At 35.7% G+C, this 230,686-nt stretch carries 201 protein-coding genes, 2 pseudogenes and 1 riboswitch (2 of these 204 only partly in view); of the genes and pseudogenes, 81 read left to right on the top strand and 122 right to left on the bottom strand.

Annotation, left to right across the window (positions count from 1 at the left end; translation table 11 throughout):
• The 8 genes from MUA87_RS01245 to MUA87_RS01210 form a co-directional block, all read right to left on the bottom strand.
• Positions 1–492, bottom strand: the 5' portion of a protein-coding gene (locus tag MUA87_RS01245) for an APC family permease (RefSeq protein ID WP_002480045.1). 831 nt of this gene lie to the left of the window's left edge; the window shows 492 of its 1,323 coding nt (coding positions 1–492); it begins with the start codon at positions 490–492; the stop codon falls past the left edge of the window.
• Between the two features lie 30 nt (positions 493–522).
• Positions 523–1,563, bottom strand: a complete 1,041-nt coding sequence (tdcB, locus tag MUA87_RS01240) for a bifunctional threonine ammonia-lyase/L-serine ammonia-lyase TdcB (RefSeq protein WP_002480046.1) — start codon at positions 1,561–1,563, stop codon at positions 523–525.
• A 42-nt stretch (positions 1,564–1,605) separates the two neighbouring features.
• Positions 1,606–2,724 (bottom strand): alanine dehydrogenase, encoded by a 1,119-nt coding sequence (gene ald / locus MUA87_RS01235; RefSeq protein WP_103364387.1) that lies wholly within the window; start codon positions 2,722–2,724, stop codon positions 1,606–1,608.
• 377 nt (positions 2,725–3,101) lie between these two features.
• Positions 3,102–3,557 (bottom strand): DUF4411 family protein, encoded by a 456-nt coding sequence (locus MUA87_RS01230; protein ID WP_262551148.1) that lies wholly within the window; start codon positions 3,555–3,557, stop codon positions 3,102–3,104.
• Positions 3,554–3,856 (bottom strand): hypothetical protein, encoded by a 303-nt coding sequence (locus MUA87_RS01225; RefSeq protein ID WP_262551147.1) that lies wholly within the window; start codon positions 3,854–3,856, stop codon positions 3,554–3,556. The genes MUA87_RS01230 and MUA87_RS01225 overlap by 4 nt, the downstream gene beginning before the upstream one ends.
• An 85-nt stretch (positions 3,857–3,941) precedes the next feature.
• On the bottom strand, positions 3,942–4,730 hold the full coding sequence (locus MUA87_RS01220; protein ID WP_070864437.1) for a putative hydro-lyase: 789 nt from the start codon (positions 4,728–4,730) through the stop codon (positions 3,942–3,944).
• Between the two features lie 209 nt (positions 4,731–4,939).
• On the bottom strand, positions 4,940–6,400 hold the full coding sequence (locus tag MUA87_RS01215) for an MDR family MFS transporter (protein ID WP_262551146.1): 1,461 nt from the start codon (positions 6,398–6,400) through the stop codon (positions 4,940–4,942).
• A gap of 296 nt (positions 6,401–6,696) precedes the next feature.
• Positions 6,697–8,295: an FMN-binding glutamate synthase family protein gene (locus MUA87_RS01210; protein ID WP_070462595.1), complete on the bottom strand. Its 1,599-nt coding sequence runs from the start codon at positions 8,293–8,295 to the stop codon at positions 6,697–6,699.
• A 334-nt stretch (positions 8,296–8,629) separates the two neighbouring features.
• Between MUA87_RS01210 and MUA87_RS01205 the strand changes: the two genes are divergently transcribed.
• Entirely contained in the window at positions 8,630–9,334 is a 705-nt protein-coding gene (locus MUA87_RS01205) for an SDR family oxidoreductase (protein WP_002480053.1), read from the top strand.
• Positions 9,335–9,437: 103 nt separating this feature from the next.
• On the opposite strand, the gene MUA87_RS01200 is transcribed toward MUA87_RS01205, so the two are convergent.
• On the bottom strand, positions 9,438–9,629 hold the full coding sequence (locus tag MUA87_RS01200) for a hypothetical protein (protein WP_262551144.1): 192 nt from the start codon (positions 9,627–9,629) through the stop codon (positions 9,438–9,440).
• Positions 9,630–9,804: 175 nt separating this feature from the next.
• Between MUA87_RS01200 and MUA87_RS01195 the strand changes: the two genes are divergently transcribed.
• Together MUA87_RS01195 and MUA87_RS01190 are read left to right on the top strand one after the other, a co-directional pair.
• Positions 9,805–10,929 carry a PDDEXK family nuclease gene (locus MUA87_RS01195; protein ID WP_262551143.1) on the top strand — a complete coding sequence of 375 codons (1,125 nt, stop codon included), beginning with the start codon at positions 9,805–9,807 and terminating at the stop codon, positions 10,927–10,929.
• Positions 10,930–11,149: 220 nt separating this feature from the next.
• A complete protein-coding gene (locus tag MUA87_RS01190; RefSeq protein ID WP_119564267.1) occupies positions 11,150–11,350 on the top strand; it encodes a hypothetical protein in 201 nt (66 codons plus the stop codon).
• 65 nt (positions 11,351–11,415) lie between these two features.
• Here MUA87_RS01190 and MUA87_RS01185 read toward each other — a convergent pair whose 3' ends face one another.
• The 4 genes from MUA87_RS01185 to MUA87_RS01170 form a co-directional block, all read right to left on the bottom strand.
• Complete coding sequence (locus MUA87_RS01185; protein ID WP_105967120.1) at positions 11,416–12,276, bottom strand: hypothetical protein; 861 nt, start codon at positions 12,274–12,276, stop codon at positions 11,416–11,418.
• A gap of 157 nt (positions 12,277–12,433) precedes the next feature.
• The gene (locus MUA87_RS01180; RefSeq protein ID WP_002480058.1) at positions 12,434–13,174 is read right to left on the bottom strand and encodes an acetoacetate decarboxylase; all 741 of its coding nucleotides are present in this window, start codon (positions 13,172–13,174) and stop codon (positions 12,434–12,436) included.
• A gap of 67 nt (positions 13,175–13,241) precedes the next feature.
• Positions 13,242–13,925: a thiaminase II gene (gene tenA / locus MUA87_RS01175; protein ID WP_002480059.1), complete on the bottom strand. Its 684-nt coding sequence runs from the start codon at positions 13,923–13,925 to the stop codon at positions 13,242–13,244.
• A gap of 194 nt (positions 13,926–14,119) precedes the next feature.
• A complete protein-coding gene (locus MUA87_RS01170; protein ID WP_262551139.1) occupies positions 14,120–14,374 on the bottom strand; it encodes a hypothetical protein in 255 nt (84 codons plus the stop codon).
• Positions 14,375–14,645: 271 nt separating this feature from the next.
• Here MUA87_RS01170 and MUA87_RS01165 point away from each other — a divergent pair, with 271 nt between their 5' ends.
• Complete coding sequence (locus tag MUA87_RS01165) at positions 14,646–16,205, top strand: BCCT family transporter (RefSeq protein WP_262551391.1); 1,560 nt, start codon at positions 14,646–14,648, stop codon at positions 16,203–16,205.
• A gap of 248 nt (positions 16,206–16,453) precedes the next feature.
• On the opposite strand, the gene MUA87_RS01160 is transcribed toward MUA87_RS01165, so the two are convergent.
• Complete coding sequence (locus tag MUA87_RS01160) at positions 16,454–17,377, bottom strand: osmoprotectant ABC transporter substrate-binding protein (protein ID WP_262551137.1); 924 nt, start codon at positions 17,375–17,377, stop codon at positions 16,454–16,456.
• A 299-nt stretch (positions 17,378–17,676) separates the two neighbouring features.
• Between MUA87_RS01160 and MUA87_RS01155 the strand changes: the two genes are divergently transcribed.
• Complete coding sequence (locus MUA87_RS01155) at positions 17,677–18,246, top strand: hypothetical protein (RefSeq protein WP_262547166.1); 570 nt, start codon at positions 17,677–17,679, stop codon at positions 18,244–18,246.
• 225 nt (positions 18,247–18,471) lie between these two features.
• Entirely contained in the window at positions 18,472–19,326 is an 855-nt protein-coding gene (gene yidC, locus MUA87_RS01150; protein ID WP_262551136.1) for a membrane protein insertase YidC, read from the top strand.
• Between the two features lie 98 nt (positions 19,327–19,424).
• Here the strand turns inward: yidC and MUA87_RS01145 are convergent, their stop codons facing one another.
• From MUA87_RS01145 to MUA87_RS01120, 6 genes and pseudogenes are all read right to left on the bottom strand, one after another.
• Positions 19,425–20,351 (bottom strand): DMT family transporter, encoded by a 927-nt coding sequence (locus MUA87_RS01145; protein WP_262551134.1) that lies wholly within the window; start codon positions 20,349–20,351, stop codon positions 19,425–19,427.
• A 139-nt stretch (positions 20,352–20,490) separates the two neighbouring features.
• A complete protein-coding gene (locus MUA87_RS01140) occupies positions 20,491–20,652 on the bottom strand; it encodes a hypothetical protein (RefSeq protein ID WP_176746758.1) in 162 nt (53 codons plus the stop codon).
• Between the two features lie 861 nt (positions 20,653–21,513).
• A pseudogene (locus MUA87_RS01135) lies at positions 21,514–21,914 on the bottom strand (protein rep); the annotation flags it as partial.
• 3 nt (positions 21,915–21,917) lie between these two features.
• Entirely contained in the window at positions 21,918–22,268 is a 351-nt protein-coding gene (locus MUA87_RS01130) for a DUF4064 domain-containing protein (RefSeq protein ID WP_023016211.1), read from the bottom strand.
• 38 nt (positions 22,269–22,306) lie between these two features.
• A complete protein-coding gene (locus tag MUA87_RS01125; protein WP_262551133.1) occupies positions 22,307–23,344 on the bottom strand; it encodes a DUF4352 domain-containing protein in 1,038 nt (345 codons plus the stop codon).
• Positions 23,345–23,572: 228 nt separating this feature from the next.
• On the bottom strand, positions 23,573–24,598 hold the full coding sequence (locus MUA87_RS01120) for a DUF4352 domain-containing protein (protein ID WP_262551131.1): 1,026 nt from the start codon (positions 24,596–24,598) through the stop codon (positions 23,573–23,575).
• A gap of 469 nt (positions 24,599–25,067) precedes the next feature.
• Here MUA87_RS01120 and argF point away from each other — a divergent pair, with 469 nt between their 5' ends.
• The 4 genes from argF (at position 25,068) to MUA87_RS01100 (ending at position 32,542) form a co-directional block, all read left to right on the top strand.
• Positions 25,068–26,072, top strand: a complete 1,005-nt coding sequence (gene argF, locus MUA87_RS01115) for an ornithine carbamoyltransferase (protein WP_107587673.1) — start codon at positions 25,068–25,070, stop codon at positions 26,070–26,072.
• A gap of 14 nt (positions 26,073–26,086) precedes the next feature.
• A complete protein-coding gene (arcC, locus tag MUA87_RS01110; protein WP_002480072.1) occupies positions 26,087–27,019 on the top strand; it encodes a carbamate kinase in 933 nt (310 codons plus the stop codon).
• A 490-nt stretch (positions 27,020–27,509) separates the two neighbouring features.
• Complete coding sequence (locus tag MUA87_RS01105; RefSeq protein ID WP_031262850.1) at positions 27,510–29,078, top strand: YfcC family protein; 1,569 nt, start codon at positions 27,510–27,512, stop codon at positions 29,076–29,078.
• Positions 29,079–31,312: 2,234 nt separating this feature from the next.
• Positions 31,313–32,542, top strand: coding sequence for a transposase (locus MUA87_RS01100; protein WP_262551130.1), 1,230 nt, complete (start codon positions 31,313–31,315; stop codon positions 32,540–32,542).
• Positions 32,543–32,577: 35 nt separating this feature from the next.
• On the opposite strand, the gene MUA87_RS01095 is transcribed toward MUA87_RS01100, so the two are convergent.
• The 4 genes from MUA87_RS01095 to MUA87_RS01080 all read right to left on the bottom strand — a co-directional run bounded on the left by MUA87_RS01095 (position 32,578) and on the right by MUA87_RS01080 (position 38,272).
• Positions 32,578–32,916 carry a nucleotide pyrophosphohydrolase gene (locus tag MUA87_RS01095; protein ID WP_023016206.1) on the bottom strand — a complete coding sequence of 113 codons (339 nt, stop codon included), beginning with the start codon at positions 32,914–32,916 and terminating at the stop codon, positions 32,578–32,580.
• Positions 32,909–34,657, bottom strand: coding sequence for a DUF2075 domain-containing protein (locus MUA87_RS01090; protein ID WP_262551128.1), 1,749 nt, complete (start codon positions 34,655–34,657; stop codon positions 32,909–32,911). The genes MUA87_RS01095 and MUA87_RS01090 overlap by 8 nt, the downstream gene beginning before the upstream one ends.
• Before the next feature lie 167 nt (positions 34,658–34,824).
• Positions 34,825–36,258, bottom strand: a complete 1,434-nt coding sequence (locus tag MUA87_RS01085) for an LlaJI family restriction endonuclease (RefSeq protein WP_262551127.1) — start codon at positions 36,256–36,258, stop codon at positions 34,825–34,827.
• Between the two features lie 10 nt (positions 36,259–36,268).
• Positions 36,269–38,272, bottom strand: coding sequence for an AAA family ATPase (locus tag MUA87_RS01080; protein WP_262551125.1), 2,004 nt, complete (start codon positions 38,270–38,272; stop codon positions 36,269–36,271).
• Positions 38,273–38,372: 100 nt separating this feature from the next.
• Here MUA87_RS01080 and dcm (MUA87_RS01075) point away from each other — a divergent pair, with 100 nt between their 5' ends.
• Complete coding sequence (gene dcm, locus MUA87_RS01075) at positions 38,373–39,557, top strand: DNA (cytosine-5-)-methyltransferase (protein ID WP_262551123.1); 1,185 nt, start codon at positions 38,373–38,375, stop codon at positions 39,555–39,557.
• 59 nt (positions 39,558–39,616) lie between these two features.
• Here dcm (MUA87_RS01075) and MUA87_RS01070 read toward each other — a convergent pair whose 3' ends face one another.
• From MUA87_RS01070 to MUA87_RS01055, 4 genes are read right to left on the bottom strand one after another with little or no spacing between them, the layout of a single operon-like run.
• Positions 39,617–40,372: a DUF6339 family protein gene (locus tag MUA87_RS01070; RefSeq protein ID WP_262551121.1), complete on the bottom strand. Its 756-nt coding sequence runs from the start codon at positions 40,370–40,372 to the stop codon at positions 39,617–39,619.
• Complete coding sequence (locus MUA87_RS01065) at positions 40,365–41,231, bottom strand: hypothetical protein (RefSeq protein ID WP_262551119.1); 867 nt, start codon at positions 41,229–41,231, stop codon at positions 40,365–40,367. The genes MUA87_RS01070 and MUA87_RS01065 overlap by 8 nt, the downstream gene beginning before the upstream one ends.
• Positions 41,215–43,155 (bottom strand): hypothetical protein, encoded by a 1,941-nt coding sequence (locus MUA87_RS01060; RefSeq protein WP_262551117.1) that lies wholly within the window; start codon positions 43,153–43,155, stop codon positions 41,215–41,217. Before MUA87_RS01060 ends, MUA87_RS01065 begins: the two co-directional genes overlap by 17 nt.
• Positions 43,156–43,160: 5 nt before the next feature.
• Entirely contained in the window at positions 43,161–43,391 is a 231-nt protein-coding gene (locus tag MUA87_RS01055; RefSeq protein ID WP_262551116.1) for a hypothetical protein, read from the bottom strand.
• Positions 43,392–43,584: 193 nt separating this feature from the next.
• Here MUA87_RS01055 and MUA87_RS01050 point away from each other — a divergent pair, with 193 nt between their 5' ends.
• The 3 genes from MUA87_RS01050 (at position 43,585) to dcm (MUA87_RS01040) (ending at position 47,112) form a co-directional block, all read left to right on the top strand.
• Entirely contained in the window at positions 43,585–44,307 is a 723-nt protein-coding gene (locus MUA87_RS01050; protein WP_262551115.1) for a hypothetical protein, read from the top strand.
• On the top strand, positions 44,304–45,779 hold the full coding sequence (locus tag MUA87_RS01045; protein ID WP_105967098.1) for a Sau3AI family type II restriction endonuclease: 1,476 nt from the start codon (positions 44,304–44,306) through the stop codon (positions 45,777–45,779). The genes MUA87_RS01050 and MUA87_RS01045 overlap by 4 nt, the downstream gene beginning before the upstream one ends.
• 91 nt (positions 45,780–45,870) lie before the next feature.
• Positions 45,871–47,112 carry a DNA (cytosine-5-)-methyltransferase gene (gene dcm / locus MUA87_RS01040; protein ID WP_262551113.1) on the top strand — a complete coding sequence of 414 codons (1,242 nt, stop codon included), beginning with the start codon at positions 45,871–45,873 and terminating at the stop codon, positions 47,110–47,112.
• A 105-nt stretch (positions 47,113–47,217) separates the two neighbouring features.
• Here dcm (MUA87_RS01040) and MUA87_RS01035 read toward each other — a convergent pair whose 3' ends face one another.
• Positions 47,218–48,105: a hypothetical protein gene (locus MUA87_RS01035; RefSeq protein WP_262551111.1), complete on the bottom strand. Its 888-nt coding sequence runs from the start codon at positions 48,103–48,105 to the stop codon at positions 47,218–47,220.
• Between the two features lie 304 nt (positions 48,106–48,409).
• On the opposite strand from MUA87_RS01035, the gene MUA87_RS01030 reads away from it, so the two are divergent.
• The 3 genes from MUA87_RS01030 (at position 48,410) to MUA87_RS01020 (ending at position 50,335) form a co-directional block, all read left to right on the top strand.
• Positions 48,410–49,243 (top strand): DUF3100 domain-containing protein, encoded by an 834-nt coding sequence (locus MUA87_RS01030; protein ID WP_105967095.1) that lies wholly within the window; start codon positions 48,410–48,412, stop codon positions 49,241–49,243.
• Complete coding sequence (locus MUA87_RS01025; protein WP_262551109.1) at positions 49,227–49,685, top strand: hypothetical protein; 459 nt, start codon at positions 49,227–49,229, stop codon at positions 49,683–49,685. Before MUA87_RS01030 ends, MUA87_RS01025 begins: the two co-directional genes overlap by 17 nt.
• A gap of 149 nt (positions 49,686–49,834) precedes the next feature.
• Complete coding sequence (locus tag MUA87_RS01020) at positions 49,835–50,335, top strand: hypothetical protein (RefSeq protein WP_262551107.1); 501 nt, start codon at positions 49,835–49,837, stop codon at positions 50,333–50,335.
• A 119-nt stretch (positions 50,336–50,454) separates the two neighbouring features.
• Here MUA87_RS01020 and MUA87_RS01015 read toward each other — a convergent pair.
• The 3 genes and pseudogenes from MUA87_RS01015 to MUA87_RS01005 form a co-directional block, all read right to left on the bottom strand.
• A pseudogene (locus MUA87_RS01015) lies at positions 50,455–54,972 on the bottom strand (SdrD B-like domain-containing protein); the annotation flags it as partial.
• A gap of 323 nt (positions 54,973–55,295) precedes the next feature.
• The gene (locus MUA87_RS01010) at positions 55,296–56,489 is read right to left on the bottom strand and encodes a YSIRK-targeted surface antigen transcriptional regulator (protein WP_262551104.1); all 1,194 of its coding nucleotides are present in this window, start codon (positions 56,487–56,489) and stop codon (positions 55,296–55,298) included.
• 528 nt (positions 56,490–57,017) lie between these two features.
• Positions 57,018–58,037: an amidohydrolase family protein gene (locus tag MUA87_RS01005; RefSeq protein ID WP_262551102.1), complete on the bottom strand. Its 1,020-nt coding sequence runs from the start codon at positions 58,035–58,037 to the stop codon at positions 57,018–57,020.
• Positions 58,038–58,638: 601 nt separating this feature from the next.
• On the opposite strand from MUA87_RS01005, the gene pgsB reads away from it, so the two are divergent.
• From pgsB to MUA87_RS00975, 6 genes are all read left to right on the top strand, one after another.
• Positions 58,639–59,796 carry a poly-gamma-glutamate synthase PgsB gene (pgsB, locus tag MUA87_RS01000; RefSeq protein ID WP_002480094.1) on the top strand — a complete coding sequence of 386 codons (1,158 nt, stop codon included), beginning with the start codon at positions 58,639–58,641 and terminating at the stop codon, positions 59,794–59,796.
• Between the two features lie 2 nt (positions 59,797–59,798).
• On the top strand, positions 59,799–60,251 hold the full coding sequence (pgsC, locus tag MUA87_RS00995) for a poly-gamma-glutamate biosynthesis protein PgsC (RefSeq protein ID WP_002480095.1): 453 nt from the start codon (positions 59,799–59,801) through the stop codon (positions 60,249–60,251).
• Between the two features lie 14 nt (positions 60,252–60,265).
• The gene (locus MUA87_RS00990) at positions 60,266–61,336 is read left to right on the top strand and encodes a CapA family protein (RefSeq protein WP_002480096.1); all 1,071 of its coding nucleotides are present in this window, start codon (positions 60,266–60,268) and stop codon (positions 61,334–61,336) included.
• Positions 61,326–61,502, top strand: a complete 177-nt coding sequence (locus tag MUA87_RS00985) for a hypothetical protein (protein WP_002480097.1) — start codon at positions 61,326–61,328, stop codon at positions 61,500–61,502. Before MUA87_RS00990 ends, MUA87_RS00985 begins: the two co-directional genes overlap by 11 nt.
• Entirely contained in the window at positions 61,489–63,087 is a 1,599-nt protein-coding gene (locus MUA87_RS00980; protein ID WP_002480098.1) for a gamma-glutamyltransferase, read from the top strand. The genes MUA87_RS00985 and MUA87_RS00980 overlap by 14 nt, the downstream gene beginning before the upstream one ends.
• A 127-nt stretch (positions 63,088–63,214) precedes the next feature.
• A complete protein-coding gene (locus tag MUA87_RS00975; RefSeq protein ID WP_262551100.1) occupies positions 63,215–65,812 on the top strand; it encodes a YfhO family protein in 2,598 nt (865 codons plus the stop codon).
• Positions 65,813–65,894: 82 nt separating this feature from the next.
• On the opposite strand, the gene MUA87_RS00970 is transcribed toward MUA87_RS00975, so the two are convergent.
• Positions 65,895–66,608: a poly-gamma-glutamate hydrolase family protein gene (locus MUA87_RS00970; RefSeq protein ID WP_002480100.1), complete on the bottom strand. Its 714-nt coding sequence runs from the start codon at positions 66,606–66,608 to the stop codon at positions 65,895–65,897.
• Positions 66,609–67,241: 633 nt separating this feature from the next.
• Here MUA87_RS00970 and nhaC point away from each other — a divergent pair.
• On the top strand, positions 67,242–68,738 hold the full coding sequence (gene nhaC / locus MUA87_RS00965; RefSeq protein ID WP_002480101.1) for a Na+/H+ antiporter NhaC: 1,497 nt from the start codon (positions 67,242–67,244) through the stop codon (positions 68,736–68,738).
• Positions 68,739–68,818: 80 nt separating this feature from the next.
• Here the strand turns inward: nhaC and MUA87_RS00960 are convergent, their stop codons facing one another.
• Positions 68,819–69,652: a sialate O-acetylesterase gene (locus MUA87_RS00960; RefSeq protein ID WP_262551097.1), complete on the bottom strand. Its 834-nt coding sequence runs from the start codon at positions 69,650–69,652 to the stop codon at positions 68,819–68,821.
• 211 nt (positions 69,653–69,863) lie between these two features.
• Between MUA87_RS00960 and mbcS the strand changes: the two genes are divergently transcribed.
• On the top strand, positions 69,864–71,447 hold the full coding sequence (gene mbcS / locus MUA87_RS00955) for an acyl-CoA synthetase MbcS (RefSeq protein ID WP_002480103.1): 1,584 nt from the start codon (positions 69,864–69,866) through the stop codon (positions 71,445–71,447).
• A gap of 217 nt (positions 71,448–71,664) precedes the next feature.
• On the opposite strand, the gene putP is transcribed toward mbcS, so the two are convergent.
• Complete coding sequence (putP, locus tag MUA87_RS00950; RefSeq protein ID WP_002480104.1) at positions 71,665–73,209, bottom strand: sodium/proline symporter PutP; 1,545 nt, start codon at positions 73,207–73,209, stop codon at positions 71,665–71,667.
• Between the two features lie 882 nt (positions 73,210–74,091).
• Between putP and MUA87_RS00945 the strand changes: the two genes are divergently transcribed.
• Positions 74,092–74,676: a hydantoinase/oxoprolinase N-terminal domain-containing protein gene (locus tag MUA87_RS00945; RefSeq protein WP_262551095.1), complete on the top strand. Its 585-nt coding sequence runs from the start codon at positions 74,092–74,094 to the stop codon at positions 74,674–74,676.
• A 317-nt stretch (positions 74,677–74,993) separates the two neighbouring features.
• On the opposite strand, the gene mqo is transcribed toward MUA87_RS00945, so the two are convergent.
• Positions 74,994–76,481 (bottom strand): malate dehydrogenase (quinone), encoded by a 1,488-nt coding sequence (gene mqo / locus MUA87_RS00940; RefSeq protein WP_107578863.1) that lies wholly within the window; start codon positions 76,479–76,481, stop codon positions 74,994–74,996.
• Positions 76,482–76,792: 311 nt separating this feature from the next.
• On the opposite strand from mqo, the gene MUA87_RS00935 reads away from it, so the two are divergent.
• Positions 76,793–77,641 (top strand): CPBP family intramembrane glutamic endopeptidase, encoded by an 849-nt coding sequence (locus MUA87_RS00935; protein WP_262551093.1) that lies wholly within the window; start codon positions 76,793–76,795, stop codon positions 77,639–77,641.
• A gap of 88 nt (positions 77,642–77,729) precedes the next feature.
• Here the strand turns inward: MUA87_RS00935 and MUA87_RS00930 are convergent, their stop codons facing one another.
• From MUA87_RS00930 to MUA87_RS00915, 4 genes are all read right to left on the bottom strand, one after another.
• Entirely contained in the window at positions 77,730–78,731 is a 1,002-nt protein-coding gene (locus MUA87_RS00930; RefSeq protein ID WP_060804749.1) for an NADP-dependent oxidoreductase, read from the bottom strand.
• 164 nt (positions 78,732–78,895) lie between these two features.
• On the bottom strand, positions 78,896–79,336 hold the full coding sequence (locus MUA87_RS00925) for a MarR family winged helix-turn-helix transcriptional regulator (RefSeq protein WP_023014738.1): 441 nt from the start codon (positions 79,334–79,336) through the stop codon (positions 78,896–78,898).
• A 42-nt stretch (positions 79,337–79,378) separates the two neighbouring features.
• The gene (locus MUA87_RS00920) at positions 79,379–80,812 is read right to left on the bottom strand and encodes a YhgE/Pip family protein (RefSeq protein ID WP_262551091.1); all 1,434 of its coding nucleotides are present in this window, start codon (positions 80,810–80,812) and stop codon (positions 79,379–79,381) included.
• Between the two features lie 637 nt (positions 80,813–81,449).
• Positions 81,450–82,625, bottom strand: a complete 1,176-nt coding sequence (locus MUA87_RS00915; protein ID WP_262551089.1) for a glycerate kinase — start codon at positions 82,623–82,625, stop codon at positions 81,450–81,452.
• A 130-nt stretch (positions 82,626–82,755) separates the two neighbouring features.
• On the opposite strand from MUA87_RS00915, the gene MUA87_RS00910 reads away from it, so the two are divergent.
• Positions 82,756–83,181: a pyridoxamine 5'-phosphate oxidase family protein gene (locus MUA87_RS00910; protein ID WP_023014741.1), complete on the top strand. Its 426-nt coding sequence runs from the start codon at positions 82,756–82,758 to the stop codon at positions 83,179–83,181.
• 83 nt (positions 83,182–83,264) lie between these two features.
• On the opposite strand, the gene MUA87_RS00905 is transcribed toward MUA87_RS00910, so the two are convergent.
• From MUA87_RS00905 to MUA87_RS00890, 4 genes are all read right to left on the bottom strand, one after another.
• Positions 83,265–84,128 (bottom strand): phytoene/squalene synthase family protein, encoded by an 864-nt coding sequence (locus MUA87_RS00905; protein WP_060804678.1) that lies wholly within the window; start codon positions 84,126–84,128, stop codon positions 83,265–83,267.
• Between the two features lie 198 nt (positions 84,129–84,326).
• On the bottom strand, positions 84,327–84,704 hold the full coding sequence (locus MUA87_RS00900; protein WP_372510742.1) for a YbgA family protein: 378 nt from the start codon (positions 84,702–84,704) through the stop codon (positions 84,327–84,329).
• 40 nt (positions 84,705–84,744) lie between these two features.
• The gene (locus MUA87_RS00895; RefSeq protein ID WP_262551087.1) at positions 84,745–86,160 is read right to left on the bottom strand and encodes a YfcC family protein; all 1,416 of its coding nucleotides are present in this window, start codon (positions 86,158–86,160) and stop codon (positions 84,745–84,747) included.
• Positions 86,161–86,338: 178 nt separating this feature from the next.
• A complete protein-coding gene (locus MUA87_RS00890) occupies positions 86,339–86,653 on the bottom strand; it encodes a hypothetical protein (protein WP_262551086.1) in 315 nt (104 codons plus the stop codon).
• Positions 86,654–86,803: 150 nt separating this feature from the next.
• Positions 86,804–86,905, top strand: a riboswitch (TPP riboswitch).
• Between the two features lie 115 nt (positions 86,906–87,020).
• Here MUA87_RS00890 and MUA87_RS00885 point away from each other — a divergent pair.
• The 4 genes from MUA87_RS00885 to MUA87_RS00870 all read left to right on the top strand — a co-directional run bounded on the left by MUA87_RS00885 (position 87,021) and on the right by MUA87_RS00870 (position 89,786).
• Positions 87,021–87,773 carry a 3-oxoacyl-ACP reductase gene (locus tag MUA87_RS00885; protein WP_057510273.1) on the top strand — a complete coding sequence of 251 codons (753 nt, stop codon included), beginning with the start codon at positions 87,021–87,023 and terminating at the stop codon, positions 87,771–87,773.
• A gap of 29 nt (positions 87,774–87,802) precedes the next feature.
• Positions 87,803–89,107, top strand: a complete 1,305-nt coding sequence (locus MUA87_RS00880; protein WP_262551085.1) for an LLM class flavin-dependent oxidoreductase — start codon at positions 87,803–87,805, stop codon at positions 89,105–89,107.
• A gap of 115 nt (positions 89,108–89,222) precedes the next feature.
• The gene (locus MUA87_RS00875; protein ID WP_002480120.1) at positions 89,223–89,555 is read left to right on the top strand and encodes a hypothetical protein; all 333 of its coding nucleotides are present in this window, start codon (positions 89,223–89,225) and stop codon (positions 89,553–89,555) included.
• 45 nt (positions 89,556–89,600) lie between these two features.
• On the top strand, positions 89,601–89,786 hold the full coding sequence (locus MUA87_RS00870; protein WP_002480121.1) for a helix-turn-helix transcriptional regulator: 186 nt from the start codon (positions 89,601–89,603) through the stop codon (positions 89,784–89,786).
• Between the two features lie 51 nt (positions 89,787–89,837).
• Here MUA87_RS00870 and MUA87_RS00865 read toward each other — a convergent pair whose 3' ends face one another.
• The 3 genes from MUA87_RS00865 to MUA87_RS00855 form a co-directional block, all read right to left on the bottom strand.
• On the bottom strand, positions 89,838–91,454 hold the full coding sequence (locus MUA87_RS00865) for a poly(glycerol-phosphate) alpha-glucosyltransferase (RefSeq protein ID WP_262551084.1): 1,617 nt from the start codon (positions 91,452–91,454) through the stop codon (positions 89,838–89,840).
• A gap of 70 nt (positions 91,455–91,524) precedes the next feature.
• Positions 91,525–94,683, bottom strand: coding sequence for a fibrinogen-binding adhesin SdrG C-terminal domain-containing protein (locus tag MUA87_RS00860; RefSeq protein ID WP_262551083.1), 3,159 nt, complete (start codon positions 94,681–94,683; stop codon positions 91,525–91,527).
• 299 nt (positions 94,684–94,982) lie between these two features.
• Positions 94,983–97,034, bottom strand: coding sequence for a Mur ligase family protein (locus MUA87_RS00855; RefSeq protein ID WP_262551082.1), 2,052 nt, complete (start codon positions 97,032–97,034; stop codon positions 94,983–94,985).
• Positions 97,035–97,125: 91 nt separating this feature from the next.
• Here MUA87_RS00855 and MUA87_RS00850 point away from each other — a divergent pair, with 91 nt between their 5' ends.
• Together MUA87_RS00850 and MUA87_RS00845 are read left to right on the top strand one after the other, a co-directional pair.
• Positions 97,126–97,311 (top strand): hypothetical protein, encoded by a 186-nt coding sequence (locus MUA87_RS00850; protein WP_002480125.1) that lies wholly within the window; start codon positions 97,126–97,128, stop codon positions 97,309–97,311.
• A 255-nt stretch (positions 97,312–97,566) separates the two neighbouring features.
• Positions 97,567–97,980: a hypothetical protein gene (locus MUA87_RS00845; RefSeq protein ID WP_002480126.1), complete on the top strand. Its 414-nt coding sequence runs from the start codon at positions 97,567–97,569 to the stop codon at positions 97,978–97,980.
• Positions 97,981–98,047: 67 nt separating this feature from the next.
• Here MUA87_RS00845 and MUA87_RS00840 read toward each other — a convergent pair whose 3' ends face one another.
• The gene (locus MUA87_RS00840; protein WP_002480127.1) at positions 98,048–98,536 is read right to left on the bottom strand and encodes a DUF4064 domain-containing protein; all 489 of its coding nucleotides are present in this window, start codon (positions 98,534–98,536) and stop codon (positions 98,048–98,050) included.
• A gap of 186 nt (positions 98,537–98,722) precedes the next feature.
• A complete protein-coding gene (locus tag MUA87_RS00835) occupies positions 98,723–99,802 on the bottom strand; it encodes an aldo/keto reductase (RefSeq protein ID WP_105966686.1) in 1,080 nt (359 codons plus the stop codon).
• A gap of 191 nt (positions 99,803–99,993) precedes the next feature.
• Here MUA87_RS00835 and MUA87_RS00830 point away from each other — a divergent pair, with 191 nt between their 5' ends.
• From MUA87_RS00830 to MUA87_RS00820, 3 genes are all read left to right on the top strand, one after another.
• Entirely contained in the window at positions 99,994–100,143 is a 150-nt protein-coding gene (locus MUA87_RS00830) for a hypothetical protein (protein ID WP_002480129.1), read from the top strand.
• Positions 100,144–100,319: 176 nt separating this feature from the next.
• Positions 100,320–101,501, top strand: coding sequence for a YbfB/YjiJ family MFS transporter (locus tag MUA87_RS00825; RefSeq protein WP_061055093.1), 1,182 nt, complete (start codon positions 100,320–100,322; stop codon positions 101,499–101,501).
• Positions 101,502–101,560: 59 nt separating this feature from the next.
• On the top strand, positions 101,561–101,776 hold the full coding sequence (locus MUA87_RS00820; protein WP_002480131.1) for a hypothetical protein: 216 nt from the start codon (positions 101,561–101,563) through the stop codon (positions 101,774–101,776).
• Positions 101,777–101,838: 62 nt separating this feature from the next.
• On the opposite strand, the gene MUA87_RS00815 is transcribed toward MUA87_RS00820, so the two are convergent.
• The 4 genes from MUA87_RS00815 to MUA87_RS00800 all read right to left on the bottom strand — a co-directional run bounded on the left by MUA87_RS00815 (position 101,839) and on the right by MUA87_RS00800 (position 105,842).
• Positions 101,839–102,972, bottom strand: a complete 1,134-nt coding sequence (locus tag MUA87_RS00815) for a M24 family metallopeptidase (protein ID WP_002480132.1) — start codon at positions 102,970–102,972, stop codon at positions 101,839–101,841.
• On the bottom strand, positions 102,950–104,359 hold the full coding sequence (locus tag MUA87_RS00810) for a sodium:solute symporter family protein (protein ID WP_057510619.1): 1,410 nt from the start codon (positions 104,357–104,359) through the stop codon (positions 102,950–102,952). The genes MUA87_RS00815 and MUA87_RS00810 overlap by 23 nt, the downstream gene beginning before the upstream one ends.
• A 146-nt stretch (positions 104,360–104,505) precedes the next feature.
• The gene (locus MUA87_RS00805; protein WP_262551079.1) at positions 104,506–105,231 is read right to left on the bottom strand and encodes a hypothetical protein; all 726 of its coding nucleotides are present in this window, start codon (positions 105,229–105,231) and stop codon (positions 104,506–104,508) included.
• A 5-nt stretch (positions 105,232–105,236) separates the two neighbouring features.
• Positions 105,237–105,842: a DUF4004 family protein gene (locus tag MUA87_RS00800; protein ID WP_023014755.1), complete on the bottom strand. Its 606-nt coding sequence runs from the start codon at positions 105,840–105,842 to the stop codon at positions 105,237–105,239.
• A 516-nt stretch (positions 105,843–106,358) separates the two neighbouring features.
• Between MUA87_RS00800 and MUA87_RS00795 the strand changes: the two genes are divergently transcribed.
• Positions 106,359–107,285 (top strand): VOC family protein, encoded by a 927-nt coding sequence (locus MUA87_RS00795; protein ID WP_023014756.1) that lies wholly within the window; start codon positions 106,359–106,361, stop codon positions 107,283–107,285.
• A gap of 159 nt (positions 107,286–107,444) precedes the next feature.
• Here the strand turns inward: MUA87_RS00795 and MUA87_RS00790 are convergent, their stop codons facing one another.
• Complete coding sequence (locus tag MUA87_RS00790) at positions 107,445–107,726, bottom strand: GNAT family N-acetyltransferase (RefSeq protein ID WP_023014757.1); 282 nt, start codon at positions 107,724–107,726, stop codon at positions 107,445–107,447.
• 234 nt (positions 107,727–107,960) lie between these two features.
• Here MUA87_RS00790 and MUA87_RS00785 point away from each other — a divergent pair, with 234 nt between their 5' ends.
• Positions 107,961–108,440, top strand: coding sequence for a hypothetical protein (locus MUA87_RS00785; RefSeq protein ID WP_070864298.1), 480 nt, complete (start codon positions 107,961–107,963; stop codon positions 108,438–108,440).
• A gap of 137 nt (positions 108,441–108,577) precedes the next feature.
• Positions 108,578–109,498: a TDT family transporter gene (locus tag MUA87_RS00780; protein ID WP_105978301.1), complete on the top strand. Its 921-nt coding sequence runs from the start codon at positions 108,578–108,580 to the stop codon at positions 109,496–109,498.
• A gap of 50 nt (positions 109,499–109,548) precedes the next feature.
• Here the strand turns inward: MUA87_RS00780 and MUA87_RS00775 are convergent, their stop codons facing one another.
• Both MUA87_RS00775 and MUA87_RS00770 read right to left on the bottom strand, forming a co-directional pair.
• On the bottom strand, positions 109,549–109,821 hold the full coding sequence (locus MUA87_RS00775; RefSeq protein WP_394356884.1) for a GNAT family N-acetyltransferase: 273 nt from the start codon (positions 109,819–109,821) through the stop codon (positions 109,549–109,551).
• 73 nt (positions 109,822–109,894) lie between these two features.
• Complete coding sequence (locus MUA87_RS00770) at positions 109,895–111,088, bottom strand: protein NO VEIN domain-containing protein (RefSeq protein WP_262551074.1); 1,194 nt, start codon at positions 111,086–111,088, stop codon at positions 109,895–109,897.
• A 241-nt stretch (positions 111,089–111,329) separates the two neighbouring features.
• Between MUA87_RS00770 and trhO the strand changes: the two genes are divergently transcribed.
• A complete protein-coding gene (trhO, locus tag MUA87_RS00765; protein WP_002480141.1) occupies positions 111,330–112,283 on the top strand; it encodes an oxygen-dependent tRNA uridine(34) hydroxylase TrhO in 954 nt (317 codons plus the stop codon).
• A gap of 308 nt (positions 112,284–112,591) precedes the next feature.
• Here the strand turns inward: trhO and MUA87_RS00760 are convergent, their stop codons facing one another.
• The 3 genes from MUA87_RS00760 to MUA87_RS00755 form a co-directional block, all read right to left on the bottom strand.
• On the bottom strand, positions 112,592–114,049 hold the full coding sequence (locus tag MUA87_RS00760; protein ID WP_262551072.1) for a carbon starvation CstA family protein: 1,458 nt from the start codon (positions 114,047–114,049) through the stop codon (positions 112,592–112,594).
• Between the two features lie 512 nt (positions 114,050–114,561).
• Entirely contained in the window at positions 114,562–114,663 is a 102-nt protein-coding gene (locus tag MUA87_RS12825; RefSeq protein ID WP_219727503.1) for a putative holin-like toxin, read from the bottom strand.
• Positions 114,664–115,618: 955 nt separating this feature from the next.
• The gene (locus tag MUA87_RS00755; RefSeq protein WP_002480145.1) at positions 115,619–117,259 is read right to left on the bottom strand and encodes a BCCT family transporter; all 1,641 of its coding nucleotides are present in this window, start codon (positions 117,257–117,259) and stop codon (positions 115,619–115,621) included.
• 331 nt (positions 117,260–117,590) lie between these two features.
• On the opposite strand from MUA87_RS00755, the gene MUA87_RS00750 reads away from it, so the two are divergent.
• The 3 genes from MUA87_RS00750 to MUA87_RS00740 are packed head-to-tail and all read left to right on the top strand — an operon-like array spanning position 117,591 to position 120,539.
• Positions 117,591–118,571: a tripartite tricarboxylate transporter substrate binding protein gene (locus MUA87_RS00750; protein WP_002480146.1), complete on the top strand. Its 981-nt coding sequence runs from the start codon at positions 117,591–117,593 to the stop codon at positions 118,569–118,571.
• A gap of 11 nt (positions 118,572–118,582) precedes the next feature.
• Entirely contained in the window at positions 118,583–119,026 is a 444-nt protein-coding gene (locus tag MUA87_RS00745; protein ID WP_060804726.1) for a tripartite tricarboxylate transporter TctB family protein, read from the top strand.
• 16 nt (positions 119,027–119,042) lie between these two features.
• Positions 119,043–120,539, top strand: a complete 1,497-nt coding sequence (locus MUA87_RS00740) for a tripartite tricarboxylate transporter permease (RefSeq protein ID WP_262551070.1) — start codon at positions 119,043–119,045, stop codon at positions 120,537–120,539.
• Positions 120,540–120,634: 95 nt separating this feature from the next.
• Here MUA87_RS00740 and MUA87_RS00735 read toward each other — a convergent pair whose 3' ends face one another.
• Positions 120,635–121,249 carry a hypothetical protein gene (locus MUA87_RS00735; protein WP_060804728.1) on the bottom strand — a complete coding sequence of 205 codons (615 nt, stop codon included), beginning with the start codon at positions 121,247–121,249 and terminating at the stop codon, positions 120,635–120,637.
• 357 nt (positions 121,250–121,606) lie between these two features.
• Between MUA87_RS00735 and MUA87_RS00730 the strand changes: the two genes are divergently transcribed.
• A complete protein-coding gene (locus tag MUA87_RS00730) occupies positions 121,607–122,179 on the top strand; it encodes a hypothetical protein (protein WP_023014764.1) in 573 nt (190 codons plus the stop codon).
• Between the two features lie 241 nt (positions 122,180–122,420).
• Here the strand turns inward: MUA87_RS00730 and MUA87_RS00725 are convergent, their stop codons facing one another.
• From MUA87_RS00725 to MUA87_RS00710, 4 genes are all read right to left on the bottom strand, one after another.
• Positions 122,421–123,491, bottom strand: a complete 1,071-nt coding sequence (locus tag MUA87_RS00725) for an NAD(P)-dependent alcohol dehydrogenase (RefSeq protein ID WP_023014766.1) — start codon at positions 123,489–123,491, stop codon at positions 122,421–122,423.
• A complete protein-coding gene (xylB, locus tag MUA87_RS00720) occupies positions 123,481–124,995 on the bottom strand; it encodes a xylulokinase (RefSeq protein WP_262551404.1) in 1,515 nt (504 codons plus the stop codon). The genes MUA87_RS00725 and xylB overlap by 11 nt, the downstream gene beginning before the upstream one ends.
• 15 nt (positions 124,996–125,010) lie before the next feature.
• Positions 125,011–126,300, bottom strand: a complete 1,290-nt coding sequence (locus MUA87_RS00715) for an MFS transporter (RefSeq protein WP_262551067.1) — start codon at positions 126,298–126,300, stop codon at positions 125,011–125,013.
• Between the two features lie 67 nt (positions 126,301–126,367).
• The gene (locus MUA87_RS00710) at positions 126,368–127,390 is read right to left on the bottom strand and encodes a LacI family DNA-binding transcriptional regulator (protein ID WP_262551065.1); all 1,023 of its coding nucleotides are present in this window, start codon (positions 127,388–127,390) and stop codon (positions 126,368–126,370) included.
• Positions 127,391–127,496: 106 nt separating this feature from the next.
• Here MUA87_RS00710 and MUA87_RS00705 point away from each other — a divergent pair, with 106 nt between their 5' ends.
• Positions 127,497–127,868 carry an LPXTG cell wall anchor domain-containing protein gene (locus tag MUA87_RS00705; RefSeq protein ID WP_262551064.1) on the top strand — a complete coding sequence of 124 codons (372 nt, stop codon included), beginning with the start codon at positions 127,497–127,499 and terminating at the stop codon, positions 127,866–127,868.
• 108 nt (positions 127,869–127,976) lie between these two features.
• On the opposite strand, the gene MUA87_RS00700 is transcribed toward MUA87_RS00705, so the two are convergent.
• The 5 genes from MUA87_RS00700 to MUA87_RS00680 form a co-directional block, all read right to left on the bottom strand.
• Positions 127,977–128,945: a sugar phosphate isomerase/epimerase family protein gene (locus MUA87_RS00700; RefSeq protein ID WP_262551062.1), complete on the bottom strand. Its 969-nt coding sequence runs from the start codon at positions 128,943–128,945 to the stop codon at positions 127,977–127,979.
• A gap of 17 nt (positions 128,946–128,962) precedes the next feature.
• Positions 128,963–130,003, bottom strand: a complete 1,041-nt coding sequence (locus MUA87_RS00695; protein ID WP_262551061.1) for a Gfo/Idh/MocA family protein — start codon at positions 130,001–130,003, stop codon at positions 128,963–128,965.
• Between the two features lie 35 nt (positions 130,004–130,038).
• Positions 130,039–131,112 (bottom strand): Gfo/Idh/MocA family protein, encoded by a 1,074-nt coding sequence (locus MUA87_RS00690; protein WP_262551060.1) that lies wholly within the window; start codon positions 131,110–131,112, stop codon positions 130,039–130,041.
• A 15-nt stretch (positions 131,113–131,127) separates the two neighbouring features.
• Positions 131,128–132,423, bottom strand: coding sequence for an SLC45 family MFS transporter (locus MUA87_RS00685; RefSeq protein WP_262551403.1), 1,296 nt, complete (start codon positions 132,421–132,423; stop codon positions 131,128–131,130).
• Between the two features lie 269 nt (positions 132,424–132,692).
• Positions 132,693–133,682, bottom strand: coding sequence for a LacI family DNA-binding transcriptional regulator (locus MUA87_RS00680; protein WP_262551059.1), 990 nt, complete (start codon positions 133,680–133,682; stop codon positions 132,693–132,695).
• A gap of 336 nt (positions 133,683–134,018) precedes the next feature.
• Here MUA87_RS00680 and MUA87_RS00675 point away from each other — a divergent pair, with 336 nt between their 5' ends.
• Complete coding sequence (locus MUA87_RS00675) at positions 134,019–135,677, top strand: glycoside hydrolase family 13 protein (RefSeq protein ID WP_262551058.1); 1,659 nt, start codon at positions 134,019–134,021, stop codon at positions 135,675–135,677.
• 77 nt (positions 135,678–135,754) lie between these two features.
• Here the strand turns inward: MUA87_RS00675 and MUA87_RS00670 are convergent, their stop codons facing one another.
• The 5 genes from MUA87_RS00670 to MUA87_RS00650 all read right to left on the bottom strand — a co-directional run bounded on the left by MUA87_RS00670 (position 135,755) and on the right by MUA87_RS00650 (position 141,650).
• The gene (locus MUA87_RS00670) at positions 135,755–136,594 is read right to left on the bottom strand and encodes a sugar ABC transporter permease (protein WP_262551057.1); all 840 of its coding nucleotides are present in this window, start codon (positions 136,592–136,594) and stop codon (positions 135,755–135,757) included.
• Position 136,595: 1 nt separating this feature from the next.
• Entirely contained in the window at positions 136,596–137,864 is a 1,269-nt protein-coding gene (locus MUA87_RS00665) for a sugar ABC transporter permease (protein WP_262551056.1), read from the bottom strand.
• 19 nt (positions 137,865–137,883) lie between these two features.
• Complete coding sequence (locus MUA87_RS00660) at positions 137,884–139,140, bottom strand: extracellular solute-binding protein (protein WP_262551055.1); 1,257 nt, start codon at positions 139,138–139,140, stop codon at positions 137,884–137,886.
• A gap of 15 nt (positions 139,141–139,155) precedes the next feature.
• Complete coding sequence (locus MUA87_RS00655) at positions 139,156–140,253, bottom strand: ABC transporter ATP-binding protein (protein ID WP_262551054.1); 1,098 nt, start codon at positions 140,251–140,253, stop codon at positions 139,156–139,158.
• A gap of 683 nt (positions 140,254–140,936) precedes the next feature.
• Positions 140,937–141,650: a zinc ribbon domain-containing protein gene (locus tag MUA87_RS00650; protein ID WP_002480178.1), complete on the bottom strand. Its 714-nt coding sequence runs from the start codon at positions 141,648–141,650 to the stop codon at positions 140,937–140,939.
• Between the two features lie 270 nt (positions 141,651–141,920).
• Between MUA87_RS00650 and MUA87_RS00645 the strand changes: the two genes are divergently transcribed.
• Together MUA87_RS00645 and MUA87_RS00640 are read left to right on the top strand one after the other, a co-directional pair.
• Complete coding sequence (locus MUA87_RS00645) at positions 141,921–142,763, top strand: zinc ribbon domain-containing protein (protein WP_061055058.1); 843 nt, start codon at positions 141,921–141,923, stop codon at positions 142,761–142,763.
• Entirely contained in the window at positions 142,763–144,061 is a 1,299-nt protein-coding gene (locus tag MUA87_RS00640; RefSeq protein ID WP_070625575.1) for a TcaA second domain-containing protein, read from the top strand. Before MUA87_RS00645 ends, MUA87_RS00640 begins: the two co-directional genes overlap by 1 nt.
• A gap of 72 nt (positions 144,062–144,133) precedes the next feature.
• Here MUA87_RS00640 and MUA87_RS00635 read toward each other — a convergent pair whose 3' ends face one another.
• The 8 genes from MUA87_RS00635 to MUA87_RS00600 form a co-directional block, all read right to left on the bottom strand.
• Positions 144,134–145,330: a hypothetical protein gene (locus tag MUA87_RS00635; protein WP_262551051.1), complete on the bottom strand. Its 1,197-nt coding sequence runs from the start codon at positions 145,328–145,330 to the stop codon at positions 144,134–144,136.
• Positions 145,331–145,578: 248 nt separating this feature from the next.
• Positions 145,579–146,976, bottom strand: a complete 1,398-nt coding sequence (locus tag MUA87_RS00630; RefSeq protein ID WP_002480182.1) for an MFS transporter — start codon at positions 146,974–146,976, stop codon at positions 145,579–145,581.
• Positions 146,977–146,993: 17 nt separating this feature from the next.
• Positions 146,994–150,014, bottom strand: coding sequence for an NADH-dependent flavin oxidoreductase (locus MUA87_RS00625; RefSeq protein ID WP_262551049.1), 3,021 nt, complete (start codon positions 150,012–150,014; stop codon positions 146,994–146,996).
• A 388-nt stretch (positions 150,015–150,402) separates the two neighbouring features.
• A complete protein-coding gene (locus MUA87_RS00620) occupies positions 150,403–151,926 on the bottom strand; it encodes a DEAD/DEAH box helicase (protein WP_262551048.1) in 1,524 nt (507 codons plus the stop codon).
• A 164-nt stretch (positions 151,927–152,090) separates the two neighbouring features.
• Positions 152,091–153,515 carry a DEAD/DEAH box helicase family protein gene (locus MUA87_RS00615; protein ID WP_262551047.1) on the bottom strand — a complete coding sequence of 475 codons (1,425 nt, stop codon included), beginning with the start codon at positions 153,513–153,515 and terminating at the stop codon, positions 152,091–152,093.
• A 37-nt stretch (positions 153,516–153,552) separates the two neighbouring features.
• A complete protein-coding gene (locus MUA87_RS00610; RefSeq protein ID WP_061055053.1) occupies positions 153,553–154,242 on the bottom strand; it encodes a zinc-ribbon domain-containing protein in 690 nt (229 codons plus the stop codon).
• 130 nt (positions 154,243–154,372) lie between these two features.
• The gene (locus tag MUA87_RS00605; RefSeq protein ID WP_262551046.1) at positions 154,373–155,293 is read right to left on the bottom strand and encodes an FAD:protein FMN transferase; all 921 of its coding nucleotides are present in this window, start codon (positions 155,291–155,293) and stop codon (positions 154,373–154,375) included.
• Between the two features lie 137 nt (positions 155,294–155,430).
• Positions 155,431–155,853 (bottom strand): cupin domain-containing protein, encoded by a 423-nt coding sequence (locus MUA87_RS00600; RefSeq protein ID WP_262551045.1) that lies wholly within the window; start codon positions 155,851–155,853, stop codon positions 155,431–155,433.
• Between the two features lie 208 nt (positions 155,854–156,061).
• Between MUA87_RS00600 and MUA87_RS00595 the strand changes: the two genes are divergently transcribed.
• From MUA87_RS00595 to MUA87_RS00560, 8 genes are all read left to right on the top strand, one after another.
• On the top strand, positions 156,062–157,555 hold the full coding sequence (locus tag MUA87_RS00595) for a catalase (protein WP_002480188.1): 1,494 nt from the start codon (positions 156,062–156,064) through the stop codon (positions 157,553–157,555).
• A 45-nt stretch (positions 157,556–157,600) separates the two neighbouring features.
• Positions 157,601–157,927 (top strand): hypothetical protein, encoded by a 327-nt coding sequence (locus MUA87_RS00590; RefSeq protein ID WP_107539828.1) that lies wholly within the window; start codon positions 157,601–157,603, stop codon positions 157,925–157,927.
• A 234-nt stretch (positions 157,928–158,161) separates the two neighbouring features.
• Positions 158,162–158,536 carry an APC family permease gene (locus MUA87_RS00585; protein WP_394356883.1) on the top strand — a complete coding sequence of 125 codons (375 nt, stop codon included), beginning with the start codon at positions 158,162–158,164 and terminating at the stop codon, positions 158,534–158,536.
• Positions 158,499–159,881 (top strand): NAD-dependent succinate-semialdehyde dehydrogenase, encoded by a 1,383-nt coding sequence (locus MUA87_RS00580; RefSeq protein WP_262551043.1) that lies wholly within the window; start codon positions 158,499–158,501, stop codon positions 159,879–159,881. The genes MUA87_RS00585 and MUA87_RS00580 overlap by 38 nt, the downstream gene beginning before the upstream one ends.
• 317 nt (positions 159,882–160,198) lie before the next feature.
• A complete protein-coding gene (locus MUA87_RS00575) occupies positions 160,199–161,050 on the top strand; it encodes an SAM hydrolase/SAM-dependent halogenase family protein (protein WP_105988814.1) in 852 nt (283 codons plus the stop codon).
• A 20-nt stretch (positions 161,051–161,070) separates the two neighbouring features.
• A complete protein-coding gene (locus MUA87_RS00570) occupies positions 161,071–161,625 on the top strand; it encodes an ECF-type riboflavin transporter substrate-binding protein (protein ID WP_262551038.1) in 555 nt (184 codons plus the stop codon).
• 59 nt (positions 161,626–161,684) lie between these two features.
• Entirely contained in the window at positions 161,685–163,391 is a 1,707-nt protein-coding gene (locus MUA87_RS00565) for an ABC transporter ATP-binding protein (protein ID WP_262551036.1), read from the top strand.
• Positions 163,384–164,220: an energy-coupling factor transporter transmembrane component T family protein gene (locus MUA87_RS00560; protein WP_262551032.1), complete on the top strand. Its 837-nt coding sequence runs from the start codon at positions 163,384–163,386 to the stop codon at positions 164,218–164,220. Before MUA87_RS00565 ends, MUA87_RS00560 begins: the two co-directional genes overlap by 8 nt.
• Positions 164,221–164,447: 227 nt before the next feature.
• Here MUA87_RS00560 and MUA87_RS00555 read toward each other — a convergent pair whose 3' ends face one another.
• The 5 genes from MUA87_RS00555 to MUA87_RS00535 form a co-directional block, all read right to left on the bottom strand.
• Positions 164,448–165,353, bottom strand: coding sequence for a hypothetical protein (locus MUA87_RS00555; RefSeq protein ID WP_262551031.1), 906 nt, complete (start codon positions 165,351–165,353; stop codon positions 164,448–164,450).
• Between the two features lie 209 nt (positions 165,354–165,562).
• Complete coding sequence (locus MUA87_RS00550; RefSeq protein ID WP_262551029.1) at positions 165,563–166,771, bottom strand: MFS transporter; 1,209 nt, start codon at positions 166,769–166,771, stop codon at positions 165,563–165,565.
• A gap of 93 nt (positions 166,772–166,864) precedes the next feature.
• Positions 166,865–167,419: a TetR/AcrR family transcriptional regulator gene (locus MUA87_RS00545; RefSeq protein WP_262551027.1), complete on the bottom strand. Its 555-nt coding sequence runs from the start codon at positions 167,417–167,419 to the stop codon at positions 166,865–166,867.
• A gap of 134 nt (positions 167,420–167,553) precedes the next feature.
• Positions 167,554–168,891 (bottom strand): persulfide dioxygenase-sulfurtransferase CstB, encoded by a 1,338-nt coding sequence (gene cstB, locus MUA87_RS00540; RefSeq protein WP_023014807.1) that lies wholly within the window; start codon positions 168,889–168,891, stop codon positions 167,554–167,556.
• A gap of 37 nt (positions 168,892–168,928) precedes the next feature.
• Positions 168,929–169,984, bottom strand: coding sequence for a DsrE/DsrF/DrsH-like family protein (locus tag MUA87_RS00535; protein ID WP_002480194.1), 1,056 nt, complete (start codon positions 169,982–169,984; stop codon positions 168,929–168,931).
• A gap of 150 nt (positions 169,985–170,134) precedes the next feature.
• Here MUA87_RS00535 and cstR point away from each other — a divergent pair, with 150 nt between their 5' ends.
• The 6 genes from cstR to MUA87_RS00505 all read left to right on the top strand — a co-directional run bounded on the left by cstR (position 170,135) and on the right by MUA87_RS00505 (position 174,373).
• A complete protein-coding gene (gene cstR / locus MUA87_RS00530) occupies positions 170,135–170,395 on the top strand; it encodes a persulfide-sensing transcriptional repressor CstR (protein WP_002480195.1) in 261 nt (86 codons plus the stop codon).
• Positions 170,395–171,150, top strand: coding sequence for a sulfite exporter TauE/SafE family protein (locus MUA87_RS00525; RefSeq protein ID WP_002480196.1), 756 nt, complete (start codon positions 170,395–170,397; stop codon positions 171,148–171,150). The genes cstR and MUA87_RS00525 overlap by 1 nt, the downstream gene beginning before the upstream one ends.
• A 197-nt stretch (positions 171,151–171,347) precedes the next feature.
• The gene (locus tag MUA87_RS00520) at positions 171,348–171,878 is read left to right on the top strand and encodes a TetR/AcrR family transcriptional regulator (RefSeq protein ID WP_061055043.1); all 531 of its coding nucleotides are present in this window, start codon (positions 171,348–171,350) and stop codon (positions 171,876–171,878) included.
• A gap of 153 nt (positions 171,879–172,031) precedes the next feature.
• On the top strand, positions 172,032–172,919 hold the full coding sequence (locus MUA87_RS00515; RefSeq protein WP_023014809.1) for a beta-keto acid cleavage family enzyme: 888 nt from the start codon (positions 172,032–172,034) through the stop codon (positions 172,917–172,919).
• A gap of 1 nt (position 172,920) precedes the next feature.
• A complete protein-coding gene (locus MUA87_RS00510) occupies positions 172,921–173,889 on the top strand; it encodes a 3-hydroxyacyl-CoA dehydrogenase NAD-binding domain-containing protein (RefSeq protein WP_002480199.1) in 969 nt (322 codons plus the stop codon).
• A 4-nt stretch (positions 173,890–173,893) separates the two neighbouring features.
• Positions 173,894–174,373 carry a thioesterase family protein gene (locus MUA87_RS00505; RefSeq protein ID WP_262551023.1) on the top strand — a complete coding sequence of 160 codons (480 nt, stop codon included), beginning with the start codon at positions 173,894–173,896 and terminating at the stop codon, positions 174,371–174,373.
• 328 nt (positions 174,374–174,701) lie between these two features.
• Here MUA87_RS00505 and MUA87_RS00500 read toward each other — a convergent pair whose 3' ends face one another.
• The 6 genes from MUA87_RS00500 to MUA87_RS00475 all read right to left on the bottom strand — a co-directional run bounded on the left by MUA87_RS00500 (position 174,702) and on the right by MUA87_RS00475 (position 180,665).
• Complete coding sequence (locus tag MUA87_RS00500; RefSeq protein WP_262551021.1) at positions 174,702–175,361, bottom strand: zinc ribbon domain-containing protein; 660 nt, start codon at positions 175,359–175,361, stop codon at positions 174,702–174,704.
• Positions 175,362–175,527: 166 nt separating this feature from the next.
• Positions 175,528–176,655 (bottom strand): zinc-dependent alcohol dehydrogenase family protein, encoded by a 1,128-nt coding sequence (locus MUA87_RS00495; RefSeq protein ID WP_070849212.1) that lies wholly within the window; start codon positions 176,653–176,655, stop codon positions 175,528–175,530.
• Positions 176,656–176,869: 214 nt separating this feature from the next.
• A complete protein-coding gene (locus MUA87_RS00490) occupies positions 176,870–177,991 on the bottom strand; it encodes a M23 family metallopeptidase (protein ID WP_002480205.1) in 1,122 nt (373 codons plus the stop codon).
• A gap of 373 nt (positions 177,992–178,364) precedes the next feature.
• Complete coding sequence (locus MUA87_RS00485; protein WP_070625545.1) at positions 178,365–178,706, bottom strand: hypothetical protein; 342 nt, start codon at positions 178,704–178,706, stop codon at positions 178,365–178,367.
• Positions 178,707–178,720: 14 nt separating this feature from the next.
• Positions 178,721–179,527, bottom strand: coding sequence for a metallophosphoesterase (locus MUA87_RS00480; protein ID WP_126497860.1), 807 nt, complete (start codon positions 179,525–179,527; stop codon positions 178,721–178,723).
• Between the two features lie 115 nt (positions 179,528–179,642).
• Positions 179,643–180,665: a zinc-binding dehydrogenase gene (locus MUA87_RS00475; RefSeq protein ID WP_262551019.1), complete on the bottom strand. Its 1,023-nt coding sequence runs from the start codon at positions 180,663–180,665 to the stop codon at positions 179,643–179,645.
• A 154-nt stretch (positions 180,666–180,819) separates the two neighbouring features.
• On the opposite strand from MUA87_RS00475, the gene MUA87_RS00470 reads away from it, so the two are divergent.
• Both MUA87_RS00470 and MUA87_RS00465 read left to right on the top strand, forming a co-directional pair.
• Complete coding sequence (locus MUA87_RS00470; RefSeq protein WP_002480209.1) at positions 180,820–181,368, top strand: TetR/AcrR family transcriptional regulator; 549 nt, start codon at positions 180,820–180,822, stop codon at positions 181,366–181,368.
• A gap of 147 nt (positions 181,369–181,515) precedes the next feature.
• Positions 181,516–181,749, top strand: a complete 234-nt coding sequence (locus tag MUA87_RS00465) for a hypothetical protein (RefSeq protein WP_002480210.1) — start codon at positions 181,516–181,518, stop codon at positions 181,747–181,749.
• Positions 181,750–181,853: 104 nt separating this feature from the next.
• Here the strand turns inward: MUA87_RS00465 and MUA87_RS00460 are convergent, their stop codons facing one another.
• The gene (locus MUA87_RS00460) at positions 181,854–182,474 is read right to left on the bottom strand and encodes a nitroreductase family protein (protein ID WP_070625539.1); all 621 of its coding nucleotides are present in this window, start codon (positions 182,472–182,474) and stop codon (positions 181,854–181,856) included.
• Between the two features lie 71 nt (positions 182,475–182,545).
• On the opposite strand from MUA87_RS00460, the gene MUA87_RS00455 reads away from it, so the two are divergent.
• The gene (locus MUA87_RS00455) at positions 182,546–182,896 is read left to right on the top strand and encodes a MerR family transcriptional regulator (RefSeq protein WP_107539843.1); all 351 of its coding nucleotides are present in this window, start codon (positions 182,546–182,548) and stop codon (positions 182,894–182,896) included.
• A gap of 134 nt (positions 182,897–183,030) precedes the next feature.
• On the opposite strand, the gene MUA87_RS00450 is transcribed toward MUA87_RS00455, so the two are convergent.
• Positions 183,031–183,342 carry a TM2 domain-containing protein gene (locus MUA87_RS00450; RefSeq protein ID WP_002480213.1) on the bottom strand — a complete coding sequence of 104 codons (312 nt, stop codon included), beginning with the start codon at positions 183,340–183,342 and terminating at the stop codon, positions 183,031–183,033.
• A 184-nt stretch (positions 183,343–183,526) separates the two neighbouring features.
• The gene (locus MUA87_RS00445; RefSeq protein ID WP_061055037.1) at positions 183,527–184,387 is read right to left on the bottom strand and encodes a WYL domain-containing transcriptional regulator; all 861 of its coding nucleotides are present in this window, start codon (positions 184,385–184,387) and stop codon (positions 183,527–183,529) included.
• Positions 184,388–184,602: 215 nt separating this feature from the next.
• Here MUA87_RS00445 and hypR point away from each other — a divergent pair, with 215 nt between their 5' ends.
• Both hypR and merA read left to right on the top strand, forming a co-directional pair.
• Positions 184,603–185,022, top strand: a complete 420-nt coding sequence (hypR, locus tag MUA87_RS00440; protein WP_262551018.1) for a redox-sensitive transcriptional regulator HypR — start codon at positions 184,603–184,605, stop codon at positions 185,020–185,022.
• A gap of 19 nt (positions 185,023–185,041) precedes the next feature.
• Entirely contained in the window at positions 185,042–186,367 is a 1,326-nt protein-coding gene (merA, locus tag MUA87_RS00435; RefSeq protein WP_002480216.1) for a hypothiocyanous acid reductase MerA, read from the top strand.
• Between the two features lie 94 nt (positions 186,368–186,461).
• Here merA and MUA87_RS00430 read toward each other — a convergent pair whose 3' ends face one another.
• The gene (locus MUA87_RS00430; RefSeq protein WP_002480217.1) at positions 186,462–187,988 is read right to left on the bottom strand and encodes a sodium:solute symporter family protein; all 1,527 of its coding nucleotides are present in this window, start codon (positions 187,986–187,988) and stop codon (positions 186,462–186,464) included.
• 31 nt (positions 187,989–188,019) lie between these two features.
• Positions 188,020–188,901 carry an N-acetylneuraminate lyase gene (locus MUA87_RS00425; protein WP_002480218.1) on the bottom strand — a complete coding sequence of 294 codons (882 nt, stop codon included), beginning with the start codon at positions 188,899–188,901 and terminating at the stop codon, positions 188,020–188,022.
• A 246-nt stretch (positions 188,902–189,147) separates the two neighbouring features.
• On the opposite strand from MUA87_RS00425, the gene MUA87_RS00420 reads away from it, so the two are divergent.
• Positions 189,148–190,014 carry an ROK family protein gene (locus MUA87_RS00420; protein ID WP_023014826.1) on the top strand — a complete coding sequence of 289 codons (867 nt, stop codon included), beginning with the start codon at positions 189,148–189,150 and terminating at the stop codon, positions 190,012–190,014.
• A 96-nt stretch (positions 190,015–190,110) separates the two neighbouring features.
• On the opposite strand, the gene MUA87_RS00415 is transcribed toward MUA87_RS00420, so the two are convergent.
• A complete protein-coding gene (locus MUA87_RS00415; RefSeq protein WP_023014827.1) occupies positions 190,111–190,920 on the bottom strand; it encodes a MurR/RpiR family transcriptional regulator in 810 nt (269 codons plus the stop codon).
• A gap of 172 nt (positions 190,921–191,092) precedes the next feature.
• Here MUA87_RS00415 and MUA87_RS00410 point away from each other — a divergent pair, with 172 nt between their 5' ends.
• Together MUA87_RS00410 and nagB are read left to right on the top strand one after the other, a co-directional pair.
• Complete coding sequence (locus MUA87_RS00410; protein WP_002480221.1) at positions 191,093–191,761, top strand: N-acetylmannosamine-6-phosphate 2-epimerase; 669 nt, start codon at positions 191,093–191,095, stop codon at positions 191,759–191,761.
• 23 nt (positions 191,762–191,784) lie between these two features.
• Entirely contained in the window at positions 191,785–192,516 is a 732-nt protein-coding gene (gene nagB / locus MUA87_RS00405; protein WP_023014828.1) for a glucosamine-6-phosphate deaminase, read from the top strand.
• A gap of 70 nt (positions 192,517–192,586) precedes the next feature.
• On the opposite strand, the gene MUA87_RS00400 is transcribed toward nagB, so the two are convergent.
• The 7 genes from MUA87_RS00400 to MUA87_RS00370 all read right to left on the bottom strand — a co-directional run bounded on the left by MUA87_RS00400 (position 192,587) and on the right by MUA87_RS00370 (position 198,643).
• On the bottom strand, positions 192,587–193,537 hold the full coding sequence (locus tag MUA87_RS00400; protein ID WP_105978264.1) for a CorA family divalent cation transporter: 951 nt from the start codon (positions 193,535–193,537) through the stop codon (positions 192,587–192,589).
• A 430-nt stretch (positions 193,538–193,967) separates the two neighbouring features.
• Positions 193,968–194,489, bottom strand: coding sequence for a ClbS/DfsB family four-helix bundle protein (locus MUA87_RS00395; RefSeq protein WP_105978263.1), 522 nt, complete (start codon positions 194,487–194,489; stop codon positions 193,968–193,970).
• Between the two features lie 31 nt (positions 194,490–194,520).
• Complete coding sequence (locus tag MUA87_RS00390) at positions 194,521–195,879, bottom strand: APC family permease (RefSeq protein ID WP_107539870.1); 1,359 nt, start codon at positions 195,877–195,879, stop codon at positions 194,521–194,523.
• A 4-nt stretch (positions 195,880–195,883) separates the two neighbouring features.
• Positions 195,884–196,606: a gamma-glutamyl-gamma-aminobutyrate hydrolase family protein gene (locus MUA87_RS00385; protein WP_023014831.1), complete on the bottom strand. Its 723-nt coding sequence runs from the start codon at positions 196,604–196,606 to the stop codon at positions 195,884–195,886.
• Between the two features lie 138 nt (positions 196,607–196,744).
• A complete protein-coding gene (locus MUA87_RS00380; protein ID WP_002480227.1) occupies positions 196,745–197,185 on the bottom strand; it encodes a MarR family winged helix-turn-helix transcriptional regulator in 441 nt (146 codons plus the stop codon).
• Positions 197,157–197,558, bottom strand: coding sequence for a transporter suffix domain-containing protein (locus MUA87_RS00375; protein ID WP_002480228.1), 402 nt, complete (start codon positions 197,556–197,558; stop codon positions 197,157–197,159). Before MUA87_RS00375 ends, MUA87_RS00380 begins: the two co-directional genes overlap by 29 nt.
• A 251-nt stretch (positions 197,559–197,809) precedes the next feature.
• The gene (locus MUA87_RS00370) at positions 197,810–198,643 is read right to left on the bottom strand and encodes a CPBP family intramembrane glutamic endopeptidase (RefSeq protein ID WP_002480229.1); all 834 of its coding nucleotides are present in this window, start codon (positions 198,641–198,643) and stop codon (positions 197,810–197,812) included.
• Positions 198,644–198,755: 112 nt separating this feature from the next.
• On the opposite strand from MUA87_RS00370, the gene MUA87_RS00365 reads away from it, so the two are divergent.
• A complete protein-coding gene (locus MUA87_RS00365) occupies positions 198,756–199,265 on the top strand; it encodes an SA1002 family membrane protein (RefSeq protein WP_023014832.1) in 510 nt (169 codons plus the stop codon).
• A gap of 44 nt (positions 199,266–199,309) precedes the next feature.
• On the opposite strand, the gene rbsK is transcribed toward MUA87_RS00365, so the two are convergent.
• The 6 genes from rbsK to MUA87_RS00335 all read right to left on the bottom strand — a co-directional run bounded on the left by rbsK (position 199,310) and on the right by MUA87_RS00335 (position 205,626).
• Positions 199,310–200,221: a ribokinase gene (gene rbsK / locus MUA87_RS00360; protein WP_106420936.1), complete on the bottom strand. Its 912-nt coding sequence runs from the start codon at positions 200,219–200,221 to the stop codon at positions 199,310–199,312.
• 17 nt (positions 200,222–200,238) lie between these two features.
• Entirely contained in the window at positions 200,239–200,643 is a 405-nt protein-coding gene (gene rbsD, locus MUA87_RS00355; RefSeq protein ID WP_023014834.1) for a D-ribose pyranase, read from the bottom strand.
• A 17-nt stretch (positions 200,644–200,660) separates the two neighbouring features.
• Entirely contained in the window at positions 200,661–201,542 is an 882-nt protein-coding gene (gene rbsU, locus MUA87_RS00350; protein WP_002480233.1) for a ribose/proton symporter RbsU, read from the bottom strand.
• Positions 201,543–201,713: 171 nt separating this feature from the next.
• Positions 201,714–202,709, bottom strand: coding sequence for a ribose utilization transcriptional repressor RbsR (gene rbsR, locus MUA87_RS00345; RefSeq protein ID WP_061055026.1), 996 nt, complete (start codon positions 202,707–202,709; stop codon positions 201,714–201,716).
• Between the two features lie 154 nt (positions 202,710–202,863).
• Positions 202,864–205,449: a CDP-glycerol glycerophosphotransferase family protein gene (locus MUA87_RS00340; protein WP_262551017.1), complete on the bottom strand. Its 2,586-nt coding sequence runs from the start codon at positions 205,447–205,449 to the stop codon at positions 202,864–202,866.
• Between the two features lie 21 nt (positions 205,450–205,470).
• Entirely contained in the window at positions 205,471–205,626 is a 156-nt protein-coding gene (locus tag MUA87_RS00335; RefSeq protein ID WP_002480236.1) for a hypothetical protein, read from the bottom strand.
• A gap of 274 nt (positions 205,627–205,900) precedes the next feature.
• On the opposite strand from MUA87_RS00335, the gene MUA87_RS00330 reads away from it, so the two are divergent.
• A complete protein-coding gene (locus MUA87_RS00330) occupies positions 205,901–206,509 on the top strand; it encodes a class I SAM-dependent methyltransferase (protein WP_107547227.1) in 609 nt (202 codons plus the stop codon).
• Positions 206,510–206,649: 140 nt separating this feature from the next.
• Here MUA87_RS00330 and MUA87_RS00325 read toward each other — a convergent pair whose 3' ends face one another.
• Positions 206,650–207,399 (bottom strand): sugar phosphate isomerase/epimerase family protein, encoded by a 750-nt coding sequence (locus MUA87_RS00325; protein WP_262551016.1) that lies wholly within the window; start codon positions 207,397–207,399, stop codon positions 206,650–206,652.
• A 180-nt stretch (positions 207,400–207,579) separates the two neighbouring features.
• Positions 207,580–207,858: a GNAT family N-acetyltransferase gene (locus tag MUA87_RS00320; protein ID WP_262551015.1), complete on the bottom strand. Its 279-nt coding sequence runs from the start codon at positions 207,856–207,858 to the stop codon at positions 207,580–207,582.
• A 186-nt stretch (positions 207,859–208,044) separates the two neighbouring features.
• On the opposite strand from MUA87_RS00320, the gene MUA87_RS00315 reads away from it, so the two are divergent.
• Together MUA87_RS00315 and pbp4 are read left to right on the top strand one after the other, a co-directional pair.
• Entirely contained in the window at positions 208,045–208,425 is a 381-nt protein-coding gene (locus MUA87_RS00315) for a (4Fe-4S)-binding protein (RefSeq protein WP_105980216.1), read from the top strand.
• Positions 208,426–208,589: 164 nt separating this feature from the next.
• Positions 208,590–209,828, top strand: coding sequence for a penicillin-binding protein PBP4 (gene pbp4, locus MUA87_RS00310; protein WP_262551014.1), 1,239 nt, complete (start codon positions 208,590–208,592; stop codon positions 209,826–209,828).
• A gap of 62 nt (positions 209,829–209,890) precedes the next feature.
• Here pbp4 and MUA87_RS00305 read toward each other — a convergent pair whose 3' ends face one another.
• From MUA87_RS00305 to MUA87_RS00290, 4 genes are all read right to left on the bottom strand, one after another.
• Positions 209,891–211,162 carry an amidohydrolase family protein gene (locus tag MUA87_RS00305; protein ID WP_023014842.1) on the bottom strand — a complete coding sequence of 424 codons (1,272 nt, stop codon included), beginning with the start codon at positions 211,160–211,162 and terminating at the stop codon, positions 209,891–209,893.
• 1,074 nt (positions 211,163–212,236) lie between these two features.
• Positions 212,237–213,172, bottom strand: coding sequence for a mannose-6-phosphate isomerase, class I (gene manA, locus MUA87_RS00300; RefSeq protein WP_061055021.1), 936 nt, complete (start codon positions 213,170–213,172; stop codon positions 212,237–212,239).
• A 13-nt stretch (positions 213,173–213,185) separates the two neighbouring features.
• Positions 213,186–215,159: a PTS fructose transporter subunit IIABC family protein gene (locus MUA87_RS00295; RefSeq protein ID WP_262551011.1), complete on the bottom strand. Its 1,974-nt coding sequence runs from the start codon at positions 215,157–215,159 to the stop codon at positions 213,186–213,188.
• Between the two features lie 78 nt (positions 215,160–215,237).
• Positions 215,238–217,103 (bottom strand): BglG family transcription antiterminator, encoded by a 1,866-nt coding sequence (locus MUA87_RS00290; protein ID WP_262551010.1) that lies wholly within the window; start codon positions 217,101–217,103, stop codon positions 215,238–215,240.
• A gap of 175 nt (positions 217,104–217,278) precedes the next feature.
• On the opposite strand from MUA87_RS00290, the gene MUA87_RS00285 reads away from it, so the two are divergent.
• From MUA87_RS00285 to adhP, 3 genes are all read left to right on the top strand, one after another.
• Positions 217,279–217,788 carry a YagU family protein gene (locus MUA87_RS00285; protein ID WP_002480246.1) on the top strand — a complete coding sequence of 170 codons (510 nt, stop codon included), beginning with the start codon at positions 217,279–217,281 and terminating at the stop codon, positions 217,786–217,788.
• A 142-nt stretch (positions 217,789–217,930) separates the two neighbouring features.
• Complete coding sequence (locus MUA87_RS00280) at positions 217,931–218,725, top strand: D-alanyl-D-alanine carboxypeptidase family protein (RefSeq protein WP_060803788.1); 795 nt, start codon at positions 217,931–217,933, stop codon at positions 218,723–218,725.
• A 105-nt stretch (positions 218,726–218,830) separates the two neighbouring features.
• Positions 218,831–219,841 carry an alcohol dehydrogenase AdhP gene (adhP, locus tag MUA87_RS00275; protein ID WP_002480248.1) on the top strand — a complete coding sequence of 337 codons (1,011 nt, stop codon included), beginning with the start codon at positions 218,831–218,833 and terminating at the stop codon, positions 219,839–219,841.
• A gap of 136 nt (positions 219,842–219,977) precedes the next feature.
• Here the strand turns inward: adhP and MUA87_RS00270 are convergent, their stop codons facing one another.
• Together MUA87_RS00270 and MUA87_RS00265 are read right to left on the bottom strand one after the other, a co-directional pair.
• A complete protein-coding gene (locus MUA87_RS00270) occupies positions 219,978–220,499 on the bottom strand; it encodes a DUF805 domain-containing protein (RefSeq protein WP_107578790.1) in 522 nt (173 codons plus the stop codon).
• A gap of 192 nt (positions 220,500–220,691) precedes the next feature.
• Complete coding sequence (locus tag MUA87_RS00265; RefSeq protein WP_262551006.1) at positions 220,692–223,529, bottom strand: YhgE/Pip domain-containing protein; 2,838 nt, start codon at positions 223,527–223,529, stop codon at positions 220,692–220,694.
• Between the two features lie 218 nt (positions 223,530–223,747).
• On the opposite strand from MUA87_RS00265, the gene MUA87_RS00260 reads away from it, so the two are divergent.
• Positions 223,748–225,949 carry an amidase domain-containing protein gene (locus tag MUA87_RS00260; RefSeq protein ID WP_262551004.1) on the top strand — a complete coding sequence of 734 codons (2,202 nt, stop codon included), beginning with the start codon at positions 223,748–223,750 and terminating at the stop codon, positions 225,947–225,949.
• Between the two features lie 80 nt (positions 225,950–226,029).
• Here the strand turns inward: MUA87_RS00260 and MUA87_RS00255 are convergent, their stop codons facing one another.
• Positions 226,030–227,985: an LPXTG cell wall anchor domain-containing protein gene (locus MUA87_RS00255; RefSeq protein ID WP_262551002.1), complete on the bottom strand. Its 1,956-nt coding sequence runs from the start codon at positions 227,983–227,985 to the stop codon at positions 226,030–226,032.
• Positions 227,986–228,209: 224 nt separating this feature from the next.
• Here MUA87_RS00255 and MUA87_RS00250 point away from each other — a divergent pair, with 224 nt between their 5' ends.
• The gene (locus tag MUA87_RS00250) at positions 228,210–228,947 is read left to right on the top strand and encodes an NAD-dependent protein deacylase (protein WP_002480254.1); all 738 of its coding nucleotides are present in this window, start codon (positions 228,210–228,212) and stop codon (positions 228,945–228,947) included.
• Positions 228,948–229,062: 115 nt separating this feature from the next.
• Here the strand turns inward: MUA87_RS00250 and MUA87_RS00245 are convergent, their stop codons facing one another.
• Positions 229,063–229,743 (bottom strand): type 1 glutamine amidotransferase domain-containing protein, encoded by a 681-nt coding sequence (locus MUA87_RS00245; protein ID WP_002480255.1) that lies wholly within the window; start codon positions 229,741–229,743, stop codon positions 229,063–229,065.
• 344 nt (positions 229,744–230,087) lie between these two features.
• Between MUA87_RS00245 and MUA87_RS00240 the strand changes: the two genes are divergently transcribed.
• On the top strand, positions 230,088–230,686 hold the 5' portion of the coding sequence (locus tag MUA87_RS00240; RefSeq protein ID WP_262551000.1) for an LLM class oxidoreductase. 355 nt of this gene lie beyond the right edge of the window; only the first 599 of its 954 coding nucleotides appear in the window; it begins with the start codon at positions 230,088–230,090; the stop codon falls past the right edge of the window.

Below are 230,686 nucleotides of genomic sequence, written 5' to 3'. Positions count from 1 at the left end.
TGGGATTAATTTAATTACCAACGTAATAGATTGGAGTAATCCGCCTGCCTTTGATCCTAATAAGTTGATTAACAACAATGTTAACGCACTCATAACAGCGATAGGCACTAAATAAATAATGTTAAGATGAAACAAGTTGATAATTTGCGTACCGAATATAATCGCCAGTGCGGCTACGTTTGCGGGAAAATAGATGAACCCTTGTGCCCATCCAGATAAGAATCCCCAGAAGTTGCCATACGTATATTCGATATATTTTGTCAGACCTCCTGTTTCAGGAATGGCAGCTGCTAACTCAGCACCTGTTAAACCTGCACAAATGGTAATGAGACCTCCAAGGAACCAAACTAACATTGCCATACTCGTTGAGCCGGTCACTTCAGTGACACTGGAAACTTTGAAGAAGACGCCAGCACCGATTACCGAACCCATAACGAGAGAAAGTGCAGCAAAGAAACCTATATTTTTCTTTAAGGCTTTATCACTACTCATCAGGTTTACCTCCGTTCTGTCTTATTTCGGTTAACCTACTACACCTTCACTAGTATCGGCAGGTTCGAGTAATGTATCAATAATATGTGACACGCGTGTTAAATCGACGTTTCCACCAGACACGAGTGCGACTGTTGTTTTGTTTTTCAACCATTTCGGATCAATTTTACCGCTTAGAATTGCTGCTGTCGGTAACGCACCGGCTCCTTCTGTGATAATTTTTGCGCGTTGCATTAAGTGACGCATCGCATTAGAAATCTCATCTTCAGTCACTAAGATAAATTCATCAACTAATTTATCTGCGACTTCATATGTTTTTTCACCTGGAATTGCGACTTCTGTACCGTCCGCAATGGTATGTGCAGTAAATTGTGACGTAATCTTACCTTGTTTCACAGATTCTGCCATACCATGCACATTCTCTGCTTGTACGCCAATGACATGGATAGACGGGTTGAATGATTTTAATGCGGTCGCAACACCTGAAATCAAACCGCCACCACCAACAGGTACAATCACCGTGTTGACGTTCCAAATACTGTCTAAAATTTCAAGTCCGATTGTGCCTTGTCCAGCCATTACTTCATTGTCATCGTAAGGATGAACAATCGTTTTGCCCGTTTCTTTCGCAAGCTGTTCCATATAGAGGCGAGAATCATTGAATGTCTCTCCTTTCAATATGACTTCTGCACCATAACCTCTGGTAGCTTCTTGTTTAGCGATAGGTGCTTCTTCTGGCATAATCACAGTCGCTTTGATACCTAATAACTTACCGGTCAGCGCAAGTCCTTGTGCATGGTTCCCAGCTGACGCAGTAATGATACCTTTTTCTTTTTGTTCTTCTGTCAGATGTAAAATTTTATTCAAGGCACCACGATATTTGAATGAACCCGTGAACTGCATGTTTTCTAATTTCAAATAAACATCTCCGCCAGTGATATCATTACTTAAGAACATGGATTGGATTAGCGGTGTTTTACGCACGTAATCACGAATCATCATTTTCGCTTCTTTAATGTCTTGAATATTACAATATTTCTCCGTTTGCATTACTGTACTGTTTACTGTCATTTCGCTCTCTCCATTTCTCTTTATATAGGGTAATTATTTCGCTTAATTCATTAATTTGTTTAACTCCTCATAGGATAAGTCATGAGATTGTGCAAGTCCTTCATTCGTCACATGACCTTTATAAATATTGACACCTGTCGCAAGTACAGGATTATCTTTAATCGCTTGTTCGATGCCTTTATTGCTGATTTCTTGTAAGTATTCGATATTGCCTAAAGCAAGTGCCATAGTAGAAGTACGTGGTACAGCACCGGGTTGGTTTGGTACTGCATAGAAGACTACACCGTCTTCAACATAAACTGGATTGTCAATCGTAGTTGGACGGATACCTTCAACTGTACCGCCTTGGTCAATCGCAATATCTACAACGACTGAACCTTCTTTCATAGATTGAATCATGTCACGTGTAACGAGTTTTGGTGGTTTAGAACCGGGGATAAGAATTGTTGAAATAAAGACATCCGCTGTCTTAATTTCTTTTGCGAGGTTTTCTTCATTAGATTTAATAACTGTAACGTCTTGACCTTTGAAGTGATCTTTAAGCCATGAGATACGGTCATCATTTAATTCGATAATTGAAACTGATGCTTGTAAGCCTAGGCCAATTGTAGCCGCATTGACCGCAGCTGATCCGCCGCCGAAGATAACGACTTTACCAGAAGGAATACCGTCAATCGCATCAATACCTGAAATCAATATACCTTCACCTTGATGTTGCTTTTCTAAATAATATGCGCCCATCAACATAGAACGTCGTCCAGCAATGGCACTCATCGGCGCAAGTAAAGGTGCTTGTCCATCTTTCACAATCGTTTCGCCGCCGATTGCGGTAACACCCGCTTCTTGCATTGCCTCTACGGTTTCTTTAGATGATGCTAAATGTTGGAAGCCCCAAATGACTTGTCCTGGTTTGAAAAAATGGAATTCTTTCGCATCCGGTTCTTTTACTTTGACAATCAAATTCGCTTGCCATGCTTCTTCATGATTCACAATAAAGCCGCCTGCTTTCTCATATTGTGCGTCATCAAATCCAGAGCCTGCACCTGCATTATGTTCAACAAGGACACGGTGTCCATCTAATACAAGTTTCTTCACATTTTCTGGGGTGCAAGCCACACGTCCTTCACCTGGTTTAAGTTCTTTAATGATACCGATTTCCATGTTCATCTCTCCTTGTGAATATTTTCACATTTAATTTAACACTTATATACAATAAAGGCAAACTAATTATTAGACGTTTTATAAATAATTCTATTTTTAAACATAATCAGAATATTTTAGTAATTTGTCATCCTTTTATAGTAAACGCTTACATGTCATTTGTGACAAACATAATCTATAATGTTAAACCTAAAATGTCACAATTTGTATAATCACTTTTATATCGTAAAATAATTCTATTATTTTAAAATTTACTATGAGGGAAGCATGAAGTGAGTGTTAATGCAGGCATAAAAAAACCCTGGCTTTCGCCAAGGTGATTTATATACTCAAACTAATTTCTTTAAAAAATTGATTCATATCGATACATTCAATATTCAAGTCATCACATATATATATGGAATTTTTGATGCTTTACTAGGTTGAGAAGTGGATAAGTTAACATTTCTATTTTCGTTAGTCACTATAGTATAGCCTTCTCTTTTAGCGATTGCGATTAACCAAGGGTCGGCAATACTTACATCTCTCCATCCTTTTTCCATTCGAGAAATTGCATCATTTTTATAAAAGTCACTTTCTTGTATATACGTTAAAATGAATTGCCACTCGTCAAAGTAATCACTATGATTTAAAGTTTCACAACTATAATTGTTAGTTAGCCACTTTTTAAACCAAGGATCTTGATAGTTTTCTTTTAAAACAATATTAGGAATAATCACTTGTTTATTTAGGATTGAAGGTAAATTTTTCCAAAAGCTTGGAAAATAATCATACTTATAATAGCGGTCATAAAAGTTAATATAAATATTGGAGTCAAGAATATATTTTTTCATTTTATCTCTTGAATGGTTGCTTTAAGTTCTTCACTTTTAGCCCCTATATCATTAGAGCTGATTACCCGAAATTCTAACTTCTCTTTTGGAAGGTTTATTTTTTCATTTAGCACTAATAAAACTGCTGGAACGTGAATTGTTTTTGCAATTGTAACGAGTTGGTTAAAAGCTGGTTGTACCTCTCCGCGCGTGATGTTTTCTATCTTTTCAACTTTCTTTTGAATTGCAGAGAGAGGGAGGCTAGATTCATTGATATAGGCGTTCAAAACTTTTGTATTTATTGAAACACGTTTAACCATCAGCGTTGCCTCCTCTATTAGATTTAATTATTTATATCACGTCTTTTTTAAATGAAATTAACGTTTAGTGTGCAAAAATCACACCTCAATCACTTAGTTCACTATCCTTAACATCTGTAATAAACATATGTCCAGGCGCATGTGTGATGATCAATTCAGGCTTAGCGTCTAAAGCTACAGATTGCGGTGTCACACCACATCCCCAAAAGACCGGGACTTCATTTTCTTTTATTTGTACCGGCTCCCCAAAGTCTGTTTGATTTAAATCTTTGATACCGATTGCTGAAGGGTCTCCGATATGGATAGGCGTGCCGTGAACATTTTTAAAGTGTGTCGTAATCTCAGTCGCACGAATCGCATCTTTCATAGTCATCGGACGCATACTTACAGTAATATTGCCGTCAAAACGACCCGCAGGTTCAGCAGGTATATTTGTAATATACATCGGTACGTTATGTCCTTCTTCTAGATGACGTAATGGAATACCCGCTTCTAACAACGCATGTTCAAACGTAAAACTACATCCAATTAAAAAGCTGACCATATCGTCATTAAATCGATGCTTGATATCAGACGGTGTCTCTATTAATTCACCATTTTCATATACACGATAAGCCCCTACTTCTGTCGTGATATCCGCATTTTTACCATATTTTGAAAAATTAACTTCCCCTACTTCAGATACATCTAATAACGGACACGTTTTTGGATTTTTAAAACAGAATTTCAAGAAATCATAAGCATATTTTGAAGGTAGAATAACCACATTCGCTTGAATGTACCCCTTAGCCATTCCACTTGTATGCCCCGTTACTTCTTTATTACGTATCATTTGTCTTAATGCTTCTGGTTCCACATTTTGTAAATTTGCCATGTATAAACATCCCCTTTGTTTAAAAAATGGTATTTCTACTAGTTTATCAAAAATACTTAATCATGTGTTAAAGAACATTCAATTGTACACCTGTTACCCACACCCACACTATCATGACCATGTTATTCAGCTGCTTTAAAAGAATTTTAGAACAGAAAAAATCAGCACTTCCATAGCGGAGATGCTGATTTTTATTTAGTGACTTTGTATTATGCAGTTGTATTTGATTCTTGAGTTTTAGGATGTTTCACTTTCTTTTGGCTTTTTAATAAGAACACACTTAAGAATGCGATAACCGCAATAATTACTGTAAACCAGAATGCTGCGTGATAACCGTTCAACATCGCATCTTGTGCAATTTGCGCTTGCATCACTTCTGGTTTAAGTCCTTGATAATCTGCCATATCTGGTTTAAAGATTTTCGCGAAGTGACTCATAATTGTAAAGAGAATCGCTGTACCGATAGAAGCTGAAATTTGTTGCATAGTGTTCGTCATAGAAGAACCATGCGCATTCATTTTCTGCGGTAATTCGTTCATCGTATGTGTCATTAAAGGCATTAAACCTAACGCAATACCGATCATACGAATCGCATACACTGTTGTTAACATTACTAACGATGTTTTAGCGTCCATAAAGACGAAATAAGTTGTCGTCACAACCACGATACCCATACCGATAAAGGCTAAAATTTTAGCGCCGAATTTCTCATAAAGGATACCTGATACTACAGACATAATCCCCATCACAATCGCACCTGGTAATAACGCTAAGCCAGATTCTAAAGCAGGTTTGCCCATAATATTTTGAATAAAGATCGGTAATACCGTTTCAGAACCAATCATCGCAATCATTGTAAAGGCCATAATAACAATGCCGACCGCAAATTGACCTTGTTTAAACACTCTGAAATCCAGCAATGGTGTTTCTAAACGTAATTGTCTGATGATAAAGAGTACCACTAACACAATGCCGCCAATAATCGTTGTTAGAACAACCGGGTCATTCCAACCGTCACGTGCGATAGAACTTGTACCATATAATAATCCGCCAAACCCTACAACAGATAAGGCAATAGATAAAATATCAATTGGTACTTTACTTGTCGTACCTACGTTCTTAATAAGTTTCAAACTCATTAGGAATGTGATTGCCGCAATCGGTGTTACTACGTGGAATAATGAACGCCAGTGTGAATACTCAACTATATATCCTGATAACGTTGGACCAATGGCCGGTGCTAAGCCAATCACTAAACCGAAAATCCCCATATATTTACCACGTTCTTGAGGTTCAAAGACATCTAAAATCGTTGTCATCATTAACGGCATCATAATACCTGAACCTAGTGCTTGTATAATACGCGCAATTAATAATACAGTGAAGTTCAGACTAAAGCCCGCAACCAGTGTACCTGCTAAAAAGATTAAAATGGATGTCAGGAACACTTGTCGTGTACTAAAGCGCTGAATTACCATCGCTGACAATGGAATCACAATACCGTTTGTCAGTAAGAATCCTGTTGTCAGCCACTGAACTTGTGTATATTCAATATTAAAATCTTTCATAATACTTGGTAACGCTGTCGCAAGTAAGGTTTCATTCAAAATTCCAAAGAACCCACCAAGCAACATTGTAAAAATCATCCATAATTTGGTTTTGAGTGTCATACTTCATCTCCTCTTCCTTTTCTTCCTCTATTTTCTCAACCTATGTTTATAACGCACTAAATCATACCACACTAAAGTTGAATTACATTTAATTGTTGTTTAAATGTGCGTAAAAACACAGCGCTTAAATGAACTGTTTACTTATACTTGATGAATGTCGCATTGAAAATTATCCCACACCAAAACCAGCTATTCTATCTACATCATGGGTGTTTTGTAGCTTAACTCGACATCAACAACTAATTATAGACATTAAAAAAAGCTCTCACGCATCAAAGTGAGAGCTTGAATAACATTTATACAGATACTTTTTGATTTGTATCGACTAATTTTAATTTATAATCATAAATCGACTGTAAGTTGCCGTTCGGATTTTTAAGGATTAAATGATCTTGCGTAATTTCTGTCGGACTTTCGACACCGACAGCCGCTGCTAAGTTGAATAATCCTTCATGTAAACTTGTGATGTAATTTGTGACACGATAGTTCTTTTCGTTCACAAACAAACCACGTTCTAACTTAGGATTTGTCGTCGCCACACCGACTGGACATGTGTTCAAGTGGCATTGTTGACTCATAATACAGCCGACACTGATCATCATACCACGTGCGACATTGACTAAGTCTGCACCGAGACCGAGCGCAATCGCAATTTTATCAGGTGTCACCAATTTACCTGATGCGAAGATTTTCATTTTATCGCGAATACCATACTTCTCTAACATGCCTGTCACAATTGGTAAGGCTGTGAATAATGGTAAGCCGACGCTATCTTGTAATTCTTGATACGTCGCACCTGTACCCCCTTCACCACCATCAATTGTGATGAAGCTTGGATATTGTTGACGTTGTTTCATCGTTCTGACTAGGGCTTCAATTTCATCAACATGACTCACGACAATTTTGAAGCCCACTGGTTTTTGTGCTGCTTCTTTCAAATCCATAATCCAATCTAATAAATCATCGTAATTATGAATGAATTCAAAGCGATTCGGTGAATTAATCGTTTTACCAGGTTCAACACTTCTGATTTTCGCAATTTCTTCTGTTACCTTCGCACCTTCCATATGACCACCACGTGTTTTAGCCCCTTGTGCTAACTTCACTTCAAAGGCTTTCACTTGGTCGATAGCTGCCTTTTGTTTAAACTTCTCTAAGTCAAACTCACCATTGGCTTTACGTACACCGAATAAACCAGGTCCGATTTGGAAGATAATATCGCCGCCGCCTTTACGATGGTGGTCAGATAAGCCGCCTTCACCGGTATTCATCCATGTACCTGCACGTCCTAATCCCATAGATAATGCGGTAATCGCATTTTTACCTAGTGCACCGTAACTCATACCAGATTGTCCGACTAAACGTTTCACTTTATATGGATATTTTAAATCTTCTCCTAAAACAATCGCATCCTCATCTGACAGATAATAAGGGTCAACCTTTTCAGGGTCTCGATGTTCTTCTCGATCAAATAAGCGTTCGTTATCAACCTTATAGACAAACGTTGAAATTAATGTCGATTGATCAATACGCATTTCCGCTGCTTGTTTTGGAAACATCGTGTTTTGAATAAAAAAGCCTGTTTCATAATCTGTCTGCGTTCCGAAGCTCGTCATACGTGATTTGTATTTACCAGCTTTCACGATGTCTGTATATTGACTACGTGAAAATGGTTTCCCTTTCGTGTCCTCTGAGAATAAATATTGACGCAACTCTGGTCCGATCTTTTCGAAGAAATAACGTACACGCGCCAACACAGGATAGTTACGCAACACACTGTGTTGTTGTTGCCGTTTATCTCTAAATAACAATACTAATCCAGTCACCAACAGTCCTATTACGACAAGCGCAATTAAGATGTTGATAATGAATTGAAGAATCGTAAGCAATAACATTATAGTTCCCCTCTCTCTATTTCTCTGCTTATCATGTATTACTTCAATTCCCAGCAGCCCACTCTGCTGAAATTGCACTAAATTTTAAATGTAATCCCATTGTATACCAAATTCCGTCGTGTTTCATCAGTCATTTAGAAAACGTTTACATTTTTGATGCAATATTGCTGAAAGGATGAGAAAAGCCGTTAATATTCTATCATTTTGCTTCAATTTTCGCATTCATAAGTCGCCTTGTATATACTGAAGATGTCGGCTATTATCTTTACCTTAAGTAGAAAAAGGGAATAAAACAATATAAGTGTAAATAAGAGAGAGAAAGGCGGATTTACTTATGACAGAATTGAATAAGAAAGTGGCAGTCATTACAGGCGCAAGCAGCGGTATCGGGAAAGGCATTGCCTTAAAGCTTTCAAATGAAGGCGCAACTGTAGTGCTTGTTGCTCGTGATGAAAAGAAACTAGACCAAGTTTCAACTGAATTACGTAAAGCAGGCGCAAAAAACTATGAAATTATCAGCGCTGATGTCACAAACCGTGAAGATATTGATCGTGCAGTACAACAAGCTGTAGAAGAATTCGGGAAAGTCGATATTTTAGTCAACAGTGCAGGTCAAATGAAATCGTCTGCGATTACAGAAGGTGAAGTACAAGCTTGGGACGATATGATTGATGTAAACCTTAAAGGTACATTATACGCAATCAATGCGGTTATGCCGCACTTCCAACAACAGCAAAGCGGTCATATCGTTAACATCGCTTCAATTTCGGGCTTTGAAGTGACAAAATCAAGCGCGTTATACAGCGCCACAAAAGCAGCTGTCCATGCGATTACACAAGGTTTAGAAAAAGAACTCGCAAAAACAGGCATTCGTTCTACCAGCATTTCACCAGGTATGGTCGACACAGCTATGACTAGTGATACAGATTGGGGTTCACGTAAAATGTTAGAACCTAAAGATATCGCAAATGCGGTAGTCTATGCGTTAACACAACCTAGTCATGTCAATGTGAATGAAATTACAGTACGCCCTGTTTAATATACAACTAAACAGCTTTAAACAATGAAAGTCAGGCAACACGCCTGACTTTTTACATATATAAACATATAAGTTGGATCTATATTCAACGCATACCTTTACTTTAAATTTCCGGTTTGAACAAGATAAAATAAATACTAAATAAGACCAGATATACACCCATGAAAATACCGACACGTTTCAACAAGTATAAACCTGTATTAGAACGGTTTTTAATGAAGCGATTCGAAATCAAGTTTGTGACGATAAAGCTGATAAAAATAATAATGACATAAATCAAAGCTGTCGTATCCATTGCGGTACTCCTTCATATTGTTATTTAGTTTAATGTATCACAACTTGGTGTTGAATCCTATGTAGAATTTCTATAATTAAAGATCAATCCATTTAATCTTTAAAATATTCGTTTTAAGGGAAAGATTGGTATAGAATAGATATAATACAATCTTACAATGCACGGGGTGACGCACATGAATTACTTGGAAGAACAAAAACATAAATATATCGAATTAGCCGAAGCCATCGAATTCCATAATGCTGATTATAAAATAGATGATGCAGAGAAAATGTCTGTTCAAGAAATCTGTACGGATTATGGAAAGTATACGACGTTAAAAGAAAGACAAGTCTTAGAATCTATCTTGAAGTATCATCCTGAAGTCACAATCATTTCAGAAGACAAAGCCGATGAATTAAAAATATTAAGAAGAACAGATTTCGTTTATGAAATTGAGAAAAACTCTTATTTTGTAGAAACTGAGTTTTTAAACAACTTCAATAGCCACGTACTCAACCATAAATATGACTCTATCCCACCATTAGATGATGATGAAGAAGAAGCCATTCATGAAATGCGTGAAATAACACAAGCACGTAGAGATTATGAAGATTTCCAACTTGCTGACTTACTAGAGAGATACAATACTGAAGAATTAAAACAAATCTGTCGTGAATTTAAAATTACCGGCTTTTCTAAAGGAAGCAAAAGTGACATCGTTGATTTAATTCAAGATAAATTTACAAACAAAACTTCATTAATGTTCAAACGTCTCACGCAAAAAGAATTGAATTTAATTGCGTACTTCATCGCTGAAGAAAGCAACGTTATTCCTTACACGCATCTTGATGCCTTAAGTATGAAAACTTTCTTCATTCAAGTGCAAGATGACTATGAAATACTTTATATGCCGATGGATATCTTTGAAGATTTAGAGGACTACTTCGAAGAGAATGATTTGAATCCATTAGACTTCCTTGATGAAGCGGATCGTGAATTATTAGAAGAAATTGAAAAGTATCAAAAATTGAATAGCCTGCCGATTAATGAAGATGAAGATATCGATACTGCGATTTCTGCGTTTGTGGAAGCGGGCAAAGATGAAGACATGCGTGAAATGTTTAAAGAAATGTTCGACTTAAATCAAGATAGTGACGATGCGAAAGTTATGAATGCGATTATAGATGGTAAAGTCACATCTCAAGAAGAGTTGGATCAGTTCTTAAAAGAACTGCACAGTAAACCTCAAACAAAAACACAAGAACAAAATCATAAATCTTCAGGTAACGTCATTGATTTCAATCAATACCGAAGATAAAGCGATATAAGACAACACAATCGTAAATCCCCTATAAAGCCAATACTGAAAAGTACAAGCTTTATAGGGGATTTTTCAACTCAAACCTTACACCTCATTCAACCTTTTACCTTCTAATTTTAATTGGATAACACATTATACCGTGATACACTGTCAGTGAAGTAAGTAGAATTACACTTACATTCAATTCGCGACACAAAAAAATAAAAGGAGCTTAACTATGACAGTCATCCAACAAATTAAAGAAGATATTGAAAAATTATTTGAAGCTGAAAGCGGCTATAAAATCTCAAAAGCTTCAGGTGTTCCCTATCAAACTGTTCAAGATTTAAGAAATAAGAAAACAAAGCTCGAAGATGCGAAATTTAAAACGATTATTAAACTTTATGACTATGCATCAAATAAACAAAGTGAAGCATAATATTAACGATAAAAGAACTTGATTCAACACATGAAAGCTGTCGAATCAAGTTCTTTTTCAATATATTAAACTTCGTCGCCATGTTCATCATATTTTGTCACATCACCGTCTGAATCAATGATATATGAACCGACTAAATTACCTTGTTTGTCTAAAATTGAGAAGCCCCAACCCCCATCATCACGACGTTCTGGTTCTTTGAAAGTATAACGGCTTGTATCTAATTGATGACCTTCATATTCTTCAACTTTATCAATCACATTTTCACGTGTCACCGTTTCTTCTGACTCTTCATCATCCTCATCAATTCCAGGTGGTGTCGCACCAATATAACTTTCAACTAGACGCACCGCTTCTTCATTCCCATCATACAACGGTACCACTTCTCCGCTATTCATAATACGTTGAGATTCCTCGCGACTATAATCTTCTTCTTGCCAACGATGATCTTGGAAATGACTCGGTACGGGATAAATTGTAATCGTACCATCTCCGTTATTTTTATAAACAACATATCCCGCAGCAGTAGGTGTACCTAACAAACTTTGAACACCTTGTTCATATCTAATCGACCCTGGTCCATACATAATCTTTCCTGACAAATCATCATGACTAATAGAGATATCTGCCGGATTTGCGCTTCGATAGCTTGGTAATGCGGCTAACCATACACGCGCAAGATATTCATCACTATTAGGATTCAAGTGACTAAATGCATTGTGTTTAGATTCAGATGCTTTTGAACCTAAATGTTTCTCGTTGTTTTCTTCACTTTTTTGATGATCTTCATGTGTAGATTGTTCTTCTGATTGATGTTCTGTCTTTTCTTGGTCAGATGATGTTTGTTTTTCTTCTTTTTGCCCACAAGCAGTTAATAATAACGACGCTGCTAAGAGTCCAGTACCTAAATATTTAATTTTGTTCATTATGTCCCTACTCTCTCTTTATAATGACTATCATACTTAATATTTAGTATACCTGAGTGGAATACAACTGTATTCATTCTTTACAAAAAAGACATATTCTGTCTATTTGTTTAAAAAAAAGAGAAACAAACATCAAAGCTTGTTTCTCCTGAAATACTTATGATTCTTTTAAATAATCATGAATGACTTCCGGACGGCCGAGTCTTAAGTCTGCCAAAATATGTTGTGCATCGACAATTTCTTTGACCGGGAAATCTGCGAGCGGCGCATTCACATGTTCAAATAATTGTAGACGCGCATCACCACGGAATGCTTCTTTAATTTGAATATCTGTAATTTGAGAACGTGTCATTTCAAGTATTCTTGGTGTCCCATCGTAATTTGGTAATTGTTTCAACATGAAGCTTGGTTTGGTAATAAGTTGTTTCGCTTCTTCTGTTTCAATCGGATGGTATTTATAGGTCATCGTTGCTTGTGCAACGCGTAATGAATGATAATCTAATGTACCTACTAATGTATCGTTATCGACATATAGTCTTGGTTCTCCGTATTTCTTTGGAAATGTTGAAAGCTCTCTGCCTAATGCAATCGCAGGTTGATTGTTTAAATACATGGATAAGTAGAACTCGCCTTCTTCTCCATTGTATTCTACTGGAATCACTTGTCCGCATTCTGTATATGAACCAAGGCCTGTACTATCAGGCATATCAATGACTTCAAATTTGATTAAGTCACTTGTCACTTTTAGCGGTTCAGGTACGACTTCCTTTAGTTTCTCAATATCCGTGCGATACACAATGTTTAAAAATTCTCTATTTCTGAAATGAACATCCACTCTTGAATATGTCGGTGCATTCACAGGTGTTGAAGCTAAGTTCATGAGTTCTTTTTTATTCAATTCTTTGCCTCCTCAATATACATTGCTTACCTAAGCTTAAAGGCAACAACTTGAATCTTCAATCATTCTATTTTACCGGCACATCCCAAGTGCTTAAGTTTTCTGCCATATCCCAGAATTTATATTCATAATAACTTGTGCGTACGACAATATCTTCTAGTCGTTTTAAGTCCGCTTCTGAACGTCCTTCTGTCACTTTATTCATCAGTTCAACACAGTCTTTCTTAAATTGTGTAAACTCCTCAGATGAATACATATCTACCCATTTTCGATATAATGGATGATCTTTCGCAGCATCTTGTTCTGCCAATTTCAAACCAATATAGTTGTAACTCCATGTACAAGTTAAAATTGCGGCAATCACATTTTCTACGCCGCCGATTTGTGCCATGTTCAACATATAACTTGTATAAGCTGTTGTAGTTTCTGCAGGTTCAGTAGCTTCTAATTCCGCTTCACTAATACCAAATTCCTTCGCATAACCACGATGCAAGTTCATTTCTGTATTCATTGTGCCATCTAATAATTGCGCATACGTCGACATCATATCTAAATCAATGGCTTTCGCGGCACCAATCGCAAACAAACGAGAATACTCAATTAAATAAATGTAATCTTGTTTCAACCAATGTTTGAATTTCTCTTCATCCAAAGAGCCGTCAGCTAACCCTTTAATAAATGGATGTTCCATGTAAGATGCCCAAATTGGCTCAACGCGTTCATATAAACGATCTGTAAATAATTGTGTCACTACAAGTTCCTCCTAATTAGATTTGATTCAATATTTTTACTGCTTATCTTTAATCTAACCTATATCGACACAATATACAAAAATACGCCGGCTTGTTTATAAACACAAGTCGACGCATTCAATTATCATGCTGAATAAAGCATGACTATTTAACATCTTGTTTGCCACCTGAAATAAATTGCGCAATCATTTGTTTAACCAATACAGCCACAACATCTAGCATCACTATCACCTCCATTGTGTGATAGTTTTAATATTTTATTTGAATTTAAAAGAACACCTTCCATTTTATGTGCTAAAGCTTTGCTCATACAAATAAACAATGGATAGCTTACAGTCTGACATTGTTTTTGGTCTCTGATGGGATAAATTTCAATATTTGTTAAAAACGTTGTAAATGCTTCTTGTCGATTTTGATATTCATTTTCTAAATTTTGTTCCCCAAACATGTAAAATATTTTTTCAAATTTTTATAATACATCTTCACCCTCTTTTTTTCTTACATACCAGTTTTTTTACCCACCTTAAGTTGGATATAAATTCAAAAAATGCCCCTTTTTTTGAATTTACAATGATTTTTTCACTTTTTAAGCTACGATTTTCAAGAAGTTGAATTATTTCCTAGGTATGATAGCATGAATACCGTCTTTGCTTTTTTTCAATACTCAAATCAGAAAGGATGTTGCAGTTTTGAAGACGACTCATAAAGAGACAAACAAGATGTTTTCACCCGTATTTACTTATGCGTCTATACTTGTAGGTTTATTAGTATTAATCGGCGCAATTTTCCCTAACCAATTCGGCAAGGTTTCTGGTGCACTTGGGGCGTGGATTACAGAAACTTTCGGTTGGTATTATATGCTCGTCTTTTCTTTCATATTGGTTTTCTGTATTTTCTTAGTTTTTAGTCCAATCGGCAAATTAAAGCTAGGTAAACCTACAGACAAACCTGAGTTCCATACAATCTCTTGGTTAACAATGTTATTTAGTGCTGGTATGGGGATTGGCTTAGTATTCTATGGGGCTTCTGAGCCTGTATCACATTATTTAACTCCTCCTACAGCTTCTGCAGAATCGAAAGCAGCACTCGCAGATTCATTACGTGCGAGTTTCTTACACTATGGCTTTCACCCTTGGGCTGTTTACGGCATCGTAGCGTTATCACTCGCTTATTTCCAATTCAGAAAAGGCGAAGTCGGTCTTATTTCTAAAACATTACGACCACTTTTAGGTAAACGTGTGGACGGTTTACCAGGTACCATTGTCGATGTTTTAGCAGTATTTGCGACAATTATCGGTGTAGCGGTATCACTTGGTGTTGGCGCGATGCAGATCAATGGTGGCTTGAATTATTTATTTGGTATTCCAAATAACAAGTTAGTTCAAGGTATTATTATCGCAGTCGTAACTGTACTTTTCTTATACAGTGCATGGAGTGGTTTAAGCAAAGGAATTCAATATTTAAGTAACTTGAATATGATTTTAGCTGCGATTCTCTTTGCGATTTTATTAGTCATTGGTCCAACTTTACTCATCTTAGACATGATGACTTCTGCGACTGGTGATTACTTAAATACTTTAATCTTTAACAGTTTAGACACCGCACCATTAAACCAACAAAAACATGACTGGATGCAGACATGGACAGTTTATTATTGGGGCTGGTGGATGAGTTGGAGTCCGTTCGTCGGTATCTTTATCGCCCGTATCTCTAAAGGACGCTCTATCAGAGAATTCGTTATGGCAGTCTTACTAGTGCCGACAATTGTCAGTATTTTCTGGTTCAGCGTATTCGGTTTAACAGGTATCAGTGTTGGACAAGAACATACTGAAATCTTTAAAATGCCACCTGAAACACAATTATTCGGTATCTTTAATGAATTGCCGATAGGCAGTGTCTTATCCATTATCGCACTCGCATTAATTGGATCATTCTTTATTACTTCTGCCGATTCAGCAACATTCGTTTTAGGTATGCAGACGGCATTTGGTACATTACGTCCAGCAGGATTCGTAAAAATTGTATGGGGACTTGCGCTTTCTGCGATCGCGTATGTATTACTGCTTGCCGGAGGCGAAACAGGATTAGACGCTCTACAATCTGCGGCGATTATCTCAGCTTTACCATTCAGTGTGGTTGTTATCTTAATGACGCTTTCATTCTATAAAGATGCGAATAGAGAGCGTAAAGCGTTAGGATTAACACTCTCACCTAATGAAGAACATACTAAGATTTTACATGCCGCATCTAAGAGACACTCATCAGAAGATCGCTCATAAATTTAACTACATGCGTATCCATACGCTTCAATTTAAGGATAAACAAAAGCAGCACCTTCTCTTCTAATTTGAGAAAGTGCTGCTTCTTTATATTAATAACGTTTATTATTTCTAGAACGCATGATCTGACGTACAATACGTGTGACTAAACGCACAATTTGTCTCACTTGTCTTTGGTTAATTTTAGCCATAATCTACCTCCAATTTTTGTAAGTATAACATGGTCCTAACACAAGACAAATTGATAACTATTTATTTTCGAAATAGTTGTGTTTTTTGAGGAACCTTTCTGCGACTACGGCCGGCTCTTGTTGTTTGCCGTCTGATTGATAATTTAACTCTTGCATTGTTTTCGTAGAGACCTTGCCTTGAAGTTTTTCTAATGAATGTTTAATTTTAGGGTTCTTTCTTAGGAAGTCGTTCTTCGCAAGTGGACTTGCGTCATATGGCGGGAAGAATTTACGGTCATCTTTTAATACTTTCAAGTTATAAGCTGAAATACGGCCATCTGTAGTATAACCTAGAGCCACATCTAATTTATTGTTTTTTACAGCATCATATACTAAGCCGATTTGCATAGGTCGGATACTTTTAAATTTGAATCCATAGGCTTTAGTGAAAGCCGGGTAACCATCGCCAGCACGTTTAATCCAAGTAGAATCTGTACCTAAACGCAACTCGTCTTTATGTTTCTTTAAATCCGAAACTGTTTCAAGATGATACTTGTCAGCCACTTCTTGTGTCACCATGAAGGCGAATGTATTTTCAAAACCATACGTATCAAAGAACGTTTGATCATATTGTTTCGTAAAGCCTTTTTGAACAACATCCATAGCCTTCTTGGTGTCAGTAATAGGTTGTTGATTTAACGCTCCTACTAAATCTGTACCTGTATAACGCGTAGAAGAAATTTGCGCATCTCCATTCAATAAGGCGTTATGTTGAATAGTAGCTGAGCCTAAGTTGTTAATAATGGTTGGTTTTACTTTCCCTTTCGTATCATGTTCAATTTGTAGGCGAATCATATGTGCCATAATTTGTGATTCACTTGTTGCGAGTGCAGTAATCTTAACGTTTTTACCTGGACCGCCATCTAAGCCAGGTAACCCACATCCAGCAAGTATAAGGACACTTGTTAAAACCATCCCCATTAAATATTTAAACTTTTTCATTACAACCCCCACATTAATTTCTTTTATAATCATTTTATTTTCACAATTAACCACTACACATTATAACACATACATTTTTTGCGCATGGCATACCGTTTCCTCCCCTAACTTCAGTCTAACCTCACACAAACGTTAGACTAACTCGGGTGCTTTGTTCCTTGTCCTCACAACATTCTTCATCATTTAATCAATCTAGACATACCTCTCTTTTTTAATTTAAAAGTTATAAAATGACAGTTGATTTTTATTGTATTTTATCTATATACTCATTACATAAAGAGAAAGAGGAGCTTAAAATCATGAAAGTTTATTGGGATTTAGGTGTAGAATTCTTAAGCCAGTTATTTACAGGTAAACTTCCGACTGTCTTTATTATCTTGGTTGTTGTTTCGATACTATTGAATTTTGTCATTGAATATATTTATGAGCGATTTGAGAAACCAGAAAAGAATATTGTCAGCTCATTTTTGGCACTACTTATTGAAGAAGTAATTGGCTTCGTTATTTTTATCTTTGCGTTTATCGCTGCGATAAAGTTTTTAGATTCAGTTACACTTTCAAATTTAACTGATACGTCTGCGATAGCTTTAGGAGAAATAACACTCGTTAGTTATGTTGTTTTTAGTGTGTTATCTTTGCCCTCTTTATTACTTCAATTTGTTGAATCTAATATTGGAAAGCTCTTAAACATTGTGGGGCAGGTCATTATTGGCGGGTTAGTTTATTATGTGTTGTTTGAAACCTTGCCGATGACTATAACTTTTGATCTTCTATATACAGTTGTCGCATTATTTATTGTGATGATCTTAAATATCGTTTTATGGTCTCTTTCTATCAATACGTTGAAAAATGAAAAAGCAGCAGATTAGTTAATTATTCACTTTGTTTTGCCATTGTTTATCGTATTGTTTTTAGCTATGTAGTTTTATCTTTTCTCTTCTTTAATCGATACAGGTTCTATGTTAGGATTGTATCTTGTAAGTGTATAAGCAATTGTTGTCCTTTTTTCGCAACCCTTGTTAAGCGGTTGCTTTTTCAATGACTTCGATACGATGCTTAATTATTTTCAATAAAAAAGAGAAAGGCAGAGAAAGATGAAAATAAAATACATACTGTTATTGACGTTATCTACAGTACTGCTCGCAGGTTGCGATTATTCAAAGAGTGAAAACCGCAATGGTTTCTTCTTTAATACTTTCGCAAAACCAATGGACAATTTACTACATTGGCTTGGTCATAATTTAAACGATAACTATGGTCTCGCAATTATCGTTATTGTATTAGCCATTCGCTTAGTTATGTTGCCGTTTATGTTAAGCCAAACTAAGAACGGTCAAATCATGCGTAAGGTTATGGATATTGCGAAACCTGAGATGAAAGAAGTACAAGAAAAAGTTAAACGTGCACGTACACAAGAAGAAAAAATGGAAGCACAACAAGAATTAATGGATGTTTATAAAAAGTACGACATGAATCCAATGAAGAGTATGCTTGGCTGTCTGCCAATCTTAATTCAAATGCCTGTACTCTTTGGTTTATATGTCTCATTAAAATGGCCTTCACATGGCGGTATCACAGATCATCCTCACTTCTTATGGTTCAAACTGACAGAACCTGATGTTTGGATTACAATCATCGCCGGTGCCCTTTACTTCTTACAATCACTTGTCAGCATTGAAAATATGCCGAAAGAACAACGTCAAATGGGTTACATGATGATGATTATCTCACCTATCTTCATCATTTATATCTCATTCACTTCAGCTGCAGCATTAGGTCTTTATTGGTCAGTCAGTGCCATCTTTATGATTGTTCAAATGTTCTTTGCGAACAGATACTACAGTAAAGTTGCGGATGAAGAAGTAGCACGTATTAAGCGCGAACAAGAGAAAAAAGAAGATAAACCTAAAAACACGAAAGTCATTTCTAAGAAGAATAAGAAAAAATAAGCATGATGAATTGGCCCGGGAAGTTATTTCCTGGGCTATATTTATATAATAAAAAGAACGTTTCTACCTGTCGTAAAAACGTTCTTTTTAATATGAATTTAGAAGAATCTTAGTAAGACGATGCCTATGAAGATACATATGATTCCTAAAATCTTACGTACATTAATCTTGTTTTTCTTCGCACCTAAAATGCCGAAGTGATCAATTATGACACCCATTAACATTTGGCCCAGCATTCCGACGATAGTCGTCAATGCAGCACCTAAATGTGGCATTAAAACGATATTCGCTGTGACAAATACCACACCAAGTACCCCACCAATAAAATAAACTGGTTTGATTTTACCTACTTCTGGTTCATAAGTTGATAATTTAAATGAACGATTTACAAACGCTGTAATGATAATTAATGCGATTGCCCCTACAGAGAATGAAATTAATGACGCAAATAACGAACTATGTACTTGTTGTCCCAACTGACTATTGATCGCAGTTTGAATCGGTGGTGCAAACCCAAAGATAAATCCTATGACTAACCACGGTAAGACTTTATTAGCTTTTTCTTCTTTAGGTTGATGTTTAACATAATTCATCACAATGATGCCAATAAATAACAATAAGACACCAATCAGCTTTAAGAATGTGAATGGTTCTATTTTAGCTCCTAACCAACCAAAGGTATCAATCATCACACCCATAATAATTTGCCCAGCAATGGTTATAATGACTGTCAATGACGCACCTAGCCTTGGAAACAGTAATAGATTTCCTGTTAAGAATAAGACACCTAATAGACCTCCAACGAACCACGTATAATTAAATGATTGACCAGAAAAGAAACTTGGTGTGAAATGTCCAGGTGCAATAATCAAGTTTACAATGAATAAAAATAGAGCGCCGACTGAAAATGAGATTGCTGAAGAATAGAATGATGAATGTGTATAGCGTATTAGTTTTGTATTAATAGAAGTTTGTACAGGAACCACCATCCCTGCAACTAAACCCAGTAAAAATAAAAACAGCATGCGCGCCCTTCTTTCCTACAATGATTAAAATAGTATAGCATAACTCAAACCTATTAGAAATCTCTGTTGTAAAATCTCCAATTGTCTCCTTTTTCAACAATTAAAAAGCTGCCAATGCGGCAGCTCCCAATCACTCTTCTTATTTACGTACTAATGCTAAAACACCTGCAACAAGTATTAAAATACCAGATAAAATTCCGAATAAACCAATGAAAATAAAGTTTAGTACGCCTCCTATAACAAGTAAAACACCCATTAAGACACGTTTTTTATTACTTAATTCCAATTGCTTTATTGACAACGAGCCTCTGAACCCTTAACAAACCCAAAACTTGTCGAATGGTCGGCTTAATAGCTCACGCTATGCCGACATTCGTCTACAAGTTTAGTTAAGGGTTCTTCTCATTGATCAATAAATTTTCTCGGCATAAAAGCTTGATTTATTTTTGTGCATGCTGTTTCTCTTAAAGATTTTTTTATTTGAACAACATAAAAATTTGATAGATAACTAAAATTACCAAGACTACATAGACATACTTACTAGATAAAAAATTCTCTAAGGCTTCTCTAAATTTCATGAATATATCTCCATTCTTTTTAACAAAGTTTATCGCAAGACTAACAAAAACTTTCAATGCTTTTATTTTTAATTTTAAGGGGAATTTTGAAGTTTCGTAAGATATTTATATAGTTTTGTATCCAAAATTCTTTATTGGCTCTTAAAACGTAAATGAGAGCTAAATAAATATATTGTGATTCCAAATCGCAAAAGATCAATCGAAACCAGTGGCGAATTTTAAACACTGCCCATTTACATGCAAACTAAAATTTTGCATAAAATCACTCAAAAAGTAACTCAGTTTTTAGTTCCAGCAGGGGCAAACTTCTGTAAAAAATATCAAAATTTCGATTTGGGGCTAATTTTCTTATAAGAGCATAAGGGAAATATGCATACATTTAAAAATGTATGGTCTGGCGAAGCCAGACATTTCAAGAGTTATAGCGTTTTTCTCGATGTATGCATTTTTTTGCAAATATACCCCAAATGTACCCCTACAAATTGTGTGTGTACCCTTAATGTACCCCTGTATCTTGTGCCTGTACCCAAATTGTACCCACCCTTTTTTAACATTTTTCAAAATAAAAAGCACTAACTTTGTAGCTAGTGCTGTAAATTTTTTAAGAAGTAATTTTGCTTTTCGAAATTCCAAATTGCAGTAATTGAATAAGCTTTTTCTTCAAGAGACCCTCATAACTCAAAATACGTTTTCTGTACAAACCTTGTTCTAAATCACTCACAATTTCTGTATCTTTTTCTTTGTTTCCTGTTAAAAAATCTGATGACTTCACCGAATATTTTGCTGTCTCTTTGATTGCTGCTTGTATATCTGAATCGCCTTTTTTATTTGGCTTGATCGCTTTAATATTTGCTACAGGTTTGTAATTAACCTTAAGTGCTTTTTGCCATAACTTAACCCATTCTGCTTGAGAAATATAATTATCTTTATTCTTAAAATAACTGTTTTCAACACATAACAACACATGCATATGCTGATTATAACTGCATTATTTACGTAATAACGCTAAGACACCCGCAGCTAAGATTAAAATACCTGCGATGATTCCATAGATACCAATTAAGAAAAAGTCTAGTACACCTGCGATAATGAGCAAGATACTCATTAATACACGCTTTCTCTTAATTAAACAACTAATTATGAATGTCGCTATACTCATCAATATAACGATAATACCTAACGTATAGATATCACTGCTTCCAGCATTTCCGACAGCTTCATTCGCACTTGCGACCATTAATGTGGAAATCCCACCAATAATCCCAAATATACTGCCGACAATGCCTAATACAATTTCTGCGATACGGTTTCTAGGTTTTTCATATCTTAATTCATCCATTTTTATAACTCACCTTTAAAACTAAAATTTATTTCTATCTACTCTTCTAACATCGCTTGATCTGCTGCTTCTTCTTGTTTTTGAAGTTCTGCATCTAATTTCGCTTGTTCTTGTGCCTCACGTGCTGCTTGTTCGTCTTGACGTTTCATTTCTGCTTCATAGGCACGTTGATCAGCTTCTTCTTGTTTTTGTCTTTGTGCTTCTTCTCGTGCATCTATTTCATCTTGGCGCTTCATCTCTGCTTCGAATTCTTTATCGATGCGATCTTGATTTTTTTGCCATTCTGCATCTTCACGTTCAAGTTGCTTTTGATATTCTTTATCCCATTCTGCTTCTAATTCATCATAAAGTTTATCAATACGTGCTGCTAAATCGTTGTATTCTTTATTTGTGACACCACGTGTGACGTGGTTCATTCTTTCTCCATCTGTTAATGCGTTATATTCATCTACTAACGCATTGTATTCTTCTGCTGTGTATGGATAATCCTCGCTATCGTCTTCAGCTTTTGATTTATCTTTCTTCGTATCCGATTGGCTGTCAGCTTCATTATAACTGCCATCTTTAATCATTGCTTGATGAAGGTTCCATTTCGCTTTAACATTTGCAGTTTTAAAATACGTGTCCATTTCTAAGGTATAGACTTTGGCTTCTGAAACATCAAATGTTAAAGTGCCTGTCGCAGTTTTACCTTGGTTTAATTGATGAGAGAAAATACCGTCTGTACCATCTCCGCCAATCCAATCTGGATACGTTTCTCCTCTGACGTTCATTGTAAATGAGCTAGAATCTACAAGTACTTGATCGCTGTTATTGTTTTTAAATTTTAATGTCACTTTTAATACTTTACCGTTATTAGGTGCTTCGTAATCTTCATAATCATTTACATACTCTGCTTTAACTACTCGAACATCTACACCGTCAGCATCAACGATTTGTCCTACTCTGAATGTTTTCATTTCTTCTGTTGCTTTACCTCTTGCTTCTGTACCTTCTGTCTTTTCTTCAGACTTTGCGCCACTGCAGGCAACTAATAAAAATAATACACTAATCATCAAAAACCAAAGTCTTTTCATCTTTCTCTCTCCGCTCTGTATTTGGTTGTGAAACGATGACATTTCAATGCATTTATCATCAAATTGTCTTTATAGGAATATTTTATAATACTTTTAAGTAAAAGCAATCTTTTTTCGAATATTTATGAAGGTTTAGTGAATATTTTTTAATTAATACTTTAGAGTATAGGTAATTCAAATTAATACTATGTATAAATATAAAAAAGCCGCCATAGGCAGCTTTTTCAATTATTGTGAATCATCTTGAGATTGATTGTTCGTATTTTGTTGTTTTTGCGCTTCAGCTTCACGTGCAGCTTGTTCATTTTGACGTTGTACTTGAGCTTCATAAGCACGTTGTTCCGCCTCTTCATGTTTGCGTCGTTGTGCTTCTTCACGCGCATTGACTTCATCTTGGCGTTTCATTTCTGCTTCAAACTCTTTATTGATACGGTCTTGATTTTTTTGCCATTCAGCCTCTTCTTCTTTTACTGCTTTTTGATAGGCAGCATCAAGCTCTTCTCCATAATCTTCTAGCAATTTATCTACACGATCAGCTAAATCATTGTATTCTTTGTTCGTAACTCCACGTGTGACATGGTTCATACGTTCACCTTTTGTGAAGGCATTGTATAAATCAACTAACGCATTATATTCATCTGCAGAATAAGGATAGTCTTTTTCTTTAGATGATTTTTCAGAACTTTTCTCTTTAGTATCAGATGCTGCTGCTTTATTTGTATCGTTTTGACTGTCACCTTTTTTAATCATTGCTTGGTGGATGTTCCATTTACCTTTAACATTTTTCTTTTTAAACTGCGCATCCATTTCTAATGTATAGACTTTAGCGTCTGGTACATCGAACGTCAAAGATTCTACTGCAGTTTTTCCATGACTGAGTTGATGCGTGAAACTTCCTTCTGAATGATTACCGCCAACCCAGTCTGGATACGTTTCTCCTCTAATCGTCATTGCGAATGCGCTAGAATCCACAACCACTTTTGGTTTATTATTATTTTTAAATTTCAAAGTTACTTGTAATGCTTTCCCGTTCTTTGGTGCATCAATATCACTGTAGTTATTAATGTATTCCGCTTTGATAACTTGAACATCCACACCATCGGCATCTACTATTTGTCCAATTTTGAATGTCTGCATTTGATCAGTGGCTTTACCTTTTTTAATTGTTTCGTCTGATTGATCATGTGATTTCAAACCGAAACAGCCCGCTAATAAAAATAATGCACTGATTACAATTAACCAAAGTTTTTTCATTGATATCTCTCCGCTCTGTCTTAGTTGTAAGTATCATAGATGTCTAATGGAGACATTTATTTTCTTATATAACACTATCTTATATTACTTTTAACCAAAATCAATCTATTTTTAAGTTTTTGTTAAGCTCATGTGAAATATTTTTTATTTCCACGTTTAAAATGCTGAAAGTATAGGAATTCAGCGATTTTCTTTCTATTAATTTTTGTTGATTTTGAACAAAAAAGGGTTAACTTACACGGAATAGGTAATACAAATAAAAGCGAGTCATATATTCATACAAATAAATGAATATTTTTCTTTTTGTTATCGCTAAAAATGCACCTTTAAAGACACCTTATGCATAACGTTAACTTCTCAGACAAATTTAAAGTTATAACTAAATAATTGTGCAAAATTTCATTGACGAAACCAATAGAAAGCGTTTACAATTAATGTGAAATCAATCACATAGAGGAGTTGTATTAGAATGCAAAACTTAAGAAATAGACATTTCCTAACATTATTAGATTTTTCACAGAAAGAGATGGAGTTCCTACTGAACTTATCAGAAGATTTAAAACGTGCAAAATACGCAGGTATTGAGCAACAAACACTTAAAGGAAAAAACATTGCATTAATTTTCGAAAAAGACTCAACTCGTACTCGTTGCGCATTTGAAGTTGCGGCAGCTGACCAAGGTGCAAGCACTACTTACCTTGGACCAACTGGTTCTCAAATGGGCAAAAAAGAAACAGCAGCAGATACAGCACGCGTTTTAGGCGGCATGTATGACGGCATCGAATATCGCGGATTCTCTCAACGTACTGTTGAAACATTAGCTGAAGAATCAGGCGTGCCGGTATGGAACGGTTTAACTGACGAAGATCACCCAACACAAGTATTAGCTGACTTCCTAACAGCTAAAGAAGTATTGAAAAAACCTTATCACGAAATCAACTTCACTTACGTAGGCGATGGTCGCAACAACGTTGCGAATGCGTTGATGCAAGGTGCAGCAATCATGGGTATGCGTTTCAACCTTGTTTGCCCTAAAGAATTGAATCCTACGGATGAATTATTGAACCGTTGTAAAGAAATCGCTGAAGAAAACGGCGGCGAAATCTTAGTAACAGACGACATTGATAAAGGTGTTAAAGGTTCAGACGTACTTTACACAGACGTATGGGTATCTATGGGTGAGCCAGACGAAGTTTGGGAAGAACGTATCAAATTATTGAAACCTTACCAAGTAAACCAAGACATGATCGAAAAAACAGGTAACCCACGTGTTATCTTCGAACACTGCTTACCTTCTTTCCACAACACTGACACAACAATCGGTAAACAAATCTTTGATAAACACGGCTTAAAAGAAATGGAAGTTACAGATGAAGTCTTCGAAGGCAAACACTCTGTTGTATTCCAAGAAGCTGAAAACCGTATGCACACTATCAAAGCTGTGATGGTTGCGACTCTAGGAGATATTGGATAAGGAGGACACAAAGTATGGCTAAAATCGTAGTAGCATTAGGAGGAAATGCCTTAGGCAATTCCCCACAAGAACAATTAAAGCTAGTGGAAAACACATCAAAATCACTTGTAGCATTGATTCAAAAAGGCCACGAAGTAGTCATCAGTCACGGCAACGGTCCGCAAGTCGGCAGTATCAACCTAGGATTAAACTTTGCGGCAGAACATGATCAAGGTCCAGCCTTCCCATTCCCAGAATGTGGTGCAATGAGTCAGGCGTACATTGGTTATCAACTACAACAAAGTTTACAAAACGAACTACACAATTTAGATATTAAGAAACCTGTTGTGACTTTAGTCACACAAACAGTGGTTTCTAAAGAAGACCCAGCATTTGAAAATCCAACAAAACCAATTGGTAAATTCTATGACAAAGATTTAGCAGATACAATTGCTAAAGAACGTAAATACACATTCGTAGAAGATTCTGGTCGTGGCTACCGTCGTGTAGTCCCTTCTCCACAGCCAATTGAAATTGTTGAGCTACCAAGTATTGAAGATTTAATCAATAACGGATCACTCGTTATTGCTGGTGGTGGCGGCGGTATCCCTGTTGTTAAAGACGACCGCGGCGACTTACACGGTGTAGACGCAGTAATCGACAAAGATAAATCAAGTGCGATTCTTGCGGCACACATCAAATCTGATAAGTTAATCATTTTAACTGCAGTCGATTATATCTTCATCAACTTCGGTAAAGAAAACGAAGAAAAATTAACTAAAGTCACTACTGCTGATATGGAAAAATATATTGAAGAAGGTCAATTCGCTAAAGGTAGTATGTTACCTAAAGTTGAAGCATCTCTTCAATTCATTGAAAAGAACCCAGAAGGCGAAGTACTCATTACTTCTCTAGAAAATCTAGATGCTGCATTAGAAGGCAAAGTGGGTACAGTGATTACAAAATAATTCGCTATTGATGGTAGGTAATGCTCAATAGATAGTGAATCATGACAGATATATTGATTATAAAAAGTGCCTGAACATGCTTGAACAATCTCACATTTGTTACAACTTGTTCAGGCCTTTTATAAATATTTTGTTACATAATTTATATTCAAGTCCTATCATACACAGAATTTTGAATGAGCGGATCTCGCTGATTCAAAAAAATTTTACGCAAAAATAAAGAGTATTCTTACACTTTAATCTTTGATAACTTTTTTAAGTCCTGCGTTGGATAGCTTTTGAATATAAATTTAACAGCCGAAGAATGTCAAAGTCTATATATCTATCGATAGTCTCTATGACATTTGAAGCTGGAACCAATATATAAATAAAGCGTATGGGCTGAATAAAATGTATCTTGTCTTTTTTATCTGACATTCGAATATGATAACTGCATTTTTGAGATTCCCTTGCTTATAAGGAGATGATTATAATGGATCATGCAAATCAAATGGATGCTGCTAAAGAATCAACAGAGCCCCCTAAAAAGAAGAAAAAATTTAAACTTCGTATGCCTGGTGCCTTTGCCATTTTGTTCATTTTAACAATCGTTGCTGTTATTGCGACATGGCTGATTCCAGCGGGTGCGTATTCTAAATTATCTTATGAACCAGGGTCTGATCAATTAAAAATTGAAAACCCTCATAAAGAAATTAAGAAAGTGCCGGGAACCCAAGAAGAATTAGATAAAATGGGCGTCAAAATCAACATAGAACAGTTTGAATCCGGCGCAATTAATAAACCTATTTCTATCCCAGATACTTACGAAAGATTAAAACAAAATCCAGCAGGACCTGACCAAATTACAAGCGCAATGGTTCACGGAACAATCGAAGCCGTTGATATTATGGTATTCATCTTTGTACTCGGTGGACTGATTGGTGTTGTAAGTGCCAGTGGTTCATTTGAATCTGGATTACTTGCGTTAACGAAAAAGACTAAAGGTCATGAGTTTATGCTCATCTTCATGGTTTCTATCCTGATGGTACTTGGAGGAACCTTGTGTGGTATTGAAGAAGAGGCCGTCGCCTTCTATCCAATACTGGTGCCAATATTCATAGCAATGGGTTATGACTCAATTGTCTGTGTAGGGGCCATATTCTTGGCCAGTTCCGTCGGAACAACCTTCTCAACAATTAACCCATTCTCAGTAGTTATCGCCTCTAACGCTGCAGGTATTGCCTTCACTGAAGGGCTATATTGGCGTATCGCAGGTTGTATCATTGGTGCAATCTTTGTTATTGGTTATTTATATTGGTATACACAAAAAATCAAAAAGAATCCAAAAGCTTCTTACTCTTATGAAGACCGTGAGAAATTCAATGAACAATGGTCTGTTATGGGTAAAGATGCACATGCGGATCAATTCACTTGGCGTAAGAAAATCATTTTAATCTTGTTCGTTATCCCATTCCCACTTATGGTTTGGGGTGTAATGACTCAAGGTTGGTGGTTCCCAGTCATGGCCGCAATGTTCTTATCTGTAACGATTATTATCATGTTCATTGCAGGTATGGGTAAACAAGGATTAGGAGAAAAAGGAACAGTCGATGCCTTTATTAATGGTGCTTCTAGTTTAGTAGGTGTATCATTAATCATCGGTTTGGCGCGTGGTATTAACTTAGTTATGAATGAAGGGTTAATTTCAGATACAATCTTGAAATTCTCATCTGACATCGTATCTCATGTGAGTGGTCCGATATTCATTATTATCTTATTGATTATCTTCTTCTTCCTAGGATTTATCGTACCATCATCTTCTGGTCTAGCAGTACTGTCTATGCCGATTTTCGCACCGCTAGCAGATACTGTTGGCATTCCAAGATTTGTTATTGTAACTGCTTATCAATTCGGACAATACGCAATGTTATTCTTAGCACCTACAGGACTTGTAATGGCAACATTACAAATGTTGGATATGAGATACTCACACTGGTTCCGATTCGTATGGCCAGTTGTAGTATTCGTACTTGTATTCGGTGGTGCAATGTTAGTAACACAAGTATTAATCTACTCATAATTAAAACAAAATTAAATAGGTATTCTGAAGCAGAGATCTGAATAGGTCTCTGCTTTTACATTTATAATAGGAAGAAACTCATGATTTTTTAGCAAAACAGTAAAATTAGTGTATCTATCCAGTAAAAAAAGTGATAGTAAATGGATCGCTGAACAAGTAATATTTTATTACATTGACGAATAACAAATTTATGTATAAATAAAAGAGGCTCATCGCAAACAATTACGATAAGCCTCCACACTTATGAATGATAAAAAAATATTAAATTTAATGATTTTTAATGATACGCATCCAACATATCTTAAAAAATTCTACTTGATTTTAAAGCTGTGGTTTAAACCGCTGCAGTAATTCTCTTTTTCTCATACTGCATCAATTTAAACCCACCGATATGGTGTTTAATAATAATAGGGACACTAACTTTTTTACGCATCCTATTTGTGACGATTTCTCTCTCTATGTCTCAAATAAAAATTCATTTTCTTTTTCTCTCGAATTTTGTATTACAAATTTTCTATATCTCATTGTGATACGAACTTGTAAATAATAGTTGTATCCTTAAAGAAGGAGTGAATTTCTAATACCGATGTTTGTCTAACTGGATTTCTAACCAGAAATAATATAACCGTTATGCGAAAGATTGCCTTTCGTTAGTTATTTTTTTACCAGCTACAAACCTAATCGGTCAGGTCAATTGAATTACTGTGCTGTTAAACCTTCATGAAGTTCGATCTCTATTTATAAACTCAGCAATTCAATCTTGCACAGTACGCGCACCTTTCACAGCTGCAAATACAAATTGGACTTTGGCCTGTTTTTCTCTCAATTTGTATCAAAGTTGGATTCCTTTTTTGAGAGGTGTTTGTCTTGTGCATGGCTAAATATTAGCATCATGTTTTTTGATAGTCAAGAAAAATCTTAAAATTTTTATAGATTTTTTTACAATCATTACGGTTTCATACAATTTCTTGGTGGTTATCACTATCATAAAGTAAAAAATGTTATTTTTCTAAAACCGCACCACAACAACGATTAAAGTAATTTAGCAATATCAAAAAAATCTTGAATTTGTGTTTTTCGAGTTTTAGTGTTGAAAAAACCTTTGTGGTTTACGATAATTTTTTCGCTATATATGAAGTAAAATATCATCGTGATTTTTTTAATAAAAGTTCTTTACTTATCAAAAGTTATCCTATATACTTTTTCTTGTCTTCAAAGCAAGACAAAGATGCTGTCATTTTCTTTTTTGTTTTGAAGCGCAACTTTTAAATTCACAACTTGATGACCCGCCCTTTTTGGGCGGTTTTTTGTTTCTAACAAAGCAAAAAGGCCAGATCATAAAGATAACTTTATGATCCAGCCCAATCAGAATAGAATGTCTAGTCTCATGCTAGAAACGGTTATGTAGCTTCTCGGAAAGACTACATGCTAAAATCTTAGCACTCCCCTATTTCTATTGTCAATCTAATATTTTAAATTTTAAATGAATGTAACCACGCTTTAATTTCTGATAAAAACATACATCTTCTTATCGTTTGCAATATATTCAATTAATCAAAAGAATGGTTAGCTTCTCATTAAATACATCAACCGTTTTAAAATCATATTAAGCAGCTATTTAAAGGCATTCAAACATTCTCTCTGTTTATATTCTAAGTCCTTTTTCATTGTTTGAAATTCAGTATTATCAAACTGTTTTATTATTTTATCGAAAAAGGTGTTTACAAAAATTAAAAAGCACTTTATAATTCAACTATCTCATTACCTCTCTTTGAGGTACATCACTTTGATATAACGCTATATCCCACTCACTTTATTTCATAGCGTTCAATACCATTTCCTCTTACGTTAATATCACACATTATTTTCCCTTTAGTCGACATTGTAGTTTTATTTTCAAGTAACATTCTAATTGATTTACAAACTAACTGAACAACTTAGAAACACGCAATTGATACATAATATAACTCAATCTTGTTTAAGATTATCGCAGTTATTTTCCAAACCATATTAATTCTAGACATCAGAGAAAGGAAATTTTAATATGCCACATTTTATCCAATACATACTCCCTATACATGAATTTACGAGTATCACAATTCATAACTTCAATCTTTACTTCCAACTGACAGGTGCGCACTTATGAATAAGCTCTACATGACTATAAATTAATTTATTTTCAATTTAGCTTACACATTATTAATTCAATGACATCCAGACAGGAGAATATTTTCATGACTCAATTTCATAAAGAATCGCACATGACCTACCCTATTTCAAACTTAGTTTCTGAAATCAAAGAAAGCAACATGGATATTGATTCAAAGAAAGAGTTGATTTCTTTAACACAACATCTTCATCATGAATATCCACTCAACGTAGTAAAAATATTACGTGACAATTATATCCCTATCTCAAACTTAACTACTGAGGCTTACCAACAAGGTTATCGTCTTAAAATGGGGCAACTGGATATCAACTTTCCTAAACGTCTGTTCACTGAATTCGAACCTTCTGTTGTCTTAAGTTATGCATTACCTGAAGCAGCGATGTGTATTTCATTGCTAGAAAATCATGTTCATGGTTTAACACAAGGTTCAATTCATAATGCGCTCTATTATTTTTGGGGACACTCCATCACTGAATCTCACATCTCTCAGTTAAAAAGTGTATTGAGTCTTAAAACAAATACATGGCGCAAACGCATGCTTGATCGTACTCACTATCACTTTATTCATGCTCATACCCTTCAACTCCCTGTATTTGACGGTGCGCATATTGACTTTGCGAAACTCTATACAATCACTGGCATCAATGAATATGGATATAGAGATATTTTAACTTTGACTGTTTCTTTTGAAGAAGAAAATGTGGTTTGGACACAACTCTTCAATGAATTGAAAAATCGTGGGATGAACCCGCCTTTAATGATTTCTGCTGACCTATCACCTACTTTAATGAAAATATGTTCAGAACATTTTCCAACGATGAAATATCAAGTATGTTCTAGATCTATGAGAATTACGTTAAATGAAGCTTTTGAACGTGTCTTAAATACTGATGACTATGCTAAACCGCCAAAAGACGTTGCGAAACAAGCACGTCAACTGGTAGCTGCACTATTCGAGCCTAATACTGAATATCAAGTCAATGTCGAAATCAAAAAAGAATTAGAAAAAATAACGAAAGACTATCCAAGTTTTGAGGAAGGTATAAATTTATTAAATCAATACTTTGAAAGCTGCTTTACGTATCTGACAATACCTGTCGCACCTAACTACAACTATGTACTGACAAGTAATAGCGCAGAACGTATCAATAAAGAAGTTAAGAAAATGAGTGAATGCCCTTATGTTTATGCGAGCCCAGAATCAGCAGAGCTGACGATTTCTTGTTTTATGAAACATTTGGAGTTCAACAACTTCTTTAAGCGAATAAAGCTTAAAAACAGAGAGCTCTATTAAATAATTAAAGGACTGCGATAAGCAGTCCTCACATGTTATAACTCTGTATATTTTTTATTTGAATCTTTAGCTTTCTCTACTGGATACTTAATCGCATTTTTCTTCAACTTTTCGCGGATAATATCATCAATATTCATCTCTAAGTTATCCGCAATCATATAACTGTATATCAGGACATCTGCCAACTCTTCAGCGATACGCTCACGCTTTGTCTCGTTGACTTCTTCAGGCTGTTTCCACTGATACAGTTCTAAAAGTTCAGATGCTTCAAGTGATAAAGAAATTGCGAGATCTTTTTCATTATGATAAGGTCTCCAGTTTCTCGCATTACGAAAATCATTAATTTCTTGGATGAGTTGTTCTGTATTATTCATGGTCTATACCTCCATTAGCGGCACGTTTAAGTTCATTTTGTAAAGCTTCATCTACTGCGTAAATATATAAGCCGTTGACGCCGCGTGTTAATAAGACGTTTAATTCATTCTTAAGCAATTCTTCTGTGAATTTAGCTTTAGTGTTATCTGAGAGTGTTCTATTTCTAGTTGCTTTTTGATTATAACTCTCTGAACCGTCAAAAATAATTTTACCATCTCTAAATTTAACAGATGGACCAATAATCACACCTGCATAATTTAAATCGAAGCCTTGTACGGTAAATGTTGAACCTACTTCATCAATAGTTTGACTTTGTTCAGGCCAAGATAAAGATTTTTCTCGTTTACTAACTTTGAGTTGACTGTTCCAAGGCATGCTCCATTCACCAATGCGTACACGCCAATAATCCGCTTCTTCAGGTGCTTTACTATTATACTTCCAGTCATACGTTGCGAGTAAACGTGAAATACCAGAGTCTTGAGATTTAGCTTTATTTCGTATTGCTTGTTCTAGCTGCTTAGGTTGATCAAATATTTTAATATCATACTTATCATCTTCAGGAATATTATCAATGGTTTGTTTATCTATGAGGCGACGAATCCAATCTACAGTATCTTCATTACTATTGATGCGCATTTGATTATTAAGATGTATGTGATTGTTATTTGCTTTAGTTTCTGACACCAATTTTTCTAACTGGTCTGCTTCTATCACTTGTTCAGTACTTAAGATTTGGTTTCTATCAAATACCGCAATAACTACTTTTGCTCGGGCAATTAAATCTTTCAGTTGGTTTTGTCCACGGTAAGATTGCTTACCTTGTGTCCATAATAAGTGCGCTTCATCTACAATGATTACATCTACTTTATCCTCGGTACTGCGCTGATTAATAAAGCTGGTAGGTTTGTTTACTATCGCTTGTTTTTTATTCTTTGGATCATACAACCCTAATTTCTTCGCAATTTCTTGATAAACTTTTAATTGTTCATCATGATTGACTAACAAATACACACTTAAAGGTTGGTTATCATTTTCTTCTAACAACATACGTTTTAAATCAAAGAATAAGCTGCTCATTAATACAGTTTTACCTGAACCCGCTTCACCTTCTACCAACACCAGCTGTTCTTCTAAGTTATTATGTAACGCTACTTTAATCTTACCCGTTATCGCTTCTTTAGCTTTATTTTGTTCCTGAGTCAATTTATGAAACGGGGAAGCTTTGAATATCGCTGAATCTCTAATAATACTTTCTACTGGGAACAAAATATTATTCTCTTTATTCAACTTCTTCCAAATATCCGTAAAGATATCGTCTAATTGATCAGCTGTATAATAATCGTTTTGTTGGTTTGCTCTCTTATTATAGATGTATTCAATGCTATCAACACTTGATAAATACTGCATCAAACGATTCTCCACATCTAACGTTAGAGATTTATTGAAATAGCGATGACCAATCACATACATAGTCGACGTTAACGACAACGAAAAATCTGCCCAATAAGGTACTGTCTTCGCATCCGTCAATAAATGCTGAGAAGTACGCTCCTTAATATCAGCTGTCTCCCCTACATACACCTTAAAACCCTTTTGCTTATCATCATTAATGATATAAACCGTAGGATACTTCAACAGATACTTTGAATCCTCAGAACCTTCCCATACGTCCACAAAATGATTTAAATCCTCCATTGAATACTTTATTTGTTTAATTATCGACTTTCTTTTCCTATTCATTTTAATCACCTAATACACCATTAATATTGTAGTAATAAAATACTACATACCTGTTTAAGATAATTATAAGTGTCAGTGAATAGGAAAACAATAAATGGACATAAAACAAAACAGATACAACTTTTAAAAGATGTATCTGTATGAATTTTAAATATAATAAGTAACTATCACATATCTAGATATTCTTTATAGATATTTTGACAGTCTCTTGCAATGACGTTTATTTCTCTTAAATTTTCTTCTAAATCATGGAACATATTCATTTTTGATACAGTATATAGTTCATTGTCATTTTCCAACTCATCTTTAGGTATAATGAAATTATTTGAAGGAACTAATTCATTATGTTTGATTACATCTTTAAATAATAATTGATATAAGTACTGCTTAGTTATATCAGATACCCCAGGTTGACCTTGTATTCGGCCATTTTCAAAATAAACATTATAATACTTAGCGTCATATATATTAAACTCCCCATTTTGGATGTTTAATACGTCAAGTTCTAATGTTGAATTCGCATTTATAAATGTATCGTCAGGCATAAGCCATTGTGGTTTTTCAATATATTCTTTCATTGTTATTTGGTTAGAAGAATTTTTTCCAGGGTTTAAAATCCCTAATTTTTCAAAAGTGTATTCAAGATGATTATGGTAAACAGCTCTACATACATCTTCCCATACTAAGTTGAAAGATGATGTTCCGTAAAATTTAACTTCATTATGGGTATGATATTTTACTTGTTTTATATAACATAACAATTCCTTTAACAATTCCTTGTTTTTAGTAACATATTGACTGCGTAGTTCTTTTTCCACTAAATTATAAGCATAATCTTTACCGCCAATATCATCAAAAGACTTTTCTGTCATAATAACAGGATAATATCCTATTACCTCTAAAATATTTTTAAATTCGCTCGAAATTTCAGTGATTATAATACTGTGAATAAGTCTGATAATATTTAATGAGTCTTCTTGAATTTTTTGCGTATAAAAGTCGAGATAGACAGGTGTCTGACCTACAATAAAAGGCGTAATATTACTAATTGTATTATTCCATAAAATTTGTCCTTCTTCTCCACTACTAATAATGTCTACTTCTTTATGAAACAAGCCCATCTCATAAAATCGTTTCAATATACTAAGTTGAACTCCTATATTATCATTCTGTATATTATTTATAGTATCAATACCAAAAACATCTTGTGCATTTTTGTGTTTATATTTTTCAATTACCTTCATTATTTGTTTGAATTTTTTATAGTTGTTCTTTATATCCAATTCGATGTTGAAATCTGAAATATATTTAGGATATGATATGATACATGTATTATTAGGCAATATCAATAACCCAACTAAATTAAAGTCGAATCTCACTCTTTGATTTATATCATCCCATGCGGATAGCATAAAAACTTTTTCAATGCTAGTACGTTTAACTATTGAGTTTTCATTTTTGACATACATGTTCAAGTATCCGTATTCTCTTAAAGTAATTAGTAATTGCGTTAATTCATCTTTGTTCTTCAAATTGAATTTAAGTAAAAGTTCTAAAGCGTTATACTTTTTATTTTCTTTTAATATGGTTGGTTTATACACATTATTTCACCTATTCATTTGAATAATTCTCGTCTTTAAAATCTTTTCCATTAATCGGAGAAGGATTTATAATATTACTATTTAACTCGGAACATTGATAAAAAATTTCTTCTCCTTTTCTTCTGAATTCTTCCAGAATATTTGACAATCTTAAATATTCAACATTAAATATCTTTGATCTATTATGAATACCTATATCTTCAAATAAATACATAAGCACTTTAGTTTCAAACGCATTAGTTACGTCAACATCTGATTTCTCTAAAAGATTTTTGGATATAAAATACGGTCCTAATAACCTGTCTTCCGGAACGTTGATGCTGGTTAATCTATCATTTATAAATCTTCGCATATTATCCCATGTAACTTTCTTTTGGTTTGGCAAATTAATTTTTCCATATTTAGAAAACTCAATTTTATCAAATGCATTATTTATTCCAAAATACTTATAATCCCATCTTCGTTTAAAAGCTGTATCTAATGGCATAACACCTTGATCAGCATTATTCATTGATGCCCATATATATAAATTACTTGGAAAAACCAACCCATTTTTAATTTTTTGTGTTAAATACTCATAATTATCAACGTTGAGTTCCTCGATATACTTTTGTAAATCAACACTTATGTTTATTGGATATTCACTTTCTTCCATATTGTTTCTATCTAAAAGTTGAAACATATCACCAAAAACTGCAGATACATTTGCTCTATTCAACTCTTCGATGATTAATAAATAAGGTTCATCGGGATTTAATAACGCATGCAATAATTGTTTAATTAATGGTCCTTCTACAAATTTATAAGTAATCTTTTCGTCAAGTACTTTTACTTTATTTTCATCGTATACTTCATTTCCATAACTATCTCTTAAAGAAGTTTTAACAGTGACTGGTTTATATGTACCTACAAAATCTCCATATGTTGTATATGGATGAAATGTGACTCTCTCCACATTATCTCCAAACAGGATACTTTCTTTATTTAATTGATAACTTTTACCTGTTCCTGGCGCTCCAAAATATATGCATTGACGAGTTTTATTTATTAACTCTTTGGGATAAAGAATTTTATTCAATTCATCCTCGTTATTATTTGCCCACTCTAGAAACACTTTATAAATAGTTTTCAAAGTAGAGCCTGATCTTGTTTTTGGAATAAAAGAGCTTTTATGTTCTAATAATTGTGCTATTTTTATGATATCATCTAAAGAAAATTCAGTCGCAAATTTGACTGGGTTCTCCCAAATATCCATTGGCGTATAATCTTTTTCAATCAGTTCCTCATTTACACATCTCACAAAAGTATTTAGAGTTCCAACATATCTTATAAGTGATGTATGGTTATCTTTATGATTTCGTATCCATTCTTTAAATAATTCTTCAGAGTCTTTAATAATTACAGGTTCTTCAATTTCATCCTCTAAAATAAAATACTTTTCTACATTATTGCCTATATCTGGAAAATTATAGACTAAATTTTTGGCGATATCTGCTATATAATCAGCAGAAACATTAACTACTTGTACTAAATCTAAAACTGATGATCTATAATAATCTCCTCTTTCTAAACCTTTTCCTCCTAACCAATACGTATAATCAGTTAAAAAAACTCTAGCTTCTTCTTTTTCGTTAGCATTCATGCCTTCTGTCATTATATTGAAAGTTTCTTCGTTTAAAATTTTCCCATGTTTCTTTGCGTAAACGACAAACTCATTAAATTCTTTGTTGTTTAATTTAGATTTTTCTTTTAAAGTTTCTCTTAAATTGATTATGGCTTTTACCAGTGGAGCTCCGAGATATGCTAAATAGAACCACTGATTAGGAATATATATCTTTAAATTCTTGTTATTAGTAACAATTGAGTAAGCATCGAAAAACTGAATAGTTCCGCTATTTTTCATCGTCTCCAGATATTTGGCTTTAAAAAATTCTGTTAACACTACTTTTTGTTTATTATATTCTTCTACTTTTTTCGTCTGCTTTTCTATAATTTCTTTTATACTATAAGACATTTTTATCTCTCCTTTGCTTGACAATATAACTCCATACCTTTAATGTGTTAATTATAGGACAATTAGTCCTTTTAAAAACACAAAAAAGAGTTGAAAAGTAATGACCAATTTAAGTTTAACAAAACAAAATAATAGTGTTCCACTAAAAAAGGGAAATGCTATTAAAGAAAAACGTATAATGTTTAATATGACACAAAAAGAATTAGCTGACTCTTTAAATATGCCTAAATATGGCGATCGTACAATTCGAAGGTGGGAAAAGGGAGAAACAACGCCTTCTGATATAGAATTTTTATATATAATGGAATACTTTGAAAATATGACGAATATTCCTTATGAGAACATGGATGATGCTAAATTTACAATGATTGACCTATTCGCTGGAATAGGAGGAACAAGATTAGGTTTCCAATTAACCGGTTTAACAAAGTGTGTTTTTTCAAGCGAATGGGATAAATTTTCTCAAAAAACTTATCGTGCTAACTTTGGTGAATACCCCAAAGGTGATATAACAAAAATAGATTCATCAGAAATTCCAAGCCATGACATTTTAGTTGCAGGGTTCCCTTGTCAAGCTTTTTCTCAAGCTGGAAAACGTTTAGGTTTTGAAGATACAAGAGGTACATTATTTTTTGATGTAGCTAGAATTATTAAGGATAAACGACCGAAAGCATTTTTACTAGAAAATGTTAAAAATTTAAGAGGACATGATAAAGGAAAAACCTTTAAAACTATTTGTAATACACTATCAGAATTAGATTATGAAGTACAAAGTGTTTTATTTAAAGCCAGAGACTTTGGAGTTCCTCAAAACCGAGAACGAATTTATATAGTCGGATTTGATAAGAAATCTATAAAAAACTATAAAGATTTCAAATTTCCTCAACCATTTCAAACTAGCACAAGAGTTGGCGATATTTTGGAACAAAATGTAGATGATAAATTTACAATTTCAGATAAACTTTGGGAAGGGCATCAAAGAAGAAAAAAAGGGCATAAAGCTAAAGGAAATGGATTTGGTTTCTCAATTTTCAATAGTGAAAGTGCATATACAAACACTCTATCTGCCAGATATTATAAAGATGGAAGTGAAATACTAATAAAGCAAAAAAATAAAAACCCCCGTAAAATAACCCCTAGAGAAGCAGCAAGATTACAAGGGTTTCCAGAAGACTTTATAATTCCAGTTTCTAACTCTCAAGCTTATAAACAGTTCGGCAACTCTGTTTGTGTACCAGCCGTTAACGCTATTGCGAAAGAGATAATGAAAGTCTTAAGTAATTAATTCATGTTATAAAACAACAAACCCATAATCAGAGTATAGTGGGTTTGTTGTTTTTTATTTCATTTTTTTATATTCTTTGTGTCCAATAAATTTTCAACCAGAATTTCTTTTACTTCTCTTCTTGATAATGTATCAATAATCCTTACTCCGCCTATTTGATTTAAAATCTTATTAGAATTTGTAAAAGTATATCTATTTAATTTCATTTTGTTTTCATCTTCAAGTTCTTTGACAGCTTGTAACGTACCAAGAACAATTTCTTTGTTGGAAACGATATTACTAGACATGTATGTTAATATATCTCCTCTATTAGCACTTTCCAAAAAGTACTCTGTATAATAATAAGGAGAATCCGATTCATCATCAAAGGTATAATAACCTAACCACCATAACATAGATAAATTGTTCATAAATAAAGATCTTTTTCTGCCTTGAGTAAATATTGTTCTAGCTTTGATTGTATTATCAATTTTTTGTTCCTTTACAAACCCAAACTGATGCAAATGAAAATCTAAGAAATCAGTGTTTTCTAAAGCAACCCAAAGCTTTTCATTCGATGCTTCTGAAGGTGTCAAAAAACCAAGACTTTTTCTTATTCTTTTAATATTTTCAACATTGAGTCCATCATTATCCTCACTGATTTTTAAAGGTATATATTTAAAGTTTTTTTCGCTCTTTATAACATTTTGAGAATTAGTAAAAACTTCTTTAATACTTTCATAATCATTATTTTTATAAAACTCTAAATATTTTTCTTCAAAATTAGTTTTGAACTCATCTAAAAAATCATCAGTTACATATTTTATATCACACATCTTCATTCCCCCACTCGTAAAAGTCATACAATGCATTTTCCATCGGCTTTTCTAATAATTCTTGTGATATTTTTAGCGAATCAATATTTTCTAGATTATAGATGTCATATCCTTTATTTTCTAAAATGTTTTTAAGCGCGCTATACCACTGTAAATCCTCTACTATTAGTTTATTTGATGCCAATTGGTCTATAATATACATGAGAGTAGGCTGTACAATTGTGACTAATAATAGATTTTTATTAACTTCATTTGATTTCGAAAGTGCTTTGTAAGCAATATGAGCTTTTTTAGGTAGGTATATTTGAATATAATCTCCTTCTAAATTGACAGACATATACTCCTCGTTTTTAGCTGAAACTCTAATCATTGATTTTGCATTAGGATTTTCTCTGTTTTTAAACTTAATATTCATTTCACTTACAGTATCATGAGCTATGATTTCTCCCTTGCTTAATTGGGGGACAACATAGTCTTGACTGTAGTATAATGGGTTGAAATCTTTATTATGATAATTATTAACTTGACGATTAGTGATAATCATTGTATTTATTTCAACTTTGTCACTAATAAGTCTGTTCGAAAGCGTAATATCAATAGTGTTTTCTATTCCATCAACAATATATAGTTTTCTAAAGCTAGTAAGACCACATTCTACATGAACAGCGTATGAAAAATCTCCCTTTTCAATCCTTCTTTTTATTTCATTATTAGTTAGATTAAATTCTACATGCAAATTAATACTATTATCTTCAGTCAACATTGGTTTTATTTCAGTTGTAAAACTACTATTTGAAACGTAGTCGTCTAGTTCCTTATAAAGAACAGGATATGGAAATAAATCAGTTTTTAATTTCATATATCGATGCCCCCATTTTCATTCTCAATTTATTTCTTGTTTTAAATTCAATGACAATAGGCTTGTCTTTTCTGATATCTTCCAAGTAAATATCATTGCCCACTAAATTTGTAGACACATCATTAGAAGCAACATTTATAATGTCTAGTTTAAAGGCATCTCCATCTGCCCCTATATAATCAAGTGAGATTTTTATATTGTTGAAACTTTTAAATGGGATACAAATAAATTTGTATTCTCCTAATGATGAGTCTATTTCAACCACTTTTACTTTTACTTTTCCAAGTGTACCAATATTTATTTCTCGTTGTCCGATCACTTTTTTTTCATTTCCCCCGTTATCTCCTTCATCCACACCAGTGCCATGAGTTTGGTCAGGATTACCTCCACCGCCCTGTCCTTTTCTATCACTTCCAAGTCCAGAACTATCTCCTTTACCTCCGTCTATTTCATCAGCGATTTTTTTAAATACATCTTCTTTTTTATCCCCATCATTTACAGAGGATTTTTTATCTTTTTTAACTAATTTAAAACTCTCTACTTTATTTTGTATACCTGAATCTATTTTCTCTTGATTCTTTTCTTCATTATCTCGCATTGGTAATAAATCTTTTACTCCAAAAGCTTCTACTTCATCGCTACTCTCTAGTTCATAGCTTGCTTTAACAACTTCTTTATACCACTGAAATAAATCTTTAAGTAAATTTTCAGCTATTTTTTTCTTACCTTTTATCAAACGATCTGGGCTCCATTTATCATGGTTGGCATTTTCCATTTCTTTTAAGAAAGCATTCAATCTACTTCCTTTAGCTTGAAAAACTCCAGTAAAGTTGATATGCCCATTAATGTTTTTTCTTTCATATATTTTCATTCCAGCTTTTCTCGTTTGTAATACTGATCTATTAGCTGGTTCATGTTTTAAAAGTTTCAACAAACCATCACTAGATTTTTCAATAAATTCATACTTGTCAAAGCGTTCATCAAATTCAAACGAAATCGTCTCTTTATTTGTTAATACATCATAATATTTCAAAGTATTTTCAAAATCTATTTTCTCTTTTCTGACCATCTTATATTCTTTTAGTTTTTCCAAAACATCATGAAGAGTATCTTTGTTAAGAACCACACCAAAAGCTACAACTTCTAAGTCTCCTTCAAAAATCGAAAGCAAAAAATTATTAACAGTGGATAATAAAACACTTTCTTTCCAATTAAAATCTTTTAGACCTAAAACAAACAAGTCTGTGCCAAACTCATTTTTATCTCTTTTAATGCTATTAAAAACTGTTTGTCCATCAATATAATTTTGATTTTTTTCAGCATACGTACTTCTTTCTTGAGTAATATCATTTCTTTTTTTATCTTTATAAAAAGAAACAAAATTCATAATTCCAGCTGACTTTTCTCTATTTTTTGTTGGGACTGTATTATAAAAAACCATTCTTAATTTTGAGGCAGCGAACGGCGCTGCTTTTCCTATACCTTTGCTCCCAGCTGAATCCTCACTGTTCTTTTGTGAATATCCATTTCCAACTATTAAAGAGTTATAGCTTTTTTCATTTAAGCCTGTAGTATTATAATCACTTATTTTTAGTATGTCGATATGTTCATTAGATATAGTTTCTTCAAACTCTGATAAATATTTAATGGTATCTTCGTTTTCTAATTCTTCCCACATTTTTTTTGCTTCTTCCAAAGCATTCTCTACAGCTGAGATACCAGGTATTTCATTTGTTTTTATCTTTAATTTTTCAATTGTAACTTTTACAGGTTTACTAACATTTTCATTGTGAGCATCCAATGAATTTTGCAAAACTTCTCTAGTTAATGAATCAACTATATTATCTAAAAACATCTCTATAGCTGTATTATTATGACCTGTAGGCGTTAAATTTATTCCATGAGGAAATCTCCATCTAAGCATATACTCTACCTCTTTCTTTTAAATTGAAACTCTTTTTTATTATTAAATTCTTTCTCAAATGCTTTTTCAGCTATTTTTAATTCTTTCTCTATAGCTCTAAATATTTCTTTCACTTCTGATTTTTCGTACGCATAATTATTTGTGTTTGCTAAATTTGAAAGCAAACGTATTTTATTTATAGCGCCATTTGTTCTTTGTTCAGCTAGTCTCACAAACTTATCGTGCTTATCTTCCAATAGTCATCTCAGCCTTTTAAATATTTTTACTACATTTTTAAAATGCAGTTGTTATTTTGATTATATTTACACAAAAACATTTGTCAACTTTATTTCAATAACTTTATTAATTTTCATTAATTTCTCAGTTGAATTATCTTCGTACTTTCGAGATACTAAACATGAAGGGTAAATTGTAACGGAGGGGATAAATATGGTAGAAAGTCGAATTGATCAAGATTTAGTTGATGAACAAGAAATTGCTAAGTTTTTAGACAGTTACTTTTATAGTGAACTTCCAAATCGTTTTAACGCTATTCAAGATATTTTTAGAAATCATTTCTCTGAGAATAAAGATGATCAATATAAAGGGGTAGACTTAACAATTACATATAAAAACAATACCCGTATCAATATTGATGAAAAAGCTGCAAATAATTATTTCAATAAAAAACTCTCTACTTTTGCTTTAGAAATTTCTTTTTTTAATGGCAACAATGTATCTAAAGATGGATGGCTCTATGGCCAACAATATAGTAAAACAGATTGCTATTTGTTGTGTTGGGGTGAAACGCATGACCCAAAAGAAGGCATTACATTTGAAAACATTAAAAAAATTGAAGCTTATTCAATAAAAAAGGAGAAATTACGTGCATTATTAGATACACTTTATGGTATTAATGTTGATAATTTTTTAGAAAAAGCTAAAGAAGCAAAACAAGCTTTACATCATAAAAAGTCCAGAGCCAAGTTACGTATTGGCGGCGAAGATAGCCCTTATTGGGTTCTCTCACACCATCTAAGTGAGAAGCCTTTAAACTTGGTATGTCCAAAGGAAATACTGCAAAAAGTGACTGAATATAAGTTTTATATTGAGAAAAATAGCTTGAAAATATTAACTGAAAATGAGAATAAAGAATGGGTTGAGTGTAAGTGAGTGAAAGATATGATACAAAAGAAAAGATTCAAAAAAGAGCTAATGAAATAGTTGGCAAGACGCTAAAAGAACTAAGTAGAGATGGTATAGTTACTAGTACAAAAAGCAGCTTTGGAGATGCATTTGAAAATTGGTTCGGCAAAGAAAAAGATAATTTAAGTCTACCGGATATGGCAGAAGCAGGAGTAGAATTAAAAGCTACTCCTTTTAAAAAGCTGAAAAGCGGACAATACAGTGCCGCTGAACGACTAGTATTAAATATCATTAACTACAATGACTTGTTGAATGAAGAATTTGAAAGCAGTAAATTTATGGCTAAAAATAAGAGCATTCAATTAGGTTTCTATGAGAAAGAAGCCGATAAACCTAAAGCAGATTGGAAATTTAAAGAAACTGCTTTATTTGAACTTGCCAATAACAAGAAAGATTTAGAGATTATAAAACAAGACTGGGAGCTCGTACATAAATTTATTTCAGAAGGACGTGCACATGAATTAAGTGAACGTTATTTCCAATATCTATCACCATGTACTAAAGGAGAAAATAAAAATTCTTTAAGAACACAACCGAATTCAGAAATGATGGCAAAACAAAGAGCTTTCTCCTTCAAAACTGGTTACATTACATCACTGCTTAGAAAATATATTTTTGGCGATGAAAAATCAGAATCTATTATTACAGATTTCGATATAGTACAAGAAAAATCTATTGAAACTATTGTGAAGGAACGTTTTGAACCTTATATAGGCAAAACAAAAGAAGAGCTAAAAGAAATCTTCAACATTGAAACTAACGCTAAAAGTGCTAATTATCAAATTGCTGCACGTATTCTAAATCTCAATGGAAATGCTAAAAGTAGTGAAGTATTTAAAAATGTTGAGGAGTTCGAAAAAGCAATGATTATAGTTAAAACTATTCAGTTTGATAAGAACAATAAAAATAAAGAAAGCATGTCATTCCCTGCTTTTAATTTTAAAGAACTTGCTAAAGAACAGTGGGAAGATGAAGCAGGCACGCCAACCGCTTCTTGGAACAACTTCCTACGTCAAGCTCGCTTCTTATTCATTGTTTTCAAAGATGATGGAAATCAAACTGTATTTAAAGGGATAAAGTTCTTTAGTATGCCTGAAGAAGATATTGACGGACCTGTTCGTCATGTATGGCAAGATACTGTCGATAAATTGAATAATGGTGTAGAATTAACTGCTGTTGAAAGTAAATCGACAAAGGATGGCTATAAAATCACCAATAACTTTATAACATTAAAGGACAAACTTATATGTCATGTCAGACCCCATACAACAAGACGCGATTATTCTGCTCATGGACCTTACGCCGATCAATTGCCTGTACCTGCTAAATGGACAAACAGACCTGATAATCATACTGCATATTCCAGGGATTGGATGACAAAACAATGTTTTTGGCTTAACAACGACTATATTGCTGAGCAATTGCAAGATGTTGTATAAAGTTATGTATGGTGTAATAAGGATTATAGAACGATCGTTCGCTATTATGTTATAATAATTTCATTATATATTTATGAAGGAGCGCTTTAAAATGACACAAATCAAAGTTGCTGAATTATTTGCTGGCGTCGGCGGCTTTCGCATTGGATTAGAAAACACAAAAGAAAAGCAATTTGATATTATTTGGGCTAACCAATGGGAACCCTCAAAAAAAGTGCAGCATGCATTTGATTGTTACGTAAGTCATTTCGATAAAGGCGTCCACAGTAATGAGGATATTGCAGAAGTCACAGATAAAGAAATGGAAGATACCCAAGTCGATATGATTGTAGGAGGCTTCCCTTGCCAAGATTACTCAGTAGCACGTAGTTTAAATGGTGAACTTGGAATTCAAGGTAAAAAAGGTGTTTTATTCTGGCAGATTGTCCGTTTTATACAAAATACTATGCCCAAGTATCTATTACTAGAAAATGTTGATAGACTACTTAAATCACCTTCTAAACAGCGTGGTAGAGATTTTGGTGTTATGCTATCCACTTTAAACGAACTAGGTTACAACATTGAATGGCGTGTTATCAATGCTGCTGATTATGGCAATGCTCAAAGACGTCGCAGAGTATTTATTTTTGGTTATAAAAGAGATTTATCATATGCACAAAGTTTAGCTAAACATTCCTTAGAAAACATTATTTATAAAGAAGGGTTGTTCGCTAAAGCATTTCCAATTGAGGATTACCCAAATAAAAAACGAGTTAATGAAACAAATGTTTCTAAAGATATCGTTGATATTTCTGACCAATTCACTTTCCAATTCCATAATTCAGGAGTTATGCAAAATGGAAAAGTATTAACAATTGATACAATCCCTATATATGAAAAATCAGTTACATTAGGAGAGATATTAGAAGAAGATGTCAAAGATTATGGTATTACTGATGAAAAAATAGAAAAGTTTCAATATCTTCGTGGCCCTAAAAAAATACTAAGAACTTCAAAAACTGGACATGAATATTATTTTAGTGAAGGTGGCATGTCAGAAACAGATTCTTTAGACCTACCAGCTCGAACTATGCTTACCAGCGAAGGTTCAGTTAACCGAAGCACTCATTTTTTAAAAATTAATAATCAGTATCGCACACTAACACCTATTGAAGCCGAAAGATTAAATGGTTTCCCTGATAATTGGACTGCTACAATGCCGGATAGAATGCGTTTCTTTTGCATGGGCAATGCATTAGTTGTTCCATTAATCACACGTATCGGTAATCAAATTGAAAAAATAGAAGACGAACATAAAGATGAAGATACTTTTTCACAATTGAAATTATTTTAAAAAATCCCAATAAAAATAAGCCTTGAATCTCTATAACTCGTATAGAAGTTCAGGGCTTATTTAATACTTAAAAATCTACCTACTCATTCATAAAACAATATTCCACTATTCTTCTTTAAACCAATTAGAAATTTCTCCTCTTCTCGCAGCAAACTTCATCTTTGAAATTGAACTGTTCTTTATAACTACAGTATATCTATAGCTTGTTTCTACTAGTTTAGCTATGTTTTTTAATTCTTCTGGTTCTTTTCCATCTATCCCTAAATATCTAGTGAATACTATAAAATATCTATCCGTAGGCAAAACTTCTTTAGCTTGATTTACCATGTATTCAATAAATTGATTAATTATAACTATTTCCTCTACGCTATTTTCAGTTTCTCTTTCAATAAACCTCAGTTTATTATCAATGAATTCATCTTCTTTAAGATTATCCATTTCTTCATCTAATGATATTTGGTTATAAACACACATTCCCATGAACTTTTTTAAGTTGAATAATTGCTTTTCAGAAATCCCAATCTTCTCCCTCAACAATGCATCTAACTTATCTTCATCCAGAAAGTGATTTTGCGACATTAAACGATTCATATAATTTATCTGTTCTTTTTCAAACGTGGAAATTTTATATGAAGATTTGTGATCATCTATATTCTTTCTGACATAATACTGAACTCTGAAATACTTATCATATTGAAAAGAGCTTTCATTATCTAAATTAAACTTTTCCATTATATTGAGCAATCCTTCATATCCATACGATATTAAATCTTGCTTTTCTAAAATCGTTTCTTTTATCTGTAATATATTTTGTTCAACCACTTTATCAACAGTATGATGATTCAGCATAATGAACTTGTTTGCCCAATACTCTTTTTCCTTCTCATCACACGTTCTCCAATTTTTTATACATTCGATACTCTGAACATTTATTTCCTCTTTTGTAGATCGATCCATTACATTCTTATTTCTATTTTTTGATGTTGTATTCATTTGTTGTCCTTCTTTTCTTTATTTTTAGAACGATTGATTTAAAACCTGCTTCAATTTCTACAATATGAACGCCTACCTCTCACATTTATTTTTATCACTCATAAACTACTCTCCTTTTTCTATACATTTATCAGCATGGAAATGCGAACATACAAATTATACATGCTTTTGCTCTACATTTTGTTTACCAAAAAAGCAAAATAAGTGTCATTTACCTCTTCACTTTCTATATGTTTAACGTTACAATGAGTTCATTCACACAATTTTCTGATTATTACAATAATTATTATAGGAGGAGATAACTATGAATCGAAGACAACACTACTGGAAAGATTGGCGATTACATGTCTTAGTATTAGCCATTGTTGTGATTTGTGAATTAATTGGCCCATTCGATATTCCATTAGGGGTTACGTCTATTTTATTATTACCTGTAGTTTATGGAGTTGTCTTAGGTTTATTAGCTTATTTCACTCCTTTGGTTGGTAAGAAACAAGCCAAACACTCAGAGCCTATGGTATTTATTTCTGTTGCTATTTTAATTGCGAAATTTGGTACTGAAGCAGGACCTGCACTTCCTAAAATTATCGCGGCAGGCCCAGCATTAGTTTTACAAGAGCTTGGTAACTTAGGTACGATTTTTCTTTCTTTGCCGTTGGCAATTATGCTTGGACTACGTCGTGAGGCTATCGGTATGACACACTCTATTGGTAGAGAAGCAAACATGGCGTTGATTACAGAAAAGTTCGGTATTGAATCTCCAGAATGGCGTGGTGTCATGTCTATGTATATCTTCGGAACAATTTTCGGTGCGATATTCTTTAGTATCTTTTCAGGTTTGATCGCATCCATCATACCTTTACATCCATTAGCTTACGCAATGGCGACTGGTGTTGGTAGTGGCGTTATGTCAGCTGCCGCAGTTGGTCCTATTATTGAAATGTTCCCAAGCTACGCTAGTGATATTAAAGCATTTTCAGGAGTCAGTAACTTATTAACATCAGTAACTGGATTATATATGGGTATCTTAATCGCATTACCATTAACAATTCGTTACTACAATGGTGTTATGAAGGTTAAAGCTAGACTACAAAAAAGTACAAAAGGAAAGAGGGATATACATGAAACTCACGTCTAATATTATCAACTGGTCTTTGACGCTTGTTGTTGTGGGACTTATTGCGTTAATTAGTAACTGGATTGGCCAAGACATTATGCCTTCAAAAGCTGTTCCAGGTGTTCTTGCGTTAATGGGAATCGCTTTGATCGGTATGATTCTTCAACAGCTCATCCCTCTTAATATTCCTAGTATTGCTTATATTGGTGTACTTGGATTAGTACTTACAATTCCTGGTATGCCGACGGCACCTTATATTGTAAGTTGGACACACAATGTAGAATTAATGGCTTTAGCTACACCAGTTGTTGCATATGCTGGTATTTCAATCGGCAATTCTTGGACTGACTTTGCGAAGTTAGGATGGAAAACAATCGTTGTAGGTATGGTCATTCTAATGAGTACATATATCGGTTCAGCCGTCGTAGCTCATATTGTGTTGAAGATACAAGGTATTATTTAACTTATAAATACAAGTTTACTAAATAGGTAAAGGAAGTCGATTGTGCCGTCGACTTCCTTTTTTTATACTAATTTCTAAGTAATAACATCTACTATGTTTATTACTCAAATTAAGCTGCGTCACAATAAATATAGAGAGGACTTGAGATAATGAAAGTCACATACGTCGCAATATTTTATAAAAATGATCCGAAGCTTGAAGGCCAATACTTCTTTGTAGATTTCGATGTAGAATCACTACATGAAGTACTTCCTCCAATCGAACTCCTATCTCCTGAAGATTGCTTAGGCTTCGCCCTAGCAAAGTATAAAGAACTCGGCATCCCCTTACCTGAACCCTTCTCCTTTGATTTAATCTTTCTTAATGACACTTACTATTATGAGAAAAGAGCAATCACTATTGAACTCAATGAATACACTGGAACTAAGAAACGTAAACCCAAAAAGTTTATTCCTGAATGGCTCTACCGTTTTGAAATGGGTGAAGATGAAAAGTTTCGAAGAAAACGAGAAAGAGATTGGCAAAGAAAATCTATGGATGAACTAATGAACACAGAATTTGAAGGTGCTCACGTTGGCTTTATGTCAGGCAAGCCTTGGTTACCACAAGCAACAGAAGTAAGATACGAAGAAATTTATGACTTAGAATAAAAAAATGCCTCCAAAAGCATTCACATGATGTGAGCTTAAGGAGGCATTACTTATGCATTAAAACCTATTCAAAGTATTACTGCGATACATTATTTATGATCTTTTGTTTCTTTCTTACGACGATTAAATAAGAATACACTACCTAATGCCGCGAATAATGTTCCAATTAAACCTGCATTTGTACCTTCTTCACCTGTTTCTGGTAAAGCTTCATCTTTAGAAACTTTTGGAGCTTTTTCCGGTTGTTTTTCAGATTTAACTACTTTATGAGGGGCTACATCATCTTTTGGTGCTTTAGGTGGTGTAGGTTGACCAGGTTCTGATGGTTGTTCTGGTGTAGTTGGTACTTCTGGTTTATTTGGTTTTTCAGGTTTTTCTGGCGTGTTAGGTACTTCCGGTTTCTCTGGTACCTCTGGTTTTTCTGGTACTTCAGGTACTTCTGGTTTCTCTGGCACTTCTGGTACTTCCGGCTTCTCTGGTTTTTCAGGAACTTTTGGTTCTTCCGGTTTCTCAGGTGTGATTGGTTTTTCAGGTTCTACTACTGGTTTATAGAAGCCACTGTCGATTGTGAAATCATCCGCATTATCTACAACGACTTTAACTGTTCTACCGTCTGAGTCTAATGCTTTGTCTCCTACATTCACTTTAGTTGCTTCATAACCTTTCGGTGTGTCGAATGTTACTGTGTATTCACCATTGTATAATCCAGTAAATTGATAAATACCGTTTTCATCTGTCACTGTTGTTTCTGTGCTGCCGTCTGGCTTAGTTAAAGTAACTGTTACGCCTGAAATGCCTTTTTCATTTGAGTTTTGAACACCATCTTTGTTGCTGTCTTCCCATACTTTATCTCCGATAGTGTATGTTGCTGGAACTGGTGTCGGTTCTACTACTGGTTTATAGAAGCCACTGTCGATTGTGTAATCATCCGCATTATCTACCACGACTTTGGCTGTTCTACCGTCTGAGTCTAATGCTTTGTCTCCTACATTCACTTTAGTTGCTTCGTAACCTTTCGGTGTGTCGAATGTTACTGTGTATTCACCATTGTATAATCCAGTAAATTGATAAATACCGTTTTCATCTGTCACTGTTGTTTCTGTGCTGCCGTCTGGCTTAGTTAAAGTAACTGTTACGCCTGAAATGCCTTTTTCATTTGAGTTTTGAACACCATCTTTGTTGCTGTCTTCCCACACTTTATCTCCGATAGTGTATGTTGCTGGAACTGGTGTCGGCTCAACCGTCGGTTTGTAGAATCCGCTGTCGATTGTGTAATTATCTGCATTGTCGATTACGACTTTGACTGTTTGACCGTCTGAGTCTAATGCTTTGTCTCCTACATTCACTTTAGTTGGTTCATAGCCTTTCGGTGTATCGAACGTTACTGTGTATTCGCCATTTGGTAATCCTGTGAAGTGGTAAATACCGTTGTCGTCTGTCACTGTTGTTTCTGTGCTGCCGTCCGGCTTAGTTAAAGTTACTGTTACGCCTGAAATGCCTTTTTCGTTTGAGTTTTGAACACCGTCTTTACTGCTGTCTTCCCAGACTTTATCTCCGATTGAGTATGTTCCTGGCACTGGTGTCGGCTCAACCGTCGGTTTGTAGAAACCACTGTCGATTGTGAAATCATCCGCATTATCTACCACGACTTTGACTGTTTGACCGTCCGAGTCTAATGCTTTGTCTCCTACATTCACTTTAGTTGGTTCATAGCCTTTCGGTGTATCGAACGTTACTGTGTATTCGCCATTTGGTAATCCTGTGAAGTGGTAAATACCGTTGTCGTCTGTCACTGTTGTTTCTGTGCTGCCGTCCGGCTTAGTTAAAGTTACTGTTACGCCTGAAATGCCTTTTTCGTTTGAATTTTGGACACCGTCTTTATTACTATCTTCCCATACTTTATCTCCGATTGAGTAAGTCGCTGGCACTGGTGTTGGTTCTACCGTTGGTTTGTAGAATCCACTGTCAATTGTGTAATCATCTGCATTGTTGATCTTCACTGTAGCTGACGTACCTTCTGAATCAAGCGCTCTAGACTCTCCTTGTTCAATCAATGTAGATTTATAACCTTCTGGTGTTTCGAAATCTACCTGGTATTCGCCATTTTCTAAATCTGTAAATTTATACTTACCTTTTTCGTCTGTAACTGTCGTTACTTTTGTACCATCCGGTTTAGTTAATGTGACTGTTACACCTGCAATACCTACTTCATTTGAGTTTTGGATACCGTCTTTGTTGCTGTCTTCCCAGACATAGTCACCTAAGTTGTATGTTGCTGGAACTGGTGTCGGCTCAACTGTTGGTTTGTAGAATCCACTGTCAATTGTGTAATCATCTGCATTATTGATTTTCACTGTGGCTGATGTGCCTTCTGAGTCAAGCGCTCTAGAATTTCCTTGCTCAATTAATGTAGATTTATAACCTTTTGGTGTTTCGAAATCTACTTGGTATTCACCATTTTCTAAGTCTGTAAATTTATATTTACCTTTTTCGTCTGTAACTGTCGTTACTTTTGTACCATCTGGTTTTGTTAATGTGACCGTTACTCCAGCAATTCCTACTTCATTTAAGTTTTGGATACCATCTTTATTGCTGTCTTCCCAGACATAGTCACCTAAATTATATGTCGCTACTACTGGTTTAAAGAATCCAGAATCTATCGTATAATCATCTTCTCCATTAATCGTTACATATGAAATCAATCCATCAGAGTCCTTTTCACGATTGTTTCCTGATTCTTTAGTTGTTGGAACATAGCCATCTGGTGTTTCAAATACAACAACATACTCACCATTTTTAAGGTTATTAAATAAGTAGTTACCATATTTATCTGTAACTGCTGTTTGAAGTATTTGACCTGCCTTATCTTTTAAAATAACTTTTACGCCTTCAATTGATTTTTCAGTAGATTCTTGAATACCATTTTGATTAATATCTTCCCATACATAATCTCCAATTTTGTAGTTTTCAAGTACACCGTCACCAGTTCCATCACTATATTGAGTCACTACATTAGTGTCATAGTAATAAGTAGCTTCCCTACCATTATAATCCCTGGCATATAATATAGATCTTGTTGTTAAGTTAGAACTGAGTGTCGGGTCAAATTTTGAGTCAACAACTACGACATAAGAATCGCTAATAGCCCCAAAGTTCACCAATAAATTACCATGATTATCTGTGTCCACACGATAATTTGATGTTAAATCTGGATATTTAGAAACATCAAATGCATAGCTGTCTGTTAAATCTGCTTTATTAGGCACTTTATAAATACGAAGTTGTGTATCATCAATTTTTAATAATGCATTACTATCCTTATCCTTGGGTCCTATTCTTAATATAGCTGAAGCTAGATTATTATCCATTGGATTAACATAAATCACTTGTTGGAAATCATTTGTTTTTTGTAAGGCATCTACACTTGTAATTACAGTATCAACAGAAGCTGGATATAAGCCTTTATCATGAGCGTCATAATCATATGTGATTTGCGGGTTATACTTTTCTCCGGCTAAATCATAGTTCAAAGTATATACACCTTTTTTTGTAGCTTTATCCCTGTCAGTAAATTGTGTTAAGTCGAATTTGCCAGAAATATTTTGTTTATCATTAACCCAATCTGTAAATGTGTATTTGAGAAGTTTAGTATTTGTATCATATACACCTACCGCAACAATCATACCCGTTGGTGTGGCTAATACTGTATATGCTTTATCTTCTGCGTTTTTATAATGTAAATCGCCGTTGAATGTCGCGTATTCAGGCATTTGTACTGTGAAGTAATCTCCACCTTTAACTTTGTCATCTACTTTATAATCCGCTGTTAAACGGAAATTGCCACCTTGGTTAGGGTCAATTTTTGTTTCGCTAATTTGTGGGTTTGAAACTGTAACTAAGTCATTAACGTTTGAACCCTTTTGATCTGTTGCTACATCTTTCAAATCTTCAGCAGTATAAGCTGCTCCTCGTAATATTTGTGCGTTTTGTGCTGTAGCTTCAATAGTGTCCTTATCTTTATTTTGAGATGATTGCTTTAATAAGTCTGCCGTTACTACTGGAGTTTTTTGCGGTGTAATATCCGCTTCTCCGCCCCTTGTTTCAACAACCGGATTAACAGGTTGTGATGCAGTTAATGTTTGAGGTGCTTCTACAGGTTTAATTAATTGTTTTTCTTCTGCTGATTCTTCAAATTTTTGTGGATTGTTTTCAGGTTGTACACCTGTTTCTGGTGCTTCATTAATTGTTGGTGCTGATTCTGTAAGTGGTGTTTTTTCTTCAATAGGATTTTTTTGTTTAGTAGGTGTTGATTCTGTAGTTGGTTGTGATACTTTAGGTTCTTTAGAGGTATTCTCTAGTTGTTGTTTTGTATCTGCTTTGTTGTCTATTAGTGTGTCATTTTTAATCGGATCTTTTAGTGTGTCATTATTTAATTGATTTTCAGTGTTATCAATGTTTGCCGGCTGAGCATCTGGTGCCCCTGCATTTTTCGCAGGCTCATCTGGCTGTACTGATGTTGAATCTTTAGCCTGGTTTGATGTCGTTATCTCCTCTGCTGCTTTTGCTTCGTGACCAAGACCGAATATTAAGGTAGCACCTACAATAATGGATGCTGTACCAACCGAAAATCGGCGGATTGCATATTTGTTACGGTGCTTTGCCTCAAAATTATTTAGTTGTTTATTCATGTGTTTCTCCTCTCTCTATTTAAGCCGTTCAATGCTTTTATCCCTAATTAGGTATAAAAATTAAGCCGAACCAATCTGTATTGTTCCTGTAGAACGTTGGAGAAGAACTAGTGTTTGAAATAGACAGACTTTCTTCATCCCTGGGGACTCACAAAATGAGTAGGAAACAATAACAAATCAGACGGCTTAATGTGATTATATTTAATTAGAGTATTAAAATATTGTATTAAATAATAGAAAGGGTACTTATCACTTTACATATTTTTGTGATATTATACTTTTTTGTTTCTTCTGTACTGTGTAGGTGTCATTTCAAATTCTTTTTTAAATTTCTTACAGAAATGAGAAGAATCTGCATAACCTAACATTTGGGAGATTTCACTGATGTTTAAGTTACGATCTAGTAACTTCTTAGCATCTTCTAGTTTTGACTTAGTAATATACTTTTTAACTGTCATACCAAGTTCATTTTTAAAGTTTAAATTTAAGGTCGTTTGGCTAATGTTAAATTCTTTAGCAATCGACTCTATCGTGATTTCATTGTAAAGATTCTGGTTGATATAGTTGAGAATTGAAGATAAAAATGGGGAGAGCTCTTCATCCACGATTTCACCTATTTTTTGAGTGAAAAATACGATAGCGCCATTTCTGACTTTCATAATTTCCGAAAAGTTTTTAGCGGCTTCATTGTCAATAATCATTTGGTCTCTCGTGCGGGTTGCTTCTAATACATCCATGCCTGATTCTATTGCGAGTTGTGATAATTTTTCAAAAACGATAATCGAATAATTCTTCTCGCTACGAATAGAATCTCTTTTACTTGTTGGCATGATTCCTCCTTCCAAATCTGATAGAGATTTCTTCAACTTTGTTATAGAACCTTCTCTCACTAAATCCATCACTTGCTTTTCATACTTTAATTTATTCTTTTCTTTTTCGTTTTCAATAAAAAACAATTTTTCTAATCCAGCGTCGTCTAACATTTTCTGCAACTTTTCTACATAGCTATGTATGGGCTCAAAAGTCGGGTCTGATTGACGATCTAATGTAAAAAGATAGTGCACTAATTTAATAATGTCTCTAATGTCTTCTAAGGAATAGAGCTTTATTTCTGGTGCATAATCATTGATTGCCTTTTTAAATTTAATGCTGATGTTTTGTTGTTTTAAAAAGTGTGTAAAGAAGTCGTCCGGTGGTAAACAATGGACATTAAACGGACCAAACAGATAATGCTTGTCCTCAAAGTTATGAAGTAGAAATACTTCATTCATGGCACCTGTTAAAATATAGTAATTATGCCTTTTCTTTTCATCTTCAACAGATTTAATAAGATCTAGTTCGTTATATTGCGGGCTTATCATTTTCTTCGATGTATACTCCTGTATCTCATTCAGATTAGAATCGTATGCTTTAACATTGATACCTAAACATACATGAAGCGATTTTAATATTGCTTTTTCTTTCATTTCTAATCAAAGACCTCCTAGTTGTTACGAAGTTTCTCTTGCCTCACATTAATATCATAATAGCAAATCGAAATATTTAATTGTACATATTATAAAACATTGTATGTTTAAAACATACAATCGCTCACAAGTTGTATTTTAACAATACTGTCATTACAACCTTATCGTAAGCAAACGTTTTCCTTAAATTATCAATAACCTTTCTAAATCTTAAATATGTTTATCATTAATCTTAAATTATTTGATTAAAACAAATAAGTATAACTTTAAATTATTATAGACGAACATAAAAAGTAGAGCCTGTCAGAAATAGAGGCTCTACTTATATCTTTACGAAATATAGACGTCATTATTTACGTAAATTCAAACGCTTTTTTATTATACTTGATTTGTCAAGTATACTTTGTTTCATAGACAATAAATACCTGAATGTTTCACGTCAAACCAAATCAACTTTACCTGATCTTTTCATCAAATGTTCAAACTTATTGTACTTATTTTTGCATTATATAACATAATGCAGTTTATTTAATCTTGCTCTGTATCAACATTAAATAAACGTTCCGCATTTTGATAAGCAATTTTAGCTTGTTCTGTTGGTGTGAGATTCAATTCATCTAAGAATGTCGTTAATCCCTCTGGTTTTATATACGGGTAATCCGATGCATATAAGATACGATCAATATCGAAATAGTGACGTATCATTTCAAATTGAGGTCTCGATAACATCCCACTCGGCGTGATGTAGAAGTTATTTTTAAAATACATACTGATAGGTTGTTTTAAATGTTCTGATATGATTGCTTGATCCATACGCTCTAAGAAGAACGGCACAAATTCTCCCCAATGGCCGAGGATGATTTGTAGATTCGGATAACGGTCTAATAATCCTGAAAGTACTAATCTTACCGCATGAACCCCTGTCTCCATATGCCAGCCATATCCAAATGACGCAAATATTGATGCAGTAACGTCATCATAGCTTGAGCTATTATAATAAGCTTGGTAGACTTCAGACTTAATCGGTGCTGGATGTAAGTAAAGTGGTACATCTAATTCTGCAGCTGCTTCAAATATCCCCTCGTACTTTGGATGATCCAAGAACGTACCGTCTTCTCCTCTTCCTGCAATCAACGCACCTTTAAGCCCTAGTTCTTTTACACTTCTTCTTAATTCTTGTGCTGCTGCTTCTGGTTCATTAATCGGCAATACCGCCAAGCCTTGAAAACGTGTCGGACGTAAGTCCACATACTCTCCTAACACATCATTACATAACTGACATAATTCAATTCCTGCCTGTCCTGTTAAGAGTGAAGGTGCTTCTTTACCATAAGATAAAACCTGCATACGTACGTTATTGTCATTCATAAATTTCATACGTGTTTTATGTTGGTCTAGATCATCTTCACCATGAAAGTCAGTCTTTTCTTCTAAAGCTGAAAGCATTGTTTCTAACGGAACACCTTTAGGATCTTTCGAAACTAAATTCCTCACCTTTTCTTGTACATCTGTCAGTATATAGTGTTCTTCAACCAAAATCGTTTCCATTTTTTCTTCCTTCTCTCTTCTATATCGTTAATAATCTTTTCCCGAGTTACCTTACATATATGCGATAAGCTTTTCAATAATTCGTTCTAAGCTGGTCTGTTCAAAATCAATTCCCATAAGATTATCTTACTTAAATAGTAGTTAATTTCCATAAACTTTCCATTTTCAATGGTAAATGCCATCTCCAACTTACAAAATTTTCTATACCATACATCGCCACATTAAGCTTGATACATTTAAAATAGTTCCGTTTTCGTGTAATTATAAATTGATACATATAAACTATTTTTTAGATTTTAATGGTAATAATTAAGAATATTACATAGATTACAAATATTACCGTTGTTAAACAATAATGGAGACCTTTATAAAGTGAGACCTATCAACTTTTTCCTGAGTTTTTATAGTGCCTGTTATAAAATTGTCACATTTGCCTGTATATTATGACATTTTAATTATTTAATGCTAATTGATAGGTTTTAACTAAAATCTATTACATTTTTCTAACAAATAATAAACATTCTTACATTTTAGTAAAATTAGATTTTTTTAATATTTGATATGTCAATCTGTTCGGGGATAAAAAAACGAGGTGAAAATTTTGTTATTAGTAATCATATTTTCCGCATTGATTTTAGTACTTGGCATTCGTGAAATGCATGTACATAGAAAACGTATCAAACAGATCCCGATACGTATCAACATTAACGGTATTCGCGGTAAGTCCACCATTACTCGATTAATCTACGGCATCTTACGAGAAGATAACTACCAAGTTATTGGTAAAACAACAGGAACTGATGCCCGAATGCTGTATTGGTTTGATGAAGAAGAGTATCCAGTCGTTCGTAAACCTCAAGGCCCGAACATCGGAGAGCAAAAGGATATTTTGCAGAATGTCATCGACAACAAAGGTAAAGCCATCGTCAATGAATGTATGGCCGTCAATCCAGACTATCAAATCGTCTTTCAAGAAAAGCTGTTAAAGGCGAATGTGGGTGTCATTGTCAATGTCATGGAAGACCATATGGAAACTTTAGGTCCGACATTAGATGAAGTGGCAGAAGCATTTACCGCAACAATTCCTTATAACGGAAAACTTGTCATCATGAAAGACGATTACACAGACTTCTTTAAGAAAGTCGCAGATAAACGCAACACTGAAACGATTGTCGTGGACAGAGATAAAGTTGAAGAAGATTTACTTAGAAAATTCGACTATATCGTCTTCCCTGACAATGTCGCGATTGCGATGGGTGTCGCAAAAGCAATCGGCGCCAATCCAGATGTCGCAATTGAAGGTATGTTGAACGCACCGCCTGATAGTGGCGCAGTACATATACACTACTATCATAAGAACGATACTAAGAACATCTTCGTTAATGCCTTCGCCGCAAACGAACCTCAGTCATCTAAAGCGATTCTCCAAAAAGTAATCGACTACAAATATCCCTATGAAAAGAAAGTCATTATTTTGAATTGTCGTGGTGACCGTTTAGATAGAACAAAACTCTTTGCTGAAGATTTCATTACTGACGTAGACTTCGACACGTTGATTTGTGTCGGCAAGAGTACGCAGCTTGTGACAGAAGTCATGAAATCTCAACCAGATAAAAAATACTTGAACTTTGAAGGAAGACCTTTCGAAGAAGTAGAACAAGCAATCTATGAGGAATCCAAATCGGCACTAGTTTTTTGTGTCGGTAATATTCATGGTAACGGCAAGAAAGTCGTGAATTTATTAGAAGGGATGGATTAATTTTGGTAGGTTCAGAGCTGTATTTCTCATTATTTGTAGGTATCGTACTCAGCTTGATATTCGCTGAGAAATTCGGTATCAATCCTGCAGGGCTCGTAGTACCTGGTTATTTAGCTTTAATATTTGATCAACCTATTATGTTGCTGTCAGTACTGATTATCAGCTGTCTGACATACTTCATTGTGGCACACGGTATTAGTAAAGTTGCTTTACTTTATGGACGTAGAAAGTTCGCCGCAATGATTTTAACCGGCATGATTATAAAATTCGTTTTTGACTTGATATATCCACTGACCCCCTTTGAGGTCGTGCAGATATCCGGTATCGGTATTGTCATTCCAGGCATTATCGCGAATACCATTCAAAAACAAGGTACAATCACTACGTTAGCTTCATGTATGCTGCTGACTTGTATCACGTACGTCGTGTTATTCGCATATAGCTTTATCAAATAAGAAGGAGTTAGAGTATGGCTAACAAGCAACGTTTCAATATAGAGAATTGGATTTTAAAGAAATCCAAAAATCAAAAGAAGCATAATTCTAAATACATGTTAGTTGTGTCTATCGTTGCGCTGATACTACTCATAACGCTCATGGCCACTGCTAAAACACATAAGGTCGATGTCTTCGCTAAACATAAAGATGATATTCACTTAGCTTACTTCGGTAATGTCAATTTGAATAAATACATCAGACAAAGTGACTTAGATGATATGTTCGACCCCATTCACAGCATCATTAAAGAAAGTGATTATGCTTCAACCAGCTTGAATATCAATCGCGTATCTAAAAATCCATCTAAGAACGTCAAAAAGAACTTAGATAATATCGCATTTATGAAATCACTTGGCTTTACGAATCTTAATTTGACCAACAACGCAGTAGACCTCGCAGACATGAAACAAATTGAAAAACAAGCCAATCAAAAATACGGTTATAACTTTTTAACCGGTAATGGTTCAAACCCATTAAACAGTAAAGTATCTCATAAGACGATTCATGGTAAGAAAATTGCGACTGTGTCATTTACAGACATCAACTCAAAATATACGAATGCGAATAAAGCCACAACATCTATCGCTTTAGATCCGAAAATCTTTGTTCCATTAGTTAAAAAACTTAAAGAAGAAAATGACATGGTTGTTGTCAATGTAGACTGGGGTATTCCAGATGAACCACATGTCACAAGCCGTCAGAAGACTTACGGTCACGCCCTAGCAGAAGCAGGTGCTGATGTGGTCTTAGGCCATAATACAGTGATTCAAAAAATTGAAGAACATCAAAATACACCAATCTTCTACAGTTTAGGTAATGTCACTTCAGATGATTTCTTATCTGAGAATAAAAAAGGCTTAGCGGTTCAACAATCATGGGATGGAAATCGCAGTGACTTCATGATTACACCGATTAAGACTTCCGGAGATAAAATCACCAAAGATAATATGAACGTCATAGAAAAAACAAAACTAAAAAATCGTATTTCTCACCCATCCATCAAACTTAAAGATACTAAAGGAGGCTACTATTATGAAAATTAAGAATTACTTATTATATGCGGCTATTGTATTGATCATCGCCAGCATTTTCTTAATGATTATTCTCAGCAATGCGAATGAACCTTTAGATAAATATGAAAAACATGATTTAAAAACTGAAAAACACGTGTCTTTCAATGGAGGTCATACCTTCCATGAACATTTATAGTAAAAAGGTACTGACAGTTATATTTATCATCACATTGCTGGTATCTACTGTCTTCTACTTTGTAAATAAAGAAGACCAAGTCGATAAAGATGAACTTTATGAAAATAAATTAGCCTCTCAAAATCATAAAGACGCTAAAAAGAAATATGGTGTCGCAACGAACAATAAAATTGCGAGAGCTGTCGGAAATAAAATTATTCAAGAAGGCGGAAACTCAGCCGACGCAGCTTACGGTGTTGCTTATACTTTAGCAGTTACTGAACCTTACGCTGCAGGACTCGGCGGTGAAGGTACGTCATTGACGTATGATGGAAAAAAGGGGTCCAAACCTACTGTCTATGACTACAACACAGTTTCTGGCTATAACTATCAAAAAGGCGACGAAGTCGGTGTACCTGGTTTTGTTCAAGGTATGCATGACATGCACGAAAAAGAAGGTCATATGAGTGAAAAGAAAATCTTAAACTATGTTATTCCACTTGCTGAGGACGGATTCCAAGTCAACACTGACCTTGCAAAACTCCTTTCTAAATATAGTGGGAACTTAGATAACAACTCACCTTTCTTTAAAAAAGAGGACCAAGTCGTACAAAATGGCGACGTCGTTAAACAAGAAGCTTTAGCTAAAACATTAAAAGGGATTAGAGATCACGGTCCAGATTATTTCTATAAAACACAAGGACCAAGCATTGCTAAACAAAGCGGGAGTCATTTAAGCGAGAAAGATTTCACTGACTATAAAACACAAACGAAACAACCACTTTCAACTAACTATCTGAATAACCAAGTCTATACATCACCTAACCCAACCAGCGGTATGCTGACACTTCAAGGTCTGAAAATTGATCAGTCTATCAATGGCAACTTAGGTGAAGAAAAACGAAATGACTTTATTGAAAGTGTTATCGAAGCAAGAAATGTAAACTTTAAAAATAGATATTTAATCAATGATCAAGCAAAAAATGACACTAAACATACAGGAGATCATTATTTATTAAAACGTGCTGAAAAGTACAAGAACATTAAAAATCAATTCGGTTTACAAGGACAAGTGAATACAGCTGGTTCACACTTTGTAGTTGTTGATAAACAAGGCCGCATGACAAGCTCAACAAACACACTCAACAACTTCTTCGGTTCTGGCGCTTATACGAAACAAGGTTTCTTTATGAACAATGCTTTAAAACGTTTCTCAGATTCACCAGATAGTGATAACCACGGTGACAAACATAAATCACCGCGTTCATTCATCTCACCTACCATTGTGGTTGGTAAAGATTATTACTTCGGCGGCGGTACACCAGGCGGCAATAAAGTACCGACTCTTATGCAAGAAAACTTATCTAATTACTTACGCGGTAAAGATTCACTGCAAGAAACAATTGATAAGCCGCGCTTCTATAATGACGGCAAAGATGTCTATTATGAAGACGGCATGAGCGACCAAGACCTTAAGACGATTAAAGACTTAGGTTACAATCCTAAAAACAGCGCAGACAATCCAAACTTCGGCAGTTTCCAAGGTGCAACTTACTTCAAGAAAGACAAGAAAACAGAAACAGGACATGATGTTGAAGTAAGATAGTGTGAATTTATTGCTGTATCAATTGTAAGGTTAAACCCATCACAAACAAGGGACTGAGATGACGACATAAAAGTTATCTCAGTCCTCATTTCTTTAAAAATCTATTGACTAAAGGAGGCTGAACATAATGCGACGCGATCATCCAATGCTCAAACGTTTTCTATTGATTTTACTCTTGAGTATTGCACTAACTACACTAGTTTTTATTCCTTTCTTTATGAATGCGGCAAAAGGCATTGCGTTCATTAGTAAAGGCGATGGGTTTTCACAGTTAGTTCCTTTCCAAAAGTATTTATATCATCAATACACACACTTCAGAAGTTTTTATGATGTTTCATTCGGCTTAGGCGGAGATTATACAAAAGGCTTATCTTATTACTACGCAACGTCACCTTTATTATTGCTATACTTCGGTATCGTCTATATTGGTGAACAACTCTTTAATCTGCCTGCGCACAGTATACAATTTTGGGCTGCCAACCAGATTTTCTTGAGTTATATTCGTGTAGTATTCACAGTCTTAACAAGTATCTATTTCTTTAGATACCTTAATTCCAACCGTTTCTTCGTCATACTTGCAACGTTAATGTATGCAATTTCTGTTGTGACGATTTACTTTAACTTTACCTGGTCATTTTATGGTGACGTACTAATCTTGTTGCCGTTATCGTTATTAGGCTTAGAACGTTTCTTTCAAGCACGCAAAATCGGTTTATTTATCTTTGCGATTGCAGTCACGTTATTCTCTAATTTTTACTTCAGTTATTATGAGTTTATTATTCTAAGCTTTTATACTTTATATCGCATTATTTGGCCGTACCATAAAGACATTGTTCAACGCGTACAGAAACTTTATCTTTTAATTATTGCGGCAGTACTCAGTTTAATGATCGCAAGTCTCGGTTTTTATACAGGCGTTTCAGCTGTCATGGCTAATGACCGTCAAATCAATCCCAACTTAACGTTATCGTTACTCATTGATTTCAAAGAAAAATATCATATGTTTTCTGACGGCTTTTACATCACAATTTCAACACTGACATTCATCACCTTATTTGCGTTTAGATTATATAAGCATTATTTCTATCGCTTATTTGCGATTTTAACTTGGATAATGCTGATAGGGTCACTAACCCCTTATTTCGATAGTTTCTTTAATGGCTTTTCATTGCCTGCACGCAGATGGGTGTACATTTTAGGACTTTCATCCAGTGTCTTGATTGCATTATTCTTACTTCATCTTTCTGAAGTATCTATCAAGCAATACCTATACACAGCCCTTGGCTGTGTCGTTGTCATGTTATATATGTATACACAATACGACGGTAATAATACATGGATGTGGGTCACACTGGTATTAATGATTTTCCTATTTATTTGTTTGTATCAACCACACTTGTTGAAGCGAAAAGCCACCTACATCGCAATTGTTTTACTGGTATTCATTCAACAATTGGTAATGATACAAAATTATCATGATACACATATGTCTATTTATGAACGTCCGATTGCTTCTATGAAAGAAGACAATTACAACAATGCTAAACTGCAACATAAATTTGATCAGTTGCAACGAGAGAAAGATCCATTCAGTCGTATTGAATATCTCTCGTTCCCTGCACAAAATTCGCCTTTAATTTATGGCTTTAGAGGAATCGCACTATACTCTAGTCTGTTTAATGGAGATATTTTAAATTACTATGATAAAACAATGCAGATTGCACAGCCGATTGATAAAAATAGTAACTATCGCTTTTTAGGTAATCGCGCTAACTTAATGGCATTGTGGAACGTACAAGACCGCTTCAAAAACCCAATCGACCACAACCGCCCTTATGGTTTTGAACCGCAATCCACAATTAAAGGAAAGAAAAATAAATACGAACATTCAGCATCAACGATTGATTACCCTGCTACTCACATCACAGATAAAGTCTATGATAATAAAAAATTAAAAACACCAATTGAGAAAGAACATGCGATGTTAAAAGGTGTCGTCTTAGATGACGCTACGCCAGCGACTCACAAAACAGAACATAACATCAACTACAAAGACCAAATCCAGGAAGAAGCTGATGATGCGCGTTGGAATAAAACAGACGAAACCTTAAAAGTTAAAGAGAAAAATGGCGGTATTGATTATACCCTTCCAAAATCAATGACTGATAAATATAAAGATTTATATTTTGAAATTGAACTTGAGTTACAGTCACCAGATAAACCACACCGAGTTAAACTAAATGAATTCACGCAAAACCGCAGTTCACTCGGTTACTCTTATCGTCGTGTGGTTAATCCATTAACTATTCGTATCAAAGCCGATGATAAAGTGCGATTAAACTTACCTAAAGGAAATTACCGTTATAAACTTAAAGGTGTCTACGGTGAAGATTATCAAGCATTGAAAACTGCATCACGCTCAGTTGACCGTGTCAAAATCAAACCTACATCTCACGGCTATACCTTTACAAAACAACCACAAGATCATGGTTATTTAGTCATCCCGACACCTTATGAAAAAGGTATGCATGCGACAATTGATGGTAAAGAAGCAGAAGTGAAAAAAGGTAATGGTATTGAAACAGTCATTCCTGTTAAAAAAGGTCAAAAACACATTCAGCTTTCTTACACACCACCTTATCTTTATCCACTTTTAATCCTTAGTGGTATTGGACTGATTCTGGCTATCGGCTTTACTCGGTTTGTTCGTCATAAAACTAAATAACTTCATTTAATATCGAATGATTCACTAAAGAAGCAGCGGCCTAAAAGGTGCCGCTGCTTCTTTATACATATTCATTAACTTTTTAAGACTCATTCAAAGCGCTATTAATACTGTCAGTGAATGCAGACATACGGTCTGTCCAATTTGCCGGATTTTCACGGCTTGGACGAGATGCATCGCTATTTTTAAAGAATTGGTTCGCAAATTGATTATTCAACTCAATTTGTACCCCTGCTTTTTGTTGGTTTTGATTCGTAATATTATTTAAATTACGCCCTGCAATATTACCTGTCGCTTCTGTGACATCAAAACCTTCTGATCTTAACGACGTAGTGATGCGTTCTCGTAAAGCATCATCTCGTCCTCCTACATAGATATCATTACCAGAACGTGCTGTTTTATGAATAGTCACTGTCTTTTTCGACTCATGAACCATGGCTTGTGCTTTAGGTTCATCATAATTTGCGGATGTGACATGCAGTTCTTTATTATTTATTGGGCGAATACCTTTAAATGTGTAATAACTCGCATTATTTTTATTCGCAATTTCATATGCGATTTCACTTGTACCTGGTTCAATACCACCGCCATGGGGTGCAACGATAAGTGTATCATTTGTGCCCTTACTTGTTTTGATCGTCCAATCTTTACCCTCTTGTGTAGCCTGTTGCAGTTGCGTCATCGATTGATATTTATCTGAAGCACTGAACGTTACTGGAGATAATGTCAACAAACTAACCATAGCTATCGAAACCACACTCGCTGAAATCAATATCGGATTCTTTATCTTTCTCATTCTACAACACCTCTTTTTATCGCTCTTTCTATATAATTATCTCCTTTCCTAAGTTCACTTAATTTCCGCTTTAAGCTTATCCATACTTATTAATCCCTTTAGTAACAGTGTAACCTTCTTGAAATAATTTAATCATATTTTTTGTGAAAACATTATAATCTTAATTAAATATTAAATCCGGTAAAGCAATTGAGCAAAATAAAATTTAGCATGGCTTTTTTAACACAGTTAATTTTCTCAAGCTAGTTTAACCTTAACATTTTATCCTACATTTTTATGCAATTTGCTTTAAATTTATAATTTAGGGGTAGTAATAACTAATGACATATCTCCTGTGATTCACTTCATTAAAATGCTGCTGCGTTAATCGACGATTTCGCAACTGCATTTTAAATTTTTTTAATTTTTTTCGATACTTAAATTATCGGTAAAATGAATGTGTAATTTAAGTTGTCAGAATTATCAAAACAGTTGGTATGACTTACTTTGTAGCACTTTCTGAAATGACATTGTATTTTCAGAAAAGACAAAAAGAGGGTGAATTTAAGCATTTTGTCTGTCAATTGTTTGTTGAAAGCGATTTCATTTTTATGTATTATGACACTAAAGATATAAAAAGGGGCTGGTTTATATATGCAAGGAGAAGAGAAAAATGGGCAAAACGTAGAACAACAAGCACAAAATGAAAAGAAACCAAAAGCCATAGGAATTTGGCCGTCATTATTTACATTGGGGTTAATGATAGCGGTCATGTTATTTACAGTCGCAGTATTAAAGAAAGAACCACATATTCCACTGATGATTGGGACAGCAGTGGCTATCGGGGTTACAATGTTGCATGGCTATAAGTTCGACGATGTCGAGCAGATGATGTATAAGGGGATCAGACATGCTTTACCTGCGATTGTCATCATTATTTTAGTCGGATTGATTATCGGATCATGGATTGGCAGCGGTGTCGTTGCGACAATGATTTATTATGGTCTACAGTTGATTGATCCACGTTTCTTCTTAGCAGTAGTCGTCTTACTGTGTGGTATTGTCGCATTAGCAATCGGAAGTTCTTGGTCTACCATGGCAACTGTGGGGGTTGCTTCAATGGGGATTGGAATGAGTATGGGAATCAACCCAGGTATGGTAGCAGGCGCTGTCATCTCAGGCTCATATTTTGGAGATAAAATGAGTCCACTCTCTGATACAACAAACTTAGCATCAGGATTAACGAAAGTAGATTTATTCGAACATATTAAACATATGACTTATACAACAATCCCAGCACTTGTGATTTCACTCATCGCATTCTTTATTATTGGGATGCAGTATGGTAATCGTAATTTCGACGCTAAAAATATTGAGAAAATTCTATCAACGATGCAGAATGAATTTGTGATTTCACCTTGGTTATTGTTAATTCCTTTAGCTGTTATTGTATTAGTAATGTTTAAAGTACCTGCCATTCCTGCCATTTGTGCTGGTATTATCTTAGGATTCTTCGCACAAATTTTTGTACAAGGCGGTTCTTTAACAGAAGCACTGACTGCACTTCAAACAGGTTATACAATGGAGTCAGGCAATAAGATGGTGGATGAGTTATTTAACCGTGGTGGTTTAGAATCTATGTTCTATACAATTTCACTGACACTCGTCGCAATGACATTCGGTGGTGTCTTAGAATATTCAGGTATGTTAGATTCACTCATTAGCATCATCTTACGTTGGGCAAAGAATACAGGTTCATTATTAACATCAGTGATTCTATCTTGTATCGGTACAAACTTCACTTGTTCTGAACAATATATTTCTATTATTGTACCAGGACGTATGTATGCACAAACTTTTGCGGATAAAGGTTTACATCCTAAGAACTTATCACGTGCGTTAGAGGATGGCGGTACACTGACTTCTGTCTTCGTACCATGGAACACATGTGGTGTGTTTATCGCATCAACATTAGGTGTCGGCGTAATGCAGTATGCGCCATTCGCATTCTTAAACTTCTTAGTACCAATCATTTCTATTATCTTCGCATACACAGGATATAAGATTGTGAAGTTGCCGAAAGACAAACGTGAAGGTGTAAAAGCTAGAAAAAAGAAAGCCACTTTGCCTAACGATACGAACTTAGCATAAAAAATATTTGAATTTTTAGAAATCTAATAACGGATAGTTTAACACCCTCGTGTTGATGACACGAGGGTGCATTCTGTTTTCTATGATTTAAGACGTTCGCTAAACGTTTCAAATGATATTTGACCTGTCGCTAACTTTTCATATTCAACGCGCATTTGTTCATTTTTAGATAGCGGACGTTCATATAAGGCTTCAACACATGTCGCTTCGTCTTTTAACGGTTCGTATAATGACGTTAACGTTTTAAACACTTCATAATAACGCAAGCCGAATCTTCTTAATGATTGTGCATTAAAATGAATACCGTCTGGATTCATTGTTAACCCTTTTGAAGTGACAAAGTATGTGTCTGGCACTTGTTGCGGCATAGTTTGTAAAATATGGTTGATTTCTGCATGTTGTGTCAAAGTACGACTGAAACCTTCTGCATGTGTTAAATGATCTAACCCACCTATGACGAAAGGTACATGAGGCAGATCAAGTTCCTTTCTGACATGTGCAATCACATTTTTTAATTGTGATTGATACACTTGATATAAATCCTGATTACAGTCGTTTTCACCTTGGTGCCATAAGATACCGATAATTTCACTCGTTTCTTGCGCAAAACGAGCTTCAGAAAGTGCATGGCGCATGAGTACACTTCCGGGTTGCCATTCTGAAATAGCGCTGCCGCCTTCAGCACAAGGGATTAAGCCGATAGATTCATTGGGATGGTCGATTGACCAAGCTTGCGCAAACGCACTCGCCAAACCGACACCTGCTAAATGTCTATCAGCGTGAATCGGTTCACCCATCATTTGCCATCTGCCATTTCGCAAGACATTGATATGTTCATTAATAATGGCTGGAACTTCATTTAGAAAGCCTCTGCCTGCCATATTGGATTGGCCCAATAAAAGAATGGATTTCATCTTGATACCTGCTTTCTATAGTTTGATTCAGTTTCATTATAACAAGTATTTCTATTCTTTAAGTAGAATTAATTTTTAAAAGAAAACGTTTTCCTTAATAATTTAAACCGCTTCGCTTATCTTATAAGTTGAGGATTGATAGAATGGAGTGGTATTCTATTTTCAAAATAAAATAACAGAACGTGCTTTTAGTGTTAGGAGGAGTAAAAGAATGAATAAACCCCATTTAGTGGCACCTGAAGATTTCAATATTGTCTCTGAGATTGAGAAGTACGCAAAAGATAAATCAAAAGTTGCGATCATCTTTGAAGATAATGCAGGTGGAACAACAGAAGTAACTTATGATGAATTAATTCGCAGCGCAAATCGCATTGGTAATTTATTTAAACAACATGGTTTGCGTAAAGGCGATACATTACTCATTAAAATGGAACGCAGTATTGAAACCTATGAAGTTTATATTGCGGCATTGAAATTAGGTGTCGCTTTAATCCCAGCATCTGAAATGTTAAGAACGAAAGACTTGCAGTACCGTATTACACACGGTGAAGTCGATGCAGTCTTGTCTATTGCGTCAGGGGCAGATGAATTTGAAGGCGTAAAAGAATATGATGACTTAACAAAATTCATTATTGGGGATACTAAAGAAGATTGGATTAATGTCGAAGAAGGCAAAAAAGAAATGAGTGAGGAATTAGACATCACACCGACAAAACGTGATGACGTCGCTTTCTTACCTTATACATCAGGTACAACAGGCAATCCTAAAGCTGTTGTACACTCACATGGCTGGGGTTACGCACATATGCAGATGGCACCGAAACATTGGTTGAACATCAGTGAAGGTGACATTGTATGGGCCACTGCCGCACCTGGTTGGCAAAAATGGGTATGGAGTCCATTCCTATCTACAATGACATCCGGCGCAACAGCCTTTGTGTTTAATGGTCGCTTCAACGGCACAGTCTATTTAGAATTACTCGAAAAATACAAAATCAACGTACTTTGCTGTACGCCGACTGAGTACCGTATTATGGCCAAACTCCAAGATTTAGGTAGTTATGACCTATCTCATCTTCATGACGCTGTATCAGCCGGAGAACCTTTAAACCAAGAAGTTGTTGAGAAATTCCAAGATACTTTCGATATCACAGTACGTGACGGTTACGGTCAAACAGAAAGTACTTTAGTGATCGGTTTATTAAAAGATGTTAAAGGTAAACCTGGTTCTATGGGTAAAGCTATCCCTGGCAGTGAAGTCACTATTATTGATGATGAAGGTAACTTAGCTGAAGTCGGAGAAGTCGGCAATATCGCTGTTCCAGTCGATTTACCTGCATTGTTCAAAGGTTACTTCAAAGAGCCTGAACGTACACAAGAACGTATCGTCGGCAACTATTTCATGTCAGGCGACTTAGCTAAAGTTGATGAAGATGGCTACTTCTGGTTCGAAGGCCGTAAAGACGATATCATTATCAGCTCTGGTTACACAATCGGACCATTCGAAGTGGAAGATTCATTAACGAAACACCCTGCAGTTAAAGAATGTGCAGTGGTCGCAAGCCCACATGAATTACGTGGTAATATCGTAAAAGCCTTCATTATCTTACAAGATGGCTATGAACCAAGTGATGACTTAGTGAAAGAACTTCAAAATTATGTCAAATACGATGTCGCACCTTATAAATATCCACGTGCGATTGAATTTGTTGAAGAATTACCAAAAACTAATTCAGGTAAAATCCGTCGTGTTGAATTACGTGAAGCAGAAATCGAAAAATATAATAAAAAATAAAAGCAATACACCTTACATCCCTGTCATTCGGCGGGGATGTTTTCATGTTATAAGGATGAAGGAAAGAGAAAATATACTTTTTATTTCCTGGGTTATAGCAATCAAAAATAAAGCCTCTGAAGTGACTTGTGTGCCACTTCAGAGGCTTCTCTATCTCTCTACTATTCAATTAGATTATTAGTGTTCTTTCATATCCTAGTTAAAGCATGATAGTAACTTAGCTCATTTCTTTTTTAACTACCGCTTTAACACGGTCAATATCACCTGAAACGTCTATATCCGGTTTCTTCGTGAATTTAGAAACAATGATTGTTACTAACACACTGGCAATCACACCAGGGATGATTTCATATAAGTTGAAGAAGTCATTTGTTTCACCTAATGGTTTTGCGAAGACAATCCATAAAATTACAACAACTGCACCAGCGATCATACCACTGATTGCACCTGTACGACTTAAACCTTTCCAGTAAAGTGACATTACAACAAGTGGACCGAATGCGGCACCGAAACCTGCCCATGCATTACCTACTAGGTTTAAAATTGTGTCGTTTGGTGACCAAGCAATTGCGATAGAAATAATCGCAACAACTAATACTGATAAACGACCTACTAATAAGAATTCTTTTTGATGTTTCTTCGCAGCTTCTTCACCACGGATTAATTTGTAGAAGTCTTCAGTCAATGAGCTTGATGTTACAAGTAATTGAGAAGAAATTGTACTCATAATCGCAGCCAAGATTGCAGCGAGTAAGAAACCGCCGACTAATGGGTGGAATAAAATTTGACTCATTAAAATAAATAATGTTTCTGGGTCTTTTAATTCAACGCCTTTATCTTGAATAAACGCGATACCGATTAAGCCCACGAATACTGCTCCAATTAAGCTGACAGCCATCCAGCCGATACCAAAACGACGTGCTGTTCTTAATTGTTTAACAGTTTTAATACTCATGAAACGCACGATGATATGAGGTTGACCGAAGTAACCTAAGCCCCATGCGAAGAATGAGATAATTCCGACAATTGTTGTCCCTTTGAATAAATCTAAGTTTGTCGGTTTTAAATCTGTTACTGTATTGAATGTGTCTAATCCATTTAATTTAAGTAATGCGACAATCGGAACCATAATCATCGCAATCAGCATAATCACACCTTGGAAGAAGTCAGTCAGTGATACTGCTAAGTATCCACCAAAGAATGTATACGCGATAACGATAACTGAAATTAAGATTAATCCTAAACGATAATCCAATCCGAATGCACTGTCGAAGAGTTTACCGCCTGATACCATACCCGCATGTGTGTATAGGGTAAAGAATACGACGATAATGCCTCCTGAAATAATTTTAATCAAGTTAGAATGGTCAGCAAGACGATTCTTGAAGAAGTCTGGCAACGTAATTGCATCACCAGCTTGTTCTGTATATACACGTAATCTCGGTGCTACTACGAAGTAGTTGATATATGCACCAAGTGTTAAACCAATCGCAAGCCACGCAGCTGAAAGTCCAGTAGTATAGACCTCACCGGGTAGTCCCATGATCATCCAACCACTCATGTCGGATGCCCCTGCGGAGAGTGCCGTTACGTATGGCCCAATGCTACGGCCGCCCAGCATGTATTCACTGACATTTCCTGTTGCTTTCTTATAACCATAGTAGCCGATGACTAATAAGATTAAGAAATACAAAGCAATCATGATATACGTTTGCCAGTCTGGGTGTACCTGTTGTCTCAGTGTTGCTCCTAAAGTAAACATGTCTAAAATAAACATCCTTTCAAATTATTTGGAATAAAATGTACGGATCGTTCTTAGGCATAGCAATGACAAGGTTCAGAATCTAAATCAAAGTTACAAAGCCAAGATGACTTTGAATAACTCCCCATTCACCCTGAAATCTTATTTTAATTAACTCATTGCGCACAACTTCTAAAAGTATGTCCCCACATACTTACCCCTAATGAAGTACTTAATCTATTCAAAAAAGCAGCTAAAACAATTCTCCCAAGTTTCGTAAGCAAATGCCTTTGTTTATGTAACGTTGTATCAAATAGTATTTATACCGCTTTTTTTAACTAAGATATTTTCATATACCCTACTTTTTAGATTAAGAACATTTGAGTTAACTAAAATATTAACCTGAAATCCTTTATCCCTTGCAAAAAATTGCTTTTAACTTTTTAGCAAAGATGTTTCTTAGCTTAACACAATGATATTTTTACGCAAATTTAAGTCGGCAAAAAAGCCACTTTCTCGCCCATTTTAGACATTTTTTTATCTGCGTTCGTCACTTAAATACCAACGGTTACAGCGAAATCTAAAAAAAATTTCAAAAATTTTTCGTTTGACAGCGTTTTCTAGTTGTAATCAAATTCTAATATAATTTATTTATCCTTCTAAAATGCCCTCATTTCAACCCTTAACAAACTTAAAGTAATTGTAATATTCAGAATTCTAATTGAAAATATTTTACACTGTGGTAATATATAACCGGATTACACAAATACTGTCATTGAGCATTGCACAGTAATAGATGGTTACTTACTATCTCAAAAGTAACGCAACATCTTTTATGACAGTATCATGTGTTGTAGTACCTAAAATAGATGAACTTCTAAAACTGAAAGGAGCATTATTATTATGCGCACAGCCAAAAGTATAGGCGACACCAGAACAGAATCAGACGCATCAAATAATAACAGAGATTTAATTTTAGGAAAGACAAGGGACACATTAAAGCACTGTGATCAAGATATAGTTAAACTACTTAACCAAAGCCAACTACATTTAGAAGCCATCCGAGAGTTTATCAATCATACAGCAACAGCTATTCAGGCATTAACAAAAAATAAGCGTGTTAAAACAGGCATCATTGTTACAGAAGGTATCCAAAAAATTTTAAAAACTACTTGCGACATTCAACCAAAGTTATTTAACACACAGCTACAACAATCAATCCCTCTCATACAACGTCACTTAAGAAGAGAAGTTTCAGAACATATTAACTATCAAGGCAAGATTCTTAATGGTCTTGATTTCGATGAAGTAGAAGACATTATACGCAACTTTAAAACTGAAGGCGTAGAAGCAATTGTGATTTCATTTTTACACAGCTATCAAAATAATGATCATGAACGCGCAACAAAATACTATATCAATAAATATCATCCAGAATTTACTGTCACATATTCTACTGAATCAATTGAACACCTTCATACAACTTAAGCAAAAGCATTTGAAACTTATTTAGTCTGCACATCTACTTTACTCTATTAGAGTATTAATCAAATGAAATATATAAATGGTATAGGAAAACCATGTTTCATCTCAGTTATGAAACATGGTTTTCTTATGCTTATTCCAACTGGAATCTACACAATTCCAACAATGTGCTGCCAATAAATTTTAGACATCCCTTCTACTCACCTCAGACAAACCTCAGTCTGTCTCTTATCTATCCAATACCACTATGAAATCCATACTTATGTATAAAAAAGCAGTACCTCCTACTTTAAGGAAGCACTGTTTTATTGTGTTATTGCTTATTTTTCATTTAATTTCAAAGTATCCGCTGATGCTTTACGTACTTTGTTTAATAACTTCGTATCCTCAATTAATGATTCGCCATAAGATGGAATCATTTCTTTTAATTTGCCTGACCATTGTTCTAGGTAGTCAGGGAAGTTTTGTTCAATGATTTCTAATGCGACTGATACTGAAGTTGAAGCCCCTGGTGATTCACCTAACATTGCGACTACAGTGTGGTCTTTAGAGTGAACGACTTCTGTACCGAATTGGATAAAGCCGCGACCATGTTCTTGTGTATCTTTGATTACTTGAACACGTTTACCTGCAATGTGTAAATCCCAATCTTCGTCTTTCGCATCTGGTACGAAACGACGTAATTCTTTCATACGGTCTTCTTTTTTCATCAACATTTGTTGGATTGAATATTTAACAAGTGATAAGTTTTTAACCCCAGCAGCTGCCATTGTTAATAAGTTATCACGATTCAATGAACGGAATAAGTCTAAGTTTGAACCGTGTTTCAAGAATTTAGGTCCGATTGCTGCGAATGGTCCGAATAATAAACTTTCTTTTCCACGTACATAACGACGGTCTAAATGTGGTACCGTCATTGGTGGTGTGCCTGGCGGCTCTTTACCGTAAACTTTCGCATCGTGTTGTTGTACGATTTCCGGTTTGTTACATACTAAGAATGCACCACTGATTGGGAAACCGCCTAAGTTTTTACTTTCTTCAATACGTGTTTTTTGAAGTAATGGGATTGCGGCACCACCAGCACCGATAAAGATATAGTCTGCCACATGTGTTTCAACATTGTCAGTATCTAAGTTACGTACTTCTACTTCCCATTTCTTATCAGCACGTTGTTGGAAGCCAACGACTTCATGACGATAGAAAAGTTCTGCATTGTCATGTGTTTCTAAGTTTGAAGCTAATTTACGTGTTAACTCACCAAAGTTAACGTCTGTTCCTTTATCAATCTTACTTGCCGCAATCGCTAAGTGTGGAGAACGGCCTTCCATCATTAAAGGCATCCATTGCGCAAGTTTATTACGATCTTCAGTGTACTCAATGTCAGAGAACATCGGTAAATTTTTCAATGCTTCATAACGTTTCTTCAAGAATTGAACATTTTTCACACCTTGAACGAAACTGATGTGTGGTAATGGCGTGATGAACTCACGTGGGTTTTCAATCGCATTCGTTTTCACTAAATGTGACCAGAACTGTTTTGAAATCTCAAACTGTTCATTAATTTCTTTCGCTTTTTCCACATCAATTGAACCATCTGGCTGTTCAACCGTATAGTTCAACTCACATAATGCCGCATGCCCAGTGCCAGCATTACTTGTATCATAAGAACTTTCCAACCCAGGACCATCTAAGCGTTCAAATAACTTGATGTTCCAGTCAGGTTGAATTTCTTTTAAAAATGAACCAAAAGTGGTGCTTAATACCCCTGCACCAATCAAAATAACGTTTTTTGATTCTGCTTGACTCATTTCTTAACCACCTTCCTCAAATTAAATGTCCGGTCATCTGATGACTTAAGACGTAATGATTTACTTATTTATCTTAAACTATCTCACACAAAAACTAAAACATTATGTTTATGAATTATTTGCTTAAAACGAATAAGCGTAACTTGTTACACTTTTATGATAAGTGATATTCATTCTCACTGTCAACACGCAATATAACGCACTTAACAATTAGGAATGAAATCACATCACTTACGATATAATGCACTGTCTTTTAATAACGTATGATAGACTGAAATTATGAACTCTAAAATGAAGAGAGGAGTCACATCATGTCTAAACAAAATGACGATTATATTTACTACACCGATGAACCAACCAACCCTGAACATTACATAACACCTAACGAAACACATGAACCAAACAGAAAAAAATCAAAGCGATCTCATCCTGACAACATACGTCCAAAAGGCAGACGTTGGCTCAACATTATCTTATGGATTGTCTTTATGTTTTTATGTACGACACCCACACTTGTCGCAATGTTTTTAATCGGATTTGTCGCTATGAATCCCCATGGTAATCCGCTCGCATTCACAGGTATTATTGTAGGCTACGTCATTTGGTCAGCACTAGTTATCTGGTTACTCGTCTGGTATTACCGTAAAAAAGGTTATGAAAGTTTAAAACCCCTTGGTTTTGTAGACATTGCCTGGAATATTCTATATTTCATCGCCACACGTATTTGGACAGCACTATGTGTTGTCGTCATGGCAGTGGTTTTTGGTGAACAAGGTTCAGAAAATGATGAATTACTGTTAAAACAAGTTCAACATCTACAGGACTTCACAAATCCGATGATTGTGATTGCACTCATCTTATTCGTGTTCCATCTGACATTTGTCGGACCATTTTTAGAAGAAATCACCTTCAGAGGTATTTTCAAAGAAACGATTTTCTCTAGATTCTCATTCTGGTTGCCGATGCTGATTTCTTCAGCTATTTTTTCAATCAACCATGCCAGCACCAACATCGTAGGTTTCTTACTTTATATGGGAATGGGTGCTTGTTTCTATCTTGCTTATCAACGCCGTCGCAATCTTTGGGACAGTTACATGGTCCATGCGTTAAATAACGGAACCGCAAGTATCGCGATTATTATCGGTTTATTATTAATGTAGTGACCTATGATTGATTTAAATATTCTATATGTATACACAAAAGGAGCACCTTAATGGATGCTCCTTTTGTTATTGAGTTATCTATCAATTAATCTTCTACTTTAATCACAATCTTACCTTTCGCATGACCTTGTTCTGAATAATCGAGTGCACGTTGCGTATCATGGAATGGATAGACCTTATCAATGACAGGTTTGATTTCGCCTTCTTCAATAAGGTTCGTAATTGTACGTAATTGCGCATCACTCGGATGCATTAAGAAGAATTCATAATACACATGATGTGCTTTCGCAAGCTTACGAACATGACGAGACAAATACCAAATACCTGCACGTTTTGCTAAATTTAAATGCCAGGTATCTGCGAATTTCATAGTCGGCGGTCCGACTAGTGAGGCAATAGATCCGCCTGGTTTTAATATCGTAAAGGCTTTTTCTAAGTTTTTGCCACCTAACGTATCAAAGACCCCATCATAATTAGATAAGACATCCCAGAAATTTTGTTGTTTATAATTAATAATTTCATCTGCGCCGAGTGATCGAACTAAGGATTCACCTTTTTCACTGACAGTCGTCGCGACATGTAAGCCCATCACACGGCCTAATTGAATCGCAAAGGTACCAATACCGCCTGAACCCGCTTCAACCAACACTTTATCTCCTGCTTTAAGATGCATGATTTCATGGAAAGCCTGATAGCTCGTTAAACCAACTAGCGGAATACTCGCCGCTTCCACAAAATCTAAGTTCTTCGGCATCAACGCAATATCATACTGATTAATCGCAAAATACTGCGCAAATGTCCCCATATTATTTTTGCCAGGTCGGCCGTATACCTTATCTCCGACTTTAAAGTTTCTAACGTCTTTCCCTACTTTCTCCACAACGCCTGCCAAATCATTGCCGAGTACTAGCGGAAATTTATGTTTAACGACTGCTTTTAAATCACCATCACGTGTTTTAAAATCTACTGGATTCACACTGGCAGCTTTCACACGTACTAGGACCTCTTCAGGACCAGGCTCTGGTACAGGTAAATCAATCATCTCAACAGGTTGTTTCCCATACTTTCGAACAGCCATAGCCTTCATTGTTTCTGACATATTTTCCAACTCCTTCGTACTTATAACGTTTATCTCTTACATGAATGTTATCCTTCTATACCCGCCTTCCCACGTTGCTTATGCATTGAGCGTAAATAAAAGCACCGCTTCACTCTCTATCGTGTAGCGGTGCTTAACCTTACGTTATTCATTTAACGTTTTTTCAATGTTTGTTCAATGGCTTGAAGTTTATCTACAAACTGTACAATTTCCTCAGTACTGAAATGTCCTTTTAAACATTCACTGACAATCCAAGCCATTTTTTCTTTGACTTCTTCTAAAAATTGAATACCCTCATCAGTCATTTCCATTAATTTAATACGCTTATTATCTGAAGCTGCTTGTTGTACCAGCCCCATTTTTTCTAGTTTATGAATACGTTTAGAAGCTGCAGTTTTAAAGATATCTTGTAAGTCAGCAAGTTCATTAATCGTTAATCTGCGATGAGAACGGATCATAATTAAAGCTTCTAATTGCTCTCGTGAAATCATATGTTTCAATCCTGTTTCTTGAAGCATATCTGAAATGTATTTATTGATATTCATTAAACTCAAATCAAATCTAGTTAATGCTTCTTTCATTTCGTCATTCATGATTGTCCCTCCAACTTATTGCGCTTCACTCACATTTTATCATTAGTTGAATTTCATTTGGAATAGTGGTTTGCCACGTTTGTTAAACCAGATTAATACTAGATATTGAATCAACACCGCACCTAACGCAATACCAGAAAGGATTGCGGCTACAAAACCGAAAGTAAAGTGGCCTGCATTCGTAAAGATGGCTTCACGGAAACCTTGAATCGCGTAAGACATCGGTGAGAATGGGTGGATGAATCGGAAGAATGCGGCTGACATTTCAATCGGGAACATTCCTTCACTTGAGCTTAATTGCAGTACTAACAATAACATCGCTAAGAATAAACCGACACGATCTAATAATAATACGAGTAAAGAAGTTACTGCGATTGCCGCAATCGCCCATAAGAACATGACTGTTAAGAACTTACCTATGTTTTCAATATCTAAACCGAGTCCGAATTTCACCCATAGACTTAACATGATGGCACTGAATGAACCTTGTAAGACATATAAGAACACTTTACCTAACCATTGTTTCCATGGTGCGACATCTTGACGTAATGTTTTAGTTAATGGATAAATTGCCGCAAAAGATACAGCACCTACAAATAAACCTACACTTGCCATATAAGGTAAAACTGTTTCGCCATAGTAATCTGCTTTAGTAATATTGTTTTCTGTTACTTTCTCAATATCATTCAATGCTTGTTCATTTTCATTTTCAAAATGGACATTCGTTTGTTTTTCTACTGCTTGATCAATTTTTTGTTTAAGTTGTTCATTATTTTGTTGAAGCTGTTGTAAGCCTTGTGTCACTTGTTCATTACCTTGAACTAACTGTTCACCTTGTGCGCCTGCCATAGGTGCCATTTGTTTTAAACCTGCAGTCACCTGTTCATTACCATTAATTAATTGTCCTTCTGCTTGAGACATTTGTCCTAAAGCCTTCGATGTATCTGTATAACCTTGTTTAGATTGTTTATTAGCCGCAAATAATTCATCTAAGTATTCTGCACGCACTGTATTGCGAATCGATTTGGTTACAGTATCAATCGCTTTTTGTGCCGCTTGACTGCCTGTATAACTTGAACCTGGGTTCACTTGTGTTTCTAATTCAATTTTCTTTGGATTTTTATTTAATAATGTTGTCGCATTTTTAGATGCATCTTCTGGAATAATAATTGTTCCGATAGCTTTGCCGTTCTTTAATTGTTTTTTCGCTGTGTCTTTAGATACTTCTTGGAAATCGAATTTTTTATTATCTTTAAGTTTCGATACGACTTCGTCTCCAATATTGATTTTCTTGCCTTGAAGTGTTGCTGCTTTATCTTCATTAACAATAGATATTTTCAATTGGTCTGTCTTATCATATGGATTCCAAATTGACCCCACAAATAATGCTACATAAATCAGAGGTAATAAGCCTATCGCAATCAACGCAACAATTAACATCTTATTATTTTTGATAAATTTTAACTCATTAAACATAAGTAACTCCTTCTCCTTTATAGTACACCCCATGTACTATGATACTTTTTAAAACGTAAAAGCTTGATACCCCAACACTTTTACGCATTTATTTTCCATTATTGATTTGTTATTTTAAATAGTACACCCTGTGTACGTTTTCTAATATTAAACCTATTGTTGATGATTGTCAACAATAAAATACACATTTTTTCTCTTTTTCTTTTCACTCTTAAATATACAAGCTTTCATAATGTTTACTTAAATCGACTTCATTTCAAATGACTCAAACAAGGTAGATGATTCATTACACACTCGCTTCAATTATTAAATCATATTTTAATAATTTTATGTTATTCTAATTTTAAAGTTAATCACTCATATAAAGAGAGAGGTGCTGATTGAATATGAAGAAACGCTATGTCATCGTTCAATATCTATTAATCATACTGACAGGAATATTGTTACTTAATAGCTTGTTTAATCCTGATCAGATAATAAAAAGTTATATCAATATCGTTCTTTTTATTTGTGTAATGTTATTAGCATTGATTGCTTGGATAGTCGGACGTTTTAAACACCCTAAGCAATGAACGCTATAGTATTAACTACCAAAAATGAAGTTGATTTTTTTGAAGAAAAAAGAACGTCTAACTATTTAGACGTTCTTCCCTAATTCTAATCTATGTGCCGCATCTTGTGCGAGTGCTTTTAAATAACGAAATGGATGTGCAAGTGCTTCTGCTTTACTGATTGAAGCATGGTCGTTTGGTGGTCTGTCATCTAGGCCAGTCACACTGAAGACGTGATCAATCCCATGTGTTTTAACAGCTTCATAGCCTTCTCCAGTTACGCCGCATAACGCAATAACAGGTATGTTAAATTGTTGAGCTGTTTTCGCAACACCAATCGGCGTTTTCCCATAAATTGTCTGTCGATCGATTTTACCTTCGCCGGTAATACAAATATCAGCATCTTTCAGACGTGCTTTTAACTGTGTTTCATGTAAAACAATATCGATACCTCGAGAAAGTTCTGCAGCTAAAAAAGCAACTAACGCAATACCCGTACCACCTGCAGCCCCTGCTCCTGGCACATTAGAATAATCATGTTGAAACGTTTCTGTTAACACTTGATTGTAATGTGTTAAAGCTTGTTCAAGTTGTTCAATATCTTTTGGTGAAGCGCCTTTTTGTTTAGCGTACGTATGAGTAGCACCTGTGGGTCCAAGTAATGGGTTATCAACATCACAGACTACTTCAAAAGTTACGTTTTTCAGCCGTTTGTCTAAATTAGAAATATTAATTTGCGCAAGGTTGATTAGAGCGGCACCACCTTCAGGTAAGTTGCCACCTTTCTCATCAAGGAATTTTACGCCAAGTGCTTTCATCATACCTGTTCCGCCATCATTGGTCGCACTTCCGCCAATACCGAGAATAATTTTTTGTGCACCTTGATTTAGTGCGCTTAAAATCAATTGCCCTGTACCGTATGTAGAAGTCACAAGCGGATTACGATGTTTGAGTTCGATTGTTTCTATACCAGAAGCTTCTGCGAGTTCAATAATAGCCGTTTTATTTTGTTCAACATATGAATATTGTGCATCGATAATTCGGCCTAAAGCGTCTGTCGCTTTTACAGGTTTCATTGTTCCGCCTAAGGCATCATGGAGCGACTGCATCGTTCCTTCACCACCATCAGCCATCGGTACTTTGTCATAGATGACCGTTTCAGGCAAGACTTCCTGTAGTCCTAATTCTATGGCTTGTGCCGCTTCAGCCGCTGTTAAAGTTTCTTTAAATGAATCTGGTGCAATCACAATTTTTCGTACCATTCCATGATTCCTCCTTCTTTTTTCATCTTCATTATAGCGACATTTACAATATGCATAAAGGATGAGTTATACCTGACACAACTTTTATTGCCAACGCATACGGGTAAATATAAAGAAAGAGGTGAATACTATGGATAGACAAGTTGTCTTAAAAAAGATTAAAGATATTATGAAAGCATCACGTATTGGTGTACTTTCAACTTCCTATGACAATAAGCCAGATAGCCGATATATGATTTTCTATGACCAAGAATTTGATTTATATACGAAAACTAGTACAGACTCAGTAAAGATTGAAGAAATCGAACAAAATCCTGTTGCGCATATTTTATTAGGCTATGATGATACGAAAAACCATAGTTTCTTAGAAATCTATGCAGACTTAGAAGTCACTGAAGATCCAGATGTATTAGATTGGATTTGGGACGAACAAGATAAATCGTTCTTTGATTCTAAAGAAGACCCTAAACTTTGTGTCATTAGAGCTATTCCAAGATCTATTAAATTAATGAATAGCGATTCAGAAGATGGACCGCAATATGTAGAATTTAATTAAGCTATAAACATGACAAAACCAGCATGCCTGTTTGAAACATCACATGCTGGTTTTGTTTATAGTTTATTGTTTTAAGTTTAAAGTTATTTGTATGATTTCATGACACGACGGTAAATTTGACCTTTTTTCAAGCGACTGACATATGCACGTTGGTGCAATGAATAATGCTTTTTACGTACAACTTCAAGGATTTCACGATACGCTTGAGCTGCAACTTCAATAATGGGGCGTGCATCTTCGTGGAAGTAATCTAAATGACTTAATGCATTATGATACATAGCATCCGCATCTTTGGCGTAACTTTCCCATAAATCAATATAATTTTGTGTCACACCGTCTTCATATACTGCTTTTAAATCAACATTATATTCTTTTAAGCGATTTGCGCTTAAATAGATACGGTTATTTTCAAAGTCTTCACCGACATCACGTAAAATATTTGTGATTTGTAGGGCTTTACCAAGTTCTATACCGATTTTATCTGCTGTCTCATAATATTGTTCATAAGCAAGTACAGGTGTCAGTAATTCACCAATCGTACCTGCCACGCCGTAACAATAGGCTTCTAGCTCTTCATCTGTTTCTAATGCTGTCATAGTCAAATCGCTTTCCACGTAATCCATTAATGTTTTAAAGGCATGTAATGGAACAGGATAAGATTTTAATGTATGACGAAACGCACGCATCACAGATGCGTTACTATTAAAGTTCACATTTTCAGAATCTCCATCGTAGATGTGTTCTAAATCTTCACGAATCGCATCTAAGCGTTTTGGATCTTCATATTCATCTATACTGTCATCTATCATGCGACATACTGCATAAATCGCCCACACTGCTTTACGTTCTTGTTCAGGCAGACTATTAAACGCATAAGAGAAGGTTTTTGAGTACTCTTCCATTATCTTTCTGCAGTATTCGTAATCATCATTTATTAATTGTTCCATAACATTTCACACCTTGCTGTCATTATTCCTACTAGAGTCAATTACCCTCTATTTGAAATTTTAATAATAAGTTAAGTTATTCAGTTAACCAAATCTGATTTAATTTGAAACTTGTGTTACATGTTAAGCGAAAATCAGATAAAAGTCATTTAATAACCTACCACTTTTCTCAAATTTTTTAATACTTCTGATTTTCTGTCATGCATTCTTCAAAATTGAAGAATTTAATAAGTACTTACTTTGATATTTAGTCGCAAGTGTATAGATAAATGACAAGAGTTCATCAGATGTTGTTTTCTCTGATTCGAAGTCCGCTTTCAATGTTTGGTGTCGATTTTTTTCAGTATCATCCGCTTCTTTCTTAAAATAGCCCCACATATGATCAAACGTATTAATGACGGCACCTTTAGACGGAGGGAGGGCTAATGCTTCATCAATCAAGCGTTGTAATACCTCACCTTCTACATTATCTTTCATAACTGATCTGATTTGGTTATAGTGTGCTTGGCTATGCCACATGACTTCATATTTATATTCACGCCATAATTTCTCTTTCTCGTGTTGATTCAAGGACACTTCCTCCTCATGTTTTAACTTTGAACAGAGTTAGTATTCCCTAATAGCCGACAAGCAATGCGATGGACATGGCAATTGCACAAATAATAACCCACAGCAGAATCAATTTCCAAGCGAATTTCAACCACTGTACGTATGAAATTTTCGCAACTGCGAGTGCACCCATTAAAATGGCAGAAGTCGGAAACAGCACATTGCTGATGGAATCACCATATTGGAAAGCAAGCACCGTAAGTTGGCGATTAATATCTAGCAAGTCTGAAATCGGCACCATCAAAGGCATTGTAGTCAATGCTTGTCCTGAACCAGATGGAATGAAGAAGTTAAGGAAAAACTGGAAGATAAACATCACAATAATCACAATAGACGATGGGACATCATTGAGTAGTGTAGTCATTCCATGAATAATAGAATCAATAATTTTACCTTGTTCTAAAATAACGACAATGCCTTTCGCAAAACCGACAATCATTGCGCCAAATAAAATGTCTTTCATTCCTTCAATAAAAGCATCAAAGGTACCATTCATACCTAAGTCATTGACAAACCCTGCAAGCAAACCTGCCAAAACAAAGTTTGCGCTCATTTGATTAAAAGACCATTCATAACGAAAGATACCATAGACGTTAAACACAATAGTTAACGCAATAATACTTAATGCGAAGGCTTGACGTTTGGTAAAGCGTTCATATTCTATAGCTTTATGACTTTGACCTTCTTCTTGTTCTAAAGCATAAACGACACTTTTCTTTGGATTACGTTTCACTTTTCTAGCATAAAGCATTACCGAACCGATCGCTGCGGCTAGAATGAATATATAAATGATGGAACGTAACCCCCAACCTGAGAACATGGGAAGTTCAGCAACGGTTTGCGCAACACCGACTGTAAATGGATTCAACATACCTCCAATAAATCCACTTGCGGCACCTAAAATCACCATCGCGGCTCCTGTCATCGCATCATAACCTAGGGTTCTCGCAATAATTACACCGATCGGCACAAAGATAATGGTTTCTTCTGCTAAACCAATTGAAAAGCCTAAAATAGAGAACACAATCATAGTTAATGGAATCATTAAGATGCGCGAAGAACCTAATGTTTTAATCGCTTGGTTAATCCCGTTTTCAAATGCGCCTGTTCTATGTACAATACCGAAAGCACCACCAACTAAAAAGATATAAAAGACAATTTCTCCTCCTGTCAGTAAACCTTCAGGTACTGCACGGAATAAATCTAAAAATGACACCCCGTGTTGTTCAATACTATGATATGAACCTGGGACTACTAACGTTTGTCCCCCTTTATCTACGCGTTTATATTCCCCTGCTGGAATAATATACGTCAAGACGCAAGCAATGGCGATAATTATCATTAACAATGCATACGTATGAGGTGTTTTTAATTGAAATTTTGAAGATGAATCTTTTGAATTTTCCTTTGTATTTTCTGTCATACACATTCCTCTTTCCCACTATTAATTATCTGAATTTTCTTATTTTATATAGTATAGCCTATTTCTGAATCATTAGTCGGGAAAATTTAGTATCGTTGTGTATTTGAAGTAAATAGAAACATAATGAAAAAGCTGACCGGTTATACTTTCGGTCAGCTTTCAATTCATCATGATTCAATTATGAAGAAGGTTTATCTTCTTCGTGTGGTGCATTCGCGGCTGCTTTTGCTTCAACACGTTGTGCTTCTTCTTCAGCTGTTACTTCTCGATGTTCTTGTTGTTGTTCAAGTGCTTTAACATCTTGTGGTTGTTGATTTTCAGTTTCTTGAGTTTTAGCCGCTTGTTCTTCTTTAGCTTTCGCTTCTTTTTGTTTTTGTGCTTCCCATCTAGCTTCTTTTTCTTGTTTTTTCAATTTACGTTTCTTTTCTTCACGCACAGAGAAGACAATGAAAATAATGGCTAATAAAGGGAATGACATACCTAACCAGAACATATAACTCACTCCAATTCTGTAGGGAGACCCTGTTATTTGTATTCTTGTTTATCATAACATGTATGCTGTTATTTTTTCACTAAATCCTTTCTTATCGCCCTTCCTTGACTTACATCTAGAAAGTCGATAGATTAAGGTTAATGACAAATATAAATGCACTAGGGGCGTTTTATAACTGAGATGAAGCATGGCTTCAGACCCTTTGAACCTGATCTAGCTGAAACTAGCGTAGGAAAGTGTGAGTACATAACTAAGAAAGTATGGCTAAGAATGTCTGAGTCTATACTTTCAACTCGCTCTGATACGCACAGCTCTAGATAGGTTGTGTGTTTTTTTATGTCTTAATTTAACTAAAGGGGCGATTTAAATGGCAAGAACAATTTTAGTAACAGGCGGCGGACGTGGCTTAGGTGCTGTAATCAGCCGTACATTAGGCGAACAAGGTTTTAACGTTATTATTAACTACAACCAAAGTAAGGAAGCTGCCGAAGCATTGGCTCAAGAAATTGATAATAACCGTGCTGTCGCAATTCAAGCAGACGTTACTGACCGTGAAGCTGTAGAGCGTTTAGTCAAAGAAGGAACAGAAACATTCGGTCGTATTGATGGTGTAGTGAACAACGCATTGATTGGTTTCAAATTTGATCCGACAACACAAAAATCATTTAAAGATATGGACTGGTCAGATTATCAAAATCAAATCGATGGCACATTAAAAGCTGCATTCAACGTTGTACAAAGTGTGGTACCTCAATTTATTGAAAATCAACGTGGCAGTGTTGTATCTATCGGCACAAATTTATACCAAAATCCTGTTGTTCCTTATCATGAATATACAACAGCGAAAGCTGCATTAATTGGTTTCACACGTAACATTGCAGCAGAGCTTGGCCAATATGGTATTAATGCGAATGTTGTTTCAGGCGGATTGCTTAAAACAACGGACGCTAGCTCAGTTACTACACCTGAAGTCTTTGACTTGATTGCGCAAAGTACACCACTACGTAAGGTGACAACACCGCAAGATGTCGCAAACATGGTGGCTTATCTTGTTTCAGAACAAGCAGACGGTATTACAGGCCAAAACATCACTGTTGACGGCGGATTAACAATGAACTAAGTAACAATATTAAACACGAGGTGAATAACATGCCTACGCAGAAAGAAAAACAACTGCACATTGGCGTTTTATTATATGGATGCGGCCATCATCAAGCCGCATGGCTGATGCCTGATTCAAGTGTCGAACGTATCGGCACCATCGAGTATTATCAAGATTTAGCTCAAATCGCAGAACGCGGTTATTTTGACGCGGTGTTTTTCGCGGATAACCAATCCTTCCCCGCAAATAATGACACCACGATGCCTGCGTTCTGGTTTGACCCTATTGTCAATTTAACTGCAATTTCGCAGGTCACAAAACATGTCGGGTTAGTCTCAACGATTTCCAGCACATTTTCTAACCCTTATACGGCTGCACGTCAGCTATTAAGTTTGGACCATATCACTGGCGGTCGTGTCGGTTGGAATTTAGTCACATCTATGACGGATATTGAAGCACAAAATCACAGTATGGAAGGTCTGCCTGATCATACAGCACGATACCAAAAAGCAGATGAATTTGCGGAAGTCATGAATCATCTCTTCGAGTCATGGCAAACCAATGATTTTAAACACGATCGTAAATACAATCAACTGATTGATTCAAAAGCAATAGAACCTTTCAATCATCAAGGAGAACACTTCCAAGTTCGCGGCCCTTTATCTACACCCGCAAGTCCACAAGGTAAACCTGTCGCAATGCAGGCTGGCGCATCTAAACAAGGCGTGGCACTCGCAGTTAAATATGCAGATGCAGTTTACTCTGTTTCTTGGAATATCAAACAAGCAAAACAGTTCAGACAACGCTTAGATGATGAAATCAAACGTACCGGTCAGACTGACCGCAACCTCAAAGTCTTCCCAGGTCTGGTGACTTATGTCGCAGAAACCTATGAAGCAGCTTTAGAGAAAAAAGCGGCGCTTGATAATCAACTACCGATTGAAACAGCGCTAAATCAACTCAGTTTCTTTGTCCAACAAGATTGTCATAGTTGGGATTTAGATGACAAAGTCCCAAACTTACCTCCTGTCTCTGAATTTACTGGGCCTGTAGGTCGTTATGAAACAGTCCTTGAGATTATCAGAGATACAGATCCCACTGTACGAGAGTTATTGGGGTATTTAAATGCAGGTGGTGGTCATTTAACATTGATTGGAACACCTGAAGAAATTGTGGATGAAATGGAACATTGGTTCAAAGAAGGTGTGGCAGATGGTTTCAACTTAATGCCTCCTACCTTGCCGGATAGCTTAGATGATTTTGTGCATATGATTGTTCCAGAATTACAAAAACGCGGACTTTACCGAAAAAACTATACAGGACACACATTTAAAGAACATTTAGGAATTTAAAACAGGGCCATTCGGCTCTGTTTTTTTATACGAAATGTAAAACATACTTGACATTATTTAAGCGCAGCAGTATTCTAAAAATGTCAAATAAACTTTACATTTCAGGAGGGACATCATGATATTACTTAAAATTATCATCCCTATTGTAACCTTAGTTGCTTTCGCATTTGCTTGGAGAGGCTTCTTAAAAAATTATATGCCTTCAGAAGCAGTAGATGTTCAAACTGAGTCTCATTATGACGAACGTCAAACTAAAATTATTTTAGAAGTACTCGCAAAGACTTTTATCATTACTATTCTTCTCATTACATTCGCCTTTCTAAATCGTACGCTTGGTTTAGTCAGTGCACATAGTTTTATCTCGAAATATCCTGAAGCTGTCTTTTTAGTTATTATAATGGGAAGTTTAGTTTATAATTATGTAATCGTTAAACGAAAGTATTCATAATAGACATAGAGTGATGAGAAAATACACCTACAAAGGGTGAGAGTTATGAAAAACAAAATAAAATTGTATCGCAAACAAAATGGGATGTCTCAAGAAGCACTAAGTAAAAGTGTCAATGTTTCGAGACAAACGATTAATGCGATTGAAAATAATAAGTATGATCCTTCTTTAAGCTTAGCTTTTAAAATCGCTAAACAGTTTAAAGTTACAGTGGATGAATTATTTTCATAATAAAACAGGCCATGAACTCGTAATTTTGTTCATGGCCTGTTTTATATGTCATTATTTAAAGACTTTTTGGTATTGGACGTAACCAGAAATATAGTGTTCGATATCATCAATGCGTACACGATAACCATGGTGTTTGATAAAGAACGAACCAAGAATACGTTGTGGATTTTTAAAGTACATCGCAAGTTCTGGATAGAAGTATCCTGTACGCTGATAATCTGCACGTTTATGAATCGTTGTCATTAAATCATCTACGTTAATCAATCGATTTACGATTTCCCCAAAACCTTTTTCTCTGGCTTTACGTACAATATGATACGTTGCCATCAACATCTCCATGAATGTTGGGAAAGTTGTAATACGATTCTTAATGTAGTCTAAATAACTAGAAACATTTCTAATTCCAAATTCTATATATTTCGCTTCAGGCGCAATTTGGATTAATTCATTCGTACAATAACCTAACCAATGATCATGGTTCTTCCAGTAACTTTGTGAAATGAATCGTTCAAACATATGACGTACTGTTTCTAACCATTTTTCATTCTGATCAACTTGATAAAGTCGTAATAATCCTAACGCAGCTTCACCATCATAATAAATCACACGGAACTTTTCTTTAACTTCTAGACTAGGATATTGTAAGACATGTACAGTTTCAGCTGTTTCACTGTCAATCATTGAAACCATACCTTCTGCCACTTGTTGTGCAGCTTCTAAATACTTCTGGTTACCTGGTTTTATTTTTAGATACTCACAAATCGCAAAAACAAATGCCGCATTTTGACCTAGTTTAATTTCATTAATATTTTTGGTGTCATCAAATATATGTGCGACTTCTCCTTGCTTGTATAAGTAATTGTCGATTAAGTAATCAATCGCTTTTTCAGCAATAGTGATATCTTTGTTTAAGTAATGTAATCCTTCCATTAGCGCATAAGTTGAAGAAGCATGTCTCAAATTATTATAGAAACTGATTTTCTTATCGAAGTGTGGAAAATAACCATAGATAAATTGACCGCTTGGTTGTAACTCATTCGCAAGATAATCTGTCGAAGTTTCCAACATTTTATCAATTTCTTGTGACAAATCTTCAACATGACGTAATCCTTTTTCACGGCCCTCTGCGGCTAGTTCATAAACCTCATGATTTTCAATAAAGTAACCCTTTGTATAAAACTTTTTAATCGGCTTACCCATATAATCTTGATGTCTATAGAATTGTTTATGTTTTGTATATTTCTTCAAATAGTTATTGATATTATCCTCAGATAAGAAGAAAGACTTTTTATCTTTAGTCGGTCTGACAAAGGCATTAATATTAATTTCTTCTGCCATGAAAGTTAAATTCCAATTCTTATCACAAGCAATTCCGTAATCAATATAGTTTCGACGTGTCTCTTCTAAATCTCTTTTAACATCTTCAAAGACAACTTCTTTCGTACGATAAACAAAATCAATTTTAACCCACTTAGGATACTTACCAGCTTTCTTTTTAAACTGTTCATATTGTTTCGTAATATCTCTTTTAAGATTACGTGACTGCTTAATCAATTTTACAGAAGCTTTCATATTGGGATTACCTAAACTAACAAACACATAATCTTTACCTAATAGCTGTTGATCTGCTTTTTGTAAAACTTGTTCAATCTCGTTGTTAATTGTCATGTCCAAACCCCTTCTCATTCAGTATGTATAAATGGGCCGGAACAAAGTCCAGCCCACTATTTAAATAGAATTATTGTTCTTTATTTTTCTTACGGCGTCCGAATAATAATGCAGAACCTAGTGCTGCGAATAAGCCACCGAATAATGTAGCTTCTTTATTATTATTCTCTTCACCTGTGTCAGGTAATTCTTTATCGCCATGACCTTCAGCTTGTGCTGGTTGTTCACCATTTGAACCTTGTGTAGTACCTTGTTCTGGAGTGCCAGGGTGTCCTGGTTCATCTGGATTGCCTGGTTCATTTGGTTCAACAGGGTAATCTGAATCTGCGTCTGCGTCGGCATCAGCATCGGCATCCGCGTCTGCATCTGCGTCAGCGTCAGCATCGGCGTCAGCATCGGCATCTGCGTCGGCATCAGCATCTGCATCGGCATCGGCGTCAGCGTCGGCATCTGCGTCTGCATCGGCGTCTGAATCTGCGTCTGAATCTGCGTCTGCGTCGGCATCGGCATCGGCATCAGCATCGGCGTCGGCATCTGCATCTGCATCGGCGTCAGCATCGGCGTCGGCATCGGCATCGGCATCTGCGTCAGCATCGGCATCGGCGTCTGCATCTGCATCGGCATCGGCGTCAGTATCAGCATCGGCGTCGGCATCTGCATCGGCATCTGCGTCGGCATCGGCATCGGCATCGGCATCGGCGTCAGCATCTGCATCTGCATCTGCGTCGGCATCCGCGTCTGCGTCTGCGTCGGCATCGGCATCGGCGTCTGCATCGGCATCAGCATCTGCGTCAGCATCGGCATCTGAATCTGCGTCGGCATCTGAATCTGCGTCGGCATCAGCATCGGCGTCTGCGTCTGCATCGGCATCTGCATCTGCGTCTGCGTCTGCATCGGCATCAGCATCTGCATCAGCATCGGCGTCTGCGTCGGCATCTGCGTCTGCATCAGCATCGGCGTCGGCATCGGCATCTGCGTCTGCGTCGGCATCGGCATCTGCGTCAGCGTCGGCATCCGCGTCGGCATCTGCATCTGCATCTGCGTCTGCGTCGGCATCTGCGTCAGCATCCGCGTCGGCGTCAGCATCTGCATCCGCGTCGGCATCTGCGTCTGCGTCTGCATCTGCGTCTGTATCGTCACCGTCTGCTTCACCAGAACCACTATTGTAAACGTTGTAGTTATCCCATGTGTAGTAAGTATGACCTTGGCCATCATTTGTCGCATCTGAAATCATTTCTGATCTTGTTTTGATTTGTTCACGTGAACCGTCTTGAGCCACGCTATCTAAAACAATAATATAGCGACTTCCGTTTGAAGTTAAGTCTTGGAAATCTAGTGATAGAACTTCTCCACCATTTTCATCTACTGAATATTGTGGGTTGAAGTTGTAAATCGCATCTGGATTATTTGTAACGTCTACCAAGTTTGGATTGTTTTCATCTACGTAGAAACTTGGGTTCAGTTGTTCACCATTTCTCACTTCGTAAATCTTGAAGTTTGTCACATCTGGATTTAATTGTGCTGAACTTTGAGCTGGTGTGCCGTCAGCTGTATCTGGCCAATAATTGTATAAGTTCACTGTCGCATTATACGATTGTTTACCTTGTGGGTTTACATATACAATTTGTCTATATTCACCAGTGTTTCTATCAGTTGTAGTGATAAAGCTATCTACGTTTGATGGGTATGGTGAATCTGAAGTTCTGTAATTGATATCAATATCAGTACTGTATGTTTCACCAGCTACATTTGTTTCTACTGGGTATGTGCCGTCTGTTGGCGCAGCTTGTCTATCCGCATATAATGGAATTTCAAAATGACCTGTTACATTATCATGATTATTAACATAATCAGAGAATGTGTATGTTAGTGAGTTTGAATCAGGATTAAATGCGCCTGTTGCAACTACTTCAGTACCATTCATCAAGTCAGGAATTTTAGAACTGCTTGGTGTACTGTTTCCGTAGTAGTTCAAGTACTCTGGGAATTGAACATTGAAGTAGTCTCCAGCTTGAACACTGTCAGCAATTGCTAAATCAGCTGACATATATGTTGATTCACTATCGTTCGCTTGAATTGAGTTTGGACCGATTTGAATATTTGAAGCTGTTACGTCTCCATCAACATTGTTGCCAGTCGGTGCTGCTTGCGCTAGTGCAAATGTTTGTGCAGCTCCTTCTTGTGTAGGTTGTTCAGTTGAACGTGTTGCAGTTGTATTTGTTGGTGCTGCAAGTACTTCAGAACTATCTTTTTGATTTGAGTAATCTTGTACTGATTTATTCAAATCTGCTGGATCAGCTGTATTTGAAGTGTCACCTACTGTTGCTGCTGTAGTAGCGTTTGCATCAGATAATTGCGCTGCATTTGGATCATATGCTGGTTGTTCAGCATCTGATACTGGTGCTTGTGCAGTTGTTTGTGCATCTTGTTGTGGTTCAACAGATTGCGCTTGTTGCGTTGTTGTTTCATTAGCTGGTGCTGTTGCATTTTGTGCAGCTGTATCACCAGTTGTTGTTGTTTCATTTGTGCCTGTTGTTGGAGCTTCAACTGGCGCAACAGGTGTTGAAGCATTCAATGCATTTTCCTGTGTTGGTTGTGCATCTTGAGTTGATTGTGATTCTTGTTGTGCTGATGTATTTGTTGTTGATGTTTGCTTATCAACTGTTTGGTCAGTATTTGTTTCAGTTGTTTTCGGCTCAGTCGTAGTTGTGTTTGCTGTATTTGTATCTGTTGTTGTTTGAGCATCAGTTTTTGGTGCTTGTTCTTTAGCTGTTGTATTTTGTTCAGTCGCAGTTGTATCTGCAGTTGTTTCATTTGTTGGTGTTTTTGTTTCTGTAGTTGCTGGTGCATCTGCTTTTGGTGCAGTTGTCTCTGTCGACTGTTGGGTAGAATTAGTTGGTGCTTGTTCCCCTGCTACAGTTTGCTCTGCTTTTGCATCAGTTGTATTTGTTGCTGATGTATCTTGAGCTGGTGTTTGATCTTGTGTAGCTGTTGTTTCATTTGTCGTTGTGCTTTGTGTTTTTGTTTCAGTTGTCGGAGTTTGTTCTTGTGGTGTTGACTCTGTAGTTGTAGTGACGTTCGTTGTCTCACCGCTTGTAGTATTTTCTGCGGCTTGTGCGTCATTCGCATTCGCAAATAATGTTGCCCCTACAATAACTGAGGCAGCCCCTACAGTGATTTTACGAATTGAATAACGATTGCGTTTGTTGAAAAAGTCTTGATTATTCAAGAAATCCCTCCTACTTATTTTTGTAAGGCCTTACCCTATTATGTTACACAAGTGAGCAATAAATAAACAATTTTGCATTAATTTGACAATTTTTTTATTTTTCAGACACATTTTGTCCAAGTTTGATTAATCCCATGCAATTGGTTAGATTTATATTTATATAGAACTCATCTTTTTTTATAAATTACCTACCGATTATTTTAAAACTAATATAGTTTTGTCATAAATCACATTTTAATTCAAAATCCATTTTGAGAATAAAATAAAAAGTCTAAGGCTAACCCCAGACAAAATTAACCTCAGACTTTTCTTGATAAATATGATTTTGCTTCATCTTCACTTTCAAATCCTGTGAAAATAATAACTTGCTTACCTTCTTTTATAATGCCATGACGACCGTATTCACCAATGACTATTCCACCTTTATCATTCTCAAATAATTGGTTTTGTCCATATTTTAATAAGGCGAGTAAGTCATCTACACTGAACGTTTGACGCTCTTTCATTCTGAAACGCCCTGTTAAGTTAATCGCTACAGAATCAGACATTTTTAATTGTTTAACCAATTCTTGCACATGTCTTTTTCTTGCTTGATGCGTTGGATACAGTTCATGTGCTAATTGATAGACTAACGATGGATGTGGTGTGTCATTCATGGCTTCTACTAGATCCCTCCACGAAAGCTGCATACCTTCATAGTAAGTGTCATTGTTTGTAGGCCATTGTTTGAGAGTAACCGTATAATTTTGAACTTCTCGTTGTTTTGCATCTAGGTAGTAAATAATCGGTGTCAAACCTTCTATTGTGGCTGAACCATAACGATTAGATTGCGTTTCAATCTGATCAGTTTCTAAATTATAAATAAGATATGCGCGCCCTTGGCTAGCAGCCGCTTCAAAATGCTTCTCTTCGTCCCCACTTCTCTCATAATGCAGTAAAGCATTTTGAAGCTGACTTGCGACTTTGGGAAACTCTGTTTGAGTTACAGAAGATTTCATCAACACTAAAGCATCTTGATTAATCAAATAACATAAATCTTTCAACATTAAATCTTTATTGTGATACCACGTAATATATTTACCTTTAACTTTATTCACTACTTTACGTAATGGTTGATCCATACATAAAATATAATCCGCTTCAGACTGTTCTAAGGCAGGCACTAATTCAGCATGCACGCGGTCAGTCTGCTCACCTAAATCACTGATTTGACCTAACGCAATAATTTTATGTCCTTTAAAGAATGGCGCTTGTGAATTAAACGCATCAATCGCATTCAACATTGCAGGCAAAGAAGCATTATGCGTATCATCAAGTACCGTAGCTTCTTCATGCAGACTTTTCACAGGTCTGAATTCTAAGACCTTCTTAAAAAGTTGAGTTTGCGCTAACTGTTTCAAGTGTTGCTTTACATCAACTTTCAAATGTTTCAACGTTAATAATACTGCCAAAGCATTCTCAACCATGCCCTTACTGACAGAAGGCACTTCAAATTGATAACCATCATTCGTTGTCACTTCTACTGCTTTTTTCACAGGTTTGATTTGTGTCGTATAAATGTCTGCCGAATTATCTTCAGTACTATAACGAAATACATGTTTAGTATGAATTGATGCAGCTTGTTTCAGCTCATTTTGATGGAGTGTGTCACCATTATAAATCGCGATACCGTCTTGATTTAATCCCGCAAAAATCCTTGATTTGAAAGCTACAATTTCTTCCGTTGAACCAATAGTGGATAGATGTGCAGAGCCGATTCCTGTGACAATCGCAATTTGCGGTTTCAATACTTCAGCCATATTTCCACGATTATTTAACGCATTTAAAGACGTTTCGAAAACCGCAATATCTGGATTAGACGCTAATTTACACATATGCAAATAAATGGCACTACGTGTATTACTGTTCCCTCTATTTTGTTGGACTTTATAAGGTTGTAATGCCGCACTTAACATTAAGCGTGTCGAGCTTTTACCCATGGAGCCTGTCAACGCAATGACTGGATTATGATAATGTTTTCGAATATGTAAGGCTAATATTTTCATAGCTTTAATCGCATTTCTCACTACAATTTGCGGAATTTGATGTGCTAAATCTTCTACATAGGTTTCAGTAATAATCAAACCAATCTTTGAAACATCTTTTGGGATTTGCGCATTACCATCTTTCATCACTTTTGATTTCTTTAAATATTGTTTCCATGATGCTTCACTGATAGAGATGAATGCGGTTGATTCTGACTTAACATGCAGCATTTGATATTCAAAATCATCAATAGAATTTTGTTCCTTTCCTTGTGCATCAAATAGTTCTGTATCTAAGATTTGTGCAATCGTTTCTAATGTATACATGATGACCTCCAAAAAGTAATAGTTTTGCATTGCTTCAACCTTATGGTTTATTGTATAGATAATCTTAACAATTTACAGGAGGCTTTCAGCAATGACCACAGAGAAAGATAAAAGTCTAGATGAGATTAATCAGGAAATAGAAGAAGAATTAAGAAACTATGATCCTGATAAAGAAGAAAAACCAAAGAGAAGTGTACTCTTTACCAAACCCAGACTCATCGTTCTATTAGTTGTTTTAGGACTTGCGCTGTACAGATTACTTCACTTCTTTTTCTAATTATCGGTAGGTGTAAATAATTAACGTTACTATATCATATTCAAAGTCAATGTGTGTCGTGCAACTGGAAGTCTGTGTATGTATTCCTTACTTCCAGCGTTGCCACATGTTTAATAGGTTGCCAATTTTTTAAGTTATATGCCACCTAATAAACATTTATATTACTGACGTTATTCTCACTTTAACTTTTCTAAATCTACTAAAAGTATGATACGCTCAATAAAACTTACCTCTTAATAAAGGATGGCGTCATTTATGAAAGTACTGTACCACGCAATGTCCATTTTAATTTTATCTGTCTTTTTATTCGGCTTATTCAGCCTGACCGATTTATTTTATACCCATCATCTCGCAAGTTTATTATTAAATGTGGATTTTGTGCCAGGCTTTTTTGATGTGAGCTTTGGGCTTAAATTCATCTTACATATTGTCTTTACCACAATGATTTATGTCGTCTTTCAAGCCATCCGGGACTCTTACGTCTATCCAGCAGGTATTCTGATTATAATCGTATTATTCGCCGTTATCTATCCTTCACTTATTACTTGGTCTATTAACCCAATCTACCAATTTCACTGGATTGATTATATTGTTTGGATGATAGGTCACACTATCTTCATCTTCTTAGTCGTTTTCATTCTGCGCTTCGAGAAAAATTTATGGTATTAGAATCAATAATTTCATTTTAAATGAAAATAAGCCGCCTCTGTATGAGACGGCTTAAATATTGATTGAATTAGTATTTATATGGATCTTCTTCTCTTGTACGTTCATGTGAACGTTCTTGTGCGAATTCATTCGCTTTATCATAGTTATAGTAACCATCTTGAGTTAATGAAGCTGCTTTTGGTTTTCTGCTGAATAACATGATAGATGCGATAATCCAAAGAATCGCTGAAATCCAGTTACATAATAATGCCACGATACCTGCGATTAATAATAAGATAGCTGCTGCTTTTGCTTTCTTGCTGATAAAGATTCCGCCAACAATAGCTAAAATCACCGCAATTACATTAGCCACTAATACGAAAGTACCGAGTACTTGCATACCTGAAGCTACTTGTGAGATTTCTTCATACGTTAAGCTGGCATCACTTTGCTGCATACCTGCTACAAAGTCATCACTTTGCATTAATGGAACCATTAAAGCCACAAATAATACGATTAACGCACCGATTCCGACACCAATCCATGTTAAGACATGCTCACCTGTTCGTTTGATCATATAAAACCCTCCCCCTATCTCTTTAGTATTGTTAAAAATTTTATAAGCTTACAATTATCATTAGTATACTAATACATGAGTTATACGTCCATAGTCTACTTAAAATCTTCAACATCTTTTACATTTTCAATAAATATAAATGTTTGTTTCTTAAAATTCTTTTTTAAATTACAGCACTTCACTGATTTAAAGTAACGTATCGCTATGATTCATTAAACGGTTATATTCTTCTAAATATACTTTTTCAGCTTCAGAACCACGTGCTGCTGAATTCATCGCACGATGCCATAGTGGATAAATCGGTTGTGGCTGTGTTAAATCCGTAATCATTTGATGTTCTTCTTTTGTAAGTTTCAGATTATAAGATGTAATATTCTCTTTCAATTGTGCTTGATTACGTGCAGCTAATACAATTGAATCCACGTTTGGACGTTCTCTCAGCCAAGCTAAAATCACTTGTGGCACTGTCGCATTGTGTGCGTGTGCTATTTCTTGTACAAGTTCAATTAAACGATAGAACAACTCATGATCTTTTACATAAGGCTCAGCCCATCCATCACCTTGACGGGTATTGGGTTCGCCTTTTTTATCACGGGTAATCTTACCTGTAAGTAATCCTTCACCTAAAGGCGACCAGATACTATTGCCGACACCTAATTCTGTACCTGCAGGCAACAATTCATATTCCGCTTCTCTTGATTCAGGCGTGTAATAGATTTGTTGCGCAATCGGCGGTGCCATATTATTTTCTACCGCCAGTGTATAGGTCTTGGCTAAATTCCAACCACTATAGTTAGATACACCCCAATAACGAATTTTACCTTTACGAATTAAATCATTCATCGTTTGAATTGTTTCTTCTACCGGAACTTGTCCATCCCATGTATGAATGTAATATAAATCAACGTAATCTGTACCTAAACGTTTTAAAGAATGGTCGATCGAACGCTCTATATTTAAACGAGATGCACCGACATTATTTGCGATATCGTTATATGGGAATCCTGTTTTGGTACTGATGACCATTTCATCTCTGTGATGTCTGATTGCTTTTCCTAACGCAATTTCTGCATCACCTTTCGCATAAAGGTTTGCTGTATCAAATTGGTTAATACCTTGCTCTAAAGCATAGTCTATAAAGTATGCCGCTTCTTTCTCTGTTACACCACCCGCATTTTCAAAACCATTCGTTGCGGAGAATGGAACAGAACCTAACGCATATTTCGAAACGACTAATCCTGAATTACCAAGTGTTGTATAATCCATAATCTGTCTCCTCCTTTAATACTTAATAATGTAATTCCCTTTAAAGAAGAATTTTAAATGCTATAAGCTTAAAATCTATAATAAAATTAGGCAGTGTACGATAATTAAAAAAGAATTACGCTTAATATGTTTCACGTTCTATACGTGGGGTAACACATAACTGTACTTAATTTTTAAGGAGGAATTTGATTATGAACTTTGATGATATTAAGAAAAAAGGTCAAGATCACTTAAACGAACATAAAGATGAGTATATTGAAAAAGGTAAAGAATTCGCTAAAGATCAATTAGGCGGAGATAAGAAAGATAACAAAGACGATAAAAAAGAAGACAAGAAATAATAAACTGGATTAACAACCCTACTTTAACTATAGATAGACTGCTTTCAATAGAAAGTGGTCTATTTTTTATAAGCATGATAACTTTTACTTATGTTAAACATCAAGAATCATCATTATTATTAAAGTATATTGAGGCGTATAATGAGGTCATCTATCAAATTTCAGGGGTGAATGCCATGTCACAACACGCACATCGTCAGTTATTACTCGGGATGGCATCATTATTTATTGTAATGGCCATCGGTCGATTTGCCTATACACCTATCTTACCGTTTATGCAGCAAGCAGAACACATGGATGGTAAAGGGGCTGGTTTACTTGCGACGATTAACTATCTCGGTTATTTAATCGGAGCGATTATTCCGATGTTTTGGATTATTAAAAGTAAAGTCGTCGATGTGAAAATTTATTTAGTATTAAACGTGCTTTCTACAATTTTTATGGGGTTTACCTCAAATTTCATTTTATGGTCCATATTGCGTTTAATCGCAGGACTCACAAGCGGAACAGTCTTTGTCTTAGCTTCTAACGTCGTATTAGAAGCATTAAGACAAGCACATAAAGAAGGTATTTCAGGTTTACTCTATAGCGCTGTTGGTATCGGGCTCTTTTCAAGCAGTATTTTTGTCTTCTTCTACACAGACGTCAACTCATGGAAAATGACTTGGATTATCCTTGGGCTCTTTTCATTAGCGTTAAGTTTATTGGTTATTTTCTTTATGCGAGAAAACCCAGATATTAATGTTGAAGCGCATCATAAAGCGACTTCTAAGACACCCTTCCGTCTCAACAAAACATTTATGCGCTGGTTCTCTATTGCTTATTTCTGTGAAGGGGCAGGCTATATTATTACCGGAACTTTCTTAGTCGCAATCATTAAATCAATCCCTGCTTTCTCTGAATATGCAGCACTCAGTTGGATGTTTGTCGGCTTAGGGGCTATCCCTTCTACAGTAGTATGGTCAATGATTGCGGAGAAAATGGATTATAGTAAAGCAACTTATATGGCATTTGGTCTACAAATCATCAGTGTCGCTTTACCAGTGTTTTCACACCATATTGTCAGCTTAATCATCAGCTCGTTAATTTTCGGCAGTACATTCTTAGGTCTAACAACACTCTTCATGTCTAAGGGGCAAATGTTGATGCTTCAGACAGGCGGTAAGTCTAACTTTATCGCTACATTAACTGTTATTTACAGTATCGGCCAAATGATTGCGCCGTTTGTGTCTGGCTATCTTATTGGAGATTCCGGCAATTATAATGCAGCATTGTTATTTGCGACAGCTATTTTAATTATCGGTCTCATCAGCAGCTGGATCAGTTATCGTGCATTAAACAAGGAAGCGATTCAGTAAGTAAAGTTTTGTCTGGTTATCAAAAGGGAATGTAACTACTAACAAAGGAGGATGTTACAATGCCTTTTGTAAAACAAAGAATGAAAGAAGATTTAACTGAAGACCCACGTATTAGTGAAGACAGCTTCACAACAGACCAAGAACTTCAAAACAGAGCGTTTGAACGTTTAGGTAAAGACATCGTCATTATTGAAGTATTATCTATTATGAACATTGTCTTTGCGGTCTTTTCATTTTCATTACTTGGTCTATTATTACGAGAACGAAGCAAATAATCATTGAAACTTGAAAAACCTGTGCCATCACACGATAGCACAGGTTTTTAATTATGCATTGTTTATTTAATCAAATCTTCTAAGTCATGCGGATAGTTTGTGACAACTTCTGTTCCTTCTTTTTTCAAGATAACCGTATCAGAATGTCTGAAGCCGCCGACGCCTGGAATATAAATACCTGGTTCTACACAAAAGACCATGCCTTCTTTTAACTCTAGCTCATTATCAAAGCGCAATGAGGGTTCTTCATGTTGTCCAATACCTATACCATGACCTGTTCTATGACTGATATAGTCACCATAACCTTCCGCTTCAAGAATTGTTCTTGCGACTTGATCGACCGCATTTGCGGTTACACCCACTTCAATAAAGTCTAACGCAGCTTTATGCGCTTCAACCATCGCTTCAAATGCATGGCGCTGTTCATCAGTAGGCTCGCCAACAAAGAAAGTACGTTCACATTCTGCACGATATCCATTCAACTCTAATTGACGGCTATGTACAATCACATCACCTTGTTGAATTTGTTTCGTATTAGAGAATGTATGTGGCATTGTAGAACGTTTGATACCTGAAGGTGACATTACAAAAAATCCAAATTCCGCATCTGGATAGTTTTGAGAAATCGTGTCGAATAAATAACTGTTTCCAAAGTTATCGATATCCATTTCAGTCAAACCTGCTTTCGCATGTTCAATCGTTTGCGCCACGGCTTGACTGACAATTTCTCCACTCTCTCTAATAGCTTGTTGTTCATCTTCATATTTATAAGTTCGTTGTTCTACTAATGCTTGACCGATATCTTTCACTTTAAAGTTATGACTCACAATATCTAAATAAAATTGTGTGGGTAAGAAGCCTGTTTCAATCCCAATCGTTGAGACATTTTGATATTTTTCTAATAAGTCATTAAAGACTGTTTGATAATGCGTCGGAACATCATCTGTGACTGGAATTTCAGTATACGTATAGATATCTTGAATACCCGTTTTATCTCTGAAATGCGCTTCTTCTAATTTCGGCGCAATTACTTCAATGTTTTCCTGGGAAATAAATAAAATAATCGGACGCGAATAAATGACAGCTTTAAAGCCAGTAAAATACATTTGATTCTCAAAATTCATTACAATACTTAAATCGATGTCTTGTTGTTTCATCGTTTCTCTAAATGCATCAAGACGTTGTTTCAAGTTCACGTTGGTTGCCTCCTTTAGAAGTAAATAATGTCACAACTACTAACACAATAATCGCCAGCGGCACAGAAATTAACGCAGAGTTAATACCTGTACTTTGAACAAAACCAAGTTCCCAAATCAGTGTTGTTACTAAACCGACTGCCATTGAAGCAAGGCCTCCTGCTTTCGTGACTTTCGGATAAATAAACACTGCTAATAATGCCGGTGTAATTCCTGCACCGTATACGGTATAAGCGTACATTTGAACAGATAACACTGATGGGAAGTACATTGTTAATAAGAATGCGATCACACCTAAAATCGGTACAAGAATTCTTGTCATCAATAACATCTTATTTTCATGCTTATACTTAAAGTTATCCCCGAACAAGTCATAAATGACACTTGTCGCAGCAGATAATAAATATGAATTTCCTGTAGTAGTAATAAACGCAGTAAGTGCTGCAATGAGCACACCGCCAATCACAATCGGCAATTGACTCGTTAACGCAATCAAAGCCATTCCTGGTTCAATTTTCGGGAAAATCGAACGAGAAATAAATGCGAGCAATGAAATAAGTGGTGTCACGATTAATAAACCGACAATCCACCCAATCGTACCGATACGTGTCACTTTATTATCACGAGATGACGCCAGTCGTTGATAAATATTCTGATCACCTAACAGTAAGAACAACATTGGAATATAGAAACCTAAAATTTGAACAAAAGTTAATGTTCCCATTGGTTTCAAATGTGTTTTCGGTACATTCGACAAAATAGTATCCCAGCCGCCACCGACCGCAATTGCGACAGGTACTGCGATAATCAACGCAATTGTAATTAAGAATGCACTTAACGCATCTGTTGGTGCGACTGACATCAAACCGCCCATAGTCGCAAGTAAAATAATAATCACTGCCGCAATAATAGTGCCGAGTTCTACTGAAATACCTGTTGAAACATGTAATACATAGCCAAGTCCTTGATATTGATACGAGACAATCCCTACAAATGCTAAAATGATAATGACTGCCGCAAAGTAACTTGCGACCTTTCCATATTTCATCTCTAATATCTCAGCTACAGTATATTTTCCATAGTTTCTGACTTTCGAACTAATAATAAAAATTGTCCCTATTCCGATGATACTCGGAATCGCATAGCCGACTGCCGGCCATAATCCAAAACTATAAGCCAGCGAGTTTTGACCGCCTGTGACAGAACCACTACCGACCCATGTCGCAAGTAATGTCCCCATTAATACGACTGGCCCGAGTGATTTACCTGCGAGAATAAAGTCCTCATTACTCTCTACTTTCTTTGAATACACAAAACCTAATGCAACCATCAATACCCCATAACCAATGACGAACCAAATTAAAATTGGTTCAGCAGAAAATCCCATAATATTCCCCCCTGTATATAAAAAACTAACCGTTTTTCAACGATTAGCTTAAGAATAAAGATTAATTTTAGCACAAAATTAAAACAATAGTAACAACAATCTAATTATTCTGATATTTTAAGGAAGAATACGTCTAAAAATACAATTTATAGTTTCGTAATTTTACCGATTTGTGCTGCTTGGGCGCATTCTAAGGTCTTTGTATATTCAACCGTTTCAACTTTTACATCTTCATGTAAGATAATATGATCTCCACGAATGACTTTCGCTTTAACACGGTTGACTTCTATACGATCCCCTTCAATAACCTCAGCAGTTAAGTATGCAGAATCTGACTGAGAAGTCATGACAGTTATATACTTAAAATTCTTCTTTTCCCCATCGTGTTTGCGTATGTGAATCACATTGCCCCCAATTTCGCGAACATAACTATCTTGTCGCACATGTACGTCAACAGTATCTGCATTCAACATTCCTTCGACTTTAACTTGACCATCGATTTCAAGTTCATCTACTTCGCAATTACCTTCTGTTTCAAGTACCCCGAGAAGTTTTAATCTTTTACCGTTTAAATGACCTTTGACATCAACAGTTCCTGTCACTTTAAGTAATTCAAATGTTAAATCTTCTTCTACTTCAACTTCACCGATAATAGAAGCTGTTGTTACATGTACATTTTTACGACCAGTGAAATTACCTATCAGTTTGATTTTGTTTACATTGACTTGGTCTGATGCGGTAATTTCACCCGTCATTTTAATGTTATTGACACTGGTTTCAAAAGGAAATTGAACTTCTCCCAATAAAGTAATCGCGTCATATTCACTGTCTTCTAATTGCTTCTTACCCATGCCTTTGATGGACTGACTCATGATGTTTACACTTCTTTCTTAAATAGGTTTTGGATGTTAATTGTTTCTAAGACTCTTACGCTATCATCGATTTTAATCGGCGTATTTTGTTCAATCAGCAAATAAAACGTGATTCCGAATTTACGGCAGATATATAATTCTGCTTCTTTATCATTTTCACTATATTCTAGTAAAAACGCCTGTAAATCTTGTGCTTCTTCCATTGAGACAATACTGCGTGTTACTACTTCATCTAAAATAGTACCCACATAAACCGCTTGATCTTGCGGATATTGTTCTAACAAGACTTTACCGACTTCGCGATAAAAGAAACCTGCCCATGATTGAATCAAAGTGTCATTATCTTTGTATTCAATTTCTGGTTCATAACCGTCATCTGCGAACATTTTGACCATATCATCTAAGACATAGTCATGTTTATAACGTTGAATATCTTCGATTCTTTTAATGACTTTGGCTTTAGGTAAGAACGTTTCTTGACCTGTAAAAGTAGATTTACGAATGAACCATTCATCTGGAATTAAGTGTTTACGTTTCCAACGATACAATTGGCCGTAAGTAATGCCACATTCTGTTAATAAGTCTTTTTTGCTGATTAATTGTTCTTTCATAATTATCCTCCTAATCATAATGTAACATAACACTGTTACATTTACGAGTGTTTTCGCTATTTTCCCATAAAAAATAACCTGACCTAGACGGATGCATACGCAAACTGGCTGGATCAGGTTCCTCTTTAGCTATCTATTGTTTCCTTCTACCTTTAAATATCTCGAGTATGATTAATACGATGCATACCACCATAACTATCGTGATGAGTACAGCCACGATATAGTTTAGTCCTATGGTTGATGCGACTATCATTTCAATCAATGCTAACAAGCACATTAACGCAATCAGCAGCGATATTTTCACCAAGTTCATCGTTTCACCCCATCTATTTCTCTTAGGTATTTGCTTCTATTATGCCCGATAACACGATTATCCTCAAAGCAAAAACTTAAGGTTTGCGTGTTTTGTCAAAAGTTGGGGTAAATTTATACAAAGAAACATAAAACTTTCTTTATGTTAAAGGAACGGTTATGATATAAGTATAAAAAGTATACTAGATAAATAGGAGGGATAGTATGACGCTGATTACAGGACATCATCATATCTCAATGTACACAAAAGATGCGCGTGAAAATAAACAATTTTATACAGAGGTTTTAGGTTTACGCTTAATTGAAAAATCTGTGAACCAAGATAATCCATCGATGTACCACTTATTCTATGGGGATGAAACAGGTGCACCAGGTACTTTGTTAACTTTCTTTGAAATGAAAATGTTAGGAAAACATCATTCAGGTACCAATAGTATTGAACGATTAGTATTACTCGTACCTAATGAAGCAGCATTAGGTTATTTCAAAGAACGTCTGAACGAGAATCAAGTTGAAACAGAAGCTATCACATACCTTAGACAACAAGCATTAGCTTTCGAAGATCCTGATGGCTTAAAACTAATACTTATGGTCAATGGTGACAACGCAGTTCCTAGCGCTTGGCATGCGAATCCTTATACAGATGTGCCTCAAGAAGTTCAAATTTTAGGAATGGGACCTGTAGAATTACATTTACGCAATTTACAACCTACTATCGACTTTCTAACCAACACATTAGGTTATCACGCACACTTTGGCGATGATAATGTCTATACATTAAATCCGAATGGACGTTATACAGACTTTGTCTTAGTTGAAGAACAAGGTCAAAGTGTAAAACCTGGACGTGGTTATGTACATCATATTGCAGTGAGTGTGCCAACTGATGAAGCTTTAGAAACATTATTAGATAAATTAGAACAATTGCCTGGCAGTACTTCAGGTATTATTGACCGTTATTTCTTTAAATCTATCTACTATCGTAACAACAAAATTTTATATGAATTCGCAACAGAAACACCTGGTTTTACGGTCGACACAGATGTTAAAGATCTAGGCAGCAAACTCGCATTACCTGACTTCTTAGAACACAAACGTGAACAAATCGAAAGTCAATTAGAAGAAATTTAAGTTAGAAAATCTAAAGATTATATGTAATATTCGCCAACTGGAATCAAGATAAAACTGAATTAAAATGAAGCGCTGGGACGTCATATCTCAGCGCTTCTTTACACTTGCCTCAAACACACTAACCCTTGTCATTACAGGATTTTTAAGACATACCTAAGACTAACCTTTTAGTAAGACGTCATGATACTCCGGTGTCTCTTCTAATACTTGTTTAGCGAATGGGCAAGTGGCTAAAATTTTAATATCATTTTCTCGTGCATAATTCACACCCGCTTCAACTAACTGCTTCGCAATACCTTGTCCACGTAAACTTTCATCTACACCTGTATGATCGATAATAATTTTATCTTTGCCTGTCGGTACATATGTCATTTCTGCATCTGGATTTTCTTCTGAATCGCCTACATAGAATTTATTGTGTCCATGTTTAATCTCTGCCATACTATCTCCTCACTTTCAAATAAGTTGGTATAAAAGTTATACCACTAACTTCTCTTTCTAAACACAACGAATGATTTAACAATGACAAATATCTACTTAATCTCTATTCATTTTAATATTGTAACGTTCATTTAATATAAAAAGAGTGGAAAAGCGTAAGGCAATTCTATAAACTTAGAATGAAGATATACACCAAGCACCAAGATAAAACTATAGATATAGGGAGCCAACATCATGTTTCAAGCTATCAAACGTATTCTAGCAGTCGTTGTCACTGCATTGCTTGTGACAGCTGTCATTGTCACTGGAATGATTGCTTATGATAAATATAAGCATCACAGCAGCGATCAAGTAGATGCTGCGAAATACTATGAAAATAAAGAAAAACAAAAAGAGAAAAAAACTGAGAAAAAAGAGAAAAAAGAACATAAGCAAGAAGCGCCAGAAGAACCTGTGGTAGAGGAACAAGTACATCATGAGGTCCAACAATCAACTGTACATATCTACCAAGCACCTCAACCTGAAGAAAAACCTGAACCTAAACAAGAAAAAGAAGAAACAAAAGAATATAAACCTGGCGAAGGTGGCGGATCACATCCAGAATCAAAACCACAACCCCAACAAGCACAATCGAAACCGCAACCAGAGCCACAACCTGTTCAACAACAAAAACCAGCCCAACCTGCGCAACAACCACAAGGGCAAGGACATTAATCTCAATAGAGAGGACTCAAAAGGTTCTCTCTATTTTGTTATCTTTTCAAATCATCTACATTTCACTCTGTTTCTTAATCATATAAGCAGTGCTATACTTTGAACATACAAAGAGAGAGAATAGGCAGGCTACATATATGTTTAAATCCATGATTCAAAACGTACCTGCCGCGATTTGCGGTTTAGCTTTAGGTACATTTACTTTTAGTCACATTTTATTTCAAATCCACTTAGCTTGGCTAGGTTTATTAGCAACTACTCTAGGTAGTATTTGCCTGGTTTTATTTTTTATTAAGTTGATACGCTTTCCAAAAGCATTAGGCTTAGAATTAAAGGACAGTAATACTTTTGCGATTATGCCTGCATTACCTATGGGGTTCATGACACTCGCTTCAATTTTAAAATCACAATTCCATATTAATAACCTAATACTCACAAGTTTCTGGTTAAGCGCTGTATTACTACATATCATCTTAATGATCTGGTTTATCGTTTATTTCATTATAAAACACCGCACATATCCAAATACGAGTTGGTTTGTGATGTTTGTCGGTATCGGCGTGATTGGTGAGACGGCTTCATCGTTTTACGCTAAAATTGGTATCTTTGCGATAGATTTCAGTTCTATTCTATTCTGGATTCTTTTAGCGTTTATTTTACTTGAAAGAATGTGGCATTATTATCCGAAAGATCAATTACCGATGGCGGTCATTATTAGTGCACCTGCATCATTATGTTTAAATGCATATCTATCTTATACTGAAAGTTTATCAGTCAGCTATATTCTGTTTTATTTCGTCATTGCGCAATTTCTATTTGTGTTCTCAGTTATCTTCTTGCCTCAAATCATTGAGAAACGATTCAAACCCGCATATGCTGCACTGACTTTCCCATGGGCTGTTACTGCTGCCTCAACGTATCATCTTTATACACAATTAGACCTCCCTGGTATTTCCCAGGAAATGCTTGGAATCCTTGCGATGATTGAAATCATCTTTGCGGGATGTGTCATCGTGTGGGTCTATTTCCGTTATACAAAACACATCTTTAACACATAAAACAAGCGCGCTAGTCCTCAGACTAACGCGCCTCTTTTATACGCTCATTATTATTTATTTACCAAAATATCTTTGTCATCTGTATTTTCAATGAATGCTTTTGCGAACCAGCATTGTGCATCAATTTTTAAGTCATTTTCTTTCGCATACTCTAAACCGGCATGGACTAATTGATTACCGACACCTTGTCCACGTAACTTTGGATCTACACCTGTATACGTAATCGTCATCACATCGTCGTTCATTGTATAATCCATTTCTGCATCTGGTTTCGTTTCATCACCAACATAAAATTTATTGTTGCCATGTTTAATCTCTGCCATGTATCTCACCTCATTTAAAGTTCTATATATAGTTATTATACCCGTTTGTGTGAAAAACAAATGTAGTGAAGCTCTACAAGGTGATAGCAGCCTTAAATAAAACTGGAACTAACTCTAATTCTTTTAGCTTTGATTTTTCGAATGGACTAATGACAGGCTCATCTTGATAAATACCAGTTACCACATAGACCCAATAATTTTCATGCTTTTCCATAGTTTCTAGTTCGTTTCTGGTTAAATAAAAATCCGCATTATTTATGCTTGTAGTTGTCTTAACTTCTATATAACGAGGATCTCCATTCTCTTCAAAAGACATGATATCATAACCCTCACCATCATTATCTTTTGAAACATGCTTAATACTCTCACTGAATTGGCTGTTTTTCAATCTGTCCTTTTCATATTGCATCACTTTTCTTTCGCCGGTTTCACCTATTAAAGAACGCCTCTGATTAATACTGTCATAATCTGGTTTATACGGCGCAGCGTTCTTACCTGTTCTTATTGGACTTCGATTTTGTATTTGTGGATTTTCATTCACCTTATAACTAGATTTCAAATGTTCTAAACATTTTTCTTGCACACCTTCATTTATGATTCCACCATCTATCCAGACCTTATTACTATTATCTTTTTCTTTCCTAGGTTTACCAAAATAATAATACAGAAACTTTGTAAATACTGCAGGAGACATTTTATCGAGTAATTCATATGAACTTTTCCATTTCAGTAGCGCATCTTGCTTTTGACCTAGACCTTTCATATTTTCAATGGAAATACCGTTTTTCTTTAAATAATAATCGTATAAAAACTCAGAAAACATTGGAAGAAACCTATCCGGATAAAATAAGTATAATGATTTATATTTCAGTGTTGTTGAGCCAGGTTCTTTTTCTATTTCTTCAAAGCTCATATGGTCTCCATGATTTCTAAGTTTTAATAATAAATCTTTCACCAGTTCAATAGGTTCGTAGCCAGATTGTTCAAACCATTTAGTCCACTTCAATTTATTTTCCTTTTTACTGAACCAAACACCATGTTTAGTTACCGCTCCGCCTTTAATTGATCCTATACTATGCAGTTTATACTCCAGCCAATAGCTATAAGCATTATAATTATCTTTTCCCAATACATAATCTTCATAAGTTAAACGCTCTAATTTTTCTTTCGTAAACTCTTTATTAAAGACTTCAATCATCTGCTGTTTTTGTTTAAGATCTTCATGATCTTCCATAAGGAACTTTGCGATATAACTATCAATATTCATACAATTGCTCCTTTGTTTAGAATTTTGGTGTTCATAGTTATATTAGCCATCCATATCGTTCATAACCATTAATCGAATTTAAGTTCACAAACAAACTTATTGCATATTTACAATGATTTGTTAAGCTATTACAGTGGAAAATAATACTTATCGGTAAAAAAATAGGTCTAATGCATCATTTAGGTTTTAGCTTTTTCCTTTATAATGAGAAATAGATAGAAAGATTGAGGAGTATCATAATATGGATTATAGAGTATTGTTATATTATAAATATGTCACTATAGATGACCCAGAAACGTATGCGGCAGAACACTTAGAGTTCTGTAAAGCGCACAATTTAAAAGGTCGTATTTTAGTCTCTACTGAAGGGATTAATGGTACGTTATCAGGAACAAAAGAAGACACAGACGCTTATATTGCACATATGCGTGCAGATGAACGCTTCAAAGATATCACATTCAAGATTGATGAAGCAGAAGGTCATGCATTTAAGAAAATGCATGTACGTCCAAGACATGAAATCGTAGCACTTGATTTAGAACATGATATCGACCCACGTGAGACAACAGGTAAATATTTATCACCTAAAGAATTCAGAGAAGCTTTAGATGATGAAGATACTATCGTCTTAGACGCACGTAATGACTATGAGTTTGATTTAGGTCATTTCCGTGGTGCAGTTCGTCCAAACATTACACGTTTCCGTGATTTACCGCAATGGATCAGAGACAATAAAGATATGTTCATGGATAAGAAAATTGTCACTTATTGTACCGGCGGTATCCGTTGTGAAAAATTCTCAGGCTTCTTACTTAAAGAAGGCTTTGAAGATGTTGCACAATTAGAAGGCGGTATCGCAACGTACGGTAAAGACCCTGAAACACAAGGTGAATTATGGGACGGTAAAATGTACGTCTTCGATGAACGTATCAGTGTAGACGTTAACCAAGTAGAAAAAACAGTGATTGGCAAAGAATGGTTCGATGGTACACCATGCGAACGTTATATCAACTGCAGTAACCCTGAATGTAATAAACAAATCTTAGTATCAGAAGAAAACGAACACCGTTATTTAGGTGCTTGCTGTAAAGAATGTGCAGAGCACGAACGTAATCGCTATGTAGCGAAACACAATCTCAGTGATGAGGAAAAAGAACGCCGTTTAGAAAACTTTAAAGAAACTGTCCACCAATAATTATTCAAAACACGATGGGTATTCAGTACCCATCTTTTTTTATGTCTATATTTAAATTGTGTCATAATATAGATGAAAATAAAAAGCACCGTGCTGGTACACGATGCTTTAGAGACCGTTTCAAAGACGGTGACACATTGAAGGCTAAAAAATAAATACTAGAATTGCGAACTACAAACCACAGAACGCAATCATTATACTTATAACTTCAAATACACTCATGGGCATGTCCTTTCTAAATTCAGTACAATAAAAAACCCGCACGTGCTTTAACGTACGGGTTGAACTAATCTATTTAAGACACCTTGTTAGACTGTCGCATCTCGCTGTGACACGATTGGATGATCTAACTCAAATTTCACACCTGCTGTCACTTTCTTGTATTGATAAATGAAATAAGCAATCCAAATTAATGTTAAGACAGCACCTAAATAATAGCTAAGCGTTAAATTTAAACCGAAACCAATCTTCTGACTTAAGATATAGACAAAGATATTCCACGTCATGAATGTCGCAGGTACAGCTGCTACCCAGAAGTTCTTCTTAGCTAGCAACAGATACATCGCGCCGACCCATAATGCGACCACTGCTGTTGTTTGGTTTGCCCATGAGAAGTAGCGCCATAGAATTGTGAAATCAATTTGTGTTAAGCCGAAACTGATAATAAACAGCGGTGCTGCAACGATAATACGTTTAACTAGAGAACGTTGATTGACATTCAAGTAATCCGCAATAATCATACGTGCACTTCTAAATGATGTATCACCACTTGTGATAGGTAAGACAATCACACCTAACACCGCAATTGTACCTAAAACAGAACCAAGCAATAAGTGAGATGCCTCACTCACAACAAGTGCTGCTTCCCCTTTCGCAAGCACTCCTTGCAAGCCTTGATAACCATTAAATAAACTCATACCTGCTGCTGCCCAGATCATCGCGATAACTCCTTCTGCAACCATCATGCCATAGAAGATAAAGCGGCCATTCTTTTCATTGTTCGCAGTACGTGAAATAATCGGTGTTTGTGTCGCATGGAAACCTGATAATGCGCCACATGTAATCGTAAAGAATAACAGTGGGAAAATCGGTGCGCCGTCAGGGTGCATATTTTTTAAACTTAACTCTGGAATCGGTGCGCCTGTTTGAATTAAACGAAAGCCCATTGCGACCGCACTGATTAACAATAACGCTCCAAAGACTGGATAAACACGTCCAATAATTTTATCAATCGGCAAAATCGTTGAAAGAATGTAGTAAACAAAAATAACGAAGATAATAACACCTAACGCAATACGACCGTCCATCATGTTATGAAGCAATAACGCTGGACTCGTCACGAATACTGTTCCCGTAAGCAGCAACAATAAAATCGAGAAGATATTAACGAAGTGCTTCATGACCTTCCCTAAGAATTTACTCGCAAGTTCAGGTAGATGAGCCCCTTTGTTTCGAATAGAAATCATACCTGTTAAATAATCATGAACGGCTCCTGCGAAAATACATCCTAAAACAATCCATAAAAATGCGACCGGTCCATACAATGCCCCCATAATTGGTCCGAAGATTGGACCTACCCCAGCAATATTCAGTAACTGAATTAACGAGTTAGACGATGTCTTCATCGGTACAAAGTCAACATTATCTCGTTGATGATGTGCTGGTGTCGGTCTCCCTGTTTTCGGTCCAAACATCTTATCAATGTACTTTCCATAAGTGAAATAACCAATAATTAGTAAAATGATAGAAATAATAAACGTAATCATTTCACAATCCCCCTTTTTCTATCTCTCTCCCTGTAGTTCAAGATGTGACAACTTTATGAAAGCGTTTTCTTAATTGAACCACATTTCTTTATTTGTCACAAGATTGTGAAATGTTTAGCTAGAAATAGTTGTTACACACTGTTTATTATTGTGTTTATAATAAATTTATGTTATAAAATAATCGTGCTAGTACACTCTTTGAGCCCGTTAAAAGACGGTGCCATAGAAAATTTTTAAAATAAGCCATTTCCTTAGTCAAAGCAGAAAGATGGTTTATTTTTTATCTCTTTTTTCAACAAATTTCGTAATAGTAGAGACTAGATTTAGTATAAATTCACCAAATGCCAGTAGCAATACTATTTCAATTGTACTTCTCATTTATGTTGTGCGATAATATAAATATATTAAAAAAGAGCAGTGCTCGTACACGACTCTTTGAGACCGTTTCAAAGACGGTGACACATTGAAGGTTAAAAAATAAACCATCTGACTTGTCAAAGTTTGTAGATGGTTTATTTTTTTCTATTAGAAATGTACAAAAAGATAAATACTAGAATTGTGAACTGCAAATCACAGAACGCAATCATTATACTTATAGCTTCAAATACACTCATAAAGCATTTCCTTTCTAAATTCAGCGATACTATAGGCATCACCTCCTTTAAATTAGATTTGCCACCATCTATTCAACTTTCTCATGCATTTATTATATTATGGTTCAATTTATTTTACATTATGACATAATAAAATTCTTTATTTTTATAACCAAATTCAATACACTTACATGTAAATGTACTTGCAATTTTTACAAATATTTTTATGAAGATGACAATATATGTCTAAGTTAAATATCTGAGTATGTGATTGTATTCATAAATCAAATACGATGCTATTTATAAGTTTAGATAAAGAAAGGTATGCATAACATATGATTTATACATTGAGCGTTATCCTTATTCCCATAGTTGTCTTAAGCTTCATTATTTACTGTACCGTTAAGCGAAAGCCTTTGTATTATGTCATTATTGCGATGATTCTACTTCAAATCGTTAAGATACTAGATAGTATATTTATTGAGCATAAGTCTATCCTTCAGACATTGCTTCATCCTTTTGATATTTTATTATGGGTGATATTAATTGCTTATGGGATCAGTCATTATCAGAATAAACAAAAAGCATAAAACGCCTCGTGATGTCGCGAAACGTTTTATGCTTTGTCTTTTTTTACTTAATTTCTCACTTACCGCAATTACCAGAACCAGTATTATAATGATTAATTCTGCGAAACCTTCAATCTTTTCACTTAAAATGGGTTGGTAAACAAACTTGGTAATAAATAGGGTTAAATAACTAATTGAAAAAATAAAAGCGATGATTTTTAACGTTTTAATCATGGTTGTACTTCTCTCTTTCTCTAACTCCTTTCACCTGATTAAGCATACATTTCTTTCTGATTAGGTGAATGCTCTTTTAATTATCATATGTAATAGTTATTTAAATTATACAATAAATAATAGCCGCTTCACACACCCATCGTGCGAAGCGGCTATCACTTTATCTCGATATTTTAATCTTCTTTATGTTGGTTCTCTTGTTCTTCTTGTCGCGCTTGTTCTTGCGCTTCTTGTTCTTTTTGAATTTCTTTCTCACGTTTCTCTAATGGAATAGAGAAGTCTTTTTCGTCATCAATATATGACATCTGGAAGTGTTTTGTCGGTTCTCGACGTAAGGCACCCATAATCGCAAAGATCATCAACACTAAGATGATAGAGAATGGTAAGCCTGTCACAAGTGAAGCAGTTTGTAAACTTGTTAAACCACCTGCAATAGTCATTGTGACTGAAATCGCACCGATTAATAAGCCCCAAATAACTTTATCTTTTACGTTAGGGTTATCAACCCCGCCTGTCGCCATACTTGCGACAATGTGTGTTGTAGAGTCGGCACTTGTCACAATAAAGATAAAGATTAAGGCAATGGCTAGAATACTTGTGATATCTGAAATTGGGAATTGTTTCAACAACTCGAATAATGCGACTGAATAATCTTTATCTACAATTTTCTCGATACCTGTATTTTGTGTTAATGCAATTTTTAATGCCGTACCACCAAATCCAGCAATCCAAGTGAATGAAATTAATGGTGGAATGATTAATACACCAATGACGAATTCACGAATTGTACGTCCACGTGATACACGGGCAACGAAACCACCGATAAATGGTGACCAAGCAATGACCCATGCCCAGTAGAAGACTGTCCATTGTTGAACCCAACTGTTATCACCTGTGTATGGATTGATACGTAAACTATATTGAATAAAGTGTGTTAAGTAATCTGAAATCGCAAGTGTATAAGATTCTAACACGAATTTTAAATCACCAAAGATTAAGATGAATATCAATAAGATTGCCCCAAGTCCGATATTGATATTACTCAACCATTTAACACCTCGGTTTAAACCTGTAAGTGCTGATCCTAAGAAGATACATACCATAATGACTGTAATCGCAACTTTAGTCACATTCGTATTCGGTACATCAAAGACATGATTTAATCCACCACTGATTTGCATAATACCTAAACCGATAGATGTCGCAATCCCCATCACTGTCGCAATAATTGCGAGAATATCGATCAAGTTACGTAAAGGTCTTGGATAAGCCTCGCCAAAGACCGGTTCCATAGCTGTAGAAATTAATCCGTTACGTTTCTTACGGAATTGGAAGTACGCTACTGTTAAACCTGCCATTGCGAAGATAGACCATTGTGAGATACCCCAGTGGAAGAAGGTATATCCCATAGCTAAACGTGCAGATTCTGCAGATTGATCTTTAACACCTGGGAACGGCGCATGTAAGAAGTGTGTCAGCGGTTCTGCTACACCCCAGAAGACAATCCCAACACCAAGTCCTGCTGAGAATAACATCCCAATCCAAGACATGAATGAGAATTCTGGTTCAGAGTCATCTGCGCCGAGTTTGAAGCGGCCGTATCGTGAAACGGCTAAAGCGATTAAGAAAATATCCAGTACGACAATAATGACTAAGAAGAGCCATCCAAATGCCCCTGCAATGACATCATACGTACTCTGCGCATATTTTCCGAATAGTTTCGGGAAAATGCCCGCAACTAAAGTCGCCAGCAGGATAATCCCTACCGAAGTGAAATAAACTATATTTCTATGTTTTTCTTTCCTGGTTTTCATGTGAAATTAATAATCCCCTTCCCGCTTGTTTCATATAAGCGTTTGTTTCATTAAACCATAAACAGAACATAATCACAATTCATCATTAAAAACATTCACATCATTATTTAATTTTTATTACGAAACTTTTTGAGAATTTAATATCAGTCCTACAGACACTTAAAGATGATAACCTCAAGTTTTCATTTATTTTCACAGATTCCAATATATATTTTATAATTTATACCCTTAGTTATTTATATAATAATTACATCTAACAATCATTGTTAAATTTTGAAAATTGTGATAAATTATCGTAAAATTGAATATTTTTAAACAAAGGGGGATTTTTATGCGAAGATTGGGGTACTTCGTGTTAGCCATGACAGTTATTTTAGCGAGCTGCGGTAAATCTGATGATAAGAAAACCGCAAAATCCAATACGTTTCCTGATGAAACTGTTGAGATTATAGCACCCGCTTCACCAGGCGGTGGCTGGGACACCACTGCACGCGCAATTCAGAAAGTCATGTTAGATGAAAAGCTGACAAATCAAAACATTACAGTTGTGAATAAGCCTGGAGGCGGTGGTGAAGTCGGTTGGCAATACTTAAAATCACGTTCGCCAAATACGATCGCCATTAACTCAAGCCTATTACTATCTAATAAAGAATTAGGGTTGAGTGACCTTGGAGATGATGACTTCACTCCTATTGCGATTCTTGCGACTGAATGGATTAGTTTAACCGCATCAAATAAATCTAATTTGAACTCTGGTAAAGAAGTGATGGAAAAGCTCAAGAAAGATCCGAAATCACTGACAATCGGTGTCGCACCTGGTTTAGGAAATAACGACCACCTTGCATTCGTACAAGCAGCGAAACAATACGGTGTAGATGTCGATAAACTTGATTTCTTAGTGTATAAGAGTGGCGGAGATTTACAAACTGCCCTACTTGGCGGTCATGTAGATGTCGCTTCTACAGCAGTATCAGAAGTTAAAGAGCAACATCAAGTACATAAACTGAAAATGTTGGCAGTGTCATCTGATGAACGACTTGAAGGCATTAAGGATGTGCCGACTTGGCAAGAACAAGGTGTCGATATGGTGTTCCCTCATTGGCGCGGTGTCATGGGGACGAAAGATATGACAAAAGAAGAACGTGCTTATTGGGATAAGACCATGCGTAAAGTCGTACATTCTAAACAATGGCAAGAATTACGCAAAAACAATGATTGGGATAACTTCTATAAAGATAGTGCTGAATCTGAAAAATTCTTAAAAGAGCAACGCAAAAAATATGATCAGCTGATTAAAGATGCTGGTTTCTAAGGGGGAATTGTATGGCTCGTTTAATGCCGCCTATTTTACTTACGTTATTAGGCATCATCTATTTAGTTTTAACGCTGAATGTACAACGTTCACGCATTGGTGATCCAAACAGTCCAATGTACTTTCCGCTACTCATTTCAGTGTTATTGATTGTGATGAGTGTGATTTATTTCTTCCAAGAATATAAAAAAAGACATGAGCATTTTGAAATTCTAGACTTGTTACTTCAAAAGAAAACCTTAATACGCTTAGGCGCAACAGTGGCAATGATTATTATTTACGCATTGATTTTTGAACGCTTAGGTTTCTTGATTTCAACAATCCTCTTCTTAGGAGGCGTATTGTTTTTAATCAATGGAGTGAAACACTGGCTTCAAAATATCATTGTGGCGCTCGTATTTTCAGGGATTACATGGTATACCTTCTCTCAATTATTAGATGTGAGTTTACCATAAGACAAGGGGGAGCAATATGGGAGATATCAATACGTTCTTAGAAGGTCTCACAACTGCCTTTCATCCTATGAATTTATTATGGGTGTTAATCGGCGGATTTTTAGGGACAATTGTAGGCATGCTGCCAGGGTTAGGTCCAGCAACCGCAGTCGCAGTGTTAATTCCTGTGACATTCGGTATGGAACCTGTCAGTGCCTTGATTTTAATGATTGCGATTTATTATGGCGCGATGTATGGGGGATCGCGTAGTTCTATTTTACTGAATACACCAGGTGATGGTTCTGCGATTGCGGCTACTTTCGATGGATATCCTATGACTAAAAATGGGGAAGCGGGCAAAGCTTTAACGATTTCCGCAGTCGCTTCACTCATCGGCGGTATTGTGGCAGTTGTCGGGTTTATTTTACTCGCCAAACCGCTATCAGATTTCTCGCTTCAATTCGGACCACGTGAATACTTTGTACTATTCTTATTTACATTATCGACGATTGTCTCATTATCTATCGGTAAAATGGTCAAAGGTTTTATCGCTACTGCGATTGGACTCATGGTCAGTACAGTCGGCGTAGATTTACAAACAAGCGTTTACCGCTTCACCTTCGATATTCCACACCTAAGTGAAGGGATTAACTTCTTAGTTGTGATTATCGGTGTCTATGCGGTGGCTGAAGTGCTGTATAACTATATGCATCTAGAAGCATTGAAGCCGCCTGATGCGAAATTAGGATCAATGAAGTTGACTAAGACGGATTGGAAGCGGACATGGTGGACTATGTTAAGACAAAGTCCAATTGGATTCGTCATTGGTGTCTTACCAGGTGCTGGTGGTTCTATCGCTTCTATGTTGAGTTACTCTACTGAGCGGCAAGTGAACAAGAATGGTAAAGACTTTGGTAAAGGTGCGATTGAAGGGGTTGCGGCACCTGAGGCGTCTAACAACGCTGCTTCAGTCGGTGCACTGATTCCATTACTTACAATGGGTGTACCTGGTTCAGGAACAACCGCTGTTATTTTAGGTGCGGTTATTATGTTAGGTTTACAACCTGGCCCCTTACTCTTTGAAAATGAACCAGAAACCATTTGGACACTTATTAACAGTATGTTTATCGGTAATATTTTCTTAGTGATTATCAACATCGCACTCATAGGCGTGTTACTTAAGATTTTACGTACACCGCCTAAAGTACTTTATCCAATTATTTTAGTGTTAGCTTACTTAGGTACATACACTTTAGGTTATAGTGTTGTAGATTTCTATATTTTATTAATCTTTGGTTTATTAGGCTTAGGCTTGAAACTTTTAGACTTCCCGATGGCTCCGCTCATCTTGGCAGCTATTGTCGGATCAGATATGGAACAGAACTTCCGTAAGAGCTTAATTACCAGCAATAATAATGTGTTCGATATTTTCTTCGGGTCACCGATCAGTATTGTGTTGACGATTATGACAGTACTTTCATTAACATATCCATTGATAATGAAGATGGTGAAGAAGCGGAAGAAAGCAGAGTAAATGAAAGGCAATGATTTAACATTTTGAAAAACACCGTATAAAGCAGACACTTAAAAAGTGAAAACTTTATACGGTATTTTTTATGTTATCAGTTTTTATTCTTTATCATATTTCTTTGCGTTATATTGCTTATATTTATCGCCATCATTTTTATCTAATACCTTTATCAATGCAGGTCTATAAAGCTTATGACTATATCGCTCTAAACCAAATTTAGTTATACCATCAATGAACTCTCCAACAGTTACATCTAAATTGATTTTTGATCTTACAACTATATTTTTGTCGCAGCTTGGTTGATCGTATTGATTTTTATATATTTTGGCACTCTTATCAAATTTTCTATATTTATCAACTAAATCTTGATTAATTTTCATAATTTCTTGTATATCTTTATTAGATTCGTCTATATGATGACTCATCATTAAGACCAAGTTTTGTAGATGCATATCATACGCATTATAATCATCTGCAACCTCACTTAATATTTCATTAGTCGTTTGTCTATTTAAATTCGACATATCAAATGTAAGTTGGTTATTTCTTATTTTGGCTACTTGAAACACCAAAATATCTAGCATACTGACTAAATCATTTCTATAAGCCACTTCTTGTTCTCGCTTTTGTTTTTCAAACTGCAAATTAATACCATAAATTGTAATGACACATGTTGTAATAGCCCCGATGATTGCTGAAATAATTTCTACCATTTATACCATCTCCTAAACACTAATCTTCTTTTTTAGTATTACACAATATCAAACGTTTTGATATATTATTTACAAAAAAACAAGAAATAATGTTTCAGTTTAAAAATTTAGCATTTCTATTAAAGGTTCATGCCCTATAATATAATGATTTCTAATAAAGTAGCTGGCTCTCTCTGCTAACTCACAACAATTCTTACTACTCCTTCTATCTTCTTATGTTAAAAAGTTGATATTTACATTATATATATTTATGTTAATTTTTATTGAATTAATAGTAAATTTATATATTGTTATTATTTAAGTGATATTATTGGAATGGGATGTTAGGGATGTTTGCTAATAAACGGAGGCCTAACCATGAATTATAAAAAAGTTGCTTTCTCACTTTCTGCTTTAACTGTATTATTCAGTGTAACAAGTCAAACTTTTGTAGATGCTGTTGAACAAATATCTAGTGAAAACGAATCCTCAAGCCTTTATACTAATGAAGAATTAGATATGGAAGGTTTAACTAGGACATTATCTGCTATTGAACACATGCCAGACTCTGTTATTAATGAAGGAAAACCCGCAATTGAAAACTACTTAAATGAACAAGGAGTAGGTGTTCAAACTTACGGAGCAAGTGTCAGTAATTATGCAGCTTGTACAGGAGCAATAGGATATGCACTTGTCACTAATTTTACACCTGCTAAAATCGCAAAAGTAAAGTCTGCTTTAAAAGCTGCCGGGGGCACATTAACGTTTGTTAAGAAGATGTCTGGAGCATATAAACAGTTAAGAAAACTTGGTCATAGTAAACAAAGCGCTGTTAAGAACGCCGCAGCACAAGCTGCAAAAGCGGCTGGACCAGATGTTAAAGAAGCTTTATTAGATTTCTTCGGTATCGCAACAATTGTAGGCGCCTGTGCACCTATCTTTGAAAAATAAAACTACTGAGGTGAATGCCACTTGAATACCAAAAAGAAAGAAACACTTTATCTCATAGGATTCGTTATAATTTTGATTGTTTTATTCTTGCCTATCAGCACATTCATTAAAGCTGTTGTAACTATAGTATTATTAGTGCTGGCAGTAATATTAAGGTTTTTTGTGAAGAATAATGATGAAGACAGATAGTTATAAAAATAGCCTCGTCCGCTTTTTTGGACGAGGCTATTTGATCTATATATTAGTCTAAGAAACCGTTAGGATAAACCATCACTTTTAATGAACCTTGTTTGTTGTTGAGTGCTCTTTCTAATGCTGCTTTTGTATCTTTAAGTTCATATGAATCTGTGAACATTGAGTCTAAATCTGCGTCTGTATTGTTTAACATTTCAATACCCATTGGGTAAGTGTTTGCGTAACGGAAGACACCATAAATATTTAATTCACGGTTACCAATGAATGGAATGTTTAAGGCAATTTCCTCTTGTTGTGGTAGGCCAACGATAGATAAGCTGCCGCCTACTGCTAGAGATTGTACAGCTGATTGTAGTGCTGCTGGATGACCTGCTGTTTCAAAGGCATAGTCTGCACCTTTACCGTTTGTAATTTCTTGGATACGTTCTACTGGATCTTCTTTAGAAATATTAATTGTTTCAGTCGCACCAAGTTTTAACGCTTCTTCTAAACGAATATCTGCTAAGTCAGTCACGATGATACGTGTCGCACCAAATGCTTTAGCTGCCACAACCGCCATTAAACCAACTGGACCCATACCTGTAATTACGACTGTTGAACCTGGTTGAACACCTGCACGTTTACAAGCTTGAATACCTACTGAGAATGGTTCGTTTAATGATGCTTGTTCATAAGATAATGAATCTGGAATTGGGAATAAGAAGTCTTCTGGATGTGCAATGTACTGTGCGAATGCACCATCAATCGGTGGTGTTGCTAGAAACTCAACATCTTGGCATAAGTTGTATTGCCCTTTTTGACATTGTTCACATTTACCACATGGTACACCTGGTTCTACCGCGACTCTGTCACCTACTGAAAACTTCGTCACATCTTCACCAACTGCCGCAACCATACCGGCACATTCGTGGCCTAAGATTAATGGTTCTTTGACAATGAAATCACCGATTTTACCATGTTCGTAGTAATGGACGTCAGAACCGCAAACACCCACCGCCATCATTTTAACTAAGACTTCCTTCGGTCCTAATTTAGGTACATCGACTTCTTTGATTTCAATATCGAATGGTTTATTTAATAAAGCTATCTGCATTGTTTCAGGAATATTATTTGTCATCTGTATAACCCCCGTGATTTTGTTGAATTGATAACAGATCCGCTGTCATCTGTTTCGTATTTTGATAAACGTCTTGATACACTTTGAAGTAACGTTCATAAATTTTATGTTTTTGTGTATTTGGTTTGAATGTCGTGTCGTATTGAATAAAGGTTTCAACACAGTCTTTTAATGAATCGAACCAACCGATTCCATAAGCAGCTAGAACTGCTGCTCCCATACTTGGTCCTTCTTCGTGTTTTAATTTCTTAACTTCTAAGTTGAAGACATCTGCTTGAAGTTGTAACCAGAAATCACTTTTAGCACCGCCGCCAATTGAAGTGATGGTGTGAATCGCTGGATAAAACTGTCTGATATAATCTAATGATTCATAAAGCGAATACGTGATGCCTTCAACCACTGCACGTGAGAAATCTGCACGTGTTTGTTTACCACTGATACCGATAAAGCTGCCTCTAATTTTCGCATCGCCATGCGGTGTACGTTCTCCCATTAAGTATGGCGTGAATACTAAACCATTCGCACCTGGCGAGGAGCTTTCCGCATCTTTTGTAATGTCCTCAAAACTTTGTTCTGCATAGAAATTACGCTTATACCAATCTAAACTGAAGCCTGCAGCAAGTGTAACCCCCATCGCATAAGAGATATCCGGTGTGACATGTTTAAAATAGTGAATATTATTTTGATAATCACTATAATCTTTCTGACAAACGAGTACTACACCAGACGTACCGATACTGCACATCGCATCTCCTTCACCGATAATACCGGCACCGAGTGCACCACATGCATTGTCAGCGCCACCCGCAATCACTTTTGTTGAAGTTGGTAAGTTTAATTCTTGCGCTACTGTTTCAGTTACTTCACCCACTACATCTGTTGAATTAACGAGTTCTGGAAGTAAATGTTTAATCTCATAGTACGTGCTTGTTTCTTTATCCCACGTTTCACTTTCACTGTTGTAAAGCAGTGTACCGGATGCATCAGATTTCTCCATTTGAACCTTGCCAGTTAATGCATATCTGACATAATCCTTTGGAAGAATGAATGTTTCAGCTTTCTCAAAGTGTTGTGGTTCATGTGCTTTCACCCATAATAATTTTGGTAACGTAAAGCCTTCTAAAATGGGATTGCCCAGTAACTTGTCTCCGAAATGCGCTTTGATTTCATCACATTGTTCAGTATTTCTAGTATCGTTCCACAAGATAGCTGGACGAATAGGATGATTGTCTTTATCTAATAATACTAAGCCATGCATTTGGCCCGAGAAAGACATACCTTCTATTTGGTACTGACTGTCATTTAACTGATTTGTCAGTGTTTGAATTGCTTGTTTTGTTGCTTGTACCCATTCATCTGGGTTTTGTTCACTATAACCATTTTGCGGTTGTGAAATACTGATAGGTTCACTGCTTGATGTCACAATCGAACCTTGTTGGTCAACCGCAATCACTTTAACTGAGCTTGTTCCTAAATCTATACCTAAAACAAGTGGTTTCAATATGTTTCATCTGCCTTTTTAAATATTTACATTATCCGGTTTAGGTTGGATCACTTTGCGCGGTTTTTCTTTTAATCCTGGTTGATGTACTTTGATGAAGTACGTCAATACAGCACCAAAGAAGTATAATAATGCGAATGCCCATACCACACCGATTTCATTGAAGACTGGTAATAATACTGTCGCAATCACAGATGGTAAGAAGTTACTTAAACCAGCTGCTAAGTTATGTGAAGATAATGTTGCACCAATATGATTTGGTTCTAACGCTGTGAAAATCGCGAAAATCGGAACGAATGCTGATTGTGTAATACCGAATAATACAGCACATAATACGCCGATCAAGAATACGTCTCCGCTAATCATCGGTAAGTAATAGAATGTCAGTGTTGTGATACCGCAACCGACACAACCGAACCACATGACTTGGCGTTTCCAACCGATTTTGTCTGCAGTAATACCCCAGAATACGTCACCAACAATACAAGTGACGTGCATTGTACCCCAGATCCATAACCATTGCTGCATCGTAAAGCCGATTTCATCTGTAAATAAAACTGGGAAGATAATCACTAATCCAAAGAGTGATAGTTGGTTAATAATTCTTACAATGAATACTTTAATAATTTCAGGGTTCTTATAAACCACACCGATATCTTTAAGCACCTTCTTATAACGATCACTTACTGCTAAATCTGCGTTAGGTTTCACATTGTCTTTACCTACTGCGATATAAGCAATAATACCGCCAATCATAATCCATACGATAGATAGCCACAGTGTTCCCATGAAGCCCATATATGGAATTGTGAAACTTGGTAAGTATGAACCTACAACACCCATACCTACTGAGAACATCGCCCAGAACCAACCGATTGCAGTCGCAAGACGTGCTTTATTTGTAATGTATGTCACCCATACTAAGAAACCGTATAAGAATAATGGATATGCGATACCTCTGATACCGTACGTCAATAACATCATGTTGTAATTTTCAACTTGCAAACCAAACGTCAAGAAGAGTACATGGAAGACAATCCATAATACAACACCGCTTGTCATTACTTTTCTTGGTCCATATACGTCAGATAAGACTGCCGCTAACCATGAACCTACTACTACCATCACACCATATACCGCAAAGACTAATGATGCTTGGCTTTTGCTGAATCCAATGTCTACGATGTATTTAGACAAGAAGGCTTGTTCAATACCGTCTCCTGTCATAAAAATAAAGATTGCGATAATACCTAAGAATACAACTGTCGGTATTCCCATCCATAACTTTCTATTTTTCTCTATCGTCATTATAGATTTCCCCCTCATTTATAACTAACTTAAACGTTTAAGTTTGACGTTAAGAAAAAAGAACGAACTAGCGTTCATTTTTCTTAGCGCACGATGCTCTTATGACTAAATGCGTCGATAACTCTACCGAAGTTGCAGGTTCATCGTTGTTCATTTCAATGATTAATTGCGCTGCACATTCACCGAGTTTACTTGCTGGTTGTTCTACGACCGTAATGGCCGGTGAATATATTTCGTTCCAATGACTATTATCAAAACCGATAAATGAAATGTCTTTGCCGATTTGAATATCCAGTTCTTTAAAGGCTTGTAACGCACCGATCATCAATAAATAGTTCGTTGCGATTAACGCACTTGGTGCATCTTTTGAAGTCAGCCATTGCTTAGTCGCAAGATACCCGCTTCTTATCTGAGCCTCAGTCCCCAATTTATCATCACTAAAACTCATTAAACGCGCATCAACTGTTAACTGGTTATCCATTAACGCTTGTTCATATCCTGCTTGTCTATGGGTAGTTGTACTGATCTTAGGATTTGCCAATAAAATCGCAATAGACGTGTGGCCTAACTCCAATAAGTGTTTAGTTGCTTGGTAACCCGCTGCTTGGTTATTTACTGTGACACTTGGCACATCACTTGTTTCTATCGTTCTGTCTACTGTCACAATCGGTGCCTTTTTCCATTCATCTTTTAATGTCAGGTGCGACGAAACAGGTGCTAACACAATCGCATTGACACGTTGTTTCACAAATAAATCTATCAATTCATTTTGTCGTTGTTCACTTTCTTCTGACGAAATCACAATCACTTGCAAGTTGTGTTCTAAACACACTGTAGTTAAACCGTTCAAAATATCCGTAAAGAATGGGTTTTGGTCAGGGACAATAAAGGCAACCAAGTTACTCTGGCCGCTTTTCAACTGACGAGCATACGTATTTGGTTGATAACCCAGCGACTCAACAGCTGCTTCTACTTTCGCTTTCGTTTTTTCGCTGACTTGTCCTTTTTTACCATTCATCACATTTGAAACGGTCGCTACAGAAACACCTGCTGCTTTTGCGACGTCGTGAAGTGTTGGATTATTGTTCATATTGATTACTTCCTTAAACGTTTAAGTTAAAACTGATTCTTATTTTAATGTATCCTAGTATAAATGTAAAGGCTTACATTTACAAAATACAATAAACCCGGCTCCTATGACTACTTCTGAATTAATTAATGTTGAAACTATTAACCCAGTTAATAAACAGATTAAAATTGGCACTTTAGATTCAGAAAAATCTCTAGATAAACAAAATAAAACTCCTATCGAAAATATTGAAAAATCATCAAAAACTTTTGTCAGTGATAATAATGAGAGAAGTAATGCTGAAAATCCAAGAAAAGAATCACCAATCGCTAAAACAAAACTTATAACAAACAAATCAAAAGATGTGAAAAAAGCAGACAGAAGTCAATTGCCAAAAACAGGAAAAAATACTCTAAACACTGGAATCATTGGTGCAATTAGTCTTCTTGCCTCTATTATATTCTTAAGAAAAAGACGTTCAACTAAACATCAAAAATAACTGAATCTCTTTCTAAATTGATTTTTGAATAAAAAACAAGCTGTGTCAGTAGAAATACCTACTTCACAGCTTGTCTATTTTTTTAATGTTATATGGCGATTAATTTGATTATGCCCACCAAACATCTCCAGAATTTTCGCCAATATTAACAGAATTTAAAGTTTGAGCAGCTTTTTGAAAGCCTTCCTCAACCGACATAATAGGATCTTCATGTTCGATACTCACAACATAATCATATCCGTTTATTCTCAATGCACTAATAATGTCTCCCCATAAATGAGGGCTATGGCCATAACCAACCGTACGGAAAGTCCAAGCGCGCGTTGCCACTTCAGCATAAGGTTGCATATCAGTTAAACCATACATATTTACATTTTCTTGATCAATATAAGTATCTTTAGCGTGGAAATGATGTATAGCATTTTCTCTACCTAAAATTTTAATTGCTGCAATTGGATCAATTCCTTGCCACCATAAGTGACTTGGATCCAAATTAGCTCCAATATATTCATTTGTTGCATTGCGCAGTTTTAACAATGTATATGGTGTGTGTACTAAGAATCCCGCATGCAATTCGATTGCGATTCTAACATCTTTCTCTTTTGCATATTCTGCTAAATCTTTCCAATAAGGAATTAACTTTTCTTCCCATTGCCAATTATAAATATCTGAATAGGCTGTAGGCCATGGTGTAACAGGCCAATTTGGATATTTAGCTGTTTCATCTGACCCTGCTATGCCTGAGAAAGTATTAACAACTGGAACATTTGTCAATGCAGCTAACTCAATTGTTTTACGTAAAGTTTCATCCGCTTCTCGAGCTTTTTCAGGATTTGGGGATATAGGATTGTTGTGACAACTATAACCGCTAATTTCTAATCCTCTACTGTGAATCTTATTTAAAAATTCCTTACGTTTCTTTTCATTTTCAAGCATTTCATCTAAGTTACAGAATTTATCTCCCGGATTACCACCTGTACCAATTTCAACCATTTTTAACCCTGCATTTGCAACGTAATCTAACATTTCTTCAAAATTTCTGTCATAAAATAAAACTGTGAAAACTCCAACTTTCATAAATAAACATCCTTTCTTTATAATTGGATACTATGTTGTTCTTGATTGCTTCTGTAAATCGCATCTACCAATACATTAATTTGTCTGGCCTGTTCTGGCTGAACAACTAACGTTTCTTTTCCTAAACAACTATTCACAAAATTTATTGCTTGTCTTTGTGATGCTTGATATTCATCATGTTCAGCATATGCTTTTTGAGTAAAGAAGGTACCAAAGCGAGGTTGATAGATTTCAAATGGATATAAACTTAATCCACCGGAAACACCTGACATGCTTAAGTGCATAGTGTCTTCTTTAATGTTTGCTGACCATGAACATTCAAATTGCAATGAAGACCCATCCTCAAATGTGATATAACTTGTAACATGATCATCAACATCAAATGTTTCGCTATCAAAATGCCCCCAGTCGTTAATTTGATTTGGTGTTTTACTAAGCCTATTATATGTACGTCCAGTTACTTCTACTGGTCTTGCATCATTCAATAGCCATAATGATAAATCAAGCAAGTGACAACCATAGTCAATTAGACTGCCTCCACCCTGAAGTGTTTTATTAGTAAAAACACCCCATCCCGGCACTTTTCTACGTCGCATAGCTTGTACTCTAGTTACTAAAGGTTCTCCGACCACCCCTTCTTTTATCGCCCGCTTTGCAGTCATTGCAGCTTCAGTAAACCTATAATGGTAACCAATAGCTAACAATTTATCAGCTACCTTTGCTGCTTCAATCATTTGATCGCATTCTTGCGAATTGATTGCCATTGGCTTTTCACAAAAAACATGAACCCCTGCATTTAAAGCTGCGACACTCAATTCTGCATGAAATTTATTGGGCGTGCATATAAATACTGCATCCACTTTATCCCATAGGTCACTTTTATCCTGTGCTACAAATTCAATACTATTTTCAACAGCAACCTTATTGGCTAGCACTAAATTAACATCAAATACTGCAGTTAAATCTACAACATCATTCATTTTTTTCAAAATTGGTATATGCCTACTTTGAGCAATACCACCACAGCCAATAATTCCTACCTTTAGTCTCTTTGTCATTCCTACACCTTCTGACTTCAATTTATTTCTAGTGATTAGAAATACACTGCTTTACCTGTCTTTGCCGATTCATAAATAGCCTCTAAAATTTGAGTGACTACCAATGCTTCTTGTGGTTTAACTACTACTTCAGTATCGTTGGTAATACTATTAATCCAAGTACGTGCTTCTTCAAGTGCTTCATCAACTTTATCGCTCTCGTAAAAATCTACTCCTGGATTATCAAGTTCAATATAAGAAGTGTAAAGCTCTCCCATATCCTCTCCGTTTATTCTTAAACCATCTTTCATATCTGCACCAGCTTCAGTACCAGACAACGTACATTTTGCTTCATCAACTTCTAAACTGTTTAGTGCCCAGCTAGATTCTAAAATAATTGTTGCACCGTTCTTCATCTTGATAAAACCAAATGCAGAATCTTCTACTTTGAATTCTTTAGTATTCCATGGTCCCCACGCATTAGCAGCATTTTCCTTCTTTCCTAGTTTATGGAAAGTAGTTCCCATAACGGATTCGGGCTCATAATTACTCATCATCCATAGTGTTAAATCTAAAGCATGTGTTCCAATATCTATTAAAGGACCACCGCCCTGTTGCTCTTCATCTAAAAAAACACCCCATGTAGGAACTGCCCTCCTACGAATTGCTTGTGCTTTGCCAAAATATATTTCTCCTAAGTCACCTCTTTCAGCAACTTTGTGTAAATACTGACTGTCTGTCCTAAAGCGATTTTGATATCCAATTGTTAGTTTTCTATTATTTCTTTCTGCGGCATCAATCATTTCTTTAGCATCTTTAGTCGTTTTAGCCATTGGTTTTTCACACATCACATGCTTTTTAGCATCCAACGCAGCTACAGTAATTTCTTTGTGTGAATTATTGGGAGTGCAAACATGTATTACCTCAATAGAATTATCATTCAACAGTTCTTTATAATCTTTATATACTTTAGCATTTTCTACTCCATATACTTCAGCTGCATATTCAGCTTTTTCAATCTCAATATCACAAAATGCTACAATCTCAACTTCTTCTATTTTAGATAAGCTCGGTAAATGCTTACCATTTGCAATTCCACCGCATCCTATAATACCTATTTTCAAACTCATAGCTATTCTCCTTTTCTAAGCTTTTGTTATTGGTTTTTTATATTTTGAATCAATAAAGCTTACACATACTGCTGCAATCAATAACATTACACCAGCAAACAACAGCATATTCGGCATCGATTCTCCAAATAATGGGAATAATGCAAAACTAGCTAAAGAAGCAATTATTTGTGGAAGACAAATAGCGCAGTTAAACAATCCCAAATAGGCACCTGCATTCTTGCCATCTGTATTTTCAGTTAATAGTGTAAATGTTTGTGTATTCATTGTGAGATTGTTAATTCCAATCAAACAGAATGATAAAATTAATAGCCATTGTGAATGAATAAAGAATATAGACATAAACCCAATAGCTCCCATTATCAACCCAAACCTTAATACCATTTTTCTTTGGTGAGGTTTGGCATACGCAGCTATTATCCCAAATAAAATAGAAGCCACAAATTGTACACCTGTTAACACACCATACCAGTTTCCTGCTTCTTGATACCCTGCTGATGAAGGGTCTGTAGTACCCCAGACATTATTAGCGATAGCTCCTGGTGTATATGTCCATAAATACATAATGGCAAACCAAGTAAAGAATTGAACTAAAGACACTTGCCAAAATTGTTTAGGTGCTTTTAAAAGCAATTGCCATAAATTCAATGAGTTTTTACGATCTCTTTTTTCCTCTATTCCATGATAACGTGAATGTAATTTAGGGTTATATTCATTTACAGAACGTACTGTCCAAACAGTGGAAATTAATAAAACAGCTGCCGCAATGTAGTATGCAATTTTCACTGTCAATGGCACTTCGCCTTTAGGAGCGACATTGGATACACCCCAAAGTGTTAATAAGAAAGGCAATAAAGTTGCTATAATTCCTCCCATATTTGAAAAGATTTGTTGCCAAGACCAAGCCATATCTCTTTGCTTCTCAGGAACCATATCACCTATCACCATTTTATATGGCTGCATACAAGCATTTGCAGTTAAATCCATAAAAAGAGTCATAATAGCTCCAAATAATAAAGCAGCTAACGATGCATATCCAAACCCAAAAGAGCCTGAATTCGGTAGTAACACAAGAGTGATAGCTCCAATAGGCCCTGCTATCAACAAATAAGGCATTCTTCTTCCAAACCTTGTCCATGTTCGATCTGAGTAAAAGCCGATTAAAGGCTGTATAATCAAACCAGCTAACGGAGGCAAAATAAAGAACCATCCAAGTTTATTAGGATTAGCTCCTAATGTTTGGAAAATTCTCGCCATCATAGCTGATTGCAAAGAAAATGCCATATTCACTCCAAAAAATCCAAAAGTCATTGCAAAAATAATACTTTTCTTTAATATAGGCAAGCTCAACTTATCTGCCAAAGTTTTATCGTCTCCCTCAGTATTACTTGCACAAGTTAAATCATCTGCACTTTTCATCTTAATCCTCCTCAAAAAAACAACAGTCTTGAAAATATGCGATTACTTTCAAGACTGTTGTTTTACTAAATGTTTATATTATGTAGTAGCCTTTATTTAATATGTAATCGATTACTTATAGATACTACCATATGAAAGCGTTTTTGTAAACGATTACATTTCTAATTCGACACCGTTGATTTTCTTTCGACTAACTCTCCATTCAAAATGATGCTTTTTTCTTCTATTTCTTTTTTCTCAATAATCTCTAATAACAATTTCATCGCTTTTTCTCCAATTTCATAATTAGGTTGCGAGTATGTTGTTAGTTCCGGATCAACTATTTCAGCTAATTTAATATTATCAAATCCCACAACAGAAATATCTTCCGGTACGCATATTTTATGTTTTTTTAAAATCTTAATTATACCTATTGCCATTTCATCATTAGCTGCAAAAACTGCTGTAGGTTTTTCCCTCATTTTTAGAATTTGCTTCCCAATTCTATATCCTGATTCCAAAGAAAAATCTCCTTCAATATAACTATCTCTAGAAATCGAATAATTATACTGTCTCATCTTGTTTTCAAAGCCTAACAAACGGTTTTTTCCTAAAATACCATCCAATGGTCCTGTTGCATGTAATATTTTTTTATGTCCTAAATCAATCAGATAATCTGTAACTGTTTCTGCAGCTTCAATATTATTAATCGATACTGTGGGGATATCTAACCCTGTTATTGTTTCACATGCTAACACTACTGGAAATTTATCATAAATATCTTTAAGAGTTCCTAAACTCAATTTTGAAGTTAATAAAATCATACCATCTACTTGCTTCTCATAAAGGTATTTAAAATAGTCATCCGCTTTTTTATTTTGAGTGTCACCCAAAAGAACTTGATATCCTTTTTCTCCCGCTCTATTTTCAATACCTCTTAAAATGTTTGAGAAAAATGAATTGGTTATATCAGGTACTACAACTAATATAGTTTTAGTTTCCATTTTTCTTAACTGTCTTCCAATGCTATTAGGATAATATTTTAATTTTTCTACAGCATCTAAGACTTTTTTTCTATTTTTTTCAGACACATTGCCTGTATTAGTTAGTACTCTTGAAACAGTTGCTGTTGACACTTCTGCAAGTTTAGCAACGTCTTTTACATTTGTCATTCTTGAATCCCCCTTGTGTAATTCGTATACCTTTGTAAAAAATATAACCTAAATCAGAAAAAGTTGCTATACTAGTATACTCTCTTCATTAGCACTAAATGGGCGGAGCAATTTTTTAAATACTATCTGAGTTAGATTAATCAAACATATTATATAACATAATCAATTTAAATGTAATCGTTTACAAAACCATTAAAACTTGCTATATTTTAAATGTAATCGATTACATTTGATGATTGTTTCTCTATCTTCAAATGATTAAACTTAAGTATTAAAGCACACTAAAGATTTTCCTGTTTTAAACAACTAGAAACAAAATGATAAGGAGAGAAAGTTATGACAGAAATAAAAGATCGACAATGGTGGAAAGAAGCAGTCGCATACCAAGTTTACCCTCGCAGTTTCAACGATTCCAACAATGACGGGATTGGCGATTTACGTGGTTTAATTCAAAAATTAGATTATTTAAAAGAATTAGGAATTGACGTTATTTGGTTAAGTCCGATGTATGCTTCCCCTAACGATGATAATGGTTATGATATCAGTGATTATCATGCTATTATGGAAGAATTTGGGACTATGAAAGATTTTGATGAACTCCTAGATAAGGTCCATCAAAAAGGAATGAAACTAATTTTAGACCTTGTAGTAAACCATACTTCAGATGAACATCCTTGGTTTATTGAATCGCGTTCAAGTAAGGATAGTCCTAAACGTGATTGGTACTACTGGGCAGACCCAAAAGAGGATGGTTCTGAACCTAATAATTGGGAAAGTATTTTTAATGGGTCAACTTGGGAATATGATGAAAAAACAGGTCAATATTACTTCCATTTATTTAGCGTTAAACAACCTGATTTAAACTGGGAAAACCCTGAAGTACGAAAAGCAGTTATAGATATGATGAACTGGTGGTTCGATAAAGGAATTGATGGCTTCCGTGTGGATGCAATTTCTCATGTTAAAAAAACCTGGGAAATGGGAGATTTACCTATTCCTCCAGATAAAAAATATGCTCCTGTATTTAATGCAGCTACAAATCGTCATGGCCTTCAAGATTGGTTGCAGCAAGTTAAAGATGAATCGTTAAGCAAGTATGACATTATGACTGTCGGTGAAGCAAATGGTGTGAATCCTGATAATGCTGATGAATGGGTTGGAAGAAAAAATGGGAAATTTAATATGATTTTCCAATTTGAACATTTAGGTTTATGGAATACAGGAAAATCACATTTTGATGTTAGAGCGTATAAAAAAGTATTGAATCGTTGGCAAAAACAACTCGAAAATACTGGATGGAATGCTCTATTCATTGAAAATCATGACCAACCACGTCGTGTGTCTACATGGGGAGACGATGAAAAGTATTGGTATCAATCAGCAACAAGTCATGCTGCAGTTTACTTCTTACAACAAGGAACACCTTTTATCTATCAAGGGCAAGAAATTGGAATGACGAACTTTCCTTTTACAAGTATAGAACAGTTCAACGATGTATCTGTTAAGAATGAATATCGAATGGTTAAAGAAGATGGTGGCGATACTGATGCCTTGTTAGAAAAACATCGAATGGAAAACAGGGACAATTCTCGAACTCCAATGCAATGGAGTAATGAAGCTTATGCCGGCTTTTCTAATGTAGAACCTTGGTTCCCCGTGAACCCTAATTACACTTCAATTAACGTTGAACAACAAGAATCAGATGGTAATTCTGTGTTGCAATTTTATAAAGATTTGATTCAACTAAAAAAATCTGATGACATCTTTACGTATGGAGAATTCAACTTAATTGATTCAGAAAATCCAAACGTTTTTGCATATACTCGCACATTAAATAATAAAACTGCAGTCATTATCGGTAATCTAACAAACCAAACCGCTCATTTAAAGACTGATCTTGAATTAAACAAAGGTAATTTGAAATTGCACAATTATGATACTGAAATTGATATAGATAATATAAAACCTTATGAAGCGTTTGTTGTCATAATTTAAAATCTATTATAATAAAAAGCCTGTCAGCTATCTTTTATGACTGCTGACAGGCTTTCTTATATTTTTATAAGTTGAATTTATCCTTTTGTAGCACCGGCTGTTAATCCTGAGACTAAATATCTTTGCAAGAATAAAAATACTATTGCTATTGGCACTGCGATCATAATTGCGCCAGCCGCAAATACTGTAAAGTTGTTTGCGTATTTATCGTTAATAAAGTTAAATAATCCTACAGCTAGTGTAAACTTTTCAGGACTTCGTAATAAAATTTTAGGTAAAATAAAGTCCATAAAAGGTCCCATAAAGTTGAATAGTGCGACCACTGCAAGAATTGGCTTTGCTAAAGGTAACATAATTTGCAAAAAGATTCGCATATGACCAGCTCCATCTATCTTCGCTGATTCATCTAACTCTTTTGGAATTGTATCAAAGTAGCCTTTTACTAAAAATGCATTCATAGGGATAGAACCACCAATATATACTAATGTCAATCCAAATAGTGAATCTAATAAACCAACTGTATTTAGTAAAATATAAATAGCAACCATTGCCATCAGTACTGGAAACATTTGTAAGATTAAAAATGTAATTAGTCCATACTTACGGCCTACAAAACGATATCTCGAAAAAGCATATGAAGTTAATGTTACAAATACAACACTAAATAAAGCATTAGCAGAAGCTACAATCAATGTATTTTTATACCAAGTTAAGTATTGGCTGTTTGGATCTGTTAATAAGTATATATAATTTTTAAAAGTTGCATTATCAGGTATCATTTTCGCTCCATATAGATTAGTACCTGGATTCAATGAAATTCCAAATGTCCATAACAACGGATATAAAATAATCACAAACATTAACACAAGGAAGGTATAAATACCAATTGCTTTTAAAATATTTTTCTTTTTACTCATGTTAAATGCCCCCCTCATCTTTAAATGTGCTTGTTTTTCTAAATTGCAAGAATGCTACAATGGCAACAATGAATCCTATGATGAGAGAAACAACAGCACCCATATTAAAGTTATTAAATTCAAAAGTTAGATTATATACCCATGAAATAAGAATATCAGTACTACCTGCGTTTTGTCCTGGTACTGGTGGTCCGCCTTTGTTAAATAGATATATCAAATTAAAGTTATTAAAGTTTCCAGCATATTGCATGATTAACAGCGGAGCAGTTGCAAATATAACGTGCGGGAAGGTAATATTTTTAAATTTTTGCCAACTTGAGGCACCATCCATATCAGCTGCTTCATACCAATCTGGCGAAATACTTTGCAATACACCAGTAAATAGTGCAAAAACAAATGGAAATCCTAACCAAACTTGAATAGCAATTAAAGCAATTTTTGTCCAAAACGGATCACTAAGCCAGGCTGGGGCAATTCCAAATAGCGGTTGTAAAATATCATTATTAATTGCACCAAACTCATCATTAAATATTGCTGCAAAAATTAAAATTGTAACAAACGCAGGAACAGCCCAAGGTAAAATAAGTACAGTACGAATTAACTTTTTAAATTTAACAATCGGATGATTAACTAATATTGCTAAGAATAAACCTAAAACAATTTGTAAAGTAGTTGCAACCAATGTCCAAACTATAGTCCATGTAATAACACTGAAAAATGTCTTACGCCAAATTCCTATAGTAAAAAGTGTTTTAAAGTTATCAAGTCCTACCCACTCTAATGTATGACGAGGGGGAGAATTATATAAATTATAATTAGTAAAAGCTACAAAGCCCATAAATATCAAAGGAAATACTACTACAAATACCAATAAAAATGTTCCTGGAGAAATTAATATATACGGGAAAGTTTTATCCCACGTTGCAATACGTCTTGCTCTAGGATCCGTTATTTCTTCGTTACGATTATAACGTTCTGTATTTCTATAAGCATCTATTATATTTACTACATATAGTAATAACGCAAATGCAATCAACATCATTGATATGATACCTTGTGCTAATAATACACGTGAATCATCTAACTTTGGGATTGTTCCTAATGTAAATAGCCCCCAAAATCCAACGTTAAAAAATTGATAAAACACTGAAATAAAGCTGATGAAAAATATAAGAAATATCATCCCTTTAATAGGTCTTTTGTTGTAAAATTGACCTATTCCGGGAATAATCGATAATAGAGCAGCCAACTTAGGGTTTCGTTTTTTCATATTAATGCTCCTTTCTACTTCAGTTATCTTCTGGATGAAGAATTTCTATGTTTTGTTTAATATCTTTAGTGGCCTCGTCTAGTGATTTTTTCGAATCTTTACCGTTAGAAATAAAGATACTCGCATTACCCATCGGTTCCCAAACTTGTTGCATTTCTGGAATATTAGGCATAGGTTCTGCATTCTTTGCTTGTTCTTCAAATACCTTTAAATTGGGATTTGATGACTTCACGTCGGTACGTCCCGTAATCTCACTCATCTCATCTGTATATTTCTGTAATGTATCCTTACTAGTTATATAAAGCATCAAATCTTTAGCCCAATATTTGGATTGACTATATTCTGATAAATACCAGCCTCTGACACCAAGAAATGGTCTCATTTTTTCTCCGTTATCTGTCGGTAAAGTAGTTACCCCTAAATCTTTACCTAACACTTCTTGATATTCATTTAAATTCCATGGCCCAGTTACAAATTGACCTACTTTGCCATCTTTAAATAGTCCAATCATAACGTCATGTGTTGCTGCTTTAGGTATATAACCTCTTTTGTACCACTCTTGAAGTCGCCCTCCATTTTTTATGACACTTTTACTATTTAAACCTAATTGATTTATGTTGTAGTGGTTCTCATTCTTTTTAAAAATATAATCATCATTATCAAATAAAAAAGGATAGTTAAAATAGAAGTTTTTTGCATCGAAAATAAACCCATATTGTTTCTTTTCATGATCCGTATATTTTTCTGCATTATCTTCAACTTCTTCTAAAGTTCGAGGTGCTTCTTTTACAAATTTTTTATTGTAAAAAAGTGCTGTTGTTTCTACGATAGATGGTAAAGCCAATTGTTTATGATCATAATTCAGAGCGCGTAGCGCATCTTTGTTATAACCTTCCAACTGCTTTTCAGAAAACTTAAGTTCTGCCGCTAACCCTTGTAAGTAAGCACTTCCCGTATTATCATGAGCAAGAAAGAATAAGTCTGGACCTTTGCCCGCAGGTGCATCAAGTGAAATATTTTCTAATTGATCATTTTGTCCTACGTTAACCAACTTCACCTTTATACCTGTTTTCTTTGTATAATCAGCTGTAATTTTTTTATAAAAAGCAATTTGTTTGTCTCCATCTACCCACATAGTAAGCTCTTCTGGTTTTTTCTTACTTTCATCACTTTTTAAAGCCTGATCAATTTCTTTTTGTGTACGATTCGGTCCACAAGCACTAAGCAAGACGACCATTATAATTACAAATGCTGTAAATCTAACAATTTTCTTCATTGTCGCCGCCTCCTTTTAAATAATACGTTTACCAGTTTCTTTATCAAAAAAGTGACTTTTATTTAAATCGAAAGCTAATTCAATTTTTTCATTAGCATCTAATTTAGTCCTAGAATCTAGTTTCGCAATAATTTCAAAACCTTCTAATAAGCTATGAACCATAATTTCAGAACCTAGTAACTCTGATACTATAACTTCAGTGGTAAAAGAAGTTTCTGGGGATGATTTGATGAAAATAGGTTCATCATGAATATCCTCTGCACGTATGCCTATTGATACAGTCTTATTTTCATAACCATATTTTTTTAAATTTTCGAATTTTTTATTGTCTAACTTAAAATGAATCTTACCAATTTTCAAACCTTTAGAAGTAACCTGTGCATCAAGAATGTTCATTGCCGGTGATCCTATGAATTGTGCAACAAAAATATTTTCAGGAGTATCATATATTTCTCTTGGCGTTCCAACTTGCATAATGTCTCCATCTTTTAAAACTACAATACGTGTCGCCATAGTTAATGCTTCAGTTTGATCATGTGTTACATAAATAGTAGTTGTATCTAAACGTTTATGAAGTTTTAAAATTTCTGTACGCATTTGAACACGTAATTTTGCATCCAAGTTAGATAGTGGTTCATCCATCAAGAAGACTTTGGCATCACGAACAATTGCTCTACCTAAAGCAACACGTTGGCGTTGCCCACCAGAAAGAGCTTTTGGTTTTCGATTTAAATATTCTTCTAAACCCAGAATTTCTGCAGCTTCGTTAACACGTTTTTCAATTTCTTTTTTATTTACTTTACGTAGTTTTAAACCAAATGCCATATTTTCAAATACTGTCATGTGTGGATACAGTGCATAATTTTGGAATACCATAGCGATATTTCTGTTCTTAGGTTCAACATCGTTCATACGCGTATCGTCAATGAAAAAGTTGCCTCCAGTAATTGATTCAAGCCCTGCAATCATCCTTAATGTTGTGGATTTTCCACATCCAGAAGGCCCGACAAAAACAATAAATTCTTTGTCTTTAATGTGAAGATTGAAATCTTTCACTACTGTGTTGTGGTTGTCATAAATTTTTTTGATATGTTCTAATTTTAATTCAGCCATAGTCATATTCCTTTCATTTACTAAAATGTAATCGATTACTTTAAATCATATAGTTACTTTTCAAAGCTGTCAATACAAATTTGTAAACGTTTACATATTGTCACTAAATTAATGGTATTTTAGCATCACCGCAACGACTATCAAGTAAAAGAACTATGCTTTGAGTAGTATAAGACTCAATAAAATTCATGATAATTCTTCTTTATACAACGAACTTTTCGGAATATTTGTTAATAGTTAATTCAATCTATTGAATCCATTCTGTTAACCATTGATAATCAACCGGAAATTTTATATAATTATTAATAATTAAAAAGACAATGTATTCGCGAATCATTTTGAAAGGAATGATGATAATACAACTATTGCTCTGGTGCTTGAACATTATTAATTATCTAATATTATCACTTTTGTTATTCGTATTTTTTCTAACAAATACTATATCTGCTGGGGTTTTAACGCTGTAACTTTCTTTTTTATTTATTCTCTAATCACATTAGTTTTTTCTATCTTTGGTGCCATACGTTTTCGAAAAGAAAGTAACTTGAATACATCATTTATTACAAGTATTTTTATAAATTTAGTTAATCTCGTTTTGGTATTTCCGCTATTAGTTATATTTATTTTTTAGCAATATAAAAGGAGTCTAGGCTTACTTCTCAAGTTGCCTAAACTCCTTTTATTTATATTTGATCAATGTTTTCAATAGCTTTAATGTATTGTCCATTTGTATAGACTTTGATGGTGTAGTCATTGTCTTTGTTTTTGTCGTAGTACCAAGTATCACCACGTTTTTCATTCGGTACGTTATGGAAATCAGTGAACTCTCTTGTTGTGACGTTAGAAGGTACAACGAAGACATGATCTACTTTGTTGTCGTTGTCATAACTTACGGCAATATTTCCATATTTATTAGCGTCATGACCGTTAATATCTAGACTTTCTTCTGGTTCTCCATATTTCTTTTCAATCGTTTTCTTAGTATCTCCAATATGGAATCCTTTATAACCTGAAGAGTTATCTGCATTCATAAAGTTAGCGCTGAAGTCATCTGAGTTAACTTCAACTTTAACTGTTTTTGTTTCTTGTTTTGATGTTGTTGCTTGTTCTTGTGTTGTATCGTTTTGTGCGGCTTTTTTGTCGTTATCTTCACGGATACTCATAAAGTGAGAGATAGCGAAAATCAACGCAGCAACCAAAACGAGGATAATAAGACTAATCACGATAATCCAACCTTTTGATAATTTCTTTTTAGATGACTGTATGCTGTGTGTTTCGTTTGTAGGTTTTGATTGTGCTGCATCACGCCTGTCTTTTTGTGGCACTTTTGCACCGCAATTTGTACAGAATAGTTCATCAGGTTCTAATTTCTTTCCACAATTTGTACAGTACTTCAAAGTTAAACTCCTTTCTATATTCAGATGACATAGATGCCGTTATTTTAAGTACAAACTATCACCTTTACAGTTTTCACAACTTGATAATGTACTTCAATTATACATCTTGTTATTTGAATTTATAGTACATTTTTTGTCTTTTTTGAAAATTATTTCAATAACTTTAATTGTGTTATAGATATTAAAAAATGAGTATGCTACTATGACATTAATCACACAAAATGTTGTGTATTATTTTTTATATTTAATTAAAAGTTAAGGGGGATTAACATGAAATGTCCAAAATGCGGAGCACCTGTTGAACAAGGGGATCGTTTCTGCGGAGAATGCGGAATCGATTTAACTAAAGTATCAGCTGTTTCCTCACACGATTCTACTGAATCAGAATCATCTCAAGCATTACATAACCACAATGAAAATGAACCAACACACTCTAATCAACAACCTAGTTTCGACAAAGAAAAATTCAATCAACATGCGAATGAAATTAAACACGAAGGGACGAGTTTCTTTTCACAACTCTTCAAATCACACGACAGTGTGATTGCAGGTACTAAATCTTTCTCACTTAAATTTATCGGCATACTCTCTGCAGTATTTTTAATTTTGACACTGATTGTTTTAGCTATCTTCGTTCCAAGCGAAGTTAACTACATTGGATATGGCGTTACGAAATCAGGTATTGTCACAAAATCATTCTTCGGTATTCTGTTATTCTTAGTTATTTCTTATGGATTACTTGCTGGTGTGACACGCCTGGTAGTTAAAGATAACATCAGTTTTGCGAAGATTTTGTCTGACTTTGTATTCATTAATACTTTCTCATTCATTTTCTTCATTTTAGGATTACTGTTACTACGAGGGGAAATTTATTCAATCGGTTCATTCCTATTATTACTAGGAATTGTCAGCTTCTATGCATCAGCCGTTTATCTCATCACGAAATACTCTAGCTATCATACATTACGTATTCCAGTATTCTTCGGTATCATCATCTATATTGTCGTTCAATTTATCGTACTATCAATCTACGGTGAAATGCTTCGAAATACATTTGTAGATATCTTTGGAAGTATGCTTGAAGACTTGTTTAGATTTGGAGGTGGTTTCTAGTGAAGTTCTGTCGTAATTGCGGACACAAACTTAAAGAGGGACAGAAAGTTTGCCCACAATGCGGAACACCCACGAATCAAACACCTAAGCGCTCTAATCAAAACTATCACTCAGCACCACGCCAACCACAATCTAAAAAGATGTGGGTAATCATCGGTATTATTGCCGCAATCATTATTGTTTTACTGATACTCTTCTTTGTTGGTAAACAACAAGCAAGTGTCACACATCAAGCAGATCAAGTCGCAGACGCGATTAAAGATAAAGACCCAAATAAAGTTAAAAAGTATGTCACGTCAGACGGTAAAAAGCTAAGTAAAGATGAGGCTAAAGCTTTTCTTGATATCTTAGAAGGCGGTAAGCTTTATAAAACTGTCGGTAATGAAGTCAAAGAAAAAGGCGAAAGCATGAAACGCAATCATAAGTATAGCGATACTGTTAAATATGATAGCGAAACAATTATGAACATCGACCAAGACGGAAAGAAATGGCTCTTCTTTGATGATTATAAATTCGATATTCCAAACTACTCTATTAGTATGGATGATATTTCAGACGGTGGCACAATTACTTATGAATACGAAGGCAAGAAACACAAAGTAGATAGTAATGGTCATATCGGCTCGTTCCCACTTGGTCTTTATGAGTTAAAAGCTACGAAGAAAGTTAACGACAAAGACTATAAAGGACAACTTCAAATCTATGCATCACAACATTCTAGTCTTGCTCACTCAAACTTTGATCAAATCAAATTCAATGTTGAGTTAGATAATTACAGTATTAACGAAGAAGATACAACACTTTACATCAACAACAAACCACATGACTTCGACTCTTCTACAGATTATGGTCCATACCCACCTGATGAGAAAGTTGAAGTCTACGCAGTAGCTGATGTTGAAGGTAAGAACTTCACATCAGACAAACAAGTAGTGAAATTCGAAGGAGATTCAGAAAGCCCAGAAACAGTAAAACTTTCTTTCGATGACGATGCCATCGATAAACAAATCGATAAAGCATTAGAAAAAGAAATGAGCAAAGATGACGATGATGACGAAAGCTCAGACGAAAAAGTCACACGTGAAAACGTCATCGATGTTGTAGAATCATTCGAAGGCAGCACTCTTGATACAGACACTTACACATATAAAGAACCAGAAAAAGATGGAGACGACTGGGGATTCTCATTCACAGATAAAGACGGTGACCTTGCCGGATCTTACATCATTGAACCAGACAAATACGTCACTAAATATGATGAAGACGGCGAAGAAATCGACTCTGGCTACGGAAAATAACTTTATAGAACTATTAAAGCTGCATGACCTTGAAATTAAGGGCATGCAGTTTTTTATTGATGATTTTTACCGTTAATTTTTAGTGAAAATAATGGCATTTGCTTTGTATTTGAGTTCTTTAACTTTTTTACCTATTGGTTTATCTTGCTTTTGTATATTTTCAGATATAAGTGCAGAACTCGTATTATTAACATTTCGTTTCCCAAAAGTATAGAAATAATATTTCTCAAGCCAATTTATATACTCGTTGATTTCATCATTATTGACTTCATAATCCTTTTTCAAGACTTCAATTATTTGATTCTTCCAAGCTCTATTAAACCTTCTGAAAATAAATGCCGGAGTTTCTTTTTCTTTAGAGTTTTCTTTTAAGCTTAATGCTATTCTTCTCAAAATAATACGTGCACTAAATAAAATTGTATTATTTTTATAACTCAATAACTCTCTGCCAAAATTCCCTTTGCCATCTCCTAGTTGAGGGTTCCCTGAACGAAATGGAAATGATTCAACATTACAAATAGAAGCATTTTTTAATTTTTCTTCTAACTCATCAACGTCTTCATTTGTTAATCTTTCAGAGAGTTTACGCTGAAGTTTAACAAAAGTGGTTTCCTTATTATATTCACCAAATAAAGGATAAAAGTATTTGCCTAAGTAATAATAGTGTTGTGCAAAAACAGTCTTGTTTTGTAATATTTGAGCAGCTTCACCATTCAAATTTGCGTTTATAAGTGATTTGAACTCAGTCTTTAAAATATTTTCATTGAAGTCAATGATATGTTTACTCACTTCAGCTTCACTAGGAAAGTTTTCTTTTTTTGAACTTACATCTGCATCAGAATTAAAAATATCAAAGTAGTGAGTTAAAGACTCTATGAAATATTTATAGTTCTTAGTAGTATTATGTGCTCTAACAGCATGTTTATCTTCAACTTGAATATTTGGGTTCGTTAAACAAATAAACAAATTCGAGTTATCTATATCACCTTTTACATGATTTGGTAATCCGAAATCAATATTTGCCGGAATTTTAAATTCACGTATTTTATCTGACAAAAACTCATTTTCAAAATCCTCTTCTATAGCTAACCAAGAAAAATTCTCTTCATTAGTTTCATCAGATGGTGTTTTCCCATTTATAATATCAGCAAAGTTTTGTATAACTTTTTTACCTCGCTTAGTTTGCCATGGGTTATATTTGTCCAAAAATTCATCATGATCTAAAACAGCATGCTTTAAAATAGTTTCTTCAAATTTATTGTTATCCAATTTTGCCTCATCCTATCACTTTGTTTTTATAATCGATACTAAAAGCCTAATCAATTAGCTCTATTAAACCATATGATTAGGACAGTGCATGTCCACTTAACAACAATATTTATAAACGAATAAACTCAACCATACAAGGCAGTCTCACGCTTGTCTGAAGTGAGTATGACGGCCGTATAAAATTGAGTTATTCGCATTAAAAAGAACCACTAACCTGTATAGATTAGCAGTTCTTGTGTCATATTATTTTATTGTTTCTCCATTTTTCCTTTCGGTATTGTCACAAAGGATGCGACGAATGCGCTAAGCATTACGGCTGCACCTACAACGAAGGCAATACCTGCTGAGAATTCTGGTGTATGGTTTGGTGCGAGTGATGAGTAGACTGTTGTCAGGATTGCGATACCGAATGCGGCACCGAGTGTTGATGACATTTTAATGATACCTGAGGCAACCCCTACTTTTTCAGCTGGAACACTCGTTAATGCTGTATCAAGAACTGGTGTCGCGAAGAAACCAAGTCCGAGTCCAATGAATAAGAATCCGATGACTGAAACGATGATATAAACTACGTCTGGTAAGAATACTGTTGAGATAAGCAGTATACCTACTGCGATAGAAATCGGTCCTGCAAGCATTGGGAATCTTGGTCCTTTACGCTGTAAGTAACGTTCACCAATACGAATCATAGATAAGCTTCCGATTAAGTAAGTGATTGTCACGAAACCTGCTTTTAATCCTGAGAAACCTAATCCTGCTTGTGCATAGATATTAAATAATGCGAGTGATCCGATAACTGTGTTTAACAAGAAGTTCGCTGATACTGTACCGATATACGTTTTATTAGAAAATACACTGAAGTCGATAAACGGTTGATGTTTTTGTCTTTCATAGAAGTAGAAGACAAAGACTGAAATAACGAAAATCGCATCGAGTGTTAAAGTAATCGGGTTCAACCAACCTAATCTTGTTCCTTGTGTTGTAACTACGTTGATACTTAACATCATAATTAAGAAGATAGTAATCCCTACAACGTCGAACTTCATATTTTTAGCGCCAGGCTCTTTTGATTCTGGAACTCCTCTAAATAAGTAGAGTGCGACGAATGATAGGATAATTGATAATACGAAAATCCACTTCCATCCAAAGAATGTTGCGACAAGTCCTGCGAAGAATGACGCGATACCTGTTCCGCCATATGATCCGAATGACCAGAAACTTAACGCTTTTTGACGTTCTTCGTCATGATAGAACTGATTAATAATCGCAATCGTTGCCGGCATTAAACATGCGGCTGATAAACCTTGTAAGACACGGCCGATAATCAACAGTGCAGGAATGCTTGAGATAATGACGGAAATAGATCCGACAATACTCAAGATAATTCCGACACGTGTCATTTTCACACGACCTAGCTTATCCGCTAAGCCACCTGCTACAACAATGAAGATACCTGTGAACAGTGAAGTTAAACTTACTGCGATATTCACGACAGTCATATCAATGTTGTAATCTTTTTGAACATGTGGCGCGATGTTCAAGAAGGATTGCGCGAATAACCAATACGTGAGGATGGATAAGATAATCGCAACGATGAGCTGTGTACCCGGTTTAAATGCTTGATGTTGTTTCTTATTTTGTGCCATTACTTGTTCCTCCTCATTTAGTGATTTTTAATAATGCTTTGACCTGCGATACGACCATAAGTGAAGATGTCCGCAAGTGCGTTACCACCTAAACGGTTACCCGCGTGGATACCGCCCGCAACTTCACCTGCTGCGTATAAACCTTTAATTGGGTTGTTGTCGATATCAATGACTTGTGCAGTTGTATCGATTTTCAGACCGCCCATTGTATGGTGAACTGCTGGTTTACGTGGTGTAGCGTAGAACGGTGCACGTTCAATCTTAAGATCGAATGCGTTCTTACTGAAGTCATCATCATGACCTTTATCCACAAAGTCGTTATAACGTTCTATTGTTTTCACAAAGTGGTCTGGGTCTATATTTAATTGTCTTGCTAAATCTTCAAGCGTATCTGCTTTATAAAGCACTTTTTCTTCAATTTCTTTATCAATTTTTTCTTGAGATGTGTTCATCGCAAGTTCTTTAATATTTTCATCAGCAATGATGTAGAACAAGCCATCTTTTTGGTCTAATGCTGCTTTAGATAAGACGTCACGGCTTTCAAATTCGTTAACGAAACGGTCACCGTCTTTGTTGACGAAGACGAAGTTAGATGGTGTCACAATTAAGCCTGTGAATAATGCACCTGTTTTAGGGTCAGAAATCGGCATCATTTGTGAGAAGCCCATGCCGACTAAGTCAGCACCTACTTGAACACCTAATTTAATACCGTCACCTGTGATTGCTGGTGAGTTTGTTGTTTTAATATCATCAGGAATGTTATCCCAATATGTGTTATATTGTTGAATCATTTGTGTATTCGCACCGAATCCGCCTGCGGCGATAACAACACCATAACGAGTATGGATTCTAACTTTAGCACCATTATGTTTCGTTGCTTCTACACCGACAATTTTACCGTCTTCTTTAATCAGACGATCCGCTGTTGTTTCAGTCATGATTTGACCATGGTTCTTACGAACATAGTCACTTAGTGATTCAATGAACTCTAAACCTTGAGCTTTCATTGGTTTATGTCCACGTCTCCATAAAGCACCTACAGGCATATCTACAATTGTTCTATCGAAGTGTACGCCTTTTTCAGTTAACCATTTCACTGATTCTAAGACATTGTCTGTTAATGTCTTAACTAAGTCATATTGACCTGTGATGACTTTACCGTTTCTATCCGCACGACGTCCGCCAAGGTACGTTTGGATACGGTGTAATTCAATAGAGTCGAACAAGTAATCTTGTCCTTCTTTTTGTGTTTCTAAATATTCTTTGATTTGTTGTTTCAATGTACGGAAGTCTTCAAGGTATTCTTCTTCAATGTCATTTTCATCATGGTTCATTAACGCTTCTAGTGTTTCTTGTTCACCATGTAATGATGGGAATGTATTTTGCCATGAAGGTTCAGGCGCGTTCACTTGGCCACCTGTACGGATTGTGTTACCGCCAATAGCTGCGAATTTCTCAAGCATAATCACTTCTTTGCCTTGTTCTAAGACTGAAGCTGCTGCACTTAAACCAGCACCACCTGTACCGATGACTACAACATCTGTTGTTTCTTCGATAGTTTCGTCTGACCATTCTACAACTGGTTTTGGACGCGCACGTAAGATGTCTGGATTTTCGCCTGCTTGTTTAATCGCTTCTGCCACACCTTCAATAACCGCTTCACACGTCACTGTCGCACCAGAAATCACATCTACGTTCAATGTTTGACCATTAATGATTTCATTAGGTAAACGTTCAAACGCTGGGTTTGCGATACCTTCTGATTCATTACTGTCATCTACTTCAATAGACACGATTTCATCTTCAGAGAACACAACTTTCATTGGTAAGTTCGCATTGTGTCCTTGCGCGAAGACTTCATACGTACCTGGGTTATATTTAACCTTTTTATTTTGTAACGCTTTTAAGCGTTCATATTTACGTTGTTCTTCTTCTTTATCGACAATCATGAAGTCCATTACTTTCCATAACGGAGATGGAATGTGTAATAAACGTTGATCATGAATATCTACGAAATCTTCAACTTTTTCATTCTTTTCAATCTTTTCAGCCCAATGTGGCTCAACTAAATAAGCTTTACCTACGCTGACTAAGTCATAACCAAGTTCTAATGCTTCTTCAGCATCTTCACGTTGACCAATACTACCTACACCCATAATTGGAATGTCAGCTAACGTATCGCTTTGAAGTTTTAAATATTTTGAAATTAATGGTTCTTTATCCGCTGTATCTACAATAGATGTACGTTTATAACTGTTCGCAGAAATATGGAAATAATCTGGATGTGCTTCTGCTAAAGTATTTAAAAGATACATTGTATCGTCAAAACGGATACCTGGTTCTTCTAATTCTTCTGGTGAGAAACGGTAACCGATAATGAAGTTTTCAGCGCCATTATCTTTTGCTGCTTTTTGTACTTCTTTCAAGACAGCCATTGGGAAATTCGTACGTTTTTGTCTGCTTCCGCCCCACTCATCTGTTCTACGGTTACTGTGAGGTGAGAAGAATTGTTGTAAGAGGTATGTGTTCGCACCATGAATTTCAACACCATCATAGCCCGCTTCAATTGCTCTTCTTGTTGCTTCACCGAATTGGTGAATCATATCTTCAACTTGTAATGCTGTCATTTCACGAGGTACTGCCGCATTTGGACGAAGCGCCGCAACCGGACTCGCTGAAATTGGAGTCGCACCCCCGTTTAATTTAGGATCAGCCATTCTCCCTGCGTGATATAACTGTAAAATTGCTTTAGATCCATTTTCGTGAATCGCATCTGCTAAACGTTTTAAACCTGGAATCTTTTCATCTGTATCTATGCCGATAGCACCTGGGAAGCCACGGCCGTTGTCCATTACGAAACAACTTTCTACAATAATCGCACCCACTTTACCAGAGCGGTGTTTATAGTAATCAATCATCTCTGCCGTTACTGATCCATCAAAGTAAGCTGATTGGATGGTCATAGGTGCCATTGTAATCCTATTATCTAATTCAGCTCCTGAAGCTAATTTAACCTTTTCAAATAATGACTTTGTCATACCCTCTTCTCCTTTGTGAATATTTTCACATGATACCGCAAAATTTTTTCTCATACCTGGCATATGAGAAGTTAACGAGTATCAAGTGATTCATTTTTTATATTTACCTTTGATTCACTGAAAGTATAACATAGAAAGAAAGTTTGTGAAATAGTTAACAAAGAGATATTTAAATAAGTTTTACATAGCTTTCACACTTTTAAAATTTCCATCTATATTTATTTGTATATTTCTTGCTGAAATAAATATAGAGAAATAATCGTCAATCTCCCTATCCCTTGATATAACAAGGCTCCTCTATCACTACATATTAAATCGAGCTATAGAGGAGCGTTACTAAATATCCAATATATATTATTTTAATATTTGTTATATTAACAAAGCATGATTAATCTACATTATTTGCGACAACATCATAATTTTCGAGTTTACTGATTCTCTCTTTGTCACCTACAATAACAAATGCTTTCTTCGCACGTGTTACCGCAACATTAATTAAATTAGGTTTTTGACACGACCATTGAATTGCGCCGTTTTGTGTTTCATCTGTTCCTGTCACAAAATAAACCTTATCCGCTTCTTTCCCTTGGAACGTATGCACAGTACCGATAGATTTATTAGCCCAACTTCTCGCTTCTCTCCAAGTCATATCAAAGCTATCTTTCAAACGATTACTTACTGCCTTTTGAATTTCACTTTTCACTTTAGTAAAGGGTGAAATCACAAACACACTTGGTATTTCCTCACCACTTGCTTTGGCTTGCTTCCAATCTTCTAATAAATGCTGAACAACTACTTCACCTTGTTCTTTAACATATTGCTTTGGACCTGCTTTACCCTTGATATCTAGCCAAGCAGCCTGTCCTGGTTTTTTCTTAATATAAGGCGGCAACACCATTTTTTCTTCATAAGCGATAATATTACTAATATCAAACATTGGATTTAAGCATCTTCTGTGTACCCACAACGGAATACCAATCCATTCTTTTTCATCAGTGTCAGTACCTTTCCAATAACCATAAGCATTCGCATTATCTGCGAGACTTTGAACAGAAGCTTCCACACTCACGAGTCGTTCTGGCACATTATAAGCTTTACGTACAGAATTAATAAGATACGGATCTAGCGTAACTACAGGTTCAATTTGTATCGGGTCTCCCACTGCAACAACGTTTCGAGAACGCTGTAAGGCACCGACTGCCGCTTGTGGTACAGCTTGTCCTGCTTCATCGATATATAAATAATCAATAAAATCTTTCGACATATCACGATACATATTTCTAAAGCTTGCAAACGTTGTACTCACTACTGGATAAACTAAATGTAATATATTCCAAGCATTCTCTACTTTTTCATACTTATCTTTAATATATTCATGACGTTTCACAAAGTCCCATAGCCCTGACTGTACAGATTTATAGTTCAAGATTAACAAAATTTTATGCAGTACCATTGCTTGTATAAACAAGAGGCCTCTGTAGAATTGGAGTTCATCTGACGTATTCAATACTTTCTCTTGTCTCTCATCATAATTAGCTTTTGCCCAGAATGCATCATCCGAAAATTGAACATTATCATGTTGTTTTTTGAATTCGCTAAATTTCTGTAAGTCAGCTTTTAATTTTTCTAACGTTTTCTCATCTTCCTTAAGACGTCCTTCTGCATCACGTTTATGTTTTTCGAACTCTGTTTCTTTTTCTTTAATATCTTTACGCTTGGCTTTAAGTTGTTCTCTCTCATCCATCAACTTTGCCGCTTTTTCGCTTAAATTATGATTAGAAGAAGTTTGATTGTCACCATTAAACAATTGTGCCACTTTACCGAAAAGCCCTTTGTTTTTCTCTTGATCCATCGTATGATTTAGCAATTTAATTTCATCCGAACTTTCATCTAATTCTTTATCAACTTCCACTTTTAAAGTTTTTAATCGATTAAGTTCTTCATTTAACTTTTCAACAATTCTGGCATTTTGAACACTTTCTTTCTCTAATTGGCGAACTTTGGATTCAGCATTTTGATAATGAGCATTTAACTGAACTCCTTTTTCAATCTCTGTTTTTAGCTCATTAATTTTATCTAATGTTTGTTTAAATGCTTTTTTAGCTTCTTTCCAATCTTTACAGTGTTTTCTTTTTGTTCACTTAAATAGCTGGTTAAACCCTCTTCTTTACTGATGACGGCATACTTATTTGCAAGATCGATATTTTTCTTTTTACCAAGTGCAACTGAGAACATTCCCCAAGCAGGTTCCTCGATGATTTTCTCAGTAATATTAGCGAACCCTGCTAATTTTTCTGCTTCATCTTGATAAGCACGTTCATATTCTGGAAATTTAGAATCGCCGTCTTTACGAATTATCTCGTCTACTTTTGGTAAGTCTTTGGTAATATTTTCTACTGCACCATTGTTACTTGAGGCCACAACCATTTTAAATTGAGCAATATTTTCATTAAGGAAGTGCGTATCAAATCTATCTGTTTCATGTATCTTTCGCTTATCAAAAGCTTTATATGGACTAGAAAGCTTTATCATCTCTTTCGCTCTTTCCACGATGTTATGTGCAAAAATATCTTTGAGCAAAGTGGTTTTTCCAGTTCCTGGTGGTCCATTAACTGAATTCACCTTACTAGTACCACTTGTGATACGATTTACCGCAACTTGTTGCATCAATGAGAGACGGTGTTCAACTAGAGAAGGCCATCTACCGTCAGGATAATATTTAGGTTGTAATATTTCTTCAATCAACGCTCTGTTTTCATCTATTTCAGTCTTCTCTGTATCAGCAACCCCTTCTATGTACTGTGTTAATGTTGCGTTTGGAGAAGCTTTAGCTGCTTCAATATCACTTAAGAAAAAGCTGTTTAATTCATCCATTTCTTCTTCTGGCGTAACATATCTGATTGCGATTGCATGTTTAAAGAATCTAGAATACTGCGTTTCATAGCGCTCAAAATACTTCGTATACAATTTGTCCATTTTATTTAAACGTGCTTCTGTTAATGGATTATCACCTAAAATACCTTCACACTCTAATCTAAAGCGTTCCATATTATGTTCATATTCTGATTCTATATCAGCATTTTGATTCTTTTTGAGACCCTTCATTGCGCTCATAAGCATTGGAACATAAATGGTGTCTGTTAAGACATTACCTTGTTTGTCTACCATGAAAGTGTAGCCATAGCAATCCTTTTGGCTTTCGTTATAAACTTCTTCCTCTTTAAACATTTGACGCAATGCTTTCTCAATTTCCGCAAACTTAAAACAATGGCGATACATTTGAAATTGTAATTGCCCTTGTTTAGCTGCGTACTCTTTTAATTTATAATCATCTTCTTCCCATATAGGCTTGAATACTTCAAAGTTATGCATCACTTTTTGTTTATACTGTGCTTCAAAAATTTTCTTATCTAAATAATCATCAATACCCTCAACTTCACCTGGTTGCAATGTTTCAATGAGCGCCCAAGCTGATAAGGTATTTTGTACTAAATGACTCAATCAACCCACCCCCGGTTAAATTAATAATTATGATTCATTAAATTTGCGGAATATTTTCAATGGCTTCAATCATATTGTCTTTTGTATATACCTTAATACTGAATCCATTATCTTTCAGCGTATCGTAATACCAAATACTTCCATGATTTATATCAGGTGCGTTATGAAAACTTGTAAACTCAGTTTCAGACATATGAGATGGAATCACAAAGACATGATCAATTTTATTGTCATTATCATAGCTGACACCCATATCGCCATATAATTCAACTTTGTTTCCAAGAACTTCTTTTGTACCTTCTGATTTGCCGAACGTACTTTGTACATCTGATTTAGATTGACCAATTTCAAAGCCTTTATAGCCATGCGTATTCGATGATTTCATAAAGTTTTGACTAAACTCCGTTGAATTCACATTGACTGAGATTTTATCTGTGTCTGGCAAGTTATGATGCGTTGCTTGTTCATGATTATTTGCGCTTTGCTGGTGGTTTCCTGAACCTCCGCTATAGAAATAAAAAGCAAGATAAGCGCCGCCTATGATTAAAGCTAAGATAACTAAGCCTAACAGACTCCAACCGATGACTTTCCAAGGTGAAACTGATGTACGCTCGTGTAGAATTTTAGAACGTGAAAATTCATGATAATCTCTGTTTTCTTTACCGCAATTTGTGCAATAGTGTTCATCTGGTGCTAAAGGTTTCCCACAGTTTGTACAATATTTCATGTTTATAATTACCTCACAATTATTTTCTTGTGTTCATTATAATGTACATGAGTAACACACTTCTATATGTTTATTAAATTATATTCAACTTTCCTTTTACATTTCGGTATAATTTAATATCTATGTAAAATCAAATCAAAGTGAGATGCGTCATACGCTGTGTTGTGAAGACTTCACCATCTTTACTGATAATCACTGCTTCAATACCAGGAATTTCATTCAACACCGTAATCGCTTGATCAATCGACATCGCAAAACATACAGTTGTCCAAATCTCTCCATCAATAGATTGATCAGAAACAATCGTTATACTAGCAATGTCCCCTTCTACTGGATAACCTGTTTTTGAATCTAAAATATGATGATACAGTTTGCCATTTTTATAGAAGTATCGTTCATAAATACCAGAAGTCACTACAGATTGACCTGCGATTTCCACAACACCTACTAATCCTCCACGTTCAGAATCAGGTTGTTGAATTCCGACTGTCCACTTATCTTTATCTAAAGGACGGCCAATGGTTAAGACATTACCACCTAAATCAATAATGCCTGTTTGTACACCTTGTGAGACAAAGTAATCTTTTAATCTATCCGCAAAGTAACCTTTCGCAATGGCGCCTAAATCAATTTCCATACCAGATACTTTTAAATAAACCGTATACGCTTCATGATCTAATACTACATTTTCTGGTTGGATTTTTTGTAAACGCTCTTGAATATCAGATTCATTTGGTAATTGAGCATCTTTAAAGCCGATTTTCCATAATTTAACTAATGGCCCAATCGTCAGATTAAACTTAGAATCAGAAGACAGACTGACCGCATGTGCCTGTGCAATCAATTCAAATAAATCTTCATCTACTTGTACAGGTTTAATGCCCGCATTTTGATTTACGTGCATTAAATCTGATTTATTATCATTTGCGCTAAAGCGTTTTTCATAGTCTTTCAACATCTCTTCAGCATGATTTAATAGTACTTCTGCTTTAGGGTGTTCAATCTGTAAAGTAATTCGTGTACCCATGAGATTTAATACTTTCTGTTTCATTTCAGCAGCTCCTCAATACATAACAATAGATTTATCTTTATACTATCAAACTCTCTTTCATTCTCGAAATTCAAATTAAAAAACGACACTCCTCTTTCAAGAAATGTCGTTTTCCTTATATATGATGATGTGTGTTATTAATGTTCGTTCGGATCATTTTCTGCATCTTGGTGTGTTTTGTGTACAGTACCGAATTTATGGTCTGGACCACCGTAGATTGAGTAAAGTTTTAATGGTTCGTCACCTTTGTTTGTGACGTTATGCCATGTATCTGCAGGAACGATAATCGCATCGTCAGGGTTGACTTCTTTTTCGAAATTCAAATTGTCTTCTGTAGGACCCATTTGGCATAAACCTTTACCTTGTTCAACACGTAGGAATTGTTCAATACCATGGTGGATTTCTAAACCGATGTCATCTCCTGGTTGAATTGCCATTAATGTAACTTGAATATTTGAACCAGTCCAAATGGTAGTACGGTAGTTTTCATTTTCCAATGTCATACCTTCGATATTATCTACTACTGGTTTGTTACCTTGGTCTTCAAAATTATAAGTCATTTTAAAACCCTCCTTGATTTAATGCTTACATTTATATTGTACTCCGTTTTAATTCATTGAAACGACTTTTATAAAGAGTTCACAAATTCTTCAAGAACAGTTATTAATTTTTTCAAAGAAAGAGTGCTATTCTTTATCAGTTTTTTAATGCGTCATGCTACAATCAATATAGATAGATTAGAATCATTCTAAATAAGGAGAGTTGAATATGAGTAAAGACAAATCAAAATTAACAGGTCTTTTCGGCCATCCCGTAGGAGATCGTGAAAACTCAGCAACAGCTGGTCCACGTGGCCCATTACTAATGCAAGACGTATATTTCTTAGAATTATTAGCACACTTCGATCGTGAAGTTATCCCTGAACGACGTATGCACGCTAAAGGTTCAGGTGCATTCGGGACATTTACAGTAACTAATGATATTACACAATACACAGATGCGAGCATCTTCGCAGAAGTCGGCAAACAAACACCTATGTTTGCACGTTTCTCTACAGTAGCTGGTGAACGCGGTGCAGCTGATGCTGAACGTGACATCCGTGGCTTCGCATTAAAATTCTATACAGATGAAGGTAACTGGGACCTTGTAGGTAACAATACACCTGTCTTCTTCTTCAGAGATCCTAAATTATTCCCAAGCTTAAACCACGCAGTGAAACGTGACCCACGTACAAACATGCGTAGTGCACAAAACAACTGGGACTTCTGGACTTCATTACCTGAAGCATTACATCAAGTGACAATCTTAATGTCTGACCGTGGTATTCCTCGTGGCTATAGACACATGCACGGTTTCGGCTCACATACGTATTCTTTATTAAATAAAGATAACGAACGTGTATGGGTGAAATTCCACTTCCGTACACAACAAGGTATTGAAAACTTCTCACCAGAAGAAGCAGAACAAGTGATTGCGAAAGATCGTGAATCATCTCAACGTGACTTATTCGAAGCTATCGAAGAAGGCAACTTCCCTAAATGGAAAATGTACATTCAAGTCATGACAGAAGAACAAGCACGTAACCACAAAGACAATCCATTCGACCTAACTAAAGTTTGGTTTAAAGATGAATATCCATTAATTGAAGTCGGTGAGTTCGAATTAAACCGCAACCCTGACAACTACTTCATGGATGTTGAACAAGCAGCATTCGCACCAACTAACATTGTGCCTGGTATCGACTTCTCACCAGACAAAATGTTGCAAGGTCGCTTATTCTCTTATGGAGATGCTCAACGTTACCGTTTAGGTGTTAACCACTGGCAAATTCCAGTCAACCAACCTAAAGGTGTAGGCGTTGAAAACTTATGTCCATTCGCACGCGATGGTCAAGGTCGCTTCTTAGATGGCAACCAAGGCGGTAAAACACATTACTACCCTAACAGCACAGGCGCAATGGAAAGCCAACCAGGTTACAAACGTCCACCAATGGATGTCGTAGATGGTCCAGCTTATGAATACGACTACCGTGAAGATGACGATAACTACTTCGAACAACCAGGTAAATTGTTCAGACTACAAACACCTGAACAACAAGAACGCATCTTCCAAAACACAGCAAATGAAATGGAAGGCGTAACATTAGAAGTAAAAGAACGTCATATCCGTCATTGCTATAAAGCAGATCCTGAGTATGGTAAAGGTGTCGCAAAAGCAATGGGTATCGACATTAACAGTATTGATTTAAATGCTGAAGACTAAGCCGATTATTTCCTAGGCAATATATAAAGAAGAGGTAGCTTATTTATGATATTAGATAAAGTGAACCCAAATGACCTATTTCCAACCGAGTCACAACAAGCTTCAGTATTAGGCAAAATGGGTTATCCAATGAACGGTGAAATTAAAATCTTTGAAGCAGCTTACATCGCCACGAATGAACGTTTGATTTTAAACGTAGATATGGCTGGAGAGTTCTATTATCGAAACATCGCATACAATGAAATTAAAGCGATTGAACTCACAGAAAACACATTAAGTCTGACATTTGAAATTGGCACATTTAAATTAACTGATTTCAAACAAGATGAAGCTGAAAGCTTCAAAGCCTATGTTACATCGCAAATAAAATAACTTTTAAAAGTTTTAGTGCAAAATCGAGGTACTACTAATTCTTTTAATAAAAAGAAGAAGCTATCATCTTTTCCGGATTGATAGCTTTTTTATTTTGTTTATATTGGAATATGAATTTTTCAATTTTAATCATTTGTCGGCTTTTCTGAGGGTGTTTACAAATTCTATTGTTTTCCAATAGTTTAGGTAAAATCATATAACTGATTCTTAAACTTGGTGGCAATGTTTGGGGGAATGCGCCTAAGTAAATCACCCTATTATTTTCATCCCGCTTTAGTGTGGATTGTGGACGCTGGGGGTATTGGAGTAGTAATTGGTTATTTATTGGTTGCACTCTCTTTCTTAAAGTTAAGAAAAGCAGCACCAGATTTAAAACGACCTTATAAAATCAAGAATGGTAAAGCAATAGGTGTCATCGCAATTATTTTAAGTTTATCGTTCATCATTATTTACTTGCCAGGAATGCCATCATCATTAATATGGCCTTCTGAATGGCTAATTGTCTTTGTTTGGTATGGAATTGCAGCGATTTTATATTATATACAAAAAAGGAAAAATAAGGTGATAGAAAATGACAAAATTAGAAGTTTTGAACCCAGCAACGAATGAAGTGATTGAAACACTTGAGTATACGGATGAAGCTACAGTGAATAAACAAATAGAAAAAGCACATGATGCCTTTCTATCTTGGCGTGAAGTAGATGCCCACACACGTTCTGAGAAACTATGGGCTTGGTCAAAATTAATTGATGAACATAAAGAGGAACTCGCTGAACTGATTACAAAAGAAGGCGGTAAGCCTTTAAAAGAAGCTCTAGGTGAAGTTGATTATGCACGTTCCTACGTTGATTGGTATGCAGAAGAAGCAAAACGTCTATATGGGCGTACAATCCCAGCAAATTCCGCATCAAAAAAGATTATTGTTCAATCTTTCCCAGTCGGAGTTGTCGGTGCGATTACACCTTGGAACTTCCCTGCAGCTATGATTACTCGTAAAATGGCACCTGCTTTAGCTGCAGGTTGTACGATTGTATGTAAACCAGCGGTACAAACACCACTGACTACAATCCGTTTAGTAGAACTAGCACATGAAGCAGGCATCCCAAAAGACGCTATTCAATACGTTATTATATCTGGTAAAGATGCTGGACGTATTTTTACTGAAAGTCCAATCATTCAAAAGATTACCTTTACAGGTTCTACACCTGTCGGCAAGAAATTGATTGAAGGCGCTGCTAGTTCTGTTAAGAATGTCACTATGGAACTCGGTGGTCTAGCACCCGTAATTGTGCACAAAGACGCAAATATTGATGATGCTGTCGCTCAAACAATCGCAACTAAATTCAGAAATGCTGGTCAAACATGTATTTGTGCCAACCGTATTTATGTACATGAGGATATTGTCGATACGTATGTAGATAAATTAATACAAAAAGTACATGAATTAAAAGTAGGTAACGGTTTAGATAAAGGAGTAGACGTTGGCCCCTTAATTAACCAAGATGGAGTAGATAAAGTCGTTCATCAAATTAAAGATGCAGAAGCTAAAGGCGGACAATTATCTCGTTCATTAGATGAAATTGAATCACTAGGCGGCAATTTCTTAAAACCAGTCGTCATTTCAAATGCGAATCAAGATATGGAAATTATGCATAAAGAAACATTTGGTCCTGTAGCGCCTGTTATGGCTTATGCTGATTTAGATGACGCAATCAAAATGGCGAATGACACTGAATTCGGTTTAGCTGCTTATTTCTTTACTAATAATTATAAAACTGGTTTCTACATCTATAATAATCTAGATTATGGTGTTATTGGATGGAACGATGGCGGCCCTTCTGCTGCACATGCCCCATTCGGTGGTATGAAAGAAAGTGGTTATGGCAGAGAAGGCGGCATTGAAGGTATTCAGCCATATTTAGAAACGAAATATTTATCTATCGGCGATATGTAAACTAGTTAAAAAACAAGTAATAAATCAAGTCTCAAATAAAAGGTCGGTGAAAACCTTAAGTGTTTTCATCGATTTTTTATTGAGCCTATACATACTACTAAAATTAATATTACCAATTAAAGTTAAACGCCTCCTCAGTTTTAAATCTGAGAAAATTTAAATACTAAGCATATTTTTATATTGAATTCCTAGTATTTTAAAAGGATATTGACTTTCATATGAAAAGAGCATAATATAGGCATACGTTTAAAGTTTTCAGATTTTTTAAATAATAAATCCGTCATCTGAAGAATCACACATTAGAGGAGAGAATAAAGATGAGTAACAACTTAATTTTACAATCAGATTTTGGTATAGAAGACGGTGCAGTCAGCGCAATGAAAGGTGTTGCACGTATGGTCAGTGACAATATCTTCATCAGTGATTTAACACATGACATTCCACCTTATGATATTTGGGTGGCTTCCTATCGTCTCTACCAAACTGTGAAATACTGGCCAAAAGGCACAGTCTTTGTTTCTGTCGTCGACCCTGGTGTAGGCAGTGATCGCAGAAGTATTGCCTGCTTGACCAAAACAGGTCACTATATCATTACACCAGATAACGGTTCACTGACACATATACTGCATTATGAAGGCATTGAATCAGTCATTGCGATAGATGAAGTAAAAAGTCGTTTACCGCATTCTGAAGAAAGTCATACTTTCCATGGTCGTGATATTTATGCCTATAATGGTGCACGCTTAGCTGCCGGTCAAATTGAATTTGAAGATTTAGGCCAGTCTATTGATTTAGACTCAATCAAACAACTTCCAATCAACGATTCTAGACAAGAAGGCGATACACTCATCGGTTATATTGATGTCTTAGATATCCGCTTCGGCTCTCTATGGACCAACATTCCACTTTCTTACTTTAAAGAGAATGATATACACCATGGAGATAACTTGATTGTGACCATTTATAACCGTGAGAACAAAGTCTATCAAAACATCATGAAATTCGTACGTTCTTTTGCGGACGTCAACATTGGTGAACCTTTAGTTTACATTAACTCACTCGTTAATATAGGCGTTGCGGTCAACCAAAATTCATTTTCTAAACTCTATCATATTGGCACAGGAAATGACTGGCGTATCGAAATAACCAAAGGACCGGATTTAGAATAATTTAGAGGTGAAACAACACTATGAAAAAAGAAGGTATTTCAGTTAAAACAATCGTAGCTATTGGTATAGGTGCCGCAGTCTTTGTAATTTTGGGAAGATTTGTCGTTATTCCTACAGGTTTTCCAAATACAAACCTTGAGACTGCATATGCATTTTTAGCATTGATTTCAGCAATTTTCGGCCCTTTAGCTGGTTTATTAATAGGTTTAATCGGCCACGCAATCAAAGACTTCACAATGTATGGAAGTGCTTGGTGGAGTTGGGTAGTTTGTTCAGGTATTATCGGATTAATTTACGGATTTATCGGCCGAAAATTGAGTATCGAGAGCGGCAAATTTAATGTAAAAGACATTATCTTTTTCAACATCACACAAATTGTTGGAAATATCTTTTGTTGGGCAGTTATTGCACCTATTTTAGATATCGTCATTTACAGCGAACCAGCAAACAAAGTATTTACACAAGGTATTATCTCCGCTTCTCTTAATATTATTTCAGTAGGAATTATCGGTACTCTATTACTAAAAGGATATGTAGCAACAAAAGTGAAAAAAGGCAGCTTATATAAAGAATAAGCCTCACACATTGGGCTTCGGCCCTCCATACATATTACAATTACAGAAAGGAATGCGACATGGCACAACCTATCATTTCATTTGAAAATGTCAGCTTTCAATATCATAGCCAAGCCTATCCTACATTAGAAAATATTAACGTCACAATTAACCAAGGTGAAAAAGTACTGGTTGTCGGTGCTTCTGGCAGTGGTAAATCTACTTTTATCAACTGCATCAACGGACTTATTCCTTACAAATTGGACGGCAAACTCAACGGAAAAATCCAAGTAAATGGTGTCATTGTTGAAAATGATTCGTTTCTTGAACGCTCTAATCGTGTAGGCACTGTATTACAAGACACTGATGACCAATTCATCGGATTAACGGCAGCGGAAGATATCGCATTTATTTTAGAGAATAATGCAGTTCCGCAGTCACAAATGCAACAAGCTGTTGCTCAACGTGCTAAAGAAGTAAATATGTTCAATCATTTGGATAAACGTCCCCAGGATTTGTCAGGTGGTCAAAAACAACGTGTTGCTTTAGGTGGCGTATTGGTACATCCTTCTTCTATTCTTGTCTTTGATGAACCACTCGCTAACCTTGATCCAAAAGCTGGTCAAGAAACATTGGAAATCATTGAATCTATTCATCAAAGTGGAGACAAAACGATATTAATCGTAGAACATCGTTTAGAAGAAACATTAGATGAGACATTTGATCGCGTTATCTTATTTGAAGAGGGTAAAATTATCGCAAATATCAAACCTGACCAATTACTTCAAAGTGATACTTTATCAAAAGCTGGCATTAGAGAACCACTCTATATCACAGCTTTAAAATACGCAAATGTACCTTTAAATCAAATCAATCATTTAGCCAATATTCATACATTAAATTCGTCACAAATTATTAATGAGCTCAATCAATGGATTGCTCAAGATGTATCAGATAATGAAATTGATTATGCGCTTGAACCTATTCTAAATTTGACTGATGTTTCAAGTTCAATTGGCAATTATCAAATAATTAACAATATATCCACTACCCTTTATGAAGGTGAAATGTTAAGTATTATCGGTCATAATGGCGCAGGTAAGTCAAGCTTGGCAAAGGCAATTTGCGGCTTTTTAGAAGTGAAAGGAACAATGCAGTTCAAACAACAAAACCTAAATAAAATGTCTATTAGTGAACGTGCACAAAAAATAGGTTATGTTATGCAAAACCCCAATCACATGATTTCTCAAAAAATGATTTTTGATGAAGTAGCTTTGGGATTAAGACTACGTCACTTGGATGAAGAAAAAATCACAAATATTGTACATAATGTCTTAAAAGTTTGCGGTCTTTATCCATTTAGAAATTGGCCCATCTCTGCATTAAGTTACGGTCAGAAAAAACGTGTGACAATTGCTTCAATTTTAGCCTTAGACCCATCAATTATTATTTTAGACGAGCCTACAGCTGGCCAAGATTTACGTCATTATACAGAAATGATGGAGTTCTTAAAAGAACTGAATGAAGCGGGTAAAACAATTATCATAATTACACATGATATGCATCTCATGACAGAATACACAAACCGTTCTCTAGTTCTTTCGCACGGCACAATCATTGCAGACGATACACCTGTTAATATTTTAGCTGATGCCAAAATCAGAGAGAGCGCTGCATTACGTAAGACATCACTTTATACATTGGCCAATATGATAAATCTCACTTCACCCCAAACATTAGTCCGACGATTTATTAATGATGAAAAGAAGGTGAATCATCATGAATAACCATCAAATTTTAGGTTATCAAGAAGGGGATAGTCCTATTCATCGTGTGAATGCGACTGTAAAACTTGTATTCTTGTTATTGGTCAGCATTGCAGCGATGACGACTTATGATACGCGCTTTTTATTTATCACAAGTATTGTCTCATTAGTTATTTTTAAAATTTCAGGTATCAAATGGAAACAAATCAGTTTTGTAGTTAAATTTATTGCCTTTTTTACAATCATTAATATTATAGCGGTGTATTTATTCGATCCTACATATGGTGTTCGTCTTTATAAAAGTAACACAGTTATTTGGGAAGGCATCGGACGTTTTAACTTAACAGCACAAGAATTGTTCTATCTATTCAACCTGTTTTTGAAATACATTTGTACAGTACCGCTCGCACTCGTTTTTTTATTGACTACACACCCGAGTCATTTCGCATCGAGCTTAAATAAAATCGGCGTGAACTATAAAATCAGTTACGCCATTGCATTAGCATTACGTTACATTCCAGACATTCAAGAAACTTACTTTAATATCTCTCAAGCTCAACAAGCACGTGGCTTTGATATGAGTAAGAAAGCCAATTTGTTCAAGCGAATTAAAGGTGTCATTAATATCGCAACGCCGTTAATATTTACAAGTATTGAACGCATCGATACCATCAGTACAGCAATGGAAATCAGACAATTCGGTACGAAAAACAAACGAACTTGGTATGTGAGTGAACCATTCAGAACATCTGACTATGTGATTCTAATTATTGCTGTTTTAATTGTCTCTGTTTCTCTCTCACTCTTCTTTGTGAATGGCAGTCGCTTTTATAATCCGTGGTTAAGTTAAAAATATTCAAATTAATATTCTCGATCTATAAAGATATCCCATAGAGAGAAAATGATATGTACCCAATAGTCAAATTTTTTAAATTTAGCTTTTGGAGTCACTTCAAAATCCAGCTCTATGGGATCCTTATAATAAGGTTAACAAAAGGTAATATCTTCTCTAAATCAACCATAAACATAATCGAACAATTAATAAATTAAGTCTATTCTATGTACTGTAATAACTTATTAATCTTCTTTATGTTTTTTACGTCTGTAATTAGATTTTAACCTTAGTTCACTTTTAAATTTCTCATGAGACCTTTGAGAGGTATTTAAAAATATTTTCGTAATATTGTCTATTCGGTTTCCTGAAATATATGTTTTTGTATATTCTTTTTTAGTCATTCTTTTAGAAGTACTGTTTTCTTTTTGTAATTTATCAATTTCTTCTACAATGTATACTCTTATAATTAAATCAAGGCTAGACGTTTGATTATAAGTAGTAAATAATTTAGGAATTAGCAACGTTTTCCTATTATCAAAAAGAAACGGTTGAAACTCATCTTCTTTCCATGAACCGTCAGAATAATAATAATATTTCTCACTTTCTTCAGTTTGATAAGATTGCAATTCAGGATATAACTTAATTAAATGCCTATTGAATTCAATTATAACATTCATAATTATATTTGTGGTTAAATCGGATAACTTATCATCACCAAAGCTTTTAATCAGCGGAGTCTTTTGCGGAATTGATAATCCATCTTCATTTAATATTATAGAAATGATATCTCTATTCATAAATATGTCGACAAATTCTTTGGCTGTAGTCCCTTTTCCTGTATTTCCTTCTTGCGAAAATCCTAGCCCTATGTGATGAGGTTCCGAAAAGTGAGAAAATAACCCCATAAATTCTTTCCTTTTTTCACCATTTGCCAAATCATCTCTGTATACTTCGAAAATCCTTTCAAAAAAATTATCAATTTGCTTTTTTGCTTGTTTTGCTAAAGCACCAATTTTTCCAGTTTCTCTTTCTGAAACCAAATCAATAAGATTAGGGTCTACAAATTGAAGCATATCTTCTTTAACAGAAATATTTAAATAATCAACTTCAGACGGGGTATGTCCTAATTTTTCACATAATAATGTCAATTATACATCATCCTTTAATTTTTATTAGCCATTTACTTATCGTATATTTTGATGTATAATTGTAAATGTCGGTTTACTAATCATACAATATATCAAAGATTAGACTTGATTACATAGATAGACTTAACTTATTTATTATAACACTATTTTTATTAATTTGCAAAAAACCTGCATCTACTTTTCAATAGATGCAGGTTTTTTCTAAATATTTATTCTTCCTCAAAATCCTTCAACACATGTTTATTATCTTCTTGCAATTTACTGTATTCTGCTTTTGGCACTGGGTTATCTTTGAGTTTAAATTTAGGATAAATCCATAGCGCGCTTAAACTGATTAAACCAAATACAACAAAGGTTGCTTTGTAGTTTAGGAAAACAATTAGTGGTCCTGCTAGGATAGAACCGATTACTTGTCCGACTGCCAGGAGTAAGAAAGGAATGCCGATACCGATTGACGCATTTCTAACATAGACACGAATGCCCCAAACCATTAGTACACCTGTTAAGAAAATATAGCTAATGCCAAATAAAGAAGAGGCAATAAAAGGTGTAATCCATAACAACTGCGCAAGTGCGAGTAAAATGGATGCGGCAGAAATCGCAATCACACCTAAATTATAAGCAAAACGTATGCCTTTTTGCTCAATGATGTTGCCTGAAACACCTCCAATAATGCCGAAGACCCCAATTAAAATCCAGAAAATAGAGAGTTGAAAGTTTGTATAAAGATCTGTGGCTTGAACGAAAGATTTAGAGAATGTCCAAAATGGTGCAGTCGCAATACCTAGCAAGGTAGAAGCTAAAGCAATACGACTGCCATTTTTAACATCTAATAAATTAAATGAACCTGTATAAATTTCAAGAGGTTGATTTAAACTTGGAATAATTATAAAGTTCCACACCAACATAATAAGCGCGAGTACTGCATAAGAGAGATACATCGTTCTCCAATCTAAAAATGCGATCATTGCAGTGACTCCAGCAAGCATCAAACCAATACTTGTACCTGAGTTAATCCAAGTGTTCGCTTTACTTTGTTCCTCTAATTTAATCCATAATGAAATCACATAACCATAAGGTGGTGAGACGAATCCTGTACTAGCACCCGCAAATAACACACCTAAGGCAAGAATCATTAAATTAGGTGAGATACCAATTAAAATAAGTCCGATTAATACTGATAAACCTGCGGCCATAATCATATTTTTCGGCCCGACTTTATCAGTTTTAAATGTCGCAAAGATAATGGAGAAACAATAAGATAAATAGAACAGTGATGAAATTAAACCAGCCTGTGTCGGTGTCAGACTTAAATCTTGTGAAATATCTGGTAAAAACAAACCAAAGCTGAACCGACCCAGCCCATATGTCACAGCTATCATTAAAATACCAGGTATAACCAGCTTAGAAAACCTCATAAACTCCTCTCCTTTTAGATATAACGTTCATTCTATTTTAGTGTAAAAGAAAATCAGCATTTTTTAAATGCTGAAGTCTTATCTTTTTAAATTCTATTTGTATGCTGCTTCCCTTAAATACATCTCCGCAATACGTAATGAGTGATCTGTTGCTTTATCCACACCGACTAATGCGGTCATAGAAGTTGTGCCTTCTAATAGTAATGCATATTGAATCGCTAATGCTTCTTGATCTTCTAATCCTTGTTCTGCAGTGAGGTGCTCTAAATAATCTAATAAACGTTGTTTATGTCCTCTAGCAATAGAAACAATGTCTTGATTACTTTCAGCGTAATCTTCAATCGCTCTTAAGAACATATCACCTTTATAAGAATAATCTTTCAGCCACTTACAATGAGCTTTCACAATACAGGTTAGAGGTTGTACTTGTTTAATTTTTGTATACTCATCTAAATATTCCCAATAGCGCGCTTCACGTTGTTTTAAAACCGCTTCTACTAACTTCTCTTTTGAATCAAAGTGATTATACAATGTCATTGTCGCAACGTTCGCTTCTTGAATAATCTGTTTCAATCCGACACCGTTGAATCCATATTCATAAAACAATTGTTCTGCGACTGCTAATAAATCGTTGCGTTTTTGAGACATAATCTTCACTCTTTCTTCATTATTTACTTTAATCTATCTTACAAGTCTCTTTTATCTCTGTCAAAACAACGAAAAAACCGAACACCCTGAAATGAGTGCTCGGTTAGACTAGATTTTACCTATTTAACGATTACTTATTTTTTAAGAGAATCAGGAATTGCTTGGTAGCCTTCTCTTACGTTGATCACATCTGTGAAGCCTTTATTTTCTAAGATACCGACTGCGATTGAACTACGTACACCTGATTGGCAATGTACATAGATTGGCGCGTCTTTATCAAATGGAACATCCGCATCTAGTAATTTACCGTGTTTGATGTGTTTCGCTTGGTCAAGATGACCTGCATCCCATTCATCATTTGTACGTACGTCTAATACATTTTCTTCTTTACCTGTCATGTCTGCACTGTGTACAGAAGGTGTCATAACATCATATTTCGGTAAACGGTAACCTGCGACACGGTCATAACCGATTAATTGAAGTTGGTAAGCCGCTTGTTGTACTAAGTCGCGGTCACCGATTAAATCGATGTCTTTGTCGTAGTCAAGATACCAACCGATTTGGTTAATGAAGCCTTTATCAAATGGAATATTGATTGTGCCGTATTCATGACCACCATGATACGCTGAGCGTGAACGTACGTCGAATGCAAGGCGGTCTGAATCTAGACTTGGATATACATCATATGGTGTATATAAGTCTGTTCCCATTTGGTTGATATATTTCATATGACCGAAATGATGTGGTGGATCAGGTTGTTCTGAAGTGAGTTGTTTCACGAATGCTTCTTTATCATTCACATTGAATGCCCAGTTATTTACACGTTCATAACCGAGTGTAGATGTTGGAACAGCACCTAGTGATTTACCACAAGGACTGCCTGCACCATGACCGGGCCAGATTTGGATATAGTCTGGTAATTCACTCACTGATTGAATAGAATCATACATTTGTTTCGCACCTTTTTCAGTTGTGCCTTCAACTTGTGCTGCTTTTTCTAATAGGTCTGGACGACCGATATCGCCTACGAAGATGAAGTCGCCAGTAAAGAGACCCATCGGTACTGAAGAGCCACCGCCTTTATCAGTGAGTAAGAAACTGATACTTTCTGGTGTATGACCTGGTGTGAATAACACTTCAATATCAATGTTACCTACATCAATATGATCATGGCCTTTCACAAATGTTGTGTTTTCAGGCATATTTTTGTAGCCGAATTGTTCTCCGCCTTCAGCTGAGACATACACTTGTGCGTTTAAGCGTTCAGCTGCATCACGGATACCAGATGCGAAGTCAGCGTGAATGTGTGTTTCAGCTGCTTTAGTAATTGTGAAGCCTTCATCATCTGCGACTTCAATATATTTAGATAAGTCACGTACTGGATCGATAATCATTGCTTCTCCTGTACGTTGACAACCGATTAAATAAGAGGCTTGTGATAATTTATTATCATAAAATTGTTTGAAAAACATTCTAAAACTCCTTTACTTATTTGTGTTTTGTCTCTCTTTAGATAAATAAGTTATGGCTTGCGTTTTGTGTGTCACCGATATAGCTGCCTACACCGCCGTATGACACTTCGTCACGTAATTCTTCTTTTTCAATGCCCATGACATCCATACTCATTGTGCACGCAATCAATTTAATATCTTGTTCGATTGCTTTATCTAACAATGCTGGAAGAGAATCCACATTTTTCTTTTTCATGACATAACGCATCATTAAGTTGCCTAAGCCGAACATATTCATTTTAGATAACGGCATTTTCACTGGTGTTTTCGGCAACATCATATCGAACATTTTTGCGATACCTTTTTTCTTCACGTTCGCTGGATTTTCTTTCTTCAACGCATTTAATCCCCAGAATGTGAAGAAGATTGAAACGTCACGACCTGCTGCTTTCGCACCATTTGCGATAATCAACGCAGCTAATGCTTTATCAAGTTCTCCGCTGAATAACACGATTGTTGTACCGTTTGCGGAATGTGAAACTTCCATTGCTTTTGGTTCTTCTTTTTGAATAATTGCTGTGACTTTTTCGTCATCTTGGTTAATACGTACTAGGGTATTACCTGTTTGTTTCACCCAGCTTTGAATGTCACTGTAGAAACCTGGGTCAGTAACTGTTGCTTCAACTTGATCACCTGGTTTAAGTTGTTTCATTTCTTGGCTTAAGTTCATGATAGGACCAGGACATTGTAAGCCACTGTAGTTTAATTGTTTGCGGTTATCTTTTACTTTCGTTTCTGTACTTTCTTTAACTTCTGTATTATCGTCACCTTCACTATAAGCCACATAACCGCCATCTAGATTTACAACGTCATAACCTTGTTTGTCTAGATACTCTGCAGCTTTTAGACTGCGTTTACCGCTTCTACAATAAATATAGTACGTTTTATCTTTCTTCTTATCGAACTGTTCTATTTGATCGACTGGATATAATTCCGCACCTTTAATGTGCCCGTCTGCGTATTCTTCAGGTGTTCTGACATCGATTAATTGTCCATCTTTTGCTAAACGTTCAAAATCTTGATTACTGAATTCATTAATGTGTTGTGTTTTCATATACTCCCGTGTTGCCTCCCTTTCAAAAATACCTATAGGGGTATCTTAAAACCTTTCAGGATAAATGTCAAATGCCCTAGGGGGTATTTGACAAAAATTCTTTTTCCAACTACAATAAAACTACTCAGTCTTAATATGGGGGTATTATGAATGAATTATGATCAAAAAATGATTAATCGTATTAAACGTTTACAAGGACAATTGAATGGCGTCGTGAAAATGATGGAAGAAGATAAAGATTGTAAGGATGTTATTACACAATTAAGTTCTTCTAAAAGCGCATTACAACGCTTAATGGCAGTAATTGTCAGCGAAAATTTAGTAGAATGCGTTAAAGCAGCAGAAGATAATAACGAAGATTCACAAGCCTTAATTGAAGAAGCAATCAACTTGCTTGTGAAAAGTAAATAATGGATATCGTGACTTTAATTACGATGCTCCTTATCGGGGTATTTGGCGGTTTAGTTTCTGGAATGGTCGGTATAGGTGGCGCAATTATTATCTATCCCGCTATTCTAATCATTCCGAGCCTTTTAGGCCTTCATACTTACACGCCTTATCTCGCTTCAGGACTCGCATCCAGCCAAGTATTCTTCAGTACACTCAGCGGTTCGATTAAAGCGAAAAGCAATCCAGAATTCTCATTAAAACTCGTACTGTACATGGGTGCTAGCACACTAATTGGGAGTACAGTCGGTGCTTTCTTTACACAATGGTTCAGTACGACTGCAGTAAATATTGTTTATATCGTGGTCGCAATTCTTGCGTTGGTGTTATTATTCATTAAAGTGAAACCGCAAGAAGGCACACCGCACTTAAACCGTATGTTACTCATCTTATTCGGCATTGGTATCGGGGCCATTTCTGGTATTGTTGGTGCAGGTGGCTCGTTCATGATTATTCCAGTCTTGCTCGTATTCTTTAAATTACCGATGAATACCGTCGTCGCAAATAGTATCGTTATCGCATTTATCTCATCTATCGGTTCCTTTGTGATTAAACTCTTCCAAGGCTTTATTCCTATCGCAGATGCGATTCCTTTAGTCATCGGTAGTATTATCTTCGCACCAATTGGTTTAATGATTGGTAAGAAATTACCAAGTGTTGTTCAAAAATGGATTATCAGTATATTAATAATCATCGCAGTCATTCAATTAATCTTTTAAATAGATGCCAAGTTCTGATATAGAGCTTGGTTTTTTATTTATACATATAGGTATCAGGGTATAAAATAAGCGTCCATATAGGTGTAACCCCCTATTTAAATCAATAACTCAGGGTTAAACTTGTTTCTGTGAAGTTTTACGCTAAAATTAATAGTGAAGCGTTAAAACTACCTAGCTATATAGAAAGTGGTGAAATAATGGCTAAGAATCAAAAGCGAGAGATGTTATTACGAGCAGCAGCCGATATTGTGAATGAACAAGGTGTCAGTGCCTTAACACTTGATGCCGTAGCACAACGTGCAGAAGTGAGTAAAGGCGGACTCCTCTATCACTTCAATACCAAACAAGCCTTAATTCAAGGTCTAGTGGACCATGCGAATGAACTTTATAAAGAAAATGTTAATCATTATATTGATAACGAAAAAGAAAGTAAATGGCTCCATGCCTTTATTGAGGCAACACGTGAACATCGTAAAGAAAACAAAGCTGTGACTTCTGCCATTCTAGCAGCACAAGGTAATGATCGTAATTTACTCGGTCCCCTACAAGAAACCTACCAAGATTGGCAAAACCATATTGAATCGGATGGTTTAGACGCAGTGGATGCGACGATTTATCGTTTAGCTGTAGATGGCTTATGGCTATCTGAAATTTTCGGTTTAACATCTATCGACGAAGACATGCGAGAAGCTGTCTTAGATCGTTTAAAAGAATTAAGCAACAAATAAATAGAGGTACAACCCTTGTCATGAGAGGCTCTTACAAAAAAGAGACTCTCTTTTTTTATTTTTCTTAAACAAAGGGGTTGAAATAAAACCGTCCAGTTGGTACACTAACAACCGTTGAAAAAAATAACTGAAACTCGGAGGGATAAATAGTCCATGAAAAAAGTAATGTTAACAGCAGCAATTACAGGCGCTGGCGACACAACAGAAAAAAATAAACATGTACCCGTAACACCTGAAGAGATTGCGGATGCCGCAATTAAATGTGCACGTGCAGGCGCAACAGTGGCACATATTCATGCAAGAGATCCAGAAACAGGTGGCGTAAGCCATGATGTTGAATTATATAGAGAAGCAGTACGTTTAATCCGTGAAGCAGATGAAGATATTGTGATTAATATTACTGCAGGCGGCGGTGGCGACTTCATCCCAGATATGCAGAACCCTTACCAAGCTGGAGAAGGTTCAGATATCCAAACACCAGATGAACGTCATGAGCCAGTTGGAGAATTATTACCAGAAATTTGTACATTAGATTGCGGTAGTGTCAACTTCGGAGATATGGTTTATATCAGTCCGACAGATTGGTTACGCCGTCAAGCACAATTAATCAAAGATGCAGGTGTAAAACCTGAATTAGAATGTTTCGATAGCGGTCATATCCGTTTTGCGAATCAATTAGTTTCTGAAGGTTTAATCGAAGGCGAACCAATGTATCAATTCTGCCTAGGTATTCCATGGGGTGCAGACAATGATGCAGAAACGATTGAATACTTCAAAACACGTTTACCAGAAAATGCTCATTGGTCAGCATTCGGTATCGGTAAAATGCAGTTGCCAACAGTAGAAGAAGCTGCGAAACGCGGCGGCAACGTACGTGTCGGCTTAGAAGATAACATCTATTTATCAAAAGGTGTTAAAGCGACAAACGAAGAACTAGTAGAAAAAGCAGTAGAAATCTTAAAAGGTTTAGATATGGAACCTATGACACCGCAAGAAGCGCGTGAAAAATACAATTTAACTCAGCCAAAAGGAGACAATTAAAATGAAATTTGCAGTAGTAGGAACAGGCGTTATCGGCAGTGGCTGGATCACTCGCATGCTTGCGCATGGTCACGAAGTGATCGCAACTGACCCAGGTGAAGGCGCACAAGAAGCAATGATGGCACAAATCAAACAAAATTGGCCATACGCTGAAGAAATGGGATTAGCAGAAGGTGCATCTTTAGATAATCTGACTTTCACACCACACTTAGATGAAGCAGTGAAAGATGCAGACTTGATTCAAGAAAATGTACCAGAAGTTGAAGAAATCAAAGCAAGTGTCTTAAAAGAAATCGACACTTACGCACGCCCTGACGCAATTATCGGTTCAAGTACTTCAGGTATTATGCCAACTGAACTGCAAGAAGGATTAAAACATCCAGAGCGTTTAGTTGTAGCACATCCTTTCCACCCTGTTTATATCTTACCGTTAGTTGAAATTGTACCAGGTAAAGAAACTGCAGAAGACACAGTTGTAAAAGCTGAAGAACTTTATGAAGGTATCGGTATGGACGTCCTACATGTCCGTAACGAAATCGAAGGACACATTGCGGACCGTCTTATGGAAGCTTTATGGCGTGAATCATTACACATCGTTAATGAAGGTATCGCAACTACTGAAGAAGTAGATAAAGCCTTCACTCACGCAGCAGGCTTACGCTACGCACAATATGGTCCATTCATGACATTCCACTTAGCTGGTGGTAATGGCGGTATGCGTCACATGTTGAAACAATTCGGTCCAGCACTTAAGAAACCTTGGACTAAATTAGTTGCGCCAGAATTAACAACTGATTTATACAACGCAGTTGTAGAAGGATGCGAAACAAGTTCACAAGGTTACACAATGTCAGAACTTGACCAAAAACGTAATGAATTCTTAGTGAAAGTGAAAAAACTTGCGCAAGAATATTGGCCAACTGAAACACCAGGTATGAAGAAACGTCAACCTCAATCACAGGGGGTATAAATTCATGACACAACTCTTTACGTATCAAGTGACAGTAAAAGACGAATGGCTCGATCATAATAATCATATGAATGACGCAGAATACAACCGCGTCTTCAGTAATGCGGCAGATGAATATCTCGCTTACTTAGGTTTAAGCGAAACTGAAATCGAGCGCCGCCATTACACAGTCTTCACTTTAGAAAATCATGAAACGTATCAAAAAGAAGTTAACAAAGATGAAAATTTGACGGTGACTGTACAACTTGTCGATCATGATGCGAAACGTCTTCATGCATTCATGACACTGTATGATCAAGCACAAGATGTATGTGCCACATACGAAGTCATGTTAATGGGCATTGATACAAACTCAGGTCGCCCAGCACCCTTCCCTGAAGACATCGCACAAAATATTGAACAAGATGCTGAACTAGTAGAAAAAGAAGGATTAGACCAACCTAAAGAACTTGGTCGTCAAATCGGTATCAAACGTAAAAAGTAAGCACAATACAATGAATTGATTAATATCACAATTTGCATAACACCCAAATGGGTTTCATATAGATACAAAAAGTTCCACTTGCGATAAGGTAAGTGGAACTTTTTGTATCTTATTATTGCTTTTATCATTCAAACCATCATTCAAAAAATTAGTACTGCCCTTTTAAAGATACATACTTACAAATCGCGATAAATCGAGGTTTATAAGACGTCCGTATCTCTTACTTCAGACAAACGTCAGTCTGACCTTTAATGCTAAAAAAGCGCCATGAACTCTTTGTTCAGGCGCTTTATCTTATGTACTATTTCGTACTTCTACTGTTTTGAATCTATCTCTGCATGATGTTTTCAATGGCTTCTATATCATGTTTTGAAGTATAGACTTTGATTGAAAAGCCGTTGGCTTTATCTGTATCGTAATACCAATTGCCATTTGAAATTTCATCAGGCCCATTATGAAAATCTGTGAAGTCATCTTTTGTCATTTTTCCAGGTACTACAAACACATGACTGACTTGATTGTTTGAATTATAACTGACACCGATATTGCCATATAATTCAGCTTTCTTGCCATCAATTGTTTTAGCACCTTCTGCACGACCATATTCTCTCTCTATCGCACTTTTGGTTTCCCCTATTTCAAAACCTTCATACCCCTCTGTATTAGGCGCATGCATATAACCTTGACTGAACATTGGTGAGTTCACATCAATCTCTACTTTATGCGTAGGTGGTAAATGTGACGCTCTAGGTTGTGCTTTACCAACTTGATTCGACCAAAATGCCAACACACCATAGAATAGTCCAGCGACCAGAGCTAAGAATACTAATACGAGTACACTACACCAAATGAAAGTTTTAATTCTGCCATGATCTTTTTGTTGATGTATGACCTCCGAACGAGAAAATTGACTTGGTGTACCACATTGAGTACAAAAAGCTTCACTAGACTGTAACGCATTTTTACATGTTGTACAGTATTTCCCCATATTCCTTCCTCCGATAAATCTTTTTCACAATTCAATTATATTTAAAACTTTGATAATTTTCTACATAAAACGTTTTAAGAAACTGTAAAGTTGTTAAAGAAAACTAAAAAAGTACCTCAGTTACCCTGAAGTACTTCAAAGTTTCACGTAAAACATAATACGATGACTAGTTCATTTTAATAATGATACGTCCCGCATCACCATTTGCGAGTTCGTCAAATCCTTCATTAATCTCATCTAAAGTTAATGTTTTACTTATTAATGGATCGATATTTAAACGTCCTTTTTGATAAAGATTAGTAAAACGTGGTATATCTCTATCTGGAACACAACTGCCAACATAAGATCCTTTAATTGTTCTTTCTTCAGCAGCTAGCGTTACTTGTGGAAAGGCGAATTGTTGACTTGGATCTGGCAATCCTGTCGTAACAGTTGTGCCTCCACGTTTAGTAATAGCGTATGCAGTTTCCATTGCTAGTGTGACTCCTGCTGTTTCAAATGCATATTCTACACCGCCATCCACATATGATTTTATTTTATCTACTATATCTTCATCTTTAGAATTAAATACTGCTGTCGCGCCTAATTCTTTAGCAATATCAAATTTGTTTTCATTAATATCCAAAGCAATAATCTCATTAGCGCCTGCAAGTCTAGCTCCAATAATAGCATTTAAACCAATACCACCGAGTCCAACAATCGCGACGTTACTGCCTGGTCTGATTTGCGCTGTGTTCATAACAGCACCTATTCCTGTAATTACTGCACAACCAAAGACTGCCGCACGTTCAAACGGAATCTCTTTGTCTATTTTGACGATTGAGTTTTCAGAGACAACTGCGTATTCTGCGAAGCCTGAAACCCCTAAGTGATGGTGAACTTCACCTTGGTTGTTAGATAAACGAATACCACCCTCTAACATTTCACCTTTTTCATTCGATTCTGCACCGTTCTCACACAATGCTGGTCTTCCTTCACGACACGGGATACAATGTCCGCAACTTGGTATGAAGACGCAAACGACATGGTCTCCTTTTTCGAAGCCAAGCACATCACTGCCAGTTTGTATAACTTCTCCAGCAGCTTCATGTCCCAACGCCATTGGCATAGGTCTAGGGCGACTGCCATTAATCACTGATAAATCCGAATGACATAGACCCGCAGCATGAATTTTTATAAGTACTTCGTGTGCACGAGGTTCGTCTAGTTCAAGTTCTTCAACTTTCAGTGGTTGCGATTGACTATAAGGCTGCTCACTTCCCATTTCATATAATACCGCTGCTCTTGTTTTCATAACTAACATCCCCTCTTTCTATTTCTCTCTACCCCCTTAGTACATTTTTTATACTTAACACCTCCTTATACTCCCTGTAGTTACGCATTTATCAAATAAAAAAAGCTTCAATCGGAACTAAAACAAATAAAAAACGTTATCTCCGAATAAGCTTCAGAGATAACGTGAAAAGGTTATAAAATATGATTAATGATATCGAACTATAAGTTAATAATTATGCTCTGCTGTTGATGTAGCTGTCTGGGTTCACACTGTATTGGTTACCTACGCCACCTTGCATGCGTTGGAAGTGTAAGTGTGGTGCAGTTGAGTTACCAGTGCTACCTGATAGACCGATTTGGTCACCAGCACTAACATCTTGTCCTTGTTGTACATTTAAGCTGTTCATGTGCATATACCATTGATAGTTATTGCTGTTTTTCTCTTGGATTGTAACTTGGTTACCGCCACCATAGTTACTCCAGCCAGCTTGTGTTACTGTACCGTCTGTTAATGAGTAAACAGGTGTGTTTTCAGGCATACCATAGTCTACACCATAGTGAGCGCCGCCACCGTGATATTGACCATATGGTTGGATCTTAGGATGTTTAGTTAACCAACCTGCATCTTGTGCTGTTGCACCGTCTGCTTGGTTAGAAGGTGCACTGTCACCAGATGTTTGTGCTGCTTGGTCAGAACCTTGTGTTGAGCCGCCACCTTGTTGTCCTTGAGCTGCAGCATTAGCTTGTGTTGTTTGTGGTGCTGGTGCTTGTGTAGCTTCAACATTTTGTGCTGTACCTGCATCAGATGTAGCGTTTTGTGCAGGTGCATATGTTGTATTATCTTGTGATTGGTTATATGTGTTTTCGTATTGTGCGTTTGATGTATTGTTGTTATAAGTTGCGTTATTTTCTGAAGCTTTGTTTGGATTGTTTGCGATATCTTCTGCTGATGGTGCTTCATTTACGTCATAACCATTTGCTTGGACATCTGAATTTGATGCATTTGCTGAATAGTTATTGTCATCGTATTGGTAGCTAGGGTTTAATAAACTTTGTGGGAAATAGAAATAGTGTGTTGCCCCTGCTTCATCTACGATAGTGAATTGATATTCTTTATTATCAAACATTGATTGGTCCCAATTGCCATCTAATGTGTGGTGGTAATTACCTTGTGTATCTTTCGTGAAGTATGATCCATATGAATAACCTTTAGTCTGATCTGCTGTCTGTTGTGCTTGTTGTGTTTGTTGCGGTGCAACTTGGTTATTTTCAGCTGCGTCTGCGTGGTGACTGATAAATCCTACTGAAGAAACTCCCAAACCTACAATAGTAGCTGTTACTAATTTATTCATCATGTAAACTCCCGTCCTTAAAAATTTTATTGATTCGTTAATACGTTTTTCGTTTTTCTCTCAATCAAAATTACAAGACTAAAGGTAACACGGGAAGTACACTAAATAAAGGCGTATAATTGTTTTGTAAACAAATGTATTTTGCATGTAATATAGTTACTGAAATATTACTACCTTGTAAGTACTGTGAAGACGGGGTTAAAACGTCGTTCTTCTTTTCCCTTGTTATCTCTTTATTACTAAATTGAAATGTTTGAAACCCTTGATTTCCGGATATTTTAATAATGATTCTTGTGCGCAAAAGCCTTATAACCCCTGGGTTTTCCTTACATTTTCAATTTCAAAACCGCTTCTCTTCCACCCTCCATCACACTAACTACATACTCTTATTGTTTTCTTTACTTTGTTGATAATATCGAAATACAAAATACAAACCAGCTAAAAAGAATAGGAAAAGTACGCCATTACCTATAACTTTCGCAATAATATATGTCATTAAGATAAAGGAAAGAAACGCTAAAGTAATAGAAATAATTAAAACCAACCATCTTGTACTATCACTATTTTCTCTTCCAAGAAACACTCGACTTAAATGCGTCTTATAAAAATCTATCAATTTCAGATACAACTTCAGCATTGCTCCAACTGCTACTATAAAATAAACACCAAACACAATGATTTTTAAAATGTTCCATATGAAACCGAACAGTTCATTCATGATGATAATCTCCTTTATATTTCTATCACCTGTAATGCATGACGCATTTCTTTATCAATATCTTTTGTCCGCCACTCTCTGAAGTAGCCTAATGAAACACAACTATAATGGATATTATCCTTTGTGATACTTCCTCTGAAATGAACATGTCCCATCAAACTATAGCGTATGGGATAGTCTTGATATAACTTCATAAAATCAGAAGTTCCGATAAATGCGTTGAAGTAATCAAAAATACGATGCGGCATTGGCACTTTAAAACTAGGGTCCGTCACCACATGTGTAATCAAAATAATATTTCTACCTTGAACCTTTTTCATATCCGCTTCTGCCAGTTCAGCTGCTTTACGAGACACTTCTCTATCTGGCATTCCCCAATCAACATGGACTTTATCTTGCCACGTTGCACCTTTAAAGCGTCTGCGCTCTAAATAATCCAGACTATATTTAGGATTTGCATAACTATAGTCATACCAACCGCTATTTCCGACAATTGCCCATTCATCATTAATAATGTAAGGATTGCCCATCAATTGTTCCGGCTTACTCATAAAGAAATCATGAATCACTTGTGTAGACGTACCATCTGTTGACCAATAATCATGATTGCCCGGAATAAAACGTACATCTATACCTGTTAATACTTCCATTTGTTGGATGAAGATATATGATTGTTGATGATCATTCGAAATATCTCCAGCAATCACTAACAAATCTAATTGTTCTTGTTTAACAAGCTGCGATAAATGTTCTGTATATTGTGCTTCAGTATAATCAGAAGGGCGATCGATATGTAAATCTGAAATGACTCCTATTTTCATTTGTTTGATCCTTCCTCTTTATTGAACGTTTATGTATTATTTTAGACTAATTAAAAAGGAGCACAAGCATTACATGCTCATCCTCCTTTGAACTTACTACTATATAAATAGGAACTTAGTCTATCGTATTGAGTTGGATTAAGATTTTTTCTTGCGACTTATCTTGAATCAATTTTTCAAAACCATCTTCTTTAATATGGTCTAAAGTAATTTTGCTAGTAATGATAGGTTCTGACGCTAATGCACCGGAAGCTAATTCATTCATAACTTGATTGTATGTGTCATTACCATATCCAACAGAACCCATAATATTTACGCCCGTAAACAATAAGTTTTGCGGTACGTTGAATTCTAAACTTTGCGTGTGGAAACTTACAATCATGACTGTGCCTCTTACACGTGTAGATTGAATAGATTGTGTAAATGTATCTGCCACACCGGCTGCTTCTATACTTACATCTGCACCTTCTGGATACATTTTTCTAATGGTCTCTACTGGATTTGTTTTTGTAGAATCAATCGTTGTATCTGCACCCATTGCTTCAGCTATTTTCAAACGTTCTTCAGCAATATCAATTGCGATTACTTGCTTTGCGCCTTGTGCTTTTGCGGCCGCAATAGAGAAGAGACCGATTGGCCCAGCACCATAGACAGTCACAATATCTCCTTCTTCAATTCCAGCATCTTTAACAGCTTGATACGCAACAGATGCCGGCTCTACCAATGCTGCTCGTTCTAATGATAACTCTTCTGGTACTTTGAATACAGAATTCTGTGGAATGATTGTATATTCAGCAAATCCTCCATCAATCTGTGCACCAACCGCATCTAAAGTAACAAAGCGTTCATATAATGCATTCTCTTGATCTTCGAACATCATCGGATAAATACAAACACGATCGCCTTTTTTAAGCTCTGTAACATCTGAACCTACTTCTTCTACTACACCTGAAAATTCATGTCCAAGCACAGTTCCTCTCTCCATCGGTACTGAGTCTGGATGCAAATAAGCGTGCAAGTCTGAACCGCAAATACCTGCCCAAGCCACTTTCACTTTGACATCATCACTGCTCAGTTCTTTTAATTGTCTCTCTTGAACTCTAATATCTTTTTCGCCATACCAAACGGCTGCTTTCATTATGAATTCCTCCCTTTTTCTTTTGAAATTACGTTATAATGAAAACTTGTAATCTCAACTATAGACTGGTTATATGAAGGAATGAATTCTAAAGCAGAACTTTACTCGAAAGTTCTGCACACTTATATACAATTTGTGCAGAAAGAGGATAAACATGGATAAAAGAACAAAGTATACAATGGAACAAATTAAATCTACTTTATTAGGCCTCTTAGATACACACTCCTTTGAAACCATCACTGTAACTATGATTTGCGAACAAACAAGTATTAGTAGACGTACATTCTACAATCATTTTTCAGACAAATTTGAAGTAATAGATGAAATTATGAATGACTATACCCAAGCAATGCGCCAAGCCGCTTCAGAAAGTACGCCTGAAAACTTCAAACAAGGCATACTGAATGGCTTTAACTTTATTCATAAAAATAAGGTTGTTTTTATAAAACTTTATAAAAGTCCAGTCTCTAATCTATTTCTTACACGACTAGGTTCTGTCATTACTGAACTAGTAGAGCCTAAACTTAATCATGCTTACTTACAAATGCACAACATCTCAGTTCAAACTATCTTAGTTTTCTTAACGAGTGCAGTTTTAGGTATTGTTATTGAATCAGTTACTAAAAATGATGAGGATTATACAACTAAAGTTGAAGAAATAGCCACACTAGTCAAACCTTATTTCAAAACTAAAACAATATAATTATAAGTAGAATTTTAAATGAAAAGGTTATTTTCAAATTAATAATAATAAAAATGGGTATCCGTATATTGGAGAGATTTGTGCAAACAGGCCTCTTCCGCTAAGCCCTATAATCCATACTTATATCGATGCAGAAAGGGTGATATAGTGGAACAATTTGAAGCTTCTGATAGTGCAGTAGATCTTGAGGATATTAATTTCGCTTGGGATCAACTTATTACTGACGAAGACGAATTGGTGGAGGCTGGCTATCCTCAAGGTCTGCTCGAAGAGTGGATAGAGGATGGTGTTATCAAGCCTTTCTCTCCCAGAGGCAATAAAAGGCACTTTTATTCAAAAGATGTCTTCGTTGCAACTGTTCATCATGTCTTACGAACATAGCATGATGGGAAGCAATGGATCGACCAATGGTTGATCCGCTTCCTTTTATATAGATCATACATAACAAAAAAACTGCCAGTTTTTACACTGACAGCTTATACTTCTTATTGGAACTCAACAAATTTTTCATTTGGCATTCTAAATGAATCACGTGGTGCTTTAGCTTGTTTACCAATTGCGATGATCATTACAGGTACATAACGTTCTAATGGATAACCTAGGACTTCACCAATTTGATCTGCTTCAAATCCACCAATCGGATTCGTATCATAACCATGTTGTTTCGCAATTAACATCAATTGCATAGCCATTAAACTACTATCGATTTTGACAATGTCACTCATTTGTTCTCGCGTTAAACTTTTATAACCGTTCTTTGCGAGTGGCAGGATTTGGTCTCTGACTTCTTGTGGCATCATACCTTTTTCAACTGCACTATCATAGATATATTCTGCATTCTCATAGCATTGCAAGTCGCCAAAGATAACGAGCATCGCAGAGGATGTGTCGTTCTGGTTCGTATTGAATTGAACGAGTGGTCTTAATTTCGCTTTAGCTTCATCACTTTCAACCACAGCAACTCTCCATGGCTGCATATTCACTGAAGAAGGTGCTGTCGCAGCTTTTTCCAATATCTCATTCATTTCTTCTTTTGAAATTTTAAACTCCGGATCGAACCCTTTTACAGACTTTCTACTATTTAGAATATCAGTAAAGTTTTCCATACTTTCACCTCATATATATTTTCTATACAATAGACTACAGGTTAAACTATGGTTTAAGGGAAGTGATTTGTTTGAAAAAGTACTCCATTCAAGAAGTTTCTGAGATGAAACATATCTCTAAGAGTAAATTGCGTTATTATGAAAAGCATGGTTTATTGTTGAATATTGAAAGAAATGCAAATAATCAACGTGTATATTCTGAAACAGACATAGAAATTATCAGCTTAATTCAATGCTTAAGTTTACTCAATATGCCACTCAAGAAAATTAAGTATTACGTTGAACAACTTAACGAGAATAAAGCACAGATTTCAGATGTTTTAGAAGCACACCTTAAAGTACTTAAAGCAGAAAAAGATATTATCGAAATGCGTATTGATGTCATTGAAGAAAGATTACATCGCACTAAAAAAACAATTTAGTTATTCAAGTATGGAATCTTTCTTCAAGCATACTTATATAAAAACACCCCCTCACTCTACCGTGTGTAAGGGGGCATTTGTCTATTAACTCTATTTTTTTCTTTTATGTAGCTGTCTTGTCCATAAAAGATAACTTATGAATGGCTACCTTGCATCAATTGTATTTCGTTCTCTGCTTCTCTTCTTACTCTTGTTTTATCTGCTTCAACCCAACCTGGAATTAAGAACGCATCCACAATCACCCAAATCAACGTTGGAATACCAAATGTAAACCAAGCTGTTAATAATGTTAATGCAATCATCCCAATAGCTGATCCCGTTTTACCGAAATAGAAACGGTGTCCTCCTAAGCTTCCAAAGAAAAACCATAATACATAAGCAATCGCAGGTTGTTTTGCTTTGCTTGCGATTTGTGATTCAATAAAACTTTTCTCTTGTAAATTCATCAATGTTCCACCTTTCTGTATACTTCAATCAATCCTAATAAAAACTTAATAAATCTTACTATACACATCTAGGTGGTCAATTATTGTCCAGTAATGCAATTTTTTTGTTTTTCCAAAATAATAACTTTTAAATCTTCATTTTATTTAACTTTCTTGCTTACCGTTTACTTACCTTTGTTTTTGTTTACTCATAGCAACTTTTGATTTGATTAATACGCTCAATAAAACTATCAATGTACTTTTGAGGTTCTAAAATACGTGCTAAAGGTGCCATTTGATAAGCAATATAGTATGCATCTAATTCCGTACAAGCGACTTTCACTATGATTTTTCCGTCCTGCGTACGGTCTAGTACCTCAACAATCTTATATTGTTGGCGGAACAATGCCATTTTCGATTCATCAATTTCAACCGTGACGAGTTCTTTGCTTTTGACTTCATCAAACTTATGATTGGAAACCATAAAATTTTCAATCAGGCGGACGCGCTCGGTATAAACTGTTTTTTCATATTCATAAGTAAACCAATAGTCATAATGCATGTACATCGTTGATAATGGTTTCACTTCAATATTACGTCCTTTGAATTTCATCCATACTAAGTATTTTTGACTAATCGCTTTTTCGATTAACATTAGAGTTTCACCTGGAAATGTTTCATCCCGGTTATTGAAATGATCCAACATTTCACTTAAAACTTTTCTATCTTCAATACGCATGCCCTGTATTTCTCTTCTGAATAAGTTATACACATCTACATGCAAGATAGGTGTTAAGCTTTTAATTTTTACCATAAGCCCTAACAGTGCTAAACCGCTTAAACTGTTAGAATGCGTGATTAATTCATAGCCGCCCTTTTTATGTACTACCTCAGTATTTCTATTATTCCAATATTCACTTTCATAGAAAAAATCATTAATCGTTCTAATATCCCTTTGAATCGACTTCGTACTTACATTCCCAAAATCAGAGAGATCTGATTTTCTAACTGTTTCCCCATTCAACAAACGTGTGAAGATATTCAAGACTCTTGTTGATTTATCCATGTTTACCATCTCCTACAGTTCAATATACAGTTATAAGTGGACAATCTTTGTCCATTACACAATCTTCTATGTTATTTATCAAATAACTCACTTTATTATTATGAATAATTACCTGTCTTACCCCATTGATAAACCATTATGAGCAAAACTGTTTATTTTTCTCTCAAAATATTGTTAAATGTAATTATAATAGTTACATTAAGAAGGTGAACACGGTGAACTTAGAATTTAATATTGCGGTACATGTGCTGGCTTTCTTAACGAAACATGCAGATGAACGTTTCTCAAGTAAAGCTTTGTCTGAGTTAGTTTGTATTAATCCCGTACAATTACGGCGTGTGACAGGAAAGTTAATGGAACAAGGCTATATTGATACAGTTCGCGGTAAATATGGTGGCTATCAAGCTAATGTTAAAACAGCCAAAGCTGATTTAGCAGATTTGTTTCAATTATTTACTGCTGAACGGACACAAGGTCGTCTTTTTACAGGAAATTCTGCCAGTCATTGTGAGATTTCTCGAAAAATCGGGAATACTATGGCTAAACATCATGCGAAGGAACACGAACTGCTGATGCAGTATTATCGTGGTTTCACAATTGAAGAAGTTTTACGTGAAACATTAACAGCAATTTAAGAATTTGGAGGAAGATTTCATGACACATTATGATTTAGTGATTATTGGATTTGGTAAAGCAGGTAAAACGTTAGCTAAGTTTGCGGCGAGTGAAGGTAAAGCCGTCGCAATGATAGAGAAAGATCAGAAAATGTATGGCGGTACATGTATCAACGTCGGATGTATTCCGTCAAAAACATTAATACATGATAGTTTAGAAGGCAGTTCTTTTGCGAGTGCGTTTGATCGTAAACGTGAAGTTGTAGACGCATTAAACAACAAAAACTATCACATGTTGGCAGATACACCAGGGATTGATGTGATTAATGCTACAGCGCAATTTAAATCTAATAAAGAAATCGTATTATTAGATGAAGCAGGACAAGAATTAGATGTCTTAACTGCTGAAGATATTTTAATCAATACAGGTTCTACACCGGTTATCCCAAACATAGAAGGTATTGGAGACTCAAAACACCTTTATGATTCTGCAGGAATTATGGACTTACCATTTAAACCTGAACATTTAGTGATTGTCGGTGCAGGTTATATCGCATTAGAATTTGCGTCACTCTTCGCACGCTTCGGCGTTAAAGTGACAATGTTTGTACATCACGATACATTGTTGCCAAAAGAAGACCGTGAAATTGTTGAACTTATTGAAGAAGATTTGATTCAAGATGGTGTGAACATTGTCTATAATGTAGAAACACAACGCTTTGAAGATCAAGAACGCAGTACAATTGTGCATACATCACAAGGCGAATTTGAAGCAGATGCTGTTTTACTTGCGACAGGTCGTCATCCAAATACTTCAGACCTTGGTTTAGACCATACAGATATCGAAGTCGGCAAACGCGGTGAAATAGAAGTTAACGAACACCTACAAACAGCTGTACCAAACATTTATGCAGCAGGTGACGTTACTGGTGGCTTACAATTCACATATATCTCACTCGATGACTTCAGAATTATTAAAGACAATATCTTTGGTGAAGGTAAACGTACGACAGAAAATCGCGGCGTGGTACCATATTCTATGTTCATTAACCCACCTTTCTCTCGTGTCGGTATGACTAAAGATGAAGCACAAGCTGCAGGTTATGAAGTACACGAAACAAATCTTGCGGTTAAGAATATCCCACGTCATAAAGTAAATAATGATGCACGTGGTATGTTGAAAGCAGTCATAGATGCACAATCAGGTTTAGTACTTGGTGCGACACTGTATTGTCGTAACTCTGAGGAAATTATCAACCTTGTTAAACTAGCGATTGATCAAAACATCCCAGCAGAAGTATTAGCCAACAATATTTATACACACCCTACAATGGCTGAAGCCTTTAATAATATCTTTCAAGTTTAAGTTATAACGAAAGAAAGTGATGCATACTTTGTGTACGCATCACTTTTTTATGTTTATATAAGGTTGTTTTGTTTATCTATTTGATTGTTTCAGCTTATTGTCTTGTTTTGGAAATATACGTAGATGGTTTATCTTTGTCGTAAATTGTTAAACCTGTAATATCTTTCGTATATTTAGCAGGTACGAACAGACTCACAATGTATCCGAATAAGAATGCGATGAAGAATGAAATAATTGATACATAGAATGGTGAGTTCGCGCCACCGATACCTTTTAATAGGTAAGCGACAATAACACCTGTGAATAATCCGACTAAGACACCGAATGTATTCGCACGTTTTGTGAAGATACCAACCGCAAAGATACCTGCTAAAGGTACACCGAATAATCCAGTAACTAATAAGAATAAATCCCATAAGTTGTTAGAATCCGCAGCGATTAAGTAAATCGCAATACCATAGCTTAATAAACCTGCGATAATGATTGTCCAACGTGCAAAGCGAACGTTGCCTTTATCTGTACCTTTACTGAAGAAACGATCTTTAATATCTTCAGAAATACACGCAGAAATCGAGTTCAAACTTGAAGAAATCGTAGATTGCGCTGCCGCAAAGATAGCTGCGATTAATAATCCACCTACAAATGGCGGCATTTGAGTCAAGATAAAGAATGGTACCACTGAAGACGTGTTGAAATCTTGTGGTAACGCTGCTTCGTGTTCATAGAATGAATACATCATTGTACCCATACCATAGAAGATCGGCGCTGAGATTAACGCTAATAAACCGTTAATCCATAATGATTTTTTCGTTTCATCAATAGAGTCTGATGCTTGATAACGTTGTACTACATCTTGACTGGCTGTATATTGATGTAAGTTGTTAAAGATGTTTCCTAGGAAGATGATCGGCAAGGCTGCCGCTGTTGTATTCAACTTCCAGTTATCGACACTCAATAACTTTTTCTCAGCTAATGCATCATGAAGAATTGTGCCGAAACCGCCTTTGATTTCCATCGCACCAATTACGATAATCATGAGGGCACCGCCTAAAAGGATAACACCTTGGATAAAGTCACTCCATACCACCCCTTCGAAACCGCCGAGGAAAGTATAAAGAATACATAAAATCCCTACTAAACTTGCGACTAAATAAGGATTAATGTCAGTAACGGCTGTAATCGCAAGTGTCGGTAAGTAAATAACGATTGCGATACGACCTAAGTGGAACACTACGAAGAGTAATGAACCGAGAACACGGACACTTGGTCCGAAACGTGCTTCAAGATATTCGTAAGCTGACGTTACGCGAAGCTTCTTGAAAAACGGTACGTAGAATGCGATTAAAGCCGGGATAATTGCGACAATCGCGATATTCCCTGCGATATACGACCAGTCAGTTAAAAATGCTTTTTCTGGTGTAGACATAAATGTAATCGCACTTAACGTCGTTGCATAGATTGAGAAACCGATGGCCCACGAAGGAAGGCGTCCACTGGCTGTAAAGAAACTATCTGTGCTTTGACCTGCGCGCTTAGTAAAGTACGCTCCAATTATTAACATGACTACTAGATAGGTAATGACCGCTACCCAGTTCCATGTGCCAAAACCCACTTGTTGCATAAACAACACCCCTTAACGTATTATGTCGGTATTACAAGTTGTATTTATCAATAAGATTATTTAACGCTTCTCTGTTTGATTCATTGAAAGGCGCAAATGGACGTTTCGGCACACCGCCGTCGATACCACGTGATTTTAAGATCTCTTTAAGTGTTGGGTATAAGCCCATGCTTAAAACACCTTCAATAATGTCATTTGTATCATGTTGAATTTGGTAAGCTTCATCAATTTTGCCTTCTTTAGCTAAATCGAAGATTTGACGTGCACGCACACCGTTCACATTATAAGTAGAACCGATGGCACCATCCACGCCTGAAATCGCAGCTTGAACTAACATTTCATCAAACCCTGATAAGATCAGTTTGTCTGGATATGCTTTTCTGATACGTTCTAATAAGAAGAAGTTTGGCGCAGTATATTTCACACCAACAATTTTCTCGTGATTGAACAACTCACCGAATTGTTCGATACTGATGTTGACACCTGTTAAATCAGGAATCGCATAAATAATCATATTATTTTGAGTTGCTTCGATTAAATCGAAGTAATATTGTTTAATCTCTTCGAATGAGAAAGGATAATAGAAAGGTGTTACTGCTGAAATGGCATCATAACCAAGTTCAGTCGCGTATTTACCTAATTCAATCGCTTCATTTAAATCTAATGAGCCTACTTGTGCGATTAATTTCACATCATCGCCGACTGCTTCTTTCGCAAGTCTGAAGATTTGTTTTTTCTGTTCTGTGTTGATTAAGAAGTTTTCACCAGAGCTGCCATTGACATATAAACCGTCTAATTTTTCATGTTCAATCGCGTTTCTCGCTATTTGTTTGAGGCCTTCTTCTTTCACTTGTCCTTGTTCATCAAATGGAACAAGTAACGCAGCATATAAGCCTTTTAATTTTTCTTCCATATCTAAATCCTCCAAGTTAAGTATTAATAGCACAATGGCTATCCTAAACATCCAACAATGTCCCTTGTTTATACTATATTTACACTTTCAATTGTAAACGCTATCATAACCCTACACAACTGGTTTTGAAAGATTGTAACAAAATATGGACAAAATAATGAAAATAATTTTCAAAATTGGATTTACACTTCCTAGTTGAAGTATGCTCTATATATAATGAAGTGGAAGCAGAGGAGGAATCATCTTATGAACCAGATCGCAATAGATATCGGAGGCACAAACATCAAGGCAGCCCTCATCAATGAAAATCAAGAAATTAAAGATTATAAGAAAATCTCAACACCCGATAATGTGCAGACACTGATTATCGATGAAGTGTATCAATTAGCACATGAACTTATCACCAAACATAAGCTAGATAAACCCCATATCGGCATTTCCAGTGCAGGTGTTGTCGATTCAGAATTAGGAGAAATTGTTTATACTGGTCCAACTATTAAAAACTTTGATGGTACGAATTTTCGTCGTTCTTTAAAAGACTTATATTCATCAATGACCGTACACAATGATGTGGATGCAGCCCTACTTGGAGAATTATCACTCAATGATTATGAAGAGGATAATATTTTTTGTTTAACTTTAGGCACAGGCATCGGCGGTGCATTTTATAATCAACAATTAGGTGTTTATGGTGGTGCACGTTATCGTGCGAATGAAATCGGCTATTTATTATATCGAGACACTGATCAAAAAACGTTTGAACAACGTGCTTCAACGTCAGCCCTCAAAGCTTTGATGCAAGAACGAGATTTTCAATATGGTACTGACGTACCGAAGTTATTTGAACTTGCACAAACAAATGATAAACAGGCACAAGCTATCTTAGAAGAATGGGCAACTTATGTCGCTGAAGGCATCGCTCAAATTCAAATCATTTATGATCCAGGCTTGATTTTAATCGGCGGCGGTATCTCTTCACAAGGTGAAAATCTTATCCAATACATTGAACCTAAAATCAATCAATTCTTGCCACCAAACTATGGACACGCACCTATCCAAACAACAAAAACTGAAAATCACGCTGCGTTATTTGGCGCAATTACCGAAGGTTAAAGAAAAACCGCGCACTATCTCAGAAGGTCTTAAAACCCTTGATAGTACGCGGTTTATTTAGTGTTCCGTATGTCTTACTGCAGACAACCGTTAGCCTTACTTGTCTTCGCCTTTCTCTAATACTGTGCGACGTGTACGTTGATAAAGTTGATTCATATAATCATTGTTCAATAATAAGTAACAGATTATGTCCATCAAGAATGTAGTCGCAGTTTGTGTATTAATAAAGCGTGCATCATTGACGTTCGACTTCGCAGAAGTAATCAAAACTAAGTCTGCATGTTTCGTAATCAGACTGCCTTTATAATTAGTGACCACAGCCACAAAGGCACCTTGTTCATGTGCAATCTTAGCCGCATCTGCCAATTCTTGAGTTTCACCGCTATTAGAAATACCGACAAACATATCTTGTGAAGATAACAATGAAGCTGAAATTTTCATTTGATGCGCATCCGTTGAGACATTACCTCGAATACCCATACGCATCGTACGGTAATAAAACTCACTCGCAGTTAAGCCAGAACTTCCTAGTCCTGCATAACTGACTTGTCTGCTGGTCTTTAAGTAATGCGCAAACCGTTTAATCTTCTCTTCTGAGATAAACTCTCCCGTTTGTTGAATAATATTTTGATGATAACGGTGTATCAATTGAACTAAAGGTGCATTCTCCACAACTTTCTCTGATTTTTCATGTTGTAAATTGAATTTCATATCTTGGAAATTATGATATTCCAACTTATTACTAAATCTAGTAATAGTAGCCGGAGAGGTGCCTATCGCATGTGCTAAAGAATTAATCGTTGAGAAACGATCATCTAATTCATTGGTACGGATAAACTCAATAATCTTCTTATCCATTTTAGTCAGTAAATGGCGGCTACGTTGAACACGATTTTCAAACTTCATGCCTCTTCACTCCCCTTAAGGTATTACATTTACTCTATTATATATGAAAATCTTTTTCAAATGATAGTAAAGAATTGAATATAAATTTCATCGTGTTATGATATGAGTAACTTAACCGACAACCTTTGAACTACTATATTTACAAATTAACAATATTTTGGAGTGTGTGCTTATGTTACCACAAGGTTTAATAGTTTCTTGTCAGGCTTTGCCTGATGAACCGTTACATTCATCATTTATTATGTCAAAAATGGCACTTGCTGCGTACCAAGCCGGTGCAGTCGGTATTCGCGCAAACAGTAAAGAAGATATCATCGCAATTAAAGAAGAAGTACCGTTACCTGTTATCGGTATCGTTAAAAGAGATTATCCAGGTTCAAAAGTATATATTACTGCGACTTCAAAAGAAGTCGATGAACTGATTGAAAGTAAATGTGAGGTCATCGCGCTAGATGCGACAAAACAAGAACGTCCGAAAGAAACGTTAGAAGAACTTGTTGCTTATATTCGTGAAAAAGCACCAAACGTTGAAATCATGGCTGATATCTCTACAATTGAAGAAGCAAAACATGCGGATGAGCTTGGCTTTGATTACGTAGGTACAACATTACGCGGATATACAGACTATACTCAAGGTCATATCCTATATGAAAACAACTTCGCATTCTTAAGGGAAGTCTTAGATCAAGTAAATGCGAAAGTCATCGCTGAAGGTAATGTGATTACACCAGAAATGTATAAAGCAGTCAGTGATTTAGGTGTACACTGTACGGTTGTCGGCGGTGCGATTACACGTCCGAAACAAATTACAGAACGTTTTATTAACGCCGTAAAAGAATAGTCATACTACTTGGAGGATTAGAAATGCAACTCTACAACTTAAGAAATAAACAACTTGCCAGTCAATATGTCGCAATCGAATTCTTGAAACAAATTAAAGCACGCCCTGACGCTGTCTTAGGACTAGCTACAGGCTCGACGATGACAGATTTATATACTCAGCTCTCAGATTTATTAAATGCGAATCACGTCGATGTCAGTGGTGTCAGAACGTTCAACTTAGATGAATACGTTGGTGCAGGTCCAAAAGATCTGCATAGCTATTATGCGTACATGCATCAACGTTTCTTTAACCAAAATGAACAATGGAATGAAGACAATATCTATATTCCTAGCGGTGTAGCTGAAGACTTAGATCAAGAAGCAAAACATTACGAAGATGCGCTTAAAGCTGTCGGTCAACCTGACATCCAAATTTTAGGTATCGGTGAAAATGGTCATATCGGTTTCAACGAACCCGGTACGCCTTTCGATAGCCAAACAAGAGTCGTAGACCTTACACCTTCTACGATGCATGCGAACAGTGTCCATTTCAAACACTCAGAAGATGTACCGAAACAAGCACTGTCTATGGGCCTTTCTTCTATCATGCGCGCAAAACGTATTATCTTACTCGCATTCGGAGATAAGAAAATCGATGCGATACAACGACTCGTTAACGGTGAAACTACAGAAGATTTACCTGCGTCTATCCTTCACAACCACGATAATGTAGAAATCATTGTAGATGACGTCATTTATCAAGCGATTAAATAATGACTGATACCATTATCAATATTAAAAATGCCTTTGAGGACAATATGATGTCTTCAAAGGCATTTTATAGTTAGAACCACTTTTTCTTCTTAAAGATTAACAACAATACCACTACGATAATGATAGAAAATGCGATGAAAATAAAGTAGTTGTACTGACCATGCAGCTCTGGCATGTTTGTGAAATTCATGCCATACCAACCCGCTAAGAAAGATAACGGGAAGAAGATGGATGAAATAATTGTCAGCACATTAATCACTGAATTAATACGACTTGAGTGATAAGACTGATTATTGTCTTTAATATCATCCGTCAATGCTTCACAAGATTCTAATGTTGCATTTTGATGTTTCAAATGGTTATAAATTTGATGATACAAACGTGCTTTATCTTGACCGCTGTCATAAATATCTAATGTCTGAATCGCATTGACCATTTGTTCCATCGGCAGTAATATCCGCTTCAACTTAATAATCTCAGACCGTATCTCATACACTTGCTTCATAAATGCACGTCGTTGTTTACGATTCTCTTCTTCGTATTGAAAAGAAAACACCTGATCTTCAATCGCATTGACATAAGAGAAATAAGACTCTACAATCCCGTTCAATAACTTCAATGCGATTAATCCAGCATCTCGTTTTACTTTATTTGTCTTAACAGCATCAAACAACTGTGTCACCGTTTGAAGTTCAGCATCATGAACCGTAATCACATGATTACCATCTATCGTAATCCCTAATGGTTCCGCTTCAAAGTCCTTTCCATCTATCGCATGCATCAATAAATGTTCAACATCATTTTGAGCATCATGGTAGAGGTTCGGCCGTCTTAATGTATATATAGAAGCTGTAATCTCTTGAATATTCAATTCAAATGTTGTTGCGAGAAAATGCGTTTCTTCTTTCGTCGGCTGGATACAATCATACCAAGTAAACACACTTTCTTTTGGCACTTTTTCAACTTTATCTGTCGCAATAACTTCATGATCTGGTGTCACATATATACAACGTATCGCCATAGTGTACGCTCCTTTCTCTTTCTTATTTTGTATTTTAATTACCCTAATGAAAGAAAAAGTTTCATATACCTACAAAAACACTATCTTCCCTGATGATTCAAAAGAAGATAGTGTCTGTTTATATTTATTTTTACATACATTAGACAAAGTCTCGCCACGTTCACGCCTGTAATAAAACATTATGACACCTATAGGGACTACAATAAATTGAATGAAACGTGAAACAGAACCTAATACAATGATACTGACCATATTATAGTGAAAAGCCATCGAAATAATTAATGCGACTAAACATGCCGTAATGAACGCATTGAACTGATACAAAATCTTACGCTTTACTACCGAAAACTGACGTCTATCTTTCATCAACATGACAATGTGGGAATCATTGAAAGTAACGTCATTTATCAAACTATCAAATAAAGACTAACTATTTTAAAACAATACGCTTCCACTTCCGAATCTTAGTTCTAAATGTTCCAAATGGCGCTACAGTATTAATATGAATAAACTTGTAGACTTCCCACACGGCTTTCTTGGTTGCTCCGTCAGCCCATTTGCGCATATGAGGTTCAAATAACACTGCATTACCCATTGCGTCTATCATCTCACATATCGCATCTACGTTGTCATTAAGTCGAGATGTCAGTTCTTCAATGGTTAAACCAGCATACATATCATTAAACCATTGATAAAGTGCTCCTAGTTGATTCCATTTAAATGTTTCAGTAGGCGTTTTAACTTCTTTCCCTTTAAGTTCGTCTGATTCCCATTTTAATATCAGTGTCGTCCACCCCACTTGATAGGCTAGATTCTCTGCAGGTGTTCTATCCACCTCATCAATTTTTAAATCCTTCAAATCTTCGGGTATTTCATCGAATTCATCAATATACTTTTTATAAGTTTTTAATATCTCTGCTTTAAGCGCTTCTTTATCCGCATAGGTTCTCATGTCTAACCCCCTTTAAAACTCTCTACTCTTTTTATGCTTGTTTACGTCGTTGTTTTGCAATCAATAAGACAAGTGGTAAGACAACATAACCGATGACCATCGCAGTAATCGCGAAGTAGTTTGGCTCAATATGATGTGGAGTCGCAATAGAGAATTGGCCTTTCCAATCAAACTTCACAAGTAGAATAACTGTTAAAACCAATCCAATAACTGGTAAAACCACATCTGTGAATTTGTTTTTATAAACATTCGGCAATATCTCCCCACGTTCACGATTATAATAAAACATGATGACACCAATAGGGACTACAATGAATTGAACAAAACGTGAAACAGAACTTAATACGATGATACTGACCATATTATATTGAAAGGCCATCGGAATAATTAATGCGACCAAAAATGTCGTAATGAACGCATTGAACGGAAAATCATATTTCGTTCTTTGTTTAAACCATGCGGGTACTTGGTTTTCATTCGCAATCGCTTCTAAAATTCTTGGTGTTGAGAATGATCCCGCAATACTGATACCTACCATAGAGATTAAAGCACCATATAAGATGATATTCGAAATGACAGGTGATTTAAACACAGTCACTAAAGATACCACGTGTTTGCTGGTTAAGACTGCGGTTGGGTTAATCATCATAATGACCGCAATAATACTAATATAAATCACTGCGATAATTAAAATCGCTAATGGAATCGCACGTGGTAAATTCTTTTCTGGTGCTTTCATATCCTCCGCACCACTTGCGACACTTTCAAAACCTACGAAGGCATAGAACGCCGCAATGACTGCCATCACAAAGGTTGATGTGTTTAACTGAGAAACATCGACTAATTGATTAATATCATTAAAGTGAGAATGACCAGTCATCATCACGATGATAAAACCAACAATAATGGTTGTGATCAAGGCTGCGAGTTTACCGATAGTGGCTAAGTTGTTGAAAAAGGCGAATACTTTATTCCCTGTCACATTCATTAATAGTAAAATCACCATCAAAATTAATAAGCCTATAGTCACTGATACAAAATCTTGGGCATTACCGCCGAAAATTGCGAGTGTCGTTTTTACAACTGCAGTCGCAATCACACCCCAAGCAATACTTGCCGCAACAAAGCGTGTAATCCCTACATAGAAACCTACATTCTCACCAAATGCTGCTGTGGCATAAGCATAAGATGCCCCGCTTTTATTCACATATTTCGCTGCGGCTGCGAAAGTAATCGCTAATACTGCCGCAAAGATTGCAGCGGCGACATAAACTACTAAAGTATACTTACCTGCTTTTTGAATAACCGCTCCAGGTGATAAGAAAATACCTGAACCGATAATAGAGTTAATCGCTAAAAGGACAATAGACCAAAATCCTAGTTTTTTCATGTTGTCATCTTCTTTCAATTTGATCCACAAAATCTTTAAATAAAGCATCCATACTGTTTTCATGCCACAACATTTCAGGGTGCCACTGAATACCGACCATATATGGATATGATTCTGATTCAAAGGCTTCAATCACCCCATCATTAGATTGTGCCATGACTCTGAAGCCTTCTGCGAGTTGATTAACGACTTGGTGATGGAAAGAGTTCACATAGAATCGACCTTCAGGAAATAACGCACTTAGACGTGTGTTCGGAAAGACTCTGATTTCATGTGTCTTCTCAGTCGGGTTTGTTGGTTGCCAATGTCTGAGTGATTGTATTTGACGATATGACGTATCTTGGAATAAAGAACCACCGTGGAAAACATTTAAGACTTGTGCACCACGACAAATCCCTAGAATTGGTATAAAGCGTTCTTTCGCTTTCTCTATCAATTTAAAATCAAACACATCTCTCGCAAGTAATGTTTCACCTAATTTGTCTTGCGGGTCTTCATTGTATAGTTGTGGACTGACATCTTGTCCCCCGCTTAAGAGTAAAGCATCTACTTGTCTGATTTGTGCTTCTATAATGTCATCGTTATCTGTTATAGGAATAACCATCGGCACAGCGCCTTGTTTCACAATCGAGCGGATATAATCCTGATTGACATAACAACGCTTATAGCCTGGAAACATTCCTGCTTGATCCGTTAATATATTTGCGGAAATACCTATCGTTTTCATGATGTCTGCCTCCTGTTGTTGAATAATTTTAATTATAGTGAGACCGTCGGAATTGTCAATGTGAATTCATAATTTTCAGATATCACCCCAATAAAAAAGACAACCTCCAATTGGAAGTTGCCTTTTAGAATCTATAAATTAAATGATTTTTTGTAACTTTATTAATGCGTTTCTGATTTCTACAAGCTCTTCATATGAGAAAGTATCTGCGCATTTTTTACTAAAATCATGAATATAATCATTAATACTCTCTTTATATTCTAGTCCTTTTTCACCTAGACCAATGATGGATGAACGTTTATCATGGTCATCTTTATACAGATAGATATAATCTTTTTGTTTCAACTTTTGAAGTTGTTGGCTGATGGCACTTTTAGAGACATCTAAACGTTGTGCTAATTCACTTGGTTTCATATCTTGGTTTTCTACTAAGATGGTCATAATCACATGTTGCTGATTGTTTAATTTAAAATGTGAATACTCTCGTTCTTGCTGCATGTATTCTATCGCAATCTCTTCGTTAATTTTGGTGATTTCCTGAGCGACATGTTCAATTTGCGTTAGGTTTGATTGTGTCATGTTTACGACTTCCTTTTTTCACTGTTTTTAATTCAATAACTGTTGTTTGATCTGCTTGTGTTTCATTATAAGGGGCTTCTGTTGCGTTCTCAACGTTCACTTCAGTTGCTTCTGTGACTACAGTTTCTTTTTTCTTGAACCAGTTTTTCGGGTTTAATTTGCTTTTGTATTTTTTAACGACTTGTTTACCAAGCAATACGATTGATACTAAAATATTAACTTCTCCAAATACTAAGACACTGCCGATAATAATTCCTTTAAGTTTTAACGCAATCGGTAAGAATCCGATAAGTGCTGCAACACCGTACATCGCTGCTCCAATAATTAAAAGTGTAATTCCTATTTTAAATTTTTTCGATTTATTTTTAAGCATAATAACCGCCTACCTTTTCCTTGTTTTATTTAATTAGTTTAGTTAACTTAACTAAATTATAAGTGGCGTTTTAAAATTTGTAAACCCCTAAGCTCAACTTTTTTTAAATTTTTTGATTTGCTTCATATCAATACGCTTTAAAGCCTTGTCACTAAAGGATTTCTTTTGAAAATAAATAAAAAAAATCCTCTTTCATTAATGAGATACTCACATGAAAGAGGATGAAAAAGACTAATTTCATTTGTATTAAGTTAAAAGTTTACTTTGAGCCGCTTCGCCAAATTAATAATCAGCACGATAAACAACACTGTCAAAATAATACTGCCTTCGATACCCATCGTACCGCCAGTCAGTATGTTATCCGTATGATATTTCGTTTTAAACAAACTGAAATTCAGTTCATTTCCACTGACATTAATCCCATAAATACAACCTTGTACGAAGTTCCATATAATATGGAACCCAGCAACTGTCCAAATCGTACCGTCGATTCTGTAGATTAAAGACAAGACAATACCGACTAAGAATATATTCGTAACACCGACAATGGAAATATTAGGGTTCATTCCATGGAGTAAGGTGAAGACCACTGCTGAACACACAATCGCAAAACGATCACCATATCGCTGTGTTAAACGTGTTTGGAGATATCCACGCATCAAAAGTTCTTCTGCGCTTGCTTGAATACAAAATCCAATAAATGCTAAACCGATACCTAATAACACCGTTTGATTCAGCGTATTACCGACAATTGAAATATTTCCAAATAACACTAAAATTAAAATCACTACAGAGAAGACGATAAAGCCGAATAAGCCTCCGATACCTAGCTTTCTAAAAGCATATGTACGGTAAATACCGACTGAACTTAACGGAAGGTGCTCTCTGTTATGTACATACCAAAAGAGAATTAATATTGAAAATATAAATGGGACAGGAAGTAGAATGACTTCTTGAAGGGGATGATTTCTGACCATTAAATAAAAAGGCCCCGCAAACAACCCGCCACCTAGCATCATCAAGATGGATAAGAGTGAAAACTTAAGCCAACTTCCCTTATAATGTTGTGTAAATTGATTTTCCATAAGTTGTTCTCCATTATATAATTAGTATAGTTTATCTATTTAATTTTCTCACAATCGGATATCTACCGCAAATATTATTTTTTAACTTCATTAATCAAAGGACGTGACATCTATGACGCTATTTAACATCATCTTAGTACTTATCATGTTTTTAGCTATTGACTATTTGGCTAATCTCGGTAAAAAGAAAAACGCATTTCTACAAACAGCACTCTTAAGTACACTCTTAATCTTGACCGCTTTTATTGCTTTACTGCTAGGCGTATCTATTATCTTATTAATAAGCGCTGTCATTGACTTGGGTAATGATTTATTCATAACGGGACTCTTAATGATTTTAACAAGTGGAATTATTGAATTTTTCTTACTTCGTTATTTCATCAAACGTTGGTTCAATGATGTATGGACCTTAACTGTCGTTGAATATTTCATCCAATGGTTATTAGTCTATCTCACACTCTATCAAGTGATGACACAGTCATTATCTAGAATTAAATTAGAAGTCGACATCCATACGCTGTTTCATATCTTGAATATCGAAGCTTTGAATTTAACGTTATTGCCTGTGCTTTTAATCAGTTGGATCTCCCTCATCATGCATAAGATTAATCTCAGACAATGAAAAAAACCTATCCTCGCATATATGGATAGGTTTTTGAAGTTCGTTTAATATTCAATGTCTTTTGCGAATGGGATAGAGATTTGCGCCCCTGCTTTTTGAACTGTATAAGATGCTGCTTTATTCGCAAAATCAATCGCAGTTTCTAAATTCATTTGTTTCACGTCAAACGCACTGACAAATGCGCCAATAAAAGTATCTCCGGCTGCTGTTGTATCCACAACATCAACTTTATATGCTTTGACTAAGCCAGAGTTGCCTTTGACTGCGTAATATGTTCCTTGTGCACCGATAGTAATTAATACCACTTTAATTCCTAAGCTTAAGAAATAGTCTGCGTTTTGAGCCATTGATTTTTCATCCGTCACTGGAATACCAGATAAGATTTCCGCTTCAAACTCATTCGGAATAATCACATCTATAAGCCCTAATAATTCTTCAGGTAATTCGCTCGCTGGCGCTGGATTTAAAATCGTTGTAATACCATGCTTACGCGCAATTTCAAACGCACGGATAATCGCCGGTACAGGGACTTCTAATTGTGCCACTACATAATCCGCTTCTTTAATCACTGCTTCTGCTTGTGCCACATCTTCAGGTGTAATATCCATGTTCGCACCGCCATAGACGTAGATGGTATTACTGCCGTCTTTATCTACTGTAATAAATGCTTGGCCCGTATCTGCTGTTTCTGATTCTGTAATATACTCGGTATTCATTCCTGCTTCTTTGAAACCTTCAAACATAAAGTCAGCTAAACCATCTTTACCGACTTTTGAAATAAACGTGGTATCTGCGTTCATACGTGCTGTCGCAATCGCTTGATTCGCACCTTTACCCCCGCCGTATTTCTTTTGTCCTTCTTTGACATGCAAGGTTTCACCAGGTTTCGCATAACGCTCAACAGTTAAGAACTGATCCACATTCGTTGAACCTAAAATTACTACTTTATTCGTCATACTGTATCTCTCCTCGCTTAAAATGTCACATTAGATTCTAAAATAATATTTGAAAATGGTGTGATTTCACCTGTACGTATATTGCCTTTATTTAATGGATGACTTAAGTAGGCTTTCATTTCTGTATGTGGAATAAATTCAATCTCTACATCATCCTCTAACAGTGCTTTAATTTGTTTTAGCTGCGCTGGGTTATGTGTTTTAATTTCTTCAGCTAAATAGATTTTTTGAATCTTCATTTCTGTTAAGACTGTTTCTAGCACATCAATAAAGCGTGGCAACTCTTTTGTGACCGCTAAATCAATTCTACGTGCATCATTTGGAATCGGCATACCCGCATCATTAATGGTTAATAAATCAAAGTGGCCGATTGTCGCAATGGCTTGTGAAACATGACTATTTAATACAGGGGTTTTCTTCATTTCTATTCCCTCCAAAATTATTTAATAAAGACTGTGACTGTTGCGGCAGCTAAAATTAACACTAAACCAACCATCGTAATCAACATTTCTTTCTTCGTCTTACGTTGATTTAAGAAATAAATACCTGTTAACGTCGCAAGAACCACTGACGTTTGAGATAAAATAAAGCCTGTCGCAAGACCGTTCATATCTGGTTGTGCTGAAATTAAGTAAGTTAACGCCGCAAATGCGAAGAAGAAACCTGAAATGATTTGAAGCCATGTAATCTTATTCTTAAATGGATTGTCTTTCTTCATCATTGTTAAACCATAGATCACTGCGACGAGAACCATACCCATAGCTTGAGGTAAGAAGGCTGCTTTTCCTCCGATATCTGTCGCTTGTGGTGCAGCTGAATATAGCCAATATCCAATTTCACCAATCAGCAAGATAACCACTGCTTTCTTTAAGTTACCGCTGTTTTGTTCCTCAGGATGTTCACTCCATACTGTCATACGTGCACCGATTAAAATCACAATTAACGCCACAAAACCGATAATTTTATTGCTTAGTCCTGGCCAGTTACCTAACGCAAAAACACCCCATAATGAAGCACCAAGCAATTGGAAAGCTGTTGTGACTGGCATTGCTCTTGAAGAACCGATGAGTTCAAAGGCTTTGAATGTTAAAATTTGGCCGAAACACCAACCTGCCCCAGAAAGCAACGCAAACATTAAGTTCATACCTGTCGGGAAGTGTTGGGCTGTCAATCCCGCAAAGACTAACGCAAAGATTAATGTCCCTACCGTCGTTCCGATAATTTGATGGACCGGTTTACCTCCGAACTTTGACGCAATCGTCGGGAATAAACCCCAACCAAGCAATGGACCTAAACCAATAAGTAAAGCGACTAGATTCATGAATAACACCTCTATTTTTTTCTAAGTGGATTTAGTAAAACGTTTTACTTTACTCACATACTAGCACTTTTCATTTATTTTGTATACGTTTTCATATAGATTTAAGATTTTCGACACAATAAAAAACGAGTACACTTATCAAGGAATAAGCGCCCCGTCTTTGATGGATGATTATTGATTTAATTGTTGTGTTGTTTCTCTGACCACGAGTTCATTCGGCAATTCAATACGTTCAACCCCTTGATCAGTCTCCGTAATTTTCTTCACGATTAATCTCAGTGCTGTTTCCCCAATTAACGCAATGGGTTGGGCTACTGTCGTTAATGCCGGTGTCATATATTGCGAGAAACTGATGTTGTCATAACCTACGACTGAAATCTCTTCAGGCACAGTTTTTCCACGCTCATTTAAGCCGCGTATCAGCCCGATGGCCATTTCATCGTTAATCGCAAAAACCGCAGTCACTTGACTATCAATGATTTGATCAACGATTTGTTTACCGCCTGAAGGTGATAGTTCTGTTTCTATCTTTAACGGTTTTTGAACATCATGGGATTCGCAGTAATCTTCAAAACCTTTCACACGTGCCTGCATATTCGACATCATTTCATACGGTTGTACAATGGCAATATGTTGATGATTTAAATCAATAAGATGTGCTGCCGCTAAAGCACCGCCTGTTTGTTCATCTGTTCGGATGATATCGGTATACCCATTATCTTCACTTTGGTCTAACACGACATAAGGAACATTGTGTCTCTCTAAATAATTATTCATACTTTCAGGTTGATCGATTAATCGCGCAATGACTAAACCGTCCATGCCTCTTTCAACTAAATGCTTGATGTTATGTTCTAGATGGTCACCTGAAGTACTTAAGAAGAATAAATCCACATAGTCCGGCTTATGTTGTTCCATACTCTGCATAATCGCTGAGAAGAAAGGGTTCGTTAAACTGGGGACTAAAACCCCGATTAATTTAATCGTATGTCCTCTTAATTGTTGGGCATTTTTATTTGGAATATAACCTAATTTATCTTTAGCTGTTAACACTTTATCAATTGTCGCTTGCGAAAAGCGTTCTTGTTTATGATTTAAAATGTGCGAAACCGTGGTTAAGGATACACCTGCTTCTTTTGCGACATCTTTAATTGAAACTTTCTTCATTAGTGCTTAATCCCCTTACGTTGACAGACTCGCTTACGCAAATGTGCCACCTTTTTATCTCTTTCATCATATCATCTCTGATTTCGTTTGTAGAGTTCAATTCAATACAAACAGCCTATATTGCGACATACAATACAGGCTGTTGTTTAAAATACTATGATTTTATATGACTCGCATTTTGAGCGTCTTGTTTTTTAAGTTCCTCGCAAATACTGTGATAGATACGTGCACAGTTCTGATGATCGATATGGTCGAAAATCAAGCTACGGTCATAGTGTTGCGGTTCATTGTGTTTTACTTTGTCGGTAATTTTACTGATTAATTCATTTTCTGAATACGTAATATCACCGATAAATGTTTCATTAATCGGTCTTAGAATGCCTTTTCTAAAGAACTTGTTCACATCAAAGTGATAGAAAATCACAGGTTTATCCATATAGTTAAAGTCCGTGCTGACTGTACTGAAGTCTGTAATCAGTAAATCATGTTCAATCAATAAGTCTTGAACAGTTTTCGTCCCAAGCTCTATAAAGTTCACATGTTTCAATTCATGTTCACTTAAGTAATCTTGGAAGAATTGTTGTGCTCTATAGTGCGGATAGAAGTTGATTTCTACACCATATTGTTCACTTAAAGCTTTTAATTCAGGATTGTTCAAGAAACTGATATAACGTCTTAAGTATTCACTTTTTTCAAAGGCTTCATTACTGTTCAACCAATCACGCCATGTCGGCATAATTAAGACTTTCTTCATTTGTGGTTTAGGTTCTAGCGGCAATCTATCATAACGTGCTAAGCCAGTCACTGCGATTTCTTCAGGTTCATAGCCCATTTCATCAACTACGATATCGTATTTCTCATGATGGCTAGAGACGTTGAATAAATCGAATGGGTCATCATAGAATTTCTTATGATATTCAACATTCTTTCTACCGAGAACTCCGTGTTGTAAGAAGATTTTAATCGTTTCATCATAACCGAAGAATTGTGGTGCTGCTTTATATGGCATAATATTTTCGATATCATGTGTACTCATGACCACTTTCGCTTGTGGGGCGATACGTAAATGTTCATCTGAACCAAAGACTAAGACATTCTCCATATCTTTGATTTTTTCGTAGTCTTTAGATTCGCCATCAATGACGTAATAAACATCCGCTTCCGCATGTTCGTAAAGCCACTCAAAGAGCTGAATGCCGCTTTCTTGTGCTGTATCCGTACGTTCTCCGACCATCCAGATATTCGGATCTTTATGATTATGGTCATTTAAAATTTGAAGTTGACGTTCTGTCATCGTAAACGTTTCAAATTTAATGTTTTTAAATGGCGTCAATGTCAACATAAAGAACGTCGTAAGACCATTCTCTTCTACTGTTTTTAACGTATGGATGCCGTCTTTCTTATAGACCCCTTGACGGTATTTGATTTTTTCTTTTCTGATTAATGTATCTTCATCATAAATTGTGATGAAGACATCGATAATCGATTTATTTTCTGTCAATAACGTATTCAATTGGTCATAATCAATTGAGATATCATAAACGCCTCTCGCAATCGGTAAATGATATTGATTGCCTGAGATACGTTCTTCAAAGGTTAAATAATATCTGCAATGTTGATATAGCGGATGTGGCTGGAAGTACATATTCAAACTCTCTTCTGCCACTTGATTAATCCCTAATTTAAATTTAGGTTTACGGTGTGTAATGGTTAAACCGTATCGATTGCGGATTTGAAGCTGGTAAATTTCATGATCGATTTGATGTAAGGCATCAAACGGTCTTGTTTTACCTTGTAGTAAATAACAATGACCATTAATCTCAATAAATAATTTCTTCTTAATCGTTGTTTCTAAATGATCTAAAGCTAATTTAACTGTGACTTTATTACCCATCATCACTTGTGTCGGTAAGTAAACTGCGTTTTCGTAATCGACATCAATTAAACCTACTCGGATTTTATCCATCTCATCAAAGCTGCCTTTGATGAAGAATGAAAGATTGATATCTTCTGTGTTCATTAACTGAGTCATATAAACTTGGTCTACTGCGTAATACATACGATCAATCGAGAGTTGTTCATCCGTCCAGTCATATTCCATAAAGTAATGATGCACGATTTCTGGAGATTCAATTTTAGCTGGATACATCGTCGTCCCTTGTATCACATGTACTTTATAATTTTCTTTTTTCAAACAATCTTGGATATACGTGTAGTTAATCTTGTTATCTCTAAGATCTAGTACTTTCATATTTTGATCGTTAATTAAAAACACACTGTCTATGGGTGTTGAACTCGAAACTTCAATTGTGTCAGGACCTGCGCTTGTTAACGCGATAGGTAAAGCTTCGTTCACAAACTTGAAGCCTGTTTTAACTGGTTTAATCGTAATAGATTGATTAACAATCAGTTCGAAAATACCGTGATCCATATAGTATGTACGTCTTAATTCCGGTGCACGTGTCAGCCATAGGGCTTTTTGACCGTAATAGAATTTTATCGTTTGTGCAGGTTCAGCATGTGTAATAAAGTCGCTTTTAATTGCGACGATTAATTCATTTTTTTGATGTGATAAGATGTCGAACGTAATTTCTTGTTCGTCTAAAGTAATCGAAAAGTTGCGTGTATTAAAATAGATGAAATTTTCGTGACTGCATTTAAAAATAATAGTCCCTAGTTCTTTAATAATGTCACGAATCATAAATTGTCTAGTTAATTTATATCTGATTTTTTCAAGCACTATTTAGATGACTCCCTTCAACTAAATTTCTTCATCATTCATCCCTTGCGTCTCTTTTACATCTTCAGGTGTTTCAATATCCACTTCTGAAAATGCTTGATGGCGTTGTTTTAAGAGACGTTTCCAAAACCATCCTAGTATCACTACAGGAAACAACCACAGGATGTTCTTCCTCATATCCCTCACCTCTATTTCTCATAAATTATAACATGATACATTAAAAATATAACAAAATTTTTCGCATTATCTTTTTTAATGTGAAAAAAGATAATTAAAAACAACTAAAAAAGTTACTTTAAACCATTTCGGTATTAAAAAACACAGATTACAACTTTAACTTTTCATAAATTTTATTTCTTAGATAGATAAATGAACACTCAGTTCGTTTTGATTGCCTAAATCTTTTAATCTTTTTAGACTAGTACTGAGGTTAAAGAGAGGAGGCATCACCATGAATCATTGGGATGAAAAATTTGATTCCGACACATATATTTATGGTAAAGAAGCGAATCAATATGTTAAAAGTGTCTTTTCAGAAAAAGTAGATGCACCAAAAAAAGTATTGATGTTAGCTGAAGGTGAAGGACGTAACGCAGTTTATCTTGCGACATTAGGCTATGATGTCACAACGTATGATTTATCTAAAGTCGGCATTGAGAAAGAATTGAAACTTGCGGAAGAAGCAGGTGTTACAGTCGATGCGAACTATGGTGATATCACTGCGTCTGATTTAACTGCAGAAAATGCCTATGATTATAGCGTGAATATCTTCGGACATGTTCCTCCAGAAGGTAAACGCGGGATGTTCAACAACTTAATCAAACCTTTAAAATCAGAAGGTCATAGTTACTTTGAACTTTATTCAACAGAACAACTCGAAAATAAAACAGGTGGCCCACCAAACAAAGCCATGCTTTATGAAGTAGATGAAATCAAAGGTTATCTTGAAGACCTTCCTGTTAAAATCCATAGTCTAGAAAAACGAGATATTGAACGTAAAGAAGGTACTGCACACACAGGACATGCGAGCGTCATTCAAGGACATATTGAAAAGCTATAATAAATAAATGAAAAGCTGAGACATGTATTAAAGCATACTTTGTCTCAGCTTTTATTTGTCTTTTGAAATATCAATGATGTTTTGCATGTAAAGAATGCGATTGTGATGAACTCATACTTGCATAAGCAAACTTTTCATCGCTACTTTCTTTCATTTTCTAACACTTCAATTGACTGCTTGTCTTTTAATACTTCATCAACATCGCTTGAAGGATATTCAAGACCTATTGGTAGCCCTGTTGGTAGTTTTTCAACTACTGATTTCCAATCAATAATACCTTTATCTAAGGATATAACGATAAACTTACCGTCTTGTTCTGCTAGGTTTTTCAAGTGAATATAGGTAACATATGAACCTAATGTGTCAGCCGCATCAACTTCACTTTCTTGAACATATCGGAAATTACCCAAATCAAATGTATAACCTATATTTAATTTAGCTTTTTTAGCATCTTGTAAGAATTGATTAATCTTATTAATCGTTCCTGACTGTTGTGTTTGATCATTTTCAACCGTAAAGTTAAATGGTTGATCATTAATAAAATTCAGTTGTTTTAATTGACTAAAATGTCGATAATTTCCAATCGACATCTTTACGTTAGCCACATTAAGACGTTTAGCTTCTTCAAAATATTCGAAAATTTTAGGGTTTAATTCACCGTCATCTAAAAATATATAATCTGGCACGCTATAAAATAGCGTAATGTTTTTACTCTCCGCTGCTTTACGCATCTCAGGAATTTCTTTGTCGATGTCCACAAAGTACTCTCTTCTAGGTTCAATGTTATTGAAACCTAAAGATAAAATATCATCAAAAAGTTCAACTTGCTTCAAACCACTGTTAATTTTTGCTTGAAATACTAAGGTATTAAATACTAAGTTGTTGTTCATTGTTGTTCAGTCCTTTACATAAATTAGTAAACCCATTTATCATTCTCATCCATATCATAAACTGGTTTACTCAAAATGTCGACGCTTTCATTTTTTTATATTCAATGATTAAGACAAAAAAAACAGACCTCTCTAAAGAAGAAGTCTGCTTGTTATCATAAGTCGTGTGTATAGAATGTGTTAGCTCTTTAATACATCCGCATATTCTGGTGTTTTATCAAAGACACTTTTCGCAAATGGACATAATGGAACGATTTTCATATTATTTTCTCTCGCATAATTGACTGCTGCTTCTACCATCGCATAGCCTACACGTTGGCCGCGTAATGCTTCTGATACTTCTGTATGATCAATAATAAATAAGTTTGGACCTGTTGGGACATATGTCATCTGTGCTTGATAGTTATTTTCATCTTGGCCCACATAAAATTTATTGTGTCCGTGTTTTACTTCTGTCATTGAGATCACTTCCCTCTTTTTATTAATTTGATATTACCTTGTGCACCTCTTAAAAGCAAGAATATTAATTTATCTTACAATACTTACTATAATTCTCTATAGTATAACGAGTGATATTAATTTTAAACAACTTATTTGTGTGCTATATTGAACTTAAGTATTTGGCATAATATGAGGAGTGATAAAATGAGAAAGACTTATACTAGCGAAACAATTGATGTCTCTTTTGAACCGGCGCGTTGTATCCATGCAGCTGAATGTGTGAAAGGATTACCACAAGTTTTTGATACAAAGAAACGCCCTTGGATTGACCCTGCGAATGCGACAGCTGATCAAATCGCAGAAGTCGTAGAACGTTGTCCAAGCGGTGCGTTGGAATATCATCGTAAAGACGGTAAACCAAATGAACATCACGAACACACAGAAATCTCAATCGGCAAAGATAACCAAATTATTATTAAAGGTGAATTTACGTTAAACCATAATGGTGAAGTCATTGAATTAAACCGTGCGATTTTAAAAGGCGGTCCGAATATTTCGGATAATCCGTTCTATACTTTAGGTTAATCATCATATTAACTACACTTCTTGACTTGTTTATAAAAGAGTTAGAAGTGTAGTTTTATTAAGTTTATGCTTTATTAATAAATCTTATTTAAATCTTGTTGAATACAGTATTCTCTTATAGTAACGTGAGAGTATATTATCTTATAAAAGGATGGCCATACATTGTGAAAAGAGTTATAAGCATCATTGTGTCAGTTATGTTCTTAATGAATATACTGATTGCACCTACCGCTCACGCTGAACGGACGCCAATAGACGTTGCGAAAGAAAACCATCAAACGATTCAAAAACAGTTTGATCCTAAAAGTGCCTATGTGACTACCGAACAGGGACAAATTTTGTATGATTATCACGGCACACGTAACATCGACCCTGCTTCTACCGCAAAGTTGATGACCATATACTTAATATTAGAAGACATCAAACAAGGTGACGCTCACCTGTCAGATAAAGTTAAAATCACACCAACTTATGAACAAATGTCTCAACTCCCGAATTTGACGACATTTCCTTTAAAAAATAAACAAACCTATACTGTAGACCAATTGTTGAAACAAGCCATGTTAGAGTCTAGTAACGCTGCGACATTAGTACTTGCACACCATGTGGATGGTGATATTTCTAAATTCACAGACCGCATGAACCACACAGCGAAACAATTAGGGATGCATCATACACATTTTACTAATCCAAGTGGTGCGAATAACCAATTGATTCATCAATTTATCCCAAAGGCTTATAAAAGTGAAACAACTTCTCAAAGTACAGCACAAGACATGGCAATACTTTCTCAAGCAATCTTGAAACAGTATCCTGAGGTACTCAATTACTCAAAGTTAGAAACCGACAAACAGTATGGTAAAACACTAAAAAATACAAACTTATCGTTACCGCATGGTCCAGATGCATTAAAAATTGTAAATGCTGATGGTCTAAAAACAGGTACGAGTGAAAATGGCTACAATTTAGTATTAACAGCTAAACAAAAAAATCTACGTATCAACACAGTCATTATGAACGTACAGCCTTATCCTAATGAAGCTGCGAAACATGCACGCCAAAAGCTTGCGAATGCTTTAACGGAAGAAGCTTTCAAAAACTATGAATACCGTAAAGTTATCTCTAAAGGTGAACATGAAATTGATGGTAAGACGTATGAAGTAAAAAAAGATTTATATGATTTGGTGCCTAAAGACAAAGCTAAATATGACTTGAAAATTATTGAAGATGAACAATTAAAAGTAGACTATCCTAGAAAATTCCTTAAAGGTTATCATGCACCTTCTGTTGAAGTTGAGCCAGTAACGCAATGGGGTACTTTGATTTTAGGTGCGCTTGTCATGATAGGCGGCGTCATATTACTGACTGCAATCATCTATATTATTATGAAACGACGTAAATAATCATTCTATATGTAAAAATGAGCAGAATCTCACAGGTTCCGCTCATTTTTTCGAATCTATTTTTATTTTGTTTTACGTGTAACATCTAGTTCTGTTTCATATTTAGGTAATGCTTTCTTGAACAAGTATTCACCATGACGTACAGACGCTAGGCAGTCTGAGCGACGTCTTTGTGCTTCAAATACTGTTGGCGCATCTACTACGATAAAGTTAGCGGGTTTGCCTTCATCTAAACCGTATTCATCTTCAATGCGCATTAATTGTGCACCGTTGTAAGTGATTAAATCAAAGTTGCGTGGGAAGTCTTGTTCACGCATTAATTGTGTCGCATGCAGACCATTATCTAAGATATTCATCAAGTTACCTGAACCTGCTGGATACCATAGGTCTACGATAGAGTCTTGACCAAATGCGACGTTAATATCGTTATCTACAAATTCTTTTACGCGTGTTAAACCACGTCGCTTAGGATACGTATCTTGACGTCCTTGCAAGAATAAGTTCTCTGTCGGGCATGAAACAAAGTTCAAGCCAGATTGACGGAATAAGCCCATCATACGGAATGCATACGCATCATCTGCTGAACCGAATGAACAAGTGTGAGAAGCTGTCGTATAAGGACCATATCCTTGTTTCATTGCTTCTGCGTTCAATTGTTCAAGATAACGTGCTTCTGCATCATCTGTTTCATCACAGTGTACATCAATCAATTTGTCATATTTAATCGCAAGACGTACGATTTCTTTCACTGATTCTGCACCGTCTTCAGGACTCCATTCGTTATGTGGAATACCTCCGACACAGTCAGCACCTAGTTTCAATGCTTCTTCTACTAAGTCGCGGCCTGTTTTACCGTCTTCTTCGAATGAATACATACCATTTTGTGGGAATGCGACTACTTGAATTGTGATATTGTCTTTCAATTCGTCTCTGACTTCAATTGCCGCTTTAATCCCTGTTAAGTTAGGGTCTGTACAGTCTGTTTGTGCACGGATATATTGTGTTCCGTAGCTTGCGACATCATTGACTGCTTTACGCATACGTTCTTTCATTTCTTCTTTTGTCGTACCTTTTTTATAATCATTCCATAAATCAATCGCTTCAAATAGCGTACCTGATTCGTTTTTGATTTTAGGATCTTGTCCTGTAAAGTAGTAATCTAAATGCAAGTGTGAATCTACATAAGGTGGTAGCACTAAACGCCCTTGTAAATCGATGACTTCATCAGCGTCACCTAAATCATTACCGAACGCCACAAACTTGCCGTTCTCTACTAAGATTTCAGATGCATCATCATGTTTATAAATCGATGCGTTAATAAATTTTTTGCTCATTTCCATTCCTCCATCTCTCTTACCTTCACAAACAAAAAATTATTCAGTATTCCAAAAATGTTACGTCTCAATTTTATCAACTTAAGATTCAATAAAGAAACTTAACGCATTGAGTTTTACCACTTCGAAGCTATTTTAACCATATGTTCAAGCCGACGCTCATATCAATATGTAAAAATTATTTTATATTTTTATCGACTTGTATTGTGATACTGTTATATTATATAAATGCGATATAAAGAGCTAAGTAAGCTGTCACTTACTTAGCTTTTAATAAAGGCTCACAATGGATCTTGTGAAACTCTAACGAACCTAAATGGTTAGTTAACTTCTGTACTTAATTGTCCGTTAGTACAGAAGTTATTTTTTCCATCTTATTGATAGCTGCTTTTTAGTGCGTACGTGACTGTAACAATGGAACGTACGCTTTTAATTATTATTAAAACAAGTTAGATAAAACCACCTCGATTGCTTTATTAAAGGTTCGAGGTGGTTTTTAATTGATCCAATTTAGACAGCAACTATTAGACTTTTATAATGCACTCTACTAGAGACTCAATCATATTAGGGTACCGTGTATATATTTTCATTTGACTTATCTTGTACAATATTGATATGATAAAAATGTAATAAAAAGAGCTAAGTAAGCTGGAACTTACTTAGCTCCGAGTAAAGGCTCACAATCAGGGTTGTGAAACTCTAACGAACCTAAATGGTTAGTTAACTTCTGTACTTAATCGTGGTTAGTACAGAAGTTATTTTTTTGCCATCTTATTGATAGCTGCTTTTAGCAAAAAAGTCACTAAAACAACGGAACATACATTTTCAAAATTCAAATGAATTTCTATTAGCGTAATATCCATACTATCACCTCCCCGATAACTCCATTTAAGGCTCGAGGCGGCTTCACATACTTCTCTTTATTTCATGCAAGGTTCTTTACTCTTGGATATTATACCATCTTTATCTATAAATTACTTTATAATTTTTGAATGTAATATTTTTTCTCGCGAAGTAAAAAAAGAGCTGAAACAGCCAAAACTGTCTCAACTCTTCATTAGTTCATACAAATATTTATGAATGACTTACTATAATACTCATATCACCTTTGAATGTGATATCTAAATCTTCTGAAGTTATGACAAAATGTGTACCTTTGTCTATAGTGTTTGATTGGCCATCTACAATTACTTCTCCGCTTCCTTCAATCACAGAGATCAAACAATACTCATACGGCTTTTTGAAAATCAATTCACCCTGAATATCCCATTTCTCTACAGTGAAGAATTCATTTGATACAAATTGTGTAAATGCTTGCCCATCGCGTGTTTCGTGAATTGGTTTTGTATTTGGATTTGTTTGGTTTACATCGATGACTGCCTTACTTTGTTCAAGATGTAATTCACGTGTATTACCATGCTTATCTTTACGGTCATAGTCATAAATACGATACGTTGTATCCGATGATTGTTGTGTTTCTAAAATTAATATCCCTGCGCCAATCGCATGAACAGTACCTGCTGGTACATAATAGAAATCACCAGGTTTTACTTTTTCTTTATGGAATAAACCTTCGAATTCTTTATTATCTATCATACGCTCTAAATCTTCTTGATTATCTACATTAACACCATATATAATTTCTGCATCTTCTTTAGCGTCTAAAATATACCAGCACTCAGTCTTACCATAGCCGCCTTCATGTGCTTTCGCGTATGCATCATCTGGATGAACTTGAACAGATAATTTATCATTCGCATCTAAAATTTTTGTTAAAAGTGGAAACTCGTCTTTTTGGTCATTTCCAAACAATGCTCTATCTTCATTCCACACTTGTTCTAACGTTTTACCTTGATGCTCACCATTCTCAATCACATTTGAGCCGTGTGGCAGGGCTGAAATTGCCCAACATTCACCTGTTAAATCATTTGGAATGTCGTAATTAAATTGTTTTAATGCTGTGCCTCCCCAAATACGTTCTTGAAATACTGGTTTTAGAAATAATACCATACGTTATCATCCTTTATATTGCTTTTAGTATGTCGTAAATTGTCTCTTTGTCTTCTGCAGTGATTAATTTTTCACGTGTTTCATCGTCCATAAGAGTCTTAGATAATCGTTGTAATAATTTTAGATGTGTATCATTACTGTTGTTAGGTACGACAATTAAGAACACGATCTTAGGTAATGAGCCATCTAAACTTTCCCACTCAATACCGTTTTTATTTTGTAATACTGCAACTACAGGTTGTTTGACTGCATCTGATTTCGCATGTGGGATGGCTACGTTCATACCGATAGCTGTCGTAGATTCAGATTCACGTTTTAATACAGAGGATTTTACTTGAGCAAAGTCTTCAACATAGTTTTGGTTTTTTAGTTCTGTGATAAGTCGATCAATCACATCATCACGTTTCATTTCACTGTTAATTAATTCGATTAGGCTTTTATGGAAAACAGTACCTTCTTTTGTTTCTTGTGTTTCGTTTGTATTTGTGTCTGCGTATACCGGTTCTGTTTGTGTTTGAGTTATATTTGTTTGCGGATCTTGTTTATCAGAAAGTTCTGTTGTTACACCTTCTCCTTCAAGTACAGCAGTCGGTGCATTTTTCTTGAATAATAAAACTGTTGCTGTTGTGATTAAGCTACCGATAATAACTGCAACGAAGAACCACAATACGTGCTCAATGCCACCAAGTACTGCAACAATAGGACCGCCGTGAGCTACTCTGTCTCCTACGCCACCTATAGCTGCGATAGCTGCTGCTACCATAGCACCAATCATATTTGCTGGAATGATACGAAGTGGATCTTGCGCAGCGAATGGAATCGCGCCTTCAGTAATACCGAATAACCCCATTGTGAATGACGCTTTACCCATCTCTTGTTCTGAGTTATTAAATTTACGTTTTTGAATAAATGTTGCTAATCCTAAACCAATTGGAGGCGTACATACCGCAACCGCTACCATACCCATTACTGCATAGTTACCTTCAGCAATTAATGCTGAACCGAATAAGAAAGCTACTTTGTTAACTGGACCACCCATATCAAATGCAATCATGGCACCAATAATGAGTGCGAGGACAACAATGTTCGCGCCTTGCATACCTTTTAACCAACCAGTTAAAGCTGTAAATACACCTGAAATTGGAGCACCAATAATAAAGACAAAGATTAATCCAACTACTAATGAAGCTAAAATTGGAATAATGATAATCGGCATAATTGGTGCCATAGCTTTAGGCACTTTGACGTTTTTAATCCATTTCGCAACATAACCAGCGATGAAACCAGCAACGATACCGCCTAGGAATCCTGCACCAGCTTCACTGCCATAGAAACTTCCGTCTGCTGCAATAGCACCGCCAATCATACCTGGTACGAGTCCTGGTTTATCTGCAATACTATAGGCGATATAACCTGCTAGTATTGGTACCATAAAGCTAAATGACAATGCTCCGATTTTCTCTATAGATTTCCAAAATGAATCATCTGGAATGACTAAACCTTTAGCTGAAGGTTCACCGCCAAGCGTTAAGGCAATGGCAATCAATAATCCACCAACGACGATGAAAGGCACCATAAATGACACACCATTCATCAAGTGTTGGTAAATCATTTGTACGCCGCTCTTCTTCTCTTCTTCTTCATAACTGTCATCTTCTGAAGCACCTTCATGATGATAAATACGTGCATCTTGATCGATGATGCGTTGTATTAATTCTTTTGGATGATGTATGCCTTCTCTGACATTTTCGTTAATTAAACGTTTACCGTTAAAACGTGATAAGTCTACTTGTCTATCTGCCGCAATAATAATACCGTCTGCTTCTTTAATTTCTTTTGCTGTTAATACATTTTCTGCACCCACGCCGCCTTGTGTCTCAACTTTGATATCTACACCCATCTCTTTAGCTGCTTGCTCTAATTTTTCTTGAGCCATATATGTGTGAGCGATACCATTTGGACAAGACGTAATCGCTAATATTTTCATGTGAATCACGCTCCTTAGTTAAAGTGTAAGCGCTAACACTAAGACATAAAAAAAGATAATTACCGTTACTAGTGGCAATTATCCTTTAATCATTTTCATTAATTTAGTTTTAAATGGTTGTGATTCAAGATACATAAGCTCATCTATAGTTTTTTCATCCAGTTGCGCGATAGTTTGGATAATACGTTTTGTAAGCTGAATATCTTGTTTAGTCGTTGCTAAAAAGAAAGCTAATTTAACTTGATGCTCTTTCCAATAGAAACCTTTAGTGCTTTTAAAAACAATGACATGAGACTTTAATACTTTCTCAGGATTGCCATGCGGTATAGCAACTTGATTTCCTATATAGGTTGAAGACATTCTCTCACGTTCTAAAGCACTTTCGATGTACCCTTCTAATACAGCATGATTATTACTCAATATGTCTTGCGCTTTTTCAAATATAGAAGCAGTATTAAATGTTTTTTCACCTTCTGTTTCAACTATAAAGTTCACACCTGAAAACTCATCTGACTTCATAGCTGGTTTTAACTTTTTGGCCATAAAGGTTTCTAATTGATGCTTATCATCATCGTTTAAAAGCGGTGACACCTGAAGTAACTCTACATCTTTTGCAAGTTGATCAATAGTAATATCATGGGTTGTGATGAGCATATCAATTCCTGTGAAATCATAATGATCGATATCTTCCAATCTAATCGTATCTTTAACTTTAATATGCTCACTTAACTTCGAAACTTTTGTAGCAAGTAATTGAGAGATACCAATTCCATAATAACAAGCAATTACCACATTTAAATGGTGTTGTTCATTACGGTCAATTGAAGATTGAAAATGTATTGTCAGAAAGGCAATCTCATCCTCAGTTAATTCTACACCCGCTTCTTCTGTCATTTGTTGCCCAATATCATAAAGTACGTTAAAAATGAACGGATATAGTGCTTTAATTTCTTTAGTCAGTGGATTGTTAAGGTAAACTTCTTTCATAATTCTTAAATACGTCCGTCCAAAATGGGAATAGAGGTTCTCTTTCAGTACTTGGTCTTGCGTAAAGTGTACGCCTACTCGTTCTTCCATACGTTCAATCATTCGGTTAATATAGCTTTCTATAAATAGTTGTTGCACACCTAAGTCGAACTTATTAAAGTGATAGCTGATAAAAAACGAGAACAGTTTAGTCACTTGTAAATTCAAAGTGTAACCTAACTTAAGGTTTATTTCTTCAATAATTTTCTTTGAAATTAATAACGCTTCTTCATTTAATCCCCCGTTGATATTCTCTGTAAAGCTTCTCTTCATAATTAAAATCAAATGAATCAATAACTGTTCAACTTGAATATCTGAAGTTTTAATGTCAAAGTCATTGAGATTGCGTTTTATAATTTGTGTGATTGTATCTACATGCGCTCTAGGTAACTCGTCTAATATAAGTGACTCTACACGATGATTACGTGTAGAAAGCTGATTTAAATGAAGTGTGGCATTGTTTAGGTTAGTCTGACTTCCTACTACTTCTATACCTTTACGGGGCTTAACATTGATAGCTACATCAAACTTTTCACACCAGGCATGAATACGTCCAATATAATCAAGTAATTCTTTCTTAGTCAGATGATACATTTTTTCTAATTGATGTAATGTTAATTGAGTATTATTCATCAATAGTTGATAACCTAAAGTTACTAGTATTTTATGGTCCCTATCTGTATATTCTTCGAGTCGTTTTTCAATTTCTTTAATAGTATATTGCTTAGTGCTGATTTGATAACCTCTTGATTTTACACTTACTATTAAATCTTTCATAAAGTTTGTATTCACTGCTTTAATATCATTTCTCGTGGTACGATTCGATACATTCAAGAAAGTGGCTATGTCGTCAGACGTAAGATACTGTTCTGCATTATTAATAAAAAGTTGTATTAATTTAATCTGTCTTTCAATCATAGAAACCACCTCCTATTTATTATATTTAGTTTAAAGCACTTTAATAAAAATTCCTATCTTTTATATTAAGCACAATTTCTTATCCTGCTAATTGATCTTCAACTTTCTTGAATTTGTTATATTATACACAACCTTAACATGCTAATATAAGATTATTGTTAAGGAGGAGAATTTTATGCATCAAGAAAAAACAAGTTCTACATTTCAATTTATCTACACTGCGGTCATTGCAGGATTATTATCAGGAATTGTCAAATTAGGTTGGGAAGTCATGTTTCCACCTCGTACTCCAGAAAGAAATGCTACTAACCCACCCCAACAGTTATTGCAGCAATTTGGATTTTCGCAAGATTTTACACACCAAACCTATCAATTTTCAGAACAAATGTTACCGTGGGTCAGCTTTATCGTTCACTATAGTTTCTCTATTGTGATTGCAATAATTTATATTTATTTAGCTAAAAAACATCCAATTGTTTATGCAGGTTATGGCGCTCTATTCGGCGTCTTTATATGGGTAGCTTTCCATTTATTGATTATGCCTGTTATTCAAACTGTTCCAGCACCTTGGGATCAACCATTTGACGAACATCTATCTGAATTATTTGGTCATGTAGTATGGATGATGACAATTGAATTAGTAAGACGTTATGCAATCTACAAAGATAAGACCTTAAAATCATAATATCATTTAACTTACGACTGTCCTTATTTTGACTAAGTATCACTTGTAACAAATTTTCTACAACTTTTATATACACAACTAATTCTCCTTTGATTGATATACAATAGTAATATATTGATAATTACAACAAAGGAGCATCAGTGTGGAAAAGCCAAAGACAATTCAAATGTTTGTTGAGAAGATGAATGAAAAAGCAGCTAGTATTAGTATGTCTCGTTCTATGTTTAAAAATCCTACGGGTTTAACGGAAAAGTATCAACTATCAACGAGTTATGATCTGTCATTGTTAACACTACATGCGAGTGCGAATGTGGATATTGTTAGAATTTGGAAGAAGAAGCATTATTCATTCTGGGTTAAGGGTCCTAATGCAAGACGTATGGATCTCACAACAAGAGTAGATAATGAAAAACTGAATCAATATTACGATATTTTAGGCGGCAAAACTGGAACTGTGGGCTTTATAAAAAACCTATGTCTTTTAATCTATGATGGTGAGACTGTCTATATCGTAACCTTGCTTAAAGCGAGAGGTAATCGATTCCATCAAGCTAAGTTACTTATTGATTATCTTTTAAATAAAGGTTCTCTAGATGGTGTAGATACAACAGCTTATACAGTTTTAAAATACCCGTCATGTAATCCTTATTTATTCACACGTTTCAAACCAGAAATTCTTATTTCTAAAAACGGTAATGCGCGCAACAACCCCGCAAGCCTAACTAAGCTATTGACGTTGTTGACCGCTTTAGATTATCCACTGGATTTAAATAAAAATTTAACTGTTAAGGCTGAAGACATGGCTGAAGATAACCTCAACGACATTAGAGAAGGAGATATTATCAGCTTAGATGATGCCTTACATTTAATATTACTGAGATCTTCAAATATTATGGCTAACATGCTTAGTAGATATGTCTCAGAGCACTATCTTTAACGCTTAAATACTTATATAAAAGTTACTAAATTAGCCTTATTTACGATAACCTTATTGCTCTCAATATTAATATAATAGTATTGATTAAGTAAGGAGGTTTTCTAAATGAAAGCAATTGTAGTAGGTAAAGATCATCAACCCCAAGTTACTGAGAGAACATTACGCCCTTTGAAATACGGTGAAGCATTATTAGACATGGAATGTTGTGGTGTGTGTCATACAGACTTACATGTTGCCCATGCTGATTTCGGCGATGTGACTGGCACTATTTTAGGTCATGAAGGTATCGGTATTGTAAAAGAAGTCGCTGAAGGTGTTACAAGCTTAAAAGTAGGAGATCGTGCAAGTGTGGCATGGTTCTTTGAAGGATGTGGCCACTGTGAATATTGTACTACAGGTCGTGAAACACTATGTCGTGAAGTTAAAAACGCTGGTTATTCTGTAGATGGCGGTATGGCACAAGAATGTATCGTTACTGCAGACTATTCTGTTAAAGTTCCAGATGGTTTATCATCAGAAGCTGCCAGCAGTATCACATGTGCAGGTGTCACAACATACAAAGCAATTAAAGAATCAGGCGTACGCGCTGGTGAATGGCTTGTCTTATTCGGTTTAGGTGGACTTGGAAACCTAGCTTTGCAATATGCGAAAAAAGTATTTAATGCGAAAGTTATCGCAGTCGATATCAATGACAGTCAACTTGAATTTGCGAAACAATACGATGCAGATGTCACTTTAAACCCTAAAGAAGTGGATGTCGCAAAATACATTCAAGAACATGTAGACGGTGCACATGCGGCAGTTGTTACAGCGGTTGCTAAACAAGCCTTCAACGCAGCTGTTGAATCTGTACGTGCTGGCGGTACTGTAGTCGCAGTCGGCTTACCAACAGAATCTATGGACTTATCAATTCCACGTTTGGTATTAGACGGTATTCGTGTTGTAGGTTCACTAGTAGGTACACGTGAAGACTTAAAAGAAGCTTTCCAATTTGGTGCTGAAGGTCTAGTCGTACCAAAAACACAATTACGTCCAATGGAAGATGTTCAAGATATCTTCAAAGAAATGGAAGAAGGTAAAATCAACGGCCGTATGGTTATTGATTTACGCCATTAATCATAATCTTAAAACACAACCAGTTTAAATAACACTTGATTAAAAATAGATAGAAGCTCTGAAGGAAATCTAATGAATGATATCTTTCAGAGCTTCTTAGTTTTTGTTCAATAAATATATTCAAATTAACCGTTTGTTATTCAACTTCTGCATCTTGTGCTAATGGATTATTTGAAACAACTTTACTACTTCCGCCATCACCGTAATTATTCGGTGCTTTGTCCCCTGGCAGTACCAATAAGTAGATGATATAAAGTGTAACTAAACCAGCAACCACAATACCGAAGACACCTGCGAATGCTGTGGCACCTAGTACCCAACCTTCGCTCGCATTCGCTGCCAAGACAACGCCAAAGAAGAAAACAAGTGTTCCAACTGAAGCAATAAAACCGCTGATATATGAAATAATCGCAAATAACATTGTACGGTTTGTATCATGTAAACGTCTAACCATCACAGTGAAAGATGGGATGATAATCGCAATGCCAAAGATACTACTTAATAAGCCTCCTGAAAGTGCCCCTAACACAGTTGAAATTAAAAAGTTAATCCAAAATGGATGCCAATAATCCGCTCGATCTGAACGTCCCTTCACATCTAAAAAGCGAATCCAAAATTGTTTATAGCTTTCAATAATTTGATTCGATTGATTCTCCATCGTATGCCTCCCCCTTATTTGTTAGGGTCATTATACCCACAACCAATTGAATATCTCAAATTAATTTTAAGTAAATAATTTGTTAATTCATATAAAGTGTTGCGTTCTTTAAGATAAACAAAAGTATAAAAAGAGACCTGAAATCAAAGCTGACTTCAAGTCTCCTATTTACTGTGTGTATATTGTTTTATCTTATTCTAAGACATCACTTTCTTCTGCTTTCTCTGACACTTTTCTCATAATCGGATCTGTGATTGGTTTAAAGATAATACCGATAATAAAGAATGCGATGCCGAAGATCAGAAGAATCACTAGTTTTTTGGTTAAAATTTCAGGCACAAAGCCACCGACCGCTTCTCTCATCACATCAATCGCATACGCAAACGGCAAGTATGGATGAATCGCTTGGAAGAAATGCGGTGTAACTTCAATTGGGAACGTACCGCCCCCACCTGCGATTTGTAGGACTAACAAGATAATCGCTAAGGCTTTACCAGGGTTTCCAAGTAATGATACCAGTGTATAAACAATCGTCACAAAGACGAGTGAAATAATCACAGATAACCCGATAAACCACGCCACATGTTCAACTTGGGCTTTCAAAATCACAATATCTCCAATAGAGACAATTAACGATTGAAGAATACCGATAATATAAAACAGACCAAGTTTTCCTAAGTAAGTTTCTCTAGTAGTAATACCCGGCAAGTCCGCAACATGCTTATTATCTGTCGTCAATAAGCTCACCATCAATAACGCACCAACCCAAATAGACAATGCTGTGTAGAATGGTGTACTTGCTGAACCGTAGTCTTTGACTGGGAAGATATCTTTTTCATGAATCTTAATCGGATTCGCAATGACATCTGCTTGTTTCTTCAAGTCATTTTTCAGTAAATCCACTAACTTATCTACTGCGTCATCATCTTCCACTTCATCAAAGAGCTTATTAGCTTTCGCTAAACCTTTCTCAAGATCCGGCAAGTCGTTTCTGATAAATTCAGCTAACTTATGCAAATCTTCTTTCGCTTGTGGTTGATTTTTATCTAACAATTGCACAATACGGTCATAACGATCAAACAGTGTCGGCAGATTCGCATTAACAGTTGCGGTAGTGTCCGCAAGTTGTTGTTCTAAACCAGGCAAGTCATTTCTCACGAATGATGCAGCACGTTCCACACCTTGTTGAAACTGCGGATAATAACGTTGTGCAGTCGCTACCGCATTTAAGTAACGTTGTTCTAATTGCGGTAAGACACTTTGGATTGTCTCAATACGATCACCTGCGACATCTAAAATAGATTGGCCTTCATCAATCACTTGTTGAATCGTATTCAGCTTAGATTGAACGGTAGAAAGTTTTGCCTCTCCTGTATTCAAGACAGACATAATGTCTTGTGACACATTGATTAAGCGTTGATTCAAGTCTGATTTAATATAGTTTCTTAAATCACTTAATGCATCATTAACATTCGGAATTTCTTTTAATAATTTTACTGCTTCAGCTTTACCAGAACTACCTTGTTTCAAGGCATCTCTCAATTGATTTTGGAGCTTAATCACATGATTGACTCTGTTATTTGCTGCTTCTAGGGTTTGAATTTCTTTAGATAAGTCAACATGTTCACGATTTTCTAGTTCAGACAAGATATCAATCAGTTGTTGGTTGGTCTTGCTTGTCACTTGCAGACGTTCAATCAAGTTATCTAACGTACTTTCAAATTCTTGAGGTTTGTCAGACGCTAAAATACCATAAGTTACTTCTTCTAGCGCTGCTAAATCTTGTTGGCTCGCTTCTGATTGTTGTTCTGTTTGTTGAGAAAGTGATAAGAGTACTTTTGATAATGAAGACTCCATCGCATTCGCATCATTTGGATTAATCGTATCCGTGTTATTTGAATCCTCACCATTAGTACTCATTTGTGAAGTACGTATTCCAGAGAAACGTCCATTATTTGTTGTACTTTGCGGTGCAGTTTGTGCTCTTTCGTTTAATTCATTTTGCACATTTTGATCGACTTCTTGTGCATTATCAATCACTTGTTGGTAACTGCCTACACGTTGTTTTACCGCTGATAAGTAACCTTGTGCTTCATTTAAACCTTGTTTGCCAGCTGTAACACCATTACTAGCAATGTCTACACCACGATTAATACGTGGGAAAGCTTGCGGTACATCATTTGAAGCAACATCTAAGGCACGCTCTATATTCGGTAAATATTCATTTAACGCTAAGATTAACTTCGCACGTTCATTCAATGCTGGAATGGCTGAATTCACTGCGTTTAATTTATCCTGCGCGTCTAAGATATCTCCTTTATATTGATTTAAACCTCGGAATTTATCTGCGTATTCATCTAATTGATCTTGGTTTTGGTCAAGATACAGAATCTTTTTCGCAAATTCATTAATTTTCGGTACTGAATCATTCGCAGTCTTCACTGCTTTTTGAATTTTATTAATCGTTGGTATTTCTTCCTCAAGTTTCACACCTAAACGATTGGCTTCATCTAACAATGCTTTTGTCACTGTTTCATTAAACTGTTCATTCGCTTTTTGAACAATTGCACTCGTTCCCGCATCTGTCATTTTCGGCGCAATCGCGTTTAATTTCTGGTTCACTTTGTATTCAACGTTCGCTTGTTGCGGGTCTTTTCTCAGTGTGCCAGTAATTTCGTGTGTAAACTTGTCTGGTATGTACATTGCGGCGTAATATTTACCCATTTTCAAATCATGGTCTGCTTTTTTCCGACTGACAAACTCCCAGTCAAAGTGGTCATCTTTTTTCAAGTTATCGACAATAGTGTCCCCGACATTGATTTGTTTGCCTCGGACTTTATCGCCATTATCTTCATTGACAACTGCGATTTTAATATTTTTGGTATTACCGTAAGGATCCCAAGTCGCATCTAAGTTGAACCATGCGTAAAAGGACGGCAATATCGCTATTCCGCCTAAAATCACTAAAACGGACGGGTGCTTGATAATTTTCTTTAAATCCATCAGGAACAGCTGTATCGCGTTCTTCATTTGTACACCTCTAAAATTTTTATATCTATTTTGGTTTCACATTAATTTCAAATTACTGTTTGTTTCTCTTGAATAAATTGATATAATGGCCTCATTAATAGGGTCACTCTTTAAAAGTTAACAACTATCAACAACTAGTCATAATACTGCTTTTAGTGTACCAAGTCAAACATCCGTTTGTACACAGTAAACTAATATATTTTAAGAGAGGTATTTCCATGAAGAAACAAAAACTATTGGTCTGTATGCTTTCTACTTCATTGTTAGTTCCATCTTTCCCTTTAAGTGATGTACAAGCAGAAACAACAGATAAAGTCACGGCACCTTCACAGTCTGATGCATCATCTTCAGACCGTGCCTCAAACACTAAACAGGACACACAAGAAAATCAAAAAGAAACATCTAAACCACATAAAGCATCCAAAACGCAATCATCTGATTCAGACACATCTCTAAAATCAGATGAGAAAGATGACGTTGAGTCAGAGTCTGAAACAAATACACAATCAAAAGATACATCTTCAACACCTTCAAATAACACAACACGAAATGAGGTTGAATCAGATTATGACGCACATACATTAGACTTCTTCAAATCTACACCGAAGCGAGATTCATCTAGCCGCTTCGAAAGCCTATTCAACCGTCTCTTCCCAAGTTATTCAAACCGTTCTGAAATTACGGATACCAATCAAGAGACAAGCGACTCTAACGCTAGCAATGAACAAGCTTTAGACAATAAAAATGAAACCTATTATCAAGGTCAGCCACAAACAAAAACACCGTCTGAAGAAACACCAATTGAAACAGACAAACAATCAGAAGACAGTACAACTACATCAAACGAAACAACACCTAAAGAAGATACACCTTCTAACCAAGAACAGTCATCTGACACATCTTCAAATACAACACCTGAAGCTTCTCAAGATGACCAAGATATCTTTAATAAACTAGATGAAGCCAGCAACAATGTCACAAACAATAATCAAGCAGATACTGAACAACCAACAGAAAACAAAGACTCAGCACACCCAAAACAAACTGATGACGCTAATCAATCAACACAAGCTAAAGAAACAGAAACAAATTCAAACAATGAAGATACAGCTGATAACCAAAACACAACTGGTTCAACACAATCAGAATCTAAAGAAGATACAGATGACACATCTTCTAAAGCAGATGACCGTGTCTTAGAATCTATTTTGGATCAATACAGTGAAGACGCGAAACAAAATAAAGCAGATTATGACGCACAAAAACAAAATGACAACAAATCTAATCAATCATCTGAAGATACATCCAAACAAGAATCGAATCAGAACGACACAAGCAATGCTTCTAACCCACAATTACCTTCAAAAGCACAATTGGAAAATAAGAAAAAACCAGCACAATCTTTTGAAGATGGTCTAAACCGTTCAGATATCAGAACAACTGCGACATTTGAATTATTACCAAATCTCTCAAGCGATAACAGTGAATCTGGTGACATCGCAGTAACTGAAAATAAAGACACACGAGACTTTATTAAAACGATTGCGAAAGATGCCCATGACGTCGGCCAAGATGAAGATATCTATGCCTCTGTGATGATTGCGCAAGCAATTTTAGAGTCTGATTCAGGCAACAGTACATTAGCGCGTGCACCGCATTATAACTTGTTCGGAATTAAAGGGGCTTATAAAGGGCATTCCGCAAACTTCAATACATTGGAAGACAGTGGAAGCAGTATGTATCAAATTTCAGCCGCCTTCCGCAGTTACCCAAGTGAAAAAGAATCGCTTGAAGATTATGCAGACTTAATCAAAAACGGCATCGACGGCAATCCCACAATTTATCAACCGACTTGGAAAAGTGAAGCAGCCACGTATCGTGATGCGACAAGACATTTATCACGTACGTATGCGACAGATACACGCTACGCAGATAAATTAAATAGTTTGATTAAGCATTATGATTTAACGCGCTTTGATAAGCAAACAATGCCAGACCTTGCAGACTATCAACCAAGCGATGAAGATCATGAAGGCGACTTCAAACCGTTTGCGGAAACTACAGACAATATGCCTTATCCACACGGTCAATGTACATGGTATGTCTATAATCGTATGCCGCAATTCAACAAAACAATCAGCGGTGATTTAGGTGACGCACGTAATTGGAATAACCGTGCAGAACGTAAAGGTTACCACGTCTCTTCTACACCTAAAGCACATACTGCAGTAGTCTTTGAGGCTGGCCAACAAGGTGCAGACAGTATCTATGGTCATGTTGCTTTCGTAGAAAAAGTAAACGGTGATGGTTCGATTGTGATTTCTGAATCTAACGTTCAAGGTTTAGGTGTGATTTCGTATAGAACAATCGACGCAGAGGATGCTTCAGAATTAAGTTATATTGAAGGACAAGATAAATAATACAAAAGTAACGCTCCATTCAAAGAACCAAGAAATTGGTTTTGAATGGAGCGTATTTGTTTTAACTCGATTATAATTGATTAAGATTGTTTCGCTTTACGACGTTTCACAAACCATGTAAGACCGCCGCCGATGATAATTAACGCAACACCTAATGGTAAAGCAGATTTCTTCACTATTTCACCTGTGGCTGGTAAATCAAAGTTACCTTCGTCATCAAATAGTCCACTTAAGAAATCATCAGATGAACTGCCTAATGATAATGCGCGACCTTGTGATGGGTTCGGAATATCAGGGATACCATCTAATACGCTGCCACCATTCGCTAACTTGTCTAATAAACTTGGTCCACCGAATAAACCAGATTTACCACCTAATAAGCCTTTATCTAGTAGACTACCGTTAGACTGATCTAGCAAGCTTGGCGTGTCTTTTAACGGTTCAAAGATATGACGGATATCTGATTTTAATCGCATGATATCACGGTCCGCTTGAAGTAAATCGTTAAGCGGTTGATCAAGTCCTGATTTGAGGACACTTAACAATTCAGCTTTCGCATCGTCTTTTTTCGCAATCACATTCGCCAATGCACGTGCTTTCGCATCATTGAATTTTGTGGCTAAAATCGTTTCAATCGCTTGGCGTTTATTATGTGCTTGGTCAATCACGTTGCCGATAATCTCATCCGCTGAAACATCTGAACCGTAGCGTTGTTTTAATAGTTGAACGAGTTCAGCACTATCTGGACGTTTCGCCATAATTTGACGTGCCATATCTGCCGCTTCGTTCTTATCAAATTTCGTCGATAACAGTGTTTGAATTAATGCTTCTTTATCATCCGCTTTATCAAACATAGATTGAAGCAAGCTGTCACTTGTGAATGAACCGAGTCCGTCTAATTGACTCAACACTTGGCTCGCAATTTGCGCATCTGTTTTACCTTTTGTATCGATGCGGTCAATAAGTTGTTGTGCACGTTGTTCATCTACAGTGCTGCCAATAATATCTTTAACAGCTTGTTTTTTGTCAGACGCTGATTTTAAATGATCTGAGATAATCGCATCTTGTTGTTTCAGACTGCTTTTTGTTTTCTCAATTTCATCTTTTAACTGCTGTGCTTTATCTTGTGAAATTTCGCTGCGTTCAGCTAATCTGTTTTCTAACGTTTGCAGATTCGCTTCTTTATTTTGGACATATTGATCTAAATCTTGTTTCGTTGTTTCTCGTGCAGTCGTCACACGGTCAATATCATGTCTAAGCGTACTCAATGCTTGTGAAGCTTGTGTATTCTCTTCGTTCGCTTTAGTTTCCTCATTGTCAGAGTGATTCGCTTCACCATCATTTAGTTTCCCATTATCAACTTTATGAGAAAGTGCTTCTAAATCTAAGATAAATGCATCAATACTTTGATTGGCTTTTTCCTGATTTAATTGCGCATCTGCCACTTGTGATGAAGGGTTTGAATCACTTGATTGTGCTTGTTGTGAAGCTTGATTTAAATCTTCACGCACCTTTTCTAATCGATCTGACACAGCAGTATCTTCCGTTCCTTGAGTAGTATTAGGTTCAGGTTGTGTCTCAGAACGATTTGCGTCTTCTTTTAATAGTGAAGCTGATTGTTCATCATTTTGAGTAGATGTATTGGATTGTGTTTTATTATCTTTCTCTAAATCAGAAGTTGCTTTCTCTTCTTTAAGTTGCGCTTCTTTCTCTTTCACATCTTTTAAGATTGCGTCTATTTGTGATACACGCTCAGCCTTACTGATATCTGTTTTGAATTTAGTTTTGTCACTGTCATTCATTGTTTTAATACGATCGATTTCTTTTTTCGCTGCTTCTATACGCGACTTGAGTGTTGTAGTATTAGAATTTTGTGTAGCTTTGACATCTGTCTGATCTTCCGCAACCACAGTAGGTGCAGACGTTAAGTTATAACTTAATAATGTCGTACTTAACAATACAACAGCACTTGAAAACTTAAATGAATGGCTTAATTTATTTTTATGATTTAAATCAGGGTATCTCTCTTTTTTCATTCACTTCACCTTTCCTCATCACTATACAGTTATCATTATATTAGTTTACACCTATCATTCAAAGAGGAAACTCACTTTTTATATGATTTCTTAATATATACTTACATTAATAATTGCTTATGTTTTCACACTATGGAAACTTGCTTAAACATCCCCTTAATCTTAGAATTAATATGAGTAGATCAATACACGAGATGTATTGAATAGTTAATGGAGTGATCAGTGTGAATGCTAAAATTGAGCAATTAAAAGAGATTATTGACAGTTCGAATAAAATCGTCTTTTTCACAGGTGCAGGTATTTCTGTTGCGAGTGGTATTCCAGATTTCCGTTCTGTCGGCGGTTTATATGAAGCTGTCGCAGAAAAAGGTTTATCCCCGGAATATTTATTAAGTCATGACTACTTACAAGATAATCCTGTAGGCTTTATGGACTTCTGTCATGAGTATTTATTATTTGCGGATAAAAAACCGAATAATGTGCATGAATGGATTGCACAGTTAGAAAAAGAAAATCGTTCACTCGGTGTTATCACACAAAATATTGATGGTTTGCATTCAGATGCAGGCAGTGAAAATGTAGATGAGCTACACGGTACTTTAAACCGCTTCTACAGCATCAACAACCCTAACGATGAGTATTCAAAACCTTACGTCATCGACCATCATTTACGTAACAGTGAACAAGACGGCAGTCCAATCAGACCAGATATCGTCTTATATGGCGAAATGTTAGACCAAATGACAATTATGAGCGCCATCAGCAAAATCAAACAAGCCGATACACTCGTTGTCTTAGGTTCATCGCTCGTTGTACAACCTGCCTCTGGTTTAATCTCAAATTTTGAAGGTGAAAATCTTGTCATCATTAATAAAGATGTGACACCTTATGACAGTGACGCAGATTTAGTCATTCATGATGATATGAAACATGTCATCAACGAACTCAATAAAATAGATTAATCCAAGTGGTTAATCTCATAATATTAAGCAACCCTCTGAGCATAAACTTCATACTCAGAGGGTTTTGTTTATCTTAATTTAGACGTCCTTAATAACGGACAGTCTTCATTCATTTTTATTTTCCTAAAGCTTTCAGCGTATCTAACGCAACTTGTTGGGCTGATTGAGGGTTTTGACCTGTGATTAATCGACCGTCTGAGACTACAAAGTTTGACCAGTCGTCACCTTTCTCATAGCTTGCGCCTTTATCAATTAAGGCATCTTCTAATAAATAAGGTAAGTTATCTGTGACACCCATTTGTGATTCTTCACTGTTAGAGAAGCCTGCGACTTTCTTACCTTTAATTAAGTTTTGGCCATTATCTTTAATGTTTAATAAACCTGCTGGACCATGACATACAGCTGTGACATAGCCATCGTTAGAATAGATTTTCTCAGCTAATTCAATGAGACCTTTATCTTTTTCAAAGTCCCATACAACACCATGACCGCCTGCGTAATAAATCACTTCATAATCATCTGGATTTACTTCTTCTGGTTTCAATGATTCATTTAACTGTGTCATGAATTGATGATCTGTATAATACTTCCAATCTACATCAGACATGAAGTCTTCTTGTAAACTTGCGGGATCAATGGGCACAAAGCCACCTTTAGGACTTACATAATCAATTTCATAACCTGCTTTATAGAACTCGTCCGCAAAGTGTACAACTTCTCCAAGCCAAGCACCTGTTGGACGTGGTAAATCTGGATATTTTGATGTGTTTGTGACTGCTATTAGAATTTTTTTCATTACGCTTCACCTCTCTCTATTTATTCACTGATTTGGAATTGATTAATCATAGCTCACAATTAAAATGTTCACTGCTGATCAGTTTTAACAATGTTGATATTCAGAAATTTAATTTCGTTCACATCGTCATAATTGTTAAAAAACCCCTTAAAAGTTGTACGCTTTATTTTTATTTTTTATTTTAAAACCGCGTCAAATCAACGTTTTTGACCTTTTTTGACTAAATCGATAAACCTCGTGAGCATAAGGTTTGTGTTAGTTGTGTATACGTCGTAGAATAATTGTAGACAACTTGGTTAGAAGAACTAAAGTTTGTCAGATTAATCAAGTTAGGAGGGATAGACGTGACAACAATCGAACAACACAATGGTTTCAAGCGGACGTTTCAAAAGGGTCATTTAACCTTAGGTTTAAGCATTCCTTTTGATAACTCTGAAAAAATCGCATTGTCGTTTGATCAACAAGCAGAATTAGCGCAGTATGCTGAAGAACTTGGATTTACAAGCCTATTTGTGCGAGATAACCCATTATATAGTCCACACTTAGGTCCAGTAACGACAAACTACGATCCGTTTGTATTTTTAACTTACCTCAGTGCTAAAACGAATAAAATTGCTCTCGGAACAGCTAGTATTGTTGCGACATTACGTCATCCAATTCACGTTGCTAAAGCAGCCGCTACTCTTGACTTGGTGTCAAACGAGAGATTTTTAATGGGACTGGCAACTGGAGACCGTTCTTTCGAGTTTCCAGCTTTCAAAGTCGAGGAGAAGAATTTGCATAATCATTTCAGAGATGCTGTTTCTTCTTTGAATGCACTGTGGCAAGACCATTCTCCAAACATTTCAAACTCAATCTTTGAGCTATATGAGGATTCTGGTCTGCAAGTTTTACCAAAACATCACCATATCCCGATTTTTGCGACGGGAAATGCGAAACAAGA

The organism is Staphylococcus simulans (assembly GCF_025561465.1).
Classification (GTDB): Bacteria; Bacillota; Bacilli; order Staphylococcales; family Staphylococcaceae; genus Staphylococcus; species Staphylococcus simulans.
Note: the sequence above shows the minus strand (reverse complement) of the source record. Positions and strands in the feature narration are given on the sequence as shown.

Excerpts from the sequence above, each read along its gene's own strand:
- MUA87_RS01030 (WP_105967095.1), top strand. The coding sequence starts at position 48,410 with ATGAATCGAAGACAACACTACTGGAAAGATTGGCGATTACATGTCTTA.
- MUA87_RS00690 (WP_262551060.1), bottom strand. The coding sequence starts at position 131,112 with ATGAGTTTGAAAATAGGTATTATAGGATGCGGTGGAATTGCAAATGGT.
- MUA87_RS01225 (WP_262551147.1), bottom strand. The coding sequence starts at position 3,856 with ATGGTTAAACGTGTTTCAATAAATACAAAAGTTTTGAACGCCTATATC.
- MUA87_RS00910 (WP_023014741.1), top strand. The coding sequence starts at position 82,756 with ATGGATAGACAAGTTGTCTTAAAAAAGATTAAAGATATTATGAAAGCA.
- MUA87_RS00885 (WP_057510273.1), top strand. The coding sequence starts at position 87,021 with ATGGCAAGAACAATTTTAGTAACAGGCGGCGGACGTGGCTTAGGTGCT.
- MUA87_RS00590 (WP_107539828.1), top strand. The coding sequence starts at position 157,601 with ATGATATTAGATAAAGTGAACCCAAATGACCTATTTCCAACCGAGTCA.
- MUA87_RS00605 (WP_262551046.1), bottom strand. The coding sequence starts at position 155,293 with ATGAAACAGAAAGTATTAAATCTCATGGGTACACGAATTACTTTACAG.
- MUA87_RS01170 (WP_262551139.1), bottom strand. The coding sequence starts at position 14,374 with ATGTTTGGGGAACAAAATTTAGAAAATGAATATCAAAATCGACAAGAA.
- MUA87_RS00960 (WP_262551097.1), bottom strand. The coding sequence starts at position 69,652 with ATGAAATCCATTCTTTTATTGGGCCAATCCAATATGGCAGGCAGAGGC.
- MUA87_RS01005 (WP_262551102.1), bottom strand. The coding sequence starts at position 58,037 with ATGGAAACGATTTTGGTTGAAGAACACTATATACTGACAGATGTACAA.
- MUA87_RS00925 (WP_023014738.1), bottom strand. The coding sequence starts at position 79,336 with ATGAATGACGAAATGAAAGAAGCATTAACTAGATTTGATTTGAGTTTA.
- MUA87_RS00905 (WP_060804678.1), bottom strand. The coding sequence starts at position 84,128 with ATGGAACAATTAATAAATGATGATTACGAATACTGCAGAAAGATAATG.
- MUA87_RS01095 (WP_023016206.1), bottom strand. The coding sequence starts at position 32,916 with ATGAATAATACAGAACAACTCATCCAAGAAATTAATGATTTTCGTAAT.
- MUA87_RS00970 (WP_002480100.1), bottom strand. The coding sequence starts at position 66,608 with ATGAGAAAGATAAAGAATCCGATATTGATTTCAGCGAGTGTGGTTTCG.
- MUA87_RS01060 (WP_262551117.1), bottom strand. The coding sequence starts at position 43,155 with ATGCTTAGATGGAGATTTCCTCATGGAATAAATTTAACGCCTACAGGT.
- MUA87_RS01105 (WP_031262850.1), top strand. The coding sequence starts at position 27,510 with ATGGATGCTGCTAAAGAATCAACAGAGCCCCCTAAAAAGAAGAAAAAA.
- MUA87_RS01035 (WP_262551111.1), bottom strand. The coding sequence starts at position 48,105 with ATGAATACAACATCAAAAAATAGAAATAAGAATGTAATGGATCGATCT.
- MUA87_RS00725 (WP_023014766.1), bottom strand. The coding sequence starts at position 123,491 with ATGACAAATAATATTCCTGAAACAATGCAGATAGCTTTATTAAATAAA.
- MUA87_RS00740 (WP_262551070.1), top strand. The coding sequence starts at position 119,043 with ATGGGAGATATCAATACGTTCTTAGAAGGTCTCACAACTGCCTTTCAT.
- MUA87_RS01010 (WP_262551104.1), bottom strand. The coding sequence starts at position 56,489 with ATGAAAGAAAAAGCAATATTAAAATCGCTTCATGTATGTTTAGGTATC.
- MUA87_RS01145 (WP_262551134.1), bottom strand. The coding sequence starts at position 20,351 with ATGCTGTTTTTATTTTTACTGGGTTTAGTTGCAGGGATGGTGGTTCCT.
- MUA87_RS00715 (WP_262551067.1), bottom strand. The coding sequence starts at position 126,300 with ATGACGATAGAGAAAAATAGAAAGTTATGGATGGGAATACCGACAGTT.
- MUA87_RS00265 (WP_262551006.1), bottom strand. The coding sequence starts at position 223,529 with ATGAAGAACGCGATACAGCTGTTCCTGATGGATTTAAAGAAAATTATC.
- MUA87_RS00580 (WP_262551043.1), top strand. The coding sequence starts at position 158,499 with ATGACAAAATTAGAAGTTTTGAACCCAGCAACGAATGAAGTGATTGAA.
- MUA87_RS00660 (WP_262551055.1), bottom strand. The coding sequence starts at position 139,140 with ATGAAGAAAATTGTTAGATTTACAGCATTTGTAATTATAATGGTCGTC.
- MUA87_RS00665 (WP_262551056.1), bottom strand. The coding sequence starts at position 137,864 with ATGAAAAAACGAAACCCTAAGTTGGCTGCTCTATTATCGATTATTCCC.
- MUA87_RS00875 (WP_002480120.1), top strand. The coding sequence starts at position 89,223 with ATGATATTACTTAAAATTATCATCCCTATTGTAACCTTAGTTGCTTTC.
- MUA87_RS00475 (WP_262551019.1), bottom strand. The coding sequence starts at position 180,665 with ATGAAAGCAGCCGTTTGGTATGGCGAAAAAGATATTAGAGTTCAAGAG.
- MUA87_RS01220 (WP_070864437.1), bottom strand. The coding sequence starts at position 4,730 with ATGGCAAATTTACAAAATGTGGAACCAGAAGCATTAAGACAAATGATA.
- yidC (WP_262551136.1), top strand. The coding sequence starts at position 18,472 with ATGAAAATAAAATACATACTGTTATTGACGTTATCTACAGTACTGCTC.
- MUA87_RS00375 (WP_002480228.1), bottom strand. The coding sequence starts at position 197,558 with ATGCTTAAAAATAAATCGAAAAAATTTAAAATAGGAATTACACTTTTA.
- MUA87_RS01125 (WP_262551133.1), bottom strand. The coding sequence starts at position 23,344 with ATGAAAAGACTTTGGTTTTTGATGATTAGTGTATTATTTTTATTAGTT.
- MUA87_RS00755 (WP_002480145.1), bottom strand. The coding sequence starts at position 117,259 with ATGAAAACCAGGAAAGAAAAACATAGAAATATAGTTTATTTCACTTCG.
- MUA87_RS00285 (WP_002480246.1), top strand. The coding sequence starts at position 217,279 with ATGCATCAAGAAAAAACAAGTTCTACATTTCAATTTATCTACACTGCG.
- MUA87_RS00920 (WP_262551091.1), bottom strand. The coding sequence starts at position 80,812 with ATGTTTAATGAGTTAAAATTTATCAAAAATAATAAGATGTTAATTGTT.
- MUA87_RS01090 (WP_262551128.1), bottom strand. The coding sequence starts at position 34,657 with ATGAATAGGAAAAGAAAGTCGATAATTAAACAAATAAAGTATTCAATG.
- MUA87_RS00445 (WP_061055037.1), bottom strand. The coding sequence starts at position 184,387 with ATGGATAAATCAACAAGAGTCTTGAATATCTTCACACGTTTGTTGAAT.
- manA (WP_061055021.1), bottom strand. The coding sequence starts at position 213,172 with ATGGTATTATTTCTAAAACCAGTATTTCAAGAACGTATTTGGGGAGGC.
- MUA87_RS00870 (WP_002480121.1), top strand. The coding sequence starts at position 89,601 with ATGAAAAACAAAATAAAATTGTATCGCAAACAAAATGGGATGTCTCAA.
- MUA87_RS00480 (WP_126497860.1), bottom strand. The coding sequence starts at position 179,527 with ATGAAAATAGGAGTCATTTCAGATTTACATATCGATCGCCCTTCTGAT.
- cstB (WP_023014807.1), bottom strand. The coding sequence starts at position 168,891 with ATGTTTTTCAAACAATTTTATGATAATAAATTATCACAAGCCTCTTAT.
- MUA87_RS00680 (WP_262551059.1), bottom strand. The coding sequence starts at position 133,682 with ATGACAAATGTAAAAGACGTTGCTAAACTTGCAGAAGTGTCAACAGCA.
- putP (WP_002480104.1), bottom strand. The coding sequence starts at position 73,209 with ATGTTTACTTTAGGAGCAACACTGAGACAACAGGTACACCCAGACTGG.
- MUA87_RS00850 (WP_002480125.1), top strand. The coding sequence starts at position 97,126 with ATGACCACAGAGAAAGATAAAAGTCTAGATGAGATTAATCAGGAAATA.
- MUA87_RS00500 (WP_262551021.1), bottom strand. The coding sequence starts at position 175,361 with ATGGGGAAATACTGTACAACATGTAAAAATGCGTTACAGTCTAGTGAA.
- MUA87_RS01130 (WP_023016211.1), bottom strand. The coding sequence starts at position 22,268 with ATGGATGAATTAAGATATGAAAAACCTAGAAACCGTATCGCAGAAATT.
- MUA87_RS00975 (WP_262551100.1), top strand. The coding sequence starts at position 63,215 with ATGCGACGCGATCATCCAATGCTCAAACGTTTTCTATTGATTTTACTC.
- nhaC (WP_002480101.1), top strand. The coding sequence starts at position 67,242 with ATGCAAGGAGAAGAGAAAAATGGGCAAAACGTAGAACAACAAGCACAA.
- MUA87_RS00645 (WP_061055058.1), top strand. The coding sequence starts at position 141,921 with ATGAAATGTCCAAAATGCGGAGCACCTGTTGAACAAGGGGATCGTTTC.
- MUA87_RS00335 (WP_002480236.1), bottom strand. The coding sequence starts at position 205,626 with ATGAGGAAGAACATCCTGTGGTTGTTTCCTGTAGTGATACTAGGATGG.
- MUA87_RS00420 (WP_023014826.1), top strand. The coding sequence starts at position 189,148 with ATGAACCAGATCGCAATAGATATCGGAGGCACAAACATCAAGGCAGCC.
- rbsR (WP_061055026.1), bottom strand. The coding sequence starts at position 202,709 with ATGAAGAAAGTTTCAATTAAAGATGTCGCAAAAGAAGCAGGTGTATCC.
- MUA87_RS00520 (WP_061055043.1), top strand. The coding sequence starts at position 171,348 with ATGGCTAAGAATCAAAAGCGAGAGATGTTATTACGAGCAGCAGCCGAT.
- MUA87_RS00730 (WP_023014764.1), top strand. The coding sequence starts at position 121,607 with ATGAATTATAAAAAAGTTGCTTTCTCACTTTCTGCTTTAACTGTATTA.
- MUA87_RS01165 (WP_262551391.1), top strand. The coding sequence starts at position 14,646 with ATGTTTTCACCCGTATTTACTTATGCGTCTATACTTGTAGGTTTATTA.
- MUA87_RS00390 (WP_107539870.1), bottom strand. The coding sequence starts at position 195,879 with ATGAAAAAACTAGGATTTTGGTCTATTGTCCTTTTAGCGATTAACTCT.
- MUA87_RS00415 (WP_023014827.1), bottom strand. The coding sequence starts at position 190,920 with ATGAAGTTTGAAAATCGTGTTCAACGTAGCCGCCATTTACTGACTAAA.
- MUA87_RS01050 (WP_262551115.1), top strand. The coding sequence starts at position 43,585 with ATGGTAGAAAGTCGAATTGATCAAGATTTAGTTGATGAACAAGAAATT.
- MUA87_RS00630 (WP_002480182.1), bottom strand. The coding sequence starts at position 146,976 with ATGGCACAAAATAAGAAACAACATCAAGCATTTAAACCGGGTACACAG.
- MUA87_RS00880 (WP_262551085.1), top strand. The coding sequence starts at position 87,803 with ATGCCTACGCAGAAAGAAAAACAACTGCACATTGGCGTTTTATTATAT.
- MUA87_RS00470 (WP_002480209.1), top strand. The coding sequence starts at position 180,820 with ATGGATAAAAGAACAAAGTATACAATGGAACAAATTAAATCTACTTTA.
- MUA87_RS01190 (WP_119564267.1), top strand. The coding sequence starts at position 11,150 with ATGACAGTCATCCAACAAATTAAAGAAGATATTGAAAAATTATTTGAA.
- MUA87_RS00410 (WP_002480221.1), top strand. The coding sequence starts at position 191,093 with ATGTTACCACAAGGTTTAATAGTTTCTTGTCAGGCTTTGCCTGATGAA.
- MUA87_RS00330 (WP_107547227.1), top strand. The coding sequence starts at position 205,901 with ATGAATCATTGGGATGAAAAATTTGATTCCGACACATATATTTATGGT.
- MUA87_RS00325 (WP_262551016.1), bottom strand. The coding sequence starts at position 207,399 with ATGAACAACAACTTAGTATTTAATACCTTAGTATTTCAAGCAAAAATT.
- MUA87_RS00915 (WP_262551089.1), bottom strand. The coding sequence starts at position 82,625 with ATGGTACGAAAAATTGTGATTGCACCAGATTCATTTAAAGAAACTTTA.
- MUA87_RS00320 (WP_262551015.1), bottom strand. The coding sequence starts at position 207,858 with ATGACAGAAGTAAAACACGGACACAATAAATTTTATGTGGGCCAAGAT.
- MUA87_RS00810 (WP_057510619.1), bottom strand. The coding sequence starts at position 104,359 with ATGGGATTTTCTGCTGAACCAATTTTAATTTGGTTCGTCATTGGTTAT.
- MUA87_RS00565 (WP_262551036.1), top strand. The coding sequence starts at position 161,685 with ATGGCACAACCTATCATTTCATTTGAAAATGTCAGCTTTCAATATCAT.
- MUA87_RS00655 (WP_262551054.1), bottom strand. The coding sequence starts at position 140,253 with ATGGCTGAATTAAAATTAGAACATATCAAAAAAATTTATGACAACCAC.
- MUA87_RS00865 (WP_262551084.1), bottom strand. The coding sequence starts at position 91,454 with ATGACAATTAACAACGAGATTGAACAAGTTTTACAAAAAGCAGATCAA.
- MUA87_RS00595 (WP_002480188.1), top strand. The coding sequence starts at position 156,062 with ATGAGTAAAGACAAATCAAAATTAACAGGTCTTTTCGGCCATCCCGTA.
- rbsU (WP_002480233.1), bottom strand. The coding sequence starts at position 201,542 with ATGAATCTAGTCGCTTTACTTATTGGTTTAGGTCCATTGCTTGGTTGG.
- MUA87_RS00550 (WP_262551029.1), bottom strand. The coding sequence starts at position 166,771 with ATGAGGTTTTCTAAGCTGGTTATACCTGGTATTTTAATGATAGCTGTG.
- MUA87_RS00675 (WP_262551058.1), top strand. The coding sequence starts at position 134,019 with ATGACAGAAATAAAAGATCGACAATGGTGGAAAGAAGCAGTCGCATAC.
- trhO (WP_002480141.1), top strand. The coding sequence starts at position 111,330 with ATGGATTATAGAGTATTGTTATATTATAAATATGTCACTATAGATGAC.
- MUA87_RS00290 (WP_262551010.1), bottom strand. The coding sequence starts at position 217,103 with ATGATTGAAAGACAGATTAAATTAATACAACTTTTTATTAATAATGCA.
- MUA87_RS01080 (WP_262551125.1), bottom strand. The coding sequence starts at position 38,272 with ATGTCTTATAGTATAAAAGAAATTATAGAAAAGCAGACGAAAAAAGTA.
- cstR (WP_002480195.1), top strand. The coding sequence starts at position 170,135 with ATGAATTATGATCAAAAAATGATTAATCGTATTAAACGTTTACAAGGA.
- MUA87_RS00930 (WP_060804749.1), bottom strand. The coding sequence starts at position 78,731 with ATGAAGGCTATGGCTGTTCGAAAGTATGGGAAACAACCTGTTGAGATG.
- MUA87_RS12825 (WP_219727503.1), bottom strand. The coding sequence starts at position 114,663 with ATGAGTGTATTTGAAGCTATAAGTATAATGATTGCGTTCTGTGATTTG.
- rbsD (WP_023014834.1), bottom strand. The coding sequence starts at position 200,643 with ATGAAGAAAACCCCTGTATTAAATAGTCATGTTTCACAAGCCATTGCG.
- MUA87_RS00385 (WP_023014831.1), bottom strand. The coding sequence starts at position 196,606 with ATGAAAACGATAGGTATTTCCGCAAATATATTAACGGATCAAGCAGGA.
- dcm (WP_262551123.1), top strand. The coding sequence starts at position 38,373 with ATGACCAATTTAAGTTTAACAAAACAAAATAATAGTGTTCCACTAAAA.
- MUA87_RS00780 (WP_105978301.1), top strand. The coding sequence starts at position 108,578 with ATGTTTAAATCCATGATTCAAAACGTACCTGCCGCGATTTGCGGTTTA.
- MUA87_RS00395 (WP_105978263.1), bottom strand. The coding sequence starts at position 194,489 with ATGAGAACCTATGCGGATAAAGAAGCGCTTAAAGCAGAGATATTAAAA.
- MUA87_RS00270 (WP_107578790.1), bottom strand. The coding sequence starts at position 220,499 with ATGGAGAATCAATCGAATCAAATTATTGAAAGCTATAAACAATTTTGG.
- tdcB (WP_002480046.1), bottom strand. The coding sequence starts at position 1,563 with ATGACAGTAAACAGTACAGTAATGCAAACGGAGAAATATTGTAATATT.
- MUA87_RS00245 (WP_002480255.1), bottom strand. The coding sequence starts at position 229,743 with ATGAAAAAAATTCTAATAGCAGTCACAAACACATCAAAATATCCAGAT.
- MUA87_RS00985 (WP_002480097.1), top strand. The coding sequence starts at position 61,326 with ATGAAAATTAAGAATTACTTATTATATGCGGCTATTGTATTGATCATC.
- merA (WP_002480216.1), top strand. The coding sequence starts at position 185,042 with ATGACACATTATGATTTAGTGATTATTGGATTTGGTAAAGCAGGTAAA.
- MUA87_RS01155 (WP_262547166.1), top strand. The coding sequence starts at position 17,677 with ATGAAAGTTTATTGGGATTTAGGTGTAGAATTCTTAAGCCAGTTATTT.
- MUA87_RS00585 (WP_394356883.1), top strand. The coding sequence starts at position 158,162 with ATGCGCCTAAGTAAATCACCCTATTATTTTCATCCCGCTTTAGTGTGG.
- MUA87_RS01065 (WP_262551119.1), bottom strand. The coding sequence starts at position 41,231 with ATGAAATTAAAAACTGATTTATTTCCATATCCTGTTCTTTATAAGGAA.
- MUA87_RS00825 (WP_061055093.1), top strand. The coding sequence starts at position 100,320 with ATGTCACAACACGCACATCGTCAGTTATTACTCGGGATGGCATCATTA.
- rbsK (WP_106420936.1), bottom strand. The coding sequence starts at position 200,221 with ATGACGAATAAAGTAGTAATTTTAGGTTCAACGAATGTGGATCAGTTC.
- MUA87_RS00380 (WP_002480227.1), bottom strand. The coding sequence starts at position 197,185 with ATGACACAATCAAACCTAACGCAAATTGAACATGTCGCTCAGGAAATC.
- MUA87_RS00625 (WP_262551049.1), bottom strand. The coding sequence starts at position 150,014 with ATGACAAAGTCATTATTTGAAAAGGTTAAATTAGCTTCAGGAGCTGAA.
- MUA87_RS00845 (WP_002480126.1), top strand. The coding sequence starts at position 97,567 with ATGAAAGTACTGTACCACGCAATGTCCATTTTAATTTTATCTGTCTTT.
- adhP (WP_002480248.1), top strand. The coding sequence starts at position 218,831 with ATGAAAGCAATTGTAGTAGGTAAAGATCATCAACCCCAAGTTACTGAG.
- MUA87_RS00790 (WP_023014757.1), bottom strand. The coding sequence starts at position 107,726 with ATGGCAGAGATTAAACATGGACACAATAAATTCTATGTAGGCGATTCA.
- MUA87_RS00670 (WP_262551057.1), bottom strand. The coding sequence starts at position 136,594 with ATGAGTAAAAAGAAAAATATTTTAAAAGCAATTGGTATTTATACCTTC.
- MUA87_RS00490 (WP_002480205.1), bottom strand. The coding sequence starts at position 177,991 with ATGATGAATAAATTAGTAACAGCTACTATTGTAGGTTTGGGAGTTTCT.
- arcC (WP_002480072.1), top strand. The coding sequence starts at position 26,087 with ATGGCTAAAATCGTAGTAGCATTAGGAGGAAATGCCTTAGGCAATTCC.
- MUA87_RS00370 (WP_002480229.1), bottom strand. The coding sequence starts at position 198,643 with ATGGAAAATCAATTTACACAACATTATAAGGGAAGTTGGCTTAAGTTT.
- MUA87_RS00805 (WP_262551079.1), bottom strand. The coding sequence starts at position 105,231 with ATGAGTCAGTCCATCAAAGGCATGGGTAAGAAGCAATTAGAAGACAGT.
- MUA87_RS01020 (WP_262551107.1), top strand. The coding sequence starts at position 49,835 with ATGAAAGTCACATACGTCGCAATATTTTATAAAAATGATCCGAAGCTT.
- MUA87_RS01200 (WP_262551144.1), bottom strand. The coding sequence starts at position 9,629 with ATGGATACGACAGCTTTGATTTATGTCATTATTATTTTTATCAGCTTT.
- MUA87_RS00400 (WP_105978264.1), bottom strand. The coding sequence starts at position 193,537 with ATGGCGATACGTTGTATATATGTGACACCAGATCATGAAGTTATTGCG.
- MUA87_RS00505 (WP_262551023.1), top strand. The coding sequence starts at position 173,894 with ATGACACAACTCTTTACGTATCAAGTGACAGTAAAAGACGAATGGCTC.
- MUA87_RS00800 (WP_023014755.1), bottom strand. The coding sequence starts at position 105,842 with ATGAAAGAACAATTAATCAGCAAAAAAGACTTATTAACAGAATGTGGC.
- MUA87_RS01025 (WP_262551109.1), top strand. The coding sequence starts at position 49,227 with ATGAAACTCACGTCTAATATTATCAACTGGTCTTTGACGCTTGTTGTT.
- dcm (WP_262551113.1), top strand. The coding sequence starts at position 45,871 with ATGACACAAATCAAAGTTGCTGAATTATTTGCTGGCGTCGGCGGCTTT.
- MUA87_RS00515 (WP_023014809.1), top strand. The coding sequence starts at position 172,032 with ATGAAAAAAGTAATGTTAACAGCAGCAATTACAGGCGCTGGCGACACA.
- MUA87_RS00535 (WP_002480194.1), bottom strand. The coding sequence starts at position 169,984 with ATGAAAACACAACACATTAATGAATTCAGTAATCAAGATTTTGAACGT.
- MUA87_RS00315 (WP_105980216.1), top strand. The coding sequence starts at position 208,045 with ATGAGAAAGACTTATACTAGCGAAACAATTGATGTCTCTTTTGAACCG.
- MUA87_RS00570 (WP_262551038.1), top strand. The coding sequence starts at position 161,071 with ATGAAAAAAGAAGGTATTTCAGTTAAAACAATCGTAGCTATTGGTATA.
- mqo (WP_107578863.1), bottom strand. The coding sequence starts at position 76,481 with ATGAGTCAAGCAGAATCAAAAAACGTTATTTTGATTGGTGCAGGGGTA.
- MUA87_RS00685 (WP_262551403.1), bottom strand. The coding sequence starts at position 132,423 with ATGACTTTTGGATTTTTTGGAGTGAATATGGCATTTTCTTTGCAATCA.
- MUA87_RS00610 (WP_061055053.1), bottom strand. The coding sequence starts at position 154,242 with ATGAAATATTGTACAAACTGTGGGAAACCTTTAGCACCAGATGAACAC.
- MUA87_RS01120 (WP_262551131.1), bottom strand. The coding sequence starts at position 24,598 with ATGAAAAAACTTTGGTTAATTGTAATCAGTGCATTATTTTTATTAGCG.
- MUA87_RS00575 (WP_105988814.1), top strand. The coding sequence starts at position 160,199 with ATGAGTAACAACTTAATTTTACAATCAGATTTTGGTATAGAAGACGGT.
- argF (WP_107587673.1), top strand. The coding sequence starts at position 25,068 with ATGCAAAACTTAAGAAATAGACATTTCCTAACATTATTAGATTTTTCA.
- MUA87_RS00990 (WP_002480096.1), top strand. The coding sequence starts at position 60,266 with ATGGCTAACAAGCAACGTTTCAATATAGAGAATTGGATTTTAAAGAAA.
- MUA87_RS00820 (WP_002480131.1), top strand. The coding sequence starts at position 101,561 with ATGCCTTTTGTAAAACAAAGAATGAAAGAAGATTTAACTGAAGACCCA.
- MUA87_RS00980 (WP_002480098.1), top strand. The coding sequence starts at position 61,489 with ATGAACATTTATAGTAAAAAGGTACTGACAGTTATATTTATCATCACA.
- MUA87_RS00945 (WP_262551095.1), top strand. The coding sequence starts at position 74,092 with ATGCGCACAGCCAAAAGTATAGGCGACACCAGAACAGAATCAGACGCA.
- MUA87_RS01100 (WP_262551130.1), top strand. The coding sequence starts at position 31,313 with ATGACTCAATTTCATAAAGAATCGCACATGACCTACCCTATTTCAAAC.
- MUA87_RS00545 (WP_262551027.1), bottom strand. The coding sequence starts at position 167,419 with ATGTCTCAAAAACGCAACGATTTATTAGCAGTCGCAGAACAATTGTTT.
- MUA87_RS01195 (WP_262551143.1), top strand. The coding sequence starts at position 9,805 with ATGAATTACTTGGAAGAACAAAAACATAAATATATCGAATTAGCCGAA.
- MUA87_RS01210 (WP_070462595.1), bottom strand. The coding sequence starts at position 8,295 with ATGTTATTGCTTACGATTCTTCAATTCATTATCAACATCTTAATTGCG.
- MUA87_RS01160 (WP_262551137.1), bottom strand. The coding sequence starts at position 17,377 with ATGAAAAAGTTTAAATATTTAATGGGGATGGTTTTAACAAGTGTCCTT.
- MUA87_RS00700 (WP_262551062.1), bottom strand. The coding sequence starts at position 128,945 with ATGAAAGTTGGAGTTTTCACAGTTTTATTTTATGACAGAAATTTTGAA.
- MUA87_RS00830 (WP_002480129.1), top strand. The coding sequence starts at position 99,994 with ATGAACTTTGATGATATTAAGAAAAAAGGTCAAGATCACTTAAACGAA.
- MUA87_RS00425 (WP_002480218.1), bottom strand. The coding sequence starts at position 188,901 with ATGGAAGAAAAATTAAAAGGCTTATATGCTGCGTTACTTGTTCCATTT.
- MUA87_RS00305 (WP_023014842.1), bottom strand. The coding sequence starts at position 211,162 with ATGAGCAAAAAATTTATTAACGCATCGATTTATAAACATGATGATGCA.
- MUA87_RS00795 (WP_023014756.1), top strand. The coding sequence starts at position 106,359 with ATGACGCTGATTACAGGACATCATCATATCTCAATGTACACAAAAGAT.
- MUA87_RS01205 (WP_002480053.1), top strand. The coding sequence starts at position 8,630 with ATGACAGAATTGAATAAGAAAGTGGCAGTCATTACAGGCGCAAGCAGC.
- MUA87_RS00705 (WP_262551064.1), top strand. The coding sequence starts at position 127,497 with ATGACTACTTCTGAATTAATTAATGTTGAAACTATTAACCCAGTTAAT.
- MUA87_RS00735 (WP_060804728.1), bottom strand. The coding sequence starts at position 121,249 with ATGGTAGAAATTATTTCAGCAATCATCGGGGCTATTACAACATGTGTC.
- MUA87_RS00695 (WP_262551061.1), bottom strand. The coding sequence starts at position 130,003 with ATGACAAAGAGACTAAAGGTAGGAATTATTGGCTGTGGTGGTATTGCT.
- MUA87_RS00260 (WP_262551004.1), top strand. The coding sequence starts at position 223,748 with ATGAAGAAACAAAAACTATTGGTCTGTATGCTTTCTACTTCATTGTTA.
- MUA87_RS00525 (WP_002480196.1), top strand. The coding sequence starts at position 170,395 with ATGGATATCGTGACTTTAATTACGATGCTCCTTATCGGGGTATTTGGC.
- ald (WP_103364387.1), bottom strand. The coding sequence starts at position 2,724 with ATGGAAATCGGTATCATTAAAGAACTTAAACCAGGTGAAGGACGTGTG.
- MUA87_RS00460 (WP_070625539.1), bottom strand. The coding sequence starts at position 182,474 with ATGGAAAACTTTACTGATATTCTAAATAGTAGAAAGTCTGTAAAAGGG.
- MUA87_RS00710 (WP_262551065.1), bottom strand. The coding sequence starts at position 127,390 with ATGAACAATAATCCAACACTTCACGACGTCGCAAAAGCAGCAGGTGTT.
- MUA87_RS00745 (WP_060804726.1), top strand. The coding sequence starts at position 118,583 with ATGGCTCGTTTAATGCCGCCTATTTTACTTACGTTATTAGGCATCATC.
- MUA87_RS00560 (WP_262551032.1), top strand. The coding sequence starts at position 163,384 with ATGAATAACCATCAAATTTTAGGTTATCAAGAAGGGGATAGTCCTATT.
- MUA87_RS00430 (WP_002480217.1), bottom strand. The coding sequence starts at position 187,988 with ATGCAACAAGTGGGTTTTGGCACATGGAACTGGGTAGCGGTCATTACC.
- MUA87_RS00295 (WP_262551011.1), bottom strand. The coding sequence starts at position 215,159 with ATGAAAATATTAGCGATTACGTCTTGTCCAAATGGTATCGCTCACACA.
- MUA87_RS00485 (WP_070625545.1), bottom strand. The coding sequence starts at position 178,706 with ATGAATGAACTGTTCGGTTTCATATGGAACATTTTAAAAATCATTGTG.
- MUA87_RS00495 (WP_070849212.1), bottom strand. The coding sequence starts at position 176,655 with ATGAAAACAAGAGCAGCGGTATTATATGAAATGGGAAGTGAGCAGCCT.
- MUA87_RS00835 (WP_105966686.1), bottom strand. The coding sequence starts at position 99,802 with ATGGATTATACAACACTTGGTAATTCAGGATTAGTCGTTTCGAAATAT.
- MUA87_RS00255 (WP_262551002.1), bottom strand. The coding sequence starts at position 227,985 with ATGAAAAAAGAGAGATACCCTGATTTAAATCATAAAAATAAATTAAGC.
- MUA87_RS00840 (WP_002480127.1), bottom strand. The coding sequence starts at position 98,536 with ATGATCAAACGAACAGGTGAGCATGTCTTAACATGGATTGGTGTCGGA.
- MUA87_RS00890 (WP_262551086.1), bottom strand. The coding sequence starts at position 86,653 with ATGTTCTGGTTAGGTATGTCATTCCCTTTATTAGCCATTATTTTCATT.
- MUA87_RS00760 (WP_262551072.1), bottom strand. The coding sequence starts at position 114,049 with ATGATTACGTTTATTATTTCTATCATTTTACTAATTATTGGTTATTTC.
- MUA87_RS00775 (WP_394356884.1), bottom strand. The coding sequence starts at position 109,821 with ATGGCAGAGATTAAACATGGCAACAATAAATTTTATGTTGGTGATGAA.
- mbcS (WP_002480103.1), top strand. The coding sequence starts at position 69,864 with ATGAATAAACCCCATTTAGTGGCACCTGAAGATTTCAATATTGTCTCT.
- MUA87_RS01070 (WP_262551121.1), bottom strand. The coding sequence starts at position 40,372 with ATGTGTGATATAAAATATGTAACTGATGATTTTTTAGATGAGTTCAAA.
- MUA87_RS00855 (WP_262551082.1), bottom strand. The coding sequence starts at position 97,034 with ATGTATACATTAGAAACGATTGCACAAATCTTAGATACAGAACTATTT.
- MUA87_RS00365 (WP_023014832.1), top strand. The coding sequence starts at position 198,756 with ATGACGCTATTTAACATCATCTTAGTACTTATCATGTTTTTAGCTATT.
- MUA87_RS00935 (WP_262551093.1), top strand. The coding sequence starts at position 76,793 with ATGTCTAAACAAAATGACGATTATATTTACTACACCGATGAACCAACC.
- MUA87_RS01185 (WP_105967120.1), bottom strand. The coding sequence starts at position 12,276 with ATGAACAAAATTAAATATTTAGGTACTGGACTCTTAGCAGCGTCGTTA.
- MUA87_RS00600 (WP_262551045.1), bottom strand. The coding sequence starts at position 155,853 with ATGACTTATAATTTTGAAGACCAAGGTAACAAACCAGTAGTAGATAAT.
- MUA87_RS00750 (WP_002480146.1), top strand. The coding sequence starts at position 117,591 with ATGCGAAGATTGGGGTACTTCGTGTTAGCCATGACAGTTATTTTAGCG.
- MUA87_RS01230 (WP_262551148.1), bottom strand. The coding sequence starts at position 3,557 with ATGAAAAAATATATTCTTGACTCCAATATTTATATTAACTTTTATGAC.
- nagB (WP_023014828.1), top strand. The coding sequence starts at position 191,785 with ATGCAACTCTACAACTTAAGAAATAAACAACTTGCCAGTCAATATGTC.
- MUA87_RS00770 (WP_262551074.1), bottom strand. The coding sequence starts at position 111,088 with ATGAATATTGATAGTTATATCGCAAAGTTCCTTATGGAAGATCATGAA.
- MUA87_RS01215 (WP_262551146.1), bottom strand. The coding sequence starts at position 6,400 with ATGACACTCAAAACCAAATTATGGATGATTTTTACAATGTTGCTTGGT.
- MUA87_RS00895 (WP_262551087.1), bottom strand. The coding sequence starts at position 86,160 with ATGACAGAAAATACAAAGGAAAATTCAAAAGATTCATCTTCAAAATTT.
- MUA87_RS00450 (WP_002480213.1), bottom strand. The coding sequence starts at position 183,342 with ATGAATTTACAAGAGAAAAGTTTTATTGAATCACAAATCGCAAGCAAA.
- MUA87_RS00510 (WP_002480199.1), top strand. The coding sequence starts at position 172,921 with ATGAAATTTGCAGTAGTAGGAACAGGCGTTATCGGCAGTGGCTGGATC.
- MUA87_RS00785 (WP_070864298.1), top strand. The coding sequence starts at position 107,961 with ATGTTTCAAGCTATCAAACGTATTCTAGCAGTCGTTGTCACTGCATTG.